240 protein-coding genes, 3 tRNA genes, 4 rRNA genes, 1 other RNA gene and 1 pseudogene (2 of these 249 running past the window's edge) are annotated in these 224,333 nt (G+C 56.1%); 155 read left to right on the forward strand and 94 right to left on the reverse strand.

Translation table 11 applies throughout. The features are described from left to right. From cysG to nirB, 3 genes are all read right to left on the reverse strand, one after another. Positions 1-47: the beginning of a siroheme synthase CysG gene (gene cysG / locus IB144_RS01830; protein WP_002920252.1), read on the reverse strand. 1,327 nt of this gene lie to the left of the window's left edge; the window shows 47 of its 1,374 coding nt (coding positions 1-47); its start codon is at positions 45-47; its stop codon lies off the left edge, out of view. Positions 48-200: 153 nt separating this feature from the next. Next, positions 201-527: a nitrite reductase small subunit NirD gene (gene nirD / locus IB144_RS01835; protein ID WP_002920249.1), complete on the reverse strand. Its 327-nt coding sequence runs from the start codon at positions 525-527 to the stop codon at positions 201-203. Further along, positions 524-3,067, reverse strand: coding sequence for a nitrite reductase large subunit NirB (gene nirB, locus IB144_RS01840; RefSeq protein WP_004889472.1), 2,544 nt, complete (start codon positions 3,065-3,067; stop codon positions 524-526). The genes nirD and nirB overlap by 4 nt, the downstream gene beginning before the upstream one ends. 238 nt (positions 3,068-3,305) lie before the next feature. Here nirB and IB144_RS01845 point away from each other — a divergent pair, with 238 nt between their 5' ends. Then, complete coding sequence (locus IB144_RS01845) at positions 3,306-4,628, forward strand: cytosine deaminase (protein ID WP_004174045.1); 1,323 nt, start codon at positions 3,306-3,308, stop codon at positions 4,626-4,628. On the opposite strand, the gene tsgA is transcribed toward IB144_RS01845, so the two are convergent. Then, positions 4,625-5,812: an MFS transporter TsgA gene (gene tsgA / locus IB144_RS01850; RefSeq protein WP_065888630.1), complete on the reverse strand. Its 1,188-nt coding sequence runs from the start codon at positions 5,810-5,812 to the stop codon at positions 4,625-4,627. The genes IB144_RS01845 and tsgA overlap by 4 nt on opposite strands. Positions 5,813-6,088: 276 nt before the next feature. On the opposite strand from tsgA, the gene ppiA reads away from it, so the two are divergent. The 5 genes from ppiA (at position 6,089) to IB144_RS01875 (ending at position 9,431) form a co-directional block, all read left to right on the forward strand. Next, positions 6,089-6,658: a peptidylprolyl isomerase A gene (ppiA, locus tag IB144_RS01855; protein WP_002920238.1), complete on the forward strand. Its 570-nt coding sequence runs from the start codon at positions 6,089-6,091 to the stop codon at positions 6,656-6,658. Positions 6,659-6,764: 106 nt separating this feature from the next. Then, positions 6,765-6,932: a YhfG family protein gene (locus tag IB144_RS01860; RefSeq protein WP_002920231.1), complete on the forward strand. Its 168-nt coding sequence runs from the start codon at positions 6,765-6,767 to the stop codon at positions 6,930-6,932. Continuing rightward, a complete protein-coding gene (locus IB144_RS01865) occupies positions 6,922-7,524 on the forward strand; it encodes a putative adenosine monophosphate-protein transferase Fic (protein ID WP_065888631.1) in 603 nt (200 codons plus the stop codon). The genes IB144_RS01860 and IB144_RS01865 overlap by 11 nt, the downstream gene beginning before the upstream one ends. Positions 7,525-7,556: 32 nt before the next feature. Continuing rightward, complete coding sequence (gene pabA / locus IB144_RS01870; protein ID WP_002920229.1) at positions 7,557-8,120, forward strand: aminodeoxychorismate synthase component 2; 564 nt, start codon at positions 7,557-7,559, stop codon at positions 8,118-8,120. A 90-nt stretch (positions 8,121-8,210) separates the two neighbouring features. Then, a complete protein-coding gene (locus IB144_RS01875; protein WP_002920226.1) occupies positions 8,211-9,431 on the forward strand; it encodes an aspartate aminotransferase family protein in 1,221 nt (406 codons plus the stop codon). On the opposite strand, the gene IB144_RS01880 is transcribed toward IB144_RS01875, so the two are convergent. Both IB144_RS01880 and crp read right to left on the reverse strand, forming a co-directional pair. Continuing rightward, positions 9,421-11,499, reverse strand: coding sequence for a YccS/YhfK family putative transporter (locus tag IB144_RS01880; protein WP_065888632.1), 2,079 nt, complete (start codon positions 11,497-11,499; stop codon positions 9,421-9,423). The genes IB144_RS01875 and IB144_RS01880 overlap by 11 nt on opposite strands. Positions 11,500-11,550: 51 nt before the next feature. Continuing rightward, positions 11,551-12,183, reverse strand: coding sequence for a cAMP-activated global transcriptional regulator CRP (crp, locus tag IB144_RS01885; RefSeq protein WP_000242758.1), 633 nt, complete (start codon positions 12,181-12,183; stop codon positions 11,551-11,553). A gap of 306 nt (positions 12,184-12,489) precedes the next feature. Between crp and IB144_RS01890 the strand changes: the two genes are divergently transcribed. After that, positions 12,490-12,894 carry an OsmC family protein gene (locus tag IB144_RS01890; RefSeq protein ID WP_002920158.1) on the forward strand — a complete coding sequence of 135 codons (405 nt, stop codon included), beginning with the start codon at positions 12,490-12,492 and terminating at the stop codon, positions 12,892-12,894. A 54-nt stretch (positions 12,895-12,948) separates the two neighbouring features. On the opposite strand, the gene IB144_RS01895 is transcribed toward IB144_RS01890, so the two are convergent. From IB144_RS01895 to IB144_RS01910, 4 genes are all read right to left on the reverse strand, one after another. Then, on the reverse strand, positions 12,949-13,818 hold the full coding sequence (locus tag IB144_RS01895) for a phosphoribulokinase (RefSeq protein ID WP_002920153.1): 870 nt from the start codon (positions 13,816-13,818) through the stop codon (positions 12,949-12,951). Positions 13,819-13,854: 36 nt separating this feature from the next. Beyond that, positions 13,855-14,073 carry a YheU family protein gene (locus IB144_RS01900; protein WP_002920151.1) on the reverse strand — a complete coding sequence of 73 codons (219 nt, stop codon included), beginning with the start codon at positions 14,071-14,073 and terminating at the stop codon, positions 13,855-13,857. Then, complete coding sequence (locus IB144_RS01905; protein WP_173016171.1) at positions 14,070-15,029, reverse strand: hydrolase; 960 nt, start codon at positions 15,027-15,029, stop codon at positions 14,070-14,072. The genes IB144_RS01900 and IB144_RS01905 overlap by 4 nt, the downstream gene beginning before the upstream one ends. A 266-nt stretch (positions 15,030-15,295) precedes the next feature. After that, positions 15,296-17,200, reverse strand: a complete 1,905-nt coding sequence (locus tag IB144_RS01910) for an ABC transporter ATP-binding protein (RefSeq protein WP_016532008.1) — start codon at positions 17,198-17,200, stop codon at positions 15,296-15,298. A 173-nt stretch (positions 17,201-17,373) separates the two neighbouring features. On the opposite strand from IB144_RS01910, the gene kefG reads away from it, so the two are divergent. From kefG to slyD, 4 genes are all read left to right on the forward strand, one after another. Then, positions 17,374-17,937 (forward strand): glutathione-regulated potassium-efflux system ancillary protein KefG, encoded by a 564-nt coding sequence (kefG, locus tag IB144_RS01915; protein ID WP_004151401.1) that lies wholly within the window; start codon positions 17,374-17,376, stop codon positions 17,935-17,937. Beyond that, positions 17,924-19,729, forward strand: a complete 1,806-nt coding sequence (kefB, locus tag IB144_RS01920) for a glutathione-regulated potassium-efflux system protein KefB (protein ID WP_004150031.1) — start codon at positions 17,924-17,926, stop codon at positions 19,727-19,729. The genes kefG and kefB overlap by 14 nt, the downstream gene beginning before the upstream one ends. Before the next feature lie 11 nt (positions 19,730-19,740). Next, positions 19,741-19,941, forward strand: a complete 201-nt coding sequence (locus tag IB144_RS01925; protein ID WP_002920143.1) for a YheV family putative zinc ribbon protein — start codon at positions 19,741-19,743, stop codon at positions 19,939-19,941. A gap of 93 nt (positions 19,942-20,034) precedes the next feature. Further along, positions 20,035-20,622 (forward strand): peptidylprolyl isomerase, encoded by a 588-nt coding sequence (gene slyD / locus IB144_RS01930; RefSeq protein WP_002920140.1) that lies wholly within the window; start codon positions 20,035-20,037, stop codon positions 20,620-20,622. A 58-nt stretch (positions 20,623-20,680) separates the two neighbouring features. Here the strand turns inward: slyD and IB144_RS01935 are convergent, their stop codons facing one another. Further along, positions 20,681-20,899: a protein SlyX gene (locus IB144_RS01935; RefSeq protein WP_002920136.1), complete on the reverse strand. Its 219-nt coding sequence runs from the start codon at positions 20,897-20,899 to the stop codon at positions 20,681-20,683. Positions 20,900-21,121: 222 nt separating this feature from the next. On the opposite strand from IB144_RS01935, the gene fkpA reads away from it, so the two are divergent. The 11 genes from fkpA (at position 21,122) to bfr (ending at position 29,339) form a co-directional block, all read left to right on the forward strand. Further along, the gene (fkpA, locus tag IB144_RS01940; RefSeq protein WP_004185922.1) at positions 21,122-21,952 is read left to right on the forward strand and encodes an FKBP-type peptidyl-prolyl cis-trans isomerase; all 831 of its coding nucleotides are present in this window, start codon (positions 21,122-21,124) and stop codon (positions 21,950-21,952) included. Between the two features lie 168 nt (positions 21,953-22,120). Then, positions 22,121-22,843 carry a transcriptional regulator gene (locus tag IB144_RS01945; protein WP_002920130.1) on the forward strand — a complete coding sequence of 241 codons (723 nt, stop codon included), beginning with the start codon at positions 22,121-22,123 and terminating at the stop codon, positions 22,841-22,843. After that, positions 22,843-23,229, forward strand: coding sequence for a sulfurtransferase complex subunit TusD (gene tusD, locus IB144_RS01950; RefSeq protein ID WP_002920128.1), 387 nt, complete (start codon positions 22,843-22,845; stop codon positions 23,227-23,229). Before IB144_RS01945 ends, tusD begins: the two co-directional genes overlap by 1 nt. Beyond that, entirely contained in the window at positions 23,229-23,588 is a 360-nt protein-coding gene (gene tusC, locus IB144_RS01955; RefSeq protein WP_004174061.1) for a sulfurtransferase complex subunit TusC, read from the forward strand. The genes tusD and tusC overlap by 1 nt, the downstream gene beginning before the upstream one ends. A 7-nt stretch (positions 23,589-23,595) precedes the next feature. Continuing rightward, on the forward strand, positions 23,596-23,883 hold the full coding sequence (tusB, locus tag IB144_RS01960; protein WP_002920119.1) for a sulfurtransferase complex subunit TusB: 288 nt from the start codon (positions 23,596-23,598) through the stop codon (positions 23,881-23,883). Between the two features lie 124 nt (positions 23,884-24,007). Continuing rightward, positions 24,008-24,382 carry a 30S ribosomal protein S12 gene (gene rpsL / locus IB144_RS01965; protein WP_002920115.1) on the forward strand — a complete coding sequence of 125 codons (375 nt, stop codon included), beginning with the start codon at positions 24,008-24,010 and terminating at the stop codon, positions 24,380-24,382. Positions 24,383-24,478: 96 nt separating this feature from the next. Next, positions 24,479-24,949 (forward strand): 30S ribosomal protein S7, encoded by a 471-nt coding sequence (gene rpsG, locus IB144_RS01970; protein WP_002920113.1) that lies wholly within the window; start codon positions 24,479-24,481, stop codon positions 24,947-24,949. 96 nt (positions 24,950-25,045) lie between these two features. Continuing rightward, on the forward strand, positions 25,046-27,160 hold the full coding sequence (gene fusA / locus IB144_RS01975) for an elongation factor G (protein ID WP_002920103.1): 2,115 nt from the start codon (positions 25,046-25,048) through the stop codon (positions 27,158-27,160). Positions 27,161-27,229: 69 nt separating this feature from the next. Further along, on the forward strand, positions 27,230-28,414 hold the full coding sequence (gene tuf / locus IB144_RS01980) for an elongation factor Tu (RefSeq protein ID WP_004174069.1): 1,185 nt from the start codon (positions 27,230-27,232) through the stop codon (positions 28,412-28,414). Positions 28,415-28,594: 180 nt separating this feature from the next. Further along, a complete protein-coding gene (bfd, locus tag IB144_RS01985) occupies positions 28,595-28,789 on the forward strand; it encodes a bacterioferritin-associated ferredoxin (protein WP_004152415.1) in 195 nt (64 codons plus the stop codon). A gap of 73 nt (positions 28,790-28,862) precedes the next feature. Then, positions 28,863-29,339 carry a bacterioferritin gene (gene bfr / locus IB144_RS01990; RefSeq protein WP_002919971.1) on the forward strand — a complete coding sequence of 159 codons (477 nt, stop codon included), beginning with the start codon at positions 28,863-28,865 and terminating at the stop codon, positions 29,337-29,339. On the opposite strand, the gene IB144_RS01995 is transcribed toward bfr, so the two are convergent. Beyond that, positions 29,323-29,808 (reverse strand): A24 family peptidase, encoded by a 486-nt coding sequence (locus IB144_RS01995; RefSeq protein WP_020801891.1) that lies wholly within the window; start codon positions 29,806-29,808, stop codon positions 29,323-29,325. The genes bfr and IB144_RS01995 overlap by 17 nt on opposite strands. A 383-nt stretch (positions 29,809-30,191) precedes the next feature. On the opposite strand from IB144_RS01995, the gene rpsJ reads away from it, so the two are divergent. The 31 genes from rpsJ to IB144_RS02150 all read left to right on the forward strand — a co-directional run bounded on the left by rpsJ (position 30,192) and on the right by IB144_RS02150 (position 45,090). After that, the gene (rpsJ, locus tag IB144_RS02000) at positions 30,192-30,503 is read left to right on the forward strand and encodes a 30S ribosomal protein S10 (RefSeq protein WP_001181005.1); all 312 of its coding nucleotides are present in this window, start codon (positions 30,192-30,194) and stop codon (positions 30,501-30,503) included. A gap of 32 nt (positions 30,504-30,535) precedes the next feature. Further along, entirely contained in the window at positions 30,536-31,165 is a 630-nt protein-coding gene (gene rplC, locus IB144_RS02005) for a 50S ribosomal protein L3 (RefSeq protein ID WP_002919796.1), read from the forward strand. Between the two features lie 10 nt (positions 31,166-31,175). Beyond that, the gene (gene rplD, locus IB144_RS02010; RefSeq protein ID WP_002919794.1) at positions 31,176-31,781 is read left to right on the forward strand and encodes a 50S ribosomal protein L4; all 606 of its coding nucleotides are present in this window, start codon (positions 31,176-31,178) and stop codon (positions 31,779-31,781) included. Next, positions 31,778-32,080: a 50S ribosomal protein L23 gene (gene rplW / locus IB144_RS02015; protein ID WP_000617546.1), complete on the forward strand. Its 303-nt coding sequence runs from the start codon at positions 31,778-31,780 to the stop codon at positions 32,078-32,080. Before rplD ends, rplW begins: the two co-directional genes overlap by 4 nt. A 17-nt stretch (positions 32,081-32,097) precedes the next feature. Continuing rightward, complete coding sequence (rplB, locus tag IB144_RS02020; protein WP_002919786.1) at positions 32,098-32,919, forward strand: 50S ribosomal protein L2; 822 nt, start codon at positions 32,098-32,100, stop codon at positions 32,917-32,919. 16 nt (positions 32,920-32,935) lie between these two features. Beyond that, on the forward strand, positions 32,936-33,214 hold the full coding sequence (rpsS, locus tag IB144_RS02025) for a 30S ribosomal protein S19 (RefSeq protein WP_001138115.1): 279 nt from the start codon (positions 32,936-32,938) through the stop codon (positions 33,212-33,214). Between the two features lie 14 nt (positions 33,215-33,228). Continuing rightward, positions 33,229-33,561, forward strand: coding sequence for a 50S ribosomal protein L22 (gene rplV, locus IB144_RS02030; protein WP_002919773.1), 333 nt, complete (start codon positions 33,229-33,231; stop codon positions 33,559-33,561). Between the two features lie 17 nt (positions 33,562-33,578). Beyond that, positions 33,579-34,277, forward strand: coding sequence for a 30S ribosomal protein S3 (gene rpsC / locus IB144_RS02035; protein ID WP_002919766.1), 699 nt, complete (start codon positions 33,579-33,581; stop codon positions 34,275-34,277). 12 nt (positions 34,278-34,289) lie between these two features. Further along, on the forward strand, positions 34,290-34,700 hold the full coding sequence (gene rplP / locus IB144_RS02040; protein WP_002919759.1) for a 50S ribosomal protein L16: 411 nt from the start codon (positions 34,290-34,292) through the stop codon (positions 34,698-34,700). After that, on the forward strand, positions 34,700-34,891 hold the full coding sequence (rpmC, locus tag IB144_RS02045) for a 50S ribosomal protein L29 (protein WP_002919754.1): 192 nt from the start codon (positions 34,700-34,702) through the stop codon (positions 34,889-34,891). Before rplP ends, rpmC begins: the two co-directional genes overlap by 1 nt. Then, entirely contained in the window at positions 34,891-35,145 is a 255-nt protein-coding gene (gene rpsQ / locus IB144_RS02050) for a 30S ribosomal protein S17 (RefSeq protein ID WP_002919751.1), read from the forward strand. The genes rpmC and rpsQ overlap by 1 nt, the downstream gene beginning before the upstream one ends. Before the next feature lie 165 nt (positions 35,146-35,310). Continuing rightward, positions 35,311-35,682, forward strand: a complete 372-nt coding sequence (gene rplN, locus IB144_RS02055) for a 50S ribosomal protein L14 (protein WP_002919748.1) — start codon at positions 35,311-35,313, stop codon at positions 35,680-35,682. Between the two features lie 10 nt (positions 35,683-35,692). Further along, entirely contained in the window at positions 35,693-36,007 is a 315-nt protein-coding gene (rplX, locus tag IB144_RS02060) for a 50S ribosomal protein L24 (RefSeq protein ID WP_000729185.1), read from the forward strand. A 14-nt stretch (positions 36,008-36,021) separates the two neighbouring features. Next, a complete protein-coding gene (rplE, locus tag IB144_RS02065; RefSeq protein ID WP_001096200.1) occupies positions 36,022-36,561 on the forward strand; it encodes a 50S ribosomal protein L5 in 540 nt (179 codons plus the stop codon). 14 nt (positions 36,562-36,575) lie between these two features. After that, complete coding sequence (rpsN, locus tag IB144_RS02070; protein WP_002919667.1) at positions 36,576-36,881, forward strand: 30S ribosomal protein S14; 306 nt, start codon at positions 36,576-36,578, stop codon at positions 36,879-36,881. A gap of 33 nt (positions 36,882-36,914) precedes the next feature. Next, complete coding sequence (rpsH, locus tag IB144_RS02075) at positions 36,915-37,307, forward strand: 30S ribosomal protein S8 (RefSeq protein ID WP_002919665.1); 393 nt, start codon at positions 36,915-36,917, stop codon at positions 37,305-37,307. A 12-nt stretch (positions 37,308-37,319) separates the two neighbouring features. Then, the gene (rplF, locus tag IB144_RS02080) at positions 37,320-37,853 is read left to right on the forward strand and encodes a 50S ribosomal protein L6 (protein ID WP_002919662.1); all 534 of its coding nucleotides are present in this window, start codon (positions 37,320-37,322) and stop codon (positions 37,851-37,853) included. A gap of 9 nt (positions 37,854-37,862) precedes the next feature. Further along, positions 37,863-38,216 (forward strand): 50S ribosomal protein L18, encoded by a 354-nt coding sequence (gene rplR, locus IB144_RS02085; RefSeq protein ID WP_000358960.1) that lies wholly within the window; start codon positions 37,863-37,865, stop codon positions 38,214-38,216. Between the two features lie 14 nt (positions 38,217-38,230). After that, a complete protein-coding gene (gene rpsE / locus IB144_RS02090) occupies positions 38,231-38,734 on the forward strand; it encodes a 30S ribosomal protein S5 (RefSeq protein WP_002919545.1) in 504 nt (167 codons plus the stop codon). Positions 38,735-38,737: 3 nt separating this feature from the next. Then, positions 38,738-38,917: a 50S ribosomal protein L30 gene (rpmD, locus tag IB144_RS02095; RefSeq protein WP_001140434.1), complete on the forward strand. Its 180-nt coding sequence runs from the start codon at positions 38,738-38,740 to the stop codon at positions 38,915-38,917. Between the two features lie 3 nt (positions 38,918-38,920). Further along, positions 38,921-39,355: a 50S ribosomal protein L15 gene (gene rplO, locus IB144_RS02100; RefSeq protein WP_002919516.1), complete on the forward strand. Its 435-nt coding sequence runs from the start codon at positions 38,921-38,923 to the stop codon at positions 39,353-39,355. A gap of 7 nt (positions 39,356-39,362) precedes the next feature. Next, positions 39,363-40,694 carry a preprotein translocase subunit SecY gene (gene secY, locus IB144_RS02105; protein ID WP_002919515.1) on the forward strand — a complete coding sequence of 444 codons (1,332 nt, stop codon included), beginning with the start codon at positions 39,363-39,365 and terminating at the stop codon, positions 40,692-40,694. Between the two features lie 33 nt (positions 40,695-40,727). Further along, positions 40,728-40,844 (forward strand): 50S ribosomal protein L36, encoded by a 117-nt coding sequence (gene rpmJ, locus IB144_RS02110; protein WP_000868187.1) that lies wholly within the window; start codon positions 40,728-40,730, stop codon positions 40,842-40,844. A 146-nt stretch (positions 40,845-40,990) separates the two neighbouring features. Beyond that, positions 40,991-41,347, forward strand: coding sequence for a 30S ribosomal protein S13 (rpsM, locus tag IB144_RS02115; RefSeq protein ID WP_002919259.1), 357 nt, complete (start codon positions 40,991-40,993; stop codon positions 41,345-41,347). 16 nt (positions 41,348-41,363) lie between these two features. Then, positions 41,364-41,753, forward strand: coding sequence for a 30S ribosomal protein S11 (rpsK, locus tag IB144_RS02120; protein ID WP_002919257.1), 390 nt, complete (start codon positions 41,364-41,366; stop codon positions 41,751-41,753). Between the two features lie 33 nt (positions 41,754-41,786). Further along, a complete protein-coding gene (gene rpsD / locus IB144_RS02125; protein WP_002919224.1) occupies positions 41,787-42,407 on the forward strand; it encodes a 30S ribosomal protein S4 in 621 nt (206 codons plus the stop codon). A 25-nt stretch (positions 42,408-42,432) separates the two neighbouring features. Then, entirely contained in the window at positions 42,433-43,422 is a 990-nt protein-coding gene (rpoA, locus tag IB144_RS02130; RefSeq protein ID WP_002919219.1) for a DNA-directed RNA polymerase subunit alpha, read from the forward strand. A 40-nt stretch (positions 43,423-43,462) separates the two neighbouring features. Continuing rightward, positions 43,463-43,849 carry a 50S ribosomal protein L17 gene (gene rplQ, locus IB144_RS02135; protein ID WP_002919206.1) on the forward strand — a complete coding sequence of 129 codons (387 nt, stop codon included), beginning with the start codon at positions 43,463-43,465 and terminating at the stop codon, positions 43,847-43,849. 108 nt (positions 43,850-43,957) lie between these two features. Further along, positions 43,958-44,326 carry a DUF1992 domain-containing protein gene (locus IB144_RS02140; RefSeq protein WP_040216615.1) on the forward strand — a complete coding sequence of 123 codons (369 nt, stop codon included), beginning with the start codon at positions 43,958-43,960 and terminating at the stop codon, positions 44,324-44,326. Positions 44,327-44,328: 2 nt separating this feature from the next. Next, positions 44,329-44,754: a Zn(2+)-responsive transcriptional regulator gene (gene zntR, locus IB144_RS02145; protein ID WP_004185894.1), complete on the forward strand. Its 426-nt coding sequence runs from the start codon at positions 44,329-44,331 to the stop codon at positions 44,752-44,754. 57 nt (positions 44,755-44,811) lie between these two features. Further along, the gene (locus IB144_RS02150) at positions 44,812-45,090 is read left to right on the forward strand and encodes a ribosome alternative rescue factor ArfA (protein WP_004145324.1); all 279 of its coding nucleotides are present in this window, start codon (positions 44,812-44,814) and stop codon (positions 45,088-45,090) included. Here the strand turns inward: IB144_RS02150 and mscL are convergent. The 5 genes from mscL to def all read right to left on the reverse strand — a co-directional run bounded on the left by mscL (position 45,026) and on the right by def (position 49,789). Further along, positions 45,026-45,439 (reverse strand): large-conductance mechanosensitive channel protein MscL, encoded by a 414-nt coding sequence (gene mscL, locus IB144_RS02155; RefSeq protein ID WP_134894650.1) that lies wholly within the window; start codon positions 45,437-45,439, stop codon positions 45,026-45,028. The two genes, IB144_RS02150 and mscL, sit on opposite strands and share 65 nt — an antisense overlap. 140 nt (positions 45,440-45,579) lie before the next feature. Further along, complete coding sequence (gene trkA, locus IB144_RS02160; RefSeq protein ID WP_002919153.1) at positions 45,580-46,956, reverse strand: Trk system potassium transporter TrkA; 1,377 nt, start codon at positions 46,954-46,956, stop codon at positions 45,580-45,582. 13 nt (positions 46,957-46,969) lie between these two features. After that, the gene (rsmB, locus tag IB144_RS02165) at positions 46,970-48,265 is read right to left on the reverse strand and encodes a 16S rRNA (cytosine(967)-C(5))-methyltransferase RsmB (protein WP_032418321.1); all 1,296 of its coding nucleotides are present in this window, start codon (positions 48,263-48,265) and stop codon (positions 46,970-46,972) included. A 52-nt stretch (positions 48,266-48,317) separates the two neighbouring features. Then, positions 48,318-49,265, reverse strand: a complete 948-nt coding sequence (fmt, locus tag IB144_RS02170; RefSeq protein ID WP_004150007.1) for a methionyl-tRNA formyltransferase — start codon at positions 49,263-49,265, stop codon at positions 48,318-48,320. A gap of 14 nt (positions 49,266-49,279) precedes the next feature. Further along, positions 49,280-49,789 carry a peptide deformylase gene (gene def, locus IB144_RS02175; RefSeq protein WP_004174081.1) on the reverse strand — a complete coding sequence of 170 codons (510 nt, stop codon included), beginning with the start codon at positions 49,787-49,789 and terminating at the stop codon, positions 49,280-49,282. A gap of 128 nt (positions 49,790-49,917) precedes the next feature. Between def and dprA the strand changes: the two genes are divergently transcribed. The 6 genes from dprA to IB144_RS02205 are packed head-to-tail and all read left to right on the forward strand — an operon-like array spanning position 49,918 to position 53,709. Next, positions 49,918-51,042: a DNA-protecting protein DprA gene (gene dprA, locus IB144_RS02180; RefSeq protein ID WP_032418323.1), complete on the forward strand. Its 1,125-nt coding sequence runs from the start codon at positions 49,918-49,920 to the stop codon at positions 51,040-51,042. Beyond that, positions 51,014-51,487 (forward strand): DUF494 family protein Smg, encoded by a 474-nt coding sequence (gene smg / locus IB144_RS02185; RefSeq protein ID WP_002919137.1) that lies wholly within the window; start codon positions 51,014-51,016, stop codon positions 51,485-51,487. The genes dprA and smg overlap by 29 nt, the downstream gene beginning before the upstream one ends. A 26-nt stretch (positions 51,488-51,513) precedes the next feature. Next, a complete protein-coding gene (locus IB144_RS02190; protein WP_004145330.1) occupies positions 51,514-52,056 on the forward strand; it encodes a type I DNA topoisomerase in 543 nt (180 codons plus the stop codon). A 4-nt stretch (positions 52,057-52,060) separates the two neighbouring features. Further along, the gene (gene tsaC, locus IB144_RS02195; RefSeq protein WP_002919132.1) at positions 52,061-52,633 is read left to right on the forward strand and encodes an L-threonylcarbamoyladenylate synthase type 1 TsaC; all 573 of its coding nucleotides are present in this window, start codon (positions 52,061-52,063) and stop codon (positions 52,631-52,633) included. 3 nt (positions 52,634-52,636) lie between these two features. Continuing rightward, positions 52,637-53,455: a shikimate dehydrogenase gene (aroE, locus tag IB144_RS02200; RefSeq protein ID WP_002919126.1), complete on the forward strand. Its 819-nt coding sequence runs from the start codon at positions 52,637-52,639 to the stop codon at positions 53,453-53,455. After that, positions 53,452-53,709, forward strand: coding sequence for a DUF1488 domain-containing protein (locus tag IB144_RS02205; protein ID WP_002919125.1), 258 nt, complete (start codon positions 53,452-53,454; stop codon positions 53,707-53,709). The genes aroE and IB144_RS02205 overlap by 4 nt, the downstream gene beginning before the upstream one ends. On the opposite strand, the gene IB144_RS02210 is transcribed toward IB144_RS02205, so the two are convergent. Further along, positions 53,685-54,239, reverse strand: a complete 555-nt coding sequence (locus tag IB144_RS02210; protein ID WP_065888760.1) for a gamma carbonic anhydrase family protein — start codon at positions 54,237-54,239, stop codon at positions 53,685-53,687. The two genes, IB144_RS02205 and IB144_RS02210, sit on opposite strands and share 25 nt — an antisense overlap. 470 nt (positions 54,240-54,709) lie before the next feature. On the opposite strand from IB144_RS02210, the gene IB144_RS02215 reads away from it, so the two are divergent. The 5 genes from IB144_RS02215 to rrf (IB144_RS02235) all read left to right on the forward strand — a co-directional run bounded on the left by IB144_RS02215 (position 54,710) and on the right by rrf (IB144_RS02235) (position 59,814). Continuing rightward, positions 54,710-56,249, forward strand: a 16S ribosomal RNA gene (locus IB144_RS02215). Positions 56,250-56,455: 206 nt separating this feature from the next. After that, positions 56,456-59,357 (forward strand): 23S ribosomal RNA (locus IB144_RS02220). A 97-nt stretch (positions 59,358-59,454) separates the two neighbouring features. Next, positions 59,455-59,570: ribosomal RNA gene (gene rrf / locus IB144_RS02225) — 5S ribosomal RNA — on the forward strand. Positions 59,571-59,584: 14 nt separating this feature from the next. After that, positions 59,585-59,660, forward strand: a tRNA-Thr gene (locus IB144_RS02230). Between the two features lie 38 nt (positions 59,661-59,698). Further along, positions 59,699-59,814: ribosomal RNA gene (rrf, locus tag IB144_RS02235) — 5S ribosomal RNA — on the forward strand. The 16S, 23S and 5S rRNA genes sit together here with 1 tRNA gene alongside, the layout of an rRNA operon. A gap of 408 nt (positions 59,815-60,222) precedes the next feature. Here rrf (IB144_RS02235) and IB144_RS02240 read toward each other — a convergent pair. The 3 genes from IB144_RS02240 to IB144_RS02250 form a co-directional block, all read right to left on the reverse strand. Further along, positions 60,223-60,444: a membrane protein gene (locus tag IB144_RS02240; RefSeq protein ID WP_002919103.1), complete on the reverse strand. Its 222-nt coding sequence runs from the start codon at positions 60,442-60,444 to the stop codon at positions 60,223-60,225. Positions 60,445-60,736: 292 nt separating this feature from the next. Beyond that, positions 60,737-63,847, reverse strand: a complete 3,111-nt coding sequence (locus IB144_RS02245) for an efflux RND transporter permease subunit (RefSeq protein ID WP_004144975.1) — start codon at positions 63,845-63,847, stop codon at positions 60,737-60,739. A gap of 12 nt (positions 63,848-63,859) precedes the next feature. Beyond that, positions 63,860-64,999, reverse strand: a complete 1,140-nt coding sequence (locus IB144_RS02250; RefSeq protein ID WP_032418324.1) for an efflux RND transporter periplasmic adaptor subunit — start codon at positions 64,997-64,999, stop codon at positions 63,860-63,862. A gap of 378 nt (positions 65,000-65,377) precedes the next feature. Here IB144_RS02250 and envR point away from each other — a divergent pair, with 378 nt between their 5' ends. Continuing rightward, positions 65,378-66,031, forward strand: a complete 654-nt coding sequence (envR, locus tag IB144_RS02255; RefSeq protein ID WP_004185881.1) for an acrEF/envCD operon transcriptional regulator — start codon at positions 65,378-65,380, stop codon at positions 66,029-66,031. Between the two features lie 84 nt (positions 66,032-66,115). Here envR and fis read toward each other — a convergent pair whose 3' ends face one another. The 10 genes and pseudogenes from fis to msrP all read right to left on the reverse strand — a co-directional run bounded on the left by fis (position 66,116) and on the right by msrP (position 74,582). Next, positions 66,116-66,412, reverse strand: a complete 297-nt coding sequence (gene fis, locus IB144_RS02260; protein WP_000462905.1) for a DNA-binding transcriptional regulator Fis — start codon at positions 66,410-66,412, stop codon at positions 66,116-66,118. Continuing rightward, positions 66,394-67,402, reverse strand: a pseudogene (dusB, locus tag IB144_RS02265) (tRNA dihydrouridine synthase DusB). Before dusB ends, fis begins: the two are co-directional and overlap by 19 nt. 357 nt (positions 67,403-67,759) lie before the next feature. Then, entirely contained in the window at positions 67,760-68,641 is an 882-nt protein-coding gene (prmA, locus tag IB144_RS02270) for a 50S ribosomal protein L11 methyltransferase (protein WP_032418325.1), read from the reverse strand. A gap of 11 nt (positions 68,642-68,652) precedes the next feature. Continuing rightward, complete coding sequence (gene panF / locus IB144_RS02275) at positions 68,653-70,104, reverse strand: sodium/pantothenate symporter (protein ID WP_004188394.1); 1,452 nt, start codon at positions 70,102-70,104, stop codon at positions 68,653-68,655. Further along, positions 70,094-70,336: a DUF997 family protein gene (locus IB144_RS02280; RefSeq protein WP_149359004.1), complete on the reverse strand. Its 243-nt coding sequence runs from the start codon at positions 70,334-70,336 to the stop codon at positions 70,094-70,096. The genes panF and IB144_RS02280 overlap by 11 nt, the downstream gene beginning before the upstream one ends. A gap of 110 nt (positions 70,337-70,446) precedes the next feature. After that, positions 70,447-71,796 carry an acetyl-CoA carboxylase biotin carboxylase subunit gene (accC, locus tag IB144_RS02285; protein WP_002918738.1) on the reverse strand — a complete coding sequence of 450 codons (1,350 nt, stop codon included), beginning with the start codon at positions 71,794-71,796 and terminating at the stop codon, positions 70,447-70,449. A 10-nt stretch (positions 71,797-71,806) separates the two neighbouring features. Further along, on the reverse strand, positions 71,807-72,274 hold the full coding sequence (gene accB, locus IB144_RS02290) for an acetyl-CoA carboxylase biotin carboxyl carrier protein (RefSeq protein ID WP_002918736.1): 468 nt from the start codon (positions 72,272-72,274) through the stop codon (positions 71,807-71,809). 22 nt (positions 72,275-72,296) lie between these two features. Next, a complete protein-coding gene (gene aroQ / locus IB144_RS02295) occupies positions 72,297-72,749 on the reverse strand; it encodes a type II 3-dehydroquinate dehydratase (RefSeq protein ID WP_032418326.1) in 453 nt (150 codons plus the stop codon). A gap of 223 nt (positions 72,750-72,972) precedes the next feature. Further along, positions 72,973-73,581: a protein-methionine-sulfoxide reductase heme-binding subunit MsrQ gene (gene msrQ, locus IB144_RS02300; RefSeq protein WP_004889547.1), complete on the reverse strand. Its 609-nt coding sequence runs from the start codon at positions 73,579-73,581 to the stop codon at positions 72,973-72,975. After that, positions 73,581-74,582 (reverse strand): protein-methionine-sulfoxide reductase catalytic subunit MsrP, encoded by a 1,002-nt coding sequence (gene msrP, locus IB144_RS02305; RefSeq protein ID WP_004174108.1) that lies wholly within the window; start codon positions 74,580-74,582, stop codon positions 73,581-73,583. Before msrP ends, msrQ begins: the two co-directional genes overlap by 1 nt. A 228-nt stretch (positions 74,583-74,810) precedes the next feature. Between msrP and IB144_RS02310 the strand changes: the two genes are divergently transcribed. The 9 genes from IB144_RS02310 to tldD all read left to right on the forward strand — a co-directional run bounded on the left by IB144_RS02310 (position 74,811) and on the right by tldD (position 87,352). After that, a complete protein-coding gene (locus IB144_RS02310; protein WP_004144963.1) occupies positions 74,811-75,002 on the forward strand; it encodes a hypothetical protein in 192 nt (63 codons plus the stop codon). A gap of 79 nt (positions 75,003-75,081) precedes the next feature. Beyond that, entirely contained in the window at positions 75,082-77,022 is a 1,941-nt protein-coding gene (gene csrD / locus IB144_RS02315; protein WP_002918686.1) for an RNase E specificity factor CsrD, read from the forward strand. 305 nt (positions 77,023-77,327) lie between these two features. Then, on the forward strand, positions 77,328-78,371 hold the full coding sequence (gene mreB / locus IB144_RS02320; RefSeq protein ID WP_002918653.1) for a rod shape-determining protein MreB: 1,044 nt from the start codon (positions 77,328-77,330) through the stop codon (positions 78,369-78,371). A 70-nt stretch (positions 78,372-78,441) separates the two neighbouring features. Next, positions 78,442-79,434 (forward strand): rod shape-determining protein MreC, encoded by a 993-nt coding sequence (gene mreC, locus IB144_RS02325; protein WP_004149974.1) that lies wholly within the window; start codon positions 78,442-78,444, stop codon positions 79,432-79,434. Then, complete coding sequence (mreD, locus tag IB144_RS02330; RefSeq protein WP_002918648.1) at positions 79,434-79,922, forward strand: rod shape-determining protein MreD; 489 nt, start codon at positions 79,434-79,436, stop codon at positions 79,920-79,922. Before mreC ends, mreD begins: the two co-directional genes overlap by 1 nt. Before the next feature lie 7 nt (positions 79,923-79,929). Continuing rightward, positions 79,930-80,511 carry a nucleoside triphosphate pyrophosphatase gene (locus IB144_RS02335; protein ID WP_002918646.1) on the forward strand — a complete coding sequence of 194 codons (582 nt, stop codon included), beginning with the start codon at positions 79,930-79,932 and terminating at the stop codon, positions 80,509-80,511. A gap of 2 nt (positions 80,512-80,513) precedes the next feature. Then, complete coding sequence (gene rng, locus IB144_RS02340; RefSeq protein WP_002918644.1) at positions 80,514-81,983, forward strand: ribonuclease G; 1,470 nt, start codon at positions 80,514-80,516, stop codon at positions 81,981-81,983. Between the two features lie 37 nt (positions 81,984-82,020). Continuing rightward, the gene (yhdP, locus tag IB144_RS02345) at positions 82,021-85,818 is read left to right on the forward strand and encodes an AsmA2 domain-containing protein YhdP (RefSeq protein WP_004181431.1); all 3,798 of its coding nucleotides are present in this window, start codon (positions 82,021-82,023) and stop codon (positions 85,816-85,818) included. 88 nt (positions 85,819-85,906) lie between these two features. Further along, a complete protein-coding gene (gene tldD / locus IB144_RS02350) occupies positions 85,907-87,352 on the forward strand; it encodes a metalloprotease TldD (protein ID WP_065888781.1) in 1,446 nt (481 codons plus the stop codon). A gap of 35 nt (positions 87,353-87,387) precedes the next feature. Here the strand turns inward: tldD and aaeR are convergent, their stop codons facing one another. Continuing rightward, a complete protein-coding gene (aaeR, locus tag IB144_RS02355; protein ID WP_002918641.1) occupies positions 87,388-88,317 on the reverse strand; it encodes an HTH-type transcriptional activator AaeR in 930 nt (309 codons plus the stop codon). Between the two features lie 131 nt (positions 88,318-88,448). On the opposite strand from aaeR, the gene aaeX reads away from it, so the two are divergent. The 4 genes from aaeX (at position 88,449) to IB144_RS02375 (ending at position 91,920) form a co-directional block, all read left to right on the forward strand. Beyond that, positions 88,449-88,652, forward strand: coding sequence for a p-hydroxybenzoic acid efflux pump operon protein AaeX (gene aaeX, locus IB144_RS02360; RefSeq protein WP_002918640.1), 204 nt, complete (start codon positions 88,449-88,451; stop codon positions 88,650-88,652). Positions 88,653-88,659: 7 nt separating this feature from the next. After that, entirely contained in the window at positions 88,660-89,592 is a 933-nt protein-coding gene (gene aaeA, locus IB144_RS02365; protein ID WP_002918639.1) for a p-hydroxybenzoic acid efflux pump subunit AaeA, read from the forward strand. A gap of 5 nt (positions 89,593-89,597) precedes the next feature. Further along, positions 89,598-91,565, forward strand: a complete 1,968-nt coding sequence (gene aaeB, locus IB144_RS02370) for a p-hydroxybenzoic acid efflux pump subunit AaeB (protein ID WP_002918632.1) — start codon at positions 89,598-89,600, stop codon at positions 91,563-91,565. 79 nt (positions 91,566-91,644) lie between these two features. Then, positions 91,645-91,920, forward strand: a complete 276-nt coding sequence (locus tag IB144_RS02375; RefSeq protein ID WP_002918629.1) for a barstar family protein — start codon at positions 91,645-91,647, stop codon at positions 91,918-91,920. Between the two features lie 50 nt (positions 91,921-91,970). Here the strand turns inward: IB144_RS02375 and yhcN-B are convergent, their stop codons facing one another. From yhcN-B to argR, 3 genes are all read right to left on the reverse strand, one after another. Beyond that, complete coding sequence (gene yhcN-B / locus IB144_RS02380; RefSeq protein ID WP_002918627.1) at positions 91,971-92,237, reverse strand: DUF1471 family stress response protein YhcN-B; 267 nt, start codon at positions 92,235-92,237, stop codon at positions 91,971-91,973. A 98-nt stretch (positions 92,238-92,335) separates the two neighbouring features. Continuing rightward, a complete protein-coding gene (gene yhcN / locus IB144_RS02385; protein WP_002918626.1) occupies positions 92,336-92,599 on the reverse strand; it encodes a peroxide/acid stress response protein YhcN in 264 nt (87 codons plus the stop codon). 375 nt (positions 92,600-92,974) lie between these two features. Continuing rightward, a complete protein-coding gene (gene argR, locus IB144_RS02390) occupies positions 92,975-93,445 on the reverse strand; it encodes a transcriptional regulator ArgR (protein ID WP_002918625.1) in 471 nt (156 codons plus the stop codon). Positions 93,446-93,859: 414 nt separating this feature from the next. On the opposite strand from argR, the gene mdh reads away from it, so the two are divergent. The 10 genes from mdh (at position 93,860) to IB144_RS02440 (ending at position 103,507) form a co-directional block, all read left to right on the forward strand. After that, entirely contained in the window at positions 93,860-94,798 is a 939-nt protein-coding gene (gene mdh / locus IB144_RS02395) for a malate dehydrogenase (protein WP_002918570.1), read from the forward strand. Between the two features lie 130 nt (positions 94,799-94,928). Beyond that, positions 94,929-95,558 (forward strand): GntR family transcriptional regulator, encoded by a 630-nt coding sequence (locus IB144_RS02400; RefSeq protein ID WP_004181430.1) that lies wholly within the window; start codon positions 94,929-94,931, stop codon positions 95,556-95,558. Then, complete coding sequence (locus IB144_RS02405; protein ID WP_004181429.1) at positions 95,545-96,210, forward strand: GntR family transcriptional regulator; 666 nt, start codon at positions 95,545-95,547, stop codon at positions 96,208-96,210. Before IB144_RS02400 ends, IB144_RS02405 begins: the two co-directional genes overlap by 14 nt. A 211-nt stretch (positions 96,211-96,421) precedes the next feature. Further along, the gene (locus IB144_RS02410) at positions 96,422-97,690 is read left to right on the forward strand and encodes an SLC13 family permease (RefSeq protein WP_004181428.1); all 1,269 of its coding nucleotides are present in this window, start codon (positions 96,422-96,424) and stop codon (positions 97,688-97,690) included. Positions 97,691-97,722: 32 nt separating this feature from the next. Beyond that, positions 97,723-98,622 (forward strand): L(+)-tartrate dehydratase subunit alpha, encoded by a 900-nt coding sequence (ttdA, locus tag IB144_RS02415; protein ID WP_004181427.1) that lies wholly within the window; start codon positions 97,723-97,725, stop codon positions 98,620-98,622. Further along, a complete protein-coding gene (ttdB, locus tag IB144_RS02420) occupies positions 98,622-99,239 on the forward strand; it encodes a L(+)-tartrate dehydratase subunit beta (RefSeq protein ID WP_004181426.1) in 618 nt (205 codons plus the stop codon). Before ttdA ends, ttdB begins: the two co-directional genes overlap by 1 nt. 141 nt (positions 99,240-99,380) lie before the next feature. Next, a complete protein-coding gene (locus IB144_RS02425; protein ID WP_012540458.1) occupies positions 99,381-99,632 on the forward strand; it encodes an oxaloacetate decarboxylase subunit gamma in 252 nt (83 codons plus the stop codon). Between the two features lie 15 nt (positions 99,633-99,647). Continuing rightward, positions 99,648-101,420, forward strand: a complete 1,773-nt coding sequence (gene oadA, locus IB144_RS02430) for a sodium-extruding oxaloacetate decarboxylase subunit alpha (protein WP_134894652.1) — start codon at positions 99,648-99,650, stop codon at positions 101,418-101,420. A gap of 15 nt (positions 101,421-101,435) precedes the next feature. Next, positions 101,436-102,737, forward strand: a complete 1,302-nt coding sequence (locus tag IB144_RS02435) for an oxalacetate decarboxylase subunit beta (RefSeq protein ID WP_004147009.1) — start codon at positions 101,436-101,438, stop codon at positions 102,735-102,737. Positions 102,738-102,796: 59 nt separating this feature from the next. Next, a complete protein-coding gene (locus tag IB144_RS02440; protein ID WP_023279306.1) occupies positions 102,797-103,507 on the forward strand; it encodes a triphosphoribosyl-dephospho-CoA synthase in 711 nt (236 codons plus the stop codon). A 25-nt stretch (positions 103,508-103,532) separates the two neighbouring features. Here IB144_RS02440 and degS read toward each other — a convergent pair whose 3' ends face one another. From degS to zapG, 3 genes are all read right to left on the reverse strand, one after another. Then, positions 103,533-104,591: an outer membrane-stress sensor serine endopeptidase DegS gene (gene degS, locus IB144_RS02445; RefSeq protein ID WP_002918568.1), complete on the reverse strand. Its 1,059-nt coding sequence runs from the start codon at positions 104,589-104,591 to the stop codon at positions 103,533-103,535. An 87-nt stretch (positions 104,592-104,678) separates the two neighbouring features. Beyond that, positions 104,679-106,046: a serine endoprotease DegQ gene (gene degQ, locus IB144_RS02450; protein ID WP_004174125.1), complete on the reverse strand. Its 1,368-nt coding sequence runs from the start codon at positions 106,044-106,046 to the stop codon at positions 104,679-104,681. Between the two features lie 173 nt (positions 106,047-106,219). Continuing rightward, positions 106,220-106,618, reverse strand: a complete 399-nt coding sequence (zapG, locus tag IB144_RS02455) for a Z-ring associated protein ZapG (protein WP_002918565.1) — start codon at positions 106,616-106,618, stop codon at positions 106,220-106,222. Positions 106,619-106,808: 190 nt separating this feature from the next. Here zapG and zapE point away from each other — a divergent pair, with 190 nt between their 5' ends. The 7 genes from zapE to IB144_RS02490 all read left to right on the forward strand — a co-directional run bounded on the left by zapE (position 106,809) and on the right by IB144_RS02490 (position 111,315). After that, on the forward strand, positions 106,809-107,936 hold the full coding sequence (gene zapE / locus IB144_RS02460; RefSeq protein ID WP_004144945.1) for a cell division protein ZapE: 1,128 nt from the start codon (positions 106,809-106,811) through the stop codon (positions 107,934-107,936). Between the two features lie 265 nt (positions 107,937-108,201). Then, complete coding sequence (rplM, locus tag IB144_RS02465) at positions 108,202-108,630, forward strand: 50S ribosomal protein L13 (protein WP_002918559.1); 429 nt, start codon at positions 108,202-108,204, stop codon at positions 108,628-108,630. 15 nt (positions 108,631-108,645) lie between these two features. After that, positions 108,646-109,038, forward strand: coding sequence for a 30S ribosomal protein S9 (gene rpsI, locus IB144_RS02470; RefSeq protein WP_000829818.1), 393 nt, complete (start codon positions 108,646-108,648; stop codon positions 109,036-109,038). Positions 109,039-109,095: 57 nt separating this feature from the next. Further along, positions 109,096-109,380, forward strand: a complete 285-nt coding sequence (locus IB144_RS02475; RefSeq protein WP_135801240.1) for a hypothetical protein — start codon at positions 109,096-109,098, stop codon at positions 109,378-109,380. After that, on the forward strand, positions 109,350-109,988 hold the full coding sequence (sspA, locus tag IB144_RS02480) for a stringent starvation protein SspA (RefSeq protein WP_002918467.1): 639 nt from the start codon (positions 109,350-109,352) through the stop codon (positions 109,986-109,988). Before IB144_RS02475 ends, sspA begins: the two co-directional genes overlap by 31 nt. Before the next feature lie 3 nt (positions 109,989-109,991). Then, the gene (gene sspB, locus IB144_RS02485; protein ID WP_002918465.1) at positions 109,992-110,486 is read left to right on the forward strand and encodes a ClpXP protease specificity-enhancing factor; all 495 of its coding nucleotides are present in this window, start codon (positions 109,992-109,994) and stop codon (positions 110,484-110,486) included. Positions 110,487-110,610: 124 nt separating this feature from the next. Further along, a complete protein-coding gene (locus tag IB144_RS02490; RefSeq protein WP_002918463.1) occupies positions 110,611-111,315 on the forward strand; it encodes an N-acetylmannosamine-6-phosphate 2-epimerase in 705 nt (234 codons plus the stop codon). A 54-nt stretch (positions 111,316-111,369) separates the two neighbouring features. On the opposite strand, the gene IB144_RS02495 is transcribed toward IB144_RS02490, so the two are convergent. Beyond that, positions 111,370-112,788 (reverse strand): glutamate synthase small subunit, encoded by a 1,419-nt coding sequence (locus tag IB144_RS02495; protein WP_016947470.1) that lies wholly within the window; start codon positions 112,786-112,788, stop codon positions 111,370-111,372. Between the two features lie 9 nt (positions 112,789-112,797). After that, positions 112,798-117,258, reverse strand: coding sequence for a glutamate synthase large subunit (gltB, locus tag IB144_RS02500; RefSeq protein ID WP_004144939.1), 4,461 nt, complete (start codon positions 117,256-117,258; stop codon positions 112,798-112,800). Positions 117,259-117,931: 673 nt separating this feature from the next. On the opposite strand from gltB, the gene IB144_RS02505 reads away from it, so the two are divergent. Beyond that, on the forward strand, positions 117,932-118,864 hold the full coding sequence (locus IB144_RS02505; protein ID WP_002918455.1) for a TIGR01212 family radical SAM protein: 933 nt from the start codon (positions 117,932-117,934) through the stop codon (positions 118,862-118,864). 52 nt (positions 118,865-118,916) lie between these two features. Here the strand turns inward: IB144_RS02505 and IB144_RS02510 are convergent, their stop codons facing one another. Continuing rightward, entirely contained in the window at positions 118,917-120,200 is a 1,284-nt protein-coding gene (locus IB144_RS02510; protein WP_002918453.1) for an MFS transporter, read from the reverse strand. Positions 120,201-120,285: 85 nt separating this feature from the next. Then, positions 120,286-121,302, reverse strand: coding sequence for a Zn-dependent oxidoreductase (locus IB144_RS02515; RefSeq protein WP_065888796.1), 1,017 nt, complete (start codon positions 121,300-121,302; stop codon positions 120,286-120,288). A 296-nt stretch (positions 121,303-121,598) separates the two neighbouring features. Here IB144_RS02515 and uxuA point away from each other — a divergent pair, with 296 nt between their 5' ends. The 4 genes from uxuA to mtgA all read left to right on the forward strand — a co-directional run bounded on the left by uxuA (position 121,599) and on the right by mtgA (position 126,758). Beyond that, positions 121,599-122,663 carry a mannonate dehydratase gene (gene uxuA, locus IB144_RS02520; RefSeq protein ID WP_102016853.1) on the forward strand — a complete coding sequence of 355 codons (1,065 nt, stop codon included), beginning with the start codon at positions 121,599-121,601 and terminating at the stop codon, positions 122,661-122,663. A gap of 146 nt (positions 122,664-122,809) precedes the next feature. Beyond that, entirely contained in the window at positions 122,810-125,149 is a 2,340-nt protein-coding gene (gene arcB, locus IB144_RS02525; RefSeq protein ID WP_002918444.1) for an aerobic respiration two-component sensor histidine kinase ArcB, read from the forward strand. 233 nt (positions 125,150-125,382) lie between these two features. Further along, positions 125,383-126,036: an isoprenoid biosynthesis glyoxalase ElbB gene (gene elbB / locus IB144_RS02530; protein ID WP_064174686.1), complete on the forward strand. Its 654-nt coding sequence runs from the start codon at positions 125,383-125,385 to the stop codon at positions 126,034-126,036. Then, complete coding sequence (gene mtgA / locus IB144_RS02535) at positions 126,033-126,758, forward strand: monofunctional biosynthetic peptidoglycan transglycosylase (protein ID WP_004144927.1); 726 nt, start codon at positions 126,033-126,035, stop codon at positions 126,756-126,758. The genes elbB and mtgA overlap by 4 nt, the downstream gene beginning before the upstream one ends. Positions 126,759-126,821: 63 nt before the next feature. Here mtgA and npr read toward each other — a convergent pair whose 3' ends face one another. The 11 genes from npr to IB144_RS02590 all read right to left on the reverse strand — a co-directional run bounded on the left by npr (position 126,822) and on the right by IB144_RS02590 (position 134,718). Continuing rightward, positions 126,822-127,094, reverse strand: coding sequence for a PTS phosphocarrier protein NPr (gene npr, locus IB144_RS02540; protein ID WP_002918431.1), 273 nt, complete (start codon positions 127,092-127,094; stop codon positions 126,822-126,824). Continuing rightward, on the reverse strand, positions 127,091-127,945 hold the full coding sequence (gene rapZ, locus IB144_RS02545; RefSeq protein WP_002918428.1) for an RNase adapter RapZ: 855 nt from the start codon (positions 127,943-127,945) through the stop codon (positions 127,091-127,093). Before rapZ ends, npr begins: the two co-directional genes overlap by 4 nt. A gap of 45 nt (positions 127,946-127,990) precedes the next feature. After that, positions 127,991-128,479 carry a PTS IIA-like nitrogen regulatory protein PtsN gene (ptsN, locus tag IB144_RS02550; protein WP_004144926.1) on the reverse strand — a complete coding sequence of 163 codons (489 nt, stop codon included), beginning with the start codon at positions 128,477-128,479 and terminating at the stop codon, positions 127,991-127,993. 70 nt (positions 128,480-128,549) lie between these two features. Further along, positions 128,550-128,837 (reverse strand): ribosome hibernation promoting factor, encoded by a 288-nt coding sequence (gene hpf / locus IB144_RS02555; RefSeq protein ID WP_002918423.1) that lies wholly within the window; start codon positions 128,835-128,837, stop codon positions 128,550-128,552. A 22-nt stretch (positions 128,838-128,859) separates the two neighbouring features. Beyond that, a complete protein-coding gene (rpoN, locus tag IB144_RS02560) occupies positions 128,860-130,293 on the reverse strand; it encodes an RNA polymerase factor sigma-54 (protein WP_002918420.1) in 1,434 nt (477 codons plus the stop codon). Between the two features lie 47 nt (positions 130,294-130,340). Next, positions 130,341-131,066 (reverse strand): LPS export ABC transporter ATP-binding protein, encoded by a 726-nt coding sequence (gene lptB / locus IB144_RS02565; protein ID WP_002918417.1) that lies wholly within the window; start codon positions 131,064-131,066, stop codon positions 130,341-130,343. A gap of 6 nt (positions 131,067-131,072) precedes the next feature. Continuing rightward, complete coding sequence (lptA, locus tag IB144_RS02570; RefSeq protein ID WP_002918415.1) at positions 131,073-131,618, reverse strand: lipopolysaccharide ABC transporter substrate-binding protein LptA; 546 nt, start codon at positions 131,616-131,618, stop codon at positions 131,073-131,075. Beyond that, positions 131,587-132,162: an LPS export ABC transporter periplasmic protein LptC gene (lptC, locus tag IB144_RS02575; protein ID WP_002918413.1), complete on the reverse strand. Its 576-nt coding sequence runs from the start codon at positions 132,160-132,162 to the stop codon at positions 131,587-131,589. The genes lptA and lptC overlap by 32 nt, the downstream gene beginning before the upstream one ends. Beyond that, positions 132,159-132,725, reverse strand: a complete 567-nt coding sequence (gene kdsC, locus IB144_RS02580; protein WP_002918405.1) for a 3-deoxy-manno-octulosonate-8-phosphatase KdsC — start codon at positions 132,723-132,725, stop codon at positions 132,159-132,161. The genes lptC and kdsC overlap by 4 nt, the downstream gene beginning before the upstream one ends. Before the next feature lie 14 nt (positions 132,726-132,739). Beyond that, the gene (gene kdsD, locus IB144_RS02585; RefSeq protein WP_048290960.1) at positions 132,740-133,726 is read right to left on the reverse strand and encodes an arabinose-5-phosphate isomerase KdsD; all 987 of its coding nucleotides are present in this window, start codon (positions 133,724-133,726) and stop codon (positions 132,740-132,742) included. A gap of 14 nt (positions 133,727-133,740) precedes the next feature. Then, complete coding sequence (locus IB144_RS02590) at positions 133,741-134,718, reverse strand: calcium/sodium antiporter (protein ID WP_002918397.1); 978 nt, start codon at positions 134,716-134,718, stop codon at positions 133,741-133,743. Positions 134,719-134,927: 209 nt separating this feature from the next. On the opposite strand from IB144_RS02590, the gene mlaF reads away from it, so the two are divergent. The 7 genes from mlaF (at position 134,928) to murA (ending at position 139,734) form a co-directional block, all read left to right on the forward strand. Beyond that, positions 134,928-135,740 (forward strand): phospholipid ABC transporter ATP-binding protein MlaF, encoded by an 813-nt coding sequence (gene mlaF, locus IB144_RS02595; protein ID WP_004150950.1) that lies wholly within the window; start codon positions 134,928-134,930, stop codon positions 135,738-135,740. A 7-nt stretch (positions 135,741-135,747) separates the two neighbouring features. Continuing rightward, complete coding sequence (gene mlaE, locus IB144_RS02600; RefSeq protein WP_004150949.1) at positions 135,748-136,530, forward strand: lipid asymmetry maintenance ABC transporter permease subunit MlaE; 783 nt, start codon at positions 135,748-135,750, stop codon at positions 136,528-136,530. 4 nt (positions 136,531-136,534) lie between these two features. Then, entirely contained in the window at positions 136,535-137,086 is a 552-nt protein-coding gene (gene mlaD, locus IB144_RS02605; protein ID WP_002918387.1) for an outer membrane lipid asymmetry maintenance protein MlaD, read from the forward strand. Between the two features lie 18 nt (positions 137,087-137,104). Continuing rightward, positions 137,105-137,740: a phospholipid-binding protein MlaC gene (gene mlaC / locus IB144_RS02610; RefSeq protein ID WP_002918386.1), complete on the forward strand. Its 636-nt coding sequence runs from the start codon at positions 137,105-137,107 to the stop codon at positions 137,738-137,740. Next, on the forward strand, positions 137,740-138,027 hold the full coding sequence (gene mlaB, locus IB144_RS02615) for a lipid asymmetry maintenance protein MlaB (RefSeq protein ID WP_004181416.1): 288 nt from the start codon (positions 137,740-137,742) through the stop codon (positions 138,025-138,027). The genes mlaC and mlaB overlap by 1 nt, the downstream gene beginning before the upstream one ends. A gap of 139 nt (positions 138,028-138,166) precedes the next feature. After that, complete coding sequence (gene ibaG / locus IB144_RS02620; RefSeq protein WP_004144910.1) at positions 138,167-138,421, forward strand: BolA family iron metabolism protein IbaG; 255 nt, start codon at positions 138,167-138,169, stop codon at positions 138,419-138,421. A gap of 53 nt (positions 138,422-138,474) precedes the next feature. Beyond that, a complete protein-coding gene (murA, locus tag IB144_RS02625) occupies positions 138,475-139,734 on the forward strand; it encodes a UDP-N-acetylglucosamine 1-carboxyvinyltransferase (protein ID WP_002918382.1) in 1,260 nt (419 codons plus the stop codon). Positions 139,735-139,789: 55 nt separating this feature from the next. Here murA and sfsB read toward each other — a convergent pair whose 3' ends face one another. Both sfsB and ispB read right to left on the reverse strand, forming a co-directional pair. Continuing rightward, on the reverse strand, positions 139,790-140,062 hold the full coding sequence (sfsB, locus tag IB144_RS02630; protein ID WP_002918381.1) for a DNA-binding transcriptional regulator SfsB: 273 nt from the start codon (positions 140,060-140,062) through the stop codon (positions 139,790-139,792). A 199-nt stretch (positions 140,063-140,261) separates the two neighbouring features. Further along, on the reverse strand, positions 140,262-141,233 hold the full coding sequence (gene ispB / locus IB144_RS02635; RefSeq protein WP_004144907.1) for an octaprenyl diphosphate synthase: 972 nt from the start codon (positions 141,231-141,233) through the stop codon (positions 140,262-140,264). 260 nt (positions 141,234-141,493) lie between these two features. On the opposite strand from ispB, the gene rplU reads away from it, so the two are divergent. The 4 genes from rplU to cgtA all read left to right on the forward strand — a co-directional run bounded on the left by rplU (position 141,494) and on the right by cgtA (position 144,336). Next, positions 141,494-141,805: a 50S ribosomal protein L21 gene (gene rplU / locus IB144_RS02640; RefSeq protein WP_002918379.1), complete on the forward strand. Its 312-nt coding sequence runs from the start codon at positions 141,494-141,496 to the stop codon at positions 141,803-141,805. Positions 141,806-141,825: 20 nt separating this feature from the next. Further along, positions 141,826-142,083 (forward strand): 50S ribosomal protein L27, encoded by a 258-nt coding sequence (gene rpmA, locus IB144_RS02645; protein WP_002434222.1) that lies wholly within the window; start codon positions 141,826-141,828, stop codon positions 142,081-142,083. Between the two features lie 93 nt (positions 142,084-142,176). Continuing rightward, positions 142,177-143,142: a DMT family transporter gene (locus IB144_RS02650; RefSeq protein WP_004149938.1), complete on the forward strand. Its 966-nt coding sequence runs from the start codon at positions 142,177-142,179 to the stop codon at positions 143,140-143,142. 15 nt (positions 143,143-143,157) lie between these two features. Further along, positions 143,158-144,336, forward strand: a complete 1,179-nt coding sequence (gene cgtA / locus IB144_RS02655; protein WP_002918377.1) for an Obg family GTPase CgtA — start codon at positions 143,158-143,160, stop codon at positions 144,334-144,336. Positions 144,337-144,387: 51 nt separating this feature from the next. Here the strand turns inward: cgtA and dacB are convergent, their stop codons facing one another. Beyond that, positions 144,388-145,821, reverse strand: a complete 1,434-nt coding sequence (dacB, locus tag IB144_RS02660; protein WP_002918376.1) for a serine-type D-Ala-D-Ala carboxypeptidase — start codon at positions 145,819-145,821, stop codon at positions 144,388-144,390. A 235-nt stretch (positions 145,822-146,056) separates the two neighbouring features. Here dacB and greA point away from each other — a divergent pair, with 235 nt between their 5' ends. Further along, positions 146,057-146,533, forward strand: coding sequence for a transcription elongation factor GreA (gene greA / locus IB144_RS02665; RefSeq protein WP_002918375.1), 477 nt, complete (start codon positions 146,057-146,059; stop codon positions 146,531-146,533). A gap of 152 nt (positions 146,534-146,685) precedes the next feature. Here greA and yhbY read toward each other — a convergent pair whose 3' ends face one another. Next, positions 146,686-146,979, reverse strand: a complete 294-nt coding sequence (gene yhbY / locus IB144_RS02670) for a ribosome assembly RNA-binding protein YhbY (RefSeq protein WP_002918374.1) — start codon at positions 146,977-146,979, stop codon at positions 146,686-146,688. 123 nt (positions 146,980-147,102) lie between these two features. On the opposite strand from yhbY, the gene rlmE reads away from it, so the two are divergent. The 7 genes from rlmE (at position 147,103) to IB144_RS02705 (ending at position 153,230) form a co-directional block, all read left to right on the forward strand. After that, positions 147,103-147,732: a 23S rRNA (uridine(2552)-2'-O)-methyltransferase RlmE gene (rlmE, locus tag IB144_RS02675; RefSeq protein WP_002918373.1), complete on the forward strand. Its 630-nt coding sequence runs from the start codon at positions 147,103-147,105 to the stop codon at positions 147,730-147,732. Positions 147,733-147,831: 99 nt separating this feature from the next. After that, positions 147,832-149,766, forward strand: a complete 1,935-nt coding sequence (ftsH, locus tag IB144_RS02680) for an ATP-dependent zinc metalloprotease FtsH (RefSeq protein WP_002918372.1) — start codon at positions 147,832-147,834, stop codon at positions 149,764-149,766. Between the two features lie 93 nt (positions 149,767-149,859). Continuing rightward, a complete protein-coding gene (folP, locus tag IB144_RS02685; protein ID WP_002918371.1) occupies positions 149,860-150,708 on the forward strand; it encodes a dihydropteroate synthase in 849 nt (282 codons plus the stop codon). After that, positions 150,701-152,038 carry a phosphoglucosamine mutase gene (glmM, locus tag IB144_RS02690; protein ID WP_002918370.1) on the forward strand — a complete coding sequence of 446 codons (1,338 nt, stop codon included), beginning with the start codon at positions 150,701-150,703 and terminating at the stop codon, positions 152,036-152,038. Before folP ends, glmM begins: the two co-directional genes overlap by 8 nt. A gap of 229 nt (positions 152,039-152,267) precedes the next feature. Beyond that, positions 152,268-152,597, forward strand: a complete 330-nt coding sequence (gene secG / locus IB144_RS02695) for a preprotein translocase subunit SecG (RefSeq protein WP_002918369.1) — start codon at positions 152,268-152,270, stop codon at positions 152,595-152,597. Between the two features lie 9 nt (positions 152,598-152,606). Next, positions 152,607-152,693: transfer RNA gene (locus IB144_RS02700), tRNA-Leu, on the forward strand. A gap of 297 nt (positions 152,694-152,990) precedes the next feature. Beyond that, positions 152,991-153,230, forward strand: a complete 240-nt coding sequence (locus IB144_RS02705) for a hypothetical protein (RefSeq protein WP_074187748.1) — start codon at positions 152,991-152,993, stop codon at positions 153,228-153,230. A 49-nt stretch (positions 153,231-153,279) separates the two neighbouring features. On the opposite strand, the gene IB144_RS02710 is transcribed toward IB144_RS02705, so the two are convergent. From IB144_RS02710 to argG, 3 genes are all read right to left on the reverse strand, one after another. After that, on the reverse strand, positions 153,280-153,831 hold the full coding sequence (locus IB144_RS02710; protein ID WP_065888798.1) for a YfaZ family outer membrane protein: 552 nt from the start codon (positions 153,829-153,831) through the stop codon (positions 153,280-153,282). Positions 153,832-154,172: 341 nt separating this feature from the next. Continuing rightward, positions 154,173-154,802 carry a winged helix-turn-helix transcriptional regulator gene (locus IB144_RS02715; RefSeq protein ID WP_004174150.1) on the reverse strand — a complete coding sequence of 210 codons (630 nt, stop codon included), beginning with the start codon at positions 154,800-154,802 and terminating at the stop codon, positions 154,173-154,175. Positions 154,803-154,971: 169 nt separating this feature from the next. Beyond that, positions 154,972-156,315 (reverse strand): argininosuccinate synthase, encoded by a 1,344-nt coding sequence (gene argG / locus IB144_RS02720; RefSeq protein ID WP_004144895.1) that lies wholly within the window; start codon positions 156,313-156,315, stop codon positions 154,972-154,974. Between the two features lie 307 nt (positions 156,316-156,622). On the opposite strand from argG, the gene IB144_RS02725 reads away from it, so the two are divergent. From IB144_RS02725 to mtr, 12 genes are all read left to right on the forward strand, one after another. Then, positions 156,623-156,699 (forward strand) — tRNA-Met (locus IB144_RS02725). A gap of 208 nt (positions 156,700-156,907) precedes the next feature. Further along, positions 156,908-157,360: a ribosome maturation factor RimP gene (rimP, locus tag IB144_RS02730; protein ID WP_002918364.1), complete on the forward strand. Its 453-nt coding sequence runs from the start codon at positions 156,908-156,910 to the stop codon at positions 157,358-157,360. Positions 157,361-157,387: 27 nt separating this feature from the next. Then, complete coding sequence (gene nusA / locus IB144_RS02735; RefSeq protein WP_002918252.1) at positions 157,388-158,875, forward strand: transcription termination factor NusA; 1,488 nt, start codon at positions 157,388-157,390, stop codon at positions 158,873-158,875. 24 nt (positions 158,876-158,899) lie between these two features. Further along, on the forward strand, positions 158,900-161,590 hold the full coding sequence (gene infB, locus IB144_RS02740; RefSeq protein WP_002918250.1) for a translation initiation factor IF-2: 2,691 nt from the start codon (positions 158,900-158,902) through the stop codon (positions 161,588-161,590). 102 nt (positions 161,591-161,692) lie between these two features. Beyond that, entirely contained in the window at positions 161,693-162,094 is a 402-nt protein-coding gene (gene rbfA / locus IB144_RS02745) for a 30S ribosome-binding factor RbfA (RefSeq protein ID WP_002918248.1), read from the forward strand. Continuing rightward, complete coding sequence (gene truB, locus IB144_RS02750) at positions 162,094-163,038, forward strand: tRNA pseudouridine(55) synthase TruB (RefSeq protein ID WP_004144892.1); 945 nt, start codon at positions 162,094-162,096, stop codon at positions 163,036-163,038. Before rbfA ends, truB begins: the two co-directional genes overlap by 1 nt. 148 nt (positions 163,039-163,186) lie before the next feature. Next, a complete protein-coding gene (gene rpsO, locus IB144_RS02755) occupies positions 163,187-163,456 on the forward strand; it encodes a 30S ribosomal protein S15 (RefSeq protein WP_002918244.1) in 270 nt (89 codons plus the stop codon). Between the two features lie 242 nt (positions 163,457-163,698). After that, the gene (gene pnp / locus IB144_RS02760) at positions 163,699-165,834 is read left to right on the forward strand and encodes a polyribonucleotide nucleotidyltransferase (protein ID WP_004150944.1); all 2,136 of its coding nucleotides are present in this window, start codon (positions 163,699-163,701) and stop codon (positions 165,832-165,834) included. A 108-nt stretch (positions 165,835-165,942) separates the two neighbouring features. After that, on the forward strand, positions 165,943-166,827 hold the full coding sequence (gene nlpI / locus IB144_RS02765) for a lipoprotein NlpI (RefSeq protein ID WP_002918241.1): 885 nt from the start codon (positions 165,943-165,945) through the stop codon (positions 166,825-166,827). A 104-nt stretch (positions 166,828-166,931) separates the two neighbouring features. Then, positions 166,932-167,012 carry a protein YrbN gene (gene yrbN, locus IB144_RS02770; protein ID WP_085903200.1) on the forward strand — a complete coding sequence of 27 codons (81 nt, stop codon included), beginning with the start codon at positions 166,932-166,934 and terminating at the stop codon, positions 167,010-167,012. Next, a complete protein-coding gene (gene deaD / locus IB144_RS02775; RefSeq protein WP_004150943.1) occupies positions 167,005-168,936 on the forward strand; it encodes an ATP-dependent RNA helicase DeaD in 1,932 nt (643 codons plus the stop codon). Before yrbN ends, deaD begins: the two co-directional genes overlap by 8 nt. Positions 168,937-169,080: 144 nt before the next feature. Then, entirely contained in the window at positions 169,081-170,325 is a 1,245-nt protein-coding gene (gene mtr / locus IB144_RS02780; RefSeq protein WP_002918235.1) for a tryptophan permease, read from the forward strand. A gap of 44 nt (positions 170,326-170,369) precedes the next feature. On the opposite strand, the gene IB144_RS02785 is transcribed toward mtr, so the two are convergent. From IB144_RS02785 to IB144_RS02795, 3 genes are all read right to left on the reverse strand, one after another. Next, positions 170,370-171,377 (reverse strand): LLM class flavin-dependent oxidoreductase, encoded by a 1,008-nt coding sequence (locus IB144_RS02785; RefSeq protein ID WP_002918234.1) that lies wholly within the window; start codon positions 171,375-171,377, stop codon positions 170,370-170,372. 143 nt (positions 171,378-171,520) lie between these two features. Beyond that, positions 171,521-172,399: a U32 family peptidase gene (locus IB144_RS02790; RefSeq protein ID WP_002918233.1), complete on the reverse strand. Its 879-nt coding sequence runs from the start codon at positions 172,397-172,399 to the stop codon at positions 171,521-171,523. Positions 172,400-172,404: 5 nt separating this feature from the next. After that, positions 172,405-173,400, reverse strand: a complete 996-nt coding sequence (locus IB144_RS02795) for a peptidase U32 family protein (RefSeq protein ID WP_065888799.1) — start codon at positions 173,398-173,400, stop codon at positions 172,405-172,407. Positions 173,401-173,621: 221 nt separating this feature from the next. On the opposite strand from IB144_RS02795, the gene IB144_RS02800 reads away from it, so the two are divergent. Beyond that, the gene (locus IB144_RS02800; protein ID WP_002918231.1) at positions 173,622-174,146 is read left to right on the forward strand and encodes an SCP2 domain-containing protein; all 525 of its coding nucleotides are present in this window, start codon (positions 173,622-173,624) and stop codon (positions 174,144-174,146) included. Then, positions 174,140-174,643: an N-acetyltransferase gene (locus IB144_RS02805; protein ID WP_002918229.1), complete on the forward strand. Its 504-nt coding sequence runs from the start codon at positions 174,140-174,142 to the stop codon at positions 174,641-174,643. Before IB144_RS02800 ends, IB144_RS02805 begins: the two co-directional genes overlap by 7 nt. Here IB144_RS02805 and IB144_RS02810 read toward each other — a convergent pair. Then, the gene (locus IB144_RS02810) at positions 174,630-174,920 is read right to left on the reverse strand and encodes a GIY-YIG nuclease family protein (protein WP_002918226.1); all 291 of its coding nucleotides are present in this window, start codon (positions 174,918-174,920) and stop codon (positions 174,630-174,632) included. The two genes, IB144_RS02805 and IB144_RS02810, sit on opposite strands and share 14 nt — an antisense overlap. Before the next feature lie 49 nt (positions 174,921-174,969). On the opposite strand from IB144_RS02810, the gene IB144_RS02815 reads away from it, so the two are divergent. Further along, complete coding sequence (locus IB144_RS02815) at positions 174,970-175,413, forward strand: YhbP family protein (protein ID WP_002918223.1); 444 nt, start codon at positions 174,970-174,972, stop codon at positions 175,411-175,413. Here the strand turns inward: IB144_RS02815 and IB144_RS02820 are convergent. Then, on the reverse strand, positions 175,375-175,911 hold the full coding sequence (locus tag IB144_RS02820; RefSeq protein ID WP_002918221.1) for a type 1 glutamine amidotransferase domain-containing protein: 537 nt from the start codon (positions 175,909-175,911) through the stop codon (positions 175,375-175,377). The genes IB144_RS02815 and IB144_RS02820 overlap by 39 nt on opposite strands. A gap of 128 nt (positions 175,912-176,039) precedes the next feature. On the opposite strand from IB144_RS02820, the gene IB144_RS02825 reads away from it, so the two are divergent. Both IB144_RS02825 and IB144_RS02830 read left to right on the forward strand, forming a co-directional pair. Continuing rightward, on the forward strand, positions 176,040-176,687 hold the full coding sequence (locus IB144_RS02825; RefSeq protein ID WP_004181410.1) for an NAD(P)H-binding protein: 648 nt from the start codon (positions 176,040-176,042) through the stop codon (positions 176,685-176,687). Positions 176,688-176,762: 75 nt separating this feature from the next. Then, positions 176,763-177,803 (forward strand): permease, encoded by a 1,041-nt coding sequence (locus IB144_RS02830; protein WP_004188467.1) that lies wholly within the window; start codon positions 176,763-176,765, stop codon positions 177,801-177,803. Between the two features lie 121 nt (positions 177,804-177,924). On the opposite strand, the gene dolP is transcribed toward IB144_RS02830, so the two are convergent. The 4 genes from dolP to IB144_RS02850 are packed head-to-tail and all read right to left on the reverse strand — an operon-like array spanning position 177,925 to position 181,578. Beyond that, positions 177,925-178,500: a division/outer membrane stress-associated lipid-binding lipoprotein gene (gene dolP / locus IB144_RS02835; protein ID WP_002918214.1), complete on the reverse strand. Its 576-nt coding sequence runs from the start codon at positions 178,498-178,500 to the stop codon at positions 177,925-177,927. Between the two features lie 9 nt (positions 178,501-178,509). Continuing rightward, on the reverse strand, positions 178,510-179,100 hold the full coding sequence (gene diaA / locus IB144_RS02840) for a DnaA initiator-associating protein DiaA (protein WP_002918211.1): 591 nt from the start codon (positions 179,098-179,100) through the stop codon (positions 178,510-178,512). A 25-nt stretch (positions 179,101-179,125) separates the two neighbouring features. Continuing rightward, on the reverse strand, positions 179,126-179,512 hold the full coding sequence (locus IB144_RS02845; protein ID WP_002918206.1) for a YraN family protein: 387 nt from the start codon (positions 179,510-179,512) through the stop codon (positions 179,126-179,128). After that, positions 179,470-181,578, reverse strand: coding sequence for a penicillin-binding protein activator (locus tag IB144_RS02850; protein ID WP_117057125.1), 2,109 nt, complete (start codon positions 181,576-181,578; stop codon positions 179,470-179,472). Before IB144_RS02850 ends, IB144_RS02845 begins: the two co-directional genes overlap by 43 nt. 63 nt (positions 181,579-181,641) lie before the next feature. Here IB144_RS02850 and rsmI point away from each other — a divergent pair, with 63 nt between their 5' ends. Then, positions 181,642-182,505 carry a 16S rRNA (cytidine(1402)-2'-O)-methyltransferase gene (gene rsmI, locus IB144_RS02855; protein ID WP_004144878.1) on the forward strand — a complete coding sequence of 288 codons (864 nt, stop codon included), beginning with the start codon at positions 181,642-181,644 and terminating at the stop codon, positions 182,503-182,505. 200 nt (positions 182,506-182,705) lie between these two features. On the opposite strand, the gene garD is transcribed toward rsmI, so the two are convergent. Continuing rightward, entirely contained in the window at positions 182,706-184,277 is a 1,572-nt protein-coding gene (garD, locus tag IB144_RS02860; protein WP_002917960.1) for a galactarate dehydratase, read from the reverse strand. A gap of 392 nt (positions 184,278-184,669) precedes the next feature. On the opposite strand from garD, the gene IB144_RS02865 reads away from it, so the two are divergent. From IB144_RS02865 to rnpB, 5 genes are all read left to right on the forward strand, one after another. Beyond that, on the forward strand, positions 184,670-186,001 hold the full coding sequence (locus IB144_RS02865) for an MFS transporter (RefSeq protein WP_004149911.1): 1,332 nt from the start codon (positions 184,670-184,672) through the stop codon (positions 185,999-186,001). A gap of 26 nt (positions 186,002-186,027) precedes the next feature. Next, a complete protein-coding gene (garL, locus tag IB144_RS02870) occupies positions 186,028-186,798 on the forward strand; it encodes a 2-dehydro-3-deoxyglucarate aldolase (RefSeq protein ID WP_002917954.1) in 771 nt (256 codons plus the stop codon). Between the two features lie 26 nt (positions 186,799-186,824). Continuing rightward, positions 186,825-187,715: a 2-hydroxy-3-oxopropionate reductase gene (gene garR / locus IB144_RS02875; RefSeq protein ID WP_002917952.1), complete on the forward strand. Its 891-nt coding sequence runs from the start codon at positions 186,825-186,827 to the stop codon at positions 187,713-187,715. 64 nt (positions 187,716-187,779) lie between these two features. Further along, a complete protein-coding gene (gene garK, locus IB144_RS02880; RefSeq protein ID WP_023286893.1) occupies positions 187,780-188,925 on the forward strand; it encodes a glycerate 2-kinase in 1,146 nt (381 codons plus the stop codon). Positions 188,926-188,957: 32 nt separating this feature from the next. After that, positions 188,958-189,340, forward strand: an RNA gene (gene rnpB / locus IB144_RS02885) — RNase P RNA component class A. Between the two features lie 340 nt (positions 189,341-189,680). On the opposite strand, the gene IB144_RS02890 is transcribed toward rnpB, so the two are convergent. Further along, a complete protein-coding gene (locus tag IB144_RS02890; RefSeq protein ID WP_004150939.1) occupies positions 189,681-190,145 on the reverse strand; it encodes an OB-fold putative lipoprotein in 465 nt (154 codons plus the stop codon). Positions 190,146-190,452: 307 nt separating this feature from the next. Here IB144_RS02890 and IB144_RS02895 point away from each other — a divergent pair, with 307 nt between their 5' ends. Beyond that, positions 190,453-190,863: a Spy/CpxP family protein refolding chaperone gene (locus tag IB144_RS02895; protein ID WP_040214876.1), complete on the forward strand. Its 411-nt coding sequence runs from the start codon at positions 190,453-190,455 to the stop codon at positions 190,861-190,863. A 73-nt stretch (positions 190,864-190,936) separates the two neighbouring features. Here IB144_RS02895 and IB144_RS02900 read toward each other — a convergent pair whose 3' ends face one another. After that, positions 190,937-191,104 carry a hypothetical protein gene (locus IB144_RS02900; RefSeq protein WP_002917926.1) on the reverse strand — a complete coding sequence of 56 codons (168 nt, stop codon included), beginning with the start codon at positions 191,102-191,104 and terminating at the stop codon, positions 190,937-190,939. Between the two features lie 24 nt (positions 191,105-191,128). Continuing rightward, a complete protein-coding gene (locus IB144_RS02905; protein WP_065888802.1) occupies positions 191,129-191,830 on the reverse strand; it encodes a pirin family protein in 702 nt (233 codons plus the stop codon). A gap of 104 nt (positions 191,831-191,934) precedes the next feature. Here IB144_RS02905 and IB144_RS02910 point away from each other — a divergent pair, with 104 nt between their 5' ends. Continuing rightward, complete coding sequence (locus IB144_RS02910; protein WP_004144865.1) at positions 191,935-192,831, forward strand: LysR family transcriptional regulator; 897 nt, start codon at positions 191,935-191,937, stop codon at positions 192,829-192,831. Positions 192,832-192,872: 41 nt separating this feature from the next. On the opposite strand, the gene IB144_RS02915 is transcribed toward IB144_RS02910, so the two are convergent. From IB144_RS02915 to IB144_RS02965, 11 genes are all read right to left on the reverse strand, one after another. Further along, the gene (locus tag IB144_RS02915; RefSeq protein WP_002917923.1) at positions 192,873-193,241 is read right to left on the reverse strand and encodes a DUF805 domain-containing protein; all 369 of its coding nucleotides are present in this window, start codon (positions 193,239-193,241) and stop codon (positions 192,873-192,875) included. A gap of 126 nt (positions 193,242-193,367) precedes the next feature. After that, a complete protein-coding gene (locus tag IB144_RS02920; protein ID WP_002917922.1) occupies positions 193,368-194,354 on the reverse strand; it encodes a glutathione S-transferase family protein in 987 nt (328 codons plus the stop codon). Between the two features lie 80 nt (positions 194,355-194,434). Beyond that, positions 194,435-194,827, reverse strand: a complete 393-nt coding sequence (locus IB144_RS02925; RefSeq protein WP_002917920.1) for a DoxX family protein — start codon at positions 194,825-194,827, stop codon at positions 194,435-194,437. Positions 194,828-195,172: 345 nt separating this feature from the next. Beyond that, on the reverse strand, positions 195,173-195,469 hold the full coding sequence (locus IB144_RS02930; RefSeq protein WP_004181402.1) for a YqjK-like family protein: 297 nt from the start codon (positions 195,467-195,469) through the stop codon (positions 195,173-195,175). After that, complete coding sequence (locus tag IB144_RS02935) at positions 195,466-195,864, reverse strand: phage holin family protein (protein WP_002917917.1); 399 nt, start codon at positions 195,862-195,864, stop codon at positions 195,466-195,468. Before IB144_RS02935 ends, IB144_RS02930 begins: the two co-directional genes overlap by 4 nt. A gap of 2 nt (positions 195,865-195,866) precedes the next feature. Then, a complete protein-coding gene (locus tag IB144_RS02940) occupies positions 195,867-196,172 on the reverse strand; it encodes a YqjD family protein (protein ID WP_002917916.1) in 306 nt (101 codons plus the stop codon). A gap of 45 nt (positions 196,173-196,217) precedes the next feature. Next, positions 196,218-196,586: a DUF1090 domain-containing protein gene (locus tag IB144_RS02945; protein WP_004144860.1), complete on the reverse strand. Its 369-nt coding sequence runs from the start codon at positions 196,584-196,586 to the stop codon at positions 196,218-196,220. Positions 196,587-196,735: 149 nt separating this feature from the next. After that, positions 196,736-197,113: an EnvZ/OmpR regulon moderator MzrA gene (gene mzrA, locus IB144_RS02950; protein WP_072196900.1), complete on the reverse strand. Its 378-nt coding sequence runs from the start codon at positions 197,111-197,113 to the stop codon at positions 196,736-196,738. A gap of 8 nt (positions 197,114-197,121) precedes the next feature. Beyond that, complete coding sequence (yqjA, locus tag IB144_RS02955; protein WP_002917909.1) at positions 197,122-197,784, reverse strand: DedA family general envelope maintenance protein YqjA; 663 nt, start codon at positions 197,782-197,784, stop codon at positions 197,122-197,124. A gap of 341 nt (positions 197,785-198,125) precedes the next feature. Then, positions 198,126-198,902 (reverse strand): transcriptional regulator ExuR, encoded by a 777-nt coding sequence (gene exuR, locus IB144_RS02960; protein WP_002917907.1) that lies wholly within the window; start codon positions 198,900-198,902, stop codon positions 198,126-198,128. A 127-nt stretch (positions 198,903-199,029) separates the two neighbouring features. After that, positions 199,030-200,331, reverse strand: a complete 1,302-nt coding sequence (locus tag IB144_RS02965) for an MFS transporter (protein WP_002917905.1) — start codon at positions 200,329-200,331, stop codon at positions 199,030-199,032. A gap of 480 nt (positions 200,332-200,811) precedes the next feature. On the opposite strand from IB144_RS02965, the gene uxaC reads away from it, so the two are divergent. The 3 genes from uxaC (at position 200,812) to IB144_RS02980 (ending at position 204,414) form a co-directional block, all read left to right on the forward strand. Next, positions 200,812-202,224, forward strand: a complete 1,413-nt coding sequence (uxaC, locus tag IB144_RS02970) for a glucuronate isomerase (protein WP_002917899.1) — start codon at positions 200,812-200,814, stop codon at positions 202,222-202,224. An 18-nt stretch (positions 202,225-202,242) separates the two neighbouring features. Next, complete coding sequence (locus tag IB144_RS02975; protein ID WP_002917898.1) at positions 202,243-203,730, forward strand: altronate dehydratase family protein; 1,488 nt, start codon at positions 202,243-202,245, stop codon at positions 203,728-203,730. 129 nt (positions 203,731-203,859) lie between these two features. After that, positions 203,860-204,414 (forward strand): YgjV family protein, encoded by a 555-nt coding sequence (locus tag IB144_RS02980; protein WP_002917897.1) that lies wholly within the window; start codon positions 203,860-203,862, stop codon positions 204,412-204,414. 15 nt (positions 204,415-204,429) lie between these two features. On the opposite strand, the gene sstT is transcribed toward IB144_RS02980, so the two are convergent. From sstT to IB144_RS03005, 5 genes are all read right to left on the reverse strand, one after another. Continuing rightward, positions 204,430-205,677: a serine/threonine transporter SstT gene (gene sstT / locus IB144_RS02985; RefSeq protein WP_002917895.1), complete on the reverse strand. Its 1,248-nt coding sequence runs from the start codon at positions 205,675-205,677 to the stop codon at positions 204,430-204,432. A gap of 266 nt (positions 205,678-205,943) precedes the next feature. Then, entirely contained in the window at positions 205,944-206,915 is a 972-nt protein-coding gene (locus tag IB144_RS02990; RefSeq protein ID WP_004144845.1) for a TerC family protein, read from the reverse strand. Positions 206,916-207,186: 271 nt separating this feature from the next. After that, positions 207,187-208,176, reverse strand: a complete 990-nt coding sequence (locus tag IB144_RS02995) for a Gfo/Idh/MocA family oxidoreductase (protein WP_004149902.1) — start codon at positions 208,174-208,176, stop codon at positions 207,187-207,189. A gap of 73 nt (positions 208,177-208,249) precedes the next feature. Beyond that, positions 208,250-208,750, reverse strand: a complete 501-nt coding sequence (locus IB144_RS03000) for a M48 family metallopeptidase (RefSeq protein WP_032440356.1) — start codon at positions 208,748-208,750, stop codon at positions 208,250-208,252. 19 nt (positions 208,751-208,769) lie between these two features. After that, positions 208,770-209,372 (reverse strand): XRE family transcriptional regulator, encoded by a 603-nt coding sequence (locus IB144_RS03005; RefSeq protein WP_004144842.1) that lies wholly within the window; start codon positions 209,370-209,372, stop codon positions 208,770-208,772. A gap of 43 nt (positions 209,373-209,415) precedes the next feature. Between IB144_RS03005 and IB144_RS03010 the strand changes: the two genes are divergently transcribed. Both IB144_RS03010 and rlmG read left to right on the forward strand, forming a co-directional pair. Next, a complete protein-coding gene (locus tag IB144_RS03010) occupies positions 209,416-210,123 on the forward strand; it encodes a B3/4 domain-containing protein (RefSeq protein ID WP_002917889.1) in 708 nt (235 codons plus the stop codon). A gap of 85 nt (positions 210,124-210,208) precedes the next feature. Continuing rightward, positions 210,209-211,339 carry a 23S rRNA (guanine(1835)-N(2))-methyltransferase RlmG gene (gene rlmG, locus IB144_RS03015; protein ID WP_004181396.1) on the forward strand — a complete coding sequence of 377 codons (1,131 nt, stop codon included), beginning with the start codon at positions 210,209-210,211 and terminating at the stop codon, positions 211,337-211,339. A 108-nt stretch (positions 211,340-211,447) separates the two neighbouring features. Here the strand turns inward: rlmG and IB144_RS03020 are convergent, their stop codons facing one another. The 3 genes from IB144_RS03020 to lsrR all read right to left on the reverse strand — a co-directional run bounded on the left by IB144_RS03020 (position 211,448) and on the right by lsrR (position 216,262). After that, positions 211,448-213,469 carry an NADPH-dependent 2,4-dienoyl-CoA reductase gene (locus IB144_RS03020; protein WP_032418344.1) on the reverse strand — a complete coding sequence of 674 codons (2,022 nt, stop codon included), beginning with the start codon at positions 213,467-213,469 and terminating at the stop codon, positions 211,448-211,450. 185 nt (positions 213,470-213,654) lie between these two features. Beyond that, positions 213,655-215,253, reverse strand: a complete 1,599-nt coding sequence (lsrK, locus tag IB144_RS03025) for an autoinducer-2 kinase (RefSeq protein WP_004149900.1) — start codon at positions 215,251-215,253, stop codon at positions 213,655-213,657. Between the two features lie 37 nt (positions 215,254-215,290). Further along, on the reverse strand, positions 215,291-216,262 hold the full coding sequence (gene lsrR, locus IB144_RS03030; RefSeq protein WP_004144837.1) for a transcriptional regulator LsrR: 972 nt from the start codon (positions 216,260-216,262) through the stop codon (positions 215,291-215,293). A gap of 218 nt (positions 216,263-216,480) precedes the next feature. Here lsrR and lsrA point away from each other — a divergent pair, with 218 nt between their 5' ends. From lsrA to lsrG, 6 genes are read left to right on the forward strand one after another with little or no spacing between them, the layout of a single operon-like run. After that, complete coding sequence (gene lsrA / locus IB144_RS03035) at positions 216,481-217,968, forward strand: autoinducer 2 ABC transporter ATP-binding protein LsrA (RefSeq protein WP_004889660.1); 1,488 nt, start codon at positions 216,481-216,483, stop codon at positions 217,966-217,968. After that, entirely contained in the window at positions 217,965-218,999 is a 1,035-nt protein-coding gene (lsrC, locus tag IB144_RS03040; RefSeq protein ID WP_004174225.1) for an autoinducer 2 ABC transporter permease LsrC, read from the forward strand. The genes lsrA and lsrC overlap by 4 nt, the downstream gene beginning before the upstream one ends. Positions 219,000-219,005: 6 nt before the next feature. Then, on the forward strand, positions 219,006-220,004 hold the full coding sequence (lsrD, locus tag IB144_RS03045; RefSeq protein WP_002917727.1) for an autoinducer 2 ABC transporter permease LsrD: 999 nt from the start codon (positions 219,006-219,008) through the stop codon (positions 220,002-220,004). A gap of 1 nt (position 220,005) precedes the next feature. Next, positions 220,006-221,007, forward strand: a complete 1,002-nt coding sequence (gene lsrB / locus IB144_RS03050) for an autoinducer 2 ABC transporter substrate-binding protein LsrB (RefSeq protein ID WP_004185763.1) — start codon at positions 220,006-220,008, stop codon at positions 221,005-221,007. Between the two features lie 11 nt (positions 221,008-221,018). Continuing rightward, positions 221,019-221,906 (forward strand): 3-hydroxy-5-phosphonooxypentane-2,4-dione thiolase, encoded by an 888-nt coding sequence (gene lsrF, locus IB144_RS03055; protein WP_002917724.1) that lies wholly within the window; start codon positions 221,019-221,021, stop codon positions 221,904-221,906. Then, entirely contained in the window at positions 221,903-222,199 is a 297-nt protein-coding gene (lsrG, locus tag IB144_RS03060; RefSeq protein ID WP_004181386.1) for a (4S)-4-hydroxy-5-phosphonooxypentane-2,3-dione isomerase, read from the forward strand. The genes lsrF and lsrG overlap by 4 nt, the downstream gene beginning before the upstream one ends. A 46-nt stretch (positions 222,200-222,245) precedes the next feature. On the opposite strand, the gene ygjG is transcribed toward lsrG, so the two are convergent. Together ygjG and IB144_RS03070 are read right to left on the reverse strand one after the other, a co-directional pair. Then, positions 222,246-223,625, reverse strand: a complete 1,380-nt coding sequence (gene ygjG / locus IB144_RS03065) for a putrescine aminotransferase (protein ID WP_023316052.1) — start codon at positions 223,623-223,625, stop codon at positions 222,246-222,248. Between the two features lie 257 nt (positions 223,626-223,882). Continuing rightward, positions 223,883-224,333: the 3' portion of a PadR family transcriptional regulator gene (locus tag IB144_RS03070; protein ID WP_002917718.1), read on the reverse strand. Its footprint extends 104 nt past the window's final position; only the last 451 of its 555 coding nucleotides appear in the window; the start codon falls outside the window, past its right edge; it ends in the stop codon at positions 223,883-223,885.

The raw sequence follows: 224,333 nt of genomic DNA on the forward strand, positions 1-224,333 counted from the left end.
AAACAATCGCGCTGGCGCAACTGGCAGAATATGGGTAAGTGATCCACAGAATAACCTCATAAAAATAAGGGGTAGAAAACGAGTGGTCGTAGAATAGCAGCAAAGGTAATACAAAACATGCGACATATCCCGCACTCATGCGCTGTCGGTCAGAACTGTTACTTATATCTCCCCCCGTGGCCGGGGGGAGGGAGAAGGACTTACGCTTTAAGCTGAACGTGTCCGTCTTTCACGCGGGCGTCGAAGCGGGCGATAGAGTGGCTGGCATCTTCCATGCACAGGCCGTCGCTCAGGCGGAAGCGCTGTTTTTTCAGCGGGCTGGCGACCCATAGCGCGCCGTCATGCTCGGCGATAATCCCGCGAGACAGCACGCTGGCGTTGAAGAACGGATCAATGTTGCTGATGGCGAATACCCTGTCGTCATGGTAGGGACGGAAGATCGCCACCTGCTGCTGACCGAGCAGGGCGCAGACGCCGGTGGCCGGCAGGATGTCGTCGATGCTGCAGATATTTACCCACTGGCTCATGCTTTTTCCTCCACCAGAGTAACCGGGATACGCTCATACGGCGTGGCCGGGCGGTGCTGGTCACGTTCGGGCACCACCTGAACGTTCGGGTCGCGCTGGTCGCTATTGATAAAGTGTTTGAAGCGGGTCTGCGCCGCCGGGTTGTTGACGGTCTCGGTCCACTCGCAGGCGAAGGCGGCGCGCAGGCGAGCCAGCTCTTCTTCCAGATGGTCGTTCAGACCGAGCTTGTCATCGATGATGACGCTGCGCAGATAGTCGATACCGCCTTCCATATTGTCCAGCCACGGGGCAGTGCGGGTCAGCTTATCGGCGGTGCGGATGTAGAACATCATAAAGCGGTCGAGATATTTGATGAGCGTCTCGCGATCGAGGTCCGCGGCCAGTAGATCGGCGTGGCGCGGTTTCATCCCGCCGTTACCGCACACGTACAGGTTCCAGCCTTTCTCGGTGGCGATGATCCCGACGTCTTTGCCCTGAGCCTCGGCACATTCGCGGGTGCAGCCGGAGACGCCGAACTTCATTTTGTGCGGGGTGCGGATGCCTTTGTAGCGGTTTTCCAGTTCTACGCCGAAGCCGACGCTGTCGCCAACGCCGTAGCGGCACCAGGTACTGCCGACGCAGGTTTTCGCCATACGTAACGCTTTGGCGTACGCATGGCCGGTTTCGAATCCCGCTTCAATCAGCTGCCGCCAGATCTCCGGCAGGTCGTCTTTCTGCGCGCCAAACAGGCCGATGCGCTGAGAGCCGGTGATTTTGGTGTACAGATTGAATTCACGCGCGATACGGCCCACGGCGACCAGCCCTTCCGGCGTGATTTCGCCGCCAGCTGAGCGCGGGATCACCGAATAGGTACCATCTTTCTGAATGTTGGCGAGGAAGTTGTCGTTGCTGTCCTGCAGCGGCGTGTGCTGCGGCTTGAGGATGTACTCATTCCAGCAGGAGGCCAGCAGGGAACCGACGGTCGGCTTACAGACTTCACAGCCGTAGCCCTGACCGTGTTTTTCCAGCAGCTCGTCGAAGGTTTTGATGCCTTCCACGCGGATCAGGTGGAACAGTTCCTGGCGAGAGTAGGCGAAGTGTTCGCACAGATTGTTGTTGACCTCGATGCCCTGTTTCGCCAGCTCGGCGTTGAGCACCTGAGTGACCAGCGGAATACAGCCCCCGCAGCCGGTCCCGGCTTTGGTTTCCGCTTTCAGCGCCGCCACGGTGTGGCAGCCTTTATTGATAGCGGCGATCAGGTCGCCTTTGCTGACGTCGAAGCAGGAACAGATCTGCGCGCTGTCCGGCAGTTTATCCACGCCGATGGACGGCTTGCCGCTGCCGGCGTGGGCCGGGAGGATCAGCGAATCCGGGTTTTCCGGCAGCTCGATGGCGTTGAGCACCAGCTGCAGCAGATTGCCGTAGTCGCTGGTATCGCCGACCAGCACCGCGCCGAGCAGCGTTTTGTTGTCGGCGCTGACGATCAGGCGCTTATAAACTTCTTTGCTTTCGTCGAGATAGACGTAGCTACGGGCGCCCGGCGTGCGGCCGTGGGCATCGCCGATCCCGCCCACGTCCACACCCAACAGCTTCAGCTTGGCGCTGAGGTCGGCGCCGGTGAAGCTATTTTCACTGCCGAGGAGATGGTCGACGGCCACCTGGGCCATTTTATAGCCGGGGGCGACCAGACCGTAGACGCGGTTGTTCCAGCTGGCGCATTCCCCGATGGCATAGATATCCGGATCGGAGGTCTGGCAGCTATCGTTGACCATGATGCCGCCGCGCTGGGCGACCGCCAGCCCGCACTGGGTGGCCAGCTTATCGCGCGGGCGGATCCCGGTTGAGAAGACGATGAAATCGACCTGCAGCTCGCTACCGTCGGCGAAGTGCATGGTTTTGCGCGCCTCGGTGCCCTGCTGAACAATCTCTTTGGTGTTTTTGCTGGTGTGAACTTTCACGCCCATGCTTTCGATTTTGCGCCGCAACTGCTCGCCGCCCATCTGGTCGAGCTGTTCGGCCATCAGCATCGGCGCGAATTCGATAACATGGGTTTCCACGCCGAGGTTTTTCAACGCGCCGGCCGCTTCCAGGCCGAGCAGGCCGCCGCCGACTACCGCGCCGCGTTTGCTGCGGCGGGCGCAGGATTCGATGGCGTTAAGATCTTCAATAGTGCGATAGACGAAGCAATCCTGGGTTTCCGCGCCTTTAATCGGCGGGATCCACGGGTATGAGCCGGTCGCCATAATCAGCTTGTCGTAGAACACGGTACGCCCGGCGCTGGAGTGGATCACTTTCTCCTGGCGGTTGATGGTGATCGCCCGTTCGCCGACCAGCACCTTGACGCCGTGTTTCTCATAGAAACCTTCGCGTACCAGCGACAGTTCTTCCGCAGTGTGATGGGAGAAATAAGACGACAGGTGGACGCGGTCGTAGGCGATACGCGGTTCTTCACAGAACACGGTAATGTCGAACTGTCCGGCAGGCGCCTTATCGAGAAGCTCTTCGATAAAGCGATGGCCAACCATGCCGTTACCGATAATAGCGATTCTGACTTTGCTCATTTTTGCCTCGATTTCTTTTCTATTACCGCCTACCTTAACGATTCAGCCATCAGGCTTATTGATGCAAATCAATGACAACTTCACCTACCACTTAATGGGTATGCGTTTGATTTGTCAGTATTTTTATAAGTCATGGAAAACGCTGACTTTTCCTTTTTGCTGATTTTGTGTACAAGAATTGGGTAAGCCGCGATTGGGGTTAGACAGAAAACAAGCCGTATTGAATAGAGAGGGTGATATGACAGCAGCGCCGCTTTGGTTGATTCAGAACGTACGCCTGGCAGACCGCGACGGCCTGTGGCAAATAGCCATTGATAAGGGCCGCTTTGGCGCGATCACGCCGATGGGGGAGGCGCACGATGAAAGCTATGAGGTATTGAACGCTCGCGGCGGGCTAGCGATCCCGCCTTTTATCGAGCCGCATATCCATCTGGATACCACCCAGACGGCCGGCGAGCCGAACTGGAATCAGTCCGGTACTCTGTTCGAGGGGATTGAGCGCTGGGCGGAGCGGAAAGCGCTGCTCAGCCATGAGGACGTCAAAGCCCGGGCGTGGAAAACCCTGAAGTGGCAGATCGCCAATGGCGTGCAGTTTGTCCGCACTCATGTCGATGTTTCCGATCCCACGTTAACGGCGCTGAAGGCGATGCTGGAGGTCAAACAGGAGGTGGCGCCATGGGTCGAGTTACAGATTGTCGCTTTTCCACAGGAGGGGATCCTCTCTTACCCCAACGGCGAGGCGCTGCTGGAGGAGGCCCTCAAGCTGGGGGCGGACGTCGTCGGGGCGATCCCGCATTTTGAGTTCACCCGTGAATATGGTGTGGAATCGCTGCATATCGCCTTCCGTCTGGCGCAGCAATATGACCGCCCACTGGATATTCACTGCGATGAAATTGACGATGAGCAGTCGCGCTTTGTTGAAACCGTTGCCGCGCTGGCGCTGAAAGCGGGGATAGGGCCGCGGGTAACGGCCAGCCATACCACCGCTATGCACTCCTATAATGGCGCTTATACCTCGCGTCTGTTCCGCTTGCTTAAGCTCTCCGGCATCAACTTTGTCGCCAATCCGCTGGTGAATATTCATCTGCAGGGCCGGTTTGACGACTACCCGAAGCGACGGGGCATTACCCGGGTGAAGGAGCTGTTGGCGGCGGGGATCAACGTTTGCTTTGGTCATGATGACGTCTTTGACCCGTGGTACCCGCTGGGGACCGGCAATATGCTGCAGGTCCTGCATATGGGGCTCCATGTTTGCCAGCTGATGGGCTACCAGCAGATCAACGACGGCTTGCAGCTTATCACTGACAACAGCGCCCGCACGTTTGGCCTCGAGGATTACGGCATTGTCAGCGGCAACCCGGCTAACCTGATCATTCTCCCGGCGGAGAATGGCTTTGAGGCCGTCCGCTGCCAGGTGCCGGTGCGCTGGTCAATTCGCCAGGGAAGGGTGATCGCGACCACCCAGCCGGCGCAAAGCTGGATCCAAACTGACCGCGGTGGCGAGGAGCTTTCTTTTATGAGGAACAGCCCCCTTGCGGATGCAAAGGGGCCGAAGGCTTAGTGAGACGCCGCCTGAGCGTTGTTCTGGCGATGACGGGAGACGAAGCCGAGGATAAAGCACATTACGAATACCACGGCATAGAGGCCGTTAGCGGTGTGCAGCGCGGCCAGGGGACCGCTGGCCGCCACAATCGGGCCGGTGACCACGAAAGTGAGCATGGTGCCGATGGTGCCGCAGGTGAGGATAAAGTTCACCAGCTTCGGCGAAGCGACCCGCGTCTGCTGCGAACCGAGCGTAATGATCGAGGTGTAAATGGCGCTGGAGAAGAAGCCCAGGGTCAGAATAAACCACGGCATATGCTCCGGCGAACCATTGATAAACAGGTACATCAGCACCGTCGCGAGCCCGGCGAGGACGGTTAAGATACGCTGCAGGTCGAAGAAGCGCAGGATGAAGCTGAATGACCACATGCCGATCATGTAGGACATCCAGAAATCGCTCACCAGTTTACCGGCGTCGCCGAGGCTCATGCCCAGGCTCTTCGCATATTCCGGTACCCAGGAGATAAAGCCCAGCTGACCGAGGATGTAGCACAGCGCCGCAACGGAGAGGAACAGTACGCCAATGCCCCACTTCTCTTTCACCACCGGCTGGCTGTTTTCACTCTGGGCTTTTTTGCCCAGCACCGGGAAATCACAGCCGAAAGTCAGGACGAAAATAGCGACATACACCAGACCAATACAGGCGTAGACCCAGTACCACTCGATGCTGCGCGCCAGCAGGACGGCGGCGATCATCGGGAAAATCATGCCCGCCATGCTAAAGAAGGAGTCGGTAAACAGCAGACGCGCCCCGCGCTGACGGCCTTCATACATATGGGTGATCAGGAAGGTCCCGATCGACATGGTGATCCCGCTCACCAGGCCAAGAACGAACATTGACGCGGAGAACAGCGCCAGGCTGTGGCTGAGCATCAGGCCGGCCACCGCCAGCACCATCAAAATAAAGCCAAAGCGCAGCTGAGTTTTCAGCGGCACGATTTCCATCAGCCAGGCATTGAGGAAGATGGAGATAAGAATACCGGCGTTCAGAAAGGTAAAGGTGTTGCTCATACTGGAAACGGGCAGATGGAAATAATCCGCAATGTTACCCATCACCATCCCGGTGACGATCACCAACGCGCCGGTCAGGGCGTAGGAGAAGAAGCTGATCCATGTGAGCTTAATACGGTTGCTGTTAGTCATGACTGGCCTGTGAATAGAAAGGTAAAGCGCGTTGACGCTGCGCCGGGCGGACAGATTTTATTCGTTCAGGTGATGTAATTAAATGTTTATTGTGAAATGGGTTATCTTTTGCATGTTTTAATGTGATCTGCATCACGCTTGTTCGCTGCAAAGGAGATCGTTTGCGCGGTTACAATTATTACAGCTAAGTAAAATTTGGTAAAAGGCTGGCCCAGGATGCAAAGGCTCTTTAGAATCAAGGCACTCGCTTTTATTCTGCTCCGTTAAGGAATTTCCATGCTCAAATCAACACTGGCGGCGATGGCTGCCGTTTTCGCTATTTCAGCGTTCTCCCCGGCCATGGCGGCAAAGGGCGATCCGCATGTGCTGCTGACCACTTCGGCAGGTAACATTGAGCTTGAGTTAAACAGCCAGAAAGCCCCGATTTCCGTGGATAACTTCCTGAAGTACGTCAACAGCGGCTTCTACAACAACACCACCTTTCACCGCGTGATCCCGGGATTCATGGTGCAGGGCGGCGGCTTTAACGAACAGATGCAGCAGAAGCAGCCTAACCCGCCGATCAAGAATGAAGCAGACAACGGCCTGCGCAACACCCGCGGCACCATCGCGATGGCGCGTACCGCCGATCAGGATAGCGCCACCAGTCAGTTCTTCATCAACGTGGCGGATAACGCCTTCCTCGACCATGGCCAGCGCGACTTTGGCTATGCGGTATTCGGCAAAGTGGTGAAGGGGATGGATGTTGCGGATAAGATCTCCCAGGTCCAGACCCATAACGTTGGTCCGTACCAGAATGTGCCGACCAAACCGGTCGTTATCCTCTCTGCGAAAGTGCTGCCCTAATCCTCCCGCGGCGCGGTGGTCTATCGCCGCGCCCGGTCGCCTCCCGGCATAACCTGAAATTGCTGCTTATACTTGTGGCACACAGGGGACGATAAGGGGGGCGACGATGCGTCCACTCACCGATAAGCAAAAATCCCGACTCTGGGAACAGACACGCAATACCAATTTTCAGGCCAGCCGTCGCCTTGAAGGCGTGACGGTGCCGCTGGTTACGCTGACTGCCGAAGAGGCGCTGGCGCGTCTGGCGACGTTGCGGAGGGAGTATGAGCGATAAATTCGGCGATGAACGCGATCCTTACCTTTATCCGGCGCTGAACGTACTGCGCAACCGTCTCGGCATCCGCCAGGCTAAAAATCTGCAGCAGGCCGCCTTTGAGATGACAGCGCTGCGGGCGGCCACTCTGCCGCTGGGCCCGCGGGTGCGCGGCTTACCCTATCTGTGCGCTATTCATCATCAGTTGTATCAGGATCTGTTTGACTGGGCGGGCTGCTTGCGTGAAGTGAACCTCTACCTGGGCGATACGCCGTTCTGCCACTTTGCCCGGATCGAGGAGGAGGGGAATGCCCTGATGCAGGCCCTTGAGCAGGAGGATTATCTCAATGGCCTGCCGCGCGATACCTTCATCGAACGCCTGAGCTGGTTCTATGGTGAAATTAATGTGCTGCACCCTTTTCGTCTTGGCAATGGCCTGACCCAGCGTATTTTCTTTGAACAGCTGGCGATACATGCCGGCTACCTTCTTAACTGGCGTGACGTTGACCCCGCCGGCTGGAGTGCGGCCTGCCAGCAGAGCGCGATGGGCGATCTGGCCCCGCTGGTGGCGATCTTTCGCAAAGTGGTAAGCGAAGCGCGGGAATCTGAGTAGAATAGCCCGGTTTTGATTGTTCCGGAGCCGCTATGATCCTGCTTATCGATAACTATGACTCTTTCACCTGGAATCTGTATCAGTACTTCTGCGAACTGGGGGCGGAAGTACTGGTCAGGCGCAACGATGCGTTGACGCTGGAGGAGATAGCGGCGCTGGCGCCGGAGAAAATCGTGATCTCGCCAGGCCCCTGCACGCCGGATGAGGCGGGGATTTCCCTCGCGGTTATCCGCCACTATGCGGGGAAAACGCCGCTGCTGGGCGTCTGTCTCGGGCATCAGGCGATCGCCCAGGCGTTTGGCGCGACTATCGTGCGGGCGGCCCAGGTGATGCATGGCAAAACCTCGCTTATCGAGCATAACGGCGAAGGGGTGTTTCAGGGGCTGAATAATCCCCTGACGGTGACCCGCTATCACTCGCTGGTGATTGACCCGCCGACGCTCCCGTCCGAGTTTAACGTCACTGCCCGCAGCGCCAGCGGTGAGATTATGGGGATCCGTCACCGCGAATGGGATCTCGAGGGCGTGCAGTTTCATCCGGAAAGCATCCTCAGCGAGCAGGGCCATCAATTGCTGGCCAACTTTTTGAAACGGTGATTTTCAGTTGCTATTGACTGATTTTTTATGCATATTTTGTGATTAGATTATCATAATCGCATCTGCGTAACGAAGAGGGATGGGCAAGACATGGCAACTGAACAACCGGCAATCACCCGCGCCACATTCGATGAAGTTATTTTGCCAATTTATGCACCGGCAGAATTCATCCCGGTGAAGGGGAAAGGCAGCCGCGTCTGGGATCAGCAGGGGAAAGAGTATATCGATTTCGCCGGCGGTATCGCGGTGACGGCGCTTGGCCATTGCCATCCGGCGCTGGTGGCGGCGCTGCATCAGCAGGGCGAAACGCTGTGGCACACCAGCAACGTCTTTACCAATGAGCCGGCGCTGCGTCTGGGACGTAAACTTGTCGAGGCTACCTTCGCCGAGCGCGTGGTGTTTATGAACTCCGGCACCGAAGCCAATGAAACGGCCTTTAAGCTGGCGCGTCACTATGCGGTGACCCGCCATAGCCCGTATAAAACCAAAATCATCGCCTTCCATAATGCCTTTCATGGCCGCTCCCTGTTTACCGTTTCCGTCGGCGGTCAGCCGAAGTATTCCGATGGTTTCGGCCCAAAACCGGCGGATATTGTCCATGTTCCCTTCAACGATCTGCAGGCGGTAAAAGCGGTGATGGATGACCACACCTGCGCGGTGGTGGTGGAGCCGATTCAGGGCGAAGGCGGCGTGACGGCGGCCACGCCGGCTTTCCTGCAGGGACTACGCGAGCTGTGCGATCAGCACCAGGCGCTGCTCGTCTTTGATGAAGTACAGTGTGGTATGGGGCGTACCGGATCGCTGTTCGCCTATATGCACTACGGCGTGACCCCGGATATTCTGACCAGCGCCAAAGCGCTGGGCGGCGGCTTCCCGGTCAGCGCCATGCTGACCACCCACGAGATCGCCAGCGCCTTCCATGCGGGCTCCCATGGCTCAACCTACGGCGGCAACCCGCTGGCCTGCGCGGTCGCCAACGCCGCCTTCGATCTTATCAATACCCCGGCGGTGCTGGATGGCGTGAGCGCGAAGCGCGAACTGTTCGTCAAACACCTGCAGCGGCTGGATGCCGAGTTTGATCTGTTCAGTGATATACGCGGGATGGGCCTGCTGATCGGCGCGGAACTCAAGCCGCAGCACAAAGGCCGTGCGCGTGATTTCCTCTATGCCGCGGCCGACGCCGGCGTCATGGTGCTCAACGCCGGGCCGGACGTGATGCGTTTTGTTCCCTCGCTGATCATCGACGAGCAGGATATTGCCGAGGGGATGGCGCGCTTTGCTCAGGCGGTGGCAAAGGTGATTAACGGCTGATCTTCCGCAGCCAGATGCCATGGTGCGGCCGCTGACGCCATGCCACTGATGAAATGGTGTGCATGGTGTTCAGATGGCCCAGAATGCGTTGCAGATGCTGCTCCAGGGTGCTTAACGGACCGATCGGCGCCTCGCTTTCCGGCGACTCCATAATATTGGCATCCCCTGCGCTGCCGGGACCATCGCTGTCCAGCCGCTGCTGGCAGCGCTGCAGCGCAATCTCACAGGATTCGAGATAGCGCTGGGCAAGATCCGGGGTCAGCATCGTATGCTCCCGGGCCAGGGTGGTCATAGCGTTGATGTGTTCGACGATAAACTGGCTGTGCGTCACCCACAGCTTCATATCTTCCAGATAGTGGGTATTAAACCCGGGTTCCTGCATCGCCTGATTCAGGGAGTTGTAGAGCGCGTTGTGCGCCTGGTTGACGCGCATGCGTTGATAGGCCAGCGCGGGGGCTTTTGGATCGGCGCTGAGGATCAGGCGAATTGCCTGCTGGTCGGCCTCCAGCGCATCGTGGGCGTTTTTTTTAAGCAGGCCGCTCTGCCACTGCGGCCACAGCCAGACCATCCCGCCGAAGGCAATCAGGCAGCCGATAAGGGTGTCGATCAGCCGGGCGATAATAAACTGTTCGCCGTTAAGCGTCAGCAGCTGCAGGGTATATACCGCCGTCACCGTAAACCCAACCATCGCCCAGCCATAGTGTTTGCGAATGATCAGATAGCTGAGCAGGGTAATCAGCAGCATCCCGCTCAGGGTGTAGCTCTCCGGAACGTGAAAATGCAAGGTCAGCCCGGCGATCGTCAGGCCGGCGAGCGTCCCCGCCGCCCGGTGAACAATACGCACCCGGGTGGCGCCATAGCCGTTCTGGGTGACGAAAAGCACCGTCATCAGGATCCAGTAGGGCTTAGGCAAGTGCAGGGCGTTGCCCATCAGGCTGGCGACGCTCATCATCACGCTGATGCGGGCGGCATTGCGCAGCGCGGGCGATTTTAGCGACAGGTAGTTCTTTAGCGCGGGCAATAGCGGTAAACGACGCTCTTTATCGGCCATCAGGTCCCGGGCATACAGCGGGCGCTGGGTATGCAGCACCCGGGCGATGCGGCTGAAGTGCCAGGCGCAGAAGTGGCCGACCGGGTTATCCGGATGTTGTCTGGCGATCTTTTCCAGAGCCTCGATCTGTTTATCCATCTGAAAGCGCTTTGGAAAGCGATGATAGAGCATGTCATCCGCCAGCACGCGCAGGCGGGCGGCGACGGTCTGCGCGTTCCAGCGGATCACCGCTTCGGCATGGCTGCGTTCCACCAGCTTTTGCACCTCTTCCGGCTGATGCAGGCTGACCGAAATATGCTCCTGCAGATCCAGCCCCATCTGAAACGCCCGCAGCAGGCGCTTATGATCGTTGCGTTGGTTAGCGGCCAGCATATGCATCTGCTGATAGCACTGGGTAATCAGATCGACCACTTTCTGCTGGCGGGTGAGCAGCGGCGGCAGGGCGGTCGAGGGATCGGTATGCTGGGTCAGCAGGCTGTATTTGGCTTCACAGTAGTCCGCCAGCTCCCGGTAAAGCAGGCTAAGCGACTCCCGTAGCGGCTGTTCGCGCCACAGCCAGAACCAGAACCAGTTAAACACGCCGTACCACAGCGTGCCGAAGGCGTAGATCAGCAGCGGCTCCCAGATGGGCATATTGCCCGCCAGGCTCAGGGTAAAGATGGCGGCGATCAGCGACGCGGGCAGCAGCCGCGCGTGCAGCGAACTGATCTCCGCGGTAACGCCGAGCAAGAGCGCCAGGCCGCTGAGAATAAACGGCAGGGGTATCGCCTGGGCAAGCAGCAACTGCACCACCAGACTGCATCCGGCAAACAGGCAGCCGCCGATAATCAGGCGTTTGAAAAAGCGCTTATGCGGGGTATCAAGACCGGCAATGTTGCAGCAGGCGGGGACTAAGGAAAATAACAGCCCCTGCTGGAGATGGCCGAGCAGAAGACCGATGGCCACGGGCAGACACAGCACCAGCGTTTGCCGCAGTGCATAGTTGACTTCCGGGTGGTAAATCAGCCTGCGCCACATGAGGGAAAAACAAAAACGGCGTACTGCGGGAGCAATACGCCGCTTAGCAACTTAACGGGTGCCGTAGACGACGATGGTTTTACCGTGCGCGGAAATCAGGTTCTGATCTTCCAGCATTTTCAAAATACGACCAACGGTTTCACGAGAGCAGCCGACGATCTGACCAATTTCCTGGCGGGTAATTTTAATTTGCATACCGTCCGGGTGGGTCATGGCATCCGGTTGCTTCGCCAGGTTCAGCAGCGTCTGGGCGATACGGCCCGTCACGTCGAGGAAGGCCAGGTTGCCCACTTTCTCAGACGTGACCTGCAGACGGCGAGCCATTTGCGAAGAGAGACGCATCAGAATGTCCGGGTTCACCTGGATCAGCTGACGGAATTTCTTATAAGAGATTTCGGCCACTTCACATGCGGTTTTCGCCCGTACCCAGGCGCTACGCTCCTGACCCTCTTCAAACAGGCCTAATTCACCGATGAAATCGCCCTGGTTGAGGTAGGAGAGGATCATCTCTTTACCTTCTTCATCCTTGATGAGTACAGCCACGGAGCCTTTAACGATGTAGTACAGCGTTTCTGCTTTTTCACCCTGGTGGATCAGCGTGCTCTTTGATGGGTACTTATGAATGTGGCAATGAGACAAGAACCATTCAAGGGTAGGGTCTGTTTGCGGTTTGCCAAGCACCATGCGCGGTTATCCTCTGTTATAAGCTATCTCCGGGCGCCGACACTACACGGCGTCCGGGCATGCAATCGTATTGTTTCCCTATACCTGGGAAGCTGGCTGATGATTTTTCGACAGCCCGTAATGTGAACTCCTCTGCATACATGCAGTACATCAATGTATTACTGTAGCATCCAGACTGTTTTAGCATAGCTTTCGCCGCATGTCTCCTGGTGTCTCGCTTCAGCATGACGCAGGTCGCCTTCCGTTGCGAGAATTGTTATGTGCGCGTAATCTGACAGGAATATTGCGATACTGGAGTTAAATTTTATGCAAGCGCGTGTGAAATGGGTAGAAGGGTTAACCTTTATCGGGGAGTCCGCATCGGGACACCAGATTCTGATGGATGGCAACTCCGGGGATAAGGCTCCCAGCCCGATGGAGATGGTGCTGATGGCGGCGGGCGGTTGCAGTGCGATCGATGTGGTCTCCATTCTGCAAAAAGGTCGTCACGACGTGACCAATTGCGAAGTGAAGCTGACCTCCGAGCGTCGCGAAGAGGCTCCGCGTCTGTTCACGCATATTAATCTGCATTTTATCGTCACCGGCAAGGCGCTGAAAGATGCCGCGGTCTCCCGGGCGGTGGACCTGTCGGCAGAGAAATACTGCTCGGTGGCGCTGATGCTGGAAAAAGCGGTGAACATCACTCACTCCTATGAAGTGATCGAGGCGTAGTCTTCGCCTGCCGTTGTATCGAATCTCAACCCCGGCCAGGCCGGGGTTTTTTGGTTAGCCTATCTTACGGCCTTCCATCAGGCGCTCGACCAGCGGCGTCATGATAAGCTCCATCGCCAGCCCCATTTTACCGCCCGGTACCACCAGGGTGTTCATGTGCGAGATAAACGAGCCCTGCAGCATCGCCAACAGCCAGGGGAAATCGATATTCTGCAGATTGCGGAAATGGATCACCACAAAGCTCTCGTCCAGCGAGGGGATCGCTTTGGCGGCAAACGGGTTGGAGGTGTCCACCGTCGGCACGCGCTGAAAGTTGATATGGGTGCGGGAAAATTGCGGGGTAATGAAGTTGATGTAATCTTCCATCGAGCGGACGACCGAGTCCATCACCGCCTCCCGGGAGTGGCCGCGTTCGCTGGTGTCGCGAATAAGCTTTTGGATCCACTCGAGGTTAACGATAGGCACCACCCCGACCAGCAGGTCGACATGGCTGGCGACATCATGCTGCGGCGTGACAACCCCGCCGTGCAGCCCCTCATAGAACAGCACGTCTGTCGGCTCCGGCAGCGGCTGCCAGGGGGTAAAGGTCCCCGGCACCTGATTCCACGGCACGGCTTCGTCATAGGTGTGGAGGTATTTCCGCGACTGACCTTTGCCGTGGCGACCATAGTCGACAAAGGTCTGCTCCAGCAGGCCGAAGTCGTTCGCCTCCGGGCCAAAGTAGCTGATATGTTTACCCTGATCCCGCGCCTTACGGATCGCCATGTCCATTTCCGGGCGGGTGTAGCGATGAAAGCTATCGCCTTCCACCTCCGCGGCGTGCAGGTTTAGCTGCGCGAAGATTTTGCGAAAGGCAAGGCTGGTGGTGGTAGTGCCCGCGCCGCTGGAGCCCGTGACGGCGATCACCGGATGTTTGGCAGACATAACAACTCCCTGGTTAAACGATGTAGTGGCGTCGCCTTAGCCGTTAAACAGCGCGCGCGGCATAATATTGACCGTCTCATGCAGTTCCGACCACACAAGGACCGCCTCTCCGCGTTTCAGCTGCTGTTTTACATCGGCGACTTTATCGGCAAGTGAACGTTCATGTTCACCATAATCGGTGCCTTCACGTAACACAAAGCTTTCAATCAGGTTATCCAGCGTTTCGGGATCCAGATCCTGCCAGGGAATAATCATACGGGAACCTCCAGCCAGCGGTTTAACCAGTCGGGAATGCGTCTTTCCAGCCACATCTCCGGTTTACGCAGAGTGCCGCTGACAAAGCCAACGTGGCCGCCTTGCTCGGTCAATTGATACTCTACGTTCGCGGGCAGTTGCTCCTGCGGCGGAATAGAGTGGTGATCCATAAACGGATCGTCTTTCGCGTGAATGATGAGCGTCGGCTTAGTGATATCGCTGAGCCGCGGCATGGCGCTGCATTGCCGGTAATAATCCAGCGCATCGGCAAAGCCATGGATTTTGGCGGTGATCATATCGTCAAATTCCCGGATGCGGCGCATCCCTTTGAGCTGGCGTAAATCGACGGGCAGCGAGCCCGGGTACGCTTTCAGCTTGCGTGAAGCGTTGGCTTTTAACAGATTGAGCAGATAGCGCTGATAAACCCGCGAGAAGCCCTTATCCATATGATAGCTGCAGGCTTCGAGCATGAAAGGCGCGGAGACGATCACCGCCGCATCCAGCGGGCAGCGGTCGCCTTCTTCTGCCAGCAGGCAGCCCAGCATATTGCCGCCCAGCGAATAGCCGACGGCCGCGGTCGGCGCGGGACCAAACTCGCGCTTCAGCCAGTGCAAAAACCAGGTGCCATCTTCCGTTTCGCCGGAGTGATAGATGCGGTGATTGCGGTTAGGTTCGCCGCTGCAGCCGCGGAAATGCATCACCACGCCCAGCCAGCCGCGCTGCATCGCCGCGTGGATCAGACCATGGGCGTACGGGCTGTGCAGACTGCCTTCCAGGCCGTGAAAAACGACGAGGCGCGGCTTATGGCGCGCCTGGTGCGGGTCTTCGCTCCAGGCCAGATCGACAAAATCGCCGTCCGGCAGCTCAAGGCGCTGCCAGTGCGGGGTAAAGCGCAATTTACGGCGAATCAGCCGCGGCAGCATGGTTTGCAGATGACGATTGCCCACGCCGCGCATCGGATGGAACTCACGCGAATCGTTTTCGGGGGGCGTCATGTCTGTGGGGATGATTTCAACCATAGCACCAGAACAATTAATAAACGTGATGATGACTATACCGCGCAGGGCATGCAGGGGGTTAGCCAATATGTGGTCTTGCGGCCAGTGACGCCAGCTTACAGCAAAAACAAATCATTGATGTCGCTGATGGCCAGGCCATGAAGAGGGCAGAAACCCACCCTGCCAGCGGCAGCGTACGCGCAGGCAGGATGAAGAGGAAGAGTTTAGCCTTCCTGAAGCATGCGCTCCAGCTGCTCCTGGGCCTCCAGCCAGGCCATCTCGCACTCCTCCAGCCCGGACTTCGCGCTGGCCTGTTGCTGCAGGCATTCGGTCAGCTCGGCTTTACGTGAGGCGTCATAAAGCTCACTGTCGCCAAGTTTTTCTTCCGCACTGGCCAACTGCGCGTTGAGCTTGTCCATCTCTTTTTCCAGACGGGCGATCTCTTTGCGCAGCGGTTGGGTCTGGCTGCGCAGCTCCGCTTCCCGACGCTTCTGGTCTTTGCGCGCCTGGGCGCTATTGCCGCTCTCTTTTGGCGCCTCGCCGCTCTGGGACTCCTGTTTTTGCGAGTCGCTGAGCCACTGCTGATAATCTTCCAGATCGCCGTCGAACGGCTCGACTTTACCATCGTGGACGAGGTACAGATCGTCAGTGGTGGAACGGATCAGGTGCCGATCGTGCGATACGACCACCAGCGCCCCTTCAAAGTCGATCAGCGCTTCGGTTAAGGCCTGACGCATATCGAGGTCAAGGTGGTTGGTCGGTTCATCGAGCAGCAGCAGGTTAGGGCGCTGCCAGACGATCAGGGCCAGTACCAGGCGCGCCTTTTCTCCACCGGAGAAGCGGCGGGTTTCTTCGCTCACCTTATCGCCCTGGAAACCAAAGCCGCCGAGATAATCACGCAGCTTCTGCTCCAGCTCCTGCGGCGCCAGACGCGCCAGGTGCTGCAGCGGCGACTCATCGGCGCGCAGGAATTCCAGCTGATGCTGGGCGAAGTAGCCGAGCTTGATGCCTTTCGCGAGGCCGATCTCGCCGCTTACGGGCTGGAGCTCGCCTGCCAGGAGCTTAATCAGCGTCGACTTCCCGGCGCCGTTGCGGCCCAGCAGGCCGATACGCGAGCCCGGCACCAGGTTAAGCTTGATGGAGTCGAGAATAATACGCTCGCCGTAGCCGGCGCTGACTTTCTCCATCTTCAGCAGCGGGTTAGGCAAGCTCTCCGGCTGGCGGAAGCTGAAGTGGAACGGGTTATCCACGTGCGCCGGAGCGATAAGCTCCATCCGCTCCAGCATTTTGATCCGGCTTTGCGCCTGCTTGGCCTTGGTGGCTTTGGCACGGAAGCGATCGATATAGCTTTGCAGGTGCGCGACGCGCTGCTGCTGGCTTTCGTACATCGCCTGCTGCTGAGCGAGGCGGGTGGCGCGCTGCACTTCAAACGAACTGTAGTTGCCGGTGTACTCAAACATTGTCTGCTGTTCGATATGGATAATTTTGTCGACGATAGGATCGAGAAAATCGCGATCGTGGGAGATGAGGATCAGCGTTCCCGTATAGCCCTTCAGCCACTTCTCCAGCCAGATCACCGCATCGAGATCGAGGTGGTTAGTCGGTTCATCGAGCAGCAGCAGATCGGAGCGGCAGATCAGCGCCTGGGCGAGGTTAAGGCGCATACGCCAGCCGCCGGAAAAATCGCTGACCGGCCGCTCAAGCTGTTCATTGCTGAACCCCAGACCGTGCAGCAGGCTGGCGGCGCGCGAACGGATCGTCCAGGCGTCGATGGCGTCCAGCTTACCGTGGACGGTGGCGATAGCATGACCGTCGTTGCGTTCGTTAGCCAGCTGGAGCGCGGCCTCCAGCTGGCGATACTCTCGATCGCCGTCAATGACATAATCGATTGCCGGCTGCGGTAGCGCCGGGGTTTCCTGATTCACCCAGGCCAGCTGCCAGTTGCCGGGAAAGGTCATACTGCCGCCGTCAGCGCTTATCTCGTTTTTCAAAAGCGATAGCAGCGTCGATTTCCCGCAGCCGTTTTTCCCCACCAGACCGACCTTTTGGCCAGGATTGATGGTAGCGGTGGCGTTGTCCAGCAGGACGCGTACGCCGCGACGAATTTGTAACGAGGAGAAAACAATCATAAGGCGCCGTATGTTCAGACTATGTTAATTTGTCATTATGATAATGTAGTGTGGAAGCGAATCGCTTCACCGGGCCGCCATGGTAGCCCAAAACGAAGACGATACACAAAGTCATTCTGGCTGTGTCAAAACGCCGGGGCTGTGAAGGCCGCCAGAAGACCTACGGGAGGGGAATGATGTCTCAGACAGCGAAAGTGTTGCTGCTGTATGCCCACCCAGAATCTCAGGATTCCGTGGCCAACCGGGTTTTATTAGAGCCGGCCTTACAGTTGCCGAACGTCACCGTGCACGATCTCTACGCGCACTATCCGGATTTTTTTATCGATATTGCTTACGAACAGGACCTGCTGCGCCAGCATGAGGTGATTGTTTTCCAGCACCCTTTATATACCTGGAGCTGTCCGGCGCTGCTCAAGGAGTGGCTGGATCGTGTGTTAAGCCGCGGCTTCGCCAGCGGCGCCGGAGGGAACGAACTGGCGGGAAAGTACTGGCGCAGCGTGATCACTACCGGCGAGCCTGAGAGCGCCTACCGTCGCGATGCTAATCGCTATCCGATGAACGATATTTTACGTCCTTTTGAACTGACCGCCGGCATGTGCCGTATGCACTGGATGAGCCCCATTATCGTCTACTGGGCCCGGAGGCAGCAGCCAGAGGAGCTGCGCAGCCGCGCCCTGGCCTACCGGGACTGGTTGGCCAACCCCATCGCCGCCGGAGGTGTCCATGGCGGGATCTGATTTGCTGCTGGCGGGGGTGTTGTTTTTGTTCGCGGCCGTCATCGCCGTCCCTCTGGCTTCAAGACTGGGGATTGGCGCGGTGCTGGGCTATCTGCTGGCCGGGATCGCCATTGGTCCGTGGGGGCTCGGGTTTATCAGCGATGTGGATGAAATTCTCCATTTCTCTGAGCTCGGCGTAGTGTTTCTGATGTTTATCATCGGCCTGGAGCTCAATCCCGCCAAGCTATGGCGACTGCGGAGCTCCATCTTCGGCGTTGGCGCGGCGCAGGTGATGCTCAGCGCGGCGATCCTCGGTGGGTTGCTGATGACGACCGGGTTTTCATGGCAGGCGGCGGTGGTCGGCGGGATCGGCCTGGCGATGTCTTCCACCGCCATGGCGCTGCAGCTGATGCGTGAGAAGGGAATGAGCCGCAGCGAAGCGGGACAGCTAGGCTTTTCGGTGCTGCTGTTTCAGGATCTGGCGGTGATCCCGGCGCTGGCGCTGGTGCCCCTGCTGGCCGGTTCAGCGGATGAGCATGTGAACTGGTTGACGGTCGGCATGAAGGTCCTGGCCTTTGCCGGGATGCTGATTGGCGGACGCTATCTGTTGCGGCCGGTGTTCCGTTTTATCGCCAGCTCGGGGGTCAGGGAGGTGTTCACTGCCGCCACGCTGCTGTTGGTCCTCGGATCTGCCCTGTTTATGGAGGCGCTGGGGCTGTCGATGGCGCTGGGCACCTTTATTGCCGGCGTGCTGCTGGCGGAAAGTGAGTATCGCCACGAACTGGAGATCGCTATCGATCCGTTCAAGGGGCTGCTGCTCGGGTTGTTCTTTATTTCCGTCGGCATGGCGCTGAACCTTGGCGTACTGTATACCCATCTGCTGTGGGTGGCGGTGAGCGTGGCGGTGCTGGTGGCGGTAAAAATGCTGGTGCTCTATCTGCTGGCCCGTCTCTATGGCCTGCGAAGTTCCGAGCGGATGCAGTTCGCGGGCGTATTAAGCCAGGGCGGCGAGTTCGCGTTTGTCCTCTTTTCGCTGCCCGCCTCTCAGCGGTTGTTTCAGCACGACCAGATGGCGCTGCTACTGGTGGCGGTAACGTTGTCGATGATGACGACGCCGCTGCTGATGAAGGGGATAGATAAGCTATTGTCGCGACGGCTGAATCCGGCGGACGATACCGGTGAGGCGCCGTGGGTAGAGGATGACAAGCCACAGGTGATTATTGTCGGGTTTGGTCGCTTTGGTCAGGTCATTGGTCGCCTGCTGATGGCCAATAAGATGCGTATTACGGTACTGGAGCGGGACATCAGCGCGGTAAATCTGATGCGCAACTATGGCTATAAAGTCTATTTTGGCGATGCCACCCAGCTGGAGCTGCTGCGCTCGGCGGGAGCGGAAGAGGCGCAGTCGATCGTCATCACCTGTAATGAGCCAGAAGATACCATGCGGCTGGTGGAAATGTGTCAACAACACTTTCCACATCTGCATATTCTGGCCCGCGCACGCGGGCGCGTTGAGGCGCATGAGCTGCTGCAGGCCGGCGTGACGCAGTTTTCTCGTGAAACTTTCTCCAGTGCGTTGGAGCTGGGGCGCAAAGCGCTCATCACCCTCGGGATGCATCCTCACCAGGCCCAGCGCGCGCAGCTGCACTTCCGACGCCTCGATATGCGAATGCTGCGCGAGCTAATGCCAGTGCATACTGATACGGTACAGATATCACGCGTGCGGGAGGCCCGGCGCGAACTGGAAGAGATTTTCCAGCGCGAAATGCAGAAAGAGAGCCGGCAGCTGGACGGCTGGGACGAGTTTGAATAAAGGTAAATCTTATGGCAGTGCGTAAACGTTTTATTGCCGGGGCGAAATGTCCGGCGTGCCAGGCGCAGGATTCGCTGGCAATGTGGCGTGAGAATAATGTCGATGTTGTTGAGTGCGTTAAGTGCGGTCATCAGATGCGTGAGGCAGATAAAGAGGCCCGTGAGCATGTACGCAAAGAGGAGCAGGTGATTGGCATTTTTCATCCCGACTAGCGTTATCCGTCGGCTTTTTTTAAGCTAAAGGGTACACGGCAGCAGAATTCCGCTACAATCTGCGCCACTATTCTTCCCATCTCAGGAGATATCATGAAAGTAGCAAAAGACCTGGTGGTCAGCCTGGCCTATCAGGTACGTACAGAAGACGGTGTGTTGGTTGATGAGTCTCCGGTAAGCGCGCCGCTGGATTACCTGCACGGTCACGGCTCCCTGATTTCCGGCCTGGAAAACGCGCTGGATGGCCACGAAGTGGGCGACAAATTTGACGTTGCCGTCGGCGCTAACGACGCTTACGGTCAGTATGACGAAAACCTGGTGCAGCGTGTACCGAAAGACGTCTTCATGGGCGTTGATGAACTGCAGGTTGGCATGCGCTTCCTGGCGGAAACCGATCAGGGTCCGGTACCAGTAGAAATCACTGAAGTTGAAGACGACCACGTTGTGGTTGATGGCAACCACATGCTGGCTGGCCAGAACCTGAAGTTTAATGTGGAAGTCGTCGCCATCCGCGAAGCGACTGCGGAAGAGCTGGAGCACGGTCACGTGCACGGCGCGCATGGCCACGATCACGATCATGACCATGGTCATGACGGTTGCTGCGGCGGCCACGGCCACGATCATGGTCACGACCATGGTAAAGGCGGCTGCGGCGGCCACGGTGGCTGCGGCTGCCACTAATCTTTGCGCTTCGGCACGAAGACGACAAAAAAGCGGGGAAACCCGCTTTTTTTACGCCTCAATAGTGCGGCGGTGGCGTTTCTTCCGCCTGGGAGGCGATATGGGAGGGTTGGGTCGCCTTCAGCTTCTCGATCATCAGACGCATATGCTCCCGCATCTTCGCCATCTCGATCTCGTGGGCGGTCACGGTTTTGTTGAGGTCTTCGATGGTGATTTCCTGAAACGCCAGCCGGCTTTCCAGCTCCGCAAGGCGCGTTTCTAATGTGCTATCGTGCATGGGTAACCTCTTTAGTCTGATCCTGCGGGCGGATTCTACTTAAGTTTCCCCTGGCGCGCAGCATCGCTGCGCCGTACAGGAAACTTATTCATACAAAAATAGTCCTAAAAGAGGCGATATTCAGGAACGTCCGTATGTAGATTTTAACGGCAACGTTCTATAGTACGTTTTTTGCTTTTTACGATAACCCTGGGGCGAGAGGCCCCGGCCCTGGAGAAATGGATGAAATCACTGTTTAAAGTAACGCTGCTGGCGGCCACAATGGCCGTCGCCCTGAATGCACCGCTGACCTTCGCTGCAGATACGGCAACGAAGGCAGCCCCGGCGGCTGAGAGTAAATCGGCATTTAAAAATGACGATCAGAAATCGGCCTATGCGCTGGGCGCGTCCCTGGGGCGTTACATGGAAAACTCCCTGAAAGAACAAGAGAAGCTGGGCATTAAGCTGGATAAAGCCCAGCTGATCGCCGGCGTACAGGACGCGTTTGCCGATAAGAGCAAACTGTCCGACCAGGAGATCGAACAGACTCTGCAGGCCTTTGAAACGCGCGTGAAGACCGCGGCTCAGCAGAAAATGGAAAAAGACGCCACTGAGAACGAAGCCAAAGGCAAAGCTTTCCGTGACAACTTTGCCAAAGAGAAGGGCGTGAAAACCTCAAAAACTGGCCTGCTGTATAAAGTCGAGAAAGAAGGCGCTGGCGATGCGCCGAAAGACAGCGATACCGTGGTGGTAAACTACAAAGGTACCCTGATCGACGGTAAAGAGTTTGATAACTCTTATACTCGCGGCGAGCCGCTCTCTTTCCGTCTCGACGGCGTGATCCCGGGCTGGACTGAAGGCCTGAAGAACATCAAGAAAGGCGGCAAAATCAAGCTGGTTATTCCGCCGGACCTGGCCTACGGTAAAACTGGCGTCCCGGGCATCCCGGCCAACTCTACGCTGGTCTTTGATGTAGAACTGCTGGATATCAAACCGGCGCCGAAGGCAGATGCACAGCCGGAAGCCGCAGGCGATGCGAAAGCCGCGGACGCGAAAGCTGACGCTAAGAAGTAATCAGGTTCAGGCCGCCGTCTCGTCAGAGGCGGCGGCTTTTTTATTGAGCGCAGATATAATTAAAACTGGAAAGATCCTCAGGCGCTGTATTACTTTAGATAGCTTAATAATGATGATGAGCCTGCCCTGACAATAACGACAGGCTCCTGAAAAGGAGTGCTTTTTTTCATGTCCAGGTCGCTTTTAACCAATGAAACCAGCGAGCTTGACCTGCTGGATCAACGTCCCTTTGACCAGACCGATTTCGATATTCTCAAATCTTATGAAGCGGTAGTGGACGGGTTGGCGATGCTCATCGGTTCGCACTGTGAAATCGTGCTGCATTCTTTGCAGGATCTGAAATGCTCTGCCATCCGTATCGCCAATGGTGAACATACCGGCCGCCAAATTGGTTCACCGATTACCGATCTTGCGCTGCGCATGCTGCACGATATGACGGGCGCCGATAGCAGCGTTTCCAAATGCTACTTTACCCGTGCTAAAAGCGGCGTACTGATGAAGTCGGTGACGATTGCCATTCGCAACCGCGATCACCGGGTGATTGGTCTGCTGTGTATCAACATGAATCTGGATGTGCCGTTTTCCCAGATCATGAGCACCTTTATTCCGCCAGAAACGCCTGAAGTGAACTCGCCGGTGAACTTTGCTTCTTCGGTAGACGATCTGGTCGCCCAGACGCTGGAGTTCACCATCGAAGAGGTGAATGCCGATCGCAGCGTGTCTAACAATGCGAAAAACCGTCAAATCGTGCTGAATCTCTACGAGAAAGGGATCTTCGATATTAAAGACGCTATTAACCAGGTAGCCGATCGTCTGAACATCTCCAAGCACACCGTCTACCTCTATATTCGCCAGTTCAAAAGCGGCGATTTTCAGGGGCTGGATAAGTAATGCGTTTTGCCCTCACGGTGACCGGCCCAGCCTATGGCACGCAGCAGGCGAGCAGCGCCTGGCAATTTGCCCAGGCCGTGCTGCAGGAAGGCCATGAGCTGGCGTGCGTTTTTTTCTATCGCGAAGGCGTGCTTAACGCTAACCAGTTGACGGCGCCCGCCAGCGATGAGTTCGATCTGGTGCGCGGGTGGCAATCCCTCCACGATGAGCACGGCGTCGCGCTGCATATCTGCGTGGCGGCCGCCCTGCGTCGTGGCGTAACGGACGAACGCGAAGCGCAACAGCTCGCTCTGCCTGGCCACAATTTGCAGCCGGGTTTTACCTTGAGCGGGCTCGGCGCGCTAGCGGAAGCGGCGCTTACTTGCGATCGGATGGTGCAGTTCTGATGAAACGTGTGGCTTTTGTATTTTCCTCTGCGCCGCACGGCAGCGCCGCTGGCAGGGAAGGCCTCGATGCCTTATTAGCAACCTCCGCGCTCACCGACGATATTGGCGTGTTTTTTGTGGGCGACGGCGTGTTTCAGCTGTTACCCGAACAGCGGCCTGGCGCTGTGCTTGCCCGCGACTACATCGCTACCTTTAAATTGCTGTCGCTATATGATATCGACCAGTGCTGGCTGTGCGCCGACTCAGCGCGAGAGCGCGGCCTGGATCCCGCGACCCCGTGGGTGGTGGATGTCGAATGCCTGGCGCCGGATGCCCTGCGCGCCCGTCTGCATGAATTTGATGTGATTTTGCGTTTCTGAGGCCCCCATGCTCCATACGCTCAGTGTTTCCCCCTGGCATGCCGACATCGCAGCGATGCTTCGTTTGATGGAGCACGGCGACGATCTGGTACTACTGTCTGACGGCGTCACCGCGGCCATCGCCGATGGTCGCTTCCTTGAGATCCTGCAATCCGCCCCCATAACCCTATACGTGCTGCAAGACGACGTTGACGCCCGCGGGCTGGCTGGTCAAATTGCGGACAGTGTCGGCAGGGTTAGCTATACTGATTTCGTCAGACTCACAGTCAAACATGCCGGTCAGTTGGCCTGGTGATGGCGGGATCGTTGTATATTTCTTGACACCTTTTCGGCACCGCCCTAAAATTCTGCGTCCTCATAATATATGAGGCGATTTATTACGTGTTTACGAAGCAAAAGCTAAAACCAGGAGCTATTTAATGGCAACAATTAACCAGCTGGTACGCAAACCACGCGCGCGCAAAGTTGCAAAGAGCAACGTGCCAGCGCTGGAAGCCTGCCCGCAGAAACGTGGCGTATGTACTCGCGTATATACCACCACTCCTAAGAAACCGAACTCCGCACTGCGTAAAGTTTGCCGTGTGCGTCTGACTAACGGTTTCGAAGTCACCTCCTACATCGGTGGTGAAGGTCACAACCTGCAGGAGCACTCCGTGATCCTGATCCGTGGCGGTCGTGTTAAAGACCTTCCGGGTGTTCGTTACCACACCGTTCGTGGTGCGCTTGACTGCTCCGGCGTTAAAGACCGTAAGCAGGCTCGCTCCAAGTACGGCGTGAAGCGTCCTAAGGCTTAATGGTTCTCCGTTAAGTAAGGCCAAACTGATTTATCTTAATGTCATACTAAACTCTTAGAGTTTTGGACAATCCTGAATTAACAACGGAGTATTTCCATGCCACGTCGTCGCGTCATTGGTCAGCGTAAAATTCTGCCGGATCCGAAGTTCGGATCAGAACTGCTGGCTAAATTTGTCAATATCCTGATGGTAGATGGTAAAAAATCTACTGCAGAAACTATCGTATACAGCGCGCTGGAGACCCTGGCTCAGCGTTCTGGTAAATCTGAACTGGAAGCCTTCGAAGTTGCGCTCGAAAACGTGCGCCCGACTGTCGAAGTTAAGTCCCGCCGCGTAGGTGGTTCTACTTATCAGGTTCCAGTTGAAGTTCGTCCGGTCCGTCGTAATGCCCTGGCAATGCGTTGGATCGTTGAAGCTGCTCGTAAACGCGGTGATAAATCCATGGCTCTGCGCCTGGCGAACGAACTCACTGATGCTGCAGACAACAAAGGTACTGCAGTTAAGAAACGTGAAGACGTTCACCGTATGGCCGAAGCCAACAAGGCGTTCGCTCACTACCGTTGGTAATCCCTTCGGAGTCATAGTCACCAGGCGGGCGCTTCAGATGAGTCGCCCGCTCTGGATAACTTAACTGAACGCCTAAAGAAATAAACGAGGAATCAAATGGCTCGTACAACACCCATCGCACGCTACCGTAACATCGGTATCAGTGCGCACATCGACGCCGGTAAAACCACTACTACCGAACGTATTCTGTTCTACACCGGTGTAAACCACAAAATCGGTGAAGTTCATGACGGCGCCGCTACCATGGACTGGATGGAGCAGGAGCAGGAACGTGGTATCACCATCACTTCCGCTGCGACTACTGCATTCTGGTCTGGTATGGCCAAACAGTATGAACCGCACCGCGTAAACATCATCGACACCCCGGGGCACGTTGACTTCACTATCGAAGTAGAACGTTCCATGCGTGTTCTTGATGGTGCGGTAATGGTTTACTGCGCAGTTGGTGGTGTTCAGCCGCAGTCTGAAACCGTATGGCGTCAGGCAAACAAATATAAAGTTCCGCGCATCGCGTTCGTTAACAAAATGGACCGCATGGGCGCTAACTTCCTGAAAGTTGTTGGTCAGATCAAAACCCGTCTGGGCGCGAACCCGGTTCCGCTGCAGCTGGCAATTGGTGCTGAAGAAGGTTTCACCGGCGTTGTTGACCTGGTGAAAATGAAAGCCATCAACTGGAACGATGCAGACCAGGGCGTAACCTTCGAATACGAAGATATCCCGGCTGACATGCAGGACCTGGCTGATGAATGGCACCAGAACCTGATCGAATCCGCAGCTGAAGCTTCTGAAGAGCTGATGGAAAAATACCTGGGTGGTGAAGAACTGACTGAAGAAGAGATCAAAAAAGCTCTGCGTCAGCGCGTTCTGAACAACGAAATCATCCTGGTAACCTGTGGTTCTGCGTTCAAGAACAAAGGCGTTCAGGCGATGCTGGATGCGGTAATTGATTACCTGCCATCCCCGGTTGACGTACCTGCGATCAACGGTATCCTGGACGACGGTAAAGATACCCCGGCTGAGCGTCACGCAAGCGACGACGAGCCGTTCTCTGCACTGGCGTTCAAAATCGCTACCGACCCGTTCGTGGGTAACCTGACCTTCTTCCGCGTGTACTCCGGTGTGGTTAACTCTGGTGATACCGTACTGAACTCCGTGAAAGCTGCACGTGAGCGTTTCGGTCGTATCGTTCAGATGCACGCTAACAAACGTGAAGAGATCAAAGAAGTTCGCGCGGGCGACATCGCTGCTGCTATCGGTCTGAAAGACGTAACTACTGGTGACACCCTGTGTGACCCGGATGCGCCGATCATTCTGGAGCGTATGGAATTCCCTGAGCCGGTAATCTCCATCGCCGTTGAGCCGAAAACCAAAGCTGACCAGGAAAAAATGGGTCTGGCTCTGGGTCGTCTGGCTAAAGAAGACCCGTCTTTCCGCGTATGGACTGACGAAGAGTCTAACCAGACCATTATCGCCGGTATGGGTGAGCTGCACCTCGACATCATCGTTGACCGTATGAAGCGTGAATTCAACGTTGAAGCGAACGTCGGTAAACCTCAGGTTGCTTACCGTGAAGCGATTCGCGCGAAAGTTACCGATATCGAAGGTAAACACGCCAAGCAGTCTGGTGGTCGTGGTCAGTACGGTCACGTTGTGATCGACATGTACCCGCTGGAGCCGGGCTCTAACCCGAAAGGTTACGAGTTCATCAACGACATCAAAGGTGGTGTAATTCCTGGCGAATACATCCCGGCCGTTGATAAAGGCATCCAGGAACAGCTGAAAGCTGGTCCGCTGGCAGGTTACCCGGTAGTTGATATGGGTATCCGTCTGCACTTCGGTTCTTACCACGACGTTGACTCCTCTGAGCTGGCGTTTAAACTGGCTGCGTCTATTGCCTTTAAAGAAGGCTTTAAGAAAGCAAAACCAGTTCTGCTTGAGCCGATCATGAAGGTTGAAGTAGAAACTCCGGAAGAGAACACTGGTGACGTTATCGGTGACTTGAGCCGTCGTCGCGGTATGCTGCGCGGTCAGGAATCCGAAGTAACCGGCGTTAAGATCCACGCTGAAGTACCGCTGTCCGAAATGTTCGGTTATGCAACTCAGCTGCGTTCTCTGACCAAAGGTCGTGCATCATACACCATGGAATTCCTGAAGTATGATGATGCGCCGAACAACGTTGCTCAGGCCGTTATTGAAGCCCGTGGTAAATAATCCACAGGATTAAAACCTAAGTCCCGTGCTCTCTCCGAAGGGGAGAGCACTATAGTAAGGAATATAGCCGTGTCTAAAGAAAAATTTGAACGTACAAAACCGCACGTCAACGTTGGTACTATCGGCCACGTTGACCATGGTAAAACTACCCTGACTGCTGCCATCACTACCGTTCTGGCTAAAACCTACGGTGGTTCCGCTCGCGCATTCGACCAGATCGATAACGCGCCGGAAGAAAAAGCTCGTGGTATCACCATCAACACCTCTCACGTTGAATACGACACCCCGACTCGCCACTACGCGCACGTAGACTGCCCGGGCCACGCCGACTATGTTAAAAACATGATCACCGGTGCTGCGCAGATGGACGGCGCGATCCTGGTTGTTGCTGCGACTGACGGCCCGATGCCGCAGACTCGTGAGCACATCCTGCTGGGTCGTCAGGTAGGCGTTCCGTACATCATCGTGTTCCTGAACAAATGCGACATGGTTGATGACGAAGAGCTGCTGGAACTGGTTGAGATGGAAGTTCGTGAACTGCTGTCTCAGTACGATTTCCCGGGCGACGACACCCCGATCGTTCGTGGTTCTGCTCTGAAAGCGCTGGAAGGCGACGCAGAGTGGGAAGCGAAAATCATCGAACTGGCTGGCCACCTGGATACCTATATCCCGGAACCAGAGCGTGCGATTGACAAGCCGTTCCTGCTGCCGATCGAAGACGTATTCTCCATCTCCGGTCGTGGTACCGTTGTTACCGGTCGTGTAGAGCGCGGTATCATCAAAGTAGGTGAAGAAGTTGAAATCGTTGGTATCAAAGAAACCGCGAAAACCACCTGTACTGGCGTTGAAATGTTCCGCAAACTGCTGGACGAAGGCCGTGCTGGTGAGAACGTAGGTGTTCTGCTGCGTGGTATCAAACGTGAAGAAATCGAACGTGGTCAGGTACTGGCTAAGCCGGGCACCATCAACCCGCACACCAAGTTCGAATCTGAAGTGTACATCCTGTCCAAAGATGAAGGCGGCCGTCATACTCCGTTCTTCAAAGGCTACCGTCCGCAGTTCTACTTCCGTACTACTGACGTGACTGGCACCATCGAACTGCCGGAAGGCGTAGAGATGGTAATGCCGGGCGACAACATCAAAATGGTTGTTACCCTGATCCACCCGATCGCGATGGACGACGGTCTGCGTTTCGCAATCCGTGAAGGCGGCCGTACCGTTGGCGCGGGCGTTGTAGCTAAAGTTCTGGGCTAATTCGTTAGCTTTGAATTAAAAAGGGCGCTTCGGTGCCCTTTTTGCTGTCTGTCATTCAGCGAAAAACGAATTTTTGCTGGCTATTCATATCGTGCGTTGCGGCGGATAATGAGCAAATGGTCTATTGTAATCATAACCATTCTCATTTAATATTTGTGCATAAATTGAACGGGAGTTTCTATGTACGTTTGTTTGTGCAATGGCGTCAGCGATAAAAAAATTCGTCAGGTTGTGCGCCAGTTTCAACCGCAATCTTTTCAGCAATTACGTAAGTTTGTTCCCGTGGGAAATCAATGCGGTAAGTGTGTTCGTGCTGCGCGTGAAGTGATGGAAGATGAATTAACCACCATGCCGGAATTCAAAGAAATCGCCTGAAGTCCACGCTTCTCTTTTGACATCCCTATAGGCCGGACTACGCTTCAATGAGTGGAAGCGGAGGGACTATATAATGAAAGGTGATGTCAAAATCATAAGTTATCTCAATAAATTATTGGGAAATGAGCTAGTCGCAATTAATCAGTACTTTCTTCATGCGAGAATGTTTAAAAATTGGGGCCTGATGCGCCTCAACGATATTGAGTACCACGAATCCATCGACGAAATGAAGCACGCCGATAAGTATATCGAGCGTATTCTTTTTCTCGAAGGTATCCCTAATCTGCAGGATCTCGGCAAACTTGGCATCGGTGAAGATGTGGAAGAGATGCTGCGGTCCGATTTGAGGCTGGAGCTGGAAGGGGCGCAAAATTTGCGTGAGGCTATTGCCTATGCCGACAGCGTCCATGACTACGTCAGCCGCGATATGATGATTGAGATCCTGGCGGATGAAGAAGGCCATATCGACTGGCTGGAAACCGAACTCGATTTGATTGGCAAAATCGGTCTGCAAAATTACCTGCAGTCGCAGATCAAAGTGTCAGATTAGCCAGCGTCTGCCACCCGCACCAAAAACCCGCGGCCGCCAGGAATGGCCCAAACGGCAGCGGGTTGCTTCTTCTCCATTTGCTCCTCCCGCCGCAACTGGCGTATAAACCTGCTCCTGCCCACGCTATGCCGGCGAGTAGCGAGGCAACCAGGACCAACTGGGGCAGCAATCGCCAGCCATGCCAGGCGCCGAGGGCGGCAAGATATTTTATATCTCCATAACCCAACCCTTCATAGCCGCGGATACCGCGGTATAGCCAGTAAATCGCAGCCAAAGAGAGATAGCCCGCTATCGCCCCCCAGACGGCATCATGCAGCTGGTGCGGCGCCAGACAGAGATAAAAAAGTAAACCACTCCACAGCAGGGGACAGGTGTAACGGTCGGGCAACAGACCGTGGCGCAGATCCTGGTGGCATAATGCCACGGTCAAACCGCTATAGCACAGCAAGAAGGGGAGGGCGGCGAGCATAGTTGACCCCGCAATGATCGATGAACATTGCGTCACTATGCTCATCCTCTCCCGTTCAGCACAAAAGGCATTTTCCGGGAATGGATCCCACAATCCGCGCTCTTACTCCGCATTGCAGCCCCGTACAGCGCGCTAACGCGAAGGCGCGCAAATCCTGGTGATGATTTTCTAAACAGCACTTGCGTCGCGCCAGAATTTGCGTATAATGCGCGGGCCTGTCAAAGTTGACGGCCGGTTCAATATGAACCCTGGTAATCGCATTTGGGTTATCAAACAATGTCCCCAATCGGGGGACTATGTAAGAACGGTTACACTCTCCCATCAATCGTAATGGGTATGAGGAGTAATCATTTCGTCTATAAAATAATTGGAGCTCTGGTCTCATGCAGAACCAAAGAATCCGTATCCGCCTGAAAGCGTTTGATCATCGTCTGATCGATCAATCAACCGCGGAAATCGTCGAGACTGCTAAGCGCACTGGTGCGCAAGTCCGTGGTCCGATCCCGCTGCCGACCCGCAAAGAGCGCTTTACCGTTCTGATCTCCCCGCACGTCAACAAAGACGCGCGTGACCAGTACGAAATTCGCACTCACAAGCGTCTGGTTGACATCGTTGAGCCAACTGAAAAAACCGTTGATGCTCTGATGCGTCTGGATCTGGCTGCCGGTGTAGACGTGCAGATCAGCCTGGGTTAATCAGGTCATCGAGCGATTGAGAGGTTGAAACAATGATTGGTTTAGTCGGTAAAAAAGTGGGCATGACCCGCATCTTCACTGAAGATGGCGTTTCTATCCCAGTAACCGTAATCGAAGTTGAAGCAAACCGTGTTACTCAGGTTAAAGACCTGGCTAACGATGGCTACCGCGCAATCCAGGTTACCACCGGTGCTAAAAAAGCTAACCGTGTAACCAAGCCGGAAGCGGGTCACTTCGCTAAAGCTGGCGTTGAAGCTGGCCGTGGTCTGTGGGAATTCCGTCTGGCTGACGGCGAAGAATTCACCGTAGGTCAGAACATTAGCGTTGAACTGTTTGCTGACGTTAAAAAAGTTGACGTAACCGGTACCTCTAAAGGTAAAGGTTTTGCTGGTACCGTTAAGCGCTGGAACTTCCGTACCCAGGACGCTACTCACGGTAACTCCTTGTCCCACCGCGTTCCGGGTTCTATCGGTCAGAACCAGACTCCGGGCAAAGTGTTCAAAGGCAAGAAAATGGCAGGTCAGCTGGGTAATGAGCGTGTAACCGTTCAGAGCCTGGACGTAGTACGTGTTGACGCTGAGCGCAACCTGCTGCTGGTTAAAGGTGCTGTCCCGGGTGCGACCGGTAGCGACCTGATCGTTAAACCAGCTGTGAAGGCGTGAGGAGATAGCAATGGAATTAGTATTGAAAGACGCGCAGAGCGCGCTGACTGTTTCCGAAACTACCTTCGGTCGTGATTTCAACGAAGCGCTGGTTCACCAGGTTGTTGTTGCTTATGCAGCCGGTGCGCGTCAGGGCACTCGTGCTCAGAAGACTCGTGCTGAAATCACTGGCTCCGGTAAAAAACCGTGGCGCCAGAAAGGTACCGGCCGTGCGCGTTCTGGTTCTATCAAGAGCCCGATCTGGCGTTCCGGTGGCGTGACCTTCGCTGCTCGTCCGCAGGACCACAGTCAAAAAGTTAACAAGAAGATGTACCGCGGCGCGCTGAAAAGCATTCTGTCCGAACTGGTACGTCAGGATCGTCTGATCGTTGTCGAGAAGTTCTCTGTTGAAGCGCCGAAAACTAAGCTGCTGGCACAGAAACTGAAAGACATGGCTCTGGAAGATGTGCTGATCATCACCGGTGAGCTGGACGAGAACCTGTTCCTGGCCGCACGTAACCTGCATAAGGTTGACGTACGTGATGCGAACGGTATCGACCCGGTTAGCCTGATCGCCTTCGACAAAGTCGTAATGACTGCTGATGCTGTTAAGCAAGTTGAGGAGATGCTGGCATGATTCGTGAAGAACGTCTGCTGAAGGTGCTGCGCGCACCGCACGTTTCTGAAAAAGCGTCTACTGCGATGGAAAAAACAAACACCATCGTTCTCAAAGTTGCTAAAGACGCGACCAAAGCAGAAATCAAAGCTGCTGTGCAGAAACTGTTTGAAGTCGAAGTCGAAGTCGTTAACACCCTGGTTGTTAAAGGGAAAGTTAAACGTCACGGACAGCGTATCGGTCGTCGTAGCGACTGGAAAAAAGCTTACGTCACCCTGAAAGAAGGCCAGAATCTGGACTTCGTTGGCGGCGCTGAGTAAGTCGGAGGAGTAATACAATGGCAGTTGTTAAATGTAAACCGACATCTCCGGGTCGTCGCCACGTCGTTAAAGTGGTTAACCCAGAGCTGCACAAGGGCAAACCTTTTGCTCCGTTGCTGGAAAAAAACAGCAAATCCGGTGGTCGTAACAACAATGGCCGTATCACCACCCGTCATATCGGTGGTGGCCACAAGCAGGCTTACCGTATTGTTGACTTCAAACGCAACAAAGATGGTATCCCGGCAGTTGTTGAACGTCTTGAGTACGATCCGAACCGCTCCGCGAACATCGCGCTGGTTCTGTACAAAGACGGCGAGCGCCGTTACATCCTGGCCCCGAAAGGCCTGAAAGCTGGCGACCAGATTCAGTCTGGCGTTGATGCTGCAATCAAAGCAGGCAACACCCTGCCGATGCGCAATATCCCGGTTGGTTCTACCGTTCATAACGTAGAAATGAAACCAGGTAAAGGCGGTCAGCTGGCTCGTTCCGCTGGTACTTACGTTCAGATCGTTGCTCGTGACGGTGCTTATGTCACCCTGCGTCTGCGTTCTGGTGAAATGCGTAAAGTCGAAGCAGACTGCCGCGCGACTCTGGGCGAAGTTGGCAATGCTGAGCATATGCTGCGCGTTCTGGGTAAAGCAGGTGCTGCACGCTGGCGTGGTGTTCGTCCTACCGTTCGCGGTACTGCGATGAACCCAGTAGACCACCCACATGGTGGTGGTGAAGGTCGTAACTTTGGTAAGCACCCGGTATCCCCGTGGGGCCTGCAGACCAAAGGTAAGAAGACCCGCAGCAACAAGCGTACTGATAAATTCATCGTACGTCGCCGTAGCAAATAATTTTAGAGGATAAGCCATGCCACGTTCTCTCAAGAAAGGTCCTTTTATTGACCTGCACTTGCTGAAGAAGGTAGAGAAAGCGGTGGAAAGCGGAGACAAGAAGCCCCTGCGCACTTGGTCCCGTCGTTCAACGATCTTTCCTAACATGATCGGTTTGACCATCGCTGTCCATAATGGTCGTCAGCACGTTCCAGTATTTGTTTCCGACGAAATGGTCGGTCACAAACTGGGTGAATTCGCACCGACTCGTACTTATCGCGGCCACGCTGCTGATAAAAAAGCGAAGAAGAAATAAGGTAGGAGGAAGAGATGGAAACTTTAGCTCAACATCGCCATGCTCGTTCTTCTGCTCAGAAGGTTCGCCTTGTAGCTGACCTGATTCGCGGTAAGAAAGTGTCGCAGGCCCTGGATATTCTGACCTACACCAACAAAAAAGCTGCTGTACTGGTCAAGAAGGTACTGGAATCTGCCATTGCTAACGCTGAACACAACGATGGCGCTGACATTGATGATCTGAAAGTTGCGAAAATTTTCGTAGACGAAGGCCCGAGCATGAAGCGCATTATGCCGCGTGCTAAAGGTCGTGCAGATCGCATCCTGAAGCGCACCAGCCACATCACTGTGGTTGTGTCCGATCGCTGAGACTCTGGAGACTAGCAATGGGTCAGAAAGTACATCCTAATGGTATTCGCCTGGGTATTGTCAAACCATGGAACTCTACCTGGTTCGCGAACACCAAAGAATTCGCTGACAACCTGGACAGCGATTTTAAAGTACGTCAGTTCCTGACTAAAGAACTGGCTAAAGCGTCTGTATCTCGCATCGTTATCGAGCGTCCGGCTAAGAGCATCCGTGTGACCATTCACACCGCTCGCCCGGGTATCGTTATCGGTAAGAAAGGCGAAGACGTAGAAAAACTGCGCAAGGTCGTAGCGGATATCGCTGGCGTACCTGCACAGATCAATATCGCCGAAGTTCGTAAACCTGAACTGGACGCAAAACTGGTTGCTGACAGCATCACTTCTCAGCTGGAACGTCGCGTTATGTTCCGTCGTGCGATGAAGCGTGCTGTACAGAACGCAATGCGTCTGGGCGCTAAAGGTATCAAAGTTGAAGTTAGCGGCCGTCTGGGCGGCGCGGAAATCGCACGTACCGAATGGTACCGTGAAGGTCGCGTACCGCTGCACACTCTGCGTGCTGACATCGACTACAACACCTCTGAAGCGCACACCACTTACGGTGTAATCGGCGTTAAGGTATGGATCTTCAAAGGTGAGATCCTGGGTGGTATGGCTGCTGTTGAACAACCGGAACCGGCTGCTCAACCTAAAAAGCAGCAGCGTAAAGGCCGTAAATAAGGAGCGTCGCTGATGTTACAACCAAAGCGTACAAAATTCCGTAAAGTGCACAAAGGCCGCAACCGTGGTCTGGCGCAGGGTACGGATGTTAGCTTCGGCACTTTCGGTCTGAAAGCTGTTGGCCGTGGTCGTCTGACTGCACGTCAGATCGAAGCAGCACGTCGTGCTATGACCCGTGCAGTTAAGCGTCAAGGTAAGATCTGGATCCGTGTATTCCCGGACAAACCGATCACCGAGAAGCCGCTGGAAGTTCGTATGGGTAAAGGTAAAGGTAACGTGGAGTACTGGGTTGCCTTGATTCAGCCGGGTAAAGTCCTGTATGAAATGGACGGTGTACCGGAAGAGCTGGCCCGTGAAGCATTCGGCCTGGCAGCAGCGAAACTGCCGATCAAAACCACCTTTGTAACTAAGACGGTGATGTAATGAAAGCAAAAGAGCTGCGTGAAAAAAGCGTTGAAGAGCTGAACGCTGAGCTGCTGAACCTGCTGCGTGAGCAGTTCAACCTGCGCATGCAGGCTGCAAGTGGCCAGCTGCAACAGACTCATCTGCTGAAGCAAGTGCGTCGTGATGTTGCACGCGTTAAGACTTTACTGACTCAGAAGGCGGGTGCGTAATGACCGATAAAATCCGTACTCTGCAAGGTCGCGTAGTTAGCGACAAAATGGAGAAATCCATTGTTGTTGCTATCGAACGTATGGTGAAACACCCGGTTTACGGTAAATTCATCAAACGTACGACCAAACTGCACGTACATGACGAGAACAACGAATGCGGTATCGGCGACAAGGTTGAAATCCGCGAATGCCGTCCGCTGTCCAAGACTAAGTCCTGGACGCTGGTTCGCGTTGTAGAGAAAGCGGTTCTGTAATAGAGTACGCATTCTCGATACGGATAAACGGCTCAGCGATGAGCCGTTTATTTTTTCTACCCATATCTGGTTTGTGGTGTTATAATGCCGCGCCCTCGATATGGGGCTTTTTAACGACCCTAATTTTCGGGTCTCAGTAGTAGTTGACATTAGCGGAGCACTAAAATGATCCAAGAACAGACTATGCTGAACGTCGCCGACAACTCCGGTGCACGTCGCGTAATGTGTATCAAGGTTCTGGGTGGCTCGCACCGTCGCTACGCAGGCGTAGGCGACATCATCAAGATCACCATCAAAGAAGCAATTCCGCGTGGTAAGGTCAAAAAAGGTGATGTGCTGAAGGCGGTAGTGGTGCGCACCAAGAAGGGTGTTCGTCGCCCGGACGGTTCTGTCATTCGCTTCGATGGTAATGCATGCGTTATTCTGAACAATAACAGCGAGCAGCCTATCGGTACGCGTATTTTTGGGCCGGTAACTCGTGAACTTCGTACCGAGAAGTTCATGAAAATTATCTCTCTGGCACCAGAAGTACTCTAAGGAGCGAATCATGGCAGCGAAAATCCGTCGTGATGACGAAGTTATCGTGTTAACCGGTAAAGATAAAGGTAAGCGCGGTAAAGTTAAGAATGTCCTGTCTTCCGGCAAGGTCATTGTTGAAGGTATCAACCTGGTTAAGAAACACCAGAAGCCGGTTCCGGCTCTGAACCAACCAGGCGGCATCGTTGAAAAAGAAGCTGCAATTCAGGTTTCTAACGTTGCAATCTTCAATGCGGCAACCGGCAAGGCTGACCGTGTAGGCTTTAGATTCGAAGACGGTAAAAAAGTCCGTTTCTTCAAGTCTAACAGCGAAACTATCAAGTAATTTGGAGTAGTACGATGGCGAAACTGCATGATTACTACAAAGACGAAGTAGTTAAGAAACTCATGACTGAGTTTAACTACAATTCTGTCATGCAAGTCCCTCGGGTCGAGAAGATCACCCTGAACATGGGTGTTGGTGAAGCGATCGCTGACAAGAAACTGCTGGATAACGCAGCAGCTGACCTGGCAGCAATCTCCGGTCAAAAACCGCTGATCACCAAAGCACGCAAATCAGTTGCAGGCTTCAAAATCCGTCAGGGCTATCCGATCGGCTGTAAAGTAACTCTGCGTGGCGAACGCATGTGGGAGTTCTTTGAGCGCCTGATCACTATTGCTGTACCGCGTATTCGTGACTTCCGCGGCCTGTCCGCTAAGTCTTTCGACGGTCGTGGCAACTACAGCATGGGTGTCCGTGAGCAGATCATCTTCCCAGAAATCGACTACGATAAAGTCGACCGCGTTCGTGGTTTGGATATTACCATTACCACTACTGCGAAATCTGACGAAGAAGGCCGTGCTCTGCTGGCTGCCTTTGACTTCCCGTTCCGCAAGTAAGGTAGGGTTACTTAATGGCTAAGCAATCAATGAAAGCACGCGAAGTAAAGCGCGTGGCTTTAGCTGATAAATTCTTCGCTAAACGCGCTGAACTGAAAGCTATCATCTCTGATGTGAACGCAACCGACGAAGATCGTTGGAATGCCGTTCTCAAGCTGCAGACTCTGCCGCGTGATTCCAGCCCGTCTCGTCAGCGTAACCGCTGCCGTCAAACAGGTCGTCCGCATGGTTTCCTGCGGAAGTTCGGGTTGAGCCGTATTAAGGTCCGTGAAGCCGCTATGCGCGGTGAAATCCCGGGTCTGAAAAAGGCTAGCTGGTAATTGTCACCAATTGAATCACGGGAGTAAAGACAGATGAGCATGCAAGATCCGATCGCGGATATGCTGACCCGTATCCGTAACGGTCAGGCCGCGAACAAAGCTGCGGTCACCATGCCTTCCTCCAAGCTGAAAGTGGCAATCGCCAACGTGCTGAAGGAAGAAGGTTTTATCGAAGATTTTAAAGTTGAAGGCGACACCAAGCCTGAACTGGAACTTACTCTCAAGTATTTCCAGGGCAAAGCTGTTGTAGAAAGCATTCAGCGTGTCAGCCGCCCAGGTCTGCGCATCTATAAGAAAAAAGATGAGCTGCCGAAAGTTATGGCCGGTCTGGGTATCGCAGTTGTTTCTACCTCTAAAGGTGTTATGACTGATCGTGCAGCGCGCCAGGCTGGTCTTGGTGGCGAAATTATCTGCTACGTAGCCTAATCGGAGGAAAAAATGTCTCGTGTTGCTAAAGCACCGGTCGTTGTTCCTGCCGGCGTTGATGTAAAAATCAACGGTCAGGTTATTACGATCAAAGGTAAAAACGGCGAGCTGACTCGTACTCTCAACGATGCTGTTGAAGTTAAACATGCAGATAATGCACTGACCTTCGGTCCGCGTGATGGTTACGCAGACGGTTGGGCTCAGGCTGGTACCGCGCGTGCCCTGCTGAACTCAATGGTTATCGGTGTTACCGAAGGCTTCACTAAGAAGCTGCAGCTGGTTGGTGTAGGTTATCGTGCAGCGGTCAAAGGGAATGTAGTAAACCTGGCTTTAGGTTTCTCTCACCCGGTTGATCATCAGCTGCCTGCGGGTATCACTGCAGAATGTCCGACTCAGACTGAAATCGTGCTGAAAGGCGCTGATAAGCAGGTGATCGGCCAGGTTGCAGCAGATCTGCGCGCCTACCGTCGTCCTGAGCCTTACAAAGGCAAGGGTGTTCGTTACGCCGACGAAGTCGTGCGTACCAAAGAGGCTAAGAAGAAGTAAGGTAACACTATGGATAAGAAATCTGCTCGTATCCGTCGTGCGACCCGCGCACGCCGCAAGCTCCAGGAGCTGGGCGCAACTCGCCTGGTGGTACATCGTACCCCGCGTCACATTTACGCACAGGTAATTGCACCGAATGGTTCTGAAGTTCTGGTAGCTGCTTCTACTGTAGAAAAAGCTATCGCTGAACAACTGAAGTACACCGGTAACAAAGACGCTGCAGCAGCTGTGGGTAAAGCTGTCGCTGAACGCGCTCTGGAAAAAGGCATCAAAGATGTTTCCTTTGACCGTTCCGGGTTCCAATATCATGGTCGTGTCCAGGCACTGGCAGATGCTGCCCGTGAAGCTGGCCTTCAGTTCTAAGGTAGAGGTGTAAGATGGCTCACATCGAAAAACAAGCTGGCGAACTGCAGGAAAAGCTGATCGCGGTAAACCGCGTATCTAAAACCGTTAAAGGTGGTCGTATTTTCTCCTTCACAGCTCTGACTGTAGTAGGCGATGGTAACGGTCGCGTTGGTTTTGGTTACGGTAAAGCGCGTGAAGTTCCAGCAGCGATCCAGAAAGCGATGGAAAAAGCCCGTCGCAATATGATTAACGTCGCGCTGAACCACGGCACCCTGCAGCACCCGGTTAAGGGTACTCACACGGGTTCTCGTGTATTCATGCAGCCGGCTTCCGAAGGTACCGGTATCATCGCCGGTGGTGCAATGCGCGCCGTTCTGGAAGTCGCTGGGGTTCGTAACGTTCTGGCTAAAGCGTATGGTTCCACTAACCCGATTAACGTGGTTCGTGCAACTATCGACGGTCTGGAAAACATGAAGTCCCCGGATATGGTCGCTGCCAAGCGTGGTAAATCCGTTGAAGAAATTCTGGGGAAATAAACCATGGCAAAGACTATTAAAATTACTCAAACCCGCAGTGCAATCGGTCGTCTGCCGAAACACAAGGCAACGCTGCTTGGCCTGGGTCTGCGTCGTATTGGTCACACCGTAGAGCGCGAGGATACTCCTGCTGTTCGTGGTATGGTCAACGCGGTTTCCTTCATGGTTAAAGTTGAGGAGTAAGAGATGCGTTTAAATACTCTGTCTCCGGCCGAAGGCTCCAAAAAGGCGGGTAAACGCCTGGGTCGTGGTATCGGTTCTGGCCTCGGTAAAACCGGTGGTCGTGGTCACAAAGGTCAGAAATCTCGTTCTGGCGGTGGCGTACGTCGCGGTTTCGAGGGTGGTCAGATGCCTCTGTACCGTCGTCTGCCGAAATTCGGCTTCACTTCTCGTAAAGCGATGATCACCGCAGAGATCCGTCTCTCCGATCTGGCTCACGTAGAAGGCGATGTAGTAGACCTGAACGCGCTGAAAGCGGCTAACATTATCGGTGTCCAGATCGAGTTCGCGAAAGTGATCCTGTCTGGTGAGGTAACTCGTCCGGTAACTGTTCGTGGCCTGCGTGTGACTAAAGGTGCTCGTGCTGCTATCGAAGCTGCTGGCGGTAAAATTGAGGAATAAGTAGCAGATGGCTAAACAACCGGGATTAGATTTTCAAAGTGCCAAAGGTGGCCTTGGCGAACTGAAACGCAGACTTCTGTTTGTGGTCGGTGCGCTGATAGTGTTCCGTATTGGCTCTTTTATTCCGATCCCTGGTATTGATGCCGCTGTACTTGCCAAACTGCTTGAGCAACAGCGAGGCACCATCATTGAAATGTTCAACATGTTCTCTGGTGGTGCTCTCAGCCGTGCTTCTATCTTTGCGCTGGGGATTATGCCGTACATTTCGGCATCGATCATCGTGCAGCTGCTGACGGTGGTTTATCAACCGCTGGCGGAACTGAAGAAAGAAGGGGAGTCTGGTCGTCGTAAGATCAGCCAGTACACCCGCTACGGTACTCTGGTGCTGGCGATATTCCAGTCGATCGGTATTGCTACCGGTCTGCCGAATATGCCTGGTATGCAAGGCCTGGTGATTAATCCAGGCTTTGCATTCTATTTCACCGCTGTTGTCAGTCTGGTCACAGGGACTATGTTCCTGATGTGGCTCGGCGAACAGATCACTGAACGTGGTATCGGTAACGGTATCTCGATCATTATCTTCGCCGGTATCGTTGCGGGACTCCCGCCGGCCATCGCCCATACTATCGAGCAAGCGCGTCAAGGCGACCTGCACTTCCTCCTGTTGCTGTTGGTTGCAGTATTAGTATTTGCAGTGACCTTCTTTGTTGTATTCGTTGAGCGTGGTCAACGCCGCATTGTGGTAAACTACGCGAAACGTCAACAGGGTCGTCGTGTCTATGCTGCACAGAGCACACATTTACCGCTGAAAGTGAATATGGCGGGGGTAATCCCGGCAATCTTCGCTTCCAGTATTATACTGTTCCCGGCAACCATCACGTCATGGTTCGGGGGTGGTACTGGTTGGAACTGGCTGACAACAATTTCGCTGTATTTGCAGCCTGGGCAACCGCTTTATGTGTTACTCTATGCGTCTGCAATCATCTTCTTCTGTTTCTTCTACACGGCGTTGGTTTTCAACCCGCGTGAAACAGCAGATAACCTGAAGAAGTCCGGTGCATTTGTACCAGGAATTCGTCCGGGAGAGCAAACGGCGAAGTATATCGATAAAGTGATGACTCGCCTGACTCTGGTTGGTGCGTTGTACATTACTTTTATCTGCCTGATCCCGGAGTTCATGCGTGACGCGATGAAAGTGCCGTTCTACTTCGGTGGGACCTCGCTGCTTATCGTTGTTGTCGTGATTATGGACTTTATGGCTCAAGTGCAAACTCTGATGATGTCCAGTCAGTATGAGTCTGCATTGAAGAAGGCGAACCTGAAAGGCTACGGCCGTTAAAACTGGTCGCCCGAGAAGTTACGGAGAGTAAAAATGAAAGTTCGTGCTTCCGTCAAGAAATTATGCCGTAACTGCAAAATCGTTAAGCGTGATGGTGTCATCCGTGTGATTTGCAGTGCCGAGCCGAAGCATAAACAGCGCCAAGGCTGATTTTTTCGCATATTTTTCTTGCAAAGTTGGATTGAGCTGGCTAGATTAGCCAGCCAATCTTTTGTATGTCTGTACGTTTCCATTTGAGTATCCTGAAAACGGGCTTTTCAGCATGGTGCGTACATATTAAATAGTAGGAGTGCATAGTGGCCCGTATAGCAGGCATTAACATTCCTGATCACAAACATACCGTTATCGCTTTAACCGCTATTTTCGGTATCGGCAAAACCCGTTCTAAAGCCATCTGCGCTGAAACGGGCATCGCTGAAAATGTTAAGATCAGTGAGCTGTCTGAAGAACAAATTGATATTCTGCGTGAAGCAGTAGGTAAATTTGTCGTTGAAGGTGATCTGCGCCGTGAAATCACCCTGAGCATCAAGCGTCTGATGGACCTTGGTTGCTACCGTGGTTTGCGTCATCGTCGTGGTCTCCCGGTTCGCGGTCAGCGTACCAAGACCAACGCACGTACCCGTAAGGGTCCGCGTAAACCGATCAAGAAATAATCGGGGTGATTGAATAATGGCAAAGGCACCAATTCGTGCACGTAAGCGTGTAAGAAAACAAGTCTCTGACGGCGTGGCTCATATCCATGCTTCTTTTAACAACACCATCGTTACCATCACTGATCGTCAGGGTAACGCACTGGGTTGGGCAACAGCCGGTGGTTCCGGTTTCCGTGGTTCTCGCAAATCCACTCCGTTCGCAGCTCAGGTTGCAGCAGAGCGTTGCGCAGAAGCCGTAAAAGAATACGGCATCAAGAATCTGGAAGTTATGGTCAAAGGTCCGGGTCCGGGTCGCGAATCTACCATTCGTGCACTGAACGCCGCTGGTTTCCGCATCACTAATATTACTGATGTGACTCCGATCCCTCATAACGGTTGTCGTCCGCCGAAAAAACGTCGCGTATAACGCTGCGTTTTCCAGGTTAGTTGGAGAAAGAAAATGGCAAGATATTTGGGTCCTAAGCTCAAGCTGAGCCGTCGTGAGGGCACCGACTTATTCCTTAAGTCTGGCGTTCGCGCGATCGATACCAAGTGTAAAATTGAACAAGCTCCTGGCCAGCACGGTGCGCGTAAGCCGCGTCTGTCTGACTATGGTGTGCAGTTGCGTGAAAAGCAAAAAGTTCGCCGTATGTACGGTGTGCTGGAGCGTCAGTTCCGTAACTACTATAAAGAAGCAGCACGTCTGAAAGGCAACACCGGTGAAAACCTGTTGGCTCTGCTGGAAGGTCGTCTGGACAACGTTGTATACCGTATGGGCTTCGGCGCCACTCGTGCTGAAGCACGCCAGCTGGTTAGCCACAAAGCGATTATGGTAAACGGTCGTGTTGTTAACATCGCTTCTTATCAGGTTAAAGCGAATGACGTTGTCAGCATTCGTGAGAAAGCGAAAAAGCAATCTCGCGTGAAAGCCGCTCTGGAGCTGGCTGAGCAGCGTGAAAAGCCAACCTGGCTGGAAGTTGATGCTGGCAAGATGGAAGGTACGTTCAAGCGTCAGCCGGAGCGTTCTGATCTGTCTGCGGACATTAACGAACACCTGATCGTCGAGCTTTACTCCAAGTAAAGCTTAGTACCAAAGAGAGGACACAATGCAGGGTTCTGTGACAGAGTTTCTAAAACCGCGCCTGGTCGATATCGAGCAAGTGAGTTCGACGCACGCCAAGGTGACCCTTGAGCCTTTAGAGCGTGGCTTCGGCCATACTCTGGGTAACGCACTGCGCCGTATTCTGCTCTCATCGATGCCGGGTTGCGCGGTGACCGAGGTTGAGATTGATGGTGTACTGCACGAGTACAGCACCAAAGAAGGCGTTCAGGAAGACATCCTTGAAATCCTGCTCAACCTGAAAGGGCTGGCGGTGAGAGTTCAGGGTAAAGATGAAGTCATCCTTACTTTGAATAAATCTGGCATTGGCCCTGTGACCGCAGCCGACATTACCCACGACGGTGATGTCGAAATCGTCAAGCCGCAGCACGTGATTTGCCACCTGACTGATGAGAACGCTGCTATTAGCATGCGTATCAAAGTTCAGCGCGGTCGCGGTTATGTGCCGGCTTCTGCCCGAATTCATTCGGAAGAAGATGAGCGCCCAATCGGCCGTCTGCTGGTCGACGCCTGCTACAGCCCTGTAGAGCGTATTGCCTACAATGTTGAAGCTGCGCGTGTAGAACAGCGTACCGACCTGGACAAGCTGGTCATCGAAATGGAAACCAACGGCACAATCGATCCTGAAGAGGCGATTCGTCGTGCGGCAACCATCCTGGCTGAACAACTGGAAGCTTTTGTTGACCTACGTGATGTACGTCAGCCAGAAGTGAAAGAAGAGAAACCAGAATTCGATCCGATCCTGCTGCGCCCTGTTGACGATCTGGAATTGACTGTCCGCTCTGCTAACTGCCTCAAGGCAGAAGCTATCCACTATATCGGTGATCTGGTACAGCGTACCGAGGTTGAGTTGCTGAAAACGCCGAACCTGGGTAAAAAATCTCTTACTGAGATTAAAGACGTGCTGGCTTCCCGTGGACTGTCTCTGGGCATGCGCCTGGAAAACTGGCCACCAGCAAGCATTGCTGACGAGTAACCGGATCACAGGTTAAGGTTTTACTGAGAAGGATAAGGTCATGCGCCATCGTAAGAGTGGTCGTCAACTGAACCGCAACAGCAGCCATCGCCAGGCTATGTTCCGTAACATGGCAGGTTCGCTGGTTCGTCATGAAATCATCAAGACGACCCTGCCGAAAGCGAAAGAACTGCGTCGCGTAGTTGAGCCGCTGATTACTCTTGCCAAGACTGATAGCGTTGCTAATCGTCGTCTGGCATTCGCCCGCACTCGTGATAACGAGATCGTGGCAAAACTGTTTAACGAGCTGGGCCCGCGTTTCGCGAGCCGCGCCGGTGGTTACACTCGCATTCTGAAGTGTGGCTTCCGTGCAGGCGACAACGCGCCGATGGCATACATCGAGCTGGTTGATCGTGCTGAGCCGAAAGCAGAAGCTGCTGCAGAGTAATCTGTAGTAACGTAAAAAAACCCGCCCAGGCGGGTTTTTTTATATCTACCCCATCCCCATTTCACTACACTATCTGTACTCTTTTTGTTCATCCCCTGGAGCCGTAGAATGTGGTTGCTGGATCAGTGGGCGGAACGTCATATCCTCGATGCCCAAACCAAAGGTGAGTTCGATAATTTACCCGGCAGCGGAGAACCGCTGACTCTCGATGACGATTCACATGTGCCGGTGGAGTTGCGGGCAGGCTATCGCCTTCTGAAAAATGCAGGATGTCTTCCTCCGGAACTAGAGCAACGCAAAGAAGCGTTGGCTCTGGCAGACTTACTGAATGGCGTCCGTCAGGACGATCCGCGTCATGCCGAACTTAGCAAACGCCTTGCCCTGCTCGAGCTGAAGTTACGTCAGGCAGGTCTGAACACCGACTTTTTACGCGGTGAGTACGCCGATGCGTTGCTGCAAAAAATAAATCAGGAGTAAATATGTATCGTATTGGTGAATTGGCAAAACTGGCTGACGTGACGCCTGATACCATCCGCTACTATGAAAAGCAGCAGATGATGGATCATGACATACGCACCGAGGGAGGATTTCGTCTGTACTCGGATAACGATCTTCAACGGCTGCGCTTTATTCGTTATGCCCGACAACTGGGTTTCACCCTGGAAGCGATCCGCGAATTATTGTCGATCCGCATCGATCCGGAGCATCATACCTGTCAGGAGTCGAAGGGGATCGTTCAGGCGCGATTAAGTGAAGTCGAGGCGCGGATTAAAGAGCTACAGACGATGCGCCGCTCTCTGCAGCGGCTCAACGATGCCTGTTGCGGCACTGCCCACAGCAGCGTTTACTGTTCTATCCTTGAGGCCCTTGAACAAGGGGCCAGCAACGGCAATGGCGGACGTTGATTTTTTAAACGCGCGGATCTACACTCGCGCCGAGTTTATACATATACCGGAGTAACTATGAGTCGCTATCAGCATACTAAAGGACAAATTAAAGATAACGCCATTGAGGCACTTCTCCACGATCCGTTATTCAGGCAGCGCGTAGAGAAAAACAAGAAAGGGAAAGGAAGCTATCAACGTAAAGATAAACATGCAGGAAGGATTGATCGGGAGGCCAGTGGCAAGCAAGCGAATCGCTTTTTTACCACTGGCCTTCTGCTTTCTCTGCTGATTAAGAACGGTTGTTTTGTTCTTTCAGCAGATCGCGAATTTCGCTCAGCAGAACTTCTTCTTTAGAGGGGGCTGGCGGTGCCGTCGGAGCCTCTTCTTTCTTACGATTTAACTTATTCATCAATTTAATCGCCATGAAGATGGCAAACGCGACGATGATGAAATCGAAAACGTTCTGAATGAATACCCCATAATGCATCACCACAGCCGGGACATCGCCCTGGGCATCACGTAGCGTGACGGCAAACTGTTTAAAATCGATCCCGCCAATCAACAGGCCGAGTGGCGGCATAATAATATCCGCGACCAGTGATGAAACAATTTTACCGAATGCTGCACCGATGATCACACCCACTGCCAAATCGACAACGTTCCCGCGCATCGCGAATTCGCGAAACTCTTTTAAAAAACTCATTTTATTCTCCTTGTGCCAGCTGACGTTGTAAGTTTAACAAATGTATTTTCATTTGCCATTCCCAGCAGATAGTTACTGCAAAATATTAACCTTTGAATAATAAGGGATAATAAAAAGGCGCCTGTTCGGCGCCCTGGGAATTACAGGAAGAAAGGACTTGGCTGGAACAGCCTTTCGACATCGGAAATAAACTTCTTATCGGTCAAAAACATGATCACATGGTCGCCCTGCTCGATCCGTAGATTATTATTGGCGATCATCACGTCATTGCCCCGCACGACGGCGCCGATGATCGTGCCCGGTGGAAGTTTGATCTCATCGATCGAACGCCCGACTACCCGGGAGGTGCTCTCATCGCCGTGCGCGACTGCCTCAATCGCTTCTGCAACGCCGCGGCGCAAGGAGGAGACGCCGACAATATCGGCTTTACGGACATGACTGAGGAGTGCGGAAATTGTGGCCTGCTGAGGCGAAATCGCAATATCGATGACGCTACCCTGGACCAGATCCACGTAGGCTCTGCGCTGGATTAGCACCATCACTTTTTTCGCGCCCATTCGCTTGGCCAACATAGCCGACATAATATTGGCTTCGTCGTCGTTAGTGACGGCAATAAACAGGTCCACCTGGTCAATATGCTCTTCAGCCAACAGCTCCTGGTCCGATGCATCCCCGTAGAAGACGATAGTATGCTGCAGCTTTTCCGCTAGCTCAGCGGCTCGCTGCTGATTACGTTCGATAAGCTTAACGCTGTAATCTTTTTCCAGCTTATGGGCCAGACCCGCGCCAATATTGCCCCCGCCGACCAGCATAATACGCTTATACGGCTTTTCCAGTCGCTGCAGTTCGCTCATGACCGCGCGAATATGCTGCGAGGCGGCAATAAAGAAGACTTCATCTCCGGCCTCGACAATCGTCGAGCCCTGCGGGCGGATGGGGCGATCGTGGCGGAAAATGGCGGCCACGCGCGTATCGATATGCGGCATATGCTCCCGCATAGTGGATAAGGCATTCCCCACCAGCGGGCCACCATAATAGGCTTTTACTACCGCGAGACTGACTTTTCCTTCTGCGAAGTTCACGACCTGCAGCGCGCCGGGATATTCGATCAGACGGTGGATGTTGTCGATGACCAGTTGTTCCGGAGCGATTAAGTGATCGATGGGTACCGCTTCAGAGTTGAAGAGCTTTTCCGCATCACGAACGTAATCAGGCGCACGAATACGCGCTATGCGGTTTGGCGTATTGAACAATGAGTAAGCGACCTGGCAGGCCACCATGTTGGTTTCGTCCGAACTAGTGACCGCTACCAGCATATCGGCATCATCGGCCCCCGCCTCACGCAGTACGCGAGGGTGAGAGCCATGCCCCTGGACGACACGCAGGTCGAACTTATCCTGCAGGCTGCGCAGACGGTCGCCATTGGTATCAACCAGCGTAATATCATTGTTCTCGCCGACGAGGTTTTCCGCCAGCGTGCCGCCGACCTGGCCGGCGCCCAGAATAATAATCTTCATCTGCAGTGACCCATTAGTTCCGACGTTTGATTAGCTTAGCGTAAAAGAAGCCATCACCTTCTTCCACGCCCGGCAGATTTTGCTGCCCGGGGCTCGCCGGCGTGCCGGTTGCGTGAAGTTCTGCATCCGGAGTTCGCGCGAGGAAAGCGGCAATTTGCTGACTGTTCTCTTCCGGCAGAATAGAACAGGTTGCGTAAACCAGCGTGCCGCCTGGCTTCAGGTGCGTCCAGGTGGCATTGAGGATCTCGGCCTGCAGTTGGGCTAACTCGGCGATATCCCGATCCCGGCGCAGCCATTTGATATCCGGATGGCGGCGAATAACGCCGGTTGCGGAGCAGGGGGCATCCAGCAGAATACGATCGAACTGCTCATTGCCACACCACTGCTCAGGGAAGCGGCCATCGCCCTGCTTGACTTCGGCTTTCTTGCCCAGCCGTTTCAGGTTGTCATAGACGCGGGACAGACGCTGTTCATCAATATCCACTGCCATAACCTGAGCCTGGGGAGCGACTTCCAGAATATGCGTCGTCTTCCCGCCCGGCGCCGCGCAGAGATCGAGAATGCGTTCGCCATTTTCCGGTTGCAGGTAGCGCATACAGCCCTGAGCCGAGGCATCCTGGACGGTCACCCAGCCTTCGGCAAAGCCTGGTAACGCGTGGACCGGAGCAGGGGTGGCCAGGCGTACGGCGTCCGGATAATCAGGGTGGGTAAAGCCCTCTAAACCGGTCTCGTTAAGCAGGGCAAGCCACTCATCCCGGGAATGATGGCTGCGGTTAACGCGCAGCCACATCGGCGGGCGCTGGTTGTTCGCCTCGACGATCTCCTGCCACTGCTCCGGCCAGGCCTGCTGCAGGCGTTTCAGCAGCCATTTGGGATGAAGATAGCGGTTTTCATGCTCAGCAAATTCGGCTAACAACGCTTCCTGCTGGCGCTGGAACTGGCGTAGCACGCCGTTGATTAGCCCTTTAAGCTGCGGGCGTTTAATGGCCACCGCGCCTTCTACCGTTTCCGCCAGCGCGGCATGCGGGGGAATGCGGGTGTAGAGTAACTGATAGAGACCAACCATGATCAGAAAGTGCACGGTGCGCTGTTTGCCGGTCATCGGACGCGCCATCAGCTTGCTGATAAGCCACTCCAGCTGGCTTAGAGTACGTAGTACACCAAAGCACAACTCCTGCAGTAGCGCTTTATCTTTATCGCTGACTTTCTGCTGTAGAGGGGGCAGTACGTTGCTTAAAGACTGCCCTTTTTCAACAACTTGCTCGATAGCCTGGGCGGCCAGGCTGCGTAAATTTATATTCTTTTTCATAAGCGCAAAAATAAAAATGCCCGGCGAACCCGGGCTTCAGAAGAGACGACCGTCAGGCGAGACGGGTGCCAGGGATAAACCACTCCCGGCGGGAATTGAGTAAGTCCTGGGCGCTCATCGCTTTTTTACCCGCAGGCTGTAGCGACTCCAGGCTGAGGATCCCATCCCCCGTGGCGACCTGAATACCCTGTTTGGTTGCTGCTACGATAGTACCCGGTTCGGCGTGAGCGGCTTCGGCGATGACCGATGCTCGCCACACTTTTACCGGTTGTCCGTCAATTTCCAGCCAGCTCATTGGCCACGGATTAAACGCGCGGATGCAGCGTTCCAACTGCGCAGCGGAAAGCGACCAATCGATACGAGCCTCTTCTTTACTCAGCTTTTCGGCATGGCACACCAGCGATTCATCTTGTACTTCAGGCCGTGCGGTGCCGTTGGCCAGCTGGGCTAACGTTGCCAGCAGCCCCTGAGGGCCGAGCTCGGCCAGCTTATCGTACAGGCTGCCGCTGGTATCCTCTGCGGTAATGGGGCAGGAAAGCTTATACAGCATATCCCCCGTATCAAGGCCGACGTCCATCTGCATGATGGTTACGCCAGTTTCGCTATCCCCCGCCCACAGTGAACGCTGAATAGGCGCTGCGCCACGCCAGCGCGGTAGCAGCGAGCCGTGAACGTTGATACAGCCCAGACGGGGCATCTCCAGCACCGCTTTAGGCAGAATCAGACCGTACGCCACTACCACCATAATATCGGCGCCGAGATCGGCGACTAACCGCTGGTTATCCTGCGGACGCAGGGAGGATGGCTGGAACACAGGTAAGTTATGGGCTTCTGCCAGCACTTTTACCGGGCTTGGCATCAATTTTTTGCCGCGACCAGCAGGGCGATCAGGCTGAGTGAATACGCCAACAACCTGATGTTCAGACGACAGCAGCGCATCAAGATGACGCGCTGCAAAATCAGGGGTGCCGGCGAAAATGATACGTAGTGATTGTGACACGGTATTCCTTGTTATCAGGCACGGGAACGTAAACGATCCAGTTTCTCTACCTTCTGACGAATGCGCTGTTGTTTGAGTGGTGACAGATAGTCAATAAACAGTTTGCCGACCAGGTGATCCATCTCATGCTGGATACAGATAGCCAGCAGGCCATCGGCCTCCAGTTCAAACGGCTTACCATCGCGATCCAGTGCCCGGATCTTCACTTTTTCCGCACGCGGGACCAGGGCGCGCTGTTCAGGAATAGACAAGCAGCCTTCTTCAATACCGGTTTCGCCATCTTTCTCCAGCATTTCCGGATTAATTAATACCAGCTGCTCTTCACGATTTTCCGACACATCAATAACGATAATGCGCTGATGGATATCGACCTGGGTTGCGGCCAGACCGATGCCTTCCTCGGCGTACATGGTGTCGAACATATCATCGACGATACGCTGAATTTCCGCATTCACTTCTTTGACCGGCTCGGCGACTTTGCGAAGGCGCTCGTCCGGAATATGTAACACTTGCAAAACTGCCATAAAGTTCCAGAGTCGTATTCAGGAGTTGATAAGATTATTAGCTCTATTCTAGACAAAACCCCCTGCAATTGACAGTCTCACTGTCCAATCGCAAAGATTGTCAATACCGCTTATGGCAGGGGGTAAGGATGACGCCCGACGAGATTTGGCTGCGGCTGATGAAGGTCAGTAGCTTGTATGGCGACAGGATGGTAGAGATCGCTCAGCGCTTATGCGCAGCCGCCAGCGTTGATCGTGAAGCGCTGCATGCCGTCGGGATGACCGCGGCGCAGGCAAAGTTATTTTTCCGGCTTGACGAGCATGAGCTTGACGAGACGCGGCGCTGGCTGGAACAACCGGATCATCATCTGTTACGGGGTGACGATCCGCGCTATCCATTGCGGTTAAAGTCTATCGCTGATTACCCCGGCGCGTTGCTGGTCAGCGGCGGCCTCGCCCTGCTTCACAGCGCGCAGCTTGCCGTTATTGGCAGTCGCTCGCACTCCTGGTATGGCGCCCGCTGGGGGAAACTGTTCAGCGAAACGCTGGCGCATAAAGGGATTACCATCACCAGTGGGCTGGCGTTAGGCATTGACGGGGTCGCGCACCGCGGCGCGCTGGCGGCGGAGGGTAAAACTATCGCGGTACTGGGCAATGGGCTGAGTCAGGTTTATCCGCGGCGCCATGCAACTCTCGCCCGGCAGATCATCGACAATGGCGGTACGCTGGTATCTGAATTTCCACTTGTTACGCCGCCGCTTCCCGCACATTTCCCCAGGCGCAACCGGATTATAAGCGGCTTAAGCCTGGGCGTGCTGGTGATTGAGGCGGCGTTGCGAAGCGGATCGCTGGTCACCGTCCGCTGCGCCCTGGAGCAGGGAAGGGATGTGTTCGCCCTGCCTGGCCCGATAGGCAATCCGGGATCGGAAGGCCCGCACTGGTTAATTAAGCAAGGCGCGGTGCCAGTGACCTCGCCAGAGGATATTGTGGAATACTGGCATAACGAGCTGGCCTGGCTGACTGATACGTCTGATTCGATAAATATTTGCGTCGATCAGCCGTCTGTAGCATTGCCATTTCCGGAGCTCCTGGCTAACGTAGGAGATGAGGTAACACCTGTTGACGTTGTCGCTGAACGTGCCGGCCAATCTGTGCCAGTAACCGTAGCTCAGCTACTTGAACTGGAGTTAGCAGGCTGGATCGCAGCTGTACCCGGCGGCTATGTCCGATTAAGGAGGGCAAGCCATGTTCGACGTACTCATGTATTTGTTTGAAACTTACATCCATAGCGAAGCAGAAATGCGCGTGGATCAGGACAAACTGACGCGGGATCTTACCGATGCGGGTTTTGAGCGGGAAGACATCTATAACGCGTTAATGTGGCTCGAGAAACTGGCTGATTATCAGGAAGGTCTCGTTGAACCCATGCAGCTCGCTTCCGACCCGCTCTCTCTTCGGGTATATACCGAAGAGGAGTGCCAGCGTCTGGATGCCAGTTGCCGGGGGTTTTTACTCTTCCTCGAGCAGATTCAGGTGTTGAACCTCGAAACGCGAGAAATGGTGATAGAGCGCGTACTGGCGCTGGATACGGCGGAATTTGAGCTGGAAGACCTGAAATGGGTCATCCTGATGGTACTGTTCAATATTCCGGGCTGTGAAAACGCCTATCAGCAAATGGAAGAATTACTCTTCGAAGTAAATGAAGGTATGCTGCATTAATCTTTTTGCAGCAACATCGAGTTGTTATGACCAAATCAGCACTGTTTTCGGTGCGTAAAAATGAGCCCTGCCCGCAGTGCGGGGCCGAACTGGTGATCCGTTCCGGGAAACATGGCCCGTTTCTCGGCTGTTCGCATTATCCGGACTGTGACTATATTCGTCCCCTGAAAAGCCAGGCGGACGGGCATATCGTTAAGGTGCTGGAGGGGCAAGAGTGCCCATCGTGCGGTGCGGTTATGGTGTTACGCCAGGGGCGTTTTGGGATGTTCATTGGCTGTAGCCGCTATCCGGAATGTGAACATACCGAGCTGATTGATAAACCCGATGAGACGGCTATCGCTTGCCCGCAGTGCGGACAAGGCCATCTGGTCCAGCGTCGTTCCCGTTTCGGTAAAACCTTTCACTCCTGCGATCGCTATCCTGATTGCCAGTTCGTTATCAATTTTAAACCGGTGGCGGGCGAATGCCCTGAATGCCATTACCCGCTGTTAATAGAAAAGAAGACGGCGCAGGGGCTCAGACGCTTCTGTGCCAGTAAACAATGTGGAAAGCCGATCCCGGCGGAATAAATCAGTGAACAATAACCTGCCCTCAGAAGCCGTCGCCCATGCCGTGGCGGTCCTGAAAAATGAACATGTCATCGCCTATCCCACCGAAGCTGTGTTTGGCGTCGGCTGCGACCCTGACAGCGAAACGGCCGTTATGCGCCTGCTGGAGCTGAAGCAGCGTCCTGTTGAGAAAGGATTGATCCTTATCGCCGCCAGCTTTGAGCAACTGAAGCCCTATATTGATGATTCACGGTTAAGTGACTCACAGCGGGAAGCCATCTTCTCTTGCTGGCCGGGACCGGTGACGTTTGTATTCCCGGCGCGTCCTGAAACGCCGCGCTGGCTGACTGGACGTTTTGATTCACTGGCCGTACGCGTGACTAACCATCCGCTGGTAATTGAATTGTGCGAAGCCTACGGAAAACCACTGGTTTCGACCAGCGCCAATCTCACCGGGCAACCACCGTGCCGTACTACCGCAGAGGTCCATGCTCAGTTTGGCGACAGCTTCCCGGTGGTGGATGGCGCCACGGGCGGCCGGCAAAACCCATCTGAAATCCGTGATGCCCTGACGGGTGAACTGTTCCGCCAGGGGTGAACCATGGAAACCTATGCCGTTTTTGGTAATCCGATCGCGCACAGCAAGTCGCCTGCTATTCATCAGCTGTTTGCCCGCCAGTTAGGAATTACTCATCCTTATGGACGTGTACTGGCGCCGCTGGACGATTTTGTCTCTTCTCTGAATCAGTTCTTTGCAGAAGGAGGAAAGGGGGCCAACGTCACCGTTCCTTTTAAAGAGGAAGCCTTTGCGCGTGCCGACGAACTGACAGAACGCGCAGCGCTGGCGGGAGCAGTAAACACCCTGAAACGCCTGGAAGATGGCCGTTTACTGGGGGACAACACCGACGGTATTGGTCTTCTGAGCGATCTGGAACGCCTGGGATTCATTAAGCCACGCCAACGGATCCTGCTTGTTGGTGCTGGTGGGGCATCTCGCGGGGTTCTTTTGCCGCTTCTGTCGCTGGGATGCGCCGTCACGATCGTGAATCGCACCTATTCTCGTGCCCGTGAGTTAGCCACTCTCTTCGCCCATACCGGGAGCGTTAGCGCAAGGGAGATGGATACCTTATCCGGGGAAACATTCGATCTGATCGTCAATGCGACGTCCAGTGGAATAGACGGTGATGTACCAGCTATCCCGGCATCTATTGTCAACGCTGACGTATATTGCTATGACATGTTTTACCAGAAAGGGCCGACACCGTTTCTTCACTGGTGCCAGCAATATGGCGCAGTCCACTGTGCCGATGGGCTGGGAATGCTGGTGGCGCAAGCCGCCCATGCTGTTCTGCTATGGCACGGCGTTCTGCCGGCTATCGCTCCGGTCATTGAAACGCTGCAGCAGGAACTGAATGCATGAATCAGGCGATTCAGTTTCCTGACCGGGAATCATGGGATGCCGAACGGCAGGGCGTGGTTTTTCCCGCGCTGGTGAATGGGATGCAATTAACCTGCGCAATTTCAGGGCAAATCTTGCAGCAGCGTTTCGGCGCAGAGGGGCCAGCGCAGTGGCTGGCCGCCTTCCAGGAACATCGTTGGGATCTAGAGGAAGAAGCAGAAGCATTGATCCGCGATGGTCAGGAAGATGCTCAGGGCTGGATCTGGTTATCCTGATCCAGGTACTCATTTTTCCATTTCACATAGTTATTTGCTGAATACTTGAGTCCTTCCCGTTCCGCCTCTGTCAGGGGGCGGATCTGTTTGACCGGATTGCCAAAGTAAAGGTAGCCGCTTTCCAGCTGTTTGTTCTGCGGTACCAGACTGCCCGCACCAATCATGACGTCATCGCCAACGACGACACCATCTAATATGATCGAACCCATGCCAACCAGTACCCGGTTGCCGATAGTGCAGCCGTGCAGCATCACTTTATGACCAACAGTTACATCCTCACCAATGATCAGCGGATTTCCCTCCGGCTTATAAGAGGACTTATGGGTCACATGGAGAACGCTACCGTCCTGAATATTGCTGCGTTGACCTATCGATACATAGTTGACGTCGCCGCGAATGGCCACCAGAGGCCAGACGCTGACGTCATCGGCAATTCTGACATCGCCGATGACGACGCTGGATGCGTCAATCATGACGCGAAGGCCGATTTGTGGGAAAAATGCTTTGTAGGGGCGCAGCTGAGCAGACATATAGACCTCAAAATACGGGAACGTAAGAAGACTTTGGTGGCTTTTATCTCCCTGTGCAACCCCTGAAAACGGTGAAAATTGAGCAAATCGTGCAATTACACGGCGAAAAGGGTGAAAAATCACCATTCAGAAAAAAAGATCGAAAAAAGGCTTGTGCAAAAAAATGGGATCCCTATAATGCGCACCCACTGACACGGCAGATGTGAATCACTTCACACAAACAGCCGGTTCGGTTGCAGAGAAAAATCCTGAAAAACGGGTTGACTCTGAAAGAGGAAAGCGTAATATACGCCACCTCGCGACAGAGCGCTAAAGCGCGTCGCAACTGCTCTTTAACAATTTATCAGACAATCTGTGTGGGCACTCAAAGTGACATGGATTCTTAACGTCCTCGGACGAAAAATGAATACCAAGTCTCAAGAGTGAACACGTAATTCATTACGAAGTTTAATTCTTTGAGCATCAAACTTAAATTGAAGAGTTTGATCATGGCTCAGATTGAACGCTGGCGGCAGGCCTAACACATGCAAGTCGAGCGGTAGCACAGAGAGCTTGCTCTCGGGTGACGAGCGGCGGACGGGTGAGTAATGTCTGGGAAACTGCCTGATGGAGGGGGATAACTACTGGAAACGGTAGCTAATACCGCATAACGTCGCAAGACCAAAGTGGGGGACCTTCGGGCCTCATGCCATCAGATGTGCCCAGATGGGATTAGCTAGTAGGTGGGGTAACGGCTCACCTAGGCGACGATCCCTAGCTGGTCTGAGAGGATGACCAGCCACACTGGAACTGAGACACGGTCCAGACTCCTACGGGAGGCAGCAGTGGGGAATATTGCACAATGGGCGCAAGCCTGATGCAGCCATGCCGCGTGTGTGAAGAAGGCCTTCGGGTTGTAAAGCACTTTCAGCGGGGAGGAAGGCGTTAAGGTTAATAACCTTGGCGATTGACGTTACCCGCAGAAGAAGCACCGGCTAACTCCGTGCCAGCAGCCGCGGTAATACGGAGGGTGCAAGCGTTAATCGGAATTACTGGGCGTAAAGCGCACGCAGGCGGTCTGTCAAGTCGGATGTGAAATCCCCGGGCTCAACCTGGGAACTGCATTCGAAACTGGCAGGCTAGAGTCTTGTAGAGGGGGGTAGAATTCCAGGTGTAGCGGTGAAATGCGTAGAGATCTGGAGGAATACCGGTGGCGAAGGCGGCCCCCTGGACAAAGACTGACGCTCAGGTGCGAAAGCGTGGGGAGCAAACAGGATTAGATACCCTGGTAGTCCACGCCGTAAACGATGTCGATTTGGAGGTTGTGCCCTTGAGGCGTGGCTTCCGGAGCTAACGCGTTAAATCGACCGCCTGGGGAGTACGGCCGCAAGGTTAAAACTCAAATGAATTGACGGGGGCCCGCACAAGCGGTGGAGCATGTGGTTTAATTCGATGCAACGCGAAGAACCTTACCTGGTCTTGACATCCACAGAACTTTCCAGAGATGGATTGGTGCCTTCGGGAACTGTGAGACAGGTGCTGCATGGCTGTCGTCAGCTCGTGTTGTGAAATGTTGGGTTAAGTCCCGCAACGAGCGCAACCCTTATCCTTTGTTGCCAGCGGTTCGGCCGGGAACTCAAAGGAGACTGCCAGTGATAAACTGGAGGAAGGTGGGGATGACGTCAAGTCATCATGGCCCTTACGACCAGGGCTACACACGTGCTACAATGGCATATACAAAGAGAAGCGACCTCGCGAGAGCAAGCGGACCTCATAAAGTATGTCGTAGTCCGGATTGGAGTCTGCAACTCGACTCCATGAAGTCGGAATCGCTAGTAATCGTAGATCAGAATGCTACGGTGAATACGTTCCCGGGCCTTGTACACACCGCCCGTCACACCATGGGAGTGGGTTGCAAAAGAAGTAGGTAGCTTAACCTTCGGGAGGGCGCTTACCACTTTGTGATTCATGACTGGGGTGAAGTCGTAACAAGGTAACCGTAGGGGAACCTGCGGTTGGATCACCTCCTTACCTTAAAGAACCTGCCTTTGTAGTGTCCACACAGATTGTTTGATAAATAATAAATTTCAAAATGTACTGCGAAGTGCATTGTGAAATTTTGCTCTTTAAAAATCTGGATCAAGCTGAAAATTGAAACGACACACAGTCAATGTGTGTTCGAGTCTCTCAAATTTTCGCGACACGATGATGTTTTACGAAACATCTTCGGGTTGTGAGGTTAAGCGACTAAGCGTACACGGTGGATGCCCTGGCAGTCAGAGGCGATGAAGGACGTGCTAATCTGCGAAAAGCGTCGGTAAGGTGATATGAACCGTTATAACCGGCGATGTCCGAATGGGGAAACCCAGTGTGATTCGTCACACTATCGTTAACTGAATACATAGGTTAACGAGGCGAACCGGGGGAACTGAAACATCTAAGTACCCCGAGGAAAAGAAATCAACCGAGATTCCCCCAGTAGCGGCGAGCGAACGGGGAGCAGCCCAGAGTCTGAATCAGCTTGTGTGTTAGTGGAACGGTCTGGAAAGTCCGACGGTACAGGGTGATAGTCCCGTACACCAAAATGCACAGGTTGTGAACTCGAAGAGTAGGGCGGGACACGTGGTATCCTGTCTGAATATGGGGGGACCATCCTCCAAGGCTAAATACTCCTGACTGACCGATAGTGAACCAGTACCGTGAGGGAAAGGCGAAAAGAACCCCGGCGAGGGGAGTGAAAAAGAACCTGAAACCGTGTACGTACAAGCAGTGGGAGCACCTTCGGGTGTGACTGCGTACCTTTTGTATAATGGGTCAGCGACTTATATTCTGTAGCAAGGTTAACCGTATAGGGGAGCCGCAGGGAAACCGAGTCTTAACTGGGCGTTAAGTTGCAGGGTATAGACCCGAAACCCGGTGATCTAGCCATGGGCAGGTTGAAGGTTGGGTAACACTAACTGGAGGACCGAACCGACTAATGTTGAAAAATTAGCGGATGACTTGTGGCTGGGGGTGAAAGGCCAATCAAACCGGGAGATAGCTGGTTCTCCCCGAAAGCTATTTAGGTAGCGCCTCGTGAATTCATCTTCGGGGGTAGAGCACTGTTTCGGCTAGGGGGTCATCCCGACTTACCAACCCGATGCAAACTACGAATACCGAAGAATGTTATCACGGGAGACACACGGCGGGTGCTAACGTCCGTCGTGAAGAGGGAAACAACCCAGACCGCCAGCTAAGGTCCCAAAGTCATGGTTAAGTGGGAAACGATGTGGGAAGGCACAGACAGCCAGGATGTTGGCTTAGAAGCAGCCATCATTTAAAGAAAGCGTAATAGCTCACTGGTCGAGTCGGCCTGCGCGGAAGATGTAACGGGGCTAAACCATGCACCGAAGCTGCGGCAGCGACACGATGTGTTGTTGGGTAGGGGAGCGTTCTGTAAGCCTGCGAAGGTGTGCTGTGAGGCATGCTGGAGGTATCAGAAGTGCGAATGCTGACATAAGTAACGATAAAGCGGGTGAAAAGCCCGCTCGCCGGAAGACCAAGGGTTCCTGTCCAACGTTAATCGGGGCAGGGTGAGTCGACCCCTAAGGCGAGGCCGAAAGGCGTAGTCGATGGGAAACAGGTTAATATTCCTGTACTTGGTGTTACTGCGAAGGGGGGACGGAGAAGGCTATGTTAGCCGGGCGACGGTTGTCCCGGTTTAAGCATGTAGGCTGGTTATCCAGGCAAATCCGGATAATCAAGGCTGAGGTGTGATGACGAGGCACTACGGTGCTGAAGTAACAAATGCCCTGCTTCCAGGAAAAGCCTCTAAGCATCAGGTAACATCAAATCGTACCCCAAACCGACACAGGTGGTCAGGTAGAGAATACCAAGGCGCTTGAGAGAACTCGGGTGAAGGAACTAGGCAAAATGGTGCCGTAACTTCGGGAGAAGGCACGCTGGTGTGTAGGTGAAGTCCCTGCGGATGGAGCTGAGACCAGTCGAAGATACCAGCTGGCTGCAACTGTTTATTAAAAACACAGCACTGTGCAAACACGAAAGTGGACGTATACGGTGTGACGCCTGCCCGGTGCCGGAAGGTTAATTGATGGGGTTATCCGTAAGGAGAAGCTCTTGATCGAAGCCCCGGTAAACGGCGGCCGTAACTATAACGGTCCTAAGGTAGCGAAATTCCTTGTCGGGTAAGTTCCGACCTGCACGAATGGCGTAATGATGGCCAGGCTGTCTCCACCCGAGACTCAGTGAAATTGAACTCGCTGTGAAGATGCAGTGTACCCGCGGCAAGACGGAAAGACCCCGTGAACCTTTACTATAGCTTGACACTGAACATTGAGCCTTGATGTGTAGGATAGGTGGGAGGCTTTGAAGCGTGGACGCCAGTCTGCGTGGAGCCAACCTTGAAATACCACCCTTTAATGTTTGATGTTCTAACGTTGGCCCCTGACCGGGGTTGCGGACAGTGTCTGGTGGGTAGTTTGACTGGGGCGGTCTCCTCCCAAAGCGTAACGGAGGAGCACGAAGGTTAGCTAATCCTGGTCGGACATCAGGAGGTTAGTGCAATGGCATAAGCTAGCTTGACTGCGAGCGTGACGGCGCGAGCAGGTGCGAAAGCAGGTCATAGTGATCCGGTGGTTCTGAATGGAAGGGCCATCGCTCAACGGATAAAAGGTACTCCGGGGATAACAGGCTGATACCGCCCAAGAGTTCATATCGACGGCGGTGTTTGGCACCTCGATGTCGGCTCATCACATCCTGGGGCTGAAGTAGGTCCCAAGGGTATGGCTGTTCGCCATTTAAAGTGGTACGCGAGCTGGGTTTAGAACGTCGTGAGACAGTTCGGTCCCTATCTGCCGTGGGCGCTGGAGAATTGAGGGGGGCTGCTCCTAGTACGAGAGGACCGGAGTGGACGCATCACTGGTGTTCGGGTTGTCATGCCAATGGCACTGCCCGGTAGCTAAATGCGGAAGAGATAAGTGCTGAAAGCATCTAAGCACGAAACTTGCCCCGAGATGAGTTCTCCCTGAGACTTTAAGTCTCCTGAAGGAACGTTAAAGACGATGACGTTGATAGGCCGGGTGTGTAAGCGCAGCGATGCGTTGAGCTAACCGGTACTAATGAACCGTGAGGCTTAACCTTACAACGCCGAAGATGTTTTGGCGGGTTTGAGAGAATTTTCAGCTCTGATACAGATTAATCGATACGTTGGTGAGACGTGTTGATAAAACAGAATTTGCCTGGCGGCACTAGCGCGGTGGTCCCACCTGACCCCATGCCGAACTCAGAAGTGAAACGCCGTAGCGCCGATGGTAGTGTGGGGTCTCCCCATGTGAGAGTAGGGAACTGCCAGGCATCAAATTTAGCGTGCTGATATGGCTCAGTTGGTAGAGCGCACCCTTGGTAAGGGTGAGGTCCCCAGTTCGACTCTGGGTATCAGCACCACTTTTTAGGTTAAAGTTCGGCACGTTGTAAAGAATTTGCCTGGCGACAATAGCGCGGCGGTCCCACCTGACCCCATGCCGAACTCAGAAGTGAAACGTCGTAGCGCCGATGGTAGTGTGGGGTCTCCCCATGTGAGAGTAGGGAATCGCCAGGCATCAAATAAAGCAAAAGGCCCAGTCGAAAGACTGGGCCTTTTGCTTTTGTGTTATCTGTTGTTTGCCGATGAGCTTCTTTGCTGCCCAGGGAGAATCTAACTGGCATCGATATGAACGTTGCGCAGCAACGGTCCGGAGAGAGGGACAGGACGTTCGCCATCATTGCTCACCATCAGAGTAAAGGCCCGCTCTTCGACCGGGCCTTTGGTGTTTGTTGGTTCTGAACCCTGAATCTGAAAAGTTTGCCGATAGCGATGGACGGCTCATTGCCAGCGGTCTCTGGCAACAACAACGGCTAAGAAAGCTGGCGAACTATCGTCAGGAAGAGCCTGAATGATCGCTTACTTTGGGGAATGGAGTGGAGCAGATACAGGGGATATACCTGTATCTGCGGTTGGGGAAGCGATCTAGCGGGTCAGAGCAACGATCCCTAACGTGAGGCCGGCTACCGCGGCCGCACCCCCGGCGATTGCGCCTGCGGTTTCCCAGTTGTCTTCTGTTGTGCCTTTCATACAGGTATTGGTATGGACTAAGCGGCCTTGCGAGTCATAAACCGGTACGCAGGGAGAGTCATGGGCACAGCCTGCCAGCAGAGAGGCCAGCAGCGCCACGATTAAATACTTTTTCATGATATTACCTCTGGATAATCCGCTGGGTTGTACTGAAAGCCAGTGCAGAACGGAATGGCTTATTTTATCACCGCGAATTGTCCGGGCCGGAGGCCGAAATCATCTCAATATATGAGCCGCGTAAATATCGTGAAGATAAGCCCGGGAATATGCAGAAAAGATGGAGAGAAAGATTGTGATTCAGCGATGCTGCGTGCGATGGCGGTTGCCAGACTGTGGCGCGTTTAGCTGGCTGCCAATATTGCATGCGAAAAAAAGCGCCCGCAAGGGGCGCCTTCAAGACATAGCCGAGTTATTCAGCGTGCCGGGTAAAGCGTCGTCTAACGACCACGAAGAACACCGGAACAAAGAAGATCGCCAGCAGCGTCGCGGTCAGCATCCCGCCCATCACGCCGGTGCCAACCGCATTCTGCGCCCCGCTGCCGGCACCATGGCTAATCACCAGCGGCATGACCCCGAGAATAAAGGCCAGAGAGGTCATCAGAATAGGCCGCAGGCGCATCCGCGATGCCTCCAGCGTGGCCTCAATGATCCCTTTCCCTTCTTTCTCCATCAGATCCTTGGCGAACTCGACGATCAGGATCGCATTCTTGGCCGACAAACCGATCGTGGTCAAGAGTCCGACCTGGAAGTAAACGTCATTATTTAGCCCACGCAGCGTGGCGGCTAACAGCGCGCCGATGACCCCCAGCGGAACCACTAACATGACTGAGAAGGGGATCGACCAGCTCTCATACAGCGCCGCCAGACACAGGAATACGACGATCAGCGAGATGGCATAGAGCGCAGGCGCCTGGTTGCCGGAGAGCCGTTCCTGGTAAGACATCCCGGTCCAGTCATAACCGATGCCGCTCGGCAGTTTACTGGCCAGCGTTTCCATCAGCGCCATGGCTTCCCCGGTACTTTTGCCTGGCGAAGCTTCACCGAGGATCTCCATAGATGGCAACCCATTGTAGCGCTCCAGGCGCGGCGAGCCATATATCCAGCGTGAAGTGACAAAGGCGGAGAACGGCACCATTTCGCCGTTGGCGCTGCGAACATACATGTTGTTAATGTCGCTCGGCAGCATACGGAAGTGGGCATCAGCCTGAACGTACACTTTTTTCACGCGGCCGCGGTCAATAAAGTCATTGACGTAGTATCCGCCCAGCGCGGCTGATATCGTTTCATTGATATCGGAGAGCGATACGCCCAGCGCCTGCGCTTTTTCCTGATCGACATCCAGTTTGAACTGAGGGGTATCTTCCAGCCCATTAGGGCGTACCCGAACCAGCTGATCCGGATGCTGTTTCACCATGCCCAGCAGTTGATTGCGCGCCTGGGTCAGAGCGGTATGACCGAGCCCGCCCTGGTCGATCAGTTCAAAGTCGAAGCCGGTGGCGGTACCCAGCTCAATAATGGCTGGCATGTTGAACGGGAAAACCATGGCGTCTTTGATCTGGCTAAAGGCTACGGTGGCCCGCTTGATGATGGACTCCACGCTGTTTTCATCGCCGCTGCGCGCTTCCCAGGGCTTCAGGCTGACAAACGCCATACCGGAGTTTTGTCCCTGGCCGCTGAAGCTGAAGCCGTTAACGGTAAAGACGCTTTCGACGTTGGCCTTCTCGTTATGCAGGTAGTAGTCTGTCACCGTATCCAGGACCTTCTGCGTGCGCTCCTGGGTAGCACCGGACGGCAGCTGGATCATGGTCAGGAAGACGCCCTGGTCTTCGTCGGGCAGAAAGGACGTGGGCAAGCGCATGAACAGCACGGCCATCCCCACGACGATCAGCAGGTAGATCACCAGATAACGGCCAGTTCCACGTAAAATACCGCTGACGCTGTTGGTATAGTGGTTAACGCTCTGGTCGAAGCGGGCGTTAAACCAGCCGAAAAATCCTTTTTTCTCATGGTGTTCAGCTGAGGCTGGCTTCAACAACGTGGCGCAGAGCGCCGGCGTCAGTACCAGCGCAACCAGCACGGAGAGCGCCATGGCGGAGACGATGGTGATTGAAAACTGACGATAAATCGCGCCGGTTGAGCCGCCGAAAAAGGCCATCGGGACAAATACTGCGGAGAGCACCATGGCGATACCCACCAGCGCTCCCTGGATCTGCGACATAGATTTTTCCGTCGCTTCTTTTGGCGAGAGCTTCTCCTCAACCATCACACGTTCGACGTTTTCCACTACTACGATAGCGTCATCGACCAGCAGACCTATCGCCAACACCATGCCAAACATTGTCAGCGTGTTGATGGAGTAGCCAAACATCGACAATACCGCGAAGGTTCCCAACAGCACCACGGGTACGGCAATGGTTGGAATGAGCGTTGCGCGCATGTTCTGCAGGAACAGATACATGACAAGAAAGACGAGAATAATTGCTTCAAAAAGCGTTTTGACCACTTCGTGAATGGAGATTTTGACGAAAGGGGTCGTATCATACGGATAGACCACCTTCATCCCCTGAGGGAAGTAGGGCTGCAGCTCGGCCAGCTTCGCTTTAATCGCGGTGGCGGTATCCAGGGCGTTGGCGCCGGTCGCAAGCTTAATACCCAGACCAGAGGCAGGTTTACCGTTAATTCTGGCGACGACGTTATAGTTCTCTCCCCCCAGCTCAATGCGGGCGACGTCTTTCAGATGGACGACAGAGCCATCGGCATTGACCCGCAGCGTGACCTTGCCAAACTCCTGCGGATCTTTGAGCCGCGTCTGAGCGATGATTGACGCGTTCAACTGCTGGCCTTTCAGCGCTGGCGTACCCCCGAGCTGACCCGCGGCGATCTGATCGTTCTGGACCTGCAGCGCATTGATGACGTCCACCGGCGTCAGGTTGTATTTATTCAGCAGGTTGCCATCCAGCCAGACGCGCATAGCGTACTGCGCGCCGAACAGCTGCACATCGCCCACGCCGTTGAGGCGGCTAATAGGATCTTTGACATTGGAGGCAACATAGTCAGAAATATCGTCCTGGGTGGTGGTCGGGTTATCAGAGATAAAGCCGGCGACCAACAGGAAGCTGCTACTGGATTTCTCGACGCTAATCCCTTGCTGCTGTACTTCCTGGGGCAGCAGCGGCGTGGCCAGCTGCAGTTTGTTTTGCACCTGTACCTGGGCAATATCGGGATCGGTACCCGATTTAAAGGTGAGCGTAATGGTTACCGAACCGGCAGAGTCGCTGGTCGACGACATATACATCAGATTGTCGATGCCGTTCATATTCTGCTCGATAACCTGAGTGACCGTATCCTGTACGGTCTGGGCATCTGCACCGGGGTAGGTGGCGGAGATCGCTACCGCAGGAGGGGCGATTGTCGGGTACTGAGCTATCGGCAGCTGCAGGATGGCCAGGCCGCCGGCAATCATCATAATGATGGCCAGCACCCAGGCGAAGACCGGTCGATGAATAAAAAACTTAGACATGGCAGGGTATCCTTATTGTGCGGCTGGCGCCGCACGCTCCGCTTCCGCTTTGACAGTGACGCCTGGACGGACTTTCTGTAAGCCGCTGACAATCACTTTATCGCCCGGCTTCAGCCCACTGGTGATAAGCCACTTATCGCCAACGGCCTGAGTCGCGACCACTTCCCGGGTTTCAACCTGGTTTTTGTCATTCACCAGCATCACGGAGGCATCACCACGCGGCGTGCGGGTCACCCCTTGCTGCGGTACCAGGATAGCCTGCGGATCGACGCCTTCGTCTATGCGGGCGCGGACGAACATCCCTGGCAGCAGGACATGCTGCGGGTTAGGGAAGATAGCGCGCAGAGTAATTGAGCCCGTACTTTCATCAACAGTGACGTCAGAAAACTGCAGTGAACCTTTGAGCGGATAGGCCTGGCCGTTCTCCATGACCAGCTCAACGCTTTTGGTATCACCGCCGCGCTGCAGGCTTTCCTGCTTAAGGCGCATGAAGTCATTACTGGACTCCGTCACGTCAACATAGATGGGATCGAGCTGCTGGACGGTAGCCAGGGCATCCGACTGGCCGTTGGTGACCAGCGCCCCTTCGGTGACGCTCGATTTACCGATGCGCCCGCTAATGGGGGAGGTTACTTTGGTGTAGGCCAGGTTGATACGGGCCGTTTCCACGGCAGCTTTGGTGGCGATGACATCGGCATCGGCCTGGCGGGCGGTGGCCACTGCCTGATCGTATTCCTGCTGGCTGATATATTTAGTACCCAGCAGTGGAACGTAGCGTTTCACCGTCAAATGGGCGATAGCGGCCGCGGCTTCGGCTTTGGCCTCATCGCCTTTGGCGCTGTTCCACGCCGCCTGGTAGGTCGCCGGATCGATCTGATAGAGCGACTGGCCTGCTTCGACATCACTTCCTTCAACAAAGTTACGCTTCAGAATGATACCGCTCACCTGGGGGCGGACTTCCGCTACGCGAAAAGCAGAGGTTCGGCCCGGCAGTTCGGTGGTGACTGATAGCGGCGCGCTGTTGACGACATGGACCGTCACCTGCGGCGCCTGCGCATGGGGTTGCTGGTTGTCAGAATTATCGCAACCGGTTAGCAATAAGGCCGAGATAATTAAACCGGATAAAAGTGTCACTCTGGCGTGAGTCGTCATGGCGGTTCCTTATAGATTACGTACCCAATCAGGCGGCGAATCTGTGAAAGAAAGAGGGAATCAAAAAGCAGTTTGCCATCCTACAAATAAACGCCGTTGGATGTAAGAGATACTTATTTTTAAGCAATCAGCAAGGCACGCAAAAACAAAAAAATGGTCACTGTAGTATTGCGATTTATCGCAATTGTAAAAGTTGATAAATAGACATTATTTCAGTGAATGTATTTTCCGGTGATATTCACTTGAATAATTAATTCTCTTTTTGCATCAGGATTAACTTGTCTGCATTTTTGCTAAATAATACTTCATGGCAAATGCTAGATTAATTCTAATTAAGAATATCCTATATTATCTGCTTATCGGGAAGTGGGGCCTTGTATGGCAAGAAAAACAAAAGAAGAGGCGCAGCGCACGCGGCAGCTCCTGATTGAGTCCGCAATCCAGCAGTTCGCCCTGCGCGGAGTAACCAACACCACCCTGACGGATATCGCCGATGCGGCGGGAGTGACTCGCGGCGCGGTGTACTGGCATTTTGCCAGTAAGACGGAGCTGTTTAATGAAATGTGGCAGCAGCAGCCGCCGCTTAGAGATTTGATTCAGCCCAGTCAGGCCATAGAGTACGAACAGGAGCCGTTAAATGCTTTACGCGAGCGGTTTATTGCAGGCCTGCGCTATATTGCTGCGAATCCTCGACAGCGCGCTCTGATGCAAATTCTTTATCAGCGCTGTGAGTTTTCCAGTGATATGCTTTCGGAATACGAAATTCGCCAACGTATTGGTTTTAATTATTCACTCATTGGCGGCATCCTGCAGTGCTGCGTGCGTAACAATATATTGCCAGCCGAAACAAACATTGAGATGATATTAATTGTTTTACACAGTGCTTTTTCCGGGCTGATTAAAAACTGGCTGCTCGATCCGCAACGCTTCGATCTTTATCAGCAGGCGCCTGCGCTGGTGGATAATATAATGGCGGTGGTCTGTGCTGCGCGTTTATCGGGAGGGCCTGCGCTACGGCTGGTGAATCAGTAATGAGTTCTGTTGGCGCAGATAATAAAAAAGGCGCTTCCCCATGCCGAAGAGCGCCTTTTATATCAAGCAAGCAACTGACTAGTATCAGTTCATGCCGTATTTTTTCAGTTTTTTACGCAGCGTACCGCGGTTGATGCCCATCATCAGAGCAGCGCGGGTCTGGTTACCACGGGTGTATTGCATCACCATGTCCAACAGGGGCTGTTCAACTTCAGCCAGTACCAGCTCATACAGGTCATTCACATCCTGACCGTTCAGTTGAGCAAAATAGTTCTTCAGTGCCTGTTTAACCGAGTCACGCAGGGGCTTTTGAGTTACCTGATCCTGAGAGTTAACGGTAGAAACGGTCAGTACGTCAGAATTTACGCGTTGTTCGAACATAGTTCTGTCAGCTCTTTATTTCTATTACGCAAAATTTTCGAAGTATGCCTCCAACGCCTCCAGCTGTTCGCTGGCATCCTCAATGGCGTTGAATGTGCGCCGAAACTGGTCATCTGGAGCATGTTCCTGAAGATACCAGGAGACGTGTTTACGCGCGATTCGGTACCCTTTTGCCTGACCATAAAAGTCATGCAACTCCCGAACGTGCGCACAAAGCAAGCGCTTCACCTCTGCCAGCGGCAGCGGGGGTAGCAGCTCTCCAGTGTCCAGATAATGCTGGATTTCCCGAAAGATCCAGGGTCTTCCCTGAGCTGCACGGCCTATCATCAGGGCATCAGCCCCTGTATAGTCGAGCACAGCTCTGGCTTTAAGCGGGTCAGTAATGTCGCCATTCGCGATAATCGGAATGGAAACTTTCTGCTTAACTGCCCGAATACTGTCGTACTCAGCGTCTCCGTTAAACAAGCAGGCGCGGGTGCGTCCGTGAATAGTCAGAGCCTGAATGCCACACTCTTCGGCCAGTTGGGCAATCTCTACGCAGTTACGGTGTTCCGGTTCCCAACCGGTGCGAATCTTGAGAGTCACAGGAACGTCCACCGCGTTAACGACCGCCGTCAGGATCGACTTCACCTGGTCGGGGTACTGCAAGAGGGCTGAACCTGCAAGCTTGCGATTCACCTTTTTCGCCGGGCATCCCATATTGATATCAATAATCTGGGCGCCGCTTTCCACGTTAATCCGCGCGGCGGCAGCCATCTCTTCCGGCACGCTACCGGCGATTTGCACGGTACGAATACCGGGCTCATCGATATGCACCATCCGTAAACGGGACTTGTCGCTCTCCCACACCTGTGGGTTAGAAGACATCATCTCGGAAACGGTTAAACCCGCTCCCATCTCGTAGCACAGCGTCCGGAATGGTCTGTCAGTAATGCCAGCCATGGGCGCTGCGATCAGGCGATTTCTGAGCTGGTGGTGTCCGATGCGCATGAGTTAAGAAATGACCATACTGTGACTGCAAGGCGGCGTATATTACGCATTTTTTGCACGAGATGAAAGGCCAAACTTTGAGCAATCCTCTGTTGCAGATCAATGAATCCGGGACTAGCGTAAAAGGGATGAATAAATACTTATATTAATCATTGATTTAATGGATGATGGATAATTTGTGTCCATTTATAAAATCATAAAACTTCTCGATTTTTCTTGGATAAACTGGCCGCATGGCGATATAAAACGCTGTTTTTGTAGCCAAAAAAGTGCTCTGTAGTGCGATCTGCCTCTCATTTCCTGGCATTATTTGGTGGCTACTGGAAACAAAAATGCGGCCCGTAGGCCGCATCGCGCTTAGTTTTTCCGGCCGGTAATCCGGCACCACTCTTCCTTCTCGACCACCGGGTCAAGGGTGAAGAGATCGGCGTAGGCTTCACAGACGCTCTCCGCCTGGCTGGCAAGGATGCCGGAAAGCCCCAGCAAACCGCCTGAAACGGGCAGGACGCTGATTAATGGCGCCAGCTCACGTAACGGGCCTGCCAGGATATTCGCGACCACCACGTCGGCTTTCATCGACTCCGGTTGGTCCTGAGGAAGATAGAGCTCCAGGCATTCAGAAACGCCGTTACGCTGCGCGTTATCACGACTGGCCTGAATAGCCTGCGGGTCGATATCAATCCCGATTGCTTTTGCCGCCCCCAGCTTCAGTGCGGCAATCGCCAGGATGCCGGAGCCGCAGCCGAAATCAATCACCGTTTTTCCGTTGAGGTCGAGCCCATCCAGCCACTGCAGGCACAGGGATGTCGTCGGATGCGTACCGGTGCCAAAGGCCAGACCCGGATCGAGCATCACGTTGACGGCATTTTCATCCGGAACATCGCGCCAGCTTGGGCAGATCCATAGCCGCTCCCCGAAGCGCATGGGGTGGAAGTTATCCATCCATTCCCGTTCCCAGTCTTTATCTTCCAGCTGCTCGATCTTATGCGCGAACCCGGCGCCCAGCAGCGGATGCTGCTCCAGTTGGGCAACGACCGCTTTCATATCGGTTTCAGCATCGAACAGGCCGATTACGTCGGTATCCCCCCACAGGCGGGTTTCCCCGGGCAATGGCTCAAATACCGGCGTATCGTGCGTATCCTGGAAGGTGATCGAGACCGATCCGGCCTCCATCAGCGCATCGCTAAGATCTTCAGCGTTCGCGCCGGTGGTATTTAGTTTCAGTTGGATCCATGGCATAGCAAAACTCTTTATTTATCAGTAGTCAAAATGGGGGACTGTGGGGCGGGACGACCGAAACGGTTCCCCGCCACAAACGCCAGCAAACTCAGCAGCAGCGCGGGAACGATCGGGTGAAAGCCCAGAAACTGCACTTTCAGCGTGGCCAGTACGGCATACAGGACGCCGCCTACGATCATCGCGCTCAGCGCGCCAGCCGCGTTGGCGCGTTCCCAGTAAAGGCCCAGCACCAGCGGCCACAGGAAGACGGCTTCCAGGCCGCCGAAGGCCAGCAGGTTCAGCCAGATTATCATCTCCGGCGGCCGCCAGGCCGCGAGCAGCAACAAGACCCCCAGCAGGAGCGTGATGCCGGCGGACATGCGTTTAAGCCGCTTTTCGTTAGTCGCCTGATCCGGCCGCCAGTTCAGGTACAGATCTTTGATGATCGTAGCGGAACTTTGCAGAAGTTGGGCATTGATCGTCGACATAATCGCCGCCATCGGCGCGGCAAGGAAGATCCCGGCGGCAAAGGGCGGAAGCACTTTAACCATCAGCGTCGGGATCACCAGATCCGGCACGGTTAAATCGGGGATCACCGCCCGGCCTAATGCCCCAGCCAGATGCATGCCAAACATCAGGATCGCCACCACGATGGTGCCGATAATGATGCCGCGATGCACGGCTTTGCTGTCTTTGTAGGAGATACAGCGCACTGCGGTATGTGGCAGACCAATAACGCCGAAGCAGACCAGCACCCAAAACGAGGCCATAAAGGTTGGCGAGAGGATATCTTCCGCGCCCTGCGGGGACACCAGCTTGACGTCGATCGACTGCAGCGTCTCTACCGCATGGCCAACCCCCCCGGCGGCGTGGATCACGCCTACCAGCAGCACGATCGTGCCGATCAGCATTACCATGCCCTGCATCGTGTCGTTGAGCACGCTGGCGCGAAAGCCGCCATAGGCGGTATACAGCGCGATGCTGACCCCGAAGATCAGCAGGCCGGTATCGTAAGGAATACCGGCAGCCGTCTCCAGCAGGCGGGCGCCGCCGATAAACTGGACGGTCATGGCGCCGACAAAGGCCACCAGCAGACTCAGGCTGGCCAGCCAGACCAGCAGGCGACTCTGATAGCGCGCAAACAGCATGTCATTGAGGGTGACAGCATTATAGCGACGCGCAAGGATGGCGAATTTTTTCCCCAGCACGCCCAGCGACAGCCAGATGGCGGGGAGCTGGATCATCGCCAGCAGCACCCAGCCCAGGCCGTATTTATAGGCGGCGCCGGGTCCGCCTATAAATGAGCTGGCGCTGATATAGGTGGCGGTTAGCGTCATGGCCAGCACGAAGCCGCCCATCGAGCGGCTGCCGAGAAAGTACTCATTAAGAAAGCTACCTGAGGCGCGTTTTCTCATGGCGTAGAGGGATAAACCGAACACCACCACCAGGTAGGCGATCAGGGGAATAATGACCTCAAACTGCATCATCGTCCCCCAGAGAAATATCGCGGAAAATCAGTTTGACCATCGCCCAGCACAGCAGAATGAACAGCAGCGGTACCAGCAGGCAGGCCATTTCAAACCAGTGTGGCAGGCCGGTAAAGCCAATAGCCACCCCCGGCAGATAGGCGGCGGCCAGCCAGGCGGCAAGGTAGAGAAGGGTCAGCCACAGCGCCCAGCGCGCTTCTTTGTGGGCCTGAACAAAGCGTTTGTCCATTTTTTGTCCCTTGAGGATGAAGAAAGCGGGGATTGTACCGCATGGTATAGATGAGGAGAGAGAAAAAGAAAAAAGGCCGGTTTACCCGGCCTTTTGCTGAGAGAGCAGAATTATTTTTCCTGCAAGCCGAGTTTTTTCTCCAGATAGTGGATATTGGTGCCACCATGCTGGAAATTCTCGTCGCTCATAATGCGCATCTGCAGATCGACGTTGGTTTTGATGCCATCGATGATCAGCTCCTGCAGCGCATTCTTCATGCGGGCAATCGCCACGTCACGGCTTTCGCCGTAGCAGATCAGTTTACCGATCATGGAGTCATAGTACGGCGGTACGGTGTAACCGGCGTAAATATGTGACTCCCAGCGCACGCCAAAGCCACCCGGCGCGTGGAAACGGGTGATTTTGCCCGGGCTCGGCAGGAAGGTGTTCGGGTCTTCGGCGTTGATACGGCATTCCACCGCATGGCCGCGAACCACCACTTCATCCTGCTTGATGGACAGCGGCTGGCCGGCTGCGATACGCAGCTGCTCTTTGATCAGGTCAACGCCGGTGATCATTTCAGTTACCGGATGCTCTACCTGGATACGGGTGTTCATTTCAATGAAGTAGAACTCGCCGTTTTCGAACAGGAACTCAAAGGTACCCGCCCCGCGGTAGCCGATATCCACACAGGCTTTCGCGCAACGCTCGCCGATGTAGCGACGCAGTTCCGGGGTGATGCCCGGCGCCGGCGCTTCTTCGACCACTTTCTGATGACGGCGCTGCATGGAGCAGTCACGTTCAGCCAGATAGATAGCGTTACCCTGACCATCCGCCAGCACCTGAATTTCAATGTGGCGTGGGTTTTCCAGGTATTTCTCCATGTAGACCATGTCGTTGTTGAAAGCCGCTTTGGCTTCCGCTTTGGTCATGGAGATGGATTGCGCCAGTTCAGCGTCGCTACGTACAACGCGCATACCGCGACCGCCGCCGCCGCCGGAGGCTTTGATGATCACCGGGTAGCCGATGCGTTTGGCATGGGCGCGGTTAGCGTCCATGTCGTCGCCCAGCGGGCCATCAGAACCTGGAACGGTCGGAACGCCAGCTTTCTTCATGGCGGTGATGGCGGACACTTTGTCGCCCATCAGGCGGATAGTGTCGGCTTTCGGGCCGATGAAGATGAAACCGGAGCGCTCAACCTGCTCAGCAAAATTAGCGTTCTCAGAGAGGAAGCCATAACCCGGGTGAATCGCTACCGCGCCAGTGATCTCAGCGGCGCTGATAATGGCCGGAATGTTCAGATAGCTTTTTACGGACGGAGCCGGACCGATGCAGACCGTCTCATCCGCTAACAATACGTGTTTTAGATCGCGATCCGCAGTGGAGTGCACAGCGACAGTCTTGATGCCCAATTCTTTACAGGCACGCAGGATGCGCAGTGCGATCTCGCCACGGTTAGCGATGACAATTTTATCCAGCATGTTCGCCTCGTTACTCGATAACTACCAGCGGCTCGTCGAATTCTACCGGTTGGCCGCTTTCGATCAGAATGGCTTTCACCACGCCGGCTTTGTCGGCTTCGATCTGGTTCATCATTTTCATCGCTTCGACGATGCACAGGGTGTCGCCCACGTTAACTTTCTGGCCAACTTCCACAAACGCTTTCGCGTCCGGGCTCGGCGTACGATAGAAAGTACCAACCATCGGGGAACGTACGATGTGACCACTGATTTCCGCTTTCGCCGGCGCTTCAGCCGCAGCAGCTGGTGCGGCAGTCGCGGCGGCAGGCGCCTGAGGCTGCATCATCGGCGCAGCATAAGCCTGCTGCATAACCGGATAGCTTGCGGCCGGTGCAGAGCGGCTGATGCGAACAGACTCTTCGCCTTCAGAAATTTCCAGTTCGGAGATACCTGATTCTTCAACCAGCTCGATCAGTTTTTTAATCTTACGAATATCCATGAGTGGGTTCCGTACTCTTTGTTTAGTGTGATTGTGACAGGCGTTTTACCGCCGTCTGTAAAGCGTATGAATAACCATCCGCCCCCAGCCCGCAAATGACGCCAGCGGCGACATCTGACAGATACGAGTGCTGGCGGAAGGGTTCGCGTGCATGCACATTGCTCAGGTGAATCTCGATAAACGGGATGTTCACGGCGAGCAAAGCGTCACGGATTGCTACGCTGGTATGCGTGAACGCGGCCGGATTAATCAGGATATAGTCCACGTTGTCTTTAGCCTGATGAATTCGGTCGATTAACGCATACTCCGCGTTGGACTGCAGGTGATCCAGACTCACATTCAGCGCCGCCGCTTCAGATGTTAAACGGTTAACAATTTCAGCCAGCGTGAGAGGGCCATACTTCTCAGGCTCGCGGGTACCGAGCATGTTAATGTTTGGACCATTCAAAAGCAAAATGTGAAACTTAACTGCCATTGTGTGGCGAACTCCTGCCATTTTCGGGTAAAAAACAACATATACCTTCAATGCGCCCTTGTCACCTTTTCAGGGTCAGAAAACCCCGTCAGGAAAACCAAAGTCGCACATTATAACGATTTCGTAGCAATTGGCAGCTAAATACTGGTCTTATCAGGGAAGATTATCAACCGCTATCTGAAAAAGAGTCGCGGTTGATAAAGGATCTGCGGGAAACTGCACATTACCGGATTGAGCGCCACCACTGGCGGAACTTCTTGTAACGCCATGTCAATAGCCCCGCTGCCAGCAGGGCATATATAACGGGCTGCGGCGAGACGATCTTCACTGACCACAGGTAGTGTATCGGCGCGAGGATCGCCACCAGATAGACGAAGTTGTGTAAAAGTTGCCAGCGACGCCCCAGTTTTCGCTGCATCGCTTGCGTGGAGGTCACCGCCAGCGCCAGCAGAATCGCCCAGCTGATCATGCCCAATGTCAGATAGGGGCGGGTGATAATCTCCGAGCCCAGCAGCGCCAGATTGTTAATGCCCAGCTCCAGTAGGGTATAGCTGGTCAGGTGCAGCGTCGCCCAGGCAAAACACCATAAACCTAACAGCCGACGAACGCGAATCAATAATGGCTGCTTCGCATAGCGCGCCAGCGGAGAGACCAGCAGCGTCGCCAGCAGAAACTTAAGCGCCATTCTGCCGGTAAAGTGCTGGATATCCTTGGCTGGATCGGCGCTAAAGTAGCCCTGGTGCCCGGCCCAGAATAACCAGACCAGCGGCAAAAACCCCGCAAGGTGAAGTAAAACCTTCAGCCAGACGATCTGTTTGACGGTGAAACGCACTAGAAGTTCTCCCGCAGATTCATGCCGCGATACAGCGACGCCACTTCGTCGGCATAGCCATTAAACAGCAACGTCGGTTGACGCTTCACATCGAGCACGCCGCCGGCGCCGATAAACCGCTCGCTAGCCTGCGACCAGCGGGGGTGATCGACGTGCGGATTGACGTTGGCGAAGAAGCCGTATTCGTCCGGCGCCGCCAGGTTCCAGGTGGTTGGCGGCCGCTCGCGGGTCAGCTCGATACTAACAATGGATTTTATGCCTTTAAAACCGTACTTCCACGGCACGGTCAGGCGGACCGGCGCGCCGTTTTGCGGCGGCAGCGCTTTGCCATACACCCCGACGGTGAGTAGCGTCAGCGGGTGCATCGCTTCATCCAGCCGTAGCCCCTCCACGTAAGGGTAAGCGAGCCCCCCGCCGATAAACCGGTCTTTCTGGCCGGGCATTTGATCCGGAGCATAGAGGGTTTTGAAGGCCACATAGCGCGCGCTGCTGGTGGGCTCCACCAGCGCCAGCAGTTTATGCAGCGGGAAGCCGACCCAGGGGACCACCATCGACCAGGCTTCCACACAGCGCATACGATAAATGCGCTCTTCCAGCGGGAAGCGTTTGGTCAGATCGTCATGGTCAAGGGTCAGAGGTTTCGCCACTTCGCCACCGATGGTGAGCGTCCAGGGATCGGTGCGCAGGCTACCCGCGTTCGCCGCCGGATCGGCTTTATCGAGGCCGAATTCATAAAAATTATTGTAACCGGCGACCTTATCTTCTGGGGTAAGCGTCAGATTAGCCTGCCACTCGGCGGGTTTAGCAAACTCCAGGGCCTTGCCCGCTGGCGCTGGTGGGCGGTCGTGGCCTTTAAACCAGTCCAGCAGGTCGGCCTGCGCGGCGGCGGGAAGGGAAAGCGCGGTCGCGCTGATACCCAGCATTTTCAGCACCTGGCGCCGCTTGAGCATAAAAACGGATTCGGCCGTGACGTCGGCTTCCGTCAGTTTTTTTCTTTTCATGGTGTCCTCCGTCATGCGTTTTCCTAAGCATGACGGAGACGGCGATGAATGGCGAATATGTCACGAAAAATTGCACATTAGGATAAGGAGCCGCCGCCGAAGCAGAGGCGCGGTCGTCCAGGAATCATCGGAAAGTGGCGCAAGACGTTTCCTTTGCCGCGCATGACCCGGCATCTTTAGCAGGGAAAAGGGGGCGGTAAGCTGGCCAGACGGTATAGCGGTAATAATTTGCGCCGCCGGCGCGGGTTTGTCATCCTGCGTCTAAAATTAAAGCGCTTCTGGCGCAGGCCGCAGGCGGGCGACGATTGGCAAATTTTTTCTGCAAACTATACTCGCTATCGGCATACTTTTACCGATAATACGCATTCCATTGCCAGACTCGCCATCTTTGATAGTATGCGTCGCGCTTTAAAAGGTTAATGCTTGCGGCAAGGCGCGCGCCGGCACGGGAGCCTGATGGTTCATCGGGTAGTCATTCACTCGCGGAGTTAACACAGGGATGCGATTAACGACGAAGTTCTCAGCCTTTATTACGCTGCTAACTAGCCTGACCATCTTTGTCACGCTGATTGGCGCTTCGCTGAGTTTTTATAACGGCATTGAGAACAAGGTCGAAAACCGCGTTCAGGCGGTGGCGACCATGCTGGATAACCGGCTCATCACCACCTCTTTCGATAAGCTTGAACCGCAGTTGGATGAGCTGATGACGCCGATCGAGATCGTGCATATCGATTTCATGCTCAACGGCAAACCGCTCTACAGCCATTCCCGACCCGATAGCTATCGCCCGCTCGGCAGCCATGAGCAATTCCGTGAGATCACGGTTCAGTCGCTTAAACATCCTGGCATTACGCTGCATCTGGTCTACGTTGACCCGATGGTGAACTATTTCCGTTCGCTGTCGATCACTGCCCCGCTGTCGATCTCCATTGGCTTCATGGTGGTGATTATTTTCTTCGCCGTCCGCTGGATCCGCCGCCAGCTGGCCGGCCAGGAGCTGCTGGAGCTGCGTTCCACGCGTATCCTGAGCGGCGAGCGCGGGCCGCAGGTGCGCGGGTCGGTCTATGAATGGCCGGCCAGCACCAGTAGCGCCCTGGATATGCTGCTGTCGGAGCTGCAGTTCGCCAGCGATCAGCGCAGCCGGATGGATACGCTTATTCGCTCCTACGCGGCGCAGGATTCGAAAACCGGACTGAATAACCGCCTGTTTTTTGACAATCAGCTGGCCACGCTGCTGGAAGACCAGGAGAAGGTGGGAGCCTACGGCATCGTGATGATGATCCGTCTGCCGGAGTTTGATCTGCTACGGGACAACTGGGGACGGGCGGCGGCCGAAGAACATTACTTTACGCTTATCAACCTGCTCTCTACCTTTATTATGCGTTACCCCGGCGCGCTGTTGGCGCGCTATCACCGTAGCGACTTCGCCGTGCTGCTGCCGCACCGTACGTTGAAAGAGGCGGATAGTATCGCCGGCCTGTTGCTGAAGGCGATGGATGCGCTGCCTCCAACGCGTATCCTCGATCGCGACGATATGATGCATATCGGCATCTGTTCTTTCCGCAGCGGGCAATCGGCGGCGCAGGTGATGGAACATGCGGAAGCGGCGACGCGCAACGCGGTGCTGCAGGGCAGCAACAGCTGGTCGGTCTATGATGACACCCTTCCGGAGAAAGGTCGCGGCAACGTTCGCTGGCGAACGCTGATCGAACAGATGCTGAGCCGCGGCGGGCCGCGGTTGTACCAAAAACCAGCTGTCACCCGCGACGGGCGGGTACATCATCGTGAACTGATGTCGCGGATGTACGACGGTAAAGAAGAGGTGATTGCAGCGGAATACATGCCGATGGTGCTGCAGTTTGGCCTGGCGGAGGAGTATGACCGCTTGCAGGTAACGCGCCTGCTGCCGTTTTTAGGCTTCTGGCCCGAGGAGAATCTGGCGCTCCAGCTGTCGGTGGAGTCGCTGATCCGTCCGCGTTTCCAGCGCTGGCTGCGCGATGCCTTGATGCAGTGTGAAAAATCGCAGCGTCAGCGGATTATTTTTGAACTTGCAGAGGCAGATGTTTGTCAATATATCGGCCGTCTGCAGCCGGTTATGCGATTGGTTAACGCTCTGGGCGTTCGGGTGGCAGTGGTTCAGGCGGGGTTAACCCTGGTTGGAACCAGCTGGATCAAGCAGCTGGATGCGGAGCTGATCAAACTGCATCCGGGTCTGGCGCGCAACATCGAAAAGCGCAGCGAGAACCAACTGCTGGTGCAAAGCCTGGTGGAAGCCTGTAAAGGCATGCCTATGCAAGTTTTTGCGACGGGCGTACGCAGCCGCAGCGAGTGGTTGGTACTGTCCCAATGCGGTGTCACGGGCGGGCAGGGGGAATTTTTTGCCGCCTCACAGCCACTTGACACAAATGTGAAAAAATATTCGCAAAGATACTCGGTTTGATCTGCCGTTTAGCGTGATTTCACGTAGAATAACGCGCGCCATCGTGAAGGGGGTGTGCTTGTCTACCTGCCGGATCATCGCAATGTAAATGCCAGTGACCCTCCTTTGACAGGTTACAAATTCAGGCGTGGAGCGCTGCTGAAGATTTCAGCAATGAACGGAGTCGGGAAAATTTGTAACAAAGGAAATGAACTGCACTAATTTTCACCGCAGCAGGTGATTTTTGCGCCTTGTCGCTGCTGCGTGTGGTTGGTAAAGTAAGCGGATTTTGTTTTCCGCCCCAGCTTTCAGGATTATCCCTTAGTATGTTAAAAAAATTTCGTGGCATGTTTTCCAATGACCTGTCCATTGACCTGGGTACCGCGAATACCCTTATTTACGTAAAAGGACAAGGCATCGTATTGAATGAGCCTTCCGTGGTGGCCATTCGTCAGGATCGTGCCGGATCGCCGAAAAGCGTCGCCGCCGTGGGTCATGAAGCGAAGCAGATGCTCGGCCGTACCCCGGGTAATATCGCGGCGATTCGCCCGATGAAGGACGGCGTTATCGCTGACTTCTTCGTGACGGAAAAGATGCTGCAGCACTTTATCAAACAAGTGCACAGCAACAGCTTTATGCGCCCGAGCCCGCGCGTGCTGGTGTGTGTACCGGTTGGCGCAACCCAGGTCGAACGTCGCGCTATTCGTGAATCCGCGCAGGGCGCAGGCGCCCGTGAAGTCTTCCTGATCGAAGAGCCGATGGCGGCAGCGATTGGCGCAGGCTTACCGGTTTCTGAAGCGACCGGCTCCATGGTGGTGGATATCGGTGGCGGTACCACTGAGGTGGCGGTTATCTCCCTGAACGGCGTGGTCTATTCCTCTTCTGTACGTATCGGCGGTGACCGCTTCGACGAAGCCGTTATCAATTACGTGCGTCGTAACTACGGCTCCCTGATCGGTGAAGCGACCGCTGAACGTATCAAGCATGAAATCGGTTCGGCTTACCCGGGCGATGAAGTGCGCGAAATTGAAGTGCGCGGTCGTAACCTGGCGGAAGGCGTGCCACGCGGCTTCACCCTGAACTCAAACGAAATTCTTGAAGCGCTGCAGGAGCCTCTGACCGGCATCGTGAGTGCGGTCATGGTTGCCCTTGAGCAGTGCCCGCCGGAACTGGCGTCTGATATCTCTGAACGCGGGATGGTTCTCACCGGCGGTGGTGCGCTGCTGCGCAACCTGGACCGTCTGTTAATGGAAGAAACCGGTATTCCAGTCGTGGTTGCTGAAGATCCGCTGACCTGCGTAGCGCGTGGCGGCGGCAAGGCGCTGGAGATGATCGACATGCACGGCGGCGACCTGTTTAGCGAAGAGTAGTCAGCCTGAAGGTCCGGGGCGGCATACGAGCTGCCCCTGGTCTTTACTGACACGAGAATACGCATAGCCTATGAAGCCAATTTTTAGCCGTGGCCCCTCGCTACAGATTCGCCTTATTCTGGCGGTGCTGGTGGCGCTTGGCGTGATTATCGCCGACAGCCGCCTGGGTACGTTCAGTCAAATCAGAACGTACATGGATACAGCCGTCAGCCCTTTCTACTTTGTCTCTAATGGTCCCCGGGAACTGCTCGACAGCGTATCGCAGACGCTAGCTACCCGCGACCAGCTCGAACTGGAAAACCGCGCGCTGCGCCAGGAGCTGTTGCTGAAAAACAGCGATCTGCTGATGCTGGGCCAGTACAAGCAGGAGAACGCGCGCCTGCGTGAACTGCTTGGCTCGCCGCTGCGCCAGGACGAGCAAAAAATGGTGACGCAGGTCATCTCAACGGTCAACGACCCTTACAGCGATCAGGTGGTTATTGACAAAGGCAGCGTGAACGGCGTCTATGAAGGCCAGCCGGTTATCAGCGATAAAGGCGTCGTGGGGCAGGTCGTGGCCGTGGCGAAAATGACCAGCCGGGTGCTGCTGATCTGCGATGCCACTCATGCGCTGCCGATCCAGGTTCTGCGTAACGACATTCGCGTCATTGCCGCCGGTAACGGCTGCACGGACGATCTCCAGCTTGAGCATCTGCCGGCGAATACCGATATTCGCGTCGGCGACGTGCTGGTGACCTCCGGTCTCGGCGGTCGTTTCCCTGAAGGGTATCCGGTCGGGGTAGTCTCCTCGGTGAAACTGGACACCCAGCGCGCCTATACCGTGATTCAGGCGCGTCCGACGGCCGGGCTGCAGCGCTTGCGCTATCTGTTGCTGCTGTGGGGCGCCGATCGTAATGGCGCTAACCCGATGACCCCGGAAGAGGTTCATCGGGTGGCTAACGAACGTCTGATGCAGATGATGCCGCAGGTACTGCCTGCGCCGGATGCGATGGGGCCGCAGATGCCGGCGCCCGCCACCGGGTTGACGCCGCCTCAGCCGTCGCAGCCTGCAGGGGGGCAATAGTGGCAAGTTACCGTAGCCAGGGACGCTGGGTTATCTGGCTCTCGTTTCTTATCGCGCTATTGCTGCAAATTATGCCCTGGCCGGCGGACATCAGCGTTTTCCGGCCCAACTGGGTATTATTGATCCTGCTGTACTGGATCCTCGCGTTGCCGCACCGGGTAAACGTGGGGACGGGTTTCGTGATGGGGGCTATTCTTGATCTCATCAGCGGTTCAACGCTCGGCGTTCGCGCGCTGTCTTTAAGCATCGTCGCCTATCTGGTCGCGCTGAAGTATCAGCTGTTCCGTAACCTGGCGCTGTGGCAACAGGCGCTGGTGGTAATGCTGTTATCCCTGGCCGTGGATATCATTGTTTTCTGGGCAGAGTTTTTAGTGATCAACGTCTCTTTCCGTCCGGAAGTATTCTGGAGTAGTGTAGTAAACGGCATCCTCTGGCCATGGCTCTTCCTGCTGATGCGTAAAGTGCGTCAGCAATTTGCAGTGCAATAAGGTTGATATGACAACTCTGTATCTCGCTTCTGGTTCCCCGCGTCGGCAGGAACTGCTGACTCAGCTTGGTCTCGCTTTCGAGCGTCTGGTTCCTGGTATCGAGGAGCAGCGCCAGCCGCAGGAGAGCGCCCAGCACTATGTCGTCCGCCTGGCGCGCGAAAAAGCGCAGGCCGGGGTGGCGATGGCCACCCGCGATTTGCCGGTGCTGGGAGCGGATACGATTGTCATTTTGAACGGCGAAGTGCTGGAAAAACCGCGCGACGCCGAACACGCTGCAGCGATGCTGCGTTTGCTTTCCGGCCACACCCATCAGGTCATGACCGCGGTGGCGCTGGCGGATAAGCAGCAAACGCTGGACTGTCTGGTGGTCACGGAAGTGACCTTCCGGCGGCTCAGCGAGCAGGATATCGCCGATTATGTGGCCAGCGGCGAGCCTTTAGATAAAGCAGGTGCATACGGTATTCAAGGGTTGGGTGGTTGCTTCGTCAGGAAGATTAATGGCAGCTATCACGCCGTAGTCGGCTTACCGCTGGTGGAAACGTATGAGTTGCTCAGTAACTTTAACTCACTGCGTAAAGGAAAGGGATAAAGATGACGGCTGAATTATTAGTTAACGTAACGCCATCCGAAACGCGCGTTGCGTATATTGATGGCGGTATTCTGCAGGAAATCCATATTGAGCGTGAAGCGCGACGCGGAATAGTAGGCAATATCTACAAAGGTCGTGTTAGCCGAGTGCTGCCGGGAATGCAGGCGGCTTTTGTAGATATTGGTCTGGATAAGGCGGCGTTCCTTCACGCCTCCGATATCATGCCGCATACCGAGTGCGTCGCCGGTGAGGAGCAAAAGCAGTTTACCGTGCGCGATATTTCGGAGCTGGTGCGCCAGGGCCAGGACCTGATGGTCCAGGTGGTTAAAGATCCGCTGGGTACCAAAGGCGCGCGTCTGACCACCGATATTACCCTGCCTTCCCGCTATCTGGTCTTTATGCCAGGCGCCTCCCACGTGGGGGTCTCTCAGCGGATTGAAAGCGAAGCCGAGCGCGAGCGCCTAAAAAAGGTCGTCGCAGAATATTGCGATGAGCAGGGCGGGTTTATCATTCGCACCGCTGCGGAAGGCGTTCACGAGCAGGAGATGGCCGCCGATGCCGCTTATCTTAAGCGCGTATGGACCAAGGTGATGGAGCGCAAAAAGCGCAACCAGACCCGCTATCAGCTGTATGGCGAGCTGGCTCTGGCCCAGCGCGTGCTGCGTGATTTTGCCGATGCGCAACTGGATCGCATTCGCGTCGACTCGCGCCTGACCTATGAGGCGTTGCTCGAATTCACCGCCGAATATATCCCGGAAATGACCAGCAAGCTGGAACACTACAGCGGCCGTCAGCCGATATTCGATCTCTTTGACGTTGAGAACGAAATTCAGCGCGCGCTGGAGCGTAAAGTCGAGCTCAAATCGGGGGGCTATCTGATCATCGACCAGACCGAGGCGATGACCACCATCGATATCAACACCGGGGCCTTTGTCGGGCACCGCAATCTTGACGATACGATCTTCAATACCAACATCGAAGCCACCCAGGCGATAGCCCGCCAGCTACGTTTGCGTAATCTCGGCGGCATTATCATCATTGATTTCATAGACATGAACAATGAAGATCACCGTCGACGGGTGTTGCACTCTTTAGAGCAGGCGCTGAGTAAAGATCGGGTGAAGACCAGCATTAACGGCTTCTCCCAGCTGGGCCTGGTGGAGATGACCCGTAAACGCACCCGTGAAAGCGTGGAGCATGTGCTGTGCAACGAGTGCCCAACCTGCCACGGACGTGGAACGGTAAAGTCGGTGGAAACGGTGTGCTATGAGATCATGCGTGAGATCGTCCGCGTACATCATGCTTATGATTCCGACCGCTTCCTGGTCTATGCTTCCCCTGCGGTGGCGGAAACCCTGAAAGGGGAAGAGTCGCATGCGCTGGCGGAAGTGGAAATCTTTGTCGGCAAGCAGGTGAAGGTACAAATTGAGCCGCTCTATAATCAAGAGCAGTTCGATGTGGTTATGATGTAAGACACCGCGTCATTGTGCGGCTGACAAGGAGAGAGGCGTGAGGCGACTGCCCGGGATTTTATTGCTCACCGTGGCAACATTGATTGTTATCGTCGCGCTGCTGGTGAGTGGCTTGCGTCTCGTGTTGCCACAGCTCGACGCCTGGCGTCCGCAGCTGCTGGAGAAGATCTCCACCCTCACCGGTACGCCGGTGGACGCCTCGCAGATCACCGCCAGCTGGCAGACTTTTGGTCCGACGTTAGACGCCCGCGATATCCATGTCGGGCTGAAAGATGGCGGCACAATGGCGGTCAAGCGCGTAACCCTGGCGCTGGATGTCTGGCAGAGCCTGCTGCATATGCGCTGGCAGTTCCGCGACCTCACCTTCTGGCAGCTGCAGGTCCATACCAATACCCCTATTCAGACCAATGACGGTGGCGAAAGCCTGAAAACCGACCGCATCAGCGATCTCTTTTTACGTCAGTTCGATCACTTTACTCTGCGCGACAGCCATCTGAGCTTCCTGACCCTTTCCGGTCAGCGGGCGGAGCTGGCGGTTCCGCAGCTGACATGGCTTAACGGCAGGAACCGTCATCGCGCCGAGGGGCAGCTCAGCCTCTCCAGCCTCACCGGCCAGCATGGCGTCATGCAGGTGCGGATGGATCTTCGCGATGAGGATGGCCTGCTGAATAAAGGCCGGGTCTGGCTGCAGGCGGATGATATCGACGTCAAACCGTGGCTGGGACGCTGGATGCAGGACAATATCGCCCTGAAAAGCGCCCGCTTCAGCCTCGAAGGCTGGATGACCATTGAAAAAGGCGATGTGGCCAGCGGCGACGTATGGCTGAAAAAAGGGGGCGCCAGCTGGCAGGGCGATAACGAAGTCCATCATTTGTCGGTGGATAACCTGACGGCGCATCTCTCCCATGATAAGCAAAGCTGGGCCTTTTATATTCCCGATACGCGGATCGCTATCGATGATAAACCCTGGCCAAGCGGAGCCCTGGCGATGGCGTGGATCCCGGCGCAGGACGTTGGTGGCGACGATCGTCAGCGTAGCGATGAGTTACGTATTCGCGCCAGCAATTTGGCCCTCAGCGGCCTGAGCGGGTTACAGCCGTTTGCTGATAAGCTGGCGCCTTCTCTGGGCGAACTCTGGCGTACCACGCAGCCTGGCGGCAAAATCAATTTGCTGGCTCTCGATATCCCCCTGCAGGCGACGGAGAAAACGCGTTTTCAGGCGCAGTGGAGCGATCTGGCGTGGAAGCAGTGGAAACTCCTGCCGGGGGCAGAGCACTTCTCCGGCAGTCTGAATGGCAGCGTTGAGCACGGGGAATTACGCGCTCATATGGCGAAGGCGCTGATGCCGTATGCCGGCGTCTTCCGCGCGCCGCTGGAGATAGCCGCTGGCGAAGCCACGCTCAGTTGGGTGAAAAACGACAAAGGGTTTATGCTTGATGGCCGCGATATAGACGTGCAGGCGACAGGCGTACGCGCCCGCGGCGGCTTCCGCTATCTGCAACCGCAGGGGGACGATCCCTGGCTGGGTATTCTGGCGGGCATCAGCACCAATGACGGTGGCCAGGCATGGCGTTATTTCCCGGAAAATCTGATGGGCAAAGCGCTGGTGGACTATCTCAGCGGCGCGATTAAAGCAGGGCAAGCCAGCGATGCGACGCTGGTGTATGGCGGCAATCCGCATCTATTCCCTTATCCGCATAATGAAGGCCAGTTCCAGGTTTATGTTCCGCTGAAGAACGCCACTTTTGCCTTCCAACCGGACTGGCCGGCGTTAACCGGGCTGAACATCGACCTCAATTTTATCAACAACGGCCTGTGGATGCGGGCGGATAAAGCGATGCTTGGCAACGTGACCGCCAGCAATCTCGATGCCGCGATCCCGGACTATGCGCAGGAAAAACTGCTGATTGATGCCGATATCAAAGGCCCGGGCAAAGAGGTTGGACCTTACTTTAATACTACGCCGCTGAAAGAGTCGCTCGGGGCGGCGCTGGATTCCCTGCAGCTGGATGGGGATGTGAGCGCTCGCTTACATCTGAATATCCCCCTCGACGGCGAGATGACCACCGCGAAAGGCGATGTGCGCCTGCAGAATAATAGCCTGTTTATCAAACCGTTAGATACTACGCTGCAGAACCTGAGCGGTAATTTCAGCTTTGTGAATGGCGATCTCAATAGTCAAACGTTGAGTGCGACCTGGTTTAATCAGCCGCTGAACCTCAATTTTTCCACCCGCGAAGGTGAAAAAGCGTTTCTGGTGGATGTCGGGATGAATGCCAACTGGCAGCCGTCGCGCACCGGGCTGCTGCCGAAAGCCGTGAGTGAGGCGTTGAGCGGTAGCGTCCCGTGGGATGGCAAGGTCGCTATCGAACTGCCGTACCATGGCAATGCCAGCTATAAGGTCGATATCAACGGCGATCTGAAGAATGTGAGCAGTCGCTTACCTTCGCCAGTCAGTAAGCCTGCCGGCGAACCCCTTCCGGTCAAAATTAACGTCGCCGGCGGCCTGAGCAGCTTCGACCTGACCGGCTCCATCGGGGCGAAGAATCATATTAACAGCCGCTGGTTGCTCAATCATAAGCTGACGCTGGATAGAGCGATCCTTACCACTGACAGCAAAGGGCACTCTCCGCTGCCCGATCAGCCCGGTATCGAGCTCAACCTGCCGCCGATGGATGGCGCGCAGTGGCTGGCGCTCTTCGAGAACGGCGCGGCAAATGAAGTGAGCAGCAGCGTGCTCTTTCCACCGCGCATTGTGCTGCGTACGCCGTCGCTGGCCCTCGCGGGGCAACAGTGGAACAACGTCAGTCTGATGTCCCAGCCGGTCGCCGGCGGCTCGCAGGTTGAGGCGCAGGGGCGTGAGATCAATGCCACATTGACGATGCGCGACAATGCTCCGTGGCTGGCAAATGTGCGTTATCTCTATTTCAATCCGGCCAGCGCCAGCGGCCAGAACGCAACAGAGAATGTGGCCCCCCAGACGGCGACGCGGCTGGATTTCCATGGCTGGCCCGATCTGCAGCTACGCTGCGCGGAATGCTGGCTGTGGGGACAAAAATATGGCCGCATCGATGGGGATGTGGCGATCAAAGGGGATACCTTAACGCTCTCCAACGGCCTGGTGGATACCGGGTTTGGCCGGCTGACGACCAACGGCGTGTGGGTGAACGCCCCTTCAGGGGTTCGAACCTCGCTGAAAGGCAGACTGCACGGCAATAAGACGGATGCATTTGCGGATTTCTTTGGCGTCTCCACGCCGGTGAAGGATTCGCCGTTTGATATCGACTACGATCTGCACTGGCGCGCGCCGCCCTGGTCACCCGATGTCGCGTCGCTCAATGGCATCATTAAAAGCCACCTGGGCAAGGGGCAGTTTACCGACCTGAGTACCGGGCACGCTGGCCAGCTGCTGCGTCTGCTGAGTGTGGATGCCCTGCTGCGTAAACTGCGTTTCGATTTCAGCGATACCTTCAGCGAAGGCTTTTACTTCGATTCGATTAACAGTACGGCATGGATTAAGGATGGCGTACTGCATACCGATGATACGCTGGTGGATGGCCTTGAAGCGGATATTGCTATGAAAGGGTCGGTCGATCTGGTGCGTCGCCAGCTGGATCTGCAGGCGGTGGTGGCGCCGGAGATCTCCGCGACCGTCGGCGTGGCGGCGGCCTTTGCCGTCAACCCCATCGTCGGCGCGGCGGTATTTGCCGCCAGCAAAGTGCTGGGTCCGCTGTGGAATAAAGTTTCGATTCTGCGCTACCGCATCACCGGCCCGATTGACCAGCCGCAGATCAATGAAGTGCTGCGCCAGGCGCGCAGCAATAAAAAGCAATGATTTGACGATTGCCGGGAATTGCCGCAATCTCAATAGATAGCCTTCTGTATTTCCGCCTGTCAGGCGGCAACAAACGAGTAGCATAACGATGAGTCTGAACCTGGTAAGTGAACAATTACTGTCGGCAAATGGCCTGAATCATCAGGACCTGTTTGCCATTCTTGGTCAACTGACCGAGCGCCGCCTCGATTACGGCGATCTCTATTTTCAGTCGAGCTATCACGAATCCTGGGTTCTGGAAGACAGCATCATTAAAGATGGGTCGTACAATATCGACCAGGGCGTAGGCGTGCGCGCCGTCAGCGGCGAAAAAACGGGCTTTGCCTACGCCGATCAGATCAGCAAACTGGCGCTAGAGCAGAGCGCCCAGGCGGCGCGGACCATTGTGCGCGACACCGGCAATGGCAAAGTGCAGACCCTCGGCGCCGTAGAGCATCGTGCCCTGTACACCAGCATCGACCCGCTGCAGAGTATGACCCGGGAAGAGAAGCTGGATATTCTGCGCCGGGTAGACAAAGCCGCCCGGGCGGCGGACCAGCGGGTGCAGGAGGTTTCAGCCAGCCTGAGCGGGGTGTATGAGCTGATCCTGGTCGCCGCCACCGATGGCACTCTGGCCGCCGACGTTCGTCCGCTGGTTCGTCTTTCCGTCAGCGTGCTGGTGGAAGAGGATGGCAAGCGTGAGCGCGGCAGCAGCGGCGGTGGCGGGCGTTTTGGTTATGACTATTTCCTCGCCTCCCAGGAGGGCGACGTGCGGGCCGATGCCTGGGCGAAAGAAGCGGTGCGCATGGCGCTGGTCAACCTCTCGGCGGTCGCCGCCCCTGCGGGGATGCTGCCAGTGGTGCTCGGCGCCGGCTGGCCTGGCGTCCTGCTGCATGAAGCGGTCGGCCATGGGCTGGAAGGCGATTTCAACCGGCGTGGCACCTCGGTCTTTAGCGGCCATATGGGGGAATTAGTCGCCTCTGAGCTGTGCACCGTAGTGGATGACGGCACCATCGCCGATCGCCGTGGCTCGGTGGCCATTGATGACGAAGGGACGCCGGGGCAATACAACGTGCTAATCGAAAACGGCATTCTGAAAGGCTATATGCAGGATAAACTCAACGCGCGCCTGATGGGCGTCGCACCGACCGGCAATGGCCGACGTGAGTCGTATGCCCATCTGCCGATGCCGCGTATGACCAACACCTATATGCTGGCGGGCCAGTCAACGCCACAGGAGATTATCGAATCGGTCGACTACGGTATCTTTGCGCCTAACTTCGGCGGCGGGCAGGTGGATATCACCTCCGGTAAATTCGTCTTCTCCACTTCCGAGGCCTATCTGATCGAAAAAGGGAAGGTCACGAAGGCGGTGAAAGGGGCCACGCTGATTGGCTCCGGCATTGAGACCATGCAACAGATTTCGATGGTGGGCAACGACCTGCGCCTGGATAACGGCGTCGGCGTCTGTGGCAAAGAGGGCCAGAGCGTGCCGGTGGGCGTCGGTCAGCCGACCCTGAAGGTCGATAACCTTACCGTCGGCGGCACCGCCTGAGCCTGACCTGGTTCCCGGCGCTGCCGGGAACCGCTTCACCGGGCGATCCCGCGCCCGTGCATGCCCTGATAGATCTTCGCCACGTCGACAAAATACTCCGTCAGATAGTTGATACAGACCTGCACTTTCAGCGGCAATTTATCCTTTTCCGTATACAGGGCGTAGACCGGTCGCGGATCGGACTGATAGCTGGGCAGCAGGATCTCAAGCTCACCGCGGTTGATCTCTTCGATCGCCCACATTAAGGGTACATAGGCGATACCCACCCCGGCGGTCAGCCAGCGCACCAGCGTCATAGGGTCGTTGGTCACGAAGCGCCCCTGTGGGGTCAGGCGGGTCGAGATCCCTTCCGGCGCGATAATGACAAACTCATTGTCCGGCCGCACGCTATATTCCAGCCAGGCATGTCCGGCAAGGTCGGCCGGTTTCTCTGGATTGCCAGCCTGCGCCAGATAGCTTTTAGCGGCGCATAATACCATCGGCATTGAGCCCAGGCGGCGGGAAAAAAGGCTGGAATCCTGCAGGGCGCCCACGCGGATCACCACGTCAAGGCCGTCGGCGATCAGGTCTGGCGCAGGTATGCCGGTGACCAGATTAACAGAGAGCCCAGGGTATTCTTTGAGCATTTTCGCCGTTATGCGCGCCAGAACATTCTGTGCCATAGTTGAAGAGCAGCCGATGCGCAGCGTCCCGATGGGGGTATTGTTAAATGCGTATAATTGCTCATGGACATCCTGCGCTTCAAACAGCATCCTACGGCAGCCCTGGTAATAGATTTTACCTGCTTCAGTTAAGCCAAGGCTGCGGGTGCTGCGGTTGAGCAGCTTTACCTGCAGCTCATCTTCCAGTTTGGCGACGGTCTGACTGATCGAGGAAACGCTCATCTGAAGCTGGCGGGCCGCTGCGGTGAATGAACCTAATTCGACCACTTTGGCGAAAACGGACATGCGTTTTAATCGTTCCATTATTCACTCTGGCTTAAAAGTGATTTAGATCACACATTGTAGATAATGCGGCAATCGTTACGTTAATATATTGTTAGCTACATAATAAACGCATCTGCTCACTACCTGTACGCTTCTTATTCAAGGTCATCATGAGTCTGTTTCCTGTCATCGTGATTTTCGGCTTATCGTTTCCGCCGATCTTCTTCGAGTTGCTTTTGTCGCTGGCTATCTTTTGGCTGGTGCACCGACTGCTGGTTCCGACCGGCATTTACGATTTTGTCTGGCACCCAGCACTGTTTAATACGGCGCTCTATTGCTGCCTTTTTTATTTGATATCGCGCTTGTTCGTTTGAGGTTGATGTGAAAACACTAACAAGAAATATCCTCCGTACTGCCATTACCGTGATACTGGTCATTCTGGCCTTCGTGGCGATTTTCCGCGCCTGGGTTTATTACACCGCCTCGCCGTGGACGCGTGATGCGCGCTTTAGCGCCGACATTGTGGCGATTGCCCCCGACGTCTCCGGGCTGATTTCTCAGGTAAACGTCAAGGATAACCAACTGGTTAAGAAAGACCAGGTATTGTTCGTTATTGACCAACCTCGTTACCAAAAAGCGCTGGCGCAGGCGGAAGCTGATGTCGCCTATTATCAGACGTTAGCTCAGGAAAAACGCGTCGAAGCCGGTCGGCGTAATAAGCTTGGCGTACAGGCGATGTCGCGGGAAGAGATTGATCAGGCGAACAACGTACTGCAAACCGTTGAACATCAGCTGGCGAAAGCGGTGGCTAGTCGCGACCTGGCCAGGCTAGATCTGGAGCGGACGGTCATTCGCGCCCCTGCGGATGGCTGGGTGACTAACCTTAACGTCTACACTGGGGAATTTATCACCCGTGGCTCCACGGCGGTGGCGCTGGTGAAAGAGAATACGTTTTACGTCATGGCCTATCTGGAAGAGACCAAACTGGAGGGCGTCCGTCCAGGCTATCGTGCGGAGATTACCCCGCTGGGCAGCAGCAAAACCATTAAAGGGACGGTGGACAGTATCGCTGCGGGGGTGACCAACGCCAGCAGCAGCAGCGACTCGAAAGGGATGGCCTCGGTCGACTCCAACCTTGAGTGGGTGCGTCTGGCGCAGCGTGTGCCGGTGCGTATTCGCCTCGATCACCAGCAGGGGAATCTGTGGCCATCGGGCACCACGGCGACGGTAGTGATCACCGGTCAAGAAGATCGTGATACCAGCCAGGCCAACTTCTTCCAGAAACTGGCTATGCGCCTGCGCGAATTTGGTTAATCGCTATGGGGACATATACCATTGCTCCCCGGCATCTCCGCTTTGCCATTAAGCTTGCATGCGCGGTGGTGCTGGCGCTGTTTGTCGGTTTCCATTTTCAGCTCGAAACGCCGCGCTGGGCGGTACTGACGGCAGCGATCGTCGCCGCCGGGCCGGCCTTTGCTGCTGGCGGCGAACCGTACTCCGGCGCGATCCGCTATCGCGGTATGTTGCGTATTGCCGGGACCTTTATTGGCTGTATTGCGGCGCTGGTTATCATCATCCTGATGATCCGCGCGCCTCTGCTGATGATGCTGGTCTGCTGTCTGTGGGCCGGGTTTTGTACCTGGGTTTCGTCGCTGGTCAAGGTCGAAAACTCCTATGCCTGGGGGCTGGCCGGGTACACCGCGCTGATTATCATTATTACCATCCATACCAATCCGATGCTGGCGCCGCAGTTTGCTGTCGAACGCTGCAGCGAAATTGTCATCGGTATTGTCAGCGCCATCGTCGCCGATCTCCTGTTTTCGCCGCGTTCGATTAAAAAAGAGATCGACCTCGAGCTCGATAATCTGCTAATTGCCCAGTATAAGCTGATGCAGTTATGCGTCGCGCACGGTGAAAAAGAGGAAGTGGATCAAGCCTGGGGAGCGCTGGTACGCCGCACTACGGCGCTGGAAGGTATGCGTAGTAACCTGATTATGGAATCCTCACGCTGGGCAAAGGCCAATCAGCGCCTGAAGGCGATCAACACCCTTTCGCTAACCCTTATCACCCAGGCTTGCGAAACCTATCTGATTCAGAACTCACGCCCGGAAATGGTCACGGACGACTATCGCGAGCTATTCGCCGAGCCGGTTGAGACGGTGCAGGATGTTCACCAGCAGCTGAAGCGCATGCGCCGCTTCCTGACCTGGAAAGGCGAGCATAATACCCCGGTCACGATTTATAGCTGGGTGGGCGCCGCCACGCGTTACCTGCTGCTTAAGCGCGGCGTGGTGGGGAATACTAAAATCAGCCGTATCGAGGATGGCGTGTTGCGCGGCGAAACGGTGGTTAAAGTGGAGTCCGCCGAACGTCATCACGCGATGGTGAACTTCTGGCGCACCTCCGTCTCTTGTATTCTCGGAACGCTATTCTGGCTGTGGACGGGCTGGACCTCAGGCAGCGGCGCGATGGTAATGATCGCCGTGGTTACCGCGCTGGCGATGCGCCTGCCTAACCCGCGTATGGTGGCGATAGACTTCCTCTATGGCACCCTGGCGGCGTTACCGTTGGGCACCTTGTACTTCCTGGTGATCATGCCGGCGACGCAGCAGAGCATGCTGTTGCTCTGCATCAGCCTGGCGGCGATGGCGTTCTTTATCGGGATCGAAGTGCAAAAAAGGCGTCTCGGATCGCTGGGGGCGCTGGCGAGCACCATCAACATTCTGGTTCTGGATAATCCGATGCAGTTCCAGTTCAGCCAGTTCCTTGATAGCGCGCTGGGGCAGATCGTCGGCTGTTTCCTCGCTCTGATGGTTATTCTCATTGTCAGGGATAACTCCCGGGCCAGAACCGGTCGGGTGCTGCTGAACCAGTTTGTCTCCGCGGCGGTCTCTTCGCTGACCACCAACTCGGCGCGTCGCAAAGAGAATCATCTGCCCGCGCTTTATCAGCAGCTGTTTTTATTACTCAATAAATTCCCGGGTGACGTCGCCCGTTTCCGTCTGGCCTTGACGTTAATCATCGCCCATCAGCGCTTGCGCGATGCGCCCGTGCCGGTGAATGACGATCTCTCCGCCTTCCATCGTCAGCTGCGACGTACCGCGGACCATGTGATCTCCGCCGGCAGCGATGATAAGCGTCGGCGCTATTTTACCCAGCTGCTGGCGGAGCTTGATGTCTATCAGGAGAAGCTGCGGGTCTGGGAGGCCTCGCCGCAGGTTACCGAGCCGGTACGGCGACTGGTTGAGATGTTGCATAAGTACCAGCATGTGCTGACCAGCAGCTAACCCATAAACCGACGCCCAGGCGTCGGTTTTTTTATCGCTATACTTAACGGCGACAGAAAGAGAAGCGGGAGGGGCTGTCATGACCACCTATACGTTTGATTTTGACGAAATCGCCGAACAACAGGATTTCTACCGGGAGTTTTCCCGAACCTTCGAGCTGGCTCAGGATAAGGTCAACAACCTGGATTCGCTATGGGACGCAGTGACCGGTGGCCTGCTACCGCTGCCGCTGGATATTGAATTCATCCATTTAAATGACAAGCAGCGCCGGCGCTTTGGCGCATTGATTTTATTGTTTGATGAAGCAGAGGAAGAGCTGGAGGGGGAGTTGCGTTTTAATGCCCGACAAGCATAAAAAAGCCCCCGGCAGGCGGGGGCAAGTCGTCGAAATAAGACGACGAGGGTTTATTTGTACAGCTCAGCGGTGGCGTGCCAGCTATCGCCGGTACGTGCTTCAATAATACGGTAGCTGCTGGCGCCTTCTTTCTCGGCTTTAGCCGCCAGTTCCTGACGCATGTCCATTGGCGCACTGCCTACCTGGGATACGGAGATGGTGCCCATGGATTGCAGATTTTGGGCTTGCTCTGCGTTCACTTGCTGGACAGCCGCGCTGGCACCGAAAGAGAGAAGGGAAGCCAGGCCAAGGGATGCGATGATCATTGCGCGTTTCATAATCTTTACTCCAGTCTTTGTTTTGCCGCGGCGGGGCGATGTATGTCGCCGGGCCGCGGTAGAGAATTTTTGTCAGGTTAATCGTTGACGTCTAAAACTTATTTATACAGCTCAGCAGTGGCATGCCAGTGGTCGCCAGTGCGGGCTTCAATAATGCGGTAAGAAGAAGCCCCTTCTTCCTGCGCTTTTTTGTTCAGCATTTCATGCATATCCATCGGGGAAGATGCTACCGCGCCGACGGAAACCGTGCCGATGGCCTCGCGGCCCTGGGCCTGCTCGCTGTTGATAATATCAGCGGCGAAAGCGCCAAACGACACGACGGACAGGATGCTGATAGCAGCTACAGTGGTTTTGATTTTCATGATGTTCACCTCGTCGAATCTTTTTGTTGGGGGTCTTTGTTTCGTGACCCTCATCACAAAACCAAGTATACACTAATCACCAAAAATATTAATACCATGCTAATTGTTTTGTGCGTTAATAGTTACAATAGATTGCGCTTTTTATAACGGATAAGAATTAAAAATGACACGTTAGCGACAGCGATAAGATTTATTTCTAATAAATTCATAAAGGTATACGAATTTGATCTTTTGTGCGTTTTACGATTTTCGCGTTAGTAAAAGAACGTATAGACGGCGTAAATGACACTAAGTGTTAAATAGTTGTTGTGCCAGAAGGGGGGAGAGGCAAAAGAAAGGGGAGTCGCCCTCTGACGGTAGCCAGAGGGGAATTACTCAGAGTTCCTGCTCAAACAGAACCAGAATGGCGTCGTGCAGATCTTTCACCGTAAAACCGCGCGCAGGCGTGGTAAAGATGGTGTCATCCCCGGCGATACTGCCAAGAATGCCTTCCGCTTTGCCCAGCGAGTCGAGAAGACGGGCGATCAGCTGTGCGGCGCCGGGGCTGGTATGAATCACCACTACGGCATCGTTATAGTCGATATCCAGCACCAAATTCTTCAGCGGGCTGGAGGTGGTCGGTACCCCAAGCTCGGCAGGCAAGCAATAGACCATTTCCATTTTGGCGTTACGGGTACGCACCGCGCCAAATTTGGTGAGCATGCGGGAAACCTTCGATTGGTTGATATTCTCGAAGCCCTCTTCCTGCAGCGCCTGGACGATCTCTCCCTGCGAGCTGAATTTCTCTTCTTTAAGCAGCGCTTTAAACGCTTTAACCAGTTCTTCTTGTTTTGCCGAACTTCGCATAAGTCACCCAGATTATGGTGGTAAAATCAACATCATTATGCATAACCATGAATTTTTATGCAAATAATCCGCGAAAGGATAGGTCAATAATGTTATGAAGGGGGCATATTTTAGCAAAAAAACTGTATAAGGAACATGTTCTCATCACAACGCTTAAAGCCATGTAAAAGTAAATGAAATGTTATTGAGTTGGTGTTGTTTTGCGCAACTGGCTGGGTGTATTGTAACCAATAGTCGATCCGGTACTTCGCTTTGCTGGATGGTCAGTCAGGAAGCATAAAGTGCGCCGCTGTTCTATTGCTACGCACAATAATGCATTCTTCAGCCATAATCATTGTAATTGTTCATCTTGTGAATTAAGGTCCAGGCGACGGAATAACGAAAGACTAAATTAACCATAATAAGGAGTTTAGGATGAAAGTTGCAGTCCTTGGCGCTGCCGGTGGTATCGGCCAGGCGCTTGCCCTACTACTTAAGACCCAACTGCCTTCAGGTTCAGAGCTCTCGTTGTACGACATCGCTCCGGTTACGCCGGGCGTGGCGGTAGATCTAAGTCATATCCCCACAGATGTAAAAATTAAAGGATTTTCCGGTGAAGACGCTACTCCGGCGCTGGAAGGCGCGGATGTAGTGCTGATCTCCGCGGGCGTGGCGCGTAAGCCCGGCATGGATCGTTCCGACCTGTTTAATGTGAATGCGGGTATCGTGAAGAACCTCGTGCAGCAGATTGCCAAAACCTGCCCGCAGGCCTGCATCGGCATTATCACCAACCCGGTGAATACCACCGTGGCTATCGCCGCCGAAGTACTGAAAAAAGCCGGCGTGTACGATAAAAACAAACTGTTCGGCGTTACCACGCTGGACATCATCCGTTCCAATACCTTTGTGGCGGAGCTGAAAGGTAAATCGGCAACCGAGGTGGAAGTCCCGGTCATTGGTGGTCACTCCGGGGTCACCATTCTGCCTTTACTGTCGCAGATCCCCGGCGTCAGCTTTAGCGATCAGGAAATTGCCGACCTGACTAAACGTATTCAGAACGCCGGTACCGAAGTCGTGGAAGCGAAAGCGGGCGGCGGGTCGGCGACCTTGTCGATGGGCCAGGCGGCTGCCCGTTTTGGTCTCTCTCTGGTTCGCGCCATGCAGGGGGAAAAAGGCGTGGTGGAGTGCGCCTACGTGGAAGGCGACGGCCACTATGCGCGTTTCTTCTCCCAGCCGCTGCTGCTGGGGAAAAACGGCGTGGAAGAGCGACAGTCTATCGGCAAACTCAGCGCCTTTGAACAGCAGGCGCTGGAGGGCATGCTGGACACCCTGAAGAAAGATATCGCGCTCGGCGAAGACTTCGTCAACAAGTAATCTCGCCCTAACAGAAGAGCCGGAACCGCAGTTCCGGCTTTTTATTACCTCACTTTTCGCCCCAATGCGCCTGCTGCCGGGCAAATCTGCTAAAATCCCCGCGTTTTAAGCCACCAGCCATGAGGACAGCGTGAAAAAGATTGAAAGAAAGCCGACCCGGGACCAAATCGCGCAGATGATTCGCTACCAGATCCTTTCCGGTGCGATGAAGGCTGGGGATGAGCTGACGCAAGAGAGCATCGCGGAACAGCTGGGACTTTCACGTATGCCGGTTAGGGAAGCGCTGCAATCTCTTGAGCAGGAAGGGTTTCTGGTGCGCTTGCCTAACCGGCATATGCAGGTCTCCACCTTGGCCGTGGAGGATGTGAGCCATATTTTTCGCGTTATTGCGGTGATGGCCGCCGAACTCTTTGCCCTTGTGCCGGCGAATCAGGGGGAAGTGCTGCGCGCACGCGCGCAGGAGCTGGCGCGTCCGGGAGAGAATACGCGCGAACTGGCGTTCCATCAGCTGCTGATTTCCTATCTTGATAATCGCTATCTGGCGAAGGCGTATCAGCAATTTTTGGACGGTTATATTTCTTATGTCATTCTTTATCTGAAAGAGAATGGCCAGGAATCGGCTCTGATACTGAGCGAACTGGCCAACGCCATCGGCAATGGCGAAGGCGGAAAAATTGCCCAGACAACGCAGCGTTATTTCCTTATGCTTGCGGAAATTATGCGTCAACATATGAAGGATTGGGAAAGTGCAGAAGCCTAAATTAGGGAAAATTAAGCTTCTTTCCGCGAAGGAGCAGGTGGCGGCGGTGTTGCGTAAAGCGATCCTGTCGCGGGATTTAGTGGAAGGGCAGGAGATTACCCTTGAAGGGATTGCCCGACTGGTTGGCGTTTCCAGCATGCCGGTACGCGAAGCGTTTCAAATTTTAGCCGCCGACGGTCTGATTCAAGTGCGGCCGAATAAAGGCGCGGTGGTGCTGGGGATTAATGAGCAGACCATCCGCGAACATTATGAAATTCGCGCCGTACTGGAAAGTGAAGCCGTGGCGAAAGCTTCTCGTCCAGGGACCGATATTTCACGCATCGCCCAGGTTCACTATGCCGCAGAGAAGGCGCTGGCAGACAATAATTCTGCTGAATATTCCGACCTGAACCAGGCTTTCCATATGGAGATCTGGAGCGCGGCGGGCAATGAAAAAATGAAGATGCTACTCTGCAACATGTGGAACGGCCTGTCGATGGGACATAAAGTCACCGAAGAAGAGTATGCCGTTATCTCAATTCGCGAACATAAAGCGATTTTACAAGCGCTTGAGCAACATAACGAAGCACTGGCCCGCCAGCGAATGCATGAACATATTATTCGCTCGATGGAAAATATGCTCACTCGATACCTGCCCGATACCACCACCTGAAGGGCTCCTCCGCCAGCGACAGGCTGGCTTTTCTTACATTTATCTGCGCTATTAGTTACTTTTCGTGACGATCTGCACAGGATCTTGATGCAGATCTCATTGCGCGATCATTCCGCAAAAACGCATTGACTTACTTTTTGCATGGGAATAATTTCTCCTTCGTCAATATTGGATACAATATCATATATCATTGATAGGAAAAATTATAAGTATGGAACCTATTACCATCACCCTATGTTTGCTGGTGTTCGCTATCATCATGTTTGTCTGGGAGAAAGTGCCACTGGCAGTGACTTCCATGGTGGTTTGTGTGGCGTTAGTGCTCACCGGTGTATTGGATCTCAAGCAGGCGTTTGCCGGTTTTATCGACAGCAACGTCATTCTTTTTGTCGCCATGTTCATCGTTGGCGGGGCGTTATTTGAAACCGGGATGGCAAACAAAGTCGGTGGCGTGATCACCCACTTCGCCAAAACGGAGAAGCAGCTGATCTTCATCATTATGGTGGTGGTTGGCGTAATGTCCGGTTTTCTCTCCAATACCGGTACGGCAGCCGTTTTGATCCCGGTCGTTATCGGTGTAGCCGCCAAATCGGGATTCACCCGTTCGCGTCTGCTGATGCCGCTGGTGTTTGCTGCCGCGCTTGGCGGCAACCTGTCGCTGATTGGCGCCCCCGGTAATTTGATCGCGCAATCGGCCTTGCAGAATATCGGCAGCGGCTTCGGTTTCTTTGAGTATGCGAAAGTGGGCCTGCCGATGCTGGTCTGCGGCATCCTCTATTTCCTAACCATCGGCTATAAGTTTCTGCCTAATAACTCGAACAGTAGTGAGGTGGGCAGCATTGGCGAACAGCGGGATTACAGCCACGTTCCGCGCTGGAAGCAGATCCTGTCCCTGGTGGTGCTGATCGCCACGATCCTCGGCATGATTTTCGAAAAACAGACCGGTATTAGTCTGACGGTAGCCGGCTGCATTGGTGCCCTGGTGCTGGTCATCACCGGCGTGTTGACGGAAAAACAGGCTTATAAAGCCATTGATTCGCAAACTATTTTTATCTTCGGCGGCACCCTGGCGCTGGCTAAAGCGCTGGAAATGACCGGTGCGGGTAAGCTGGTTGCCGATCAGGTTATCGGCCTGCTGGGTAATAACTCCTCACCGTTTATGCTGCTGGTAGTGGTCTTTGCCCTCTCCGTGGTGATGACCAACTTTATGTCTAATACCGCCACCGTCGCGTTGCTGGTGCCGGTGAGTTTGTCGATTGCCGCCGGTATGGGCGCCGATCCGCGTGCGGTACTGATGGCGACGGTAATCGGTAGCTCCTGCGCCTATGCGACGCCGATCGGTATGCCTGCCAACATGATGGTGCTGTCGGCCGGGGGCTATAAGTTCGTCGATTACGCCAAATCCGGCATTCCTCTAATTATCGTTTCTACCATTGTCAGCCTGATCCTGCTGCCAATCCTTTTCCCTTTTCATCCGTAATTTACGGACGCTGTTCTGACTAAGGAGCCTTTATGAGCAAAAGTGAACAGATATCCCGCATGACCGACATTATGGCCAGGTTCGTGGGATATACCGGCAAAGTATTGCCTGATGACGTCACGGCAAAGCTGCAAGATCTGCATAAGAAAGAGACCAGTCAACTGGCCGACGTGATCTTCACCACCATGATTGAAAACCAACGTCTGGCGAAAGAACTGGATCGTCCTTCCTGCCAGGACACCGGCGTGATCCAGTTTCTAGTGGAGTGCGGCGCCAACTTCCCGCTGATCGGCGAGCTGGAAGCGCTGCTGCGCGAATCGGTAATCAAAGCTACCATCGACTCCCCGCTGCGTCATAACAGCGTGGAGACCTTTGATGAATACAACACCGGCAAAAACGTCGGCAAAGGGACGCCGACGGTATTCTGGGAGATCGTTCCGAATTCCGACCAGTGCAGCATCTACACCTATATGGCTGGCGGCGGCTGCTCGCTGCCGGGTAAAGCGATGGTATTGATGCCGGGCGCTGGCTATGAAGGGGTGACTCGCTTCGTGCTGGATGTGATGACCAGCTATGGCCTGAATGCCTGCCCGCCGCTGCTGGTTGGCGTTGGGGTGGCGACGTCTGTAGAAACCGCGGCGCTGCTGTCGAAGAAAGCGTTGATGCGTCCGATTGGTTCGCACAATGACAACGAACGTGCGGCATTGCTGGAAAAAATGCTCGAAGACGGCATCAACAAAATTGGCCTTGGCCCGCAGGGAATGTCCGGCAATACCTCCGTGATGGGCGTCAATATCGAAAATACCGCACGCCACCCTTCCACTATTGGCGTGGCGGTCAACGTCGGCTGCTGGTCGCACCGTAAAGGGCATATCGTTTTCGATAAAGACCTGAACTACACCATTACGTCTCACACAGGAGTGGCATTCTGATGGCTAAAAAAATACTCACTACGCCCATTAAAGATGAAGATTTAGCGGATATTAAAGCGGGCGATATTATTTATCTCAACGGCCATATTGTGACCTGCCGTGATGTGGCTCATCGTCGCTTAATTGAGGGCGGACGTGAATTACCGGTAAACGTTGCTGGTGGCGCGATATTACATGCCGGGCCCATTGTGCGCCCGATTAAAGGTACGGAAGATAAATTTGAAATGGTCTCCGTTGGGCCAACCACCAGTATGCGCATGGAAAAATTTGAAAAAGAATTTATTGCTAAGACCGGTGTGAAATTAATCGTCGGCAAAGGCGGTATGGGCAAAGGAACCGAAGAGGGCTGTATGGAACATAAAGCCTTGCACTGTGTGTTCCCTGCCGGCTGCGCGGTAGTCGCCGCGGTCTGTGTGGAAGAGATTGAAGATGCGCAATGGCGTGATTTAGGCATGCCAGAAACGTTATGGGTTTGCCGGGTGAAAGAGTTCGGGCCGTTAATTGTATCGATCGATACTCACGGCAATAACCTGTTTGAGCAGAATAAAGTGATCTTTAATCAGCGCAAAGAAATTGTCGCCGATGAAATCTGCAAACACGTGAGCTTTATTAAATAACCCCGATTGAATATATCGCGCAGTAATGGCAGCGGCAGCTGACTGCTAAACCGAGGCTTCTGACCAGGCGGTCCGGGGAAATCCACTCTGCTGACGTGGGCTACCGTAAGCCATTATTGCGCTCCCCCCAAAGGCCATTTTATGACTGACAATGCCGTCCTGTTAGGCGAAGGCTTCACCCTGATGTTTCTCGGCATGGGCTTTGTGCTGGTGTTCCTGCTGCTGCTCATCTTTGCCATCCGGGGAATGTCCCTCGCCGTCAACCGCCTGTTTCCCGAGCCGCCCGCCGCCCCCAAACCGGCGCCGGCCGCCGTCGCGCCCGCCGACGATTTCGCCCGCCTGAAGCCGGCGATTGTCGCCGCCATTCACCACCATCGCCGTCTTCACCCTTAATTCACGGAGGAATTCATGACCGTTGCCATTACCGATGTCGTCCTGCGCGACGCCCACCAGTCCCTGTTCGCCACCCGTCTGCGTCTCGACGATATGCTGCCCGTTGCCGCTCAGCTGGACGACGTCGGCTACCGCTCGCTGGAGTGCTGGGGCGGCGCCACCTTTGACGCCTGCATCCGCTTTCTCGGCGAGGACCCGTGGGTCCGCCTGCGCGAGCTGAAAAAGGCGATGCCCAAGACCCCGCTGCAGATGCTGCTCCGCGGCCAGAACCTGCTCGGCTACCGCCACTACGCCGATGACGTGGTGGAGCGCTTCGTGGAGCGCGCCGTCAAAAACGGCATGGACGTCTTCCGCGTCTTCGACGCCATGAACGACCCGCGCAACATGCAGGCCGCCCTGCAGGCGGTCCGCCGCCACGGCGCCCACGCCCAGGGTACGCTTTCGTACACCACCAGCCCGGCCCACACCCTGCAGACCTGGCTCGACCTCACCGAACAGCTGCTGGAGACCGGCGTTGACTCCGTCGCCATCAAGGACATGTCCGGCATTCTGACGCCGCATGCCGCCTTTGAGCTGGTCAGCGAAATCAAGAAGCGCTACGACGTCACCCTGCACCTGCACTGCCACGCCACCACCGGGATGGCGGAGATGGCCCTGCTGAAGGCCATTGAAGCCGGGGTCGACGGCGTCGATACCGCCATCTCCTCGATGAGCGCCACCTATGGCCACCCGGCCACCGAGGCGCTGGTCGCCACCCTCGCCGGCACGCAATATGACACCGGGCTGGATATCCACAGGCTGGAGAGCATCGCCGCGTACTTTCGCGAGGTGCGCAAAAAATACCACGCCTTCGAAGGCCAGCTGAAGGGCACCGACAGCCGTATCCTGGTGGCCCAGGTGCCGGGCGGGATGCTCACCAACCTTGAAGGCCAGCTGAAGCAGCAGAGCGCCGCCCACCGTCTGGATGAGGTGCTGGCGGAAATCCCCCGCGTGCGCGAGGACCTCGGCTTCATCCCGCTGGTGACCCCGACCTCGCAGATTGTCGGCACCCAGGCGGTGCTCAACGTGCTGGGCGGCGAGCGCTACAAAACCATTGCGAAGGAGACTGCCGGTATCCTGAAGGGCGAGTACGGCCGCACCCCGGCCCCGGTGAACGCCGCCCTGCAGGCGCGGGTGCTCGACGGCGCCGACCCGGTGACCTGCCGCCCGGCCGACCTGCTGAAGCCGGAGCTGGCGCAGCTGGAAGCGGATGTGAAACGCCAGGCACAGGAGAAGGGCATCACGCTTGCCGAAAACGCCATCGACGACGTGCTCACCGTGGCGCTGTTCCCGCAACCCGGCCTGAAGTTCCTCGAAAACCGCCACAACCCGGCGGCCTTTGAGCCGGTACCGCAGGCGGAAGCCGCGCAGCCAGTGGCAAAAGCAGAAAAACCTGCCGCCTCCGGCGTCTACACCGTGGAGGTGGAAGGCAAAGCCTTTGTGGTCAAGGTCAGCGACGGCGGCGACGTCAGCCAGCTGACGGCGGCTGCTCCTGCTCCTGCCTCTGCACCCGCCGCTGCCGCCCCGGCCGGCGCCGGCACCCCGGTGACCGCCCCGCTGGCGGGCACTATCTGGAAGGTGCTGGCCAGCGAAGGCCAGACGGTGGCCGCAGGCGAGGTGCTGCTGATTCTGGAAGCCATGAAGATGGAAACCGAAATCCGCGCCGCGCAGGCCGGCACCGTGCGCGGTATCGCGGTGAAAGCCGGCGACGCGGTGGCGGTCGGCGACACCCTGATGACTCTGGCGTAAGGACGAGGAGCGGAAATGGAAAGTCTGAACGCCCTGATTCAGGGCATGGGGCTGATGCACCTCGGCGCCGGCCAGGCGGTGATGCTGCTGGTCAGCCTGCTGCTGCTCTGGCTGGCGATTGCGAAGAAGTTCGAGCCGTTACTGCTGCTGCCGATTGGCTTCGGCGGCCTGCTCTCCAATATCCCGGAGGCCGGGCTGGCGCTCACCGCCCTGGAGAGCCTGCTGGCTCACCACGACCCGGCGCAGCTGGCGGTGATTGCCGCGAAGCTCCACTGCGCGCCGGACGTCCACGCCATCAAAGAGGCACTGGCGCTGGCCCTGCCGTCGGTACAGGGGCAGATGGAGAGCCTCGCGGTGGACATGGGCTACTCCGCCGGGGTGCTGGCCATCTTCTATAAGGTGGCGATTGGCTCGGGCATCGCGCCGCTGGTCATCTTTATGGGCGTCGGGGCGATGACCGATTTCGGCCCGCTGCTGGCTAACCCGCGCACCCTGCTGCTGGGGGCGGCGGCGCAGTTCGGGATCTTCGCCACCGTGCTCGGGGCGCTGACGCTGAACTACTTCGGCATCATCAGCTTCACCCTGCCGCAGGCGGCGGCCATCGGCATCATCGGCGGCGCCGACGGCCCGACGGCGATTTACCTGTCGGGCAAGCTGGCGCCGGAGCTGCTGGGGGCCATCGCGGTGGCGGCCTACTCCTATATGGCGCTGGTGCCGCTGATCCAGCCGCCGATCATGAAGGCGCTGACCACGGATAAGGAGCGGAAGATCCGCATGGTGCAGCTGCGCACGGTGAGTAAGCGGGAGAAGATCCTCTTCCCGGCGGTGCTGTTGCTGCTGGTGGCGCTCCTGCTGCCGGACGCCGCGCCGCTGCTGGGGATGTTCTGCTTCGGCAACCTGATGCGCGAGAGCGGGGTGGTGGAGCGGCTGAGCGATACGGTGCAGAACGCGCTGATCAACATCGTCACCATCTTCCTCGGGCTGTCGGTGGGGGCCAAGCTGGTGGCGGACAAGTTCCTGCAGCCGCAGACGCTGGGGATCCTGGTGCTGGGGGTGATCGCCTTCTGCGTGGGGACCGCGGCCGGGGTGCTGATGGCGAAGCTGATGAACGTGTTCAGCCGGCACAAAATCAACCCGCTGATTGGTTCCGCGGGGGTGTCAGCGGTGCCGATGGCGGCGCGGGTGTCGAACAAGGTGGGTCTGGAAGCGGACGGGCAGAACTTCCTGCTGATGCACGCGATGGGCCCGAACGTGGCGGGGGTGATCGGCTCGGCGATCGCCGCCGGGGTGATGCTCAAGTACGTGCTGGCGATGTAAGCCAGCCTGTTCCCGCGGCTGGCAAGCCGGCCGCGGAGATTTCTCATAAGGAGACGGTGATGAATGAAGGCATAGCATGCTGTCCGGAAAACCGGACATCAACACGGGAGGCGGTGGTTGACGCCATGCTGGCGTCAGGCGATGAACTTGCACAACTGCAGCCGGCGCTGAACCTGCTTTCGCCCCCGCTGAACGCCACGCCTGGTGAAGCGCTGCTGGCCAGCTGTTATGAGGCCGGCGCTGACCACAACGCTGACGAGGCAACACGGGCGGTGAGCGCCTTACCGGCGGCGGTCGTGCGCTCTGCGACGCCCTCGCTGCAGCGCAGCGGTCTGCTGTGCATGGCGGCCGGGGCGCTCAGCGCCCGGCAACTTCCACTGACGCACAACCGGCTGTGTGACGTGGCGGGGCAGTTCGCCCGCGCTATCCCTGAAGGCGATGAAGAGGCGGGCAGTGGATTTTATACCGTGCGCAGCGTGTCCCTGCCCGTCTACCGGCGGCTGCGGCGGGATAACCATTCTCACAGCGTCTGTCTGCAGCAGGCGCTGCTGCATTTGCTGGCCTGGAAGAGTGATTCGCCCTGGGCGCGGCAGCAGGCGCAGCGTCTGCTCTGGCAGGGTGGCGTGCTGGGTGAGAAGGGGGAATTTGCGCTACTGACGCTGGATGATGAGCTTCGCGAGCGACAGATAGTCTGGCCCGCGCTGAGATCGCTGCTGGCGGTGACCGGGTTTCTGGTCAGATTCCCGGCCGGTCCGGTATTTAGCGATTAACGTGGCTCCCCAAACGGGGAGCCGTTTAGTTGGTGGCCGGGTATTCCTGGACGGCGATATGGAGCGTGATTTTCTTATCATCACGCATGATGACCACCGGAATTTCCGATCCCGGGCGGATCTCGGCCACCTGATCCATCGTCTCCAGCGCCGAGACGGCGGGTTTGTCATTCACGGAGATGATTACGTCGTTGGCGCGGATCCCGGCTTGCGCCGCTGGACCGTCCGGGGCGACATCGTTAACGACGATCCCCTGAATCTGATCGATCCCTCCGCCCTGCGCGTGCAGCGGGGCGATCTCCCGGCCGCTAATGCCGATATAGCCGCGGATCACCCGGCCATCGCGGATCAGTTTATCCATAATTTTGGTCGCTAACTGGAACGGGATCGCAAAGCCAATGCCTTCCGGCGTTTCGCCGTCATTGCTCTTGTCAAAGGAGAGGGTGTTAATCCCCATCAGCTCGCCGAGGGAGTTCACCAGCGCCCCGCCGGAGTTACCGTGGTTGATCGAGGCGTCAGTCTGCAGGAAGTTCTGGCGGCCGGTCGGATTGAGGCCAATGCGCCCTGTGGCGCTGATGATCCCCTGGGTGATGGTCTGCCCCAGGTTATAAGGGTTGCCAATCGCCAGCACCACGTCGCCGATGTGCGGCGTGCGTTTCGGATTGATCGGGATCACCGGCAGCCCGCCGGTAGCATTGATCTTGAGCACGGCGAGATCGGTGAGGGAATCGGATCCTACCAGCAGCGCTTCGAAGACGCGGCCGTCCTGCAGGGCGACGATAATCTGATCGGCATCGTTGATAACATGCTTGTTGGTCAGGATATAGCCGCGCTGATCCATAATCACCCCTGAGCCAAGCGTCAGCTGATTATGGCTGGTGCTGTTCAGGGCGCGGTTATAGACGTTCACCACGGCGGGCGCCGCGCGGCGCACCGCGGCGTTATAGCTCGCCGGGGAGTCGTCTGCCGTATCGTTCTGGGTAGTCGGCGCCAACTGCCACTGGCGCAGCGAGGGCATCAGGGCCAGCAGCAGACCCCCGACAAGCAAACCGATGAGTACTGAACGTAATAACTTTCCAGGCATGATGCAGATATCGTTAATGAATGGTCAGGCGCAGCATAGCATGAGTTGTCCGGACATCGCACATGGCGGCGATGCCCGGAGAGACAATCAGCGCAGCAGCAGATAGATGCTTTCGTTGCCGCGGATCACGTTCAGGGCGATGACCGGCGGTTTGCCTTCGAGCGCTTTGCGCAGTTCGGCAATCGAGTGAATACGCTGCCGGTTAAGGCCAATGATAATGTCATCCTTATGCAGACCGACCTGGGCGGCGGCGCTGCCTTTATCCACATTATCGATCACCACTCCTTTGGTGCCATCTTTCATCTGGCCGTCGCTGAACGAGGCCCCCTGCAGCGCCGGGATAATCAGTTCCGCGCTGGCGGTTGAGGAGGTGCTCTTATCCAGGGTCACTTCGACATCGACCGGCTTTCCATCGCGCAGCAGGCCCAGTTTGACCTTGGTACCCGGCTCGGTGGTGGCGATCCGCGAACGCAGTTCGGCGAAACTGTTCAGCGGTTTGCCGTTCAGACTCACGATGACGTCCCCGGATTTAATCCCCGCTTTGGCGGAGCCGGAGTTTGGCAGGACTTCACTGACGAAGGCGCCGCGCTGAACGTTGAGATTCATCGCTTTGGCGATGTCGGCGCTCATTTCCATGCCTTTAATGCCCAACAGGCCGCGCTTGATTTCGCCAAACTGAATAAGCTGGTCGGCGAGGGTTTTCGCCATATTGCTTGGAATGGCAAAGCCGATGCCGATGCTGCCGCCGCCCGGCGCGAGGATCGCGGTGTTGATCCCGATAAGCTCGCCGTTGAGGTTCAGCAGCGCGCCGCCGGAGTTGCCGCGGTTAATCGAGGCGTCGGTCTGAATGAAATTCTCCAGCCCTTCAAGGTTCAAGCCGCTGCGGCCAAGGGCAGAGATAATGCCGGAGGTGGCGGTCTGGCCAAGGCCGAACGGGTTGCCGACGGCGACGGCGAAGTCGCCGACGCGAAGTTTATCAGAGTCAGCAATGGCGATTTGCGTCAGGTGGTCTGGCTTAATCAGCTGCAGCAGAGCGATATCGCTCTGTTCATCGCTCCCGACCAGTTTGGCATCGAACTCACGGCCATCGTTCAGCTGGACGCTGATCTTCTGCGCCTGATTGATGACGTGATTATTGGTCAGCACATAGCCTTTCGCCGCGTCGATGATAACGCCGGAGCCGAGCCCTTCAAACGGCTGCGCCTGCTCCTGCGGGGCGTTATCGCCAAAATATTTTTTCAGCTCTTCCGGCATATTGAGCGTCGGCGAGGCAGTGCCTTCCACCTGTACGCTAACTACCGCCGGCAGAACCTTTTCCAGCATCGGCGCCAGGCTTGGTAACGCGCCCTGGCCGGGCACCTGAGTCGGTAAGGATGCCGCTGCCGGAGGCAGGACCGACAACGATAACCCAATGCTTAACGCTAACGCACTCAACAGCAAAGTCTGTTTCTTCATTAGATGCTGGCTCTCGTAACCTGAGGTGTATGGAAAAATGTCCTGAATAACCTGATGTTATTGAATTTTTGCACAGGTAACAACGTGGGGACTGGTTTAAATTGTAGCCGGGAAGTGGGGGAAGGAGCGGGCGCGACGGGCGCGCCCGGAGAATATTTTAATCGCAGCGAGGCTTAATCGCGTTTTGCGCCTCCGCGCAGTAAACCGGATGCGCCCTCGGAGTAGTCGCGCGGCATCTGGACCGGCGCCTGATCGTTGCTGGCTTCAGACTCTTCCAGACGGTTGCGGAACGGGTTGGCGTCTGCCATCGAGTCCGGCAGCAGGTTGTTAGAGCTTTTCGCCATATGCTGATATAGCTGACGATAGTCGTGCGCCATGTTATCCAGCAGTTCGGCGCTACGCGCAAAGTGGCTCACCAGCTCTTCACGGTACTCTTCAAGCTCGGCTTTATTCTTTTCCAGTTCGTACTGCAGCGCCTGCTGTTGGCGCAGTTTGCGGTTGCCGAAACGCATGGCGACGGCGCCAATGATGATACCGACGACTAACCCAATTAGCGCGTATTCCCAGGTCATGAACATCTCCCGTTGTATTGTGGTTCCGTAGGGTGGCTCTTAGGCTCTCCGCCTGCGCCCGATAGTGCCACTATAACCGCTAATTCCACAGAAGTGGAATCCTGGCGTATCATCGCGTAGTGTAGAACGGCCTTTTTTTCGTCAATCGTGAGCTTCGGCATTACGGTTTTCAAGGAATAACAATTAGATCATGCAAAGCCTGTCTCCAACATCGCGTTACCTTTTAGCCCTGAAAGAGGGCAGCCATCAACCCGACGACGTCCAGCAAGAAGCGGTGAGCCGCCTTGATACCATTTACCAGGAACTGCAGACGCAGCCCGCGCCGGTCGCGTCAGGCGGCGGTTTGCGCGCGAAATTCGGCAAACTGCTGGGTAAGCGCGAGCCGGCTGCCGGGACGGCACCTGTCCGCGGCCTGTATATGTGGGGCGGCGTGGGGCGAGGCAAAACCTGGCTGATGGACCTGTTTTACCAGAGCCTGCCGGGCGAGCGTAAACAGCGCCTGCATTTCCATCGTTTCATGCTGCGCGTACACGAAGAGCTGACCACCCTGCAGGGACATAGCGACCCGCTGGAGATCGTCGCCGACCGCTTTAAAGCGGAAACCGACGTGCTCTGTTTCGACGAGTTTTTTGTCTCCGATATTACCGACGCCATGCTGTTGGGCGGGCTGATGAAAGCCCTGTTCGCCCGCGGCATCACCCTGGTGGCGACCTCCAATATTCCGCCGGATGAACTCTATCGCAATGGCCTGCAGCGGGCCCGTTTTCTGCCGGCGATCGACGCCATCAAGCAGCATTGCGATATTATGAACGTCGATGCCGGCATCGATTATCGGCTGCGTACCCTGACGCAGGCGCACCTGTGGCTGTCGCCGCTGAATAACGACACCCGCGAACAGATGGATAAATTGTGGCTCGCGCTGGCGGGCGCGCCGCGCGCTGCCGGGCCGACGCTGGAGATTAACCATCGCGAGCTGCCTACCCTCGGCGTAGAAAACCAGACGTTGGCTGCGTCATTCGCCACGCTATGCGTGGATGCGCGCAGCCAGCATGACTATATCGCGCTCTCCCGACTGTTCCATACGGTGATGCTGTTCGACGTGCCGGTGATGACCGCGCAGCTGGAGAGCGAGGCCCGCCGCTTTATCGCTCTGGTGGATGAGTTTTACGAGCGCCATGTAAAGCTGGTGGTCAGCGCGGCAGTGCCGCTGTACGACATTTACCAGGGCGAGCGGCTGAAGTTTGAGTTCCAGCGCTGTCTCTCTCGTCTGCAGGAGATGCAGAGCGAAGAGTACCTCAAACGTCCGCATATGCCCTGACAGGGGACTTTTTCAGGCGGATTCAGGGCCGCAAGGCCGCCCCGGGCGCGGCCTGAAAAATCTCATAAAGGGGTCGATCTTTGACCCCGACTTCTCTATAATCTTGCGACCCCACGTTACGAGAAGGTTTTTTTCCCGAAACTTTCTATGCGCCGGCATAGGCTATTCGAAGGGGTAGGTTTGCTGGACAATGTCGTGTGAACCTCAACTGACTAAACGTTTGGGTGTTCACCAACGTGTAACTTATTATTTGGGTAAGCTTTTAATGAAAACTTTTACAGCTAAACCAGAAACCGTAAAACGCGACTGGTATGTTGTTGACGCGACCGGTAAAACTCTGGGCCGTCTGGCTACTGAACTGGCTCGTCGCCTGCGCGGTAAGCACAAAGCGGAATACACTCCGCACGTTGATACCGGTGATTACATCATCGTTCTGAACGCAGAAAAAGTTGCTGTTACCGGCAACAAGCGCGAAGACAAAATGTACTACCACCACACCGGCCACATCGGTGGTATCAAAGAAGCGACCTTTGAAGAGATGATTGCCCGCCGTCCTGAGCGTGTGATTGAAATCGCGGTTAAAGGCATGCTGCCAAAAGGCCCGCTGGGTCGTGCTATGTACCGTAAACTGAAAGTTTACGCGGGTAACGAGCACAACCACGCGGCACAGCAACCGCAAGTTCTTGACATCTAATCGGGATTATAGGCAATGGCTGAAAATCAATACTACGGCACTGGTCGCCGCAAAAGTTCCGCAGCTCGCGTTTTCATCAAACCGGGCAACGGTAAAATCGTTATCAACCAGCGTTCTCTGGAACAGTACTTCGGTCGTGAAACTGCCCGCATGGTAGTTCGTCAGCCGCTGGAACTGGTCGACATGGTTGAGAAACTGGATCTGTACATCACTGTTAAAGGTGGTGGTATCTCTGGTCAGGCTGGTGCGATCCGTCACGGTATCACCCGCGCTCTGATGGAGTACGACGAGTCCCTGCGTTCCGAACTGCGTAAAGCTGGCTTCGTTACTCGTGACGCTCGTCAGGTTGAACGTAAGAAAGTCGGTCTGCGTAAAGCACGTCGTCGTCCGCAGTTCTCCAAACGTTAATTGTTTTCTGCTCACGCAGAACAATTTGCGAAAAAACCCGCTTCGGCGGGTTTTTTTATGGATAAAACGGCTGTTATCCACAAGCATAGCGCCGGTTCTCGCCACTTTTTCAGCATTTCCAGAATCCCCTCACCACAACGTCTTCAAAATCTGGTAAACTATCATCCAATTTTCTGCCCAAATGCTGGTGATTGTTCATTTTTTGTTTTATTCGTGAACGAAGGTGACATCGCGCTAATGGGGTTTTTACATCTGGCTGGTCATGAGTGGCCGGCAGCAGTACAAAATTCTGAATATACCTGGAGGTTTTCATGGCTGTCGCTGCCAACAAACGTTCGGTAATGACGCTGTTTTCTGGTCCTACTGACATCTATAGCCATCAGGTCCGCATTGTGCTGGCCGAGAAGGGTGTCAGTTTTGAGATAGAGCACGTGGAGAAGGATAACCCGCCTCAGGATCTGATTGACCTCAACCCGAATCAAAGCGTACCGACGCTGGTGGATCGTGAGCTCACTCTGTGGGAATCCCGCATCATTATGGAGTATCTGGATGAGCGTTTCCCGCACCCGCCGTTAATGCCGGTTTATCCGGTGGCGCGTGGTGAAAGCCGCCTGTATATGCAACGTATCGAGAAGGACTGGTATTCGCTGATGAACACCATCCAGAGCGGTACCGCAGCGCAAGCTGATGCTGCGCGTAAGCAGCTGCGTGAAGAACTGCTGGCCATCGCGCCGGTCTTCACCCAGAAACCTTACTTCCTGAGCGATGAGTTCAGCCTGGTGGACTGCTACCTGGCGCCGCTGCTGTGGCGTCTGCCGGTTCTTGGTGTGGAGCTGGTTGGCGCTGGCGCGAAAGAGCTCAAAGGCTATATGACTCGCGTATTTGAGCGTGATTCCTTCCTCGCTTCTTTAACTGAAGCCGAGCGTGAAATGCGCCTCGGTCGGGGCTAAATAATGGATGTATCACAGCTGACGCCGCGTCGCCCGTATCTGTTACGGGCGTTTTATGACTGGCTGCTGGATAACCAGCTGACGCCGCACCTGGTGGTGGATGTGACGCTGCCGGGCGTGCTCGTGCCGATGGAGTACGCGCGCGATGGGCAAATCGTTCTCAATATTGCCCCGCGTGCGGTAGGCAATCTCGAGCTGGCGAACGACGAAGTGCGCTTCAACGCGCGCTTTGGCGGGGTACCACGCAACGTGTCTGTCCCGCTGGCTGCGGTACTCGCCATCTACGCCCGTGAGAACGGCGCTGGTACGATGTTCGAACCGGAAGCGGCCTATGACGAAGACGTCAGCAGCCTCAACGATGATGACGTCGCGCCGGAGAGTGAAAGCGAAACGGTGATGTCGGTGATCGATGGCGATAAGCCGGATAATCACGACGACGATCCTGACGACACGCCGCCGCCGCGCGGTGGTCGCCCGGCGCTGCGCGTGGTGAAGTAAATCCCTTCTCTGACAGGCCCTGCGGGGCCTGTTTTTTTGTCTGTCCGCTTTGTTAACTCTGCCACAAACGAGGCGTCCCATGGCTGGTATCGTCATCGCCACAGGTAGTTTTTAGGGAGCAGACATGTCTTTACTCGCACAACTGGACCAGCGTATCCGTCATCATGGCGGATTAATTGTCTCCTGCCAGCCGGTGCCGGGCAGTCCGCTGGATAATCCCGCTATCGTCGCGGCAATGGCGCTGGCGGCTGAGCAGGCGGGAGCGGTAGCGCTGCGCATCGAAGGCCTGGCCAACCTGCAGGCCGTTCGTCCGTTAGTGACAGTGCCCGTTATTGGGTTGATCAAACGCGATTTGCCCGATAGCCCGGTGCGTATTACGCCATGGCTGGAAGATATCGACGCGCTGGCGCAGGGCGGAGCGGATATTATTGCTATTGACGGCACCCAGCGTCAGCGTCCGGCGTCAGTGTCGGCGCTATTAGCAGAAATTCATCAGCTGGGGAAAGTGGCGATGGCCGATTGCTCATCTCTCGACGATGCACTCGAGTGCTGGCAGTTGGGGGCTGAGATTGTCGGCACGACTCTCTCCGGCTATACCGCAGAGGAGACGCCGGATGAGCCGGATCTGGCGCTGGTGCAATGCCTGAGCGCGGCGGGCTGCAGAGTGATTGCCGAAGGGCGCTATAACACGCCTGCCCAGGCGGCGGAGGCGATGCGCTGCGGCGCGTGGGCGGTGACCGTCGGCTCGGCGATTACCCGCCTGGAGCATATCTGCGGCTGGTATAATACGGCGCTGAAAGCGGCGGTTTGCCCGGCGAATGAGCAATAAAAAAGCCCGATGACGTTAACCATCGGGCTTTTATGCGTGAGGCTCCGGACCTAATCAGACTTCAAGGTAGTTGAGGATCCCGTCCGCCGCTTTACGACCTTCGGCAATCGCGGTGACCACCAGATCGGAACCGCGAACGATATCGCCACCGGCGAAGATTTTCGGGTTGCTGGTCTGGAAGGCGTTTTCGCTGCCTTCCGGGGCGATAATACGGCCCTGGGAGTCCAGTTCGACGCTGTGCTTCGCCAGCCACTCCATGCTGTGCGGACGGAAGCCAAACGCCATGACTACGGCGTCAGCCGGCACCACGTGCTCAGAGCCGGGGACGATCTCCGCGCGGCGGCGGCCCTTCGCATCCGGCTGGCCCATTTCGGTGCGCGCCATCTTCACGCCGCAAACCTTACCGTTGGCATTCACTTCCACGCCCAGCGGCTGGACGTTAAACTGGAACTCAACGCCTTCTTCGCGCGCGTTTTTCACTTCGCGTTTTGAGCCGGGCATGTTCTCTTCGTCACGGCGATAGGCGCAGATCACGTGCGCCGCATTCTGACGGACGGAGGTGCGTACGCAGTCCATCGCGGTATCGCCACCGCCGAGCACCACCACGCGTTTGCCTTCCATGCTGACATAGGGCTCATCGGCGGTTTCACCAAAGCCCATGATCTGCTTAGTGTTAGCGATCAGGAACGGCAGCGCGTCGTAAACACCCGGAGCGTCTTCGTTGTCCAGTCCACCGCGCATCGACTGATAGGTCCCGACGCCGAGGAACACCGCATCGTACTCCTTCAGCAGGTCGTCGAGCAGCACGTCGCGGCCCACTTCGGTATTGAGTTTGAACTCAATGCCCATGCCGGTGAAGATCTCCCGGCGGCGGGTCATCACCTCTTTTTCCAGCTTGAACGCCGGGATACCGAAGGTCAGCAGGCCGCCGATTTCCGGATGGCGGTCAAATACCACCGCCTTGACGCCGTTACGGGTCAGCACGTCGGCGCAGGCGAGGCCCGCCGGGCCAGCGCCGATGATCGCGACGGTTTTACCGGTCGGCTTCACGTCGGAGAGATCCGGACGCCAGCCCATCTCGAATGCCTTATCGTTGATATAGCGTTCGATGTTGCCGATGGTCACCGCGCCGAACTCATCGTTCAGCGTACAGGAGCCTTCACACAGGCGGTCCTGCGGGCAGACGCGCCCGCAGACTTCCGGCAGAGTGTTGGTTTGATGCGACAGCTCGGCCGCTTCAAAAATACGCCCCTCGTTGGCCAGCTTCAGCCAGTTCGGGATGTAGTTATGCACCGGGCACTTCCATTCGCAGTACGGGTTGCCACAGGAGAGGCAGCGATCCGCCTGCGCCTTGGCCTGGCCTTCTGAAAACGGCTCGTAAATTTCCACAAACTCAATTTTACGGATCTTCAGCGGTTTCTTTGGCGGATCAACGCGCTGCAGGTCGATAAATTGATAAACGTTCTGACTCATCTTAACCCCTTACTGCGCCTGCACCCGCAGCTCAGCTGCGGAACGACTACGGTGACCCAACAGTGCTTTAACATCGCTGGACTTTGGTTTAACCAGCGCAAACTTCGCGGAGAAGGCCGGCCAGTTGGCGAGGATCTCTTCGCCGCGTTGCGAACCGGTAAGCTGTACGTGCTCGGTGATTAAACCGCGCAGGTGCTCTTCATGGATGGCCAGAGAATCAACGTCCAGCACTTCCACCAGCTCCGGGTTCACGCGTTTGCGGAAGTCGCCATCTTCATCCAGGACATAGGCAAAGCCGCCGGTCATCCCTGCGCCAAAGTTGACGCCGGTTTTTCCGAGCACGCAGACGATGCCGCCGGTCATATATTCGCAGCCGTTGTCGCCGATGCCTTCCACCACGGTGATGGCGCCGGAGTTACGCACGGCGAAACGCTCGCCCGCGCGGCCTGCGGCGTACAGACGACCACCGGTCGCGCCGTACAGGCAGGTGTTGCCGATAATACTGGCTTCATGGCTGCGGAACGCAGAGCCCACCGGCGGACGAATGGCCAGCAGACCGCCCGCCATGCCTTTCCCGACGTAGTCGTTGGCGTCGCCAGTCAGATGCAGTTCCACGCCGCCGGCGTTCCACACGCCGAAGCTCTGGCCCGCGGTGCCGCTAAAGTGAGCGACGATCGGGTCGCCCGCCAGTCCCTGGTCGCCATGGGTCTGGGCGATATACCCGGACAGCGAGGCCCCCACGGAGCGGTCGGTGTTACGGATATCAAACCAGAACGTCTTGCTCTGCTTTTCATCCACGTACGGTTTCGCCTGCTGCAGCAGCTGGGCGTTGAGCACGCCGTTATCGAACGGTGGGTTGTTCTCGGTGCAGTACAGCGCTTTGCCCGGATGCGGCTCTGCGGTCTCCAGCAGTTTACCCAGATCCAGTTTCTGCTGCTTGGCGGTGAACCCATCCAGCTCTTTGAGCAGATCGGTGCGGCCAATCAGATCCACCAGACGCTTGACGCCCAGCTGGGCCATCAGCTCGCGGGTCTCACGGGCGATAAATTCAAAGTAGTTGGTCACTTTGAACGGCAGACCGTGATAGTGATTCTTACGCAGTTTGTCATCCTGGGTCGCCACGCCGGTAGCGCAGTTGTTCAGGTGGCAAATACGCAGGTATTTACAGCCCAGCGCGACCATCGGGCCGGTACCGAAACCGAAGCTCTCCGCGCCGAGGATCGCCGCTTTGATGATATCAAGACCGGTTTTCAGGCCGCCATCCACCTGCAGACGGATCTTATGACGCAGACCGTTAGCGACCAGCGCCTGCTGGGTTTCCACCAGGCCGAGCTCCCACGGACAGCCGGCATATTTCACCGAAGAGAGCGGGCTCGCCCCGGTGCCGCCGTCGTAGCCGGCGATGGTGATCAGGTCGGCATAGGCTTTGGCCACGCCGGTGGCGATGGTGCCAACGCCCGGCTCAGAAACCAGTTTGACCGAAATCATCGCTTTCGGATTGACCTGCTTGAGGTCGAAAATCAGCTGCGCCAGATCCTCGATAGAGTAGATATCGTGGTGCGGCGGCGGGGAAATCAGCGTGACGCCCGGTACTGAATAGCGCAGTTTAGCGATGTACGGGGTGACTTTATCACCCGGCAGCTGGCCACCTTCACCCGGTTTCGCCCCCTGGGCGACTTTGATCTGGATGACGTCGGCATTGACCAGGTAGGCTGGCGTGACGCCGAAGCGGCCGGACGCGACCTGCTTGATGCGCGACACTTTATTAGTGCCGTAGCGCGCCGGGTCTTCACCGCCTTCACCGGAGTTGGAGAAGCCGCCGATGCTGTTCATCGCTTCCGCCAGCGACTCGTGCGCTTCCGGGCTCAGGGCGCCGATCGACATCGCCGCGGTATCGAAGCGTTTAAACAGCTCCTTCGCCGGCTCTACTTCGTCGATGCTGATAGCGTCTTCGCCTGGGTTGAGCGCCAGCAGGTCGCGCAGCGTGGCCGCTGGACGTTCGTTAACCAATTTCGCGTATTGTTGATAATCGCTGTATTCGCCGCTCTGCACGGCCTGCTGCAGGGTGCGCACCACGTCCGGGTTGTAGGCATGATATTCGCCGCCGTGCACATATTTCAGCAAACCGCCCTGGGCCAGCGGCTTACGCGCCAGCCAGGCGCGTTTCGACAGATTCAGCAGATCCTGCTGGAAGTCGTCGAAGCTGGCGCCGCCGATGCGGCTGACCACGCCCTGGAAGCAGAGATCGGAGACATCGCGATGCAGACCGACCGCTTCGAACAGCTTCGAGCAGCGGTAGGAGGCGATGGTCGAGATCCCCATCTTGGACATGATCTTATACAGACCTTTGTTGATACCGTTGCGATAGTTCAGCATCACCGCACGGTACGGTTTATCGATGGCTTTGCTGTCGACCAGCTTCGCCAGCGTTTCGTAGGCGAGGTATGGATAGATAGCCGTCGCCCCAAAGCCGAGCAGCACGGCGAAGTGGTGCGGATCGCGGGCGCTGGCGGTTTCAACGATGATGTTGGCATCGCAGCGCAGGCTTTTATCGACCAGACGGGTCTGGATCGCGCCAACGGCCATCGGCGCCGGTACCGGCAGACGGTCTTTGGCGATGTTGCGGTCAGAGAGCACCAGCAGCACGGTGCCGTCGCGCACCATTTGCTCCGCTTTATCGCACAGCGCTTTCACCGTCTCGCTGAGGGAGGCCTCTGCCGGGTTGAACGTGATATCGAGGACGTCGGCGCGATAGTGCTCTTCTTCCATCGTCGTCAGCTGTTTAAAATCGGAGTACAGCAGGATCGGCGATTTGAAGCTCAGACGATGCGCCTGGCCTTCCGCTTCGCAGAAGACGTTCATTTCGCGGCCGATGCTGGTAGCCAGCGACATGACGTGCGCTTCGCGCAGCGGGTCGATCGGCGGGTTAGTCACCTGGGCGAACTGCTGACGGAAGTAATCGTAGATAATGCGCGGCTGGCTGGAGAGCACGGCGAAAGGCGTGTCATCGCCCATCGAACCGACTGCTTCCTGGCCATTTTCGCCGAGCACGCGCAGGACGGAGTCCAGCTCTTCCGCGCTGTAGTTAAACTGTTTCTGGTAGCTGGCGAGCGTGTCGTCATCCAGTTGGCGGCTGCCAACCTCTTCGTCTGGCAGATCTTCGAACGGCACCAGGCGACGAACGTTTTTCTCCATCCACTCTTTATACGGGTGGCGGCTCTTCAGATCGTCATCGGTTTCCGCTGAGTGCAGAATGCGTCCGGCACGGGTATCGATAACCATCAGCTCGCCCGGGCCCACGCGGCCTTTCTCGACCACTTCGTCAGGCTGGTAATCCCAGATGCCGACTTCGGAGGCGCAGGTGATGAGCTTATCTTTGGTAATGACGTAGCGCGCCGGGCGCAGACCGTTACGGTCGAGGTTACAGGCCGCGTAGCGGCCATCTGACATGACGATGCCCGCCGGGCCGTCCCACGGCTCCATATGCATGGAGTTAAAGTCGAAGAACGAACGCAGCTCCGGATCCATATCCGGGTTGTTCTGCCAGGCTGGCGGCACCAGCAGACGCATGGCGCGCACGATGTCCATCCCGCCGGCCAGCAGCAGCTCCAGCATGTTGTCCATAGAACTGGAGTCGGAGCCGGTTTCGTTAACGAACGGCGCGGCGTCGTGCAGGTCAGGGATCAGCGGGGTCTGGAACTTATAGGTACGGGCGCGGGCCCACTGGCGGTTGCCGGTAATGGTGTTAATTTCACCGTTGTGCGCCAGGTAGCGGAACGGCTGCGCCAACGGCCAGCGTGGTACGGTGTTGGTGGAGAAGCGCTGGTGGAACAGGCAGATAGCCGACTCCAGGCGCAGGTCCGCGAGGTCCAGGTAGAAGCGCGGCAAATCCGCCGGCATACACAGACCTTTATAGATGTTGACCAGATTGGACAAGCTACAAACGTAGAAATCTTTGTCTTCCTGCAGACGTTTTTCAATGCGACGACGCGCAATAAACAGACGGCGCTCCATATCGCGCGGGCGCCAGCCAGCCGGGGCGTTGACAAAGATTTGCTCAATACGGGGCAGCGAGGAGAGGGCGATTTCACCGAGCACGCCTTCGTTGGTCGGCACATCGCGCCAGCCGACAATCGACAGGGTCTCAAGCTGAAGTTCTTCTTCAACGATGCGGCGCGCCGCTTTAGCCAGCTCAGGATCTTTATTCAGGAACAGCATCCCAACGGCGTAGTTTTTGGCTAAACGCCAGCCGCGCTCTTCGGCAACGATGCGGAAGAAACGATCGGGTTTTTGCAGCAGCAGACCGCAACCGTCGCCGGTTTTACCATCGGCAAGGATTGCGCCACGGTGCTGCATGCGGGCCAGTGCGTGTATTGCGGTTCGCACTACCTTGTGGCTAGGTTCGCCTTCTATGTGGGCGATCAGGCCGAAACCACAGTTATCCCTCTCAAGGGATTTGTCGTACAACATATCAGTGAACCTCCCCAGGCTCTACGGACACCCTCCGATACCGATTGCGCACAGGCACAGAAAGAGCATGGCGACGGGGTTTACACCTCGCATTCGCCCTCTTTAAATCCTTTTCGCATCGGTACACAAGTTTGAGGACTTGCTGTTAAGAGGGAATCTCAATTACTGCATAAATATGATGAGCAGAGTGCTCATCCAGAAAGCTTCCAGCGGATTCCCAACTTATCGGGAATCCACACTTACGTCAAATGGCAATCTTATTAATACAAAAATGTGCTATACACAAGTTAACTAATTGTTATTAAAGAAAATAATGGCAATTTTTATGCTTTGAATACGCCTGCTGGTGGTGCGGCTAGTGTGATCTGTCTCACTGTGCACGCGGCTTTGCATTACCAATATGCGCTGAAATATATTTCATTATTAGCATATTTGACTGCAATATATTTAACTACTGGACATTAATACCGTTTTTTACCAGAAAGCAGATTAGGGCAATGCGAAGATAAAATATAAGGAAAACTCATCACCTGGTGGTTGAATGAAATTGCAGTAATCTTGATTGTTTATGCAATAGGGTTGGTCGCCGCGCTGACGATTGATCCAGGTCATCGCCGTCGGTGACGAAAAGTGGCAGGCTTGGCCCCCTTTGTTGAGGGCGGTCTATCAGATTATGCAGTTACAGAAATTAGTCAATATGTTTGGTGGGGATCTTATGCGTCGCTATGGCGAAAAGGTCCATAAGCTAACGCTGCACGGCGGTTTTAGCTGCCCAAACCGCGACGGCACGCTGGGCCGCGGCGGTTGCACTTTCTGTAACGTGGCATCGTTTGCCGATGAGGCGCAGCAGCATCGCTCTATCGCCGAACAGCTCGCTCATCAGGCGCAGCTCGTCAACCGGGCGAAGCGCTATCTGGCCTATTTTCAGGCCTACACCAGCACCTTCGCTGAAGTACAGGTGCTCCGTTCAATGTATCGTCAGGCCGTCAGTGCCGCAAATATCGTTGGCCTGTGCGTCGGCACCCGCCCGGACTGCGTTCCGCAGGCGGTCCTTGACCTGCTGAGTGAATACCATCAGCAAGGGTATGAGGTATGGCTGGAGCTGGGGCTGCAAACTGCTCATGATAAGACCCTGCATCGCATTAACCGTGGACACGATTTCGCCTGTTATCAGCGTACCGCGCGCCTGGCGCGAGAGCGGGGCCTGAAAGTCTGTGCGCATCTGATCGTCGGTCTGCCCGGAGAGAGCCAGGGGCATTGTCTGCAGACGCTGGAGCAGGTAGTGGCGACCGGCGTGGATGGGATCAAATTGCATCCACTGCATATTGTGAAAGGCAGCATTATGGCCAAAGCGTGGCAGGCCGGGCGTCTCGATGGCATTGAGCTGGAGGCGTATACCGTCACCGCTGGAGAGATGATCCGCCATACGCCGCCGGAGGTGATCTACCACCGTATTTCCGCCAGCGCCCGTCGGCCCACGCTGTTGGCGCCGCTGTGGTGTGAAAATCGCTGGACCGGCATGGTTGAACTGGATCGTTATCTGAATCAGCAGGGCGCTCAGGGCTCGGCGCTGGGCCGTAGCTGGGTTGCTCCCCAGGCTGAGTGAGAAGTACGAGCGTGATGTCCGGAACAATGCGCGGACATCGCGCTCCTGCCATTTATGCCTGGCTGGCTTTCATCGTCACACGCGGAGTTTTGATCACGAACAGCACCAGCAGGGCGCCAAGCGCGGCGATAGTGCCGGCGAGAACGAAAGCGCTGTCAAATTTACCAGTAGACTGCACGATATAGCCGGTAACAATCGGCCCCACGATGCCGGAGACGCTGCCGATAAGATGGATAAAGCCGCTGGCGCCGCCGACGCGGGATTTATGCACCACGTCCTGGATAATCGCCCAGTAGATCGCCCCGGTTACATAGAGGAAAAAGATGGAGACCGACATCAGCAGAACGGCAGGCACGACGCTGCTGACGGTACCCGCCAGTCCCACGCAGATAGCGGCCATCAGCAGGCATACCACCAGCACAATTTTGCGCGACAGCAGCAGGCGCCCGGTGAGTTTAAAAATTTTATCGGAAATATAGCCCCCAAGCGCCAGACCGACAAAGCCGACTATCCATGGGATCATAGTGGTAAGGCTCATCTGTTTAATATCCAGATGGTGCTGTTGTACCAGATAGGACGGGAACCAGCTGAGAAAGAAAAACAGAATATAGTTGTAGCAGAAGAAGGCAAAGGCCGTTACCAGAATAATTGGCTGTTTCAAATAATAACCCAGCGAGTGAGCTGTTTGATTTTCTATTGTTTCCAGCGCGACTTCTTCTTCTTTCATTTTATTAATCAGCTTAAGTTCTTCCTGGCTGACTTTTTTGTGCTTTTCGGGCGAATTAGCGGCAATGAAAAACCACGCTATCATCCATACAATACCGATAGCGAAAATAATCATAAAAGCCGGGCGCCAGCCGAATGCCAGGGCCAGGTAACCGACGATGGGGCCGGCGACCGCGCCGCCCAGCGGAGAGCCTGCGCTGAGAAAGCCGACGGCGGTAGCCGCTTGCTTTTTAGGAAACCAGCCGTTGATCATCTTGTTCGCCGATGCGCAGATCGGGCCTTCCGCCATCCCGAAAAGCACCCGCAGCACCAGCATGGAATAAAAGCCGGTGGCTACCGCGGTTAAGCCGCAAAACAGCGACCACAGACCGACCGCCAGGCCCATTACCAGCGTTGCGCCAAACTTATCCACGGCCAAACCGCCAATAAAATTAAATACCGCGTAGCCGAAGAAAAAGCTGCCGAAAATAATGCCGAACTGTTCAGCGTTAAGTGCAAGGTCCTTTTCAATCATCGGGACCGTAATGGATAATGCCACCCGGTCAAGATAATTTATCATATATACTAAAAATAATAACAGGACGATAATCCAGCGGATATTTTTTCCCATGATAACACCATGCTCATTATATTATTTATATCAGGCGCGGCGGATATGCAGATATCCGTCGGCCGTTATTCTATACGATGCCGGTTTAACCCAGCTGCAGCAGCACTTTGCAGCAGGTCTTACGGTCGTTAGCAAAAATCTCCATGGCCTCTTTCACCTGCTCCAGCGGCATACAATGGGTGATTAACGCCTCCGGACGAATAAGGCCTTTCTCCATCCAGTCGATGACCAGCGGAAAACGCCCGCTGTTCAGCCGGGAGGAGAAAATAGAAATTTCTTTACTGGTGATGCTTTGCTGAGTGAGGGTTGAGGCCTCGCCGGAGAAACCGAGTATACCGATGCGGGCGGCGGGGGAGGCGAGGAGAATGGCTTCCTGCAGGATCGCCGGGTGGCAGGCGGCATCAATGACCAGCGTGGGGGCAAGCTGCCGCTGCGCCAGCTGTTCCCCGAGCAGCTGGTCAGTGTTATCGAGCGTCAGATCGGCGCCGTTTTCCCGGGCCATCTGCAGACGTTCGGCAATGCGATCCACGACGATCACCTGCTTAACGCCATATACCCCCTTTAGCGCCTGAATGATTGTCAGCCCCATCGGGCCAGCGCCGTAAACCAGGGCAATATCTTGCGCCGTGGGCTGCAGCTGGGCGGTAATATTTGCCGCGATGGTAAAAGGCTCAACCATCGTTGCCTGACGGTCGCTGATAGCCTCGGGGATGCGCCAGGCATTTTTCGCCGGCACGCAGGCATAGTCGCTAAATCCCCCGTCGCGGTGAACTCCTATGACCTGGAGCTGCGTACAGACATTCGGCCTTCCTACCGAGCAAGGATAACAATGGCCGCAGCTGACAACGGGGTCCACCGCGACACGCTCGCCGATGCGTGCCGGAGATACCTGCTCGCCGACGGCGTCGATGATGCCATAGAATTCATGGCCGATGACGCGGGGATATTTCGCGAAAGGGTTGTGGCCGTGATAGATGTGTACATCGGAACCACAGATCCCGGCAAAAGCAATTTTCACCCGTACTTCATGGGCGCCCGGAACTGGAACCGGACGTGATTCAATGTTCAGTTGGCCTGGCTCTTTGACGACGACGCTTCTCATTTTGATTCCTTCCATTGTCTTTTTTCTGAACAAATTACGCTACTTTTATTACCATACAAGTATGCAAAAGATCATAATCAGGCCTGGATCACATTTGAGAAAGCTCGGCAGAAAAAGCCATGGCATGATTAATCTATTGAAATAAATTGAAAAAAATTATGAATGCGCCGACGCATTCACCGCTGGCGAGCCGGTCGGCAGGAATGTGATCGCTATCACGACAGCCAACGCTCAATCATCTATGATTACTGGTATGGTAGTAGGGTAAGTTAAACTAAGTTGAGCAGGTGAAGACAATGCAGATGACAATGCGCTGGTTTGGACCAGAGGAAGACAAGATTTCATTAGAACATATTCGCCAGGTGCCTGGCGTTGAGGGGGTGGTCGGCGCGCTCTACGACGTCGCGGTGGGCGAAGTATGGCCGGTGGATAAAATTGAGCGTCTGGTCGGTCAGGCCCATGCCGCAGGCCTGAAAATGGAGGTGATCGAGAGCGTCAACATCCATGACGACATCAAAATCGGCCTACCTACCCGTGACCGCTATATTGCCAACTACCAGCAGACCATCCGCAACCTTGCCCGCTTTGGCGTTAAAGTCATCTGCTATAACTTCATGCCGGTTTTCGACTGGATGAAGACGGATATGAACTACGTCCTGCCGGATGGCTCGCTGACGATGGCGTTTGAGAAGAAAGATATCGATAAGCGGCTGGAAGACGTGGTGAAGGAGGTGCTTGAGAATTCAAACGGCTTCGCCTTGCCGGGCTGGGAGCCGGAACGGCTGGCGGAGGTGCAGACCCTGTTTGCCAAATATAGCGCGGTGGATGATCAGAAGCTGCGGGAGAACCTGGTTTATTTTCTGCAGACGGTGATCCCGGTTTGCGAAGAGGTTGGGGTGAAAATGGCGATCCACCCGGACGACCCGCCGTACTCCATTTTTGGCCTGCCGCGGGTGGTCAAAAACCGCGACGATCTGGACTGGATCTGCCGGGCCGTCGATTCACCCGCCAACGGCATTACGCTCTGCACCGGCTCGATTGCCGAAGATCCTGATAATGACGTGTACGCCATCCTGGCCGAATTTACGCGGCGTAAGCGAATTCATTTTGCCCACGTCCGCAATATAAAGCTGATGCAGGATAAAGACTTTTACGAGTGCGCCCATCCGTCAGAGTACGGCTCCCTGGATATGTACAAAGTGATGCAAGCGCTGTATGACAACGGATTCGACGGCTATATTCGCCCGGATCATGGTCGCTTTATCTGGGGAGAGACCGGACGGCCGGGCTATGGCCTGTTCGACCGCGCCCTCGGCGTGACCTACCTGAAAGGACTCTGGGAGGCGTTAAGCAAGCGTTAATCCCTCTTCTGATCCCCCTCTTTTGCGGCTGGTTCGCCTCAGCGGCCGGCCGCCGTATCGACTCCTGCCCGCATTTTTTGCACAACTTACAGCGCATTGCTCAGAATTGAGTATTATTGTGCGGAGTTGTCGTGAAGGAATCCCCTATGAAGCAAATTCGTATGCTGGCGCAGTATTATGTCGACCTGATGATGAAGCTGGGTCTGGTCCGCTTTTCGATGCTGTTGGCTCTTGCGCTGGTGGTGCTGGCCATCGTGGTACAGATGGCGGTTACCATGGTGCTGCATGGCCAGGTTGAAAGTATCGACGTTATCCGCTCTATCTTCTTTGGCCTGCTGATCACGCCTTGGGCGGTCTACTTTCTCTCGGTGGTGGTGGAGCAGCTCGAAGAGTCCCGTCAGCGTCTTTCGCGGCTGGTGGACAAGCTGGAGGAGATGCGTGAGCGCGATCTAAAGTTGAACGTCCAACTGAAAGATAACATCGCGCAGTTGAATCAGGAGATTGGCGAACGTGAAAAAGCGGAAGCCGAGCGCGAAACCACCCTCGAGCAGTTGAAGATTGAGATGAAAGAGCGTGAAGAGACGCAGATCCAGCTCGAACAGCAATCCTCCTTTCTGCGCTCTTTCCTTGATGCTTCCCCGGACCTGGTCTTCTATCGCAATGAGGATAAGGAGTTTTCAGGCTGTAACCGGGCGATGGAGCTGCTGACCGGCAAAAGCGAGAAACAGCTGATCCACCTCAAACCGCAGGACGTCTATAGCGAAGAGGCGGCGGAAAAGGTACTGGAGACCGACGAGAAGGTGTTCCGCCATAATGTATCGCTGACCTATGAGCAGTGGCTGGACTATCCCGATGGCCGCAAAGCGTGCTTTGAAATCCGCAAGGTCCCCTACTACGATCGCGTCGGTAAGCGTCGCGGCCTGATGGGCTTCGGCCGCGATATCACCGAACGTAAACGCTATCAGGACGCTCTTGAGCGCGCCAGCCGGGATAAAACCACCTTTATTTCCACCATCAGTCATGAGCTGCGTACCCCGCTAAACGGGATCGTCGGGCTGAGCCGAATTTTGCTGGATACCGAGCTGACCAGCGAGCAGGAAAAATACCTGAAAACTATCCATGTCTCGGCGGTGACGCTGGGGAATATCTTCAATGATATTATCGACATGGACAAAATGGAGCGCCGTAAGGTGCAGCTCGATAACCAGCCGGTGGACTTCACCAGCTTCCTTGCCGACCTTGAAAACCTATCCGGCCTGCAGGCACAGCAGAAGGGGCTGCGCTTTGTGCTGGAGCCGAGCCTGCCGCTGCCGCATAAGGTAATCACGGATGGGACCCGCCTGCGGCAGATCCTGTGGAATCTTATCAGTAACGCCGTGAAGTTTACCCCGCAGGGCGGAGGGGTAAACGTCCGCGTGCGCTATGACGAAGGCGATATCCTGCACTTCGAAGTGGAAGACTCCGGAATTGGTATTCCTGAAGCGGAACAGGACAAAATTTTCGCCATGTATTACCAGGTCAAAGACAGCCACGGCGGCAAACCGGCCACCGGAACCGGGATTGGTCTCGCCGTCTCGCGACGCCTGGCGCGTAATATGGGCGGTGATATCAGCGTTACCAGCCAGCCGGGTAAAGGGGCGACCTTTACGCTTACCGTCCATGCGCCTGCCATTGCGGAAGAAGTGGAAGATACGCTGGCGGAAGACGACATGCCATTACCGGCGCTCAACGTGCTGCTGGTTGAGGACATTGAGCTCAACGTTATTGTGGCCCGTTCAGTGCTGGAAAAACTGGGTAACAGCGTTGATGTGGCGATGACCGGGAAAGCCGCGCTGGAGATGTTTGAGCCAGGCGAATATGACCTTGTGCTGTTGGATATTCAGTTACCGGACATGACCGGACTGGATATTTCCCGTGAACTGAAACAGCGCTTTGCCGCTGACGAGCTACCGCCGCTGGTCGCCCTCACCGCCAACGTGCTGAAGAATAAGAAAGAGTATCTCGACGCCGGGATGGACGATGTATTGAGTAAGCCGCTATCGGTGCCAGCGCTAACGGCCATGATCAAGAAATTCTGGGATGCACCGGATGAGGAAGCGCAGGAAGCGCCGGCGGCCGATCTGCATAAAGCCGACGCGGTGCTGGATACCGATATGCTGGAGCAATATATCGAGCTGGTGGGACCGAAGCTTATCAACGATGGTCTCGCGGTGTTTGAGAAGATGATGCCGGGCTACATGTCCGTTCTGGAGTCTAATCTGACCGCCCGCGACCAAAAAGGGATTGTCGAAGAGGGACATAAGATCAAAGGGGCGGCCGGTTCTATCGGACTGCGCCACATCCAGCAGCTGGGCCAGCAGATCCAGACTCCGGATCTGCCTGCCTGGTCTGATAATGTCGCTGAATGGGTTGAAGAGATGAAATCCGAGTGGCAAAACGATGTAGCGGTACTGAAGGCGTGGGTGGCGAAAGCCAGCAAAAAATGACCCCGGACAGACCGGGGTGCGCGAATACTGCGCCAACACCAGGGAACTGGTGGTTGAGCCAGTGTTGTTTGAGTGATGTTGTTACGTGGCGCAACCGAAGAAGTGGATTGCTCGCTCATTAAGATAGCAAAGCTTAACTAATTTGTTACATGAATCAGTAAAATATGTGAAGCATAGCGAGTTAATCGACATTTTTGACTGGTTTCAGCGAGTTGCATGGAGGAGCGAAAGCGATGAAAAAAATTGGTGTGGTACTGGGCGGCTGCGGCGTGTACGACGGCAGTGAAATCCATGAGGCGGTGATTACCCTGCTGGCGATCGCGCGCAACGGCGCGCAGGCAGTGTGCTTTGCGCCCGATAAACCGCAGCGCGATGTCATCAACCATCTAACCGGGGAGGCGATGCCAGAGCAGCGCAATGTGCTGGTGGAAGCAGCGCGTATCGCCCGCGGCGACATCCTGCCGCTGGCGCAGGCGCGTGCGGAGACGCTGGACGCGCTGATCGTCCCTGGCGGCTTCGGCGCGGCGAAAAATCTTAGCAGCTTCGCCGCCGAGGGCAGCGAATGCCAGGTGGATCCCGATCTGCGGGCCCTGGCGCTGGCGATGCATCAGACCGGCAAGCCGCTGGGCTTTATGTGCATTGCCCCGGCGATGCTGCCGAAAATCTTTGCGTTTCCGCTGCGGATAACCATTGGGACCGATCTTGATACCGCCGATGTGGTGGAAGAGATGGGGGCAGAGCACGTGCCTTGCCCGGTCGACGACATCGTGGTGGATGAAGACAACAAAGTGGTCACCACTCCGGCGTATATGCTGGCGGAGAACATTGCGCAAGCCGCCACCGGAATTGAGAAGCTGGTGGCCCGCGTGCTGGCGCTGAGCGCATGAGGCTCCGCATTGCGCCCTTTGCGCTGCTGAAACGTCTGGCATTGCGTCTGCTGCTGATCGCCGCCGTTTTCTGGGGCGGGGGGATCGCGCTGTTTAGCGTGCTGCCGGTGCCGTTTTCGGCGGTGATGCTTGAGCGGCAGGTGAGCGCCTGGCTGTCCGGCGATTTCCATTATCTGGCGCATTCCGACTGGGTCGCTATGGATAAAATCTCCCCATGGATGGGGCTGGCGGTGATTGCCGCCGAAGATCAGAAGTTCCCGGAACACTGGGGGTTCGACGTGTCGGCGATTGAGAAAGCGCTGGCGCACAATGAACGTCACGAGACCCGCATCCGCGGCGCGTCAACGCTGTCGCAGCAGACGGCGAAAAACCTGTTTTTATGGGATGGCCGCAGCTGGCTGCGTAAGGGGCTGGAAGCCGGGCTGACTGTCGGGATCGAAACCGTGTGGAGTAAAAAGCGGATCCTGACCGTCTACCTGAATATTGCCGAGTTCGGCGATGGGATATTTGGTGTGGAAGCGGCCGCCCAGCGCTATTTTCATAAACCCGCCAGTCAGCTGACGCCGGGGGAAGCGGCTCTGCTGGCCGCGGTGCTGCCGAACCCGATCCGCTATCGCGCCGATGCGCCGTCAGGCTATGTGCGCAGTCGTCAGGCCTGGATCTTACGCCAGATGCGACAGCTGGGCGGGGAAGGGTTCATGCGCGAGCATAAGCTCTATTAGCAGGTTACTCCGGCGCCGGGGCTGGTACAGTCGCCAGTCGTCCGTCGCCGGGAAGCGTCACGTTTAGTCTTCGTCAAAGCCAGCGTTAAACAGGGCAATCACCGCGGCGAGGGCTTCAACTTCCTGCGGACCGCTGGCCTCCACCTCTATCTGTCGCCCTTTCGCCGAGTCCAGCATCAGCAGGGCAATCACGCTGTTGGCTTCCGCCTCCGTGCCTTCATCGTTGCGCAGCAGTACTTCGGCATCGAAATTCTGCATCAGTTCGAACAGCTTCATCGCCGGGCGGGCGTGCATGCCCAGCTTATTGGTGATTTCAACGGTCTGCTTTACGGTCATGATTTACGTTTTTCCAGCGTCCGATGACGAGACTGCACGTTCTTGCCGCGCGAGCGGAAGTAGTCAGCCAGTTGTTCAGCAATATAAACCGAACGATGTTTACCGCCGGTACAGCCAATGGCCACCGTCAGATAGCTGCGATTGTTGGTCTCCAGCATCGGTAACCATAGCTCAAGATAGCTTCGGGTCTGATAAATAAAGTTGTGCACTTCAGTGTGCCGATCGAGGAAGGCGGCCACTGGTTTATCCAGGCCGGTCATTGGACGCAGTTTCGGATCCCAGTGCGGGTTGGGCAGAAAGCGCACGTCAAAGACGTAATCGGCATCGATCGGAATACCGTGCTTGAAGCCGAAGGATTCGAAGACCATCGTCAGTTCACGCTCGCGTTTACCCAGCAGTCGGGTACGCAGCATCTCGGCCAACTCATGCACCGACATTTCCGACGTATCGACGATCAGATCGGCGCGGGAGCGCAGGGGCTCCAGCAGATCGCTCTCTTCGTCGATGGCGCTTTCCAGCGACAGATTCTTGCTGGAGAGCGGGTGCAGGCGACGGGTATCGCTGTACCGGCGGATCAGGGTATTGCGGTCGGCATCAAGGAACAGCAGCTGCGGAGAAAAACATTCCGGCAGATTCTGCATCGCCTGCTCGAAGATCTCCGGGGATTCCGGCATGTTACGCACGTCGATGCTGACGGCCGCGGAGATATTGCGGTCAGCCAGCGACCGCGCCAGGTCAGGCAGCAGCACGACCGGCAGGTTATCCACGCAGTAAAAGCCCATATCTTCCAGCGCTCGCAGAGCGACGGATTTCCCCGAGCCCGAGCGGCCGCTGACGATCATCAGTACCATGTACCGTTTCTCCTCAGTACGATAAAGGATAAGGTGCGACTGCCGTTATGCGTCATCGCTGCTTCCTGCTTCGGTGATGATCTCATACAACTCTTCATCGCTCTGCGCCGCGCGCAGGCGACGACAAATCGCTTTGTCCGCCAGCCGTTTGGCCACCAGGGAGAGCGTATGCAGGTGAGTTTTTGTCTGGTCGGCCGGCACCAGCAGCGCGAACAGCAGGTCGACAGGCTGATTGTCGATCGCGTCGAAGGCGATGGGGGTTTCCAGCTGGACAAAAACGCCGACAGCACGCAGCGTATCCTCTTCCAGTTTTCCGTGGGGAATGGCGATACCATTGCCGATCCCGGTACTGCCCATTTTTTCGCGGGTGAGGATCGCTTCGAACACCACCTGCGGCGGCAAACTTAACTGTTTGGCGGCCAGTTCGCTGATGATTTCCAGAGCACGCTTCTTGCTCTGGCAGTGCACCTGGCTACGGGTACATTCCTGGTTCAGGACGTTGCTCAGTTGTAGAGCCGAATCGTTGTTCATCATAATTTCACCTGAGCGCCCCCGCGCCCGTCGCCGATGATATCCAGCGGCGGGCGCAAGGGGGCCCGGACAATTAGTGTTGTTTTAGTTTATCTTTGTGCTTCGTTAACTGTCTTGCCAGCTTGTCGATAAGACCATCGACAGCCGCATACATATCCTGCCCTTCCGCACTGGCATGGATTTCGCCACCGTTGACATGCAGATTCGCGTCCGCAATTTGCGTCACTTTCTCTACTTTTAACACAATATAGACCTGATTGATCCGGTCGAAAAATTGCTCCAGCTTGCTGAACTTCGCCGTAACGAATTCGCGCATCGCAGGCGTAATTTCGACGTTGTGTCCTGTAATGTTGAGCTGCATAGTGTCTTCCTTATCGGTTATGTCAGACCAGTTGTTTACGCTGGTTTGACGGCGGGATGGATAAAGACTCTCTGTACTTCGCGACAGTGCGGCGCGCCACCATAATACCCTGCTCGGACAGCATGGAGGTGAGCTTACTGTCGCTCAACGGCTTCGCGGGGTTTTCCGCGGCGATGAGCTTCTTCACCAGCGCGCGAATCGCCGTCGACGAGGCTTCGCCTCCGCCTTCGGTATTCACATGGCTGGAGAAGAAATACTTCAGTTCAAAAATACCGCGCGGACTGTGCAGATATTTTTGCGTGGTGACACGGGAAATCGTCGATTCATGCATCTCGACGGCCTGGGCGATATCGGCCAGCACCATCGGCTTCATATACTCTTCACCCTGTTCGAAAAAAGCCTGCTGCTGCTCTACGATGCAGCGGCTGACGCGCAGCAGGGTATCGTTGCGGCTTTCCAGACTTTTAATCAGCCAGCGGGCTTCCTGCAGATTGCTGCGAATGAACTGGCCGTCGGCGTCATTGCGGGCGCTGTTGCCCATTGCCGCATACTGCTGATTTATTTTCAACCGTGGAATGCTGTCGGCGTTGAGCTCGACGGTCCAGCGGCCGCTCACCTTGCGCACCAGCACATCCGGGATGACATATTCCGGTTCGCTGGTCTGAATGGACTGGCCAGGGCGAGGATCCAGGGACTGGATCAGATTGACCGCCTCTTTAAGCACCTCTTCTTTCAGGCGGGTGACTCGCATTAGAGTGCGGAAATCATGGTTGGCCAGCAGATCAAGATGGTCGCTGATAATCAGCCGGGCCTCTTCCAGCCACGGCGTCTCTTTAGCAAATTGCGACAGCTGGATCAGCAGGCAGTCGCGCAGATCTTTCGCTGCGACGCCAACCGGATCAAAACGCTGGATTCGCTTGAGGACCGCTTCCACCTCCTCCAGGCCGATCTCGTCATCGCCGATGCTGTCGACAATATCTTCAATCTGAATCGTGAGGTAGCCCGTATCGTCGACGGCGTCGACGATAGAGGTGGCAATAGCGCGGTCGGTGTCGGTGAAAGGCGTCAGCTCAACCTGCCACATCAGATAGTCCTGCAGCGTCTGGGTGGTCTCGCCTTGATAGACGGGAAGCTCGTCGTCCTGATAGTCGACGCCGTTACCCGACGGCGTGCCAGCGGTATAGATTTCATCCCAGCTGGCATCGAGAGGCAGTTCGTCGGGCATCTCTTTTTGCTCAAGCGCATCGACGGTATCGAGGGACTCGCGGTCCTCCACCTCTTTTGCCTCTACCTCGTCGTGAAGATCGGTTTGCTCAAGCAACGGGTTACTTTCCAGCGCTTGCTGGAGCTCTTGCTGGAGTTCTAACGTGGACAACTGCAGCAAACGAATCGCCTGCTGCAGCTGCGGCGTCATGGCAAGCTGTTGGCTAAGCCTTAATTGCAAACCTTGCTTCATGTTCAGGGTAAATATCTCCGGCTAAAACGTCTGTAACCTCTACCCTATCAGAGTCTGAAGTCTTCCCCAAGATACACGCGCTTAACCTGCTCATCTTCGAGGATCTGCTGCGGTGTACCATGAGCGATAAGGTGTCCCTGACTGACAATATACGCGCGTTCGCAGACCGCGAGGGTCTCACGGACGTTATGGTCGGTAATCAGAACGCCGAGACCGCTGTCGCGCAGGTGCTCAATGATGCGTTTAATATCGATAACGGAGATCGGATCCACGCCGGCAAAGGGTTCATCCAGAAGAATAAATTTCGGATTCGCCGCCAGCGCGCGGGCGATTTCGACGCGGCGGCGTTCACCACCGGAGAGCGCCTGACCGAGGCTGTCGCGCAGGTGCTCAATATGAAACTCTTCCATCAGCTCTTTAGCGCGATCTTCCCGTTGTTCGCTGGTTAGATCGTCACGGATCTGCAGGACCGCCATCAGGTTGTCATAGACGCTGAGGCGACGGAAAATCGACGCTTCCTGCGGCAGGTAGCCGATGCCCCGTCGCGCGCGCGCGTGCAGCGGCAGCAGGCTGATGTCTTCGTCATCGATGATGATATTGCCTGCGTCGCGGGGCACAATCCCGACCACCATGTAGAAGGTGGTCGTTTTACCGGCGCCGTTCGGGCCGAGCAAGCCGACAATCTCGCCCGAGTTAACGGTGAGACTGACATCTTCCACCACGCGGCGGCCTTTATACGCTTTAGCGAGATTCTTCGCAGTTAAGGTTGCCATAACGGATTAGTTACTCTTCTTTTGCTGGTTGCCGCTTTTATCCTGCAGCTCGGACGGCACCAGAACGGTGGTGACGCGTCGACCTTTGTCGCTGAAGGCCTGCATTTTTTGCTCTTTCACCAGATAGGTGATCTTGTCGCCCTTGATGTTGCTGTCGAGCTGTTCCAGATAAGCGTTGCCCGTCAGCACGACGTAATCGTTCTGCAGCTCGTAGCGCATTTTCGACGCCCGGCCTTTTACCGGCTTGCCGTTATCCTGCATCTGATAGAAAGTAGCCGGGTTACCGAAACCTTCGATCACCTCTTTGCCTTTCTCGTTGCCCGGACGGGTGACCACCACTTTATCAGCGTTAATCTTGATCGTCCCCTGGGTCACGACCACGTTACCGGTGAAGGTGACGACATTGCCCTGCATGTCCAGCGACTGCTGATCGGATTCGATATGGATCGGCTGATCGGTATCGCCCGTCTTAGCGAGGGCCGGCAGGCTGGCGGCCAGTAACGCGCCGGCGAGCGCAATCTTAAGGCTGAGTTTGTTTGTTCTGAATTTCATAAGAGGTTCTCACCTTTTCAATCAGCTCGGCATTTTTGCTGCGAAGGTTTCCACGCATTTTCAGGCCGCTGGAATTAAATGTGGTGCCGTATAACGTCACCATGTCATCGGAGGTAACGTCCTGCGTTACCAGATTTATCTGGGCGTTATCCGTCGTAATTTTGCGCAGTTGAGAATCTGGCGCGAGCGCATTCACCTCAACGTGCCCGTAAAGATAGAGCATCCGGTCATTCGTCAGCTTCGCTTTGTCTGCTCTGACCGACCAGGTAGGCACCTTGTTAGTATCAAAAGTGGTCATCACCGGTTTGGTAAACCAGGAGACCTCCTGATCGGAAAAATATTCCACGTGCTCGGCAATCAGCCGATAGCTCAGGGCGCCTTCCGGACTGTATACCACGGTGTCGGTATGTTCGCTTTTATACGTAGGGTCGTTAGGATTGACCTCCGGCTGGGCCGTGTCGTCCGTATTCGCCAGATTCAGGCCGATAAGGATCAGCGCGAGCAGCGACAGTAAAATGATAACCCAACGTCTGGTTTTACTCATATTGATTGCCCTTTGGCCTCATCCAACTTGCCCTGCGCCAATAGTAACAAATCGCAGACTTCGCGTACCGCGCCGCGTCCGCCGTTAATTCGCGTGACATAATTCGCCCGCGGTAGCAGCAGCGGATGCGCATCGGCGACGGCGACGCTAAGGCCCACTTCGGCCATCACCGGCCAGTCAATCAGATCGTCGCCGATGTAGGCGACTTCTTCCGGCCGCACGTGCAGTTTGTCCGTCAGATCGCGGAACGCCAGCAGCTTGTCCGACTGCCCCTGGTACAAATGCGTGATGCCCAGCGTCTGACAGCGATCTTCTACCAGTTTAGCTTTTCGCCCGGTAATAATCGCCACTTCAATACCCGAGGTCAGCGCGCAGCGGATACCATAGCCATCGCGGACGTTAAACGCTTTCAGCTCCTCGCCGTGATTACCCATATAGATAAGCCCGTCGGATAATACACCGTCGACATCAAGGATCAGTAGACGGATCTTCGCCGCGCGATCGACAAACGCCTGGCTTACCGGCCCGTAGCAGGTCGCTAACTGAGCATCAGCATTATTCATTATTTTTTCCTTACTTACACTACGCCCGCGCGCAGCAGATCGTGCATATGTACCACACCCAGCAGATGGTCGCCATCGGCAACCAGCACGCAGGTGATATGACGGGATTGCATCAGGTTTAGCGCATCCACCGCCAGAGTGCCGGGGCGGATGCGGATACCTCCCCGGGTCATGACGTCGGCAATGCTGGCATCGCGCATATCAACGCCGGTATCGAAGACCCGGCGCAGGTCACCGTCGGTAAAGATACCGATGATGTTCATATCGTCATCGCAGATAGCGGTCATGCCTAAATTTTTACGCGTGATTTCCAGCAGCGCATCGCGCAGGGTCGCCTGCAGGCCGACGTGCGGGATTTCATCACCGGTATGCATAATATCATTGACCCGCAGCAACAGCTTACGGCCGAGTGCGCCGCCCGGATGCGACAGGGCGAAATCCTCAGCGGTAAAGCCGCGGGCTTCCAGCAGGGCGACGGCGAGGGCATCACCCATCACCAGCGCGGCGGTGGTGCTCGACGTGGGCGCCAGTCCTAACGGGCAGGCCTCCTTCGGCACTTTCACGCACAGATGGATATCCGCCGCGCGCGCCATGCTGCTCTCCGGCCGGCTGGTGATACAGATAAGCTTCACCTGCTGGCGCTTGAGGACCGGGATCAGCTCGAGGATTTCATTCGATTCGCCGGAGTTCGACAGCGCAATTACCACATCCTGCGGGGTGACCATACCTAAATCACCGTGCGCCGCTTCGCCGGGGTGGACAAAAAATGCCGAGGTGCCGGTACTGGCGAAGGTTGCCGCCATTTTGCGGCCGATGTGGCCGGATTTGCCCATCCCCATCACCACGACTTTCCCGCCGCAGCGGAAAATCGTTTCGCAGGCATGGGTAAAGTCTTCATTTATGTATTGATCGAGCTGGGCCAGACCTTCACGTTCAATTTCCAGCACCTGACGGCCTGCCTGTTGAAAGTCAAAATCCGTGGGCAAATCTATTTGCGACATGATGTTATCCCGAATCATTCAACGAAGAGCGGTGCTGTCCAAAACAGCATCGCCAACCAAACCACAAAGCCGCCGACCAGCAGCGCGCCAACCAGTCGTCCCGGCTGCTGCTGACGGCGCCAGCACAGCACTGCGAAGATCAGGCTGACCAGCAGCATCACGCCATAATCGCGAGTGAAGGCTTCGGTCGCAAAGCTCCCCGGCGCGATCAGCGCCGGTAAACCCAGCACCAGTGCGATATTGAGGATATTGGCGCCGATGATATTGCCGATGGCAATATCATCTTCCCCTTTCCGCGCCCCGGCGATGGCGGTGGCCAGCTCCGGCAGGCTGGTGCCTATCGCCACCACCGTCAGGCCGACGGTCAGTTCGCTGATGGCGAAATAGTTTGCCAGCACTGTACTGTTATCCACCACCATGCGGGTCGCCATCGGCATGACGATCATCGCTACCCCTAACCAGAGCAGGGCGACCGGCAGCGACCCTTCGCGTGGCAGCTCCGCCAGCTGTTCGCGGGTCAGGCTATCGCTTCCCTGGCGCTCCGCCAGGCGAGCGATTTTGATGGTGAACAGCAGCCACAGAAGCGCTAATGCCAGTAAAAATAGCCCGTCGAGACGGGTCAGTTGTCCATCGTAGAGCACCAGTCCCGCCAGCACGCTGACCAGCAACATTAGCGGTAATTCGCGGCGCAGAATATCAGAATGCACGGTAAATGGCCTGAGTAAGGCGGCGAGACCGAGGATCAATAAGATATTGGTGATATTAGATCCGAGCGCGGTGCCGACCGCCAGATCGGTCTGCCCGTGCAGCGAGGCCGCGGTGGCGACCATGATCTCAGGCAGGCTGGTGCCGATACTGACCACTGTCATGCCGATGATCAGCGGCGGGATCCCCAACATACGACACAGGATGGAGGCGGCATAGACCAGACGATCGGCGCTGTAGACAACCAGCAATAAACCAATAATTAACAGAGCCGTCGCTAAGAGCATCTAAAGTCCTTTCTTCAGGTATAATCGTCGCCTCGCTGGGTTATCCCTACGCAGCGTAACGAATTCTTAATTTTGACTTTATGTGTGCCAAAAGTAAAACAAATGCCAGCTTTCGCTAACCTGTGCAGGTAAGATTCTGTAAAAATGTTGTGATTGTGGCGCAAGAAAGGGCCATGCTTGCCCGTCAGGTGTTTAGTAAGGATGATTTTATGAGCCAAACTCAGGCGAATTTAGTTGAAGTGCGCGGTATCCGCTTTTCACGCGGCGATCGTGTGATCTTCGACGACATCTCGCTGTCGGTGCCGCGCGGTAAAATTACTGCGATCATGGGACCTTCGGGGATCGGCAAGACTACCCTGTTACGCCTGATCGGCGGCCAGATCCCGCCGGACAGGGGAGAGATCCTGTTTGATGGCGAGAACGTGCCGCAGATGACGCGTTCGCGTCTTTATACGGTGCGTAAGCGGATGAGCATGCTGTTCCAGTCCGGCGCGCTGTTCACCGATCTCAATGTCTTTGACAACGTTGCCTATCCGCTGCGCGAACATACGCATTTGCCGCCTGCGCTGCTGCATACGACGGTGATGATGAAGCTGGAAGCGGTGGGGCTACGCGGTGCGGCGAAGTTAATGCCTTCTGAGCTTTCCGGTGGGATGGCGCGCCGCGCCGCCCTGGCGAGAGCCATTGCCCTGGAGCCGGATCTGATTATGTTCGACGAACCGTTCGTCGGGCAGGATCCCATCACTATGGGCGTGCTGGTGAAGCTGATTTCTGAACTCAACAGCACGCTGGGTGTCACTTGCATCGTGGTTTCGCACGATGTGCCCGAGGTGCTTAGCATCGCGGACTACGCGTATATCGTGGCGGATAAAAAGATTGTCGCCCACGGTAGCGCCCAGTCGCTACGGGAGAATACCGATCCTCGGGTTCGTCAGTTCATTGATGGTATTGCCGACGGTCCGGTGCCGTTCCGTTATCCTGCTGGCGACTATCACCATGATTTATTAGGCATAGGGAGTTGAGCGACTCATGCTGTTTAATGCGCTGGCCGCGCTAGGTCATCGCGGTATTAAAACCACCGCGACGTTTGGACGCGCCGGATTAATGCTTTTCAACGCCGTTGTCGGCAAACCAGAGTTTCGCAAGCACGCGCCGCTGCTGGTTCGTCAACTCTATAACGTCGGCGTCCTGTCGATGCTGATTATCATTGTATCGGGCTTGTTTATCGGTATGGTGCTCGGGCTGCAGGGGTATCTGGTGTTAACCACCTACAGCGCAGAGACCAGTCTTGGCATGCTGGTGGCGCTGTCGCTGCTGCGTGAGCTGGGGCCGGTGGTCGCCGCGCTGCTGTTTGCCGGCCGCGCCGGGTCGGCGCTGACCGCCGAGATTGGCCTGATGCGGGCCACGGAACAGCTCTCCAGTATGGAGATGATGGCGGTGGATCCGCTGCGTCGCGTCATTTCCCCACGCTTCTGGGCCGGTGTCATTTCGCTGCCGCTGCTGACGATTATCTTCGTCGCGGTAGGGATCTGGGGCGGTGCGCTGGTGGGTGTGAGCTGGAAAGGCATTGACGGTGGTTTTTTCTGGACCGCGATGCAAAATGCCGTCGACTGGCGAATGGATCTGGTGAACTGCCTGATTAAGAGTCTGGTGTTCGCTATTACGGTAACCTGGATTGCGTTATTTAATGGTTATGACGCTATCCCCACTTCCGCCGGGATTAGCCGGGCGACAACGCGTACCGTGGTGCATGCGTCGCTGGCGGTTCTGGGGCTGGATTTTGTGCTGACTGCGCTGATGTTTGGGAATTGAGTTCATGCAAACGAAAAAAACTGAAATCTGGGTAGGGGTGTTCTTACTGGTGGCGCTGCTGGCGGCGCTGTTTGTCTGCCTGAAGGCGGCGAACGTCACCTCGCTACGCACCGAGCCGACTTATCGCCTTTATGCGACTTTCGATAACATCGGCGGCCTGAAGGCGCGCTCGCCGGTGCGCATCGGCGGCGTGGTAGTGGGGCGGGTAGCGGACATTACGCTCGATCCGAAAACCTATCTGCCACGCGTGGAGCTCGATATCGATGAGCGCTACAACCATATCCCGGATACCAGTTCGTTGGCGATCCGCACCTCTGGCCTGCTGGGCGAGCAGTACCTGGCGCTGAACGTCGGTTTTGAAGATCCGGACCTCGGGACGACTATCCTTAAAGACGGCGGCACTATCCAGGACACTAAGTCCGCCATGGTGCTGGAAGATCTGATTGGTCAGTTCCTTTATAACAGTAAGGGCGGCGACAATCAGAATTCTGGCAATGATAAGGCCGAGGCAGAAGGTCATACTGACGCGACGCCGGCAGCCGGCACGACGCATTAATTTCAGGAGAAATACGATATGTTTAAACGCTTACTCATGGTCGCCATGCTGGTGATTGCCCCGCTGACCGCCGTCCAGGCCGCAGATCAGTCCAATCCGTATAAGCTAATGAATGAAGCGGCGCAGAAAACCTTCGATCGCCTGAAGAATGAACAGCCGAAGATTAAAGCTAATCCTAACTATCTGCGCGACATCGTCGACCAGGAGTTATTGCCGTATGTACAGGTGAAATATGCCGGCGCGCTGGTGCTGGGCCGCTATTACAAAGAAGCGACCCCTGCGCAGCGTGAGGCCTATTTTGCCGCCTTCCGTGAATACCTGAAGCAGGCCTACGGTCAGGCGCTGGCGATGTACCATGGGCAGACTTACCAGATTGCTCCGGAGCAGCCGCTGGGCAGCGCAACCATCGTTCCGATCCGCGTCACTATCATCGACCCGAACGGTCGTCCGCCGGTACGTCTTGACTTCCAGTGGCGTAAAAATACCCAGACCGGCAACTGGCAGGCCTACGATATGATCGCGGAAGGGGTGAGCATGATCACCACCAAACAGAATGAGTGGAGCGATCTGCTGCGCACCAAGGGCGTTGATGGCCTGACCGCGCAGCTGAAAGCGATCTCTGCGCAGCCGATCACCCTGGAACAGAAAAAATAATGAGCGGGCAGCTGAGCTGGACTCGCGAGGGCGAGACGCTGGCGCTGCACGGGGAGCTGGATCAGGATCTGCTGGTCCCGCTCTGGGAGGCGCGCGCCCAGGCGACGGCGGGAACGGCGATCATCGATCTCAGTCAGACCACGCGCGTGGACACCGCGGGCCTGGCGCTGTTAGTGCATTTTGTGGCGCTGATTCGCCGTCAGGGCCGGGAAGCGCAGCTGGTCGGCAAGAGCGAAAACCTGCAAACGCTGATCGGTCTTTACAACCTGCCTGCCGATCTGATCTGATAATCTTTTCAGTGCCTTAGCACTGAAGCTATTCCGAAAGCCCTGGCAATCTTTTCGCCGGGGCTTTTTGCTTGTTTAAGACCGCGCCACTTTCCTCTAAGATGTTGGGCTGTTTTCACTATCAGATAAATTTGAGCCCATGGAAAATCATGAAATTCAGACCGTGCTGATGAACGCACTCCCCCTCCAGGAAGTCCACGTCTCTGGCGATGGCAGCCACTTTCAGGTTATTGCTGTGGGTGAGATGTTCGATGGCATGAGTCGGGTGAAAAAGCAGCAGAGCGTCTACGCGCCGCTGATGGAATATATTGCCGACAACCGCATCCATGCGCTGTCGATCAAGGCCTTTACTCCGCAGGAGTGGGCGCGAGACCGCAAACTCAATGGCTTCTAAGCTGTGGGGGATCCCCTGCAGCGTATGTGAATTTTTAATAGAGAACAGAATCAATGGATAAATTCCGTGTTCAGGGGCCGACTCGCCTTCAGGGTGAAGTCACCATCTCCGGGGCAAAAAACGCCGCCCTGCCAATCCTCTTTTCCGCGCTGCTTGCCGAAGAGCCGGTAGAGATCCAAAACGTACCTAAGCTGAAAGACATCGATACCACCATGAAGCTGCTGAGCCAGCTGGGCGCGAAGGTCGAGCGCAATGGTTCGGTATGGATTGACGCCGGCCCGGTCGATGTATTCTGTGCTCCGTACGATCTGGTGAAAACCATGCGCGCCTCTATCTGGGCGCTGGGCCCGTTGGTGGCGCGTTTCGGTCAGGGTCAAGTTTCTCTGCCTGGCGGCTGCGCTATCGGCGCGCGTCCGGTCGATCTGCATATTAGCGGTCTGGAGCAGCTAGGCGCCGAGATCAAACTGGAAGAAGGTTATGTCAAAGCCTCGGTCAGCGGTCGCCTGAAAGGCGCGCATATTGTGATGGATAAGGTGAGCGTCGGCGCCACCGTAACCATCATGAGCGCAGCGACGCTTGCGGAGGGAACGACGATTATTGAAAACGCCGCTCGCGAGCCGGAGATTGTCGATACCGCCAACTTCCTGAACGCGCTGGGCGCAAAAATCACAGGCCAGGGTAGCGATCGCATTACCATCGAAGGCGTGCAGCGCCTGGGCGGCGGCGTCTACCGTGTGCTGCCTGACCGTATTGAAACCGGGACTTTCCTGGTGGCCGCGGCGATTTCCGGCGGCAAGATCCTCTGCCGTAACGCGCAGCCGGATACCCTGGATGCCGTACTGGCGAAGCTGCGCGACGCCGGGGCTGACATCGAAACGGGCGAAGACTGGATCAGCCTCGATATGCACGGCAACCGTCCGAAAGCGGTCAACGTGCGTACCGCGCCGCACCCGGGCTTCCCGACCGATATGCAGGCCCAGTTCACGCTGCTTAACCTGGTAGCGGAAGGGACCGGCGTGATCACCGAAACGATCTTTGAAAACCGCTTCATGCACATTCCGGAGCTGATCCGTATGGGCGCGCACGCGGAGATCGAGAGCAATACCGCTATCTGTCACGGCGTGAAGCAGCTTTCTGGCGCGCAGGTGATGGCGACCGATTTGCGCGCGTCGGCGAGCCTGGTGCTGGCCGGCTGTATCGCTGAAGGGACCACCATCGTCGATCGCATCTATCATATCGATCGCGGCTATGAGCGTATCGAAGATAAACTGCAGGCCCTGGGCGCCAATATTCAACGCGTGAAGGGCGAGTAACCGCGTCCTGACAGCGCCCCGGGACGTTGTTCCGGGGCGCTGTCGAGCAATCACATCACTTGTCGATCTTCTTCTGACGCATCATCTGCGTTCTGTCGATAAACTCATGAGTCACCGGGTCGTGGTAGCGTGACGGCCAGATGACCCACGGCTGCGTTTCCAGCGCCGTGGCGATAATCAATTCGCCTTTCGGCCAGGGGCGGGTCAGGGCGTTCGCCAGCGTTGAAGAACTTAGTCCGTGCCGTCGCGACTCTGCCGCCAGCGATGTTCCCCGTTTACGTAATCCCGCAACAATATCTGCGGGATGCCAGTCGATGAACTTATCCATAAATTCTCCTGGTGTTAAAGGTCCAGATCGTCCCACATGGGCGATAGAGACACTATACCCGCGTACTATGTAGGGTTCTAACAAGTTCTGTTAAAGCGCCAGAATATTCAGAATCTATCAAGATATTCGGAAGTTTAGGGAGAGAAATGGCATTTTACTGGAACTTTCCCGCGCGCGTCGCGCGGGAAAGGAGGGGGGATTAATGATCGCGCTGGACTGCAATATGCGCCAGCCCAATCAAGGCTTCGCGCCAGGGCGTGTCCGGCAGGATCTGCAGCGCGGCAATGGCTTTGTCAGCTTCTTCTTCGGCACGCTTCTGCGTCCATTCCAGCGAACCGCAGGTCGCCATCGTTTCCAGCACAGCATCCAGTAGATGGCGGCCGTTGCCTTGCTCGATCGCACCGCGGATCATCGCTGATTGATCGGGTGTGCCATGGTGCATGGCGTGCAGCAGCGGTAGCGTGGGTTTACCTTCGTTCAGGTCGTCACCGACGTTTTTACCGAGCCGCTCGCCGTCAGAGCTATAATCGAGTAAATCGTCGATTAGCTGGAAAGCGGTGCCGAGATAGCGGCCATAATCCTGCAACGCGCGCTCTTCTTCCGCAGTGCAGTCGGCCAGCAGTCCCGCACACTGCGAGGCAGCTTCAAACAGGCGCGCCGTCTTGCTGTAGATAACGCGCATGTAGTTCTCTTCGGTGATATCCGGGTCATTGACGTTCATCAGCTGCAGCACTTCGCCTTCGGCAATGACGTTCACCGCTTCCGACATGACCTCAAGGATCTTCAGTGAGCCCAGCTGGGTCATCATCTGAAAGGCGCGGGTATAGATAAAATCGCCGACCAGCACGCTGGCGGCATTGCCAAACGCCGCATTGGCCGTGGCTTTGCCGCGACGCATATCAGACTCATCGACGACGTCGTCATGCAGCAGGGTGGCGGTATGAATAAATTCAATCAGCGCGGCAATGGTGACATGCGCGCTCCCCTGATAGCCCACCGCGCGTGCGGCGAGCACAGCAATCATCGGGCGAATGCGTTTGCCGCCGCCGCTGACGATGTAATAGCCTAACTGATTGATAAGCTGAACATCGGAGTTGAGTTGCTCAAGAATCGTCGCATTGACACCCGCCATATCTTGCGCGGTTAACTCATTGATTTTTTCTAAATTCATCGCAAAAGCCGGGCCAAATGTCCTGTTACCATGAATCCAGGTGGGATCACAGAAGGATTAAGACAGAATTAAAAGAAGATATGATTGTACTGAAAAATTGCCGTAGATAAACGTTGTCGTGAAAGTTGTGTTTTTTTTCTGCATTGATCGCTAATCGCTCTTGTCAAAGGCTCGCGTTTTGCGTAATATTCGCGCCCTATTGTGAATATTTATAGCGCACTCTGAATCACATAAAGAGGTGCGCGGAAGCGGAGTTTTATATGTACGCGGTTTTCCAAAGTGGTGGTAAACAACACCGAGTAAGCGAAGGTCAGACCGTTCGCCTGGAAAAGCTGGACATCGCAACTGGCGAAGCTGTTGAATTCGCTGAAGTGCTGATGATCGCAAACGGTGAAGAAATCAAGATCGGCGTTCCTTTCGTTGAGGGCGGCGTAATCAAAGCTGAAGTTGTTGCTCACGGTCGTGGCGAGAAAGTTAAAATCGTTAAGTTTCGTCGTCGTAAACACTATCGTAAGCAGCAGGGCCATCGTCAGTGGTTCACTGATGTGAAAATCACTGGCATCAGCGCCTAAGACCTGAGGAGTAGATTTAAATGGCACATAAAAAGGCTGGCGGCTCGACTCGTAACGGTCGCGATTCAGAAGCTAAACGTCTGGGCGTAAAACGTTTCGGCGGTGAAGCAGTTCTGGCAGGTAGCATCATCGTTCGTCAACGTGGTACTAAATTCCACGCTGGTACCAACGTTGGTTGCGGCCGTGACCACACTCTGTTCGCTTTGACTGACGGTAAAGTCAAGTTCGAAGTTAAAGGCCCGAAAAACCGTAAATTCATCAGCATCGTTGCTGAATAAGTTTTTCGCGTCCCGGTAACGGATGAAAGCCCCGCAACACGTTGCGGGGCTTTTTACATTCGTCTACCGGAAAATTTTTGCAGGGAAACAGGCATGAAGCAGCAGGCTGGGATTGGCATTATTCTGGCGCTTACCACCGCAATGTGTTGGGGAGCGTTGCCGATTGCAATGAAACAGGTTCTCGAGGTGATGGCGCCGCCTACGGTGGTCTTTTATCGCTTCCTGATGGCCAGCATTGGGCTTGGCGCGATCCTCGCGATCAAAGGCAAACTGCCGCCGATGCGAATTTTTCGCAAGCCGCGCTGGCTGGTGTTATTAGCGATTGCCACCGGCGGTCTGTTCGGTAACTTCATCCTGTTTAGTTCTTCCCTGCAATACCTCAGCCCCACGGCTTCTCAGGTCATCGGCCAGCTATCGCCGGTGGGGATGATGGTGGCTAGCGTCGTAATTCTGAAAGAGCGCATGCGCGGCACCCAGGTGGTGGGCGCGTTGATGCTGCTCAGCGGGCTGGTGATGTTCTTCAATACCAGTCTGATTGAAATCTTTACCCGCCTGACGGACTACACGTGGGGGGTAATTTTCGGCGTTGCTGCCGCTACGGTGTGGGTAAGCTACGGCGTCGCGCAAAAGGTGTTATTGCGCCGTCTGGCATCACAGCAGATACTATTTTTGCTGTACACTTTGTGTACGATTGCATTACTGCCGCTTGCTGAGCCCGGAGTGATTTCCCGGTTAAGCAGCTGGCAACTGGCATGCCTGATTTTTTGCGGGCTGAATACCCTGGTTGGCTACGGGGCGCTGGCGGAAGCCATGGCGCGCTGGCAGGCGGCGCAGGTCAGCGCGTTAATCACCTTGACGCCACTGTTTACGCTACTGTTTTCTGATTTATTATCAATGGCCTGGCCCGATGTTTTCGCCAGACCGATGTTAAACCTGATTGGTTATCTCGGTGCGTTTGTCGTGGTTGCGGGCGCGATGTATTCCGCCATCGGTCATCGTCTTTGGGGACGTTGGCGTAAGCGAGAGGCGGTAGTACCGCTGCCCCGCTCAGGCGAATGATTTACGGAGAGTAAAATGAAGTTTGTAGATGAAGCAACGATCCTGGTCGTAGCAGGTGACGGCGGCAATGGTTGCGTAAGCTTCCGCCGCGAAAAGTATATTCCGAAAGGCGGTCCGGACGGCGGCGATGGCGGCGATGGCGGCGATGTCTGGCTGGAAGCGGACGAGAACCTGAACACCCTGATCGACTACCGTTTTGAAAAATCGTTCCGCGCCGAACGTGGGCAGAATGGTCAAAGCCGCGACTGTACCGGTAAGCGCGGTAAAGACGTGACGGTAAAAGTGCCGGTCGGCACCCGGGTTATCGATCAGGGCACCGGCGAGACCATGGGCGATATGACCAAACACGGTCAGCGTCTGATGGTGGCGAAAGGCGGCTGGCACGGTTTGGGCAACACCCGTTTCAAATCGTCCGTTAACCGTACGCCGCGTCAGAAAACCATGGGTACCCCGGGTGATAAACGCGACCTGCAGCTGGAGCTGATGCTGTTGGCCGATGTCGGGATGCTGGGGATGCCGAACGCCGGCAAATCCACCTTCATCCGTGCGGTCTCCGCCGCCAAGCCGAAAGTGGCTGACTATCCGTTTACCACCCTGGTGCCAAGCCTGGGCGTGGTGCGTATGGACAATGAAAAGAGCTTCGTAGTTGCCGATATCCCGGGGCTGATTGAAGGCGCAGCGGAAGGGGCAGGCCTCGGTATCCGCTTCCTCAAGCACCTCGAGCGCTGCCGCGTACTGCTGCACCTCATCGATATCGATCCGATCGACGGCTCCGATCCGGTTGAGAATGCGCGCATTATCATCGGCGAGCTGGAGAAATACAGCGAGAAGCTAGCCTCCAAACCACGCTGGTTAGTTTTCAACAAGATTGACCTGATGGACAAGGCCGAAGCCGAAGCCAAAGCCAAAGCGATTGCCGAAGCGCTGGGTTGGGAAGAGAAATTCTACCTGATCTCCGCGGCCAGCCAGCAGGGCGTGAAAGAGCTATGCTGGGACGTGATGACCTTCATCATCGAAAACCCGATCGTGCAGGCGGAAGAAGAGCAGAAGCCGGAGAAAGTCGAGTTTATGTGGGACGACTATCACCGTCAGCAGCTTGAAGAGGCCGAAGCCGAAGCAGAAGATGACGAAGACTGGGATGACGACTGGGATGAGGACGACGAAGAAGGCGTCGAATTCATCTACAAACGCTAATCCTGACTTCTCTGGATCAAAAAGGGCCGCATCTGATGCGGCCCTTTTGTTTTAATTGTTCTGGTACAAATCTTTATACAAGCGGCTTTCAAAGCGGACCAGTGGGATGCGGCGATTGCGCTGATCAGCTGGCTCCACGGCGTATCCGGAGAGATATTGCACGAAGGCCATCTTTTGTCCGCTGGCGGTAGTGATGAAGCCTGCGAGGTTATAAACCCCCTGGAGCGACCCGGTTTTCGCCGAAACTTTACCATCGACGCCCGCCTGATGAAGACCGGCGCGATACTGCAGCGATCCGTCATGGCCCGCCAGCGGCAGCATGGAGATGAAGTTGAGCTCGGTATCGTGCTGGGCGATATACTGCAGCACCTGCATCATGGTCGCCGGGGCGATCAGGTTGTGGCGCGACAGGCCAGAGCCGTCGGCGATGATAGTGTTGCCGAGATCGACCCCAGCCTGTTGACGCAGGATCTGCCGTACGGCATCGGAGCCCGCCCGCCAGGTGCCAGGTACGCCGAACCGGGCGTGGCCGATGGTGCGAAAGACGGTGTCGGCAATCATGTTGTCTGACTTCTTCAGCATGATCCGCAGCAGATCGTGCAGCGGAGCCGACTGGCTGGTTGCCAGCACGGTGCCGGGCTCATTGGCCAGCGTCTGGCGCAGCAGCGTGCCGCTGTAGGTGATCCCCGCCTGGGCCAGCTCGGCTTTGAGGATCGCTCCGGCATAGCTGGCGCCATCCTGAATGGCGAAGGCCAGAGGCAGCGGCTCGCTACGCTGCGGCAGGCAGCCGGTGAGAGTATAGCGATTGAGATCGCCCGGCACCACGTCGAGCTCGCAATACTGGGCTTCCGATGAGCCACGCGCCAGCGTTCGCACCTGGCTGAACATGGTGACCGGATAATAGGATGCAACGCGAATGAAGGCGACATCGCCCGGTTTCTGCGCGCTATACAGCGAGACAGAGAAGCAGTTACGGTCGACAATCGCCGCCGCCGGCGGGGCGCTGAAGCACTGCGTCAGGTCGTTCCACGGCCAGCCGGGCGCTTTGTCATGGCTGGCGAAGACCGAGGTATCGATGAGCACATTGCCTTCGATACGCTGCACGCCGGCTTTTTTCAGCGTCGCCACCATATTGCGAATATCCTGCCGTTTAAGCGTCGGATCGCCGCCGAAGCGTGCAATCAGGTCGCCTTTCAGCACGCCGCCGTCAAGGGAACCTTTGGTTTCCAGCGTGGTGGTAAAGCGAAAATCGGGCCCCAGTTGCAGCAGAGCCGCCAGCGCGGTGATGACCTTTTGCGTACTGGCCGGGAGCGCCATTTGCTGGCTGTGATAGTCGATTTCCGGCGTCGATGCGCCGACCTTTTGCGCCATAAAGGCAAGGTTCGCACCGGCGGGAAGCTGGTTGATGTACTCGTCAATATTCGCCGCCTGAGCGCTAAGCGCTATACCGGCGGTCAATCCGATGATAAATCTGGGAAATCGCATAATCTCGCGCTAACAACCTGAAGCCAGGCCGTCATACTACGGTGCAACGCCCAGTAAAGTAAACGATGACCCATAATGAACTTCGGGGTAAAATACCCATCAAATGAAAAATTGCTGCTGACCTGGGGAGTGTTTCCCGGGTCGGTTTCTTTTTGCTCGTGTCCTGCCCGTGGGCAGGACAGGTGGCGGAGCGGAGCTATCCGTTCCCTGAAGGAATGATAAAGAGGTATAACTAATGCAAGCGATTCCGATGACCTTACGTGGCGCTGAAAAACTGCGCGAAGAACTGGATTATCTGAAGTCTGTGCGTCGTCCTGAAATCATTGCCGCTATTGCTGAGGCCCGTGAACACGGCGATCTGAAAGAGAATGCCGAGTATCACGCCGCGCGTGAGCAGCAGGGTTTCTGCGAGGGGCGTATCAAGGATATCGAAGCGAAGCTGTCTAACGCGCAGGTTATCGATATCACCAAAATGCCGAACAACGGCCGGGTGATTTTTGGTTCTACCGTCAGCGTGCTGAACCTCGATACCGACGAGGAACAGACCTACCGCATCGTGGGCGATGACGAAGCTGATTTTAAGCAGAATCTGATCTCCGTGAACTCGCCGATCGCCCGCGGTCTGATCGGCAAAGAGCAGGATGACGTCGTGACTATCCGTACCCCGGGTGGGGAAGTGGAATACGAAATTACCAAGGTTGAATACCTGTAAGGCGTATTTCCCGCTACGATGTTTATAGATTGTAAAGAAAGGAAAAAGGCCGCATAGCGGCCTTTTATCAACGTCAGGAGCATGGCATTTTGCTCGCCTGGCCGCAGAAATCCCTCGTTTTACACAAAGTTGTGTCGAGATTCAGGATATTCTTAGCGTGGCAGCGAGATTTTACGCTCTGGCGTTGGGCGGTACAGAACCAGCGTTTTACCGATGACCTGTACGTTACAGGCGCCGGTTTCGCGTACGATGGCTTCCACGATCAAGGCTTTTGTTTCGCGATCTTCTGAGGCGATCTTCACCTTGATGAGTTCATGGTGCCCTAACGCTTGTTCGATCTCGGCCAGTACCCCTTCGGTCAAACCATTGTTGCCAAGCATAACTACCGGCTTGAGCGGATGTGCCAGACCTTTCAGGTGCTGTTTTTGTTTAGTACTCAGATTCATCGTATTTTTTTGCTTACGTTGGGATTGAAAACGGGTCATTCTACCGCCATCTCCCATATATCGCCAAACTACCGCGTCGATTTTTACGCAGTAAAGTACGATGAACCCGAACGGGAATGATAAATGACAGGTAAAAAGCGTTCTGCCAGCTCAAGCCGCTGGCTTCAGGAACACTTTAGCGATAAATATGTTCAACAGGCACAGAAAAAGGGGTTACGTTCCCGTGCCTGGTTTAAACTTGATGAAATACAGCAAAGTGACAAAATTTTTAAGCCGGGGATGACGGTAGTCGACCTCGGTGCTGCTCCCGGTGGCTGGTCGCAGTATGCGGTCACGCAGATCGGCAACAGCGGCCGCATCATCGCTTGCGATCTTTTACCAATGGATCCAATCGTTGGTGTGGACTTCCTTCAGGGCGATTTTCGTGATGAATTAGTCCTGAAAGCGTTACTTGAGCGAGTGGGCGACAGTAAAGTCCAAGTTGTCATGTCCGATATGGCGCCGAATATGTGCGGAACACCGGCGGTGGATATTCCCCGGGCTATGTATCTGGTAGAACTGGCGCTTGAAATGTCTCGTGATGTATTAGCGCCAGGTGGTAGTTTTGTAGTGAAGGTGTTCCAGGGCGAAGGCTTCGATGAGTATCTTCGAGAAATTCGCTCCCTGTTTACGAAGGTCAAAGTTCGTAAGCCGGACTCTTCCCGCGCTCGTTCGCGTGAAGTGTATATTGTAGCGACCGGGCGTAAACCATAACCGGCAGATTTCAAACGAAAGTTTGAAAGAAACTGGATATAGAGTATCCTGACGCTGTTTTTAACACAGTTGTAATAAGAGGTTAATCCCTTGAGTGACATGGCGAAAAACCTAATACTCTGGCTGGTCATTGCCGTTGTGCTGATGTCAGTATTCCAGAGCTTTGGGCCCAGCGAGTCGAATGGCCGCAAGGTGGATTATTCTACCTTCCTGCAAGAGGTCAATCAGGACCAGGTTCGCGAAGCGCGTATCAACGGACGTGAGATCAACGTTACCAAGAAAGATAGTAACCGTTACACGACTTACATTCCGGTTAACGATCCGAAGCTGCTCGATAACCTGTTGACTAAAAACGTCAAAGTTGTTGGCGAACCACCAGAAGAGCCGAGCCTGCTGGCTTCCATCTTCATCTCCTGGTTCCCAATGCTGCTGCTGATCGGCGTCTGGATCTTCTTTATGCGGCAAATGCAGGGCGGCGGCGGGAAGGGCGCGATGTCCTTCGGCAAAAGCAAAGCCCGTATGTTGACGGAAGACCAGATCAAAACCACTTTTGCAGACGTTGCCGGGTGTGACGAAGCGAAAGAGGAAGTCGGCGAGCTGGTAGAATACCTGCGTGAGCCGAGCCGCTTCCAGAAACTGGGCGGTAAAATCCCGAAAGGCGTCCTGATGGTCGGCCCTCCGGGTACCGGTAAAACGCTGCTGGCGAAAGCGATCGCTGGTGAAGCGAAGGTACCGTTCTTTACCATTTCCGGTTCTGACTTCGTCGAAATGTTCGTCGGTGTGGGCGCTTCTCGTGTGCGTGACATGTTCGAACAGGCTAAGAAAGCCGCGCCTTGCATCATCTTCATCGATGAAATCGACGCCGTCGGCCGCCAGCGTGGCGCAGGCCTGGGCGGTGGTCACGATGAACGTGAGCAGACCCTGAACCAGATGCTGGTTGAGATGGACGGCTTCGAAGGTAACGAAGGTATCATCGTTATCGCGGCGACTAACCGTCCGGACGTTCTTGACCCCGCGCTGTTGCGTCCGGGCCGTTTTGACCGCCAAGTGGTGGTTGGCCTGCCGGATGTTCGCGGTCGTGAGCAGATCCTGAAAGTGCATATGCGTCGCGTTCCGCTGGCGCCGGATATCGATGCGGCAATCATTGCGCGCGGTACCCCGGGCTTCTCCGGTGCGGATCTGGCCAACCTGGTCAACGAAGCGGCGCTGTTTGCTGCCCGCGGTAACAAACGCGTTGTGTCGATGGTTGAGTTCGAGAAAGCGAAAGACAAAATCATGATGGGTGCGGAACGTCGCTCCATGGTGATGACGGAAGCGCAGAAAGAGTCTACTGCTTATCATGAAGCGGGCCACGCGATTATTGGTCGCCTGGTGCCGGAGCACGATCCGGTGCACAAAGTGACGATTATCCCGCGCGGTCGTGCGCTGGGTGTGACCTTCTTCCTGCCGGAAGGCGATGCAATCAGCGCCAGCCGTCAGAAACTGGAAAGCCAGATCTCCACCCTGTACGGCGGTCGTCTGGCGGAAGAGATTATCTACGGTCCGGAACATGTTTCTACCGGTGCGTCCAACGATATTAAAGTGGCGACGAACCTGGCGCGTAACATGGTGACCCAGTGGGGCTTCTCCGACAAACTCGGTCCGCTGCTGTATGCGGAAGAAGAGGGTGAAGTCTTCCTCGGCCGTAGCGTCGCGAAAGCGAAGCATATGTCCGATGAAACCGCGCGTATCATCGACCAGGAAGTGAAATCGCTGATTGAGCGTAACTACGGTCGTGCTCGCCAGCTGCTGAACGACAACATGGACATTCTGCACGCGATGAAAGATGCGCTCATGAAGTATGAGACCATCGATGCGCCGCAGATTGACGACCTGATGGCTCGTCGCGAAGTTCGTCCGCCAGCGGGTTGGGAAGAACCTGGTTCTTCTAACAACTCTGACAACAATGGCACGCCTCGTGCGCCGCGTCCGGTTGATGAACCGCGTACGCCGAACCCGGGCAACACCATGTCAGAGCAGCTGGGCGACAAGTAAGCTACCGCTGTTGATGCTTGTTTAACCTTAAAACCCCGGGCGTCCGCTCCGGGGTTTTTCTTTTTTAACCTCTTCAGTCTCAGGGATTTTGTGATGAAACTTGTAGCCCAGGGCTCAACCCTCGATCTCTCTCACCCTCACGTGATGGGTATTCTAAATGTGACGCCTGACTCCTTCTCCGATGGCGGCGCCCATAATTCGCTGATTGAGGCGGTGAAGCATGCCAATCTGATGATCAACGCCGGCGCGACCATCATTGATATCGGCGGTGAATCGACGCGGCCAGGGGCGGCTGAGGTTAGTGTGGAAGAGGAGCTTGCGCGGGTGATACCGGTGGTTGAAGCCATTGCCCAGCGCTTTGAGGTATGGATCTCAGTGGATACCTCCAAGGCGGAGGTTATTCGCCAATCGGCCCGGGCCGGGGCGCATATCATCAACGATATTCGTTCGCTGACCGAGCCCGGCGCGCTGCAGGCCGCCGCGGAAACCGGACTGCCGGTGTGTCTGATGCATATGCAGGGACAACCAAAAACCATGCAGGAGGCGCCGAAGTATGAGGATGTCTTCGCCGATGTTGAGCGTTTTTTTAATGAGCACATTGTGCGCTGCGAACAGGCGGGGATCGCAAAAGAAAAATTGCTGCTCGACCCGGGATTCGGTTTCGGTAAAAATCTCTCCCACAATTACCAACTGTTGGCCAGGCTTGGGGAGTTTCATCACTTTGGTCTGCCGCTGCTGGTCGGTATGTCACGTAAGTCGATGGTAGGTCAGTTGCTGAACGTCGGGCCGTCGGAGCGGCTGAACGGCAGCCTGGCGTGTGCCGTCATTGCAGCAATGCAGGGCGCGCAGATTATCCGCGTCCATGATGTCAAAGAAACGGTAGAAGCGCTGCGCGTGGTGGAAGCCACCCTCGCCGCTAAGGGAAAAAAACGTTATGAGTAACCGCAAGTATTTTGGCACCGATGGTATTCGTGGCCGCGTCGGCGATGCGCCGATCACTCCGGAGTTTGTGCTCAAGCTGGGCTGGGCGGCGGGCAAAGTGTTAGCGCGTCACGGTTCGCGTAAAATTATCATCGGCAAGGATACCCGTATTTCGGGCTATATGCTGGAATCGGCGCTGGAAGCTGGACTGGCGGCAGCGGGGCTCTCTGCGTCGTTCACCGGGCCTATGCCGACACCGGCCATCGCCTACCTGACGCGCGCCTTCCGCGCCGAGGCGGGGATTGTTATCTCTGCTTCACATAACCCTTTCTACGACAACGGCATTAAATTCTTCTCCATTGAGGGCACCAAACTGCCGGATGATGTCGAAGAGGCGATTGAAGCCGAAATGGAGAAAGAGCTCACCTGCGTGGATTCGGCTGAGCTGGGCAAAGCCAGCCGTATCGTCGATGCGGCGGGGCGCTACATTGAATTTTGTAAGGGTACCTTTCCCAACGAACTGAGCCTGGGAACGCTGAAAGTGGTGGTGGATTGCGCGCACGGCGCGACCTATCACATCGCCCCTAATGTCTTCCGCGAGCTGGGAGCCCAGGTTATCGCGATGGGCTGCGAGCCAGATGGTCTCAACATCAACGAAGAGGTCGGCGCCACTGACGTGCGGGCGCTGCAGGCGCGCGTGCTGGCGGAAAAAGCCGATCTGGGTATTGCCTACGACGGCGATGGCGATCGGGTGATTATGGTTGACCACGAAGGCAATAAAGTCGATGGCGACCAGATCCTCTATATCATAGCCCGGGAAGGATTGCGTCAGGGGCAACTGCGCGGCGGCGCCGTCGGCACGCTGATGAGTAATATGGGGCTGGAGCTGGCGCTCAAGCAGTTAGGCATCCCGTTTGCCCGCGCGAAGGTCGGTGACCGCTATGTACTGGAGATGCTCCAGGAAAAAGGCTGGCGCATCGGTGCGGAAAATTCCGGCCATGTGATCCTGCTGGATAAAACCACCACCGGCGATGGCATTGTTGCCAGCCTGCAGGTGGTCGCGGCGATGGTCCGCAACCACATGAGCCTGCATGACCTGTGCAGCGGGATGAAAATGTTCCCTCAGCTGCTGGTGAATGTCCGCTTTACCGAGGGCAGCGGTAACCCGCTGGAGAATGAGCACGTCAAAGCGGTGACCGCGGAAGTGGAGGCGGCGTTAGGAAAACGCGGCCGTGTCCTGCTGCGTAAATCGGGTACGGAGCCGCTAATCCGCGTGATGGTGGAAGGCGAGCATGAAGATCAGGTGCACGAGTTTGCGCACCGCATCGCTGAGGCGGTAAAAAGCGTTTAGCTTTGCCGGCTAAGTGGTTAAAAAGGCGGCGCTTGCCGCCTTTTTTATGATCGAAAATTGGCTTTTTGCTGTTTTTTTCTGCAGTTGATACAATGTGTCGAAATTGCCCTTGCGAAGGTCATTCGCTTTGGTTAGTATTCACACCCGCTTCAGTGGGAAACGTTAAAACGTCCCGCTTTATTGGTCGAAGCACTTGGTATGCGGCGAATCCGCAAGGAACAGGTTGATTATGTACGAAGCTCTTTTGGTTGTTTTCCTTATTGTAGCGATTGGCCTTGTAGGTCTGGTTATGCTGCAGCAAGGTAAAGGCGCTGATATGGGAGCCTCCTTCGGTGCAGGCGCTTCCGGCACACTGTTTGGGTCCAGCGGTTCTGGCAACTTTATGACCCGTATGACCGGCATCCTGGCTGCGCTGTTCTTCATCATCAGTCTGGCGCTGGGTAATATCAACAGCAACAAGACCAGTAAAGGAAGTGAGTGGGATAATCTGAGCGCGCCGAAAACGGAGCAAACTCAGCCAACTGCGCCGGCTCAGCCGACCAGCGATATCCCGCACTAAGTATTCTGTACCGAGGTGGTGGAATTGGTAGACACGCTACCTTGAGGTGGTAGTGCCCTAACGGGCTTGTGGGTTCGAGTCCCATCCTCGGTACCAATATTCCAGAAAAAAGACGCTGAAAAGCGTTTTTTTTTGTTTTTGTCCCCGCTGGCCATTTATTTATAAACATCTCTTCGCTGGTTGCCTCCTTTTACTGTCGTTAAAGTCGCCTCGTCAAATTAACAGAGGTGAAGTGACACAATGAACAAGATCGGGTTGCTTATCGTCGCCGGCGTGCTCGGTTTAGCTGGGTGCAGTTCAACATCGCCCTCCCAAACGGTGGAGACGATTAATGCGCTAACCGTACCGGTATCGCCCAGTGAGTCTGGGACTACAGCGAATCATGCCCAGGCGGTGAGGCGCTATTTCCAGGACAATACGGCACTGATTAGTCGCCTTAACCATTCGTTGAAAAGTCATTATCTGCAGGACGTGGAGCGCCGCGATGTGTTCGACAGACACAGCGAGGCGTATAAAGTGTATGGCGCCCTGACCCGCCTGGAGCAGATGGCGTCCATGAATGAGGTTTACCGCAAAGAGAATAATGTTGCGGGCCTACAAGAGATCAACCGCGTACTGAAAGCGTGCCGCTGACCAGCTGAGAATGAAACAGGGACTGTCGACCGGCAATCCCTGTGAAGAGTTAAAAGCGGAAGTTAACCCCGGCGTAAGCGCCGTCGGCCAGCGTGTTATCGCGATTGCCATCTTTCCCTGCCATATCAATATAGCGATAGCCAGCTTCGATATTCAGAGACGGGAGCACGTTAAGGCGTACCCCGGCATTGGCCTCCACATAATCCTCAACGCCGCTGGACATTGAGTCCGGTGAGTAATAGCCCTCGCCGAAAAGCGTGAAATACTGACCAAGGGGGAGTTCAGCGCCACCACTGGCGGCGATGGCGTAACCTTCATCACCATCTTTTGGGTTCAGATAGACCGCCTTACCGCCCAGGGTCATCAGAAAAGGGCCAAGGTTAAAGTTATAACCCATTCCCAGTCCTACACTATCTCCGTCGTTGTCGCTATGAGCCCACTGAGAACTGAACGTCATACCCGGTTCCCCGGCGCCAAAGCTGGCGGACAGATTGGTAAACTCGGCGCCAGCTTCTCCATGCAGGTTAACGGCTGCGCAGGCAGCGCTGCTGGCTCCCAAAGCGATCGTTACGGCAACCATTTTTGCAGCAATAGACTTCATTATTAAATTCCTTCAGATAAAAAAAAGCCCGATATGGGCGTTCGGGCATAATTAACGGGTTCGTGCATCTCATTGTTATGGTCGCGGCAGGCGAGGGGGCAACTCTCGCTACCGCCGCACACGTCTGGCCGATTTCCGCTGGCATATCCTGAGCCGGTGCAGACCCGGCGGTTAACGCCGTTTGTGGTCGTCTGCTGGCGAACTCAGGAATAGATTGTCTTCCGGGAAACCCAGGCGCTTAGCATAAAATTTTTGTTCTTTTAGCGGTAACGGTTATTGGTTTAAATTTAAACATCTTCCCCGCTGCAGCAAATAACAATAAATGATAGGAGGAGTGCAGGTCAGAATTTTTCAGGAAGTGAGACGATATTTTGTAAATAACCGCCGCGGGCAAAGGCAATATAACCGCCTTTCTTTAATGCTGACAATACATTGAGAATACTGCTACGCGACAGAAGGGTCCTGTCCTGAATATACTCAAGAATAGATACTCGCTGTCGGGTCTCTTCGCTTAATAGCATCATCTCCAGCAGATGGTTACGGATGACCGAATAGGTACGCTGCTGCAGGACCAGATCGTCACGATACACCATATACGAGGTATGATAAGCCAACAGGCTGGTCACCTCTTCCCACAGGTTATGCTGACGAAAAAGCGCCGAAGCCAGGTCGTGGTCGATCCGTAGCAGTTCGCATGATACCTCGGCTCGCAGGCTGTGGCTGCGGCTGGGCTGCAGCATTTCCGCCACGCCGAAAAGATGCGGCTCATAGACGGTCACCATCAGTAGCCTGTCGGAATTACGAATAATCGACAGCTCGCCTTTTTTAAAAATAAAGAGCTGGGTTTTGCCTTTATATTCCCATGTCAGTCTTTTTCTGGCGATCGCGTTAACGGGGGTCGCGTGTGGCTCAAGTACATCGATCAGTCGGTCAATGGTCTTTTGCGGCCTGATCGGCGGTTTAATATTCATGATGTGTATCACCAGATATGAATTAATCAATTGAGGCTATTATAGTCAACAGTTTTGCTGGTCTGGCGATAAGGAAAAAATGCGTCATGGCATTTTTTTTACGTTGGTGGGTCATTCAAAATAAAAAGCCGGCGGTGATCCGCCGGCGGAAAGCAACATTGTCAGGCGATTATTTGCCTTTGTTTTCCAGATTTTCAACCTGCGGTAAACCGGTTGCCGAGGAGGCGCTCAGCAGGCCAGACTGGGCATAGCCGAACAGCTTCTCGCGGGTATCGGTGATGTCCAGATTACGCATGGTCAGCTGGCCGATACGGTCTTCGGCAGTAAACATGGAATCGCCTTTTTCCATGGTCAGACGCTCCGCTTTATAGGTCAGGTTGTCTGATACCGTATTAAGGATCGAGTAGTCGTTACCGCGACGCAGTTCGAGGGTGACTTCGCCGGTGATCTGGCTGGCGACCCAGCGCTGCAGCGAATCACGCAGCATCAGCGCCTGGGAATCAAACCAGCGGCCCTGATACAGCAGGCGGCCCAACTGGCGACCGTGGGCGTGATATTGCTCAATCGTATCTTCGTTATGGATTCCGGTCAGCAAACGCTCGTAGGCAATATGCAGCAGCGCCATCCCCGGAGCTTCATAAATGCCGCGGCTTTTCGCTTCGATAATCCGGTTTTCAATCTGGTCGCTCATGCCCAGGCCGTGACGACCGCCGATGCGGTTGGCTTCCAGCATCATCTCGACGTCATCGGCAAAGGTTTTACCATTCAGCGCCACCGGATGGCCCTGCTCAAAGCGTACGGTGACCTCTTCCGCAGGGATCTTCACGTTTTCGTCCCAGAACTTCACGCCCATAATCGGGTTGACGATCTTGACGCTGGAGTTCAGGAATTCGAGATCTTTCGCTTCATGGGTCGCGCCGAGCATATTGGAGTCGGTGGAGTAGGCTTTTTCGACCGACATCTTGTAATCAAAGCCGCAGGCGATCATAAATTCGGACATTTCGTGACGACCGCCGAGCTCATTGATAAAGTCGCTGTCCAGCCACGGTTTGTAAATCTGCAGTTCAGCGTTGGTCAGCAGGCCGTAACGATAGAAACGTTCGATATCGTTGCCTTTATAGGTGCTGCCATCGCCCCATATGTTAACGCCGTCTTCTTTCATCGCCGCCACCAGCATGGTGCCGGTGACCGCGCGGCCTAGCGGCGTGGTGTTGAAGTAGGTCAACCCACCGGTGGTGTTATGGAAAGCGCCACACTGAATCGCGGCGATCCCTTCTGCGACCAGCTGTTTGCGGCAGTCGATCAGACGGGCGCCTTCAGCGCCGTACTCTTTCGCGCGGCGCGGGATAGCATCGTAGTCGTCTTCGTCCGGTTGACCCAGGTTAGCGGTATATGCATAAGGCACGGCGCCTTTTTTGCGCATCCATAACAGCGCGGCGCTGGTATCCAGTCCACCAGAGAAAGCGATACCAATACGTTGACCAACCGGGAGATGCTTGAGAATCGTCGTCATAAAATAAAACCCTGCTCGATAGACTGTGGTGAGTTCGACCCAACAACCTTAACTGCATTTTTATGCATTAATTGTGAGTATTCATTTAACCATCTTTTACTGGCGACAGGAAGTGCTTCATCATCTTTTTGCTAAAAAAGCCTGAAATACCAGCACAAACGGCAATCGGGGGCGCTAAAAAGCATGTTGACAAAATATACTAATCACCGTTACAATTCATCTCGATTTTATGTCCCGTCTTCGGTACCAAATCCCAGCAGTATTTGCGTCTTTTGCTCATAAAGAGTAAAATATGCCACGTTTCAGGCGCGGGGTGGAGCAGCCTGGTAGCTCGTCGGGCTCATAACCCGAAGGTCGTCGGTTCAAATCCGGCCCCCGCAACCACTTTCCCATTAAGTACTTTTTCAAATATACTGTGAGGACTAGGTGTCCTTCGTAGCCGAATTTGAAAGAATTCTTGCGGAAGGTGTTCCAGATCGCCATGGCGATCTCAGGGTTCAGTTATCTAAAGCCCCGATTTATCGGGGTTTTTTGTTATCTGACTTCAGAATAACTGGGCTATACGCCCTTTTTTTATGTCTTGGGGGTGGGTTTGTCCACATTAGAGCAAAAATTGACAGAGATGCTCACTGCGCCGGTTGAAGCGCTTGGCTTTGAGCTGGTCGGCATCGAATTTATTCGCGGTCGCACATCCACACTGCGCATCTATATTGATAGTGAAGATGGCATCAACGTTGATGATTGTGCTGATGTGAGCCACCAGGTAAGCGCCGTCATGGATGTCGAAGACCCGATCACTGTCGCTTACAACCTGGAAGTCTCTTCGCCTGGTCTTGACCGTCCGATGTTCACCGCCGAACACTATCAACGTTTCACCGGCGAAGAAGTTGCGCTGGTGCTGCGCATGGCGGTTCAGAACCGCCGCAAATGGCAGGGCATTATCAAAGCGGTAGACGGTGAGATGATCACGGTAACCGTCGAAGGCAAAGATGAAGTGTTCGCGCTGAGTAACATCCAGAAGGCGAACCTGGTTCCCCACTTTTAACAGTCTGGATTGAGGTGAAAGGCCCCGATGAACAAAGAAATTTTGGCTGTTGTTGAAGCCGTTTCCAACGAAAAAGCGCTGCCGCGTGAGAAAATTTTCGAAGCGCTGGAAAGCGCGCTGGCAACGGCCACCAAGAAAAAATACGAACAAGAGATCGACGTTCGCGTTGAAATCGACCGCAAGAGCGGCGATTTCGATACCTTCCGTCGTTGGCTGGTTGTAGAAGAAGTCACCCAGCCGACGCGCGAGATCACGCTGGAAGCAGCGCGTTTCGAAGATGAAAGCATGAACGTCGGCGACTATGTCGAAGATCAGATCGAATCTGTTACCTTCGACCGTATCACCACCCAGACCGCTAAGCAGGTTATCGTGCAGAAAGTCCGCGAAGCCGAGCGCGCGATGGTGGTCGATCAGTTCCGCGAGCACGAAGGTGAGATCATCACCGGCGTGGTGAAAAAAGTGAACCGCGACAATATCACACTGGATCTGGGTAACAACGCTGAAGCCGTGATCCTGCGTGAAGATATGCTGCCGCGTGAAAACTTCCGTCCGGGCGACCGCATTCGCGGCGTACTGTACGCTGTCCGTCCGGAAGCGCGTGGCGCCCAGCTGTTCGTCACCCGTTCCAAACCTGAGATGCTGATCGAACTGTTCCGCATCGAAGTGCCGGAAATCGGTGAAGAAGTGCTGGAGATCAAAGCAGCGGCTCGCGATCCGGGCTCTCGTGCCAAAATCGCGGTGAAAACCAACGACAAGCGCATCGACCCGGTTGGCGCTTGCGTCGGTATGCGCGGTGCGCGTGTGCAGGCCGTGTCGACTGAGCTGGGTGGTGAACGCATCGATATCGTCCTGTGGGATGATAACCCGGCGCAGTTCGTGATTAACGCTATGGCGCCGGCAGACGTCGCGTCCATCGTGGTGGATGAAGATAAACACACCATGGATATCGCGGTAGAAGCGGGCAACCTGGCGCAGGCGATCGGCCGTAACGGTCAGAACGTCCGCCTGGCTTCACAGCTCAGCGGCTGGGAACTCAACGTCATGACCGTTGACGATCTGCAGGCTAAGCACCAGGCGGAAGCGCATGCCGCTATCGATACCTTCACCAAATATCTTGATATTGATGAAGATTTCGCGACAGTGCTGGTTGAAGAAGGCTTCTCCTCGCTGGAAGAGCTGGCCTATGTGCCGATGAAAGAACTGCTGGAAATCGACGGTCTGGATGAAGCCACCGTTGAAGCACTTCGTGAGCGTGCGAAAAACGCACTGACTACGCTGGCGCTGGCTCAGGAAGAAAGCCTGGGAGATAACAAACCTGCCGATGATCTGTTGAATCTCGAAGGTCTGGATCGTGCCCTGGCATTCAAACTGGCTGCCCGTGGTGTTTGTACGCTGGAAGATCTCGCCGAGCAGGGCGTTGATGACCTGGCTGATATCGAAGGGATGACCGACGAGAAAGCTGGCGAGCTCATCATGGCCGCTCGCAACATTTGTTGGTTCGGCGACGAAGCGTAATAAACTGTAGCAGGAAGGAACAGCATGACAGATGTGACTATTAAAGCGCTGGCCTCAGAGATTCAGACCTCTGTGGATCGCCTGATACAGCAATTTGCTGACGCAGGCATCCGCAAATCGGCTGATGATTCTGTGACCTCGCAAGAGAAACAAACTTTGTTGACGCACCTGAACCGTGAACACGGCTCGGCGCCAGACAAGCTGACGTTACAGCGTAAGACGCGCAGTACGTTGAATATTCCAGGTACCGGTGGAAAGAGTAAATCGGTACAAATCGAAGTCCGCAAGAAACGCACCTTTGTGAAACGCGATCCGCAAGAGGCTGAACGCCTGGCCGCGGAAGAGCAGGCGCAGCGTGAAGCGGAAGAGCAGGCCCGTCGTGAAGCTGAAGAAGCAGCGAAACGCGAGGCGCAATTAAAAGCTGAACGTGAGGCCGCAGAACAAGCTAAACGTGAAGTCGCTGATAAAGCGAAACGTGAAGCTGCGGAAAAAGACAAAGTGAGCAATCAACATACCGACGAAATGACCAAAACCGCCCAGGCTGAAAAGATCCGTCGCGAGAACGAAGCCGCGGAATTGAAGCGCAAATCGGAAGAAGAAGCACGCCGCAAACTTGAAGAAGAAGCGCGCCGTGTAGCGGAAGAAGCACGCCGTATGGCTGAAGAAAACGAAAAAAATTGGTCTGAAACCTCAGACAGCCCGGAAGATAGCAGCGACTATCACGTCACCACATCACAGCATGCTCGTCAGGCTGAAGATGATAACGATCGTGAAGTCGAAGGCGGTCGCGGCCGTAGCCGTAGCAGCAAAGCGGCTCGTCCGGCGAAGAAAGGCAACAAACACGCTGAATCGAAAGCTGATCGTGAAGAAGCCCGCGCGGCCGTTCGCGGCGGTAAAGGCGGTAAGCACCGTAAAGGTTCCGCTCTGCAGCAGGGCTTCCAGAAGCCAGCGCAGGCCGTTAACCGTGACGTCGTAATCGGCGAAACCATCACCGTTGGCGAACTGGCTAACAAGATGGCGGTGAAAGGTTCTCAGGTCATCAAAGCGATGATGAAGCTGGGCGCCATGGCGACCATCAACCAGGTCATCGACCAGGAAACCGCACAGCTGGTTGCCGAAGAGATGGGCCACAAAGTTATCCTGCGTCGTGAAAACGAACTGGAAGAAGCCGTAATGAGCGACCGTGACACCGGCGCGGCGGCTGAACCGCGCGCACCGGTCGTGACCATTATGGGGCACGTTGACCACGGTAAAACCTCGCTGCTGGACTACATTCGTTCTACCAAGGTTGCCTCCGGCGAAGCGGGTGGTATTACCCAGCACATCGGTGCTTACCACGTCGAAACCGACAACGGCATGATCACCTTCCTGGATACCCCGGGCCACGCCGCGTTTACCTCCATGCGTGCTCGTGGCGCGCAGGCGACGGATATCGTGGTTCTGGTGGTGGCGGCAGACGACGGCGTGATGCCGCAGACTATCGAAGCTATCCAGCACGCTAAAGCGGCGCAGGTACCGGTGGTAGTGGCGGTGAACAAGATCGATAAGCCAGAAGCCGATCCGGATCGCGTGAAGAACGAACTGTCCCAGTACGGCATCCTGCCGGAAGAGTGGGGCGGCGAGAGCCAGTTCGTCCACGTTTCCGCGAAAGCGGGTACCGGCATCGACGACCTGCTGGACGCGATCCTGCTGCAGGCTGAAGTTCTTGAGCTGAAAGCGGTCCGCAACGGTATGGCGAGCGGCGCGGTCATCGAATCCTTCCTTGATAAAGGTCGTGGTCCGGTAGCTACCGTTCTGGTTCGCGAAGGTACTCTGCACAAGGGCGACATTGTTCTGTGCGGCTTCGAATATGGCCGTGTGCGCGCGATGCGTGACGAACTGGGTCGCGAAGTGCTGGAAGCGGGTCCGTCCATTCCGGTGGAAATCCTCGGCCTGTCCGGTGTGCCGGCTGCCGGTGATGAAGTGACCGTAGTGCGTGACGAGAAAAAAGCGCGTGAAGTGGCGCTGTATCGTCAGGGCAAATTCCGTGAAGTTAAGCTGGCGCGTCAGCAGAAATCTAAACTGGAAAACATGTTCGCTAACATGACCGAAGGCGAAGTTCACGAAGTGAACATCGTACTGAAAGCGGACGTACAGGGTTCTGTCGAAGCGATTTCCGATTCCTTACTGAAACTGTCTACCGACGAAGTGAAAGTGAAGATCATCGGTTCCGGCGTAGGTGGTATCACCGAAACCGACGCTACCCTGGCAGCAGCATCCAATGCGATTCTGGTTGGCTTCAACGTTCGTGCCGATGCCTCTGCGCGTAAAGTTATCGAAGCGGAAAGCCTGGATCTGCGTTACTACTCCGTCATCTATAACCTGATCGACGAAGTGAAAGCGGCGATGAGCGGCATGCTGTCTCCGGAACTGAAACAGCAGATCATCGGTCTGGCTGAAGTGCGTGATGTCTTCAAATCGCCGAAATTCGGCGCCATCGCGGGCTGTATGGTTACCGAAGGGACGATCAAACGTCACAACCCAATCCGCGTTCTGCGTGACAACGTGGTTATCTATGAAGGCGAGCTGGAATCCCTGCGCCGCTTCAAAGATGACGTTAACGAAGTCCGTAACGGCATGGAATGTGGTATCGGCGTGAAGAACTACAACGACGTTCGCGTTGGCGATATGATCGAAGTGTTCGAAATCATCGAAATCCAGCGTAGCATCGATTAATCATTTGATGGCTAAGCAGCCGGGGAAGCGAAGCGCCACCCGGCAATCATTTTAAAAAGGGGCTTTTGGCCCCTTTTTTGTCTTTATTCTGGAGAACTTATTATGGCGAAAGAATTTGGTCGCCCGCAGCGTGTGGCCCAGGAGATGCAAAAAGAGATTGCCATCATCCTGCAGCGTGAAATTAAAGATCCGCGTCTGGGCATGATGACCACCGTTTCCGGTGTGGAAATGTCCCGTGACCTGGCCTATGCCAAGGTGTATGTCACCTTCCTTAACGACAAAGATGAAGCCGCGGTGAAAGCGGGCATCAAAGCGCTGCAGGAAGCTTCTGGCTTTATCCGCTCTCTGCTGGGGAAAGCGATGCGTCTGCGCATCGTACCGGAACTGACTTTCTTCTACGACAACTCACTGGTGGAAGGGATGCGTATGTCCAACCTGGTCACCAGCGTGGTGAAACACGACGATGAGCGTCGTGTGAACCCGGACGACAGCAAGGAGGACTGATGAGTCGTCCTCGTCGTCGCGGCCGCGACGTGCATGGCGTATTGTTGCTGGACAAGCCTCAGGGCGCCTCCAGTAACGATGTGCTGCAGAAAGTAAAACGTATTTATAACGCCAACCGCGCCGGGCATACCGGCGCGCTGGATCCGCTGGCGACCGGTATGCTGCCGATCTGCCTTGGCGAAGCGACCAAGTTTTCCCAGTATCTGCTGGACTCCGATAAGCGTTACCGCGTGATCGCCAAACTTGGCCAGCGCACGGATACCTCCGATGCCGACGGTCAGGTGGTGGAAGAGCGCCCGCTGACTTTTAGCGACGAACAGCTGGCGGCGGCGCTGGACAGCTTTCGCGGCGAGACGCAGCAGGTGCCGTCGATGTATTCGGCGCTGAAATATCAGGGCAAGAAGCTATACGAATATGCTCGCCAGGGTATTGAAGTTCCGCGGGAAGCCCGGCCGATAACCGTCTATGAGCTGCTGTTTATTCGCCGCGAAGGCGATGAGCTGGAGCTGGAGATCCACTGCTCGAAAGGCACCTACATCCGGACGATTATCGATGATTTAGGTGAGAAGCTCGGCTGCGGCGCGCACGTGATTTTCCTGCGTCGCCTGGCGGTAAGCAAATACCCGGTCGAGCGGATGGTGACCCTCGAGCAGCTGCAGGCGCTGGTCGATGAGGCGGCGGCGCAGGATATTCCTGCCGCTCAGTTGCTTGATCCGCTGCTGATGCCGATGGACAGCCCGGCCTCGGATTACCCGCTGGTTAATATTCCAGAAACCTCCGCAGTCTACTTTAAGAACGGCAACCCGGTACGTCAGTCAGGCGCGCCGCTTAACGGGCTGGTGCGAGTGATGGAGAGCGAGTCCGGCAAGTTTCTCGGCATGGGCGAAATTGACGATGAAGGCCGCGTGGCCCCGCGTCGTCTGGTGGTGGAATACCCGGCGTAAGCGCTTTTCTTGCGATAAAAGCCTGCTACGAGTAGAATATCGCCGCTTAACGTCCGCTAACGTGTTTTAACATTTTCGGGCGTTGCATCAGGGGTCGCTGAATTAGAGATCGGCACCCTTTCTTTCTTTTAATTTTTGGAGTTATAAAATGTCTCTAAGCGTTGAAGCTAAAGCAAAAATCGTTTCTGAGTTTGGTCGTGGCGAAAACGACAGCGGTTCTACCGAAGTTCAGGTTGCACTGCTGACCGCACAGATCAACCACCTGCAGGGCCACTTTGCAGAGCACAAAAAAGATCACCACAGCCGTCGTGGTCTGCTGCGCATGGTTTCTCAGCGTCGTAAACTGCTCGACTACCTGAAACGTAAAGATGTTGCCCGTTACTCTGCGCTGATTGAGCGTCTGGGTCTGCGTCGCTAATTCTGCGAGTTTCAGAAAAAGGGGCCTGACGGCCCCTTTTTTCGACCGGGCGGCAGCAATTCATTCAAAACTCATGTATTGTTGCTAGTAATGATCTTCATGCAGAGGTTCGCGCGGCTAATGAGAGGCTTCATCCGCAGGGGCGGGTAAAGGTTGTCATTAGTCGCGAGGATGCAGAAGATCGGGTCAATAGACGCTATGTCGTGGATATGGCGTGATTTATAGATAAAAAGGATAGAATTTTGCTTAATCCGATCGTTCGTAAATTCCAGTACGGCCAGCATACCGTGACCCTGGAAACCGGCATGATGGCGCGCCAGGCAACGGCCGCTGTGATGGTTAGCATGGATGACACTGCGGTATTCGTTACCGTTGTGGGTCAGAAAAAAGCGAAGCCAGGCCAGGACTTTTTCCCGCTGACCGTTAACTACCAGGAGCGTACCTACGCTGCCGGTAAAATCCCGGGTGGTTTCTTCCGTCGTGAAGGCCGTCCAAGCGAAGGCGAAACACTGATCGCGCGTCTGATTGACCGCCCGGTTCGCCCGCTGTTCCCGGAAGGCTTCGTTAACGAAGTTCAGGTTATCGCCACCGTCGTTTCCGTTAACCCGCAGGTTAACCCAGACATCGTCGCGATGATCGGTGCTTCCGCTGCGCTGTCGCTGTCTGGTATTCCGTTCAATGGCCCAATCGGCGCTGCGCGCGTGGGTTACATCAACGACCAGTACGTACTGAACCCAACCCAGGAAGAACTGAAGTCCAGCAAACTGGACCTGGTGGTTGCCGGTACCGAAGCGGCCGTGCTGATGGTGGAATCCGAAGCGGAACTGCTGAGCGAAGACCAGATGCTGGGCGCGGTGGTCTTCGGCCACGAGCAGCAGCAGATTGTTATTCAGAACATCAACGACCTGGTGAAAGAAGCCGGTAAACCGCGTTGGGACTGGCAGCCGGAAGCGGTCAACGAAGCGCTGAACGCGCGCGTGGCTGCGCTGGCTGAATCCCGTCTGAGCGATGCTTACCGTATCACCGACAAACAAGAGCGTTACGCTCAGGTTGACGTGATCAAATCTGAAACCATCGCCACGCTGGTTGCTGAAGATGAAACCCTGGACGCTAACGAGCTGGGTGAAATCCTGCACGCCATCGAGAAAAACGTGGTTCGTAGCCGCGTACTGGCCGGCGAGCCGCGTATCGATGGCCGTGAAAAAGATATGATCCGTGGTCTGGACGTTCGTACCGGCGTTCTGCCGCGTACTCACGGTTCCGCGCTGTTCACCCGTGGCGAAACGCAGGCGCTGGTTACCGCGACTCTGGGTACCGCACGCGATGCGCAGAACATCGACGAACTGATGGGCGAGCGCACCGACTCCTTCCTGTTCCACTACAACTTCCCTCCGTACTCCGTAGGCGAAACTGGCATGGTGGGGTCTCCGAAGCGTCGTGAAATCGGTCACGGTCGTCTGGCGAAGCGCGGCGTACTGGCCGTGATGCCGACTATTGAAGAATTCCCGTACACCGTGCGCGTGGTATCGGAAATCACCGAATCTAACGGTTCCTCTTCCATGGCTTCCGTCTGCGGCGCCTCTCTGGCGCTGATGGACGCGGGCGTGCCGGTAAAAGCCGCTGTGGCGGGTATCGCAATGGGTCTGGTGAAAGAAGGCGACAACTTCGTCGTGCTGTCTGACATCCTCGGTGACGAAGACCACCTCGGCGATATGGACTTCAAAGTTGCGGGTTCCCGCGACGGTATCTCTGCGCTGCAGATGGATATCAAAATTGAAGGTATCACCAAAGAAATCATGCAGGTTGCATTGAACCAGGCTAAAGGTGCGCGTCTGCACATCCTGGGCGTGATGGAGCAGGCGATTAACGCGCCGCGCGGCGATATCTCTGAATTCGCACCGCGTATCCACACCATCAAGATCAACCCGGACAAGATCAAAGACGTTATCGGTAAAGGCGGTTCTGTTATCCGTGCCCTGACCGAAGAGACCGGTACTACCATCGAGATCGAAGATGACGGTACCGTGAAGATCGCAGCGACCGACGGCGACAAAGCGCAGCATGCTATCCGTCGTATCGAAGAGATCACCGCTGAGATCGAAGTTGGCCGCATCTACAATGGTAAAGTGACCCGTATCGTTGACTTTGGCGCATTCGTTGCCATCGGCGGCGGTAAAGAAGGTCTGGTTCACATCTCGCAGATCGCTGACAAGCGCGTTGAGAAAGTGACTGACTACCTGCAGATGGGTCAGGAAGTACCGGTTAAGGTTCTGGAAGTTGACCGCCAGGGCCGTGTCCGTCTGAGCATTAAAGAAGCAACTGAACAGACTCCGTCTGCCGCAGCGCCGGAAGCTCCGGCTGCCGAGCAGGGCGAGTAAGGTTGCCGTTAGCCCTCCGCTTTTGCGGAGGGCGTTTTACGGGCAGGACGCCTCGTTTGCAGCCGGGGAACAGGACGTTCATCCAATCGTTGTCTTCGGGAGTGGGAAATGAAGCCTTTTTTGCGCTGGTGTTTCGTGGCGACAGCTCTCACGCTGGCAGGATGCAGTAGCACCGCCTGGCGTAAGGACGCCGTCCTCGCAGTACCATTGCAACCGACTTTACAGCAAGAAGTGATTCTGGCACGCATGGAACAAATTCTTGCCAGTCGGGCTTTATCCGATGACGAACGCGCACAGCTTTTATATGAGCGCGGAGTGTTGTATGATAGTCTCGGTCTGAGGGCACTAGCGCGAAATGATTTTTCACAAGCGCTGGCAATCCGACCCGATATGCCGGAAGTATTCAATTACTTAGGCATTTACTTAACGCAGGCAGGCAATTTTGATGCTGCCTATGAAGCGTTTGATTCTGTACTTGAGCTTGATCCAACTTACAACTACGCGCACTTGAACCGCGGTATCGCCCTGTATTACGGCGGCCGGGCTAAGTTAGCGCAAGATGATCTGCTGGCGTTTTATCAAGACGATCCCAATGATCCTTTCCGTAGCCTGTGGCTTTATATCGCCGAGCGTAAACTCGACGAGAAGCGGGCGCTTGAAGCACTCAGAGAGCGCTTAAACAAGTCGGATAAAGAGCAATGGGGATGGAACATTGTCGAGTTCTACCTTGGCGACATTAGCGAAAAAGAGCTGATGACTCGTCTGAAGGCAGACGCAACGGATAACACCTCGCTCGCTGAGCATCTCAGTGAAACCAACTTCTATTTAGGTAAGTACTACCTAAGTCTGGGGGACAAGGACAGCGCTACGGCACTGTTCAAACTGGCGGTCGCCAACAACGTACACAACTACGTTGAGCACCGATACGCATTGTTGGAATTATCGCTCTTGGGCCAGGAGCAAGATGACCTGGCAGAATCGGACCAGCAATAGCTGACGAACACATCAGCCCATAGTTTTTTGCTTGCCATCACCTTCGCGGGTGAGGGCGTTGTTGTTCGTTAATACACCTACTTTGAGCCGGTTCACACTTTTCAATGAAAATTACCGTAAATTTTCACGATGAGTTATGTAGACTGGCCGCCATTAATTTTGAGGCACACGTACTACATGGCTGAATTCGAAACCACTTTTGCAGATCTGGGCCTGAAGGCTCCTATCCTTGAAGCGCTCACCGATCTGGGTTACGAAAAACCATCTCCGATCCAGGCTGAGTGCATTCCGCATCTGCTGGACGGCCGCGACGTTCTGGGTATGGCCCAGACCGGTAGCGGTAAAACCGCAGCATTCTCTTTACCGCTGCTGAACAACATCGATCCTGAGCTGAGAGCACCGCAGATTCTGGTGCTGGCGCCGACCCGCGAGCTGGCGGTACAGGTTGCTGAAGCAATGACGGAATTCTCTAAACATATGCGCGGCGTGAACGTGGTTGCCCTGTACGGCGGCCAGCGTTATGACGTGCAGCTGCGCGCCCTGCGTCAGGGTCCGCAGATCGTCGTCGGTACCCCGGGTCGTCTGCTGGACCACCTGAAGCGCGGCACCCTGGACCTCTCCAAACTGAGCGGCCTGGTACTGGATGAAGCAGATGAAATGCTGCGCATGGGCTTTATCGAAGACGTAGAAACCATTATGGCGCAGATCCCGGAAGGGCATCAGACCGCGCTGTTCTCCGCCACCATGCCGGAAGCTATCCGTCGCATTACCCGTCGCTTTATGAAAGAGCCGCAGGAAGTGCGCATTCAGTCCAGCGTGACGACTCGCCCGGATATCAGCCAGAGCTACTGGACTGCCTACGGCATGCGTAAAAACGAAGCGCTGGTGCGTTTCCTGGAAGCGGAAGACTTTGATGCGGCGATTATCTTCGTCCGTACCAAAAACGCGACCCTGGAAGTAGCTGAAGCGCTGGAGCGTAATGGCTACAACAGCGCGGCGCTGAACGGCGACATGAACCAGGCGCTGCGTGAGCAGACTCTGGAACGCCTGAAAGATGGTCGTCTGGATATCCTGATTGCGACTGACGTTGCGGCCCGTGGCCTGGACGTTGAGCGTATCAGCCTGGTGGTGAACTACGACATCCCAATGGATTCTGAATCCTACGTTCACCGTATCGGCCGTACTGGTCGTGCCGGTCGTGCTGGCCGCGCGCTGCTGTTCGTTGAGAACCGCGAGCGTCGTCTGCTGCGCAACATTGAACGCACCATGAAGCTGACCATTCCTGAAGTGGAACTGCCTAACGCGGAGCTGCTGAGCAAGCGTCGTCTGGAAAAATTCGCCGCGAAAGTTCAGCAGCAGCTGGAAAGCAGCGATCTGGATCAGTACCGTGCACTGCTGGCGAAAATCCAGCCGACGGCGGAAGGTGAAGAGCTGGACGTGGAAACGCTGGCTGCTGCGCTGCTGAAGATGGCTCAGGGCGAACGTTCGCTGATCGTTCCGCCGGACGCGCCGATGCGTCCACGTCGTGAATTCCGCGATCGTGACGATCGTTTCGACCGTCGTGGCGACCGTAATGATCGCGGCCCGCGCGGCGATCGCGAAGATCGTCCGAAGCGTGAGCGTCGTGACGTGGGTGACATGGAGCTGTATCGCATTGAAGTGGGTCGCGATGACGGCGTTGAAGTGCGTCATATCGTTGGCGCGATCGCCAATGAAGGCGATATCAGCAGCCGTTACATCGGTAACATCAAGCTGTTCGCTTCTCACTCCACCATTGAGCTGCCAAAAGGGATGCCGGGCGAAGTGCTGCAGCACTTTACTCGTACCCGTATCCTGAACAAGCCAATGAACATGCAGCTGCTGGGCGATGCGCAGCCGCGCACCGAACGTCGTGGCGGCGGTGAGCGTCGCGAAGGCGGCCGTGGCTTCGGCGGCGAGCGTCGTGAAGGCGGCCGTGGCTTCGGTGGCGAACGTCGTGAAGGCGGTCGTGGTGAAGGACGTCGTTTCAGCGGCGAACGTCGTGAAGGCCGTGCGCCGCGTCGTGACGATGCATCCGCGCCGCGCCGCGATGACTCAGCCGGTCGCCGTCGCTTCGGTGGCGATGCGTAATCAACGCCGCCCGCTAGCGTAAACTAAATAATACAGCCCCGATCGTCATGATTGGGGCTTTTTTTATTCCCTTTGTACTCGTGTACTGGTACAGTGCGTCATGCTCAACGTGAGCGAAGTATTTTCGACTGGAGAATTCGGTAAATGGCGACACTAACCACTACGGCAACCCGTCCGTCTCTGTTTGGCGGCGTGGTGATTATCGGCGGCACGATTATCGGCGCGGGCATGTTCTCGCTGCCGGTGGTGATGTCCGGCGCGTGGTTTTTCTGGTCGCTGGCGGCGCTGGTCTTCACCTGGTTCTGCATGCTGCACTCCGGTTTGATGATCCTCGAGGCCAATCTTAACTACCGCATCGGCTCCAGCTTCGACACCATTACCAAAGACCTGCTCGGCAAGGGCTGGAACCTGGTGAACGGTGTATCAATCGCCTTTGTGCTCTATATCCTGACCTACGCCTATATTTCGGCGAGCGGTTCGATCCTCCACCACACCTTCAGTGAACTGTCGCTGAAGGTGCCGGCGCGCGCGGCGGGCTTCGGCTTTGCGCTGCTGGTGGCGTTTATCGTCTGGATGAGCACCAAAGCGGTGAGCCGCATGACGGCTATCGTACTGGGCGCTAAGGTTATCACCTTCTTCCTGACCTTCGGTAGCCTGCTCGGGCACGTCGAGCCGACGACGCTATTTAACGTTGCGGAGAAGAATGCCTCCTATGCGCCATACCTGCTGATGACGCTCCCGTTCTGCCTGGCCTCGTTTGGCTATCACGGCAACGTGCCGAGCCTGATGAAATACTACGGAAAAGATCCGCGCACCATCATCCGCTGCTTAACCTACGGTACGCTGCTGGCGCTGGGTCTGTACGTGGTCTGGCTGCTGGTGACGATGGGTAACATCCCTCGTCCGCAGTTTATCGACATTGCGCAGAAGGGCGGCAACATTGATGTGCTGGTGCAGGCGTTGAGCGGCGTGCTGAATAGTCGGAGTCTGGATCTGCTGCTGGTGGTGTTCTCGAACTTTGCTGTCGCCAGTTCGTTCCTCGGCGTGACGCTGGGGCTGTTCGACTACCTGGCGGATCTGTTTGGCTTTGACGATAGCGCGATGGGACGCTTTAAAACCGCGCTGCTGACCTTTATCCCGCCGATGATTGGCGGGCTGGTGAAACCCGATGGTTTCCTCTACGCCATCGGCTATGCTGGCCTGGCGGCGACGATCTGGGCGGCGATTGTACCGGCGCTGCTGGCTCACGCCTCACGCAAACGCTTCGGCAGCCCACAGTTCCGCGTTTGGGGCGGAACGCCAATGATTGTGCTGATCCTGCTCTTTGGCCTCGGCAATGCGGTTGTACATATCCTGTCGAGCGTCAATCTGCTGCCGGTTTATCAGTAAAGCTATTGCCCGGTGGCGCGACGTCCACCGGGCTGACGTGTGTGTTACCCCAACAGCTCCTCTTTCACCTGCATCGCTAAATCGAAAGAATGCAGACGCGCCTGGTGGTCGAAGATCTGGCCATTGACCATGATTTCGTCCGCCTCGGTTTCACGCAGAATCGACTCTAGCCCATGGCGGACTTTAGTTTTATCGCCGACCAGCGACATGCTCAATGCCTGCTGTACACCATACTGCTCGGACGCTGACCACAGTTGATGCATATTTTCCACCGGCGGCGGCAACTGCCCGGTTTCGCCGCGGCGCAGCTTCACAAACGCCTGCTGCATGGAGGTGAAGAGAAACTCTGCATCGCGGTTGCTGTCGGCGGCGATAATATTGATACATACCATCGCGTACGGTTTTTCCAGCCGCGCCGAAGGTTTGAAGTTGCTGCGGTACAGATGCAGCGCCTGGAATAGCATGTCCGGCGCGAAGTGCGAGGCGAAGGCAAACGGCAGACCAAGCTGCGCCGCCAGCTGCGCGCTGTACAGGCTTGAGCCCAGCAGCCATACTGGAATGCGCTCCCCGTAGCCGGGAACCGGGCGCACGTGCGGGTTCGGATCGCGGGCGTCAAACCAGTCCACCAGTTCCGCTACATCGCGCGGGAAATTATCGACATCGCCGCTCATATGGCGACGCAGGGCGCGCATGGTCGGCTGATCGCTGCCCGGCGCGCGGCCAAGGCCGAGGTCGATCCGCCCGGGGTAAAGGGTGTTCAGGGTGCCGAACTGCTCAGCTATCACCAGTGGAGAGTGGTTAGGCAGCATCACGCCGCCGGACCCGAGATGCAGGGTGGTGGTGTTGGCGGCGAGATAGCCAATCAGCACCGAGGTCGCTGCGCTGGCAATGCCGACCATATTATGGTGCTCCGCCAGCCAGTAGCGATGATAGCCGCGCGATTCGGCCAGCCGGGCGAGATCCAGAGAGTGGGTAAAGGCTTCTTTGGCAGAAGAACCTTGCGGGATCGGCGCCAGATCGAGCACCGAGAATGGAACAGATTTGTCAGTCATAAAGGCTCACTTTGCTACAGCATCGTCATCAGATTGAAGGTCTTCTTCCAGCCTGGCGCATCCTGGACGCGCCAGCCAGAAAAGCTGCATCTTTAATAATGCATTAAAATCTGAGCACTGTTGTTAACAAAGTGAGCGGTTTATCAGGCCTGAAGCACCAGTCCTGGCAATCGTTTCCAGTAGCCGTTGCAATCGCTATTGCTGGTGAGATCCAGCGGCGCAGCGCCGTTTTCGTTGGCGCGGAAGGCCTCGAGCATGGCGAAGGTCTCGTTGCCCATCGGCGACAGGCGCACCATATCCACCAGGCCGTGCATGGAGGTCAGCTCATTGCCCAGGTTATAGACGTAGCCGCTCATGGTCTGAATACCATTGAGCACGAACACCTGCTGGTTCTCCTGCGACAGCATGCTGCGCCCGGTTGGGTACTTGATGCAGCAGGTTTCGCACTCGTCCTTTGGCCGGTCTTCCGAGCGGGCGGTAAAGCAGCGCGCGGAATAAGCCAGCGGCAGATGGCCGTAGCTCAGCACTTCGACTTCAAACTGGTTGCGGATACCCAGCTCTTCGCACTGGGTCAGTAAATTAGCCAGCCAGTCGCGGGAGAGTTCCACCGGCATGCACCAGCGCACCATGCCCTGTTTCCGCAGCAGGCGCAGGGTAACGGCGTTGTAGCAGTTCAGCGCATGCCCGGCGACGAACGGTAGCTTGCGTTCGGCGCAGAGATTTACCACGCCCAAATCACTGGCCTCAATCAGAAATTCGCCGTTATCGACATAGCGCTTCAGCTCGCCCAGTTCAGAAGAGGCCTGCACCAGCGCGAGGGTGGAGAGCACCACCTGCTTGCCGCTAGCGGCCAGCGTTTTCGCCATTTCGATCCAGTCGCCAACTTTGGTGGCGCGGCGTTTGCTGCATACCGCTTCGCCGAGATAAATGGTGTCGGCGCTGCAGTTTGCCGCCTGCTGGTAAAAATCTTCCAGCGTCTCTTTTGGCCAGTAGTACAGCACCGGCCCTAATGAATATTTCATGTTTCTCACTGCCATTTACGGTGATAAGCGCCAAGGGTAGTTTGTGTCCCCTCGGACATGGCGCCCAGGGTCTCCATCCAGGCGGACTGCGGTACGAAATTCTGCGGATCGGCTTTGCAGCGATCGATCGCCTGGCGCCAGACTTTCGCCACCTGGGTCACGTAAGCCGGGCTGCGCTGACGGCCTTCGATTTTCACCGAGGCGATATTGGCGGCCATCAATTCCGGCAACAGTTCCAGGGTGTTGAGGCTGGTGGGCTCCTCCAGCGCGTGATAGCGCTCGCCATCAACCAGGTAGCGGCCTTTGCACAGCGTCGGATAACCGGCATTTTCACCATCCTGATAACGGTCAATCAGCACTTCATTGAGACGCGATTCCAGCCCCTGCTGCGTTTGCTGCCAGCGTACGAAGCGGGCAGGCGAACAGGCGCCGACGGTGTTGGGCGATTCGCCGGTCAGGTAAGAAGAGAGATAGCAGCGGCCTTCCGCCATGATGCACAGGCTGCCGAAGGCGAAGACTTCCAGCGGCACCGGCGTGGCGCGGGCCAACTGTTTCACCTGATGAATAGACAACACGCGCGGCAGTACGACGCGCGCGACGTCGAAGTTGCGATGATAGAAGCGAATGGCCTCTTCATTGGTGGCGGAAGCCTGCACCGAAACGTGACGCTCAATGTGTGGGTAACGCTCCGCAGCGTACTCCAGCATGGCGATATCGGCCAGAATGAGCGCATCGGCGCCCAGTTGAGCGGCCATATCCACTGCTCGCTGCCAGCGGGCGTAGCCGTCGGGATGAGCGAAGGTATTGATGGCGATATGCAGCTTACGACGGTGCTGATGCACAAAGCTGACGGCTTCCTGCAGTTTCTTTTCGGTGAAATTAAGGCCGGCAAAGTGGCGGGCGTTGGTGTCATCTTTCAGCCCGATATACACGGCATCGGCGCCGTTTTCGATGGCCGCCTTAAGCGCCGGAAGGTTACCGGCTGGGCAGAGCAGCTCCATAATTTTTCCTGAAAAATGCGGCCCGTCAGGGACGCTGAATGGTTAACGAGCAGGGATTTTAGTTAACCTTCTGGTGACAATTTTTGATTTGAGGCAGTTAAAAGTGTATTGGCGGCGCCAATAACTGGCGGCCGTCATCGCGTTTTTGTTGATTTACGCCGCTATGTTGTTTATGTGATATGGCACAATAGCGGAACTATTGCATTCATGGAGTAAAGCTTGTGTTGGATAAACTGCGTTCCCGGCTGGTCCACTTTGGCCCGTCTTTAATGAGCGTGCCGGTTAAGCTGGCGCCTTTTGCCCTCAAGCGCCAGGTGCTGGAGCAAGTGCTGAGCTGGCAGTTTCGCCAGGCGCTGGCGGAGGGGGAGCTGGAGTTTCTTGAGGGGCGTTGGTTAAGTATTCATGTGCGTGACATCGGTCTGCTGTGGTATACCTCGGTAGTCGATGGTCGACTGGTGGTCAGCCAGCAGGCCGACGCCGACGTCAGCTTCAGCGCCGACGCCAGCGATCTGTTAATGATCGCCGCGCGCAAGCAGGATCCGGATACGCTATTCTTCCAGCGTCGTCTGGTCATTGAAGGCGATACGGAGCTGGGGCTGTATGTAAAAAATTTGATGGACGCCATTGAGCTCGAGCAGATGCCAAAAGCGCTGCGCGTGATGTTGCTGCAACTGGCGGATTTTGTCGAAGCTGGACTGAAGAGCCCGCAGAAACCTGAACAGACATCGGTAGGTGAGGCATGCTGATTCGAGTGGAGATTGGGATTGATGCACCGGGAATCGACGCGCTGCTGCGTCGTACCTTCGGCCGCGATGCCGAAGCGCAGCTGGTGCACGATCTGCGTGAAGATGGACTGATCACGCTGGGGGTAGTGGCGACGGATGATGAAGGCCAGGTGATCGGCTACGTTGCCTTCAGCCCGGTGGCGGTGGAAGGTGAAGAGCTGCAGTGGGTCGGCCTGGCGCCGCTGGCGGTAGATGAACGCTACCGCGGACAGGGCATTGGCCGGCAGCTGGTTTATGAAGGGCTGGACTCGCTGAATGAGTTTGGCTACGCCGCGGTGGTGACGCTGGGCGACCCGGATTTATACCGTCGCTTCGGCTTTGAACCGGCCGCGCGCTTCGATCTCCGCTGCCGCTGGCCGGACAGCGCCGAGGCGTTCCAGGTTCACCGTCTGGCGGATGACGCCCTCGACGGCGTCCATGGCCAGGTAGAATACAGCGAGCACTTTAATCGTCTTTAAGCCTTGCCAGCAGGGTTTCGAAGGCATCCTCTCCGGCAACGAGGCGCTCTTTTTCGCGCTTCGTTAGCTGCTTGACGCGATATTCCAGTCGCAATGCAAGTGAGTGTTCACCAACTTCGTGGCTAAAGGCCAGCTGCAGGTCGCCTTTGCCGCGCAACGCCTTTGCGCCTTTTCCCGCCTGATGCTGGCGAAAGCGGCGTGGCACGTCGGTGGTGATGCCGGTATAAAGGCGATTATCCGCGGTTCGAATGAGATACAGAAACCAGCACACGGTCACAAAGTCACTATGGTAAGGTGTGTGCACCATAGCATAATGGAGAAGAAAGATGGATACGCTTGCCGCCATTGGTCGCTGGCTGAGTAAACAGCACGTCGTCACCTGGTGCGTCTCCCGTGAAGACGAGCTGTGGTGCGCGAATGCCTTTTACGTCTATGACCCGGATACCGTGGCCTTTTATCTGCTCAGCGAGGAGCACACCCGCCATGGCCAGATGACCGGACAGAGGGCGAAGGTGGCCGGCACGGTTAACGGCCAGCCAAAAACCGTGGCCCTGATCCGCGGCGTGCAGTTCAAAGGCGAGATCCGTCGTCTGAGCGGTGACGAAGAGGCGCGAATGCGCCAGCGCTACGTCAAGCGCTTCCCGGTGGCCCGCATGCTGTCGGCGCCGGTATGGGAGATTCGTCCGGACGAAATCAAATTTACCGACAACACGCTGGGTTTCGGGAAAAAATTACACTGGCGGCGTGATGCCGGCGCCGAGCAGGCGTAGCGCTTCGCGATTGAAGGCCGGCAGATCGTCCGGCGTTCTGCTGGTGACCAGCTGTTCGTTATCGACCACCACCTCCTGGTCGTAAAACTCGCCCCCGGCGTTTTTCACATCCACCACAATCGGTTTCACCGCCGTGAGCTTACGTCCGCGGATCACATCGGCGCTGATCAGCAGCTGCGGACCGTGGCAGATGGCAAACACCGGCTTACCGCCGTTGACAAAATCGCGGGTAAAGGTGACGAAGCGTTCATCACCACGCAGCTGGTCGGGAGAGTAGCCCCCGGGCAGCAATAAGGCATCAAATTCACCCGGTGTGACGTCATCGATGGCTCTGTCGATGGCGACCTCGGCTTCTCCCTGCTTACCCTTCACCGTTTTGCCAGCCTGCTTTTCGATCGTGATGACCTGATGCCCGGCGAGCTTAAAGGCTTCGGCGGGAGAGGTAAATTCAGAATCTTCAAAGTCGTCGGTAATGAGGACGGCTATCTTTTTACTCATGCTTCCTCCACTGTCTGGATGGTCAATGAGGTAATTCCATGATGATGGTGGATACTTACCTTGTAAGGTATTAAGCCTGGAACATGAGCCCGAAAGTGCAAGGCGGAGAATTCTGTAAAGGAGAACCAATGAGTCAGGTATTATTAACCGGCGCGACCGGGTTAGTTGGCGGTCACTTACTCCGGCTGCTGCAGAATGAGCCCCGTATAAGCACCATCGCCGCGCCGACGCGTCGCCCGCTGGCGCCAGCGGAAGGTGTCTTTAATCCTCACGATCCCCAGCTGACCGATGCCCTGGCGCAGGTGGTTGACCCGGTGGATATCGTCTTCTGTTGCTTGGGAACGACGCGCCGGGAGGCCGGGAGCAAAGAGGCCTTCGTCCATGCTGACTACACGCTGGTGGTTGATACCGCGCTGACCGGCAAACGACTGGGTGCGCAACATATGCTGGTGGTTAGCGCGATGGGCGCCAACGCCCACTCGCCGTTTTTCTACAATCGGGTGAAGGGAGAAATGGAGGCGGCGCTGATTGAGCAAGACTGGCCGCGGCTGACCATCGCCAGGCCGTCGATGCTGTCAGGCGAGCGGGAAAAAAAGCGGGCCAATGAGACCTTCCTCGCACCATTGTTCCGGCTCTTGCCGGGGAACTGGAAATCCATTGCGGCCCGCGATGTGGCGATCGCCCTGCTGGCGGAGGCGCTGTCGCCCACCCACGAAGGGGTGCGAATTCTGTCATCATCGGAACTACGGGAGCGCGCCGCGCGGCAGGCTGAATAGCGGTTTGCAAACGCAGGCTTCCGGCGTAGTATTCACGGCTTCAATTCATATCCACATTTCTTGCTGGGGAATGCTATGGCTGGTCAGTCTTCATCTCAGGCGGCGTCACCATTTCAATGGTGGAAACCCGCGCTTTTCTTTCTCGTCGTGATTGTTGGTCTGTGGTACGTCAAATGGCAGCCGTACTACGGGAAAGCCTTCACCGCTGCGGAAACCCACAGTATCGGTAAATCTATTCTCGCCCAGGCCGACGCTAACCCGCTGATGGCGGCGTGGGACTATGCGATGGTTTACTTCCTTGCCGTCTGGAAAGCGGCGGTGCTCGGCGTGCTGCTCGGGTCGTTGATTCAGGTACTCATTCCGCGCGACTGGCTGCTACGCACCCTGGGACAATCGCGGTTTCAGGGCACGCTGCTGGGAGCGATTTTCTCGCTGCCCGGCATGATGTGCACCTGCTGCGCCGCGCCGGTCGCGGCCGGGATGCGCAAACAGCAGGTGTCGATGGGCGGGGCGCTGGCGTTCTGGATGGGGAACCCGCTACTCAATCCGGCGACGCTGGTGTTTATGGGCTTTGTTCTGGGCTGGCAGTTTGCGCTGGTTCGCCTGGTGGCGGGTCTGGCGACAGTATTAACTGTGGCGACGCTGGTGCAGAAATGGGTGAAAGAGGCGGCGACGCAGCCGGTAGCGGTGCCTGCTGCACCGTCGGAAGCGACTCAGGGCGGCTTCTTTAGCCGCTGGCTGCGGGCGCTGTGGACGCTGTTCTGGAACACGATCCCGGTTTATATCCTCGCGGTGCTGGTGCTGGGAGCGGCGCGCGTCTGGCTGTTCCCGCACGCCGATGGCGTGGTGGATAATACGTTGTTCTGGGTTATCGCGATGGCGATCGCCGGCTGCCTGTTTGTGATCCCTACTGCGGCGGAAATTCCGATTGTGCAGACAATGATGCTGGCGGGTATGGGGACGGCGCCCGCGCTGGCGCTGCTCATCACACTGCCGGCAGTGAGCGTGCCGTCGCTGATTATGCTGCGTAAAGCCTTCCCGGCCAAAGCGCTGTGGCTGACGGGCGGACTGGTGGCGCTGTGCGGGGCGATTGTCGGTGCGCTGGCGCTGGTGTAGTTTGCCGTAAACGTACGCATAGCCGGATTGGATGCCGGGTGGCGGCTACGCCTTACCCGGCACACAACGTACAGGGGGCGGTAGCCCGGCTAAGCGCAGCGCCAGCCGGGAAACTGCAGCTTTATTTAATGTAGGTAAAGGCGGTGGTCACCCGGGATACGCCGCTTACCCGGCTGGCAATATCCGCCGCCGCCCGGCCTTCGCGGTCGGTCACCAGCCCCATCAGGAAGACTTCGCTGTTTTCCGTGGTTACTTTCACGTTCGAGGATTTGACCTGATCGGTGCTCAGGAGCTGCGAACGCACCTTGGTGGTAATCCAGGTATCAGACGAGGCGGTGCCTAAACCAATCGGCTGGCCCTGGCGCACTTCATTAAACACTTCCGTGGTCCCTTCCACGCCCATGGCGATTTGCTTGGCGCGCGCGGAGAGGTCCGGCGTCGGCGACTGGCCGGTCAGCAGGACTTTGCCCTGATAAGCGGTGACGTTGATACGGGCCTGTTTCTTAATCTGTTCATCTTTCGACAAGGCGCTATTGACGCGCAGTTCCAGGGTACTGTCATCGACCTGGGTTCCCACCGTACGCGGGTCCGTTGCGGCTTTGGTGCCGACTGCTGCCGTTCCGACTACCGCGGCGGCAACGCAGCCCTGCAGCAGTAGTGCAGAAAGCAGGATGGCGAGGGGCGAGAGAGCCTTCATGTGTTCTCCTTAATCGTCCTGGTGTGGAAAAAGAGTGTTATCTATCAAATCGCACAGACAGTTGACGGTCAGCATGTGCATCTCCTGGATACGCGCGCTGCGATGGGAGGGGATGCGGATTTCGACATCCTGTTGACCTAACAGGCCCGCCAGCTCACCGCCGTCATAGCCGGTTAACGCGACGATGGTCATGTCGCGGGTCACGGCGGCTTCCACCGCCTTGACGATGTCCCGACTGTTTCCGCGCGTAGAGATCGCCAGCAGCACATCGCCGGCGTGTCCCAGGGCGCGCACCTGCTTGGCGTAGATCTCGTCATGCAAGCGATCGTTAGCGATGGCGGTTAAGACCACATTATCGGTATTTAGTGCAATGGCAGGTAAACCAGGGCGTTCCGTTTCAAAGCGATTAATCATGCTGGCAGCAAAATGCTGTGCGTTGGCGGCGGAGGTGCCATTACCACAACAGAGGATTTTGTTGCCGTTAAGCAGGGACTGGACGAGCGTCATCGCCGCCCGGGAGATGGCGTCCGGGAGTGCTTCCGCTGCGGCAATTTGGGTTTGAATGCTTTCGGTAAAGCAGGCTTTGATTCTGTCGAGCACGGGATCCCTTACTTCTGGTATTACGCTATTCGCCAAAGGCGTTTTTTAGCCATTGGATGTCGTTTCCGGTGAAGGCTACCACATCGAAACGGCAATCCACAGTCTCAAAGCTCCCATTCTGTCGGCAGAGCCACAAACGGGCGGCTTTAAGCAGTCGTTGTTGTTTTTGCGGAGTGACGCTGGCTGCCGCATCACCGTACCGGGCGCTACGGCGGTAGCGCACTTCGATAAAAACGGTGACCGTGCCGTCGCGCATGATAAGGTCAATTTCGCCGCCACGCTCGCGGGCATTGGCGGCGATAAAACGCAGGCCCTGGCCTTCCAGCCAGCGGCGCGCCTGGTTTTCCCAGGCATCGCCGGTCTGTTTGCTTAGCTGGCCGGAACGATTTTTCCCTGCTGGTACTTGAGCCATGACAGTTTCCTGTTAATCACGCAATCCTGGTTGGCCGTCAGATCGCCGGTATTGCCGTTCAGCTCGAAGCCAGGCGTCTGGCGCATTTGCGTGAAGTGATTTGCCAGTGACCAGGCGTCAGCGCCCATGGCATACAGACGCGCCAGCGAGTAGTCATTACGCACCGCGGACAGCGCCTGCTGCATTAGCGACGGATTGCTGCCGGCCAGCATTGGGATCTCACTATACTGCAAGCCTTCCATCTCCAGACGGAAATCCGGCCCCGCGGTGCCCTGGGCGCTGCGCGAGCTGGCGTACAGGGTGACATTGCTCTGGCTGCCGTTGCGCATGGCGATCATCGGTTTGATATAGGCAATCTGTTCCGGGGTGGCGAGGATATAGGCCGCATCGACGCTGCCGCCGCTGCTTACCGGCATCTCATCCGCACTGCCGAGGATGCTGTTCTGCGCTGATGGCAGGGTGGAGACCGGGGTGCCGCTCAGCGCAATGCCCCCGCCGCCGTTCACGCCGGCGCGCAGCTCGGCCGTGGATCCAAAACGCTGCTGCAGGACGCTGGCGCCGCCCAGCTTCAGCCACTCGTCGGCAAAAGCGCTAACCACACGATCGCCCAGCGCGCCGCGCGGAACCAGCAGCAGCGGGGTCTGTTTCCCCTGTTGGTGGATATGTCGGGCGGCGTCACGCGCTTCGTCTTCCGGAGAAAGCGCGAAATAGCAGAGGTTAGCGCGGCTTTCGACTTTTTCCGGCTGGTTGAGGGCCAGCACATTGAGCGGCGTGTTGCTCTTGATAACCTCTTCAACGTTTTCTTTCAGCAACGGCCCAACCACCAGGGTGGCGCCATCCTGCTGCGCCTGGGCGAGCAGCTGGCTTATCGGCTGGCTGGTGGTGTCGTAAATTTTCAGTTCCGCAGAAGGGTTGGCGGCGGTTGCGACCACGGGCTGCGGCTGTGCGGCCGGCGCGGTAACCGGCTGGGTGGCCGGGGAAGCGGTAGTCTGCGGCGTGGCGGATGTTGCCGGCGCCTGGGCTGCCGGTTCCGCAGCAGGCGCTGCCTGGTCCTGCGTCGGGGCCTGAACCGGATCAGTGCGGCTTCCGGTGGCGGTAAGATCGCTGATTTCTGCCTGCGACGGACTCACCACATCATCATTACCGGAGACATTCGCCGCCTGGGCGACCTGGGCGGGAACCGCGCTGCCCGTCACCGACGGCGCGCCGTTTTTGGCGGCTTCAAAGCCCTGCTGGATAGTGCGGCCGAAGATCGACGCCTGACCGTTCAGCGGCAGAAAAAGCGCAATCTTGTTGATGGACGCAGGCTTATAGTTTTGCATATTCACAAGCGCCGTCGGCAGCATTTTAGCGCCCGGGTTTTGCGGATAGCGCGTCTGCCAGTCTTTAACGCCCGCTTTCAGTAGCGTCGGATCGTTGCGGTTGTCAAACCACATCCGCTGCAGATCCAGCCAGCCCTGGAGGATATTTTCATCGGCGTTGATCACCAGCGCATTGGCCTGGTCCTGGGGCATCGAGGTGAGCGCTTGCCAGGTCGCATCAATATTTTTCTGACGCTGTTTGGCGTCACTCAGCAGCGGCTGCTGGGCGATTAAGGCGCGCAGCAGGGTCAGCGATGGTTTGCCCTGGCTGGCATCGATTTGCGCCTGCCAGTAGCGCGCCTGCTGAGGCTGCTCAAGGTTTGTCGGATCGATCTTAGCCAGCAGATTACGGGCGGCCTGATAATCGTTCTGCGCCAGCTTCACTTCCACCGCCAGCAGCGACTGTTCACGGGCCTGAGTGCTGTTCAGGTTCGCCGGCAGCTGGTTAAACAGGTCGATAGCCTGCTGCTTCTTCCCTTCCTGCAGTAGTGCACGAATGGCGAGTAATTGCCAGTTGGTCTTGCTATCATTCGTGCTTTGCTGCATCTGCTGTAAGTAGAAACTGGAGTTGGCCTGCGACGTACCCTGCATAAACGCCGCGCTTTGATCCTGCGTGTGGGTGCCGCAGCCAGCAAAAATAAGAGTCGCCAGCAATACGGGCAGGCAGCGCGCGGGCTTAGAACGAAGAAATGTTGACGGTACCATAAGTGTCCAGTGATATTTTTTTGGCTCAATGCTCAATATTAAATCGGCAATACGGACGAGACAATGAAACAACACGAATCAGCGGATAATTCTCAGGGGCAGCTCTATATTGTGCCCACTCCGATAGGAAATCTGTCTGATATCACGCAGCGTGCACTGGAAGTGCTGCAAGCCGTTGATTTAATTGCAGCGGAAGATACCCGTCATACCGGTTTGCTGCTGCAACATTTTGCGATAAACGCCCGTTTGTTTGCGCTTCACGACCATAATGAGCAGCAAAAGGCGGAAACCCTGCTTGCCAAACTGAAAGAAGGGCAAAACATCGCGCTGGTTTCCGATGCCGGCACGCCGCTGATTAACGATCCTGGTTACCATCTGGTGCGCACCTGCCGCGAAGCGAATATTCGCGTGGTGCCGCTGCCGGGCCCCTGTGCGGCTATCGCCGCCCTGAGCGCCGCCGGCCTGCCTTCCGACCGTTTCTGTTATGAAGGCTTCCTGCCGGCGAAATCGAAAGGCCGCCGCGATACCCTGAAAGCGCTGGAAGAAGAGCCGCGTACCCTTATTTTCTATGAGTCGACCCACCGTCTGGTGGAGAGTCTGGAGGATATCTGCGCGGTACTGGGAGAATCCCGCTATGTGGTGCTGGCTCGTGAGCTGACCAAAACCTGGGAGTCGATCCATGGCGCGCCGATTGGTGAGCTGGTGGCGTGGGTGAAGGAAGATGAAAACCGTCGCAAAGGCGAGATGGTGCTGATCGTCGAAGGTTTCAAGGCTCAGGAAGAGGCGCTGCCGGCGGCCGCGCTGCGTACTCTGGCGCTGCTGCAGGCGGAGCTGCCGCTGAAGAAAGCCGCCGCGCTGGCCGCGGAAATCCACGGCGTGAAGAAAAATGCGTTGTATAAGTACGCCCTGGAGCAGCAGGGGGAGTGATCCTGTAAACCCAATTGAAGCCTGGCAAGCAGCCCTTCAGATAGTGAAGAGCTGCTTGAGCGTCCTCCCACATGTCGGAAGAAATGTCGGAAAAAATGTCGGAAGAAAAGGGCAGAATCGCTTTTCTTGCCGCCCAGCATCCCTAACCAACAAGCCCGGATAGATCCGGGCTAAAAGTGGTTAAATCCTTACGCTCTCGATCAGGTTACCGGCGCCGGGTTAAATACCGCCAGCTGGTTGTGCAGGCCCCATTGATCGGAGAAGGTTTTTTTGCGTCCGCTGGCGACGTCGAGAATAAATTCGAACAGCTTCCGCCCGACATCCTCAATCGTCTCTTCGCCAGTGGCGATGGTCCCGGCGTTAATGTCCATTAAGTCATACCAGCGGTTGGCCAGCTCGGTACGGGTCGCCATTTTTATCACCGGTACCGCCATCAGCCCGTACGGCGTACCGCGACCGGTGGTGAATACCTGCACCGTGATGCCAGAGGCTACCTGCTGGGTGCCGCAGACAAAATCGCTGGCGGGGGTTGCGGCGTAAATGAGGCCGCGTTTGGTCGGACGCTGCCCCGGAGAGAGCACCTCAACGATGGCGCTTTTCCCTGATTTGGCAATCGACCCCAGCGCTTTTTCCACCACGTTGGCCAGACCGCCTTTCTTGTTGCCGGGGGAGGGGTTAGCGCTGCGGTCGGTTTTGCCCATATCAAGATAGTTATCGTACCAGGCCATCTCTTCCAGCAGACGTTTACCGACCTCTTCGTTAATCGCCCGCGGGGTCAACAGATGAATGGCGTCGCGTACTTCGGTCACTTCCGAGAACATCACCGTCGCGCCGCAGCGCACCAGCAGGTCGGACGCGTAACCTACCGCCGGGTTGGCGGTCACGCCTGAAAAGGCGTCGCTGCCGCCGCACTGCATCCCGACCACCAGCTCAGAGGCCGGGCAGGTTTCCCGCTGGCGCTGGTTCAGTTTCGCCAGGTGGCGCTCGGCGACCTGCAGAATGTCATCGACCATCGATTTAAAACCAACATGCTTTTCATCCTGCAGGCTGACGATGCTGGCGCTGTCCACCGGGATACTTTTGACGTCTTCCGTGCCCTGCAGCAGGCGTTCCGGCTGCAGCTTCTCACAGCCGAGGCCAATGACCATCACCTCGCCGCCGAAGTTTGGGTTGAGGGCGATATTATGAATGGTGCGAATCGGCACTACCGCCGCCGGCGCATTAATCGCCACGCCGCAGCCGTAGAGATGATTCAGGCCCACCACGCCATCGACGTTGGGATAGTTTGGCAGCAGGTCGCGTTCAATGATTTTCACCACGTAATCGACCACGCCAGCGACGCAGTGCACGCTGGTGGTAATACCCAGCAGATTCTTGGTACCCACGCTGCCGTCAGCATTGCGGTAGCCTTCGAAGGTGTAACCTTCCAGCGGCGGTAGCGGTTCAGGCACTTTAGTGGCCAGCGGCAGGGTATTCAGCGGCGGGGCGGTGGGCAGCTCCACCAGCGACTCGTCAATCCAGCTTCCCTGCGGGATATCGCGTACGGCATAGCCAATGACTTCGCCGTAGCGGATGATTTCACCATGGGCGGGGATATCCACCAGGGCAACTTTGTGACCCTGCGGGATATGCTCGACGAGCGTCAGGCCGTCCGGGAAACGCGTTCCGGCGGTTAAGCCGCGATCGTTGACAATAATCGCCACATTATCTGTCGGGTCAACTTTAATATAAAACGCGGTCGGCGATTGTTGTCGAATTGCAATGTCAGCCATTGTCCAGTCATCTCCAAACAGGTGCTAATAATAAAATAAAACGCTAATTCATTTGCTACGTATCAGTATGATGGAATAAAGGATGTCAGCTGAGTTGATTTTAAAATGTGATCGGCATCACTCCTTTTTATGACGCTAACCTCTGCAGGGCAGGCAATCGTAAGAAGTGTGGATTAGCGCCCATGACTTATGGCATAAGCACAATTATGGATTTAAATAATAACTTTATATTGTGGGTATGCATAGTGTCTGGCGGGGGCGTGCTGATTATACTGAGTCATGTTTTTGAGGTGATCGATATGCGAATAGACAATTTCAATATCGTCTTTTAAATAAATCAGAAACCACTTAAAACAATTATAAAAGGTGTTCTGTGCCCGAGGAATGTCTAAATGATTTTGGATTCTACATTAGATGAAAAAAAAGGAATACCGACCCGCTATTTAATTCTGTTGATGATATTTGTGGTGACGGCAGTGAACTATGGCGACCGCGCGACCTTGTCTATCGCCGGTACTGAAGTCGCGAAAGAGCTGGGGCTCAGCGCGGTGTCGATGGGATACATTTTTTCCGCCTTCGGCTGGGCTTATCTGCTGATGCAGATCCCTGGCGGCTGGCTGCTGGATAAATTTGGCTCGAAAAAGGTTTACTCATACAGTCTGTTTTTCTGGTCACTGTTTACCTTCCTGCAAGGCTTTATTGATGTGTTCCCGCTCGCCTGGGCCGGGGTCTCCATGTTCTTTATGCGTTTTATGCTGGGCTTTTCCGAAGCGCCCTCGTTTCCCGCCAACGCCCGCATTGTGGCGGCCTGGTTTCCGGCCAAAGAGCGGGGTACGGCTTCAGCTATCTTTAATGCCGCTCAGTACTTCTCGCTGGCTCTGTTCTCGCCGCTGCTCGGCTGGCTGACCTTCGCGCTGGGCTGGGAACATGTCTTTACCGTGATGGGGATAATAGGGTTTGTGCTCACCATCATCTGGGTGAAGTTTGTGCATAACCCCACCGATCATCCGCGAATGTCGGCCGCGGAGCTGAAATATATCTCAGAAGGCGGCGCAGTGGTCGATATGGACCATAAAAAAGAGGCCACCCCGGCGGCCGGGCCGAAGATGGACTATATCCGCCAGTTGCTGACTAACCGAATGATGTTAGGCGTATTTTTCGGTCAGTATTTCCTGAATACCATTACATGGTTCTTCCTGACGTGGTTTCCGATCTACCTCGTGCAGGACAAGGGAATGTCGATTCTGAAAGTGGGGTTTGTGGCTTCGATTCCGGCGCTGTTTGGCTTTGCTGGCGGCGTACTGGGCGGGCTGTTTTCGGATTATCTGATTGGCCGCGGCTGCACGCTGACTTTTGCGCGTAAGCTGCCCATTGTGCTGGGAATGCTGCTGGCGTCGTCCATCATCCTGTGTAACTACACGGCCAGCACGCCGCTGGTCATTACGCTTATGGCGCTGGCGTTCTTTGGCAAAGGCTTTGGCGCGCTGGGCTGGCCGGTTATCTCGGATGTCGCGCCGAAGGAGATTGTTGGCCTGTGCGGCGGGGTATTCAACGTCTTTGGCAATGTGGCCTCGATCGCCACGCCGCTGGTTATTGGCTACATCGTGAGCGAACTGCACTCATTTAATGGCGCACTGATTTTTGTTGGCGGCTCCGCGCTGATGATGATGGTCTGCTACCTGTTTGTGGTTGGCGATATCAAACGTATGGAATTGCAGAAGTAAGCAACGATTAACGCAAGGTAAAAATCATGGATAACGCAATTTTTCCGAACAAATTTAAGGCCGCGCTGGCGGCGCATCAGGTGCAGATTGGCTGCTGGTGCGCTTTGGCTAACCCGATTAGCACCGAGGTGCTGGGTCTGGCGGGGTTCGACTGGCTGGTGCTGGACGCGGAACACGCGCCAAACGACGTCACCACGCTCATTCCGCAGCTGATGGCCCTGAAAGGTAGCTCCAGCGCGCAGGTAGTCCGTGTGCCGACCAATGAACCCATCATCATCAAGCGTATGCTGGACATCGGCTTCTATAACTTCCTGGTGCCGTTTGTCGAGACGGCTGAACAGGCGGCGCAGGCGGTGGCTTCGACCCGTTATCCGCCGGAAGGGATCCGCGGGGTCTCCGTTTCCCACCGCGGCAATATGTTTGGCACCGTGCCGGACTACTTCGCCCAGTCCAACAAGAACATTTCCATTCTGGTGCAGATTGAGAGCCAGACCGGAGTAGACAACGTCGAGGCGATTGCCGCGACCGAGGGCGTGGACGGTGTGTTTGTCGGCCCGAGCGACCTGGCCGCCGCCTTAGGCCATTTGGGCAATGCCGCCCATCCTGAGGTGCAGCGCGCTATCCAACATATCTTCGCCAGCGCGAAGAAGCACGGTAAGCCAAGCGGCATTCTGGCGCCAGTGGAAGCCGATGCGCGCCGCTATCTGGAATGGGGCGCGACCTTCGTCGCCGTTGGCAGCGATCTGGGCGTCTTCCGTTCTGCAACCCAGAAACTTGCCGACGCGTTTAAAAAATAATCACCAGGATGAAGAGAGAGAACATTATGACAATCAAAGTAGGTTTTATCGGTCTTGGCATTATGGGCAAACCGATGAGCAAAAATTTGCTGAAAGCGGGTTACTCGCTGGTGGTGTCTGACCGTAACCCGGAAGCGATTGCCGACGTGATCGCCGCTGGCGCTGAGACCGCGACGACGCCGAAAGCGATTGCCGAACAGTGCGAGGTGATCATCACCATGCTGCCGAACTCTCCGCATGTTAAAGAGGTGGCGCTGGGTGAAAACGGCATTATTGAAGGGGCGAAACCGGGCACCGTGGTGATCGATATGAGCTCCATTGCGCCGCTGGCGAGTCGGGAAATCAGCGAAGCGCTGAAAGCCAAAGGTATTGATATGCTGGATGCGCCGGTGAGCGGCGGCGAACCGAAAGCCATCGACGGCACGCTGTCGGTCATGGTCGGCGGCGATAAAGCGATCTTCGATAAATACTACGATCTGATGAAAGCGATGGCCGGCTCCGTAGTGCATACCGGCGATATTGGCGCGGGCAACGTCACCAAACTGGCTAACCAGGTGATTGTCGCGCTGAACATCGCGGCGATGTCTGAAGCGCTGACCCTGGCGACTAAAGCCGGCGTCAATCCGGATCTGGTTTATCAGGCTATTCGCGGCGGTCTGGCGGGCAGTACCGTGCTGGATGCGAAAGCCCCGATGGTGATGGACCGTAACTTCAAACCGGGTTTTCGTATCGACCTGCATATTAAAGATCTGGCCAATGCGTTGGATACCTCACACGGCGTGGGCGCCCAACTGCCGCTGACGGCGGCGGTGATGGAGATGATGCAGGCGCTGCGCGCGGACGGTCTCGGCACTGCAGACCATAGCGCGCTGGCGTGCTATTACGAAAAACTGGCGAAAGTGGAAGTCACTCGCTAACAAGAAGGGCGCCCTGCGCGCCCTGTTATGCTTGCCTTGCGCGGCACTGTCAGGCTACAAAATTATGAAAATCGTCATTGCCCCAGACTCTTACAAAGAAAGCCTTTCTGCCAGCGAGGTAGCTCAGGCGATAGAAAAAGGATTTCGGGAAATTTTCCCTGATGCACAGTATGTTTCCCTGCCCGTCGCCGACGGCGGCGAGGGGACGGTGGAAGCCATGATTGCCGCCACGCAGGGAAAGGAACATTTCGCATGGGTAACGGGTCCGCTGGGTGAGAGAGTGAAGGCCTGCTGGGGCATGTCCGGCGACGGCGTCACCGCGTTTATTGAGATGGCGGCAGCCAGCGGTCTGGGGCTCGTTCCGCCCGACAAACGTAACCCGCTCATCACCACTTCACGGGGTACCGGGGAGCTAATATTACAGGCGCTGGAGCATGGTGCGGAACGGATCATTATCGGCATCGGCGGTAGTGCGACCAACGACGGTGGGGCGGGTATGATGCAGGCGCTAGGCGCCCGCCTCTGTGACGCCGAGGGACAAGAGCTCGGCCATGGCGGGGGCAGTTTGAGCCGTCTGAGCCGGATCGATCTTTCCGCCATCGATCCGCGCTTACGTGACAGGATGATCCACGTGGCCTGCGATGTTACCAATCCGCTGGTGGGCGAGCGTGGGGCGTCGCGGATCTTTGGCCCACAGAAAGGGGCGACCGAGGCGATGATCGTCGAGCTGGATCGTAATCTGGCGCATTATGCCGACGTCATTAAGGCGTCGCTGCAGGTGGACGTGAAGTCGATCCCCGGCGCGGGAGCGGCCGGCGGCATGGGCGCGGCGCTGATGGCCTTTCTCAATGCGGAGCTGCGCAGCGGGATTGAGATCGTTACCGAGGCGCTGAAGCTGGAAGAACAAATCCATGACTGCTCACTGGTGGTCACCGGGGAAGGGCGGCTCGATAGCCAGTCTGTTCACGGTAAGGTGCCGGTGGGGGTGGCCCGAGTGGCGAAGAAATACCGTAAGCCGGTGATCGGTATTGCTGGCAGCCTGACTCACGATGTCGGCGTGGTTCACCAGCACGGTATCGATGCCGTATTCAGCGTGTTAACTTCCGTTTCGACGCTGGAAGAGGCATTTCGCGGGGCGTTTGATAATATTTACCGCGCGTCGCGTAATATTGCTGCCACCCTGCAGGTTGGGATGACCACTGAGGGATGACAACGGGCGGTAAACCCTCTATACTGCGCGCCGAAGCTGACCAGACAGTCGCCGCTTCGTCGTCGTCCTCCTTCGGGGGGAGACGGGCGGAGGGGAGGAAAGTCCGGGCTCCATAGGGCAAGGTGCCAGGTAACGCCTGGGGGGTGTCACAGCCCACGACCAGTGCAACAGAGAGCAAACCGCCGATGGCCCGCGCAAGCGGGATCAGGTAAGGGTGAAAGGGTGCGGTAAGAGCGCACCGCGCGGCTGGTAACAGTCCGCGGCACGGTAAACTCCACCCGGAGCAAGGCCAAATAGGGGTTCATAAGGTACGGCCCGTACTGAACCCGGGTAGGCTGCTTGAGCCAGTGAGCGATTGCTGGCCTAGATGAATGACTGTCCACGACAGAACCCGGCTTATCGGTCAGTTTCACCTTTTTATGTCAAAACCCCGCTTCGGCGGGGTTTTTGCTATCTGAACCCGTGACGCGGATGAATAACTGTCCACGACGCTATACCAAAAGAAGGCGGCTTATCGGTCAGTTTCACCTTTTTATGTCAAAACCCCGCTTCGGCGGGGTTTTTGCTATTCGAATAGCGGAGAAAGGATGAATGACTGTCCACGACGCTATACCAAAAGAACGCGGCTTATCGGTCAGTTTCACCTTTTTATGTCAAAACCCCGCTTCGGCGGGGTTTTTGCTATCTGAACCCGTGACGCGAATGAATAACTGTCCACGACGCCCAAAAGAACGCGGCTTATCGGTCAGCTACCGTTATTTAACCACCTTAGGATTCTGTAGCGTCGGGATCGTGGAATCTTGCACCTGATGAACCTGGCCGACGATCGTGGCGACGCTGCCGTTGCTTAAAGCCTCTACGTCTGCGCTGTTATGCGAGCCAAAATTAAAGGTAAGACGTTTATCCGTTTTATTCTGTTCATCTCGCATGGTCACGATAAAATAGTAGCTGCCGGCGATACCGCTCTTCCGACGAATGTCGACAATCACCCCGCGTACCTTGACCCATTTACCCAGATAATCGCTGCTGGCCTTCGCCGGGTTGAGAGTAAACGGCTGCAGGAACTGAGCCACTGAATACGTCTGCATCGAAGCGACGGCGTCATCTCCGGGTTGAAATAATTTGTCTCCCGCGGAATAAAAGGCTTTAGAAGCCAGGCCGCAGCCGCTTAACAGCGAGATGACAAAAACCAGCGGTAATACGCGAAAACGTAATAACATCTCAATCTCCTTATCTATTTTTAAATGATATCCTTGATGCGCTGGATAACGTAATATGCGCTAATTAAATTAAAGGAAAAGTCACCACTGTCAAATATTTTGCTTGCTGTTGAAATTAAAATAAAACCTGGTGATGTTAGGGCGTCAAATATATAAGTTAACACGGTATTCATATTTTATATGTTTTAGTGAAGTATATTAGTGCTGTGGATATATATAATGTTTGGCTATCATTTTTTACATTTATTCACTGCGCCCTGTAAAATAATAATCCGCTATTTCTGCCACCTTTACTTCAGGAAAAAAAATGAAATTGATAACCCGTATTGCCTTTGCCACGCTGTTGACCACCGGTTTATCTATCACGGCTCAGGCCGCAGACGTTAAGGCGGCGCCAGCACCGGCGCAGGATCCTATTGTTCAGCACTTAAAACTTACCAACGATCAGGTTGCGAAAATTAAAAGCCTGCATCAGCAGTTGGAGAGTAATGTCCAGCAGATTTCCCAACAGGAAATTAAAGACGGGGCTCTGATAAACGTGATTGATTCCGGTAAATGGGATGAAAAAGCGGTCAACGATCAGCTGGCGGCCTTCAGCAAGATTGATCAGCAGGTGCGTTATTACCGCGTGAAGTACTATTTTGAGGTGAATAAGGTACTGACGCCGGAGCAGCGCACGCAGGTGAAAAAAGATCTTGCCGACGCGCTGAGTGAATAATGCCATCGGCCCCTCGCGGGGCCGATATCTTCTTCAGGCCATTAATGAAAATCAACCCAGCCATTTTGCCGTTTCAGGCGAGACTTTCTTCATCCCGCAGGCGGATCTCCGCTTCGGCAACAATGGCTTCCAGTTCGCTAAGCATCTCATCATAACCAAAGCTGGCGGCCCCGGCGACTTGCGGTTGCACCGGGGCTAACGGCGTTGGTGACGCCTTTTTTCTGTTTTTCTTCTTACTCACTGACAGACTCCATCACTTCCGTTGTTACACCGGTAAATCTATCAGCAAAGCGCGCAGCGGCGTATCGGCGACGAGGGTAATGTTAGCTTCGTCACGAATAAATGCGCCGTCACCGCAGGTGAGAGTCTGCTTTTGCTGTTCCTGTGCGACGGCATGGACGGAGCCGTGAATCGACTGCAGGTAGGCGCGTGGACCATGTAATTGCACGTTGATCTGCTCACCTTTCTCCAGCGCGATATGGTAGACCCAGGCCTGTTGGCGAAGCTGGAGGCTGTTATCCCCGCCCTCCGGAGAGGCCAGCAGCTGCAGCGTCGCGTCTGCGACATTGATTTTCTGCTGCAGCGGGTTTTCCCGCTGCGGGCAGGCATCAAGCCAAAGTTGCATTCGCGTTAACGACTGCTCTTTACTCAGATTATGCTCGCTATAGCTCACGCCAGGCTGGGTGGCGATCAGCAGCGCTTCACCGGCTTTGGCCTGCACGTGGTTGCCGTCGCTGTCGCGATACTCCGCTTCGCCTTCCAGAATCAGGTTCAGGATATCGACTTTTGGGTACGTTCTGGCCTGGAAGGAAGCGCCGGGCGCCAGCACTTCCTGGTTGAGGACGCGCAAGGATGCGAAGCCCAGTAATTTCGGGTCGAAGTAGTGGCCAAAGGAGAAGGTGTAGCGGGCCTGCAGCCAGCCGAAGTCTGCTTGTCCGCATTGTTTGGCTGTTCGGGTAGTAATCATGTTCTTGACCTCTCTTTACACTAAATCAATGGTAAAGGTATGGACGCTGTATTGTTAGCCAGATATTCTGCCCGGTATGTTCAAATTTCCTGAATGAGAAAGCGATGGCCAAAGAGAGAGCATTAACGCTGGAAGCGTTGCGCGTGATGGATGCGATCGACCGGCGCGGAAGCTTCGCTGCCGCGGCTGATGAGCTGGGACGCGTGCCTTCCGCCCTGAGCTACACCATGCAAAAACTGGAGGAGGAACTGGACGTGGTGCTGTTTGACCGCTCAGGTCATCGCACGAAGTTCACTAACGTTGGAAGAATGCTGCTGGAGCGCGGGCGCGTGCTGCTTGAAGCGGCGGATAAACTCACCACCGATGCTGAAGCCCTGTCGCGTGGTTGGGAAACCCACCTGACGATCGTTACCGAAGCGCTGGTGCCCACTCCGGATCTGTTTCCGCTGATTGAGAAACTGGCGACTAAATCAAACACCCAGCTGTCGATTATCACTGAGGTGCTGGCCGGCGCCTGGGAGCGGCTGGAGCAGGGGCGGGCGGATATCGTTGTCGCACCGGATATGCATTTTCGTTCCTCTTCGGAGATTAACTCGCGCAAACTCTATTCGGTGCTCAGTGTGTACGTCGCGGCGCCGGATCACCCGATCCATCAGGAGCCGGAGCCGCTCTCTGAGGTTACCCGCGTGAAATACCGCGGCGTCGCGGTGGCGGATACCGCGCGCGAGCGGCCCGTCCTCACCGTTCAACTGCTGGATAAACAGCCGCGTTTAACGGTGAGTACGATAGAAGATAAACGTCAGGCGCTACTGGCCGGACTGGGCGTGGCGACTATGCCCTATCCGCTGGTGGAGAAGGATATTGCCGAAGGTCGCCTGCGGGTCGTCAGCCCGGAATACACCAATGAAATTGACATTATCATGGCCTGGCGACGGGACAGTATGGGCGAAGCGAAGTCCTGGTGTCTGCGTGAGATCCCCAAGCTGTTTGCCGGCAGATAGTGATGAAGACGCTCCTCCCGCTAGCGGGAGGAGCAGGAAGATTAGTAGGAAAAGGGTTTCGGATCGGGCCCGAAGCGATTATTGCCTTCGGTGCCGCGCTGGCAGTTAAAGATCAGGATCACCAGCCAGCCGATGACCGGGATCAACAGCAGCAATAGCCACCAGGCCGAACGATCGGTGTCATGCAGACGGCGAAATTGCACCGCCCACCACGGTAAAAAGACCAGTACGCCATAGATAGTGGTCAGAATGCCTTCGCCGCCAGCCCGCTGCCAGCCCAGCATTTTATCGATGATGCTCAATACGCCGGTCAGGATGAGGTTGACCAGAATAAACATCCAGTACTCTTTGCGCCGCGCACGGCCGCCAAATCCTATATAGTTTTTTAATACCTTGAGATACCAGTCCATTTCTACGCCTCAATTAACCGTCAATCACTTGTTTTTTAAGCGATCGCAATAAGAATAGACGTGAATGAATGGTGGGTAAATATCTGTTTTCTGAATTATTGGGCGCCATCACTGACGCCCGACAGATCAACGGAAGCGCTGATCGCGACCGTGCGGTTCGTTGAGATCCTGCTGCGGCCCAATGGAAATAATACCGGTAGGGTTAATGGTTTTATGGCTGCGGTAATAGTGGTGACGGATATGCGGAAAACTCACCGTCTCGGCGATACCCGGCATCTGGTAGATGTCGCGCAGGAAACCGTACAGATTGAGGTAATCGCTGATGCGCCGTTTATCGCATTTAAAATGGGTCACATATACCGGGTCGAAGCGTACCAGCGTTGTCCACAGGCGAATGTCGGCTTCCGTTAGCTGATTGCCCGTCAGATAGCGATGCTGGCCGAGGATCTGCTCCAGCCGCTCCAGCGAGGTAAAGACCGCATCCACCGCTTCGTCGTAAGCTTGCTGGCTGGTGGCAAAGCCGGCTTTATACACGCCGTTGTTGACGTTGTCATAGATCCAGCCGTTCAGCTCATCGATTTGTTCCCGCAGCGCTGGCGGGTAGTAATCCCCGGCCCGGGCGCCAAGGCCATCGAAGGCGGTATTAAACATGCGGATGATTTCTGCCGACTCATTGCTGACGATGGTCTGCTGTTTTTTATCCCACAGCACCGGCACGGTCACGCGTCCGGTATAGTGCGGGTCGGCGTGCAGATACAGCTGATAGAGAAAGTCATGCTGGTAGAGGGTATCGCCGGTGGCTTCCGGGAAGCTATCGTCAAAGGTCCAGCCGTTTTCCAGCATCAGCGGATTGACCACGGATACGGGGAGAAAAGGCTCCAGACCTTTTAATTTACGCATAATTAACGTGCGATGCGCCCACGGGCAGGCGAGAGAAACATACAAATGATAGCGATCCTTTTCCGCTGCAAAACCGCCTTCACCGCTGGGGCCAGCCGCGCCGTCGGCGGTCAGCCAGTTACGGAAGGCGGAAACGGAACGTTTAAAACGCCCACCGGTGGATTTTGTGTCATACCAGGTATCCTGCCAGACGCCGTCGACTAATTGTCCCATCTTTGCTCCTCCTTCAGACTACAGATAGCAAAAGCGAGGAGTGGTCTCCTCGCTTTTTTCATTCATTCAGTATAGTGCGCTTACCATTTCTTATTCAGTACACGGTCAATACTGAAGGCGCCCGGTCCGGTAATGGCCAGCAGCAGGTAACCGCCCGCAATGGTCAGGTTTTTCATGAACATCAGGGAGTTCACGCCTTCCGCAAAGTTGCTATGGAACAGGAACGCGGTCAGCAGCGTAAAGCCCGCAGTGAACAGCGCGGTGGTCCGGGTCAGGAAACCGAACAGAATCGCCAGACCGCCGCCGAACTCAAGGAGGATGGTCAGCGGCAGCAGCGCGCCCGGGACGCCCATGGCTTCCATATACTGCTGGGTTCCCGCATAACCGGTGATTTTGCCCCATCCTGCAGTGATAAACAGAATCGGCATCAGAATACGCGCTACCAATACACCAACATCTTCTAATTTTTTCATTTGTTACTCCAGAAAACCCAAAGGGCGGCGGTTTTGTTTTTTAGTGCAATCCCGCGTAGTTACGCGGTGTTGCTGTCGATGGAGAGGATAGTAGCGAGGCGGAGAGGGAATTGTTAGCAAGGAAAACTGTAGATCTATTTCAAAGTTTCTGAGCAATCAGTACGCGGAGGCGAAAGCGTACCGAACGCGATGGGCCACCACCGGACCTGGTATGGCGTGAGGTAAATGGCGTCGTAGAGAAGGGCGCGCTACGGAAAAGGCGCATGTTGCTGCGAACAGGGTGCGGTAACGGACAGGGAAATGGCAGAGCGTGGGCGCCAGGGAAAGCGCCCACGCTCAGGGCCGCTAGCGAACTGCCGACTGGCGCAGGATCCCGCGCACCAGGCGCCAGGTGCTCCACAGTCCGAGCCCGCGTTTGGTCCAGCGCATTAAAAAATGCGGATGTCGTACGGACCATACGGCCATCAGACCGCTGCCAACCATCAGCCACGAACGTAAACTCAGCAGCGTATGCCAGCCGCGGTCGAGGGGCGCAGTCGCCTCGTGCCAGTGACGGCGGCAGGCGCTGAGCTCCAGCCGTTGCTGCTGGATCTGGCGCAGCAGCTGCGCCTTGTGCCGTTCACGCTCCTGTCGGCCATTCACGATTTATCCTCCTCCAGAAGGGCACGGTCGTTCTCCAGCTCTTTACGCGTTAGACGCAGCAGCGTGGAGCGGCGCGCCTTACGTAGGGTTAGGATACCCACGATCGCGGCGGCGAGGAGCAGCACAACGGTGGTGGCGATCATCACGTGCAGGCGGTACTGAGCGTCAACGGCCCAGATAACCAGCACCAGCAGACTCATGAGGCCAAACGCGGCAAACAGCAGCGTCAGTCCGGTCATGATCAGCAGCTGGAAGAGGTTGGCTTTCTCCTCCTCCAGCTCCACGACGACCAGACGCAGCCGCGTTTCCACCATTTCGACCAGCAGCGTGACGATGCGCTGACCAATGGAGAAAACGCGCTGACCCGGTCCCTGCGTGTGTTGAGTATTCGCCATAATCAGCGACGCGACAGCAGGACACCCAGCACCAGCCCGACGGCGGCGCCAATTCCTACCCCAGTCCACGGATTTTCGCGAACATAATCATCCGCTCGCGCGGCGGTCTCACGAGTTTGACGAAGAATCGCTTCGCTGGTTTCACCCAAACGAGCGCGGCTCTCTTTCAGCGCGCTCTCGGCTTTACTGCGCAGTTTACCCATCTCTTCTTTCGACTTGTCCGCCGAGGAATTTAGTACTTCCTCCAGGGTATCCGCCAGCGTTTTCAGTTCTGCACGAAGGTCGTCAGTCACATTCTCTTTAGCCATGTCGTTCTCCTGTAGCGTGGTCCGTGTTGCGAAAGTTAATGGTGATTAGTAATCCCGAGACTCCAGCGTTTTTAACTCCTGTTGCGCTTCATTGAGTTTATGCTGGCGTTTGTTAATTTTGTCCGCATCGCCTTTCTTCCGGGCTTCCTGCAGATCGCGCTGACGTTCAGCGATCTCTTCCCGCTGTTTGGCAATTTTTTGCTGATGATCGGCTTTGAGTTTACTGTCGCTACAGTTTTCCCGAACCTGACGTAGCGCGGTATTTAGCCCATCAATGCGACTTTGATTATGATGCTTTTCGGCGTAGCTGATCTCTCGTTGAATATCCTGCTCTTTTTCCTGGCAGGGAGAGGCGGCTAGGGCGCTGGCGCTAAGTGAAGTCAGGACCAGAAGCAGAGCGATGCGGTGTTTCATGGATAGTACCTTCCATTGTCTGAGGGGATACCCGGAGGATATACCCGTTCCCGTTGGTGAACGTGAATGCGTTGATTCCCGCAGGTTTAAGCATAGTAACAAATGCGGGAAACCACCAGACTGGGTTAAAAACGCAGTCTGGCGGCAGCTTACCCGAGGCGATGCGGCGCGTCGCGCAGGCGGGATAGCCAGGCGGTGGGCGAGTTATCGTCCTCCAGAAGGGCAATAATATAACCATGTGGCAGAGCGCGGCCGAGAACTTCTTTCGCCGCCGCGCCCTGGGCGGTGGAATCGAACTTAATCAGCAGACCATCCTTCTGCGGCGTGATGCTTTTAAAGCGGATGCCGTTGGCATCGAGATGATGCCAGACGGAGAAACCGTCCGGCATTCCGATACCCTGGCCAACCGGGCGGATCGCCAGCGTGGCCTCCTGCTGCTGCACCGCCAGCCAAAGCCAGAACAGGGCGCCGAGCAGAAGAGAACCACCCAGCAGCCAGCAGAACTGGCGCAGGGAAGGGCGTTTCATGACCATCATTAGCCCCGGCTTCTGTATTTTTTCTTCCACAGCACCACCAGCGAGCCGATCAGTCCGAAGACCAACAGGGCAACCGGCAGGAGCATCAGGCAGGACATCAGCTGATCTTCATACTTGAGGAATACCGGGGTTTTACCCAGCAGATAGCCAAGCGAGGTCAGGATGAGCACCCACAGCAGGCCGCTCATCCAGTTGAAAAACTGAAAACGGGCGTTATTAAGGCCGGAAAGCCCGGCGATGGTGGGCAGCAGCGTGCGTACGAAGGCGATAAAGCGGCCGATCAGCAGCGCGGAGAGCCCATGCTTATGAAACAAGTGATGCGCACGCTGGTGATAGTGCGAAGGCAGGTGTGACAGCCAGTTTTGCACGATCCGCGTATTACCCAGCCAACGCCCCTGAATATAGCTTAGCCAGCAGCCGAGGCTGGCGGCGGCGGTGAGCAGCAGCAAAGTTTCCGGAAAACCCATCGCCCCTTTGGCGATCAGCACGCCCACGAGCACGAGCAGACTATCCCCCGGTAAAAACGCGGCAGGCAATAACCCGTTCTCAAGGAACAAAATCATAAACAAGACAAAATACAGCATGCCTATCATGGAGGGATTCGCGAGCGTTTCGTAATCCTGAGCCCACAAGGCATTCAATAACTGGGTAAATAGTTCCATTCACGATTCCTGGTACATCGGTTAACGGCACGTCTGAGCGCGTGGCATATAGGGCGACAAGATTTTTATGAGATTATGGTCGCTGCTTAGGCGCTCTGAACGCTTCCCTGTATAAGACTGAAGTAAGTAAATACCTACCCCCCAGAACGACAAAATGCATCTAATTGTAACAAATCACCTGACTTTCCGTCAGAGAAATTGCAACGTGTTGCTCGTTGATTTTGCTGATTGCGGAGATGGGAGGCGAGAGGATTTACACAGGCTGACACTATATATGACTTGCTTACTCCAGCCTCACTGTCAGACAGGCGCGCAGGGGGGCGCGCCGGAGGGATAAGGCCTTATTTCGCGCCGTTGACTGCAGTATCGAGATGAACCACCGGGTTTTCGGCAAATAAGTAGCGATCGGCATTAAATTCAAAGTCATCGCTGGTTTCGTTGAACAACATTTGCTTGGTATTTTCCAGATGCTGCCACATCGCCAGCTTGGCGGCGTTGGGATCTTTTCGCAGCAGAGCTTTCAGGATCTGATCATGGTCGTCGCACCAGTTATCGACCGTACGCAGGTCGATATGCTCATGCAGCTTTTTCCAGTAGGGGTTATGCACGCGCTGGGTCCACATCTTTTCCACGATCGCCGCCAGCGCGCTGTTCTGCGTCGCCAGCGCCACCTGGACGTGAAACTGCAGGTCCCACTCGGAGTCGCGGAAACATTTCTCGTTACGCGCTTTCTCCTGAATCTCCATCAGCTTCATGATGTCCTGTTTGGTCACCTGAGTCGCCGCGAATTCGGCAATATTGCTTTCAATTAGCTGCCGCGCCTGCAGCAGTTCAAAGGGGCCATAGTTGGCGAACTCAAGGCTTTCATCGGCCACCTGCTGGTATTTCGGATGGTTGGAGATAACGTGGATACCCGACCCTTTGCGGACTTCGACATACCCTTCCACTTCCAGCATGATAATGGCTTCACGAACCACGGTGCGGCTGACGTTTTTTTCATCGGCGATGAAGCGCTCGGCGGGCAGCTTATCCCCTACAAGGTAGACACCTTGTTCGATGCGCGTCTTCAGCTCAGCGGCAAGCTGCTGATATAGACGGCGTGGTTCAATGATTTCCATATTCGCTCCCGGAAGATGGCGACAATATTCGATTTGTTATACCACTTTTACGCGCTTTCCACCACTGGCAGGCATGAAAAAGCCGCCTGAGAAGGCGGCTTGATCGGCGATTACCTTGCCATTCGATCTAACTCTGCGTGACCGGTTTGCGGCTGCTAAGCGGCGTCGAGTCATCGTCAGCCGGTTTGTTTTTCAGCACCGTCCAGATAACCAGCGCGCCCAGCAGGTCAAAGACGGCCAGTACCGCAAACAGCGGGCTAAAGCCGATGGTGTCTGCCAGCGCGCCGACAACCAGGGCGAACATGGTGCTCGCCAGCCAGGCGGCCATCCCGGTCAGACCGTTGGCGGTAGCGACTTCGTTACGGCCAAAGACGTCGGAAGAGAGGGTAATCAGCGCCCCGGACAGTGCCTGGTGAGCGAACCCGCCGATGCACAGCAGGGCAATCGCCACGTACGGGCTGGTGAACAGGCCGATCATCCCCGGGCCAATCATCAGCAGGGCGCCCATGGTGACCACCATTTTACGCGACACGATCAGGTTGACGCCAAACCAGCGCTGGAACAGCGGCGGCAGATATCCGCCGACGATGCAGCCGAGGTCGGCGAACAGCATCGGCATCCAGGCGAACATGGCGATCTCTTTCAGGTTAAAACCGTAAACTTTGAACATGAACAGCGGGATCCAGGCGTTAAAGGTCCCCCAGGCCGGCTCGGCGAGGAAGCGCGGCAGGGCGATACCCCAGAACTGACGGTTGCGCAGGATTTGCCACGGCGACATTTTCTTCGCGTTATTGGTCTGATGCTGAGACTCCTGACCGCCAATGATGTAGTCACGTTCTTCGTCAGATAATTTTTTCTGGTCGCGCGGGTGTTTGTAGAAGATAAGCCAGGCGATAGCCCAGGCGAAGCTCAATACCCCGGAGATGATGAACGCCATCTGCCAGCTGTGCATGACAATCGCCCATACCACCAACGGCGGCGCGATCATGGCGCCAATAGAGGAACCCACGTTGAAGTAGCCCACCGCGATAGAGCGCTCTTTTGCCGGGAACCACTCTGAGCTGGCCTTCAGGCCGGCGGGGATCATTGCGGCCTCCGCTGCGCCGACTGCGCCACGGGCCAGCGCCAGTCCACCCCAGCTGCCGGCCAGCGCCGTTGAGCCGCAGAATACCGCCCAGGCGATGGCGAAGAAGGCATAGCCAATTTTGGTCCCCAGAATATCAAGGACATACCCCGCGACGGGCTGCATAACGGTATAGGCAGCGGAATAGGCTGCAATGATATAGGAGTACTGTTGGGTCGAAATGTGTAACTCTTCCATCAGCGTCGGCGCGGCCGCCGCTACGGTGTTACGGGTCAGGTAGCCCAGCACGGTGCCCAGCGTCACCAGCGCGATCATGTACCAACGTAACCCTTTAATTTTACGCATGTAAACCTCATCGTCTGTTATCTTTCCGCATCAGGAGCGGCCTTTACCGAGCGCAATAAGCGGCCGGGAAAGCGAAACGGAGGATTCAGGAGGGTAGTCCCCTCTGGCCTGAACCTTACCATCAGTTGTTATGTTGAAAGTCGGTATCCATTCCGTATAAGCCGATGCCATAAGCACCGGTAATGCATTCCGTCGGTTTATATGTTGCGACGGCAGAAAGATAACTTGTCATACAACTTTAAAAGTTGAGAGCTGTCACAAAAGTGGGAAAGTTAGTGTGGTCTTTATCCCTTGACTGGAAAGCCAGAGATGGCGCGCTCTGGCGAGGTGTTTTGCTCCAGGGCGGTCATTTTTTTATCGACGTTTATTGATCTAACTCACGAAAAACAGTTCGGTCTGTAGAAATTGGTGTGATAACTTTGTCAGCATTGTAGTCAATCATCTGAAAGGCTCCCGCACTGGAGCGAAGAGGACACGCGAATGACATCGTTTATGACTGAAGATTTTCTACTTGATACCGAGTTTGCCCGCCGTCTGTACCATGATTACGCCAAAGATCAGCCGATTTTCGACTACCACTGCCACCTTCCGCCGCAGCAGGTTGCCGAAAACTATCGCTTTAAAAACCTGTATGACATCTGGCTGAAAGGCGATCACTATAAATGGCGCGCAATGCGCACTAACGGCGTGCCGGAGCGTCTGTGTACCGGTGATGCGTCCGATCGCGAGAAATTTGACGCCTGGGCGGCCACGGTTCCGCACACTATTGGCAACCCGTTATACCACTGGACCCATTTAGAGCTGCGTCGACCTTTTGGTATTACAGGTAAGCTGTTGTCGCCATCCACCGCCGATGAGATCTGGGACCAGTGTAATGATTTGCTGGCTCAGGATGCCTTCTCCGCCCGCGGAATCATGAAGCAGATGAATGTGAAGATGGTCGGTACCACCGACGATCCGATTGATTCTCTTGAGCACCACGCGGCTGTCGCCAAAGACAACTCCTTTGACATCAAAGTGCTGCCGAGCTGGCGCCCGGATAAAGCCTTCAACATCGAGTTGGCGACCTTCAATGATTATATGGCTAAGCTGGGCGAGGTATCCGATACCGATATTCGCCGCTTCGCTGACCTGCAAAGCGCCTTGACCAAACGTCTGGATCATTTTGCCGCACACGGCTGCAAAGTCTCCGATCATGCGCTGGACGTGGTGCTGTTTGCCGAAGCGACCGACGCCGAGCTGGATGACATTCTGGCGCGCCGCCTGGCTGGCGAGACCCTTAGCGAACACGAAGTGGCGCAGTTCAAAACCGCGGTGCTGGTATTCCTCGGCGCAGAGTATGCCCGTCGCGGCTGGGTCCAGCAGTACCACATTGGCGCGCTGCGTAACAACAACCTCCGTCAGTTCAAACTGTTAGGGCCAGACGTCGGCTTCGACTCGATCAACGATCGTCCGATGGCGGAAGAGCTGTCTAAGCTGCTGAGCAAGCAGAACGAAGAAAACCTGCTGCCGAAAACGATTCTCTACTGCCTGAACCCGCGTGATAACGAAGTGCTGGGCACCATGATCGGTAACTTCCAGGGTGAAGGCATGCCAGGCAAGATGCAGTTCGGCTCCGGCTGGTGGTTCAACGATCAGAAAGACGGTATGGAGCGGCAGATGACCCAGCTGGCGCAGCTCGGGCTGCTGAGCCGCTTCGTCGGGATGTTGACCGACAGTCGCAGCTTCCTCTCCTACACGCGCCACGAATACTTCCGCCGCATTCTCTGCCAGATGATCGGCCGTTGGGTGGCTGCCGGCGAAGCGCCTGCGGATATCGCGCTGCTGGGCGAGATGGTGAAAAACATTTGCTTTAACAATGCGCGTGACTATTTCGCCATTGAACTGAACTAAGGCCAGAGGTCGGTTGATATGCAATACATAAAAATCCATTCGCAGGATAACGTCGCGGTCGCGCTGACGGATATCGCTGCCGGTAGCGTGGTGACGATTGATAATGACTCGGTCACCCTCGGCCAGGATATCGTTCGCGGCCACAAGTTTGCACTGCGCGCTATCGCGAAAGGGGAAAACGTCGTTAAGTACGGGTTGCCGATTGGCCATGCGCTGGCGGATATCGCGCCGGGAGAGCATGTTCATGCGCACAATACGCGCACCAATCTCAGCGACCTTGACGCGTATCGCTATCAACCGGACCTGGTTGCCCAACCGCCACAGCCTGCGGATCGCGAAGTACAGATTTATCGTCGCGCCAACGGTGACGTCGGCGTGCGCAATGAGCTGTGGATCCTGCCGACCGTCGGCTGCGTCAACGCGATGGCCAGACAAATGCAGAACCGTTTCCTGAAAGAGACGTATGGCGCTGAGGATATCGATGGGGTACATCTCTTCAGCCACACCTATGGCTGCTCGCAGCTTGGGGACGATCACATCAACACTCGCACCATGCTGCAAAATATGGTTCGTCACCCGAACGCCGGGGCGGTGCTGGTGGTTGGCCTTGGCTGTGAAAACAACCAGGTGGAGGCCTTTCGCGAGACGCTGGGCGAGTTTGACCCGCAGCGCGTGCACTTTATGGTTTGCCAGCATCAGGACGATGAAGTGGAGGCGGGGGTTGAGCATCTGCATCAGCTGTATGAAGTGATGCGTCAGGATAAACGCCAGCCGGGCAAGCTCAGCGAGCTGAAGTTTGGCCTCGAGTGCGGGGGATCGGACGGCCTGTCGGGCATTACCGCTAATCCGATGCTGGGCCGCTTCTCAGACTATGTGATCGCCAACGGCGGCACTACCGTGCTGACCGAAGTGCCGGAGATGTTCGGCGCTGAACAGTTGCTGATGAGCCACTGCCGCGACGAAGCGACCTTCGACAAGCTGGTGACCATGGTCAATGACTTTAAGCAGTACTTTATTGCTCACGACCAGCCTATTTACGAAAACCCCTCGCCGGGTAATAAGGCCGGAGGGATCACTACTCTCGAAGATAAGTCGCTGGGCTGTACTCAGAAAGCGGGCTCCAGCCAGGTGGTGGATGTTCTGCGCTACGGCGAGCGCCTGAAGGTTCATGGTCTGAATTTACTGAGCGCGCCGGGCAACGACGCGGTCGCCACCAGCGCGCTGGCCGGCGCCGGCTGCCATATGGTGCTGTTCAGCACCGGTCGCGGCACGCCGTACGGCGGCTTTGTGCCAACGGTGAAGATCGCCACCAACAGCGAGCTGGCGGCGAAGAAAAAGCACTGGATCGACTTTGATGCCGGGCAGCTGCTCCACGGCAAAACGATGCCGCAGCTGCTGGAAGAGTTTGTGGATGCCATTGTAGCCTTCGCCAACGGTAAACCGACCTGTAATGAGCAGAATGACTTCCGCGAGCTGGCCATCTTTAAAAGCGGTGTTACCTTGTAAAGGCGTATTTGCGTTGGCGCCCAGAGGCTTGGTTTGTGTATCGGCCTGATAGCGTAGCGCCATCGGGCTCGTAACAGCGGCGTTTCAGCCAGTGAAGCGCCGTTTGTTTTTTTCAGTCAGGGAGCTTACATGACCGCGTATTGGCTGGCCCAGGGGGTCGGCGTCATCGCCTTTCTTATCGGCATTACCACCTTTATCAACCGCGATGAACGCCGTTTCAGGCTACAGCTGGCGGTCTATAGCGCTATTATCGGCGTTCATTTTTTCCTGATGGGCGCCGGGCCGGCTGGAATGAGCGCCGGGCTCAATGCGCTTCGCACAGTCATTTCCTTACGCACCCGTAGCCTGTGGGTGATGACAGTCTTTATCCTCCTGACGTTGATTCTCGGCCTGGGTAAACTGCAGCATGCCATGGAGCTGCTGCCGATCATTGGCACCGTCGCCAGCACCTGGGCGCTGTTTCGCTGCAAAGGGCTAACCGTCCGCTGCGTGATGTGGTGCTCCACCGCCTGCTGGGTCACGCATAATCTGTGGTTGGGTTCCATTGGCGGGACGCTGATAGAAGGCAGTTTCCTGATCGTCAACGGGCTGAACATCATTCGCTTCCGCCGGATGCAAAAGCGCGGTATCGATCCGTTTAAGGTTGAAAACGCAGTACAGGAAGAGAGCCCCTCCGCCCGATAGCGGAGGGGAAAGGCGTTATCCGCGCAGGGCGTTTTTCGCCAGCTGGTCGTCTTCCGCCATGCAGGCCGCGGCGGTAAACAGGGCGTCGGTGGAGGAGTTCAGGGCGGTTTCGCAGGAGTCCTGCAGCACGCCGATAATAAAGCCAACGGCAACCACTTGCATCGCCACATCGTTCGGGATCCCAAACATATTACAGGCCAGCGGGATCAGCAGCAGCGAGCCGCCCGCCACGCCGGAGGCGCCGCAGGCGCACAGCGAAGCGACCACGCTCAGCAGCAGCGCCGTCGGCAGATCCACCGGAATATTCAGCGTATGCACCGCCGCCAGCGTCAGCACGGTGATGGTGATTGCCGCGCCAGCCATATTGATGGTCGCCCCCAGTGGAATAGAGACCGAATAGGTATCGCGATCCAGATTCAGCTTCTCGCACAGCGCCATATTCACTGGAATGTTGGCGGCGGAGCTGCGGGTGAAGAACGCGTAAACGCCGCTTTCGCGCAGGCAGGTGAGCACCAGCGGATAGGGGTTGCGGCGGATCTTCCAGAACACCAGCAGCGGATTAATCACCAGCGCTACCAGCAGCATACAGCCCACCAGCACCAGCAGCAGTTGGGCATAGCCCCACAGGGTCTCGAAACCGGTGGTCGCCAGGGTGGAAGATACCAGGCCGAAGATCCCCAGCGGCGCAAAGCGGATCACCACTTTAACGATAAAGGTCACCGCGTGGGAGACGTCGTTGATCAGGTTTTTGGTGGTGTCGTTACCATGACGCAGGGCGAAGCCAAGCCCCACCGCCCACACCAGAATGCCGATATAGTTGGCGTTCAGCAGAGCGTCGATCGGGTTGGACACCATGCTCATCAGCAGGCCGCGCAGCACCTCAACAATCCCCGACGGCGGCGTGATGCTGTCGGCGGCGGTGGTTAAGTGCAGGGTCGAGGGAAAGAGAAAGCTGAACAACACCGCGGTCAGCGCCGCGCTAAAGGTGCCCAGCAGATAGAGAAACAGAATGGGGCGAATACTGGTTTTTTGTCCGTGCTGATGGTTGGCGATCGAGGCCATGACAAGCATCAATACCAGCACCGGCGCTACCGCTTTTAACGCGCCGACGAACAGGGTCCCCAGCAGACCGACGGCGATAGCCGCAGGCTTAGAGACCAGCGCCAACAGTACGCCAAGCACCAGGCCGATTAAAATTTGTTTCACCAGGCTGCCTTGCGCCAGGCGGGAGAGCCACCCTGATGAGGGAGTGCGTGTTGTCATAATTCATTCCTTCCAGTGATGTAGCAAGCCATCCCAGCCACGTATTATTTTTTACGTTTATGTCAGGATGTAAGTAGATGTTTGCATAGTCGAGTATACGGAAAGAAAGACTGGCGGGAAGCGTAAAATACTGTGATTTTAATATGGATCTTATTTTTTAACTGCGTAGTAACATAATTGTGACATGAGCAGGTATTCTCGTTACGAGAACGTCTGCTATAGCTGATTACCGCGCCGCCAGCGAGGGCCGACGGCGCGGTAGCAGATTACTCTGGCAGTTTGCGCTGCTTGTCGTGCTGCCTGTTGACCCAGGCGTTAATCAGCAGCGTGACGGCCAGGATGCCGCCCACCACGCCCAGCGAGATGGCAACCGGGATATGGTAGAAGTCGACGATCAGCATCTTCACGCCAATAAACACCAGAATCACCGACAGACCGTATTTGAGCATCGAGAAGCGCTCAGCGACCCCCGCCAGCAGGAAGTACATGGCGCGCAGGCCGAGGATGGCGAACAGGTTCGAGGTCAGCACGATAAACGGATCGGTGGTGACCGCGAAGATTGCCGGGATACTGTCGACGGCGAAAATCACGTCGCTCAGTTCCACCAGAATCAGCACCAGCAGCAGCGGGGTGGCGAACAGCACCCCGTTTTTACGGGTGAAGAAGCGCTCGCTCTCGATTTTATCGGTCATCCGCAGATGGCTGCGGATCCAGCGCACCAGCGGTTTATCGCCGATGCCGGAGTCGTCCTCTTTCGCCAGCGCCATCTTCACGCCGGTAAACAGCAGGAAGGCGCCAAAGACGTACAGCAGCCAGTCGAACTGCGAAATCAGCCAGCTGCCGGCGAAGATCATAATGGTACGCAGAACGATCGCGCCCAGTACGCCATACACCAACACCCGGCGCTGCAGAGCAGGCGGTACGGCGAAATAGCTGAACAGCATCAACCAGACGAAGACGTTATCGACCGCCAGCGCTTTTTCAATCAGATAACCGGTGAGGAAGGCTAAGGCCTGCGGATCGGCGACGGCCCGGCCCTGAGTTTGCACCAGATACCACCAGAAGGCGGCGTTGAACAGCAGAGAAAGCGTGACCCAGAGGATTGACCAGCCAGCGGCCTGCTTCATGGTCATGCTATGTGAACCGCGTCGTCCCTGAAGCAGCAGGTCGATTGCCAACATGATCGCGACAACGACAGCGAATCCACCCCATAGCAACGGCGTGCCGACAGTATTCATTTGATATTCCTTACATAAAAACAAAACGGCTGACGTCGGAAGACGGCAGCCGCTGCGCTTTTATGCATAGACCTCGCCTTCCGGCAAGGTCTCACTTACAACAACCAAAGTACATCGCGATGGGCTTTGGTTATTGCCCGGCGACCGGATGCGGTATTGCACGCATCGTAATGACGATCAACCGGCAAGGAAGTTACTCCCCTTTGCACGTAACAAAATATGTCACAGGGCGGTTTTCGTCAATGGCGGCCGGTCGGGCCTTTACACTCTTTTACGCCAGCGGCTGCGTATCGGCCGGGAAGATCACTCCGGTCTGGCGACGAATTTCGCTGGACAGTTTGGCGGTGATCCGGCTCACCGCCAGGCCCGGGTGATCCACATCCTGTGTCTCCACCAGCCGCGCAAAGGTCTCCGCCTCATACAGCATGGTATTAATGTGCTGGGGCTGCGTCAGGTCCTGGGCTTTACCGCCGCGCGGCACAAACGCCAGTTTCTGACATTCGGAGATTTTTTCGATCACTAACGCGCCGTCTTCGCCCTGAATTTCACTGGGGATCGCGGAATCGCTAACTTTGGAGTGATGCAGCGTCACGTCGAAGTCGCCATAGCTCAGCACCACGGTGCCCTGGGCGTCTACGCCGCTGTCCAGCAGGCTGGCGGTGGCAAGAACGGCCCGCGGCTCGCCCCACAGCGCCACAGCGGACGCCAGGCAATAGAAGCCGATATCCATAATCGAACCGTTAGAGAACGCCGGGTTAAAGGTGTTGGGGTTTTCGCCGTCAAGGTAGCGCTGATAGCGCGAGGAGTACTGACAGTAGTTGATGAAGGCTTTGCGTAGTTTGCCCACTTTAGCGAGCGTTTCTTTCAGTAGGAGAAAGTTAGGCAGACTGGCGGTTTTAAAGGCTTCAAACAGCACCACGTTATTTTCTTTCGCCAGCGCTATCGCCGCCTCGACTTCCTGCAGGTTCGACGCCAGCGGCTTTTCGCAAATGACGTGCTTCTTATGGCTCAGGAACAGCCGGGTCTGCGGAAAGTGCAGCGAGTTCGGGCTGGCAATATAGACCGCGTCAACGTCAGGGCTCTGTGCCAGTTCATCGAGCGAGGTAAACAGATGCTCGACCGGATAGTCTTTGGCGAAGGCTTGCGCCTGTTCGAGGCTGCGGGAGTAGATGGCGGTAAGTTTATATTTGCCGGTTTCATGGGCGGCATCGACAAACTGCTTGGTGATCCAGTTTGTGCCAACAACTGCGAAACGTATCATAAACGTTGACGAACTCCGTTAAAGGGAACCTGCCGCCACTCTATCATGCCGTCATGACAAAACCAGTGCGTCACTACGCAGAACGATTTAACGAAAGGTGCGTCAGCCACAGGCGGGTGTCGAACTCCAGCTGGTGGTACTGCGGCTCCATATGGCAGCACAGCTGATAAAAAGCCTTGTTGTGATCCTTCTCTTTCAGATGCGCCAGTTCATGAACCACGATCATCCGCAGAAAGGCTTCCGGCGCGTCGCGAAATACCGTCGCCACGCGAATTTCCGCTTTAGCTTTCAGCTTACCGCCCTGCACGCGGGAAATGGCGGTATGCAGGCCGAGCGCATTGTTCAGCACGTGGATCTTACTGTCATACATCACTTTGTTGATCGGCGCCGCGCCGCGCAGAAAGCGGTTTTTCAAGTCCTGGGTGTACTGATACAGCGCTTTATCGCTGTTAACGTCGTGCCCTTGCGGATAGCGCTTTTGCAGCACCTCGCCGAGGCGGCCTTGCTCGATTAACGTGGTCACCTGCGCCAGCAGCGATTCAGGATAGCCCTGTAAATAAATGAATTTTGTCATCGTCTTATCATTATGTCTGTCAGGAGGGCAGTTCAGCCACGGTCATGGTAAAGACCAGCGGCGCGGTACCCTCATTGCGGTAACCGTGCTCTATTTCGGTGCGGGCCACCGCCGATTCCCCGGCCGCCACCGTGCGGCAGGTCTCGCCAAGCGTCAGCGTCAGCGCGCCGGCTTCCACGTGCAGCAGCTCGAAGGTTGTTGCCGGGTGGCCGGGCGAGGCAAAGGCTTCGCCGGGCTGCATCTCCCAGCGCCACAGCTCAATCATATTCGGCCCGGCGGTGCCGGCGAGGAGCCTGGCGCTGCCCCCCAGCGGGCCTTGCCAGAGGGTGGGGATCTGCTCGGCGGGAATAATATGCAACGCGGGTTCGCTTGCCACATTGACAATATCCGCTACCGATACGCCCAGCGCGGCGGCGAGTTTGCAGAGGATCGCAATGCTGGGATTGGCGGCCTCTTTTTCCATCTCGACCAGCATACCTTTGCTGATGCTGGCCCGGCGCGACAGCTCGTCCAGCGACATTTTTTTCGCTTTACGGTAGGCCTTCAGCCGCGTGGCGACGGCGCGACTTACCTGGTCGACATCAGATCCTGAATCGGTCGTTATATTGACTTTTACGTTCATTGGTCACTATGATGAAACAAATTGGTCATTACAGGATTATCGAATGCGTAGCGTAACGCCGTCAATCGAATCTGCGGTCAGCCGCCTGGCGCCGGGCTTTCGGGCATTAAGTATTGTGGTGGAGAGCGCGCCGGTGGCCGATCCCGCCGTCGCGGAGCAGGCGCTGGCCGAGGCCTGCCTGGCGGTGCAGCAGGATGATGTGCCCTGGGCGCAAGCGCACCTGGCGGCATGGGATGAAGCGTTCAGCGCCTTCGGCGCGAAGGCGAAACGTACCCCCTGTTCGGCGCAGGCGCTGCGCAAGCGGGTGCTGAAAGAGGGGAGCCTGCCGGCCATCGATCCGGTGGTGGATATCTACAACGCGATCAGCATTCGCTATGCCGTCCCGGTTGGTGGGGAAAATCTGGCCGCCTACCGTGGCGAACCGCGGCTGGCCATTGCCCGCGGCGATGAGCCATTCGATACGCTAAAATCGGCAGAGCCGGTAGTGGAATATCCGGAGCCGGGCGAAGTCATCTGGCGGGATGATATAGGCGTAACCTGCCGACGCTGGAACTGGCGACAGGGCGTGCGCACCCGGCTGGACAGCGGCGCGCAGACGATGTGGTTTATTCTCGAAAGCCTGCCGGCGATGCCGTTGTCGGCCCTGCATGAGGCGGGAGAGCGGTTGGTAGGTTATCTGCAGCAGCTGATGCCCGGCGCCCGCGCGTCGATAACGCTGCTGCGAGCCGATGACGAGGGCGATCTACGCTGAGCGGCGATGATCAGCGATCTCTCTTCAACTGGACAGGATTTGCGTATAAACTCGCGGGTTTTACTATTCCGGAGGCGGAGAGGCGATGAGCCAGGCAGAGTTAAACGGTGAGTTATTCACATTAGAGCGGTTCCCACCTAACGCTGAAGAAGAAGCGCTTCAGGCATGGGAAGCGGCGGATGAATATCTGCTGCAACAGGTGAATGACGTCGACGGCCTGACGCTCATCTTCAACGACGGCTTCGGCGCGCTCGCCTGCGCGCTGGCGGATCGCAACCCGGTCAGCATCAACGACTCCTTTATTTCCGAGCTGGCGACCCGCCACAACCTGCGGATGAACGGTATCGATGAAGAGAGCGTGCGCTTTCAGGATAGCCTGAGCCCGCTACCGGCCGCGCCGGCGCTGGTGCTGATTAAGGTGCCAAAACAGCTGGCGCTGCTGGAACAGCAGCTGCGCGCCCTGCGCGAAGTAGTTACGCCGGAAACCCGCATCATCGCCGCGGCGAAAGCCCGTGATGTGCACAACTCGACGCTGGCGCTGTTTGAAAAAATCCTCGGCACCACCACCACCTCGCTGGCGTGGAAAAAAGCGCGTCTGATCCACTGCGTTTTCACCGCTCCTGAACTTGCCGATGCGCCGCAAACCTACAGCTGGAAGCTGGACGGCACGCCGTGGACCATCCATAACCACGCCAACGTTTTTGCCCGCAGCGGGCTGGATATCGGCGCGCGTTTCTTCCTGCAGCACTTACCCTCTGATTTAGAAGGCGAGATCGCCGATCTCGGCTGCGGCAATGGGGTGATTGGCCTGCAGGCGCTGGCGCAAAATCCAAACGCCAGCGTGATGTTCACCGATGAGTCGCACATGGCGGTGGCTTCCAGCCGGTTGAACGTCGAGCGCAATCTGCCGGACGATATCGCACGCTGTGAATTCATGGTCAACAACTCGCTCTCCGGCATTGAGCCCGACCGCTTTACGGCGATTCTGTGTAATCCGCCGTTCCATCAGCAACACGCTATTACCGACCATATCGCCTGGCAGATGTTTAACGATGCCCGCCGCAGCCTGAAATACGGCGGCGAGCTGTACGTCGTCGGCAACCGCCACCTCGATTACTTCCGTAAGCTGAAGCGCGCGTTTGGTAATTGCACGACGATTGCGACGAACAATAAGTTTGTCATTTTGAAAGCAACCAAGGTGCGTAAGCAGCGCTGATTCTTGTCGCGGTTTCCCCCGGCTCGCGGCTGTCGCCTTAGCCGGGCTAGCGTGCGGGATTATCGTGGTAGCCCGGGGAAGGCGCATCGCGCCGCCCCCGGGACAGGGCTAAATCGCCAGCGCCAGTTTAGTGCCCTGGGCAATCGCCCGGCGCGCATCCAGCTCCGCCGCCACGTCGCAACCGCCGATGAGATGCACCGTTTTCCCCGCCGCGCGCAGCGGATCCGCCAGCTCGCGGCGCGGCTCCTGACCGGCGCAGATCACCACCTGATCGACCGCCAGCAGTTGGCGCTCGCCGCCGATAGTGACATGTAACCCTTCATCATCGATCTTTTCATAGCTGACCGCCGGGATCATTTTCACCCCGCGCGCCAGCAGCGTCGCGCGGTGGATCCAGCCGGTGGTTTTGCCGAGCCCTTCGCCCGGTTTGCTGGCTTTGCGCTGCAGCATCACAATCTGTCGCGGGCTTTTACTCAGTTGCGGGCCTTCAGCACTCAGCCCTCCCGCCGTTTGCAGGCTGGTATCGATACCCCATTCGCGGCAGAACTCGCCGATATCCTGGCTGGTGGCCACGCCCGACTGGCTTAAAAACATCGCGGTGTCGAAGCCGATACCGCCGCAGCCGATAATCGCCACCTTCGCGCCAACCGGCGCTTTATCGCGCAAGACATCAAGGTAGCTCAGCACTTTTGGATGATCGATCCCGTCGATCGCCGGCAGGCGCGGGGCGATACCGGTGGCGAGGATCGTCTCATCGAACGCCAGCAGATCGTCTGTCGTGACGCGGGTGTTCAGGCGTAGATCGACACCATGCAGATCGAGCATGGTGCGGTAGTAACGCAGCGTCTCGTGAAACTCCTCTTTGCCGGGGATCTGTTTGGCGATATTAAACTGACCGCCGATCTCCGGGAGCGCATCAAACAATGTGACGTGATGACCGCGGGCGGCAGCGTTTACGGCGAAGGCCAGACCGGCAGGCCCGGCGCCGACCACCGCCAGCTGTTTAGGCGCGTTGGCAGGCAGGACCGGCATCAGGGTTTCATGACACGCGCGCGGGTTGACCAGACAAGAGGTGACTTTGCCGACGAAGATCCGATCGAGACACGCCTGATTGCAGCCTATGCAGGTGTTGATCTGATCGGCGCGATCGTCCTGCGCTTTTGATATAAATTCGGCGTCGGCAAGGAACGGGCGGGCCATCGATACCATATCGGCATCGCCGCGGGCGAGAATATCCTCCGCGACCTGCGGATCGTTAATGCGGTTGGTGGTGATCAACGGGATCGACACCGCGCCCTTCAGCTTGCGGGTGACCCAGCTGAAAGCTCCGCGCGGTACCGGCGTGGCGATGGTCGGAATGCGCGCTTCGTGCCAGCCAATCCCGGTGTTGATGATGGTCGCTCCCGCCGCTTCAATCGCTTTGGCCAGTTCGGTGACTTCCGCCAGCGTGCTGCCGTCGTTGACCAGATCGAGCATCGACAGACGGTAAATGATAATGAAATCGTGGCCGGCGCGCTGGCGCACCGCCTTCACCACCTCTACGGCGAAACGCATGCGCCTGGCATAATCGCCGCCCCATTGGTCGTCGCGCTGGTTAGTGCGCGCGGCGAGAAATTCGTTAATCAGATAGCCCTCAGAGCCCATCACCTCGACGCCGTCATAGCCCGCTTCGCGCGCCAGCTGGGCGCAGTGGGCAAAATCATCGATCAGCGTCAGGATCTCATCGTGGCTCAGTTCATGGGGGGTAAAACGGTTGATCGGCGCCTGTAGCGCCGAGGGGGCCACCAGCGCGGGCTGGTAGCTGTAACGGCCGGTGTGCAGGATCTGCAGAGCGATTTTGCCGCCTTCCTGATGTACCGCGTCGGTAATATGGCGATGGTGCGCCAGATGGCTGGCATCGTTGAGTACCGCGCCGCCGGCCATGGTGACGCCAGAGGGCGCCGGAGCGATGCCGCCGGTGACGATCAGCGCCACGCCGTGACGGGCGCGCTCGGCGTAAAAGGCCGCCAGCCGCTGCGCGCCGTCCGGCAGCTCTTCCAGCCCGGTGTGCATTGAGCCCATCAACACGCGGTTTTTGAGCGTTGTGAAGCCCAGCTCAAGCGGGGCGAAAAGCGACGGATAGCGGCTCATAGTGGCTTCCAATGTAAAATTATTGTTATGTGGTCGGATGAGTTACTAATTTAGCCATCGTGGAGAAAAAGGGAAAAGGGGAGTGCGGTGATTGTGATGGGATTCAAAGAACGGCGAAGCGTTGCCCCACACCCCGGCCCTCTCCCAAAGGGAGAGGGGGGGGAAAGGCGGAGCGGCACCGGTAGTTAGGGTGAGGGGGAAGACGCAACGCGCTGGCGGCGCTCCAGACCCGGCGCCTGCCACATCGACGTTGTCAGCCCGCTATCGACAAGGCCAAGCTGATCGGCGTACACCGTCTGCCACTTGCTCATCATCTCCTGATACAGCTCGCGATGCTGCGGATTTGGGGTGAACTCGCGGTGCCAGCTCACTAACCGCTCTCCGGTGCTGGCCATATCGTCATACAGCCCGGCGCCGGTTCCGGCGGCGATGGCGCAGCCCAGCGCGGTGGCTTCGCGGACCACCGGCACCCGCACCGGCAGGCCGGTGACGTCGCTGAGGATCTGGCTCCACAGCGCGCCTTTAGAGCCGCCGCCGGCAAACACCAGGCTGTCGAATGTCACCCCGGAGAACTGCGAGATCTGCGCGAGGTTGCAGGCGGAGACAATCGCCGCGTTCTCTTCCAGCGCGCGGAACAGGGTCGCTTTATTGCACTTTTCCGGATCGATGGAGAGGTTAATAAACGACGGCGCGGCGTGGTACCACTGCTTAAAGTGCATAGCGTCGGAAAAAATAGGCATCACGCCGTGGGAACCGGCGGGGACGCGGCTGGCCATCTCCTCCAGCAGCGAATAGGCATCGACGCCGAGCCGCTCGGCAATTAGTTTTTCTTCAGCGCAGAAGGCGTCGCGAAACCAGCGCATGGTCAGGCCGGTAAAGAAGCTGATCGATTCCGCCTGCGCCATGCCGGGAATGACATGAGGATTAACACGAATATTCATCTGCGGATCGGTGCGCACCTGCGGCAGGTTGACCACCTGCTGCCAGAAAGTGCCGCCGAGTACCGCAGTTTGCCCGGCGCGCACCACCCCAAGGCCCAGGCAGCCGAGCTGGACGTCGCCGCCGCCCATCACCACCGGCGTCCCGGCGCGCAGGCCGCTCTGCTGCGCCGCCGCTTCGGTGACGGCGCCCAGCAGGGTACCGGTCTCTTTGACCGGCGACAGCATATCGGCGCGCAGCCCGGCCATATCCAGCAGCGCCGGACGCCAGTCGCGGCTGAACAGATCGAGCATGCCGGTGGTGCCGGCGTTTGACGGGTCGACCGCCAGCTCGCCGGAAAGCTTCGCCGCCAGCCAGTCGCTGATCATGGTGATGGTTGCCGCTTTGCGGTAGATATCGGGGCGGTGGTGCGCCAGCCACAGCAGGCGCGGCATGGCGCTGAGCGCCAGGGTTTGTCCCGAGACCTCGTATACCTCGGATTCGAAGCGATAGTCGTGGATCTCCTTAAGCTCCGCCACTTCGCGGCTGGCGCGGGCATCGACGTTGGCGCAGGCCCAGATGGCCTCGCCGTTGCGGTCATAGAGAACGATGCCTTCGCGCATCGAACAGCAGGCGACAGACTGAATATCGGCGGCAGAGAGCCGGGCGGCGTCGAGCGCCTGGCGAATGCACTGGCAGGCCAGCTGCCAGTTGGTGGTAAGGTCGAACTCCATCGAGCCGGGGACGTTATCAACGCTCAGGTGTTTCCATTCGGCCTGGCCTACCGCCAGCTGGCGGCCATTAAGATCGAAAATAACCGCCCGAATGCTGCCGGTCCCGGCATCTAACGCTAACAGGTAACTCATGACATGCGCCTCGCTGTGGTCGCGCGGCGCCTGGCCGTCAGGAGGCCAGGGTAAGCACCGCGCGTGCTGTTGTCTCTTCCGTTACCAGGCCATTAATGCGCTTGCCAATCAGAGCGGCATAAATCGCCTGCGCTTTTTCTTCTCCCCCGGCGACGCCAACGATGGTCGGCAGCTGCGCTAGCTCATCAAGGGTCACGCCGAGCAGTTCCCGATGGATCTCCAGTCCTTCTACCGGCCTGCCGTCGGCCTGCAGGAAATAACCTAAAATGTCGCCGACCGCGCCTTTGCGGGCGTACATAAGCTGTTCGCCCTCGCTGATATAGCCGGAGCGCAGGATGGTCGCGTCGCGCCGCTGATCGATGGCGCCGATGCCAACCACCGCCGCGTCCGCCGCCGTCGCCGCGAGGATCACGTCGCGCACGCTCGACTCACGGCGCAGGATCTCGGCGACCTCCGCCGAAGAGACCCGTAGCGGCGCCGGGATAATGCTGACGCTGCAGGCGGCATCCAGCTGGCCAATACCGGTCATATAGGGGCCGACGCCGCCGGAGAGGGTCACCAGCCGCACCTGCTGCGAGCCGATAAAGCCGCTGAGATGCTGCAGGCAGCTCATGGTGGCTTCGCCGAAGCCGACCGCCAGCAGCTGTCCCGGCTGCAGAATACCCATCAGCGACTGCGCCGCGCCGATCCCCAGCCGGGTATTCATCGGCGGGGTGTTGAGCGCCGGCAGTACGCGGGCAATCTTGAGGCCAAAACGCTGCTGGAGTTCACTTTCCAGTGCCAGACAGCCCTCATAGCGCGAGTTGATCTGCACGCGGATCACCCCGGACTGACGGCCTTTCTCCAGCAGGCGGGAAATCTTCAGCCGCGGCAGCCCCAAACGCTCGCCGATGTCATTTTGTGTCAGGCCGTCGTGGTAGTAGCACCACGCCACCCGCGCCACCAGCTCTTCCTCGGCTAACGCCAGCCCGGCGTAGCGGTTCTCTTCCGTAATGCGTTTTTCGCTCATAAATTGAACTCTTATAAAAATTTAGATCATATGTTCGCTATTGCGCGGCCGGAAAGTGTGAGCCGACTGGCAAAACGGATCTTTCATCGCTGGCCCATTTTTTCCTGAGGATCTAAAGCACCAAACTGTGATCTTCGCACGGTTGTAAATATAGTTCACCGTCTACGCTTTTGAACATTATTAAATTTAAAAATCATTTGTTCAAACGAGGCGCGACGATGAAGCCACTGCTTGAAGCTCGCCAGATCCGCAAACAGTTCTCCGGCGTTGCCGTGCTGAAGGGCATCGACTTTACGCTATGCGCGGGCCAGGTGCATGCCCTGATGGGAGGCAATGGCGCGGGTAAATCGACGCTGATGAAGATCATCGCCGGCGTCGAAACCCCGGATAGCGGTGAGCTGACGATCGGCGACCGCGCGTTTGCGCGCCTCAGCCCGGCGCTGGCCCACCAGCTGGGCATTTATCTGGTGCCGCAGGAGCCGATGCTGTTTCCCAACCTCAGCGTGCGCGAGAACATTCTCTTTCGTTTGCCGAAGCGGGCGGATACCGCCGCGCGACTGCAGGAAAAACTGCAGCAGCTGAACTGCCAGATCAACCTCGATGCCAGCGCCAGCACGCTCGAGGTAGCCGATCAACAGATGGTCGAGATCCTGCGCGGCCTGATGCGCGAAGCGCGGATCCTGATCCTTGATGAACCCACCGCCTCTTTAACCCCGGGCGAAACGGAGAGGTTGTTTAGCCAGATCCGCGCGTTACAGGCGCTGGACGTGGGGATCGTGTTTATCTCGCACAAACTGCCCGAAATCCGCCAGCTTGCCAGCCATATTTCGGTGATGCGCGACGGGGCGGTAGTGCTGAGCGGCGAGACCGCAACTTACCGCGATGAGCAACTGATTAGCGCTATGACGCCGGCCAGCCGCGACCATACGCTGAGCGACACGCAAAAGCTGTGGCTGGCGCTGCCGGGCAACCGCCGCACCCAGGCGCAGGATTTTCCCGTGCTGCGGGTGGAGGATCTTACCGGAGAAGGCTTTATCGATCTCAATCTGGAGATCCGCGCCGGGGAGATCGTCGGCCTCGCCGGGCTGGTGGGATCCGGGCGCACCGAATTTGCTGAAACCTTATACGGCCTGCGTCCACCGCGCGCCGGGCGGATCTGGCTGGAGAATCGCGAGATTAGTAATGACAGCACCCGAGCCCGGCTGGCCAGCGGGCTGGTCTATCTGCCGGAAGACCGCCAGGTCTCGGGGCTGTTTCTTGATGCGCCGGTGCGCTGGAACACGGTGATGTTCAATCAGCCGTCGTGGTGGCAGCAGGGGAAACGGGAGGCGGCGGTGGTTGAGCGCTATCACCGGGCGCTGGGGATCAAGCTGGCCGATGGCGATCAGCCGGTGCGCACTCTCTCTGGCGGTAACCAGCAGAAGGTGCTGCTGGCGCGCTGTCTGGAGGCCAACCCGCTGCTGCTAATTGTCGATGAGCCGACGCGCGGCGTGGATGTCTCCGCCCGCGCCGATATCTATCAGCTGCTGAAAAGCGTCGCCGCGCAAAATGTGGCAGTGCTGATGATCTCCTCCGATCTGGATGAGTTCATCGGCCTGGCCGACCGGGTGCTGGTGATGCATCAGGGCCGCTACAGCGGCGAGCTGGCGCGGCAGGCGGTGACCGTCGATCGCATGATGACCCTGGCCTTCGGAGGGCAGGCATGAAAACGTTACTCAAGAATCGCGAACTGAGCGCCTTCTTTGCCATCGTGGCGCTCTTTGTTGTGCTGGTGGCGCTCAATCCGGCCTATTTCAGCCTGCAGACCCTGGCGATGATTTTCGCCAGCTCGCAAATCCTCTGCCTGCTGGCATTGGGCGCGACCCTGGTGATGCTGACCCGCAATATTGACGTGTCGGTAGGCTCCACCGTTGGGCTATGCGCCATCGCCGTCGGCGTGGCGCTGAACAACGGCTACGGGTTGGCGACGGCCATCGCCTTCGCGCTGGCTATTGGCGCGCTGGCCGGGGCGTTTAACGGCCTGCTGGTGGTGGGGCTGCGCATTCCGGCGATCGTCGCGACGCTCGGCACGCTGGGGTTGTATCGCGGGGTAATGCTGCTGTGGACCGGCGGGAAATGGATCGAGGGCTTGCCCGACAGCCTGAAATCGCTCTCGGAGCCTGCGTTTATCGGCGTGTCGCCGCTGGGCTGGCTGGTGCTGGCGCTGCTGCTGGCGGGCGGCTGGCTGCTGTCGCGCACCGCCTTTGGTCGTGATTTTTACGCCGTTGGCGATAACCTCGCCGCCGCGCGCCAACTGGGCGTGGCGGTCAACCGCACGCGGATGCTGGCCTTTACTCTCAACGGTATGCTGGCGGCCTGCGCCGGGATCGTCTTCGCCGCGCAGATTGGTTTTGTGCCTAATCAGACCGGCAGCGGCCTGGAGATGAAAGCCATCGCCGCCTGCGTGCTGGGCGGGATCTCGCTGCTCGGCGGTACCGGCACGCTGCTTGGCGCGTTTCTCGGCGCCTTTTTCCTCACCCAAATTGACACCGTACTGGTACTGTTCCGCCTTCCCGCCTGGTGGAACGACTTTATCGCCGGCCTGGTGCTGCTCGGGGTGCTGGTGCTCGATGGCCGTCTGCGACAAGCGCTGGCCCGCCATCAGCGGGCGCTAAAGTACAGCCGTTTCCAGCCCGGTAACAAAGGGGGGAAACAGGTTGCCCGCTTTCCCGAACGCAAAAGCAAAGAGGTGGCTTAAATGAAGCTGAAGCTGAAGCTTAACTGGGAAAGCGCGCTGCTGGCGTTGCTGATCGTGGAGATCCTGCTGTTCGGCGCGCTGAATCCGCGCATGCTGGATCTCAATATGCTGCTCTTTAGCACCAGCGACTTTATCTGCATCGGCATCGTCGCGCTGCCGCTGACGCTGGTGATCATCAGCGGCGGGATCGATATTTCGCTGGGCTCGACCATCGGCCTGTGCGCCATCGCCCTCGGGGTGATGACCCAGGCGGGCTGGCCGCTGTGGCTCGCGGTATCGCTGACGTTGCTCTTGGGACTGCTGTGCGGGTTATTCAACGCCGCGCTGATCCACTACACCGGCATCAGCCCGCTGGTGATCACGCTTGGTACGCTGTATCTGTACGGCGGCGGCGCGCTGCTGCTTTCCGGGATGGCCGGCGCGACCGGTTACGAGGGGATTGGCGGTTTTCCCGATAGCTTCACCGCCTTCGCCAATTTAACCCTCGCCGGACTGCCGCTGCCGCTGGTGCTGTTCGCGATTATCACCTTTTTCTTCTGGCTGCTGACCCATCGCGGGCGCTTTGGCCGCCACCTCTTTTTACTCGGGCAAAACCCGCGCGCCGCGCGCTATGCCGCGCTGTCGGTGAACGGCATCCCGTACGTGCTGTATGGCCTGGTTGGCGTCGCCTCGGCGGTCGCGGCGCTGGTGATGGTCTCCTATTTCGGCTCGGCACGTTCGGATTTAGGCCGCGACCTGCTGATGCCGGCGCTGACCGCGGCGGTGCTCGGCGGGGCCAATATTTACGGCGGCTCGGGATCGATACTGGGTACCGCGCTGGCGGCATTGCTGGTGGGGTATCTGCAACAGGGTTTACAGATGGTCGGCATCCCCAACCAGGTGTCGAGCGCGCTGTCAGGGGCGCTGTTGGTTGTGGTGGTGATGGGGCGTTCGCTGAGCCTGCACCGTGAATGGGTGCGCGCGACCTGGCGGCGTCTTTTCTCGCATAAAACAATCGGAGCATAAAATGAAATTAAAACTGATCGTGCTGGCGCTGGCGATGAGCGTGGTTACCGCGCAGGCGGCGGACCGCATCGCCTTTATTCCTAAGCTGGTCGGCGTCGGCTTCTTTACCAGCGGCGGCAACGGCGCGAAAGAGGCGGGGAAAGCGCTGGGCGTGGATGTCACCTATGACGGCCCAACCGAGCCCAGCGTCTCCGGCCAGGTGCAGCTTATCAACAACTTCGTCAACCAGGGCTACAACGCGATTATCGTTTCCGCTGTCTCGCCGGACGGCCTGTGTCCGGCGCTGAAGCGGGCGATGCAGCGCGGGGTGAAAGTCCTGACCTGGGATTCCGATACCAAGCCGGAGTGCCGCAGCATCTATATCAATCAGGGCACGCCGCAGCAGCTTGGCGGCCTGCTGGTCGAGATGGCGGAAAAGCAGGTGACGAAGCCTACTGCCAAGGTAGCGTTTTTCTACTCCAGCCCGACGGTGACCGACCAGAACCAGTGGGTGAAGGAAGCCAAAGCCAAAATCGAAAAAGAACATCCGCAGTGGCAAATCGTCACCACCCAGTTTGGCTATAACGATGCCACCAAATCGCTACAAACCGCCGAGGGGATCTTAAAAGCCTATCCGGATCTCGACGCCATTATCGCGCCGGATGCCAATGCGCTGCCGGCGGCGGCGCAGGCGGCAGAGAACCTCAAGCGTCAGGGCGTGGCGATTGTCGGCTTTAGTACGCCGAACGTGATGCGTCCGTACGTTGAGCGCGGCACGGTGAAAGCGTTCGGCCTGTGGGATGTGGTTCAGCAGGGCAAAATTGCGGTTAACGTCGCCGATCGATTGCTGAAAAAGGGCGATCTTAACGTGGGCGACAGCGTTGAGGTGAAAGATATCGGCTCGCTGAAGGTCGAACCGAACAGCGTGCAGGGCTACCAGTATGAGGCGAAGGGCAACGGTATCGTGCTGCTGCCGGAGCGCGTGGTGTTCAGCAAAGAGAACATCAACAACTACGACTTCTGACGGAGGATGAGATGGCAGATTTAGACGATATCAAAGAGGGGAAGGACTTCGGTATTGACCGCCCGCAGCAGAATACGCTGTATACCCTGAAAGGCTGCGGCTCGCTGGATTGGGGCATGCAGTCGCGGCTGGCGCGCATCTTTAATCCGCACAGCAACCGCACGGTGATGCTGGCCTTCGATCACGGCTACTTCCAGGGGCCAACGACCGGGCTGGAGCGTATCGACCTGTCGATTGCGCCGCTGTTTGCCGACACCGACGTGCTGATGTGCACCCGCGGCGTACTGCGCAGCCAGGTACCGGCGGCCACCAATAAGCCGGTGGTGCTCCGCGCCTCCGGCGGCAATTCGATTTTGAGCGAACTCTCCAACGAATGCGTGGCGGTGGCGATGGAAGACGCGCTGCGGCTCAACGTATGCGCGGTGGCGGCGCAGGTCTATATCGGCAGCGAATACGAACATCAGTCGATCAATAACATCATCAAACTGGTGGACGCCGGCAATCGCTACGGTATGCCGGTCCTGGCGGTTACCGGCGTCGGCAAAGAGATGACCCGCGATGCGCGCTACTTCTCGCTGGCCAGCCGGATTGCCGCCGAAATGGGGGCGCAGTTTGTGAAGACCTATTTCGTTGAGGAAGGCTTTGAAAAAGTGACCGCCAGCTGTCCGGTGCCGATCGTTATCGCCGGCGGTAAAAAACTGCCGGAGCATGAGGCGCTGGAGATGTGCTGGCGGGCGATCGACCAGGGGGCTTCCGGGGTGGATATGGGGCGCAATATCTTCCAGTCCAGCGCCCCGCGCGCGATGCTGAAGGCGGTGAAAAAGGTGGTGCATGAGAATCTGAACGCGCGCGAAGCGTATCAGTTCTGGCAGGAAGAAAAACAGGGAGAGCTGAAATGAACGTCACGCTAGTGGAGATCAATATTAAACCCGAGCGGGTGGATGAGTTTCTCGAGGTGTTTCGCGCCAACCACGAGGGCGCGCTGCGGGAGCCAGGCAACCTGCGCTTTGATGTCCTGCAGGATCCCGAGGTGAAAACCCGCTTTTTTATCTACGAAGCCTATAAAGACGATGAGGCGGTGCTGGCGCATAAGAAGACGCCGCACTATTTAGCCTGCGTCGAAAAGCTGGAGGAGATGATGTCGCAGCCGCGGCAGAAGCGCAGCTTTATCGGCCTGTTACCGCAGGTGTGAGGGTTATCCTTCCCCCTCTCAGAGGGAGAGGGTGAAGGACACTTTATTACGCTTCTTCGACCGAAACGCGCAGGGCCGCCAGCGCCTTGCGCGCCGCCTTCAGCACCTGCTCGCACTGCTCAAGGGTGAGCGTCAGCGGCGGTTCAATGCGGATCGTCTTGGCGTTGTTTAACGTCCCGGCGACCAGCACCCGCTGTCTGAACATCTCGCTGGCAAAGTCGTAGCCAATCTCGTTATCAACAAACTCGATAGCCATCAGCATGCCTTTCCCGCGCACTTCATTCACCAGGTCCGGATACTCCTGCGCCAGCAGGCGGAAACCGTCCAGCAGCATATCGCCTTTCTGCGCCGCCTGCGCCGGCAGGTTTTGCGTCAGCAGCACGTTGATCGTCGCCAGCGCCGCCGCACAGGCCAACGGGTTGCCGCCGAAGGTGGTGGTGTGCAGGAACGGGTTATCGAAGAGCACCGAGAAGACCTCTTCCGTCGCCACCGTCGCGCCGATCGGCATCACACCGCCGCCGAGCGCTTTCGCCAGACACAGAATGTCCGGCTGGACGTTCTCATGTTCACAGGCGAACATCTTGCCGGTGCGGCCCATGCCGGTCTGCACTTCGTCGAGGATCAGCAATGCGCCAAACTCGTCGCACAGTTGACGCACCGCCGGCAAATACCCCGTTGGCGGGAGGATCACGCCCCCTTCGCCCTGAATCGGCTCGAGGATCACCGCCGCGACGTCGTCGCCGGTTTTCTTGCACTCGCTCAGCATGGTGCGCATGGCGTTGATATCGCCGAACGGCACGTGGCGGAAGCCCGGCAGCAGCGGCATAAAGGGTTTGCGGAAGGTCGACTTGGCGGTGGCCGACAGCGCGCCCAGCGATTTACCGTGGAAGGCGCCGCTGGTGGCGATGAAGGTAAATTTACCGCGCGGCGACTGATAGGCTTTCGCCAGCTTGATGGCCGCCTCTACCGATTCGGTACCGCTGTTGCAGAAGAAACTGTACTTTAGTTTCCCGGGCGTTAAGGCTGCCAGGGTTTTCGCCAGCATCGCGCGTAGCGGGTCCAGCAGCTCCTGACTGTGAAGCGGTTGTTTCGCGAGTTGATTCTCGACGGCGGATACCACAACTGGATTACGGTGCCCTACATTGAAGATGCCAAACCCACCAAGGCAGTCGATAAACTCCTGTCCCTGGGTGTCGACAAGCGTATTTAACCCTCCCGCTTGCCACTCTACGGCTCCGTAATCCCCGCCGGCTGTGACCGATTTTCGATACTCTAAAAACCCCGGATTCACATGCTCTTTAAAGTATTCCCTGACCTCCTGGTTAAGTGCTTTCATTTCCTCATGATCAAGCGTGCGCTTTTCAATGAGATTCAGTGCGTGTGCGCTGCAGGCCAGAGCCGATGCGCTGGAAGGTAACCTGTTCAAAATGTGCTCCTGGGGCGGACGTATCACACGATACTGGATTAAGTATTGCAGGGATTACGCCAGTTCGGCAGAAGCGGTGAAAATCGGGATAAATGCAAAGCAAAAGACGAATTGTGTAAAATTTAATCTCATTGCGCCACTATTGGCACGTTTTATTCCTGAGCTGACGAGATTTTCTGCCTGGCGGCAATAGACGGGGCGATCCGCCGTGGTGCGGGCTGCCCCAGCGCGGGGCAGCCGGTGGTGAAAAAAGAGGCTTAGTCGAGCTGAGAGATCTCCATCGCCGCCCGGTCAATAATGCCGATGATCTGCTTGAGCTGGGCGGCACTGCTGGCCTGCTGGTTCACTTTCAGGTCGAGGACCGCTTTGAAGTTTTCCAGCGCGCGCTTCATCTGCGGATCGCGGCGCAGCTCGCAGCCGACCATCCGCGCCTGCAGGCGCTCCTGGATATGGGCCAGGTGCTCCTGGTTCTCGGCGTGCAGCTGTTTTCCTTCCTCGCTGATAAGGATTTTCTTGCGTCCGTTGTCGTCTTCCACGCTGATAAGGCCCTGGTCCTGGAGCAGATCCAGCGTCGGATAGATCACCCCCGGGCTGGGGCTGTAGTTCCCCTGGGTAAGCGTTTCGATCTCTTTGATCAGCTCATAGCCATGGCTGGCGCTGCGGCTGAGGATATCCAGAATGATCAGCCGCAGTTCGCCGTGGCCAAAG

The sequence above is a fragment of the Klebsiella sp. K4 genome (assembly GCF_014596785.2).
Lineage (GTDB): Bacteria > Pseudomonadota > Gammaproteobacteria > Enterobacterales > Enterobacteriaceae > Klebsiella > Klebsiella pneumoniae.

Bases quoted from the DNA above. Each gene is read 5' to 3' on its own strand.
- nirD (WP_002920249.1), bottom strand. From the start codon at position 527: ATGAGCCAGTGGGTAAATATCTGCAGCATCGACGACATCCTGCCGGCC.
- nirB (WP_004889472.1), bottom strand. From the start codon at position 3,067: ATGAGCAAAGTCAGAATCGCTATTATCGGTAACGGCATGGTTGGCCAT.
- IB144_RS01845 (WP_004174045.1), top strand. From the start codon at position 3,306: ATGACAGCAGCGCCGCTTTGGTTGATTCAGAACGTACGCCTGGCAGAC.
- tsgA (WP_065888630.1), bottom strand. From the start codon at position 5,812: ATGACTAACAGCAACCGTATTAAGCTCACATGGATCAGCTTCTTCTCC.
- ppiA (WP_002920238.1), top strand. From the start codon at position 6,089: ATGCTCAAATCAACACTGGCGGCGATGGCTGCCGTTTTCGCTATTTCA.
- IB144_RS01860 (WP_002920231.1), top strand. From the start codon at position 6,765: ATGCGTCCACTCACCGATAAGCAAAAATCCCGACTCTGGGAACAGACA.
- IB144_RS01865 (WP_065888631.1), top strand. From the start codon at position 6,922: ATGAGCGATAAATTCGGCGATGAACGCGATCCTTACCTTTATCCGGCG.
- pabA (WP_002920229.1), top strand. From the start codon at position 7,557: ATGATCCTGCTTATCGATAACTATGACTCTTTCACCTGGAATCTGTAT.
- IB144_RS01875 (WP_002920226.1), top strand. From the start codon at position 8,211: ATGGCAACTGAACAACCGGCAATCACCCGCGCCACATTCGATGAAGTT.
- IB144_RS01880 (WP_065888632.1), bottom strand. From the start codon at position 11,499: ATGTGGCGCAGGCTGATTTACCACCCGGAAGTCAACTATGCACTGCGG.
- crp (WP_000242758.1), bottom strand. From the start codon at position 12,183: ATGGTGCTTGGCAAACCGCAAACAGACCCTACCCTTGAATGGTTCTTG.
- IB144_RS01890 (WP_002920158.1), top strand. From the start codon at position 12,490: ATGCAAGCGCGTGTGAAATGGGTAGAAGGGTTAACCTTTATCGGGGAG.
- IB144_RS01895 (WP_002920153.1), bottom strand. From the start codon at position 13,818: ATGTCTGCCAAACATCCGGTGATCGCCGTCACGGGCTCCAGCGGCGCG.
- IB144_RS01900 (WP_002920151.1), bottom strand. From the start codon at position 14,073: ATGATTATTCCCTGGCAGGATCTGGATCCCGAAACGCTGGATAACCTG.
- IB144_RS01905 (WP_173016171.1), bottom strand. From the start codon at position 15,029: ATGCGCGGCGTGGGCAATCGTCATCTGCAAACCATGCTGCCGCGGCTG.
- IB144_RS01910 (WP_016532008.1), bottom strand. From the start codon at position 17,200: ATGATTGTTTTCTCCTCGTTACAAATTCGTCGCGGCGTACGCGTCCTG.
- kefG (WP_004151401.1), top strand. From the start codon at position 17,374: ATGATGTCTCAGACAGCGAAAGTGTTGCTGCTGTATGCCCACCCAGAA.
- kefB (WP_004150031.1), top strand. From the start codon at position 17,924: ATGGCGGGATCTGATTTGCTGCTGGCGGGGGTGTTGTTTTTGTTCGCG.
- IB144_RS01925 (WP_002920143.1), top strand. From the start codon at position 19,741: ATGGCAGTGCGTAAACGTTTTATTGCCGGGGCGAAATGTCCGGCGTGC.
- slyD (WP_002920140.1), top strand. From the start codon at position 20,035: ATGAAAGTAGCAAAAGACCTGGTGGTCAGCCTGGCCTATCAGGTACGT.
- IB144_RS01935 (WP_002920136.1), bottom strand. From the start codon at position 20,899: ATGCACGATAGCACATTAGAAACGCGCCTTGCGGAGCTGGAAAGCCGG.
- fkpA (WP_004185922.1), top strand. From the start codon at position 21,122: ATGAAATCACTGTTTAAAGTAACGCTGCTGGCGGCCACAATGGCCGTC.
- IB144_RS01945 (WP_002920130.1), top strand. From the start codon at position 22,121: ATGTCCAGGTCGCTTTTAACCAATGAAACCAGCGAGCTTGACCTGCTG.
- tusD (WP_002920128.1), top strand. From the start codon at position 22,843: ATGCGTTTTGCCCTCACGGTGACCGGCCCAGCCTATGGCACGCAGCAG.
- tusC (WP_004174061.1), top strand. From the start codon at position 23,229: ATGAAACGTGTGGCTTTTGTATTTTCCTCTGCGCCGCACGGCAGCGCC.
- tusB (WP_002920119.1), top strand. From the start codon at position 23,596: ATGCTCCATACGCTCAGTGTTTCCCCCTGGCATGCCGACATCGCAGCG.
- rpsL (WP_002920115.1), top strand. From the start codon at position 24,008: ATGGCAACAATTAACCAGCTGGTACGCAAACCACGCGCGCGCAAAGTT.
- rpsG (WP_002920113.1), top strand. From the start codon at position 24,479: ATGCCACGTCGTCGCGTCATTGGTCAGCGTAAAATTCTGCCGGATCCG.
- fusA (WP_002920103.1), top strand. From the start codon at position 25,046: ATGGCTCGTACAACACCCATCGCACGCTACCGTAACATCGGTATCAGT.
- bfd (WP_004152415.1), top strand. From the start codon at position 28,595: ATGTACGTTTGTTTGTGCAATGGCGTCAGCGATAAAAAAATTCGTCAG.
- bfr (WP_002919971.1), top strand. From the start codon at position 28,863: ATGAAAGGTGATGTCAAAATCATAAGTTATCTCAATAAATTATTGGGA.
- IB144_RS01995 (WP_020801891.1), bottom strand. From the start codon at position 29,808: ATGCTCGCCGCCCTCCCCTTCTTGCTGTGCTATAGCGGTTTGACCGTG.
- rpsJ (WP_001181005.1), top strand. From the start codon at position 30,192: ATGCAGAACCAAAGAATCCGTATCCGCCTGAAAGCGTTTGATCATCGT.
- rplC (WP_002919796.1), top strand. From the start codon at position 30,536: ATGATTGGTTTAGTCGGTAAAAAAGTGGGCATGACCCGCATCTTCACT.
- rplD (WP_002919794.1), top strand. From the start codon at position 31,176: ATGGAATTAGTATTGAAAGACGCGCAGAGCGCGCTGACTGTTTCCGAA.
- rplW (WP_000617546.1), top strand. From the start codon at position 31,778: ATGATTCGTGAAGAACGTCTGCTGAAGGTGCTGCGCGCACCGCACGTT.
- rplB (WP_002919786.1), top strand. From the start codon at position 32,098: ATGGCAGTTGTTAAATGTAAACCGACATCTCCGGGTCGTCGCCACGTC.
- rpsS (WP_001138115.1), top strand. From the start codon at position 32,936: ATGCCACGTTCTCTCAAGAAAGGTCCTTTTATTGACCTGCACTTGCTG.
- rplV (WP_002919773.1), top strand. From the start codon at position 33,229: ATGGAAACTTTAGCTCAACATCGCCATGCTCGTTCTTCTGCTCAGAAG.
- rpsC (WP_002919766.1), top strand. From the start codon at position 33,579: ATGGGTCAGAAAGTACATCCTAATGGTATTCGCCTGGGTATTGTCAAA.
- rplP (WP_002919759.1), top strand. From the start codon at position 34,290: ATGTTACAACCAAAGCGTACAAAATTCCGTAAAGTGCACAAAGGCCGC.
- rpmC (WP_002919754.1), top strand. From the start codon at position 34,700: ATGAAAGCAAAAGAGCTGCGTGAAAAAAGCGTTGAAGAGCTGAACGCT.
- rpsQ (WP_002919751.1), top strand. From the start codon at position 34,891: ATGACCGATAAAATCCGTACTCTGCAAGGTCGCGTAGTTAGCGACAAA.
- rplN (WP_002919748.1), top strand. From the start codon at position 35,311: ATGATCCAAGAACAGACTATGCTGAACGTCGCCGACAACTCCGGTGCA.
- rplX (WP_000729185.1), top strand. From the start codon at position 35,693: ATGGCAGCGAAAATCCGTCGTGATGACGAAGTTATCGTGTTAACCGGT.
- rplE (WP_001096200.1), top strand. From the start codon at position 36,022: ATGGCGAAACTGCATGATTACTACAAAGACGAAGTAGTTAAGAAACTC.
- rpsN (WP_002919667.1), top strand. From the start codon at position 36,576: ATGGCTAAGCAATCAATGAAAGCACGCGAAGTAAAGCGCGTGGCTTTA.
- rpsH (WP_002919665.1), top strand. From the start codon at position 36,915: ATGAGCATGCAAGATCCGATCGCGGATATGCTGACCCGTATCCGTAAC.
- rplF (WP_002919662.1), top strand. From the start codon at position 37,320: ATGTCTCGTGTTGCTAAAGCACCGGTCGTTGTTCCTGCCGGCGTTGAT.
- rplR (WP_000358960.1), top strand. From the start codon at position 37,863: ATGGATAAGAAATCTGCTCGTATCCGTCGTGCGACCCGCGCACGCCGC.
- rpsE (WP_002919545.1), top strand. From the start codon at position 38,231: ATGGCTCACATCGAAAAACAAGCTGGCGAACTGCAGGAAAAGCTGATC.
- rpmD (WP_001140434.1), top strand. From the start codon at position 38,738: ATGGCAAAGACTATTAAAATTACTCAAACCCGCAGTGCAATCGGTCGT.
- rplO (WP_002919516.1), top strand. From the start codon at position 38,921: ATGCGTTTAAATACTCTGTCTCCGGCCGAAGGCTCCAAAAAGGCGGGT.
- secY (WP_002919515.1), top strand. From the start codon at position 39,363: ATGGCTAAACAACCGGGATTAGATTTTCAAAGTGCCAAAGGTGGCCTT.
- rpmJ (WP_000868187.1), top strand. From the start codon at position 40,728: ATGAAAGTTCGTGCTTCCGTCAAGAAATTATGCCGTAACTGCAAAATC.
- rpsK (WP_002919257.1), top strand. From the start codon at position 41,364: ATGGCAAAGGCACCAATTCGTGCACGTAAGCGTGTAAGAAAACAAGTC.
- rpsD (WP_002919224.1), top strand. From the start codon at position 41,787: ATGGCAAGATATTTGGGTCCTAAGCTCAAGCTGAGCCGTCGTGAGGGC.
- rpoA (WP_002919219.1), top strand. From the start codon at position 42,433: ATGCAGGGTTCTGTGACAGAGTTTCTAAAACCGCGCCTGGTCGATATC.
- rplQ (WP_002919206.1), top strand. From the start codon at position 43,463: ATGCGCCATCGTAAGAGTGGTCGTCAACTGAACCGCAACAGCAGCCAT.
- IB144_RS02140 (WP_040216615.1), top strand. From the start codon at position 43,958: ATGTGGTTGCTGGATCAGTGGGCGGAACGTCATATCCTCGATGCCCAA.
- zntR (WP_004185894.1), top strand. From the start codon at position 44,329: ATGTATCGTATTGGTGAATTGGCAAAACTGGCTGACGTGACGCCTGAT.
- IB144_RS02150 (WP_004145324.1), top strand. From the start codon at position 44,812: ATGAGTCGCTATCAGCATACTAAAGGACAAATTAAAGATAACGCCATT.
- mscL (WP_134894650.1), bottom strand. From the start codon at position 45,439: ATGAGTTTTTTAAAAGAGTTTCGCGAATTCGCGATGCGCGGGAACGTT.
- trkA (WP_002919153.1), bottom strand. From the start codon at position 46,956: ATGAAGATTATTATTCTGGGCGCCGGCCAGGTCGGCGGCACGCTGGCG.
- rsmB (WP_032418321.1), bottom strand. From the start codon at position 48,265: ATGAAAAAGAATATAAATTTACGCAGCCTGGCCGCCCAGGCTATCGAG.
- def (WP_004174081.1), bottom strand. From the start codon at position 49,789: ATGGCAGTTTTGCAAGTGTTACATATTCCGGACGAGCGCCTTCGCAAA.
- dprA (WP_032418323.1), top strand. From the start codon at position 49,918: ATGACGCCCGACGAGATTTGGCTGCGGCTGATGAAGGTCAGTAGCTTG.
- smg (WP_002919137.1), top strand. From the start codon at position 51,014: ATGTTCGACGTACTCATGTATTTGTTTGAAACTTACATCCATAGCGAA.
- IB144_RS02190 (WP_004145330.1), top strand. From the start codon at position 51,514: ATGACCAAATCAGCACTGTTTTCGGTGCGTAAAAATGAGCCCTGCCCG.
- aroE (WP_002919126.1), top strand. From the start codon at position 52,637: ATGGAAACCTATGCCGTTTTTGGTAATCCGATCGCGCACAGCAAGTCG.
- IB144_RS02205 (WP_002919125.1), top strand. From the start codon at position 53,452: ATGAATCAGGCGATTCAGTTTCCTGACCGGGAATCATGGGATGCCGAA.
- IB144_RS02210 (WP_065888760.1), bottom strand. From the start codon at position 54,239: ATGTCTGCTCAGCTGCGCCCCTACAAAGCATTTTTCCCACAAATCGGC.
- IB144_RS02240 (WP_002919103.1), bottom strand. From the start codon at position 60,444: ATGAAAAAGTATTTAATCGTGGCGCTGCTGGCCTCTCTGCTGGCAGGC.
- IB144_RS02245 (WP_004144975.1), bottom strand. From the start codon at position 63,847: ATGTCTAAGTTTTTTATTCATCGACCGGTCTTCGCCTGGGTGCTGGCC.
- IB144_RS02250 (WP_032418324.1), bottom strand. From the start codon at position 64,999: ATGACGACTCACGCCAGAGTGACACTTTTATCCGGTTTAATTATCTCG.
- envR (WP_004185881.1), top strand. From the start codon at position 65,378: ATGGCAAGAAAAACAAAAGAAGAGGCGCAGCGCACGCGGCAGCTCCTG.
- fis (WP_000462905.1), bottom strand. From the start codon at position 66,412: ATGTTCGAACAACGCGTAAATTCTGACGTACTGACCGTTTCTACCGTT.
- prmA (WP_032418325.1), bottom strand. From the start codon at position 68,641: ATGCCATGGATCCAACTGAAACTAAATACCACCGGCGCGAACGCTGAA.
- panF (WP_004188394.1), bottom strand. From the start codon at position 70,104: ATGCAGTTTGAGGTCATTATTCCCCTGATCGCCTACCTGGTGGTGGTG.
- IB144_RS02280 (WP_149359004.1), bottom strand. From the start codon at position 70,336: ATGGACAAACGCTTTGTTCAGGCCCACAAAGAAGCGCGCTGGGCGCTG.
- accC (WP_002918738.1), bottom strand. From the start codon at position 71,796: ATGCTGGATAAAATTGTCATCGCTAACCGTGGCGAGATCGCACTGCGC.
- accB (WP_002918736.1), bottom strand. From the start codon at position 72,274: ATGGATATTCGTAAGATTAAAAAACTGATCGAGCTGGTTGAAGAATCA.
- aroQ (WP_032418326.1), bottom strand. From the start codon at position 72,749: ATGGCAGTTAAGTTTCACATTTTGCTTTTGAATGGTCCAAACATTAAC.
- msrP (WP_004174108.1), bottom strand. From the start codon at position 74,582: ATGAAAAGAAAAAAACTGACGGAAGCCGACGTCACGGCCGAATCCGTT.
- csrD (WP_002918686.1), top strand. From the start codon at position 75,082: ATGCGATTAACGACGAAGTTCTCAGCCTTTATTACGCTGCTAACTAGC.
- mreB (WP_002918653.1), top strand. From the start codon at position 77,328: ATGTTAAAAAAATTTCGTGGCATGTTTTCCAATGACCTGTCCATTGAC.
- mreC (WP_004149974.1), top strand. From the start codon at position 78,442: ATGAAGCCAATTTTTAGCCGTGGCCCCTCGCTACAGATTCGCCTTATT.
- IB144_RS02335 (WP_002918646.1), top strand. From the start codon at position 79,930: ATGACAACTCTGTATCTCGCTTCTGGTTCCCCGCGTCGGCAGGAACTG.
- rng (WP_002918644.1), top strand. From the start codon at position 80,514: ATGACGGCTGAATTATTAGTTAACGTAACGCCATCCGAAACGCGCGTT.
- tldD (WP_065888781.1), top strand. From the start codon at position 85,907: ATGAGTCTGAACCTGGTAAGTGAACAATTACTGTCGGCAAATGGCCTG.
- aaeR (WP_002918641.1), bottom strand. From the start codon at position 88,317: ATGGAACGATTAAAACGCATGTCCGTTTTCGCCAAAGTGGTCGAATTA.
- aaeX (WP_002918640.1), top strand. From the start codon at position 88,449: ATGAGTCTGTTTCCTGTCATCGTGATTTTCGGCTTATCGTTTCCGCCG.
- aaeB (WP_002918632.1), top strand. From the start codon at position 89,598: ATGGGGACATATACCATTGCTCCCCGGCATCTCCGCTTTGCCATTAAG.
- IB144_RS02375 (WP_002918629.1), top strand. From the start codon at position 91,645: ATGACCACCTATACGTTTGATTTTGACGAAATCGCCGAACAACAGGAT.
- yhcN-B (WP_002918627.1), bottom strand. From the start codon at position 92,237: ATGAAACGCGCAATGATCATCGCATCCCTTGGCCTGGCTTCCCTTCTC.
- yhcN (WP_002918626.1), bottom strand. From the start codon at position 92,599: ATGAAAATCAAAACCACTGTAGCTGCTATCAGCATCCTGTCCGTCGTG.
- argR (WP_002918625.1), bottom strand. From the start codon at position 93,445: ATGCGAAGTTCGGCAAAACAAGAAGAACTGGTTAAAGCGTTTAAAGCG.
- mdh (WP_002918570.1), top strand. From the start codon at position 93,860: ATGAAAGTTGCAGTCCTTGGCGCTGCCGGTGGTATCGGCCAGGCGCTT.
- IB144_RS02410 (WP_004181428.1), top strand. From the start codon at position 96,422: ATGGAACCTATTACCATCACCCTATGTTTGCTGGTGTTCGCTATCATC.
- ttdA (WP_004181427.1), top strand. From the start codon at position 97,723: ATGAGCAAAAGTGAACAGATATCCCGCATGACCGACATTATGGCCAGG.
- ttdB (WP_004181426.1), top strand. From the start codon at position 98,622: ATGGCTAAAAAAATACTCACTACGCCCATTAAAGATGAAGATTTAGCG.
- IB144_RS02425 (WP_012540458.1), top strand. From the start codon at position 99,381: ATGACTGACAATGCCGTCCTGTTAGGCGAAGGCTTCACCCTGATGTTT.
- oadA (WP_134894652.1), top strand. From the start codon at position 99,648: ATGACCGTTGCCATTACCGATGTCGTCCTGCGCGACGCCCACCAGTCC.
- IB144_RS02435 (WP_004147009.1), top strand. From the start codon at position 101,436: ATGGAAAGTCTGAACGCCCTGATTCAGGGCATGGGGCTGATGCACCTC.
- IB144_RS02440 (WP_023279306.1), top strand. From the start codon at position 102,797: ATGAATGAAGGCATAGCATGCTGTCCGGAAAACCGGACATCAACACGG.
- degS (WP_002918568.1), bottom strand. From the start codon at position 104,591: ATGCCTGGAAAGTTATTACGTTCAGTACTCATCGGTTTGCTTGTCGGG.
- degQ (WP_004174125.1), bottom strand. From the start codon at position 106,046: ATGAAGAAACAGACTTTGCTGTTGAGTGCGTTAGCGTTAAGCATTGGG.
- zapG (WP_002918565.1), bottom strand. From the start codon at position 106,618: ATGACCTGGGAATACGCGCTAATTGGGTTAGTCGTCGGTATCATCATT.
- zapE (WP_004144945.1), top strand. From the start codon at position 106,809: ATGCAAAGCCTGTCTCCAACATCGCGTTACCTTTTAGCCCTGAAAGAG.
- rplM (WP_002918559.1), top strand. From the start codon at position 108,202: ATGAAAACTTTTACAGCTAAACCAGAAACCGTAAAACGCGACTGGTAT.
- rpsI (WP_000829818.1), top strand. From the start codon at position 108,646: ATGGCTGAAAATCAATACTACGGCACTGGTCGCCGCAAAAGTTCCGCA.
- IB144_RS02475 (WP_135801240.1), top strand. From the start codon at position 109,096: ATGGATAAAACGGCTGTTATCCACAAGCATAGCGCCGGTTCTCGCCAC.
- sspA (WP_002918467.1), top strand. From the start codon at position 109,350: ATGGCTGTCGCTGCCAACAAACGTTCGGTAATGACGCTGTTTTCTGGT.
- sspB (WP_002918465.1), top strand. From the start codon at position 109,992: ATGGATGTATCACAGCTGACGCCGCGTCGCCCGTATCTGTTACGGGCG.
- IB144_RS02490 (WP_002918463.1), top strand. From the start codon at position 110,611: ATGTCTTTACTCGCACAACTGGACCAGCGTATCCGTCATCATGGCGGA.
- IB144_RS02495 (WP_016947470.1), bottom strand. From the start codon at position 112,788: ATGAGTCAGAACGTTTATCAATTTATCGACCTGCAGCGCGTTGATCCG.
- gltB (WP_004144939.1), bottom strand. From the start codon at position 117,258: ATGTTGTACGACAAATCCCTTGAGAGGGATAACTGTGGTTTCGGCCTG.
- IB144_RS02505 (WP_002918455.1), top strand. From the start codon at position 117,932: ATGCAGTTACAGAAATTAGTCAATATGTTTGGTGGGGATCTTATGCGT.
- IB144_RS02510 (WP_002918453.1), bottom strand. From the start codon at position 120,200: ATGGGAAAAAATATCCGCTGGATTATCGTCCTGTTATTATTTTTAGTA.
- IB144_RS02515 (WP_065888796.1), bottom strand. From the start codon at position 121,302: ATGAGAAGCGTCGTCGTCAAAGAGCCAGGCCAACTGAACATTGAATCA.
- uxuA (WP_102016853.1), top strand. From the start codon at position 121,599: ATGCAGATGACAATGCGCTGGTTTGGACCAGAGGAAGACAAGATTTCA.
- arcB (WP_002918444.1), top strand. From the start codon at position 122,810: ATGAAGCAAATTCGTATGCTGGCGCAGTATTATGTCGACCTGATGATG.
- elbB (WP_064174686.1), top strand. From the start codon at position 125,383: ATGAAAAAAATTGGTGTGGTACTGGGCGGCTGCGGCGTGTACGACGGC.
- mtgA (WP_004144927.1), top strand. From the start codon at position 126,033: ATGAGGCTCCGCATTGCGCCCTTTGCGCTGCTGAAACGTCTGGCATTG.
- npr (WP_002918431.1), bottom strand. From the start codon at position 127,094: ATGACCGTAAAGCAGACCGTTGAAATCACCAATAAGCTGGGCATGCAC.
- rapZ (WP_002918428.1), bottom strand. From the start codon at position 127,945: ATGGTACTGATGATCGTCAGCGGCCGCTCGGGCTCGGGGAAATCCGTC.
- ptsN (WP_004144926.1), bottom strand. From the start codon at position 128,479: ATGATGAACAACGATTCGGCTCTACAACTGAGCAACGTCCTGAACCAG.
- hpf (WP_002918423.1), bottom strand. From the start codon at position 128,837: ATGCAGCTCAACATTACAGGACACAACGTCGAAATTACGCCTGCGATG.
- rpoN (WP_002918420.1), bottom strand. From the start codon at position 130,293: ATGAAGCAAGGTTTGCAATTAAGGCTTAGCCAACAGCTTGCCATGACG.
- lptB (WP_002918417.1), bottom strand. From the start codon at position 131,066: ATGGCAACCTTAACTGCGAAGAATCTCGCTAAAGCGTATAAAGGCCGC.
- lptA (WP_002918415.1), bottom strand. From the start codon at position 131,618: ATGAAATTCAGAACAAACAAACTCAGCCTTAAGATTGCGCTCGCCGGC.
- lptC (WP_002918413.1), bottom strand. From the start codon at position 132,162: ATGAGTAAAACCAGACGTTGGGTTATCATTTTACTGTCGCTGCTCGCG.
- kdsC (WP_002918405.1), bottom strand. From the start codon at position 132,725: ATGAATAATGCTGATGCTCAGTTAGCGACCTGCTACGGGCCGGTAAGC.
- kdsD (WP_048290960.1), bottom strand. From the start codon at position 133,726: ATGTCGCAAATAGATTTGCCCACGGATTTTGACTTTCAACAGGCAGGC.
- IB144_RS02590 (WP_002918397.1), bottom strand. From the start codon at position 134,718: ATGCTCTTAGCGACGGCTCTGTTAATTATTGGTTTATTGCTGGTTGTC.
- mlaF (WP_004150950.1), top strand. From the start codon at position 134,928: ATGAGCCAAACTCAGGCGAATTTAGTTGAAGTGCGCGGTATCCGCTTT.
- mlaE (WP_004150949.1), top strand. From the start codon at position 135,748: ATGCTGTTTAATGCGCTGGCCGCGCTAGGTCATCGCGGTATTAAAACC.
- mlaD (WP_002918387.1), top strand. From the start codon at position 136,535: ATGCAAACGAAAAAAACTGAAATCTGGGTAGGGGTGTTCTTACTGGTG.
- mlaC (WP_002918386.1), top strand. From the start codon at position 137,105: ATGTTTAAACGCTTACTCATGGTCGCCATGCTGGTGATTGCCCCGCTG.
- mlaB (WP_004181416.1), top strand. From the start codon at position 137,740: ATGAGCGGGCAGCTGAGCTGGACTCGCGAGGGCGAGACGCTGGCGCTG.
- ibaG (WP_004144910.1), top strand. From the start codon at position 138,167: ATGGAAAATCATGAAATTCAGACCGTGCTGATGAACGCACTCCCCCTC.
- murA (WP_002918382.1), top strand. From the start codon at position 138,475: ATGGATAAATTCCGTGTTCAGGGGCCGACTCGCCTTCAGGGTGAAGTC.
- sfsB (WP_002918381.1), bottom strand. From the start codon at position 140,062: ATGGATAAGTTCATCGACTGGCATCCCGCAGATATTGTTGCGGGATTA.
- ispB (WP_004144907.1), bottom strand. From the start codon at position 141,233: ATGAATTTAGAAAAAATCAATGAGTTAACCGCGCAAGATATGGCGGGT.
- rplU (WP_002918379.1), top strand. From the start codon at position 141,494: ATGTACGCGGTTTTCCAAAGTGGTGGTAAACAACACCGAGTAAGCGAA.
- rpmA (WP_002434222.1), top strand. From the start codon at position 141,826: ATGGCACATAAAAAGGCTGGCGGCTCGACTCGTAACGGTCGCGATTCA.
- IB144_RS02650 (WP_004149938.1), top strand. From the start codon at position 142,177: ATGAAGCAGCAGGCTGGGATTGGCATTATTCTGGCGCTTACCACCGCA.
- cgtA (WP_002918377.1), top strand. From the start codon at position 143,158: ATGAAGTTTGTAGATGAAGCAACGATCCTGGTCGTAGCAGGTGACGGC.
- dacB (WP_002918376.1), bottom strand. From the start codon at position 145,821: ATGCGATTTCCCAGATTTATCATCGGATTGACCGCCGGTATAGCGCTT.
- greA (WP_002918375.1), top strand. From the start codon at position 146,057: ATGCAAGCGATTCCGATGACCTTACGTGGCGCTGAAAAACTGCGCGAA.
- yhbY (WP_002918374.1), bottom strand. From the start codon at position 146,979: ATGAATCTGAGTACTAAACAAAAACAGCACCTGAAAGGTCTGGCACAT.
- rlmE (WP_002918373.1), top strand. From the start codon at position 147,103: ATGACAGGTAAAAAGCGTTCTGCCAGCTCAAGCCGCTGGCTTCAGGAA.
- ftsH (WP_002918372.1), top strand. From the start codon at position 147,832: ATGGCGAAAAACCTAATACTCTGGCTGGTCATTGCCGTTGTGCTGATG.
- folP (WP_002918371.1), top strand. From the start codon at position 149,860: ATGAAACTTGTAGCCCAGGGCTCAACCCTCGATCTCTCTCACCCTCAC.
- glmM (WP_002918370.1), top strand. From the start codon at position 150,701: ATGAGTAACCGCAAGTATTTTGGCACCGATGGTATTCGTGGCCGCGTC.
- secG (WP_002918369.1), top strand. From the start codon at position 152,268: ATGTACGAAGCTCTTTTGGTTGTTTTCCTTATTGTAGCGATTGGCCTT.
- IB144_RS02710 (WP_065888798.1), bottom strand. From the start codon at position 153,831: ATGAAGTCTATTGCTGCAAAAATGGTTGCCGTAACGATCGCTTTGGGA.
- IB144_RS02715 (WP_004174150.1), bottom strand. From the start codon at position 154,802: ATGAATATTAAACCGCCGATCAGGCCGCAAAAGACCATTGACCGACTG.
- argG (WP_004144895.1), bottom strand. From the start codon at position 156,315: ATGACGACGATTCTCAAGCATCTCCCGGTTGGTCAACGTATTGGTATC.
- nusA (WP_002918252.1), top strand. From the start codon at position 157,388: ATGAACAAAGAAATTTTGGCTGTTGTTGAAGCCGTTTCCAACGAAAAA.
- infB (WP_002918250.1), top strand. From the start codon at position 158,900: ATGACAGATGTGACTATTAAAGCGCTGGCCTCAGAGATTCAGACCTCT.
- rbfA (WP_002918248.1), top strand. From the start codon at position 161,693: ATGGCGAAAGAATTTGGTCGCCCGCAGCGTGTGGCCCAGGAGATGCAA.
- truB (WP_004144892.1), top strand. From the start codon at position 162,094: ATGAGTCGTCCTCGTCGTCGCGGCCGCGACGTGCATGGCGTATTGTTG.
- rpsO (WP_002918244.1), top strand. From the start codon at position 163,187: ATGTCTCTAAGCGTTGAAGCTAAAGCAAAAATCGTTTCTGAGTTTGGT.
- nlpI (WP_002918241.1), top strand. From the start codon at position 165,943: ATGAAGCCTTTTTTGCGCTGGTGTTTCGTGGCGACAGCTCTCACGCTG.
- yrbN (WP_085903200.1), top strand. From the start codon at position 166,932: ATGAAAATTACCGTAAATTTTCACGATGAGTTATGTAGACTGGCCGCC.
- deaD (WP_004150943.1), top strand. From the start codon at position 167,005: ATGGCTGAATTCGAAACCACTTTTGCAGATCTGGGCCTGAAGGCTCCT.
- mtr (WP_002918235.1), top strand. From the start codon at position 169,081: ATGGCGACACTAACCACTACGGCAACCCGTCCGTCTCTGTTTGGCGGC.
- IB144_RS02785 (WP_002918234.1), bottom strand. From the start codon at position 171,377: ATGACTGACAAATCTGTTCCATTCTCGGTGCTCGATCTGGCGCCGATC.
- IB144_RS02790 (WP_002918233.1), bottom strand. From the start codon at position 172,399: ATGAAATATTCATTAGGGCCGGTGCTGTACTACTGGCCAAAAGAGACG.
- IB144_RS02795 (WP_065888799.1), bottom strand. From the start codon at position 173,400: ATGGAGCTGCTCTGCCCAGCCGGTAACCTTCCGGCGCTTAAGGCGGCC.
- IB144_RS02805 (WP_002918229.1), top strand. From the start codon at position 174,140: ATGCTGATTCGAGTGGAGATTGGGATTGATGCACCGGGAATCGACGCG.
- IB144_RS02815 (WP_002918223.1), top strand. From the start codon at position 174,970: ATGGATACGCTTGCCGCCATTGGTCGCTGGCTGAGTAAACAGCACGTC.
- IB144_RS02820 (WP_002918221.1), bottom strand. From the start codon at position 175,911: ATGAGTAAAAAGATAGCCGTCCTCATTACCGACGACTTTGAAGATTCT.
- IB144_RS02825 (WP_004181410.1), top strand. From the start codon at position 176,040: ATGAGTCAGGTATTATTAACCGGCGCGACCGGGTTAGTTGGCGGTCAC.
- IB144_RS02830 (WP_004188467.1), top strand. From the start codon at position 176,763: ATGGCTGGTCAGTCTTCATCTCAGGCGGCGTCACCATTTCAATGGTGG.
- dolP (WP_002918214.1), bottom strand. From the start codon at position 178,500: ATGAAGGCTCTCTCGCCCCTCGCCATCCTGCTTTCTGCACTACTGCTG.
- IB144_RS02845 (WP_002918206.1), bottom strand. From the start codon at position 179,512: ATGGCTCAAGTACCAGCAGGGAAAAATCGTTCCGGCCAGCTAAGCAAA.
- IB144_RS02850 (WP_117057125.1), bottom strand. From the start codon at position 181,578: ATGGTACCGTCAACATTTCTTCGTTCTAAGCCCGCGCGCTGCCTGCCC.
- rsmI (WP_004144878.1), top strand. From the start codon at position 181,642: ATGAAACAACACGAATCAGCGGATAATTCTCAGGGGCAGCTCTATATT.
- garD (WP_002917960.1), bottom strand. From the start codon at position 184,277: ATGGCTGACATTGCAATTCGACAACAATCGCCGACCGCGTTTTATATT.
- IB144_RS02865 (WP_004149911.1), top strand. From the start codon at position 184,670: ATGATTTTGGATTCTACATTAGATGAAAAAAAAGGAATACCGACCCGC.
- garL (WP_002917954.1), top strand. From the start codon at position 186,028: ATGGATAACGCAATTTTTCCGAACAAATTTAAGGCCGCGCTGGCGGCG.
- garR (WP_002917952.1), top strand. From the start codon at position 186,825: ATGACAATCAAAGTAGGTTTTATCGGTCTTGGCATTATGGGCAAACCG.
- garK (WP_023286893.1), top strand. From the start codon at position 187,780: ATGAAAATCGTCATTGCCCCAGACTCTTACAAAGAAAGCCTTTCTGCC.
- IB144_RS02890 (WP_004150939.1), bottom strand. From the start codon at position 190,145: ATGTTATTACGTTTTCGCGTATTACCGCTGGTTTTTGTCATCTCGCTG.
- IB144_RS02895 (WP_040214876.1), top strand. From the start codon at position 190,453: ATGAAATTGATAACCCGTATTGCCTTTGCCACGCTGTTGACCACCGGT.
- IB144_RS02905 (WP_065888802.1), bottom strand. From the start codon at position 191,830: ATGATTACTACCCGAACAGCCAAACAATGCGGACAAGCAGACTTCGGC.
- IB144_RS02910 (WP_004144865.1), top strand. From the start codon at position 191,935: ATGGCCAAAGAGAGAGCATTAACGCTGGAAGCGTTGCGCGTGATGGAT.
- IB144_RS02915 (WP_002917923.1), bottom strand. From the start codon at position 193,241: ATGGACTGGTATCTCAAGGTATTAAAAAACTATATAGGATTTGGCGGC.
- IB144_RS02920 (WP_002917922.1), bottom strand. From the start codon at position 194,354: ATGGGACAATTAGTCGACGGCGTCTGGCAGGATACCTGGTATGACACA.
- IB144_RS02925 (WP_002917920.1), bottom strand. From the start codon at position 194,827: ATGAAAAAATTAGAAGATGTTGGTGTATTGGTAGCGCGTATTCTGATG.
- IB144_RS02935 (WP_002917917.1), bottom strand. From the start codon at position 195,864: ATGGCGAATACTCAACACACGCAGGGACCGGGTCAGCGCGTTTTCTCC.
- IB144_RS02940 (WP_002917916.1), bottom strand. From the start codon at position 196,172: ATGGCTAAAGAGAATGTGACTGACGACCTTCGTGCAGAACTGAAAACG.
- IB144_RS02945 (WP_004144860.1), bottom strand. From the start codon at position 196,586: ATGAAACACCGCATCGCTCTGCTTCTGGTCCTGACTTCACTTAGCGCC.
- mzrA (WP_072196900.1), bottom strand. From the start codon at position 197,113: ATGAAACGCCCTTCCCTGCGCCAGTTCTGCTGGCTGCTGGGTGGTTCT.
- yqjA (WP_002917909.1), bottom strand. From the start codon at position 197,784: ATGGAACTATTTACCCAGTTATTGAATGCCTTGTGGGCTCAGGATTAC.
- exuR (WP_002917907.1), bottom strand. From the start codon at position 198,902: ATGGAAATCATTGAACCACGCCGTCTATATCAGCAGCTTGCCGCTGAG.
- IB144_RS02965 (WP_002917905.1), bottom strand. From the start codon at position 200,331: ATGCGTAAAATTAAAGGGTTACGTTGGTACATGATCGCGCTGGTGACG.
- uxaC (WP_002917899.1), top strand. From the start codon at position 200,812: ATGACATCGTTTATGACTGAAGATTTTCTACTTGATACCGAGTTTGCC.
- IB144_RS02975 (WP_002917898.1), top strand. From the start codon at position 202,243: ATGCAATACATAAAAATCCATTCGCAGGATAACGTCGCGGTCGCGCTG.
- IB144_RS02980 (WP_002917897.1), top strand. From the start codon at position 203,860: ATGACCGCGTATTGGCTGGCCCAGGGGGTCGGCGTCATCGCCTTTCTT.
- sstT (WP_002917895.1), bottom strand. From the start codon at position 205,677: ATGACAACACGCACTCCCTCATCAGGGTGGCTCTCCCGCCTGGCGCAA.
- IB144_RS02990 (WP_004144845.1), bottom strand. From the start codon at position 206,915: ATGAATACTGTCGGCACGCCGTTGCTATGGGGTGGATTCGCTGTCGTT.
- IB144_RS02995 (WP_004149902.1), bottom strand. From the start codon at position 208,176: ATGATACGTTTCGCAGTTGTTGGCACAAACTGGATCACCAAGCAGTTT.
- IB144_RS03000 (WP_032440356.1), bottom strand. From the start codon at position 208,750: ATGACAAAATTCATTTATTTACAGGGCTATCCTGAATCGCTGCTGGCG.
- IB144_RS03005 (WP_004144842.1), bottom strand. From the start codon at position 209,372: ATGAACGTAAAAGTCAATATAACGACCGATTCAGGATCTGATGTCGAC.
- IB144_RS03010 (WP_002917889.1), top strand. From the start codon at position 209,416: ATGCGTAGCGTAACGCCGTCAATCGAATCTGCGGTCAGCCGCCTGGCG.
- rlmG (WP_004181396.1), top strand. From the start codon at position 210,209: ATGAGCCAGGCAGAGTTAAACGGTGAGTTATTCACATTAGAGCGGTTC.
- IB144_RS03020 (WP_032418344.1), bottom strand. From the start codon at position 213,469: ATGAGCCGCTATCCGTCGCTTTTCGCCCCGCTTGAGCTGGGCTTCACA.
- lsrK (WP_004149900.1), bottom strand. From the start codon at position 215,253: ATGAGTTACCTGTTAGCGTTAGATGCCGGGACCGGCAGCATTCGGGCG.
- lsrR (WP_004144837.1), bottom strand. From the start codon at position 216,262: ATGAGCGAAAAACGCATTACGGAAGAGAACCGCTACGCCGGGCTGGCG.
- lsrA (WP_004889660.1), top strand. From the start codon at position 216,481: ATGAAGCCACTGCTTGAAGCTCGCCAGATCCGCAAACAGTTCTCCGGC.
- lsrC (WP_004174225.1), top strand. From the start codon at position 217,965: ATGAAAACGTTACTCAAGAATCGCGAACTGAGCGCCTTCTTTGCCATC.
- lsrB (WP_004185763.1), top strand. From the start codon at position 220,006: ATGAAATTAAAACTGATCGTGCTGGCGCTGGCGATGAGCGTGGTTACC.
- lsrF (WP_002917724.1), top strand. From the start codon at position 221,019: ATGGCAGATTTAGACGATATCAAAGAGGGGAAGGACTTCGGTATTGAC.
- lsrG (WP_004181386.1), top strand. From the start codon at position 221,903: ATGAACGTCACGCTAGTGGAGATCAATATTAAACCCGAGCGGGTGGAT.